Source organism: Peribacillus simplex (assembly GCF_900156045.1).
Taxonomy (GTDB): domain Bacteria; phylum Bacillota; class Bacilli; order Bacillales; family DSM-1321; genus Peribacillus; species Peribacillus simplex_D.
The window spans coordinates 1-230,686 of record NZ_FTMX01000003.1; the positions used below are offsets into that span (position 1 = coordinate 1).

Annotated in this window: 231 protein-coding genes, 1 tRNA gene, 1 rRNA gene, 1 other RNA gene, 1 pseudogene and 5 riboswitches (2 of these 240 running past the window's edge); of the genes and pseudogenes, 78 read left to right on the top strand and 157 right to left on the bottom strand. The window is 42.1% G+C overall.

The features are described from left to right. Positions 1-68 (bottom strand): 16S ribosomal RNA (locus BW986_RS11340); the annotation flags it as partial. Positions 69-502: 434 nt separating this feature from the next. Here BW986_RS11340 and BW986_RS11345 point away from each other — a divergent pair. Next, positions 503-688, top strand: coding sequence for a hypothetical protein (locus tag BW986_RS11345; RefSeq protein ID WP_076368033.1), 186 nt, complete (start codon positions 503-505; stop codon positions 686-688). Between the two features lie 32 nt (positions 689-720). Here BW986_RS11345 and BW986_RS11350 read toward each other — a convergent pair whose 3' ends face one another. Next, positions 721-1,620 carry a DMT family transporter gene (locus BW986_RS11350; protein WP_076368034.1) on the bottom strand — a complete coding sequence of 300 codons (900 nt, stop codon included), beginning with the start codon at positions 1,618-1,620 and terminating at the stop codon, positions 721-723. A gap of 150 nt (positions 1,621-1,770) precedes the next feature. Here BW986_RS11350 and BW986_RS11355 point away from each other — a divergent pair, with 150 nt between their 5' ends. The 3 genes from BW986_RS11355 to BW986_RS11375 all read left to right on the top strand — a co-directional run bounded on the left by BW986_RS11355 (position 1,771) and on the right by BW986_RS11375 (position 4,665). Next, a complete protein-coding gene (locus BW986_RS11355) occupies positions 1,771-2,478 on the top strand; it encodes an MgtC/SapB family protein (RefSeq protein WP_076368035.1) in 708 nt (235 codons plus the stop codon). 469 nt (positions 2,479-2,947) lie between these two features. Continuing rightward, positions 2,948-4,315 (top strand): YVTN family beta-propeller repeat protein, encoded by a 1,368-nt coding sequence (locus BW986_RS11360; protein WP_081395589.1) that lies wholly within the window; start codon positions 2,948-2,950, stop codon positions 4,313-4,315. A gap of 277 nt (positions 4,316-4,592) precedes the next feature. Continuing rightward, a tRNA-Ala gene (locus BW986_RS11375) sits at positions 4,593-4,665 on the top strand. A 195-nt stretch (positions 4,666-4,860) separates the two neighbouring features. On the opposite strand, the gene BW986_RS11380 is transcribed toward BW986_RS11375, so the two are convergent. From BW986_RS11380 to BW986_RS11390, 3 genes are all read right to left on the bottom strand, one after another. Then, on the bottom strand, positions 4,861-6,072 hold the full coding sequence (locus BW986_RS11380; RefSeq protein ID WP_076368036.1) for an aminotransferase-like domain-containing protein: 1,212 nt from the start codon (positions 6,070-6,072) through the stop codon (positions 4,861-4,863). 332 nt (positions 6,073-6,404) lie between these two features. Then, positions 6,405-6,776, bottom strand: a complete 372-nt coding sequence (locus BW986_RS11385) for an MmcQ/YjbR family DNA-binding protein (RefSeq protein WP_076368037.1) — start codon at positions 6,774-6,776, stop codon at positions 6,405-6,407. Positions 6,777-6,800: 24 nt separating this feature from the next. After that, positions 6,801-7,196: a VOC family protein gene (locus tag BW986_RS11390; RefSeq protein ID WP_076368038.1), complete on the bottom strand. Its 396-nt coding sequence runs from the start codon at positions 7,194-7,196 to the stop codon at positions 6,801-6,803. A gap of 270 nt (positions 7,197-7,466) precedes the next feature. Between BW986_RS11390 and BW986_RS11395 the strand changes: the two genes are divergently transcribed. After that, complete coding sequence (locus tag BW986_RS11395) at positions 7,467-7,697, top strand: helix-turn-helix transcriptional regulator (RefSeq protein ID WP_076368039.1); 231 nt, start codon at positions 7,467-7,469, stop codon at positions 7,695-7,697. A 30-nt stretch (positions 7,698-7,727) separates the two neighbouring features. Here the strand turns inward: BW986_RS11395 and BW986_RS30690 are convergent, their stop codons facing one another. Together BW986_RS30690 and BW986_RS30190 are read right to left on the bottom strand one after the other, a co-directional pair. Further along, the gene (locus tag BW986_RS30690; RefSeq protein WP_260320836.1) at positions 7,728-7,856 is read right to left on the bottom strand and encodes a hypothetical protein; all 129 of its coding nucleotides are present in this window, start codon (positions 7,854-7,856) and stop codon (positions 7,728-7,730) included. A 236-nt stretch (positions 7,857-8,092) separates the two neighbouring features. After that, entirely contained in the window at positions 8,093-8,260 is a 168-nt protein-coding gene (locus tag BW986_RS30190) for a hypothetical protein (RefSeq protein ID WP_179086059.1), read from the bottom strand. Positions 8,261-8,670: 410 nt separating this feature from the next. Here BW986_RS30190 and BW986_RS11400 point away from each other — a divergent pair, with 410 nt between their 5' ends. The 4 genes from BW986_RS11400 (at position 8,671) to BW986_RS11415 (ending at position 14,174) form a co-directional block, all read left to right on the top strand. Then, the gene (locus BW986_RS11400) at positions 8,671-9,588 is read left to right on the top strand and encodes a proline dehydrogenase family protein (RefSeq protein WP_076368040.1); all 918 of its coding nucleotides are present in this window, start codon (positions 8,671-8,673) and stop codon (positions 9,586-9,588) included. Between the two features lie 57 nt (positions 9,589-9,645). After that, positions 9,646-11,187 carry an L-glutamate gamma-semialdehyde dehydrogenase gene (gene pruA / locus BW986_RS11405; RefSeq protein ID WP_076368041.1) on the top strand — a complete coding sequence of 514 codons (1,542 nt, stop codon included), beginning with the start codon at positions 9,646-9,648 and terminating at the stop codon, positions 11,185-11,187. Between the two features lie 166 nt (positions 11,188-11,353). After that, entirely contained in the window at positions 11,354-12,820 is a 1,467-nt protein-coding gene (gene putP, locus BW986_RS11410) for a sodium/proline symporter PutP (protein WP_076368042.1), read from the top strand. Between the two features lie 133 nt (positions 12,821-12,953). Beyond that, positions 12,954-14,174 (top strand): PucR family transcriptional regulator, encoded by a 1,221-nt coding sequence (locus BW986_RS11415; RefSeq protein ID WP_076368043.1) that lies wholly within the window; start codon positions 12,954-12,956, stop codon positions 14,172-14,174. 268 nt (positions 14,175-14,442) lie between these two features. Here the strand turns inward: BW986_RS11415 and BW986_RS11420 are convergent, their stop codons facing one another. From BW986_RS11420 to BW986_RS11445, 5 genes are all read right to left on the bottom strand, one after another. After that, positions 14,443-16,095: a glycerol-3-phosphate dehydrogenase/oxidase gene (locus tag BW986_RS11420; protein ID WP_076368044.1), complete on the bottom strand. Its 1,653-nt coding sequence runs from the start codon at positions 16,093-16,095 to the stop codon at positions 14,443-14,445. Between the two features lie 609 nt (positions 16,096-16,704). Further along, on the bottom strand, positions 16,705-18,195 hold the full coding sequence (gene glpK, locus BW986_RS11430; protein ID WP_076368046.1) for a glycerol kinase GlpK: 1,491 nt from the start codon (positions 18,193-18,195) through the stop codon (positions 16,705-16,707). 21 nt (positions 18,196-18,216) lie between these two features. Beyond that, complete coding sequence (locus BW986_RS11435) at positions 18,217-19,041, bottom strand: MIP/aquaporin family protein (protein WP_076368047.1); 825 nt, start codon at positions 19,039-19,041, stop codon at positions 18,217-18,219. A gap of 226 nt (positions 19,042-19,267) precedes the next feature. Continuing rightward, complete coding sequence (locus tag BW986_RS11440; RefSeq protein WP_076368048.1) at positions 19,268-19,810, bottom strand: glycerol-3-phosphate responsive antiterminator; 543 nt, start codon at positions 19,808-19,810, stop codon at positions 19,268-19,270. Positions 19,811-19,975: 165 nt separating this feature from the next. Then, positions 19,976-20,404, bottom strand: a complete 429-nt coding sequence (locus BW986_RS11445) for a hypothetical protein (protein ID WP_076368049.1) — start codon at positions 20,402-20,404, stop codon at positions 19,976-19,978. 166 nt (positions 20,405-20,570) lie between these two features. Then, a riboswitch (SAM riboswitch) is annotated at positions 20,571-20,672 on the top strand. 82 nt (positions 20,673-20,754) lie between these two features. Here BW986_RS11445 and BW986_RS11450 point away from each other — a divergent pair. After that, positions 20,755-21,858, top strand: coding sequence for a 5-methyltetrahydropteroyltriglutamate--homocysteine S-methyltransferase (locus tag BW986_RS11450; RefSeq protein ID WP_076368050.1), 1,104 nt, complete (start codon positions 20,755-20,757; stop codon positions 21,856-21,858). Between the two features lie 147 nt (positions 21,859-22,005). Here BW986_RS11450 and BW986_RS11455 read toward each other — a convergent pair whose 3' ends face one another. The 3 genes from BW986_RS11455 to BW986_RS11465 form a co-directional block, all read right to left on the bottom strand. Continuing rightward, on the bottom strand, positions 22,006-22,530 hold the full coding sequence (locus BW986_RS11455) for a hypothetical protein (protein WP_076368051.1): 525 nt from the start codon (positions 22,528-22,530) through the stop codon (positions 22,006-22,008). Positions 22,531-22,747: 217 nt separating this feature from the next. Beyond that, on the bottom strand, positions 22,748-23,848 hold the full coding sequence (locus tag BW986_RS11460; RefSeq protein ID WP_076368517.1) for a CaiB/BaiF CoA transferase family protein: 1,101 nt from the start codon (positions 23,846-23,848) through the stop codon (positions 22,748-22,750). Between the two features lie 243 nt (positions 23,849-24,091). Further along, complete coding sequence (locus tag BW986_RS11465) at positions 24,092-25,576, bottom strand: amino acid permease (protein ID WP_076368052.1); 1,485 nt, start codon at positions 25,574-25,576, stop codon at positions 24,092-24,094. Positions 25,577-26,017: 441 nt separating this feature from the next. On the opposite strand from BW986_RS11465, the gene BW986_RS11475 reads away from it, so the two are divergent. Both BW986_RS11475 and BW986_RS11480 read left to right on the top strand, forming a co-directional pair. Next, positions 26,018-27,643: a M4 family metallopeptidase gene (locus tag BW986_RS11475; RefSeq protein ID WP_076368054.1), complete on the top strand. Its 1,626-nt coding sequence runs from the start codon at positions 26,018-26,020 to the stop codon at positions 27,641-27,643. 282 nt (positions 27,644-27,925) lie between these two features. Then, positions 27,926-28,327, top strand: coding sequence for an SET domain-containing protein (locus BW986_RS11480; RefSeq protein WP_034310428.1), 402 nt, complete (start codon positions 27,926-27,928; stop codon positions 28,325-28,327). 452 nt (positions 28,328-28,779) lie between these two features. Here BW986_RS11480 and BW986_RS11485 read toward each other — a convergent pair whose 3' ends face one another. Both BW986_RS11485 and BW986_RS11490 read right to left on the bottom strand, forming a co-directional pair. Then, complete coding sequence (locus tag BW986_RS11485; RefSeq protein ID WP_076368055.1) at positions 28,780-28,968, bottom strand: hypothetical protein; 189 nt, start codon at positions 28,966-28,968, stop codon at positions 28,780-28,782. A gap of 91 nt (positions 28,969-29,059) precedes the next feature. Continuing rightward, positions 29,060-30,295: a glycoside hydrolase family 3 N-terminal domain-containing protein gene (locus tag BW986_RS11490; RefSeq protein WP_081395590.1), complete on the bottom strand. Its 1,236-nt coding sequence runs from the start codon at positions 30,293-30,295 to the stop codon at positions 29,060-29,062. A 180-nt stretch (positions 30,296-30,475) separates the two neighbouring features. Between BW986_RS11490 and BW986_RS11495 the strand changes: the two genes are divergently transcribed. Beyond that, positions 30,476-30,829: a hypothetical protein gene (locus BW986_RS11495; RefSeq protein WP_076368056.1), complete on the top strand. Its 354-nt coding sequence runs from the start codon at positions 30,476-30,478 to the stop codon at positions 30,827-30,829. 63 nt (positions 30,830-30,892) lie between these two features. Here the strand turns inward: BW986_RS11495 and BW986_RS11500 are convergent, their stop codons facing one another. Then, positions 30,893-31,675: a TrmB family transcriptional regulator gene (locus tag BW986_RS11500; protein WP_076368057.1), complete on the bottom strand. Its 783-nt coding sequence runs from the start codon at positions 31,673-31,675 to the stop codon at positions 30,893-30,895. 217 nt (positions 31,676-31,892) lie between these two features. Between BW986_RS11500 and BW986_RS11505 the strand changes: the two genes are divergently transcribed. Then, a complete protein-coding gene (locus BW986_RS11505; protein ID WP_076368058.1) occupies positions 31,893-32,663 on the top strand; it encodes a TSUP family transporter in 771 nt (256 codons plus the stop codon). Between the two features lie 335 nt (positions 32,664-32,998). Continuing rightward, a complete protein-coding gene (locus BW986_RS11510; protein ID WP_076368059.1) occupies positions 32,999-33,937 on the top strand; it encodes an oxidoreductase in 939 nt (312 codons plus the stop codon). Positions 33,938-34,009: 72 nt separating this feature from the next. Here the strand turns inward: BW986_RS11510 and BW986_RS11515 are convergent, their stop codons facing one another. Beyond that, entirely contained in the window at positions 34,010-34,450 is a 441-nt protein-coding gene (locus BW986_RS11515; protein WP_063234129.1) for a peptidylprolyl isomerase, read from the bottom strand. Positions 34,451-34,612: 162 nt separating this feature from the next. On the opposite strand from BW986_RS11515, the gene BW986_RS11520 reads away from it, so the two are divergent. Next, positions 34,613-35,605, top strand: a complete 993-nt coding sequence (locus tag BW986_RS11520) for an NADPH:quinone oxidoreductase family protein (protein ID WP_076368060.1) — start codon at positions 34,613-34,615, stop codon at positions 35,603-35,605. A gap of 39 nt (positions 35,606-35,644) precedes the next feature. On the opposite strand, the gene BW986_RS11525 is transcribed toward BW986_RS11520, so the two are convergent. The 3 genes from BW986_RS11525 to BW986_RS11535 form a co-directional block, all read right to left on the bottom strand. After that, positions 35,645-37,111 (bottom strand): PAS domain-containing sensor histidine kinase, encoded by a 1,467-nt coding sequence (locus BW986_RS11525; protein WP_076368061.1) that lies wholly within the window; start codon positions 37,109-37,111, stop codon positions 35,645-35,647. A 146-nt stretch (positions 37,112-37,257) separates the two neighbouring features. Beyond that, positions 37,258-37,686, bottom strand: coding sequence for a cell wall hydrolase (locus tag BW986_RS11530; protein ID WP_076368062.1), 429 nt, complete (start codon positions 37,684-37,686; stop codon positions 37,258-37,260). 222 nt (positions 37,687-37,908) lie between these two features. Continuing rightward, positions 37,909-38,178, bottom strand: a complete 270-nt coding sequence (locus BW986_RS11535; protein WP_034310405.1) for a DUF1292 domain-containing protein — start codon at positions 38,176-38,178, stop codon at positions 37,909-37,911. 303 nt (positions 38,179-38,481) lie between these two features. On the opposite strand from BW986_RS11535, the gene BW986_RS11540 reads away from it, so the two are divergent. Further along, positions 38,482-38,886, top strand: coding sequence for a VOC family protein (locus BW986_RS11540; RefSeq protein ID WP_076368063.1), 405 nt, complete (start codon positions 38,482-38,484; stop codon positions 38,884-38,886). Between the two features lie 182 nt (positions 38,887-39,068). Here BW986_RS11540 and rpsN read toward each other — a convergent pair whose 3' ends face one another. The 11 genes from rpsN to purT all read right to left on the bottom strand — a co-directional run bounded on the left by rpsN (position 39,069) and on the right by purT (position 46,807). Continuing rightward, the gene (gene rpsN, locus BW986_RS11545) at positions 39,069-39,338 is read right to left on the bottom strand and encodes a 30S ribosomal protein S14 (protein ID WP_076368064.1); all 270 of its coding nucleotides are present in this window, start codon (positions 39,336-39,338) and stop codon (positions 39,069-39,071) included. Then, positions 39,317-39,505, bottom strand: coding sequence for a hypothetical protein (locus tag BW986_RS30195; RefSeq protein WP_076368065.1), 189 nt, complete (start codon positions 39,503-39,505; stop codon positions 39,317-39,319). The genes rpsN and BW986_RS30195 overlap by 22 nt, the downstream gene beginning before the upstream one ends. Before the next feature lie 109 nt (positions 39,506-39,614). Further along, positions 39,615-39,761 carry a hypothetical protein gene (locus tag BW986_RS30200; RefSeq protein ID WP_179086060.1) on the bottom strand — a complete coding sequence of 49 codons (147 nt, stop codon included), beginning with the start codon at positions 39,759-39,761 and terminating at the stop codon, positions 39,615-39,617. A 65-nt stretch (positions 39,762-39,826) separates the two neighbouring features. Beyond that, a complete protein-coding gene (rpmG, locus tag BW986_RS11555) occupies positions 39,827-39,976 on the bottom strand; it encodes a 50S ribosomal protein L33 (protein ID WP_076368066.1) in 150 nt (49 codons plus the stop codon). 23 nt (positions 39,977-39,999) lie between these two features. Continuing rightward, positions 40,000-41,193, bottom strand: coding sequence for a GTP-binding protein (locus BW986_RS11560; protein ID WP_311316552.1), 1,194 nt, complete (start codon positions 41,191-41,193; stop codon positions 40,000-40,002). Positions 41,194-41,833: 640 nt separating this feature from the next. Then, positions 41,834-42,004, bottom strand: coding sequence for a hypothetical protein (locus BW986_RS30205; protein ID WP_179086061.1), 171 nt, complete (start codon positions 42,002-42,004; stop codon positions 41,834-41,836). 142 nt (positions 42,005-42,146) lie between these two features. Next, positions 42,147-42,527, bottom strand: a complete 381-nt coding sequence (locus tag BW986_RS11565; RefSeq protein WP_179086071.1) for a nucleotide excision repair endonuclease — start codon at positions 42,525-42,527, stop codon at positions 42,147-42,149. A gap of 199 nt (positions 42,528-42,726) precedes the next feature. Continuing rightward, positions 42,727-42,879, bottom strand: coding sequence for a YpzG family protein (locus BW986_RS11570; RefSeq protein WP_076368068.1), 153 nt, complete (start codon positions 42,877-42,879; stop codon positions 42,727-42,729). 102 nt (positions 42,880-42,981) lie between these two features. Then, the gene (locus BW986_RS11575) at positions 42,982-43,629 is read right to left on the bottom strand and encodes a DUF4352 domain-containing protein (RefSeq protein WP_076368069.1); all 648 of its coding nucleotides are present in this window, start codon (positions 43,627-43,629) and stop codon (positions 42,982-42,984) included. Positions 43,630-43,651: 22 nt separating this feature from the next. Then, the gene (locus BW986_RS11580) at positions 43,652-45,019 is read right to left on the bottom strand and encodes an alkaline phosphatase (protein WP_142244584.1); all 1,368 of its coding nucleotides are present in this window, start codon (positions 45,017-45,019) and stop codon (positions 43,652-43,654) included. Positions 45,020-45,649: 630 nt separating this feature from the next. Next, positions 45,650-46,807: a phosphoribosylglycinamide formyltransferase 2 gene (purT, locus tag BW986_RS11585; protein ID WP_076368071.1), complete on the bottom strand. Its 1,158-nt coding sequence runs from the start codon at positions 46,805-46,807 to the stop codon at positions 45,650-45,652. 270 nt (positions 46,808-47,077) lie between these two features. Here purT and BW986_RS11590 point away from each other — a divergent pair, with 270 nt between their 5' ends. After that, a complete protein-coding gene (locus tag BW986_RS11590) occupies positions 47,078-47,404 on the top strand; it encodes a hypothetical protein (RefSeq protein WP_076368072.1) in 327 nt (108 codons plus the stop codon). Positions 47,405-47,840: 436 nt separating this feature from the next. Here the strand turns inward: BW986_RS11590 and BW986_RS11595 are convergent, their stop codons facing one another. The 3 genes from BW986_RS11595 to katA form a co-directional block, all read right to left on the bottom strand. Then, a complete protein-coding gene (locus tag BW986_RS11595) occupies positions 47,841-49,034 on the bottom strand; it encodes a M14 family metallopeptidase (RefSeq protein ID WP_076368073.1) in 1,194 nt (397 codons plus the stop codon). Between the two features lie 70 nt (positions 49,035-49,104). Then, positions 49,105-50,634: a glycosyltransferase gene (locus BW986_RS11600; protein ID WP_076368074.1), complete on the bottom strand. Its 1,530-nt coding sequence runs from the start codon at positions 50,632-50,634 to the stop codon at positions 49,105-49,107. Positions 50,635-50,840: 206 nt separating this feature from the next. Beyond that, the gene (gene katA / locus BW986_RS11605) at positions 50,841-52,295 is read right to left on the bottom strand and encodes a catalase KatA (RefSeq protein ID WP_076368075.1); all 1,455 of its coding nucleotides are present in this window, start codon (positions 52,293-52,295) and stop codon (positions 50,841-50,843) included. A 609-nt stretch (positions 52,296-52,904) separates the two neighbouring features. On the opposite strand from katA, the gene BW986_RS11610 reads away from it, so the two are divergent. The 4 genes from BW986_RS11610 to BW986_RS11630 all read left to right on the top strand — a co-directional run bounded on the left by BW986_RS11610 (position 52,905) and on the right by BW986_RS11630 (position 56,785). After that, entirely contained in the window at positions 52,905-53,795 is an 891-nt protein-coding gene (locus BW986_RS11610) for a TetR/AcrR family transcriptional regulator (protein ID WP_076368076.1), read from the top strand. A gap of 302 nt (positions 53,796-54,097) precedes the next feature. Continuing rightward, positions 54,098-54,316: a hypothetical protein gene (locus BW986_RS11620; protein WP_076368078.1), complete on the top strand. Its 219-nt coding sequence runs from the start codon at positions 54,098-54,100 to the stop codon at positions 54,314-54,316. A gap of 137 nt (positions 54,317-54,453) precedes the next feature. Continuing rightward, positions 54,454-54,801: a phage holin family protein gene (locus BW986_RS11625; RefSeq protein WP_076368079.1), complete on the top strand. Its 348-nt coding sequence runs from the start codon at positions 54,454-54,456 to the stop codon at positions 54,799-54,801. A gap of 616 nt (positions 54,802-55,417) precedes the next feature. Next, complete coding sequence (locus tag BW986_RS11630; RefSeq protein WP_076368080.1) at positions 55,418-56,785, top strand: amino acid permease; 1,368 nt, start codon at positions 55,418-55,420, stop codon at positions 56,783-56,785. Positions 56,786-56,831: 46 nt separating this feature from the next. On the opposite strand, the gene BW986_RS11635 is transcribed toward BW986_RS11630, so the two are convergent. Next, positions 56,832-57,695, bottom strand: coding sequence for a DUF4349 domain-containing protein (locus BW986_RS11635; RefSeq protein ID WP_076368081.1), 864 nt, complete (start codon positions 57,693-57,695; stop codon positions 56,832-56,834). A 142-nt stretch (positions 57,696-57,837) separates the two neighbouring features. Here BW986_RS11635 and BW986_RS11640 point away from each other — a divergent pair, with 142 nt between their 5' ends. Next, positions 57,838-58,296 (top strand): TspO/MBR family protein, encoded by a 459-nt coding sequence (locus BW986_RS11640; protein ID WP_076368082.1) that lies wholly within the window; start codon positions 57,838-57,840, stop codon positions 58,294-58,296. 87 nt (positions 58,297-58,383) lie between these two features. On the opposite strand, the gene BW986_RS11645 is transcribed toward BW986_RS11640, so the two are convergent. From BW986_RS11645 to BW986_RS29280, 10 genes are all read right to left on the bottom strand, one after another. After that, entirely contained in the window at positions 58,384-62,202 is a 3,819-nt protein-coding gene (locus BW986_RS11645) for a bifunctional 2',3'-cyclic-nucleotide 2'-phosphodiesterase/3'-nucleotidase (RefSeq protein ID WP_076368083.1), read from the bottom strand. A 391-nt stretch (positions 62,203-62,593) separates the two neighbouring features. After that, positions 62,594-64,180 (bottom strand): OPT/YSL family transporter, encoded by a 1,587-nt coding sequence (locus BW986_RS11655; protein ID WP_076368085.1) that lies wholly within the window; start codon positions 64,178-64,180, stop codon positions 62,594-62,596. A 29-nt stretch (positions 64,181-64,209) separates the two neighbouring features. Continuing rightward, a complete protein-coding gene (locus BW986_RS11660) occupies positions 64,210-64,974 on the bottom strand; it encodes an IclR family transcriptional regulator (protein WP_076368086.1) in 765 nt (254 codons plus the stop codon). Positions 64,975-64,990: 16 nt separating this feature from the next. Then, positions 64,991-66,718 (bottom strand): hydantoinase B/oxoprolinase family protein, encoded by a 1,728-nt coding sequence (locus BW986_RS11665; RefSeq protein WP_397222100.1) that lies wholly within the window; start codon positions 66,716-66,718, stop codon positions 64,991-64,993. Then, positions 66,718-68,763 carry a hydantoinase/oxoprolinase family protein gene (locus BW986_RS11670; protein WP_076368087.1) on the bottom strand — a complete coding sequence of 682 codons (2,046 nt, stop codon included), beginning with the start codon at positions 68,761-68,763 and terminating at the stop codon, positions 66,718-66,720. Before BW986_RS11670 ends, BW986_RS11665 begins: the two co-directional genes overlap by 1 nt. A 525-nt stretch (positions 68,764-69,288) precedes the next feature. After that, positions 69,289-70,485: an aminotransferase class V-fold PLP-dependent enzyme gene (locus BW986_RS11675; protein WP_076368088.1), complete on the bottom strand. Its 1,197-nt coding sequence runs from the start codon at positions 70,483-70,485 to the stop codon at positions 69,289-69,291. Between the two features lie 16 nt (positions 70,486-70,501). After that, positions 70,502-71,587: a M24 family metallopeptidase gene (locus tag BW986_RS11680; RefSeq protein WP_076368089.1), complete on the bottom strand. Its 1,086-nt coding sequence runs from the start codon at positions 71,585-71,587 to the stop codon at positions 70,502-70,504. A 430-nt stretch (positions 71,588-72,017) separates the two neighbouring features. Then, the gene (locus BW986_RS11685) at positions 72,018-72,476 is read right to left on the bottom strand and encodes a DinB family protein (RefSeq protein WP_076368090.1); all 459 of its coding nucleotides are present in this window, start codon (positions 72,474-72,476) and stop codon (positions 72,018-72,020) included. 11 nt (positions 72,477-72,487) lie between these two features. After that, on the bottom strand, positions 72,488-73,327 hold the full coding sequence (locus BW986_RS11690; RefSeq protein WP_397222103.1) for a GNAT family N-acetyltransferase: 840 nt from the start codon (positions 73,325-73,327) through the stop codon (positions 72,488-72,490). 402 nt (positions 73,328-73,729) lie between these two features. After that, complete coding sequence (locus BW986_RS29280) at positions 73,730-73,894, bottom strand: YvrJ family protein (protein ID WP_081088496.1); 165 nt, start codon at positions 73,892-73,894, stop codon at positions 73,730-73,732. A 156-nt stretch (positions 73,895-74,050) separates the two neighbouring features. Between BW986_RS29280 and BW986_RS11700 the strand changes: the two genes are divergently transcribed. After that, positions 74,051-74,674 carry a sigma-70 family RNA polymerase sigma factor gene (locus BW986_RS11700; RefSeq protein WP_076368092.1) on the top strand — a complete coding sequence of 208 codons (624 nt, stop codon included), beginning with the start codon at positions 74,051-74,053 and terminating at the stop codon, positions 74,672-74,674. Continuing rightward, positions 74,667-74,885, top strand: a complete 219-nt coding sequence (locus BW986_RS11705; protein ID WP_081395591.1) for a hypothetical protein — start codon at positions 74,667-74,669, stop codon at positions 74,883-74,885. The genes BW986_RS11700 and BW986_RS11705 overlap by 8 nt, the downstream gene beginning before the upstream one ends. A gap of 54 nt (positions 74,886-74,939) precedes the next feature. On the opposite strand, the gene BW986_RS11710 is transcribed toward BW986_RS11705, so the two are convergent. The 3 genes from BW986_RS11710 to BW986_RS11720 all read right to left on the bottom strand — a co-directional run bounded on the left by BW986_RS11710 (position 74,940) and on the right by BW986_RS11720 (position 79,044). Continuing rightward, positions 74,940-77,309 (bottom strand): penicillin acylase family protein, encoded by a 2,370-nt coding sequence (locus BW986_RS11710; protein WP_076368521.1) that lies wholly within the window; start codon positions 77,307-77,309, stop codon positions 74,940-74,942. Between the two features lie 261 nt (positions 77,310-77,570). Beyond that, positions 77,571-78,008 carry a hypothetical protein gene (locus tag BW986_RS11715; RefSeq protein WP_076368094.1) on the bottom strand — a complete coding sequence of 146 codons (438 nt, stop codon included), beginning with the start codon at positions 78,006-78,008 and terminating at the stop codon, positions 77,571-77,573. A gap of 172 nt (positions 78,009-78,180) precedes the next feature. Beyond that, positions 78,181-79,044 (bottom strand): STAS domain-containing protein, encoded by an 864-nt coding sequence (locus BW986_RS11720; protein WP_076368095.1) that lies wholly within the window; start codon positions 79,042-79,044, stop codon positions 78,181-78,183. 145 nt (positions 79,045-79,189) lie between these two features. On the opposite strand from BW986_RS11720, the gene BW986_RS30210 reads away from it, so the two are divergent. Beyond that, a complete protein-coding gene (locus BW986_RS30210) occupies positions 79,190-79,333 on the top strand; it encodes a hypothetical protein (RefSeq protein ID WP_179086062.1) in 144 nt (47 codons plus the stop codon). 106 nt (positions 79,334-79,439) lie between these two features. Here BW986_RS30210 and BW986_RS11725 read toward each other — a convergent pair whose 3' ends face one another. The 4 genes from BW986_RS11725 to BW986_RS11740 form a co-directional block, all read right to left on the bottom strand. Further along, the gene (locus tag BW986_RS11725) at positions 79,440-79,769 is read right to left on the bottom strand and encodes a hypothetical protein (RefSeq protein WP_081395592.1); all 330 of its coding nucleotides are present in this window, start codon (positions 79,767-79,769) and stop codon (positions 79,440-79,442) included. 103 nt (positions 79,770-79,872) lie between these two features. Then, entirely contained in the window at positions 79,873-81,063 is a 1,191-nt protein-coding gene (locus BW986_RS11730) for an MFS transporter (protein WP_076368097.1), read from the bottom strand. Positions 81,064-81,211: 148 nt separating this feature from the next. Beyond that, positions 81,212-82,534: an APC family permease gene (locus tag BW986_RS11735; RefSeq protein WP_076368098.1), complete on the bottom strand. Its 1,323-nt coding sequence runs from the start codon at positions 82,532-82,534 to the stop codon at positions 81,212-81,214. Positions 82,535-82,908: 374 nt separating this feature from the next. Next, entirely contained in the window at positions 82,909-83,736 is an 828-nt protein-coding gene (locus tag BW986_RS11740) for an undecaprenyl-diphosphate phosphatase (protein ID WP_283916143.1), read from the bottom strand. Between the two features lie 153 nt (positions 83,737-83,889). Here BW986_RS11740 and BW986_RS11745 point away from each other — a divergent pair, with 153 nt between their 5' ends. Further along, positions 83,890-84,633, top strand: a complete 744-nt coding sequence (locus tag BW986_RS11745) for a glycerophosphodiester phosphodiesterase (protein ID WP_179086063.1) — start codon at positions 83,890-83,892, stop codon at positions 84,631-84,633. Positions 84,634-84,693: 60 nt separating this feature from the next. On the opposite strand, the gene BW986_RS11750 is transcribed toward BW986_RS11745, so the two are convergent. Next, positions 84,694-84,903 (bottom strand): alpha/beta-type small acid-soluble spore protein, encoded by a 210-nt coding sequence (locus tag BW986_RS11750; protein ID WP_076368100.1) that lies wholly within the window; start codon positions 84,901-84,903, stop codon positions 84,694-84,696. A 165-nt stretch (positions 84,904-85,068) separates the two neighbouring features. Between BW986_RS11750 and BW986_RS11755 the strand changes: the two genes are divergently transcribed. Both BW986_RS11755 and BW986_RS11760 read left to right on the top strand, forming a co-directional pair. Beyond that, positions 85,069-86,352 carry a glycoside hydrolase family 18 protein gene (locus tag BW986_RS11755; protein WP_076368101.1) on the top strand — a complete coding sequence of 428 codons (1,284 nt, stop codon included), beginning with the start codon at positions 85,069-85,071 and terminating at the stop codon, positions 86,350-86,352. Positions 86,353-86,586: 234 nt separating this feature from the next. Then, positions 86,587-87,579: a potassium channel family protein gene (locus BW986_RS11760; protein ID WP_076368102.1), complete on the top strand. Its 993-nt coding sequence runs from the start codon at positions 86,587-86,589 to the stop codon at positions 87,577-87,579. Here BW986_RS11760 and BW986_RS11765 read toward each other — a convergent pair. The 3 genes from BW986_RS11765 to BW986_RS11775 form a co-directional block, all read right to left on the bottom strand. Next, a complete protein-coding gene (locus tag BW986_RS11765) occupies positions 87,576-87,980 on the bottom strand; it encodes a YugN-like family protein (protein WP_076368103.1) in 405 nt (134 codons plus the stop codon). The genes BW986_RS11760 and BW986_RS11765 overlap by 4 nt on opposite strands. Before the next feature lie 220 nt (positions 87,981-88,200). Continuing rightward, positions 88,201-89,547, bottom strand: a complete 1,347-nt coding sequence (locus tag BW986_RS11770; RefSeq protein ID WP_076368104.1) for a glucose-6-phosphate isomerase — start codon at positions 89,545-89,547, stop codon at positions 88,201-88,203. Positions 89,548-89,693: 146 nt separating this feature from the next. Then, positions 89,694-90,857, bottom strand: coding sequence for an iron-containing alcohol dehydrogenase (locus BW986_RS11775; RefSeq protein WP_076368105.1), 1,164 nt, complete (start codon positions 90,855-90,857; stop codon positions 89,694-89,696). A gap of 202 nt (positions 90,858-91,059) precedes the next feature. Here BW986_RS11775 and BW986_RS11780 point away from each other — a divergent pair, with 202 nt between their 5' ends. Then, a complete protein-coding gene (locus BW986_RS11780; protein ID WP_076368106.1) occupies positions 91,060-91,293 on the top strand; it encodes a DUF378 domain-containing protein in 234 nt (77 codons plus the stop codon). Positions 91,294-91,440: 147 nt separating this feature from the next. Here the strand turns inward: BW986_RS11780 and yugI are convergent, their stop codons facing one another. Next, a complete protein-coding gene (gene yugI, locus BW986_RS11785; protein ID WP_063234086.1) occupies positions 91,441-91,845 on the bottom strand; it encodes a S1 domain-containing post-transcriptional regulator GSP13 in 405 nt (134 codons plus the stop codon). A gap of 346 nt (positions 91,846-92,191) precedes the next feature. On the opposite strand from yugI, the gene BW986_RS11790 reads away from it, so the two are divergent. Continuing rightward, positions 92,192-93,535, top strand: coding sequence for a sodium-dependent transporter (locus BW986_RS11790; RefSeq protein ID WP_076368107.1), 1,344 nt, complete (start codon positions 92,192-92,194; stop codon positions 93,533-93,535). Between the two features lie 140 nt (positions 93,536-93,675). Next, a complete protein-coding gene (locus BW986_RS11795; protein WP_076368108.1) occupies positions 93,676-94,029 on the top strand; it encodes a helix-turn-helix domain-containing protein in 354 nt (117 codons plus the stop codon). A gap of 160 nt (positions 94,030-94,189) precedes the next feature. On the opposite strand, the gene BW986_RS11800 is transcribed toward BW986_RS11795, so the two are convergent. Together BW986_RS11800 and BW986_RS11805 are read right to left on the bottom strand one after the other, a co-directional pair. Beyond that, on the bottom strand, positions 94,190-95,359 hold the full coding sequence (locus BW986_RS11800; protein WP_076368109.1) for an aminotransferase: 1,170 nt from the start codon (positions 95,357-95,359) through the stop codon (positions 94,190-94,192). After that, positions 95,356-95,856: an Lrp/AsnC family transcriptional regulator gene (locus tag BW986_RS11805; RefSeq protein WP_076368110.1), complete on the bottom strand. Its 501-nt coding sequence runs from the start codon at positions 95,854-95,856 to the stop codon at positions 95,356-95,358. The genes BW986_RS11800 and BW986_RS11805 overlap by 4 nt, the downstream gene beginning before the upstream one ends. A 298-nt stretch (positions 95,857-96,154) precedes the next feature. On the opposite strand from BW986_RS11805, the gene BW986_RS11810 reads away from it, so the two are divergent. Further along, the gene (locus tag BW986_RS11810; RefSeq protein ID WP_076368111.1) at positions 96,155-96,997 is read left to right on the top strand and encodes an alpha/beta fold hydrolase; all 843 of its coding nucleotides are present in this window, start codon (positions 96,155-96,157) and stop codon (positions 96,995-96,997) included. Between the two features lie 773 nt (positions 96,998-97,770). Here BW986_RS11810 and BW986_RS11820 read toward each other — a convergent pair. Continuing rightward, entirely contained in the window at positions 97,771-98,031 is a 261-nt protein-coding gene (locus BW986_RS11820) for a DUF1871 family protein (RefSeq protein WP_076368113.1), read from the bottom strand. Positions 98,032-98,122: 91 nt separating this feature from the next. Between BW986_RS11820 and BW986_RS11825 the strand changes: the two genes are divergently transcribed. Continuing rightward, the gene (locus BW986_RS11825; protein WP_311316559.1) at positions 98,123-99,307 is read left to right on the top strand and encodes a MalY/PatB family protein; all 1,185 of its coding nucleotides are present in this window, start codon (positions 98,123-98,125) and stop codon (positions 99,305-99,307) included. A 40-nt stretch (positions 99,308-99,347) separates the two neighbouring features. Here the strand turns inward: BW986_RS11825 and BW986_RS11830 are convergent, their stop codons facing one another. Next, complete coding sequence (locus BW986_RS11830) at positions 99,348-100,103, bottom strand: TraR/DksA C4-type zinc finger protein (RefSeq protein ID WP_076368115.1); 756 nt, start codon at positions 100,101-100,103, stop codon at positions 99,348-99,350. A 143-nt stretch (positions 100,104-100,246) separates the two neighbouring features. Between BW986_RS11830 and BW986_RS11835 the strand changes: the two genes are divergently transcribed. Further along, complete coding sequence (locus BW986_RS11835) at positions 100,247-101,104, top strand: manganese catalase family protein (protein ID WP_076368116.1); 858 nt, start codon at positions 100,247-100,249, stop codon at positions 101,102-101,104. A 37-nt stretch (positions 101,105-101,141) separates the two neighbouring features. Here the strand turns inward: BW986_RS11835 and BW986_RS11840 are convergent, their stop codons facing one another. The 4 genes from BW986_RS11840 to BW986_RS11855 form a co-directional block, all read right to left on the bottom strand. After that, entirely contained in the window at positions 101,142-101,756 is a 615-nt protein-coding gene (locus BW986_RS11840; protein WP_076368117.1) for a PH domain-containing protein, read from the bottom strand. A gap of 40 nt (positions 101,757-101,796) precedes the next feature. Then, positions 101,797-102,273: a GNAT family N-acetyltransferase gene (locus BW986_RS11845; protein WP_076368118.1), complete on the bottom strand. Its 477-nt coding sequence runs from the start codon at positions 102,271-102,273 to the stop codon at positions 101,797-101,799. Between the two features lie 167 nt (positions 102,274-102,440). Then, positions 102,441-102,665 carry a hypothetical protein gene (locus tag BW986_RS11850; protein ID WP_076368119.1) on the bottom strand — a complete coding sequence of 75 codons (225 nt, stop codon included), beginning with the start codon at positions 102,663-102,665 and terminating at the stop codon, positions 102,441-102,443. Positions 102,666-102,800: 135 nt separating this feature from the next. After that, positions 102,801-103,391: a peptidylprolyl isomerase gene (locus tag BW986_RS11855; protein ID WP_076368120.1), complete on the bottom strand. Its 591-nt coding sequence runs from the start codon at positions 103,389-103,391 to the stop codon at positions 102,801-102,803. Between the two features lie 179 nt (positions 103,392-103,570). Here BW986_RS11855 and kapB point away from each other — a divergent pair, with 179 nt between their 5' ends. After that, entirely contained in the window at positions 103,571-103,957 is a 387-nt protein-coding gene (gene kapB, locus BW986_RS11860; protein ID WP_076368121.1) for a kinase-associated lipoprotein KapB, read from the top strand. A gap of 40 nt (positions 103,958-103,997) precedes the next feature. Here kapB and kapD read toward each other — a convergent pair whose 3' ends face one another. Further along, entirely contained in the window at positions 103,998-104,621 is a 624-nt protein-coding gene (gene kapD / locus BW986_RS11865) for a 3'-5' exonuclease KapD (RefSeq protein ID WP_076368122.1), read from the bottom strand. A 263-nt stretch (positions 104,622-104,884) separates the two neighbouring features. On the opposite strand from kapD, the gene BW986_RS11870 reads away from it, so the two are divergent. From BW986_RS11870 to mnhG, 11 genes are all read left to right on the top strand, one after another. Continuing rightward, positions 104,885-105,094, top strand: a complete 210-nt coding sequence (locus tag BW986_RS11870) for a hypothetical protein (protein ID WP_076368123.1) — start codon at positions 104,885-104,887, stop codon at positions 105,092-105,094. Between the two features lie 15 nt (positions 105,095-105,109). Further along, positions 105,110-105,592 (top strand): biosynthetic peptidoglycan transglycosylase, encoded by a 483-nt coding sequence (locus tag BW986_RS29285; protein WP_081395594.1) that lies wholly within the window; start codon positions 105,110-105,112, stop codon positions 105,590-105,592. After that, positions 105,576-105,875 (top strand): hypothetical protein, encoded by a 300-nt coding sequence (locus tag BW986_RS11880; protein ID WP_076368125.1) that lies wholly within the window; start codon positions 105,576-105,578, stop codon positions 105,873-105,875. The genes BW986_RS29285 and BW986_RS11880 overlap by 17 nt, the downstream gene beginning before the upstream one ends. 41 nt (positions 105,876-105,916) lie before the next feature. Further along, complete coding sequence (locus BW986_RS11885) at positions 105,917-106,276, top strand: penicillin-binding transpeptidase domain-containing protein (RefSeq protein WP_076368126.1); 360 nt, start codon at positions 105,917-105,919, stop codon at positions 106,274-106,276. Between the two features lie 382 nt (positions 106,277-106,658). After that, the gene (locus tag BW986_RS11890; protein WP_076368127.1) at positions 106,659-109,064 is read left to right on the top strand and encodes a Na+/H+ antiporter subunit A; all 2,406 of its coding nucleotides are present in this window, start codon (positions 106,659-106,661) and stop codon (positions 109,062-109,064) included. After that, positions 109,061-109,483, top strand: a complete 423-nt coding sequence (locus BW986_RS11895; protein WP_076368128.1) for a Na(+)/H(+) antiporter subunit B — start codon at positions 109,061-109,063, stop codon at positions 109,481-109,483. The genes BW986_RS11890 and BW986_RS11895 overlap by 4 nt, the downstream gene beginning before the upstream one ends. Beyond that, a complete protein-coding gene (locus BW986_RS11900) occupies positions 109,483-109,824 on the top strand; it encodes a Na(+)/H(+) antiporter subunit C (protein WP_076368129.1) in 342 nt (113 codons plus the stop codon). Before BW986_RS11895 ends, BW986_RS11900 begins: the two co-directional genes overlap by 1 nt. Continuing rightward, on the top strand, positions 109,817-111,298 hold the full coding sequence (locus tag BW986_RS11905) for a Na+/H+ antiporter subunit D (RefSeq protein WP_076368130.1): 1,482 nt from the start codon (positions 109,817-109,819) through the stop codon (positions 111,296-111,298). The genes BW986_RS11900 and BW986_RS11905 overlap by 8 nt, the downstream gene beginning before the upstream one ends. Positions 111,299-111,304: 6 nt before the next feature. After that, entirely contained in the window at positions 111,305-111,781 is a 477-nt protein-coding gene (locus BW986_RS11910) for a Na+/H+ antiporter subunit E (protein WP_076368131.1), read from the top strand. Positions 111,782-111,792: 11 nt separating this feature from the next. After that, positions 111,793-112,065, top strand: coding sequence for a Na(+)/H(+) antiporter subunit F1 (locus tag BW986_RS11915; RefSeq protein WP_370023645.1), 273 nt, complete (start codon positions 111,793-111,795; stop codon positions 112,063-112,065). Next, positions 112,049-112,387: a monovalent cation/H(+) antiporter subunit G gene (mnhG, locus tag BW986_RS11920; protein WP_076368132.1), complete on the top strand. Its 339-nt coding sequence runs from the start codon at positions 112,049-112,051 to the stop codon at positions 112,385-112,387. Before BW986_RS11915 ends, mnhG begins: the two co-directional genes overlap by 17 nt. A 52-nt stretch (positions 112,388-112,439) precedes the next feature. Here the strand turns inward: mnhG and BW986_RS11925 are convergent, their stop codons facing one another. From BW986_RS11925 to BW986_RS11950, 6 genes are all read right to left on the bottom strand, one after another. Further along, on the bottom strand, positions 112,440-113,159 hold the full coding sequence (locus BW986_RS11925; RefSeq protein WP_076368133.1) for an MOSC domain-containing protein: 720 nt from the start codon (positions 113,157-113,159) through the stop codon (positions 112,440-112,442). Between the two features lie 98 nt (positions 113,160-113,257). Further along, positions 113,258-113,656 (bottom strand): hotdog fold thioesterase, encoded by a 399-nt coding sequence (locus BW986_RS11930; protein ID WP_142244585.1) that lies wholly within the window; start codon positions 113,654-113,656, stop codon positions 113,258-113,260. A 128-nt stretch (positions 113,657-113,784) separates the two neighbouring features. Then, positions 113,785-114,348 (bottom strand): 5' nucleotidase, NT5C type, encoded by a 564-nt coding sequence (locus tag BW986_RS11935; protein ID WP_076368134.1) that lies wholly within the window; start codon positions 114,346-114,348, stop codon positions 113,785-113,787. A 15-nt stretch (positions 114,349-114,363) separates the two neighbouring features. Then, the gene (locus BW986_RS11940; protein WP_076368135.1) at positions 114,364-115,461 is read right to left on the bottom strand and encodes an FAD-dependent monooxygenase; all 1,098 of its coding nucleotides are present in this window, start codon (positions 115,459-115,461) and stop codon (positions 114,364-114,366) included. 17 nt (positions 115,462-115,478) lie between these two features. Then, on the bottom strand, positions 115,479-116,579 hold the full coding sequence (ribD, locus tag BW986_RS11945) for a bifunctional diaminohydroxyphosphoribosylaminopyrimidine deaminase/5-amino-6-(5-phosphoribosylamino)uracil reductase RibD (RefSeq protein ID WP_076368136.1): 1,101 nt from the start codon (positions 116,577-116,579) through the stop codon (positions 115,479-115,481). A gap of 13 nt (positions 116,580-116,592) precedes the next feature. Beyond that, entirely contained in the window at positions 116,593-117,342 is a 750-nt protein-coding gene (locus BW986_RS11950; protein ID WP_076368137.1) for a GTP cyclohydrolase II, read from the bottom strand. Between the two features lie 323 nt (positions 117,343-117,665). On the opposite strand from BW986_RS11950, the gene BW986_RS11955 reads away from it, so the two are divergent. Then, a complete protein-coding gene (locus tag BW986_RS11955; RefSeq protein WP_142244586.1) occupies positions 117,666-117,995 on the top strand; it encodes a YuzC family spore coat inner layer protein in 330 nt (109 codons plus the stop codon). A gap of 59 nt (positions 117,996-118,054) precedes the next feature. On the opposite strand, the gene BW986_RS11960 is transcribed toward BW986_RS11955, so the two are convergent. Beyond that, positions 118,055-119,560, bottom strand: coding sequence for a leucyl aminopeptidase (locus tag BW986_RS11960; RefSeq protein ID WP_076368139.1), 1,506 nt, complete (start codon positions 119,558-119,560; stop codon positions 118,055-118,057). Between the two features lie 269 nt (positions 119,561-119,829). Here BW986_RS11960 and BW986_RS11965 point away from each other — a divergent pair, with 269 nt between their 5' ends. After that, positions 119,830-120,312 carry a divergent PAP2 family protein gene (locus BW986_RS11965; RefSeq protein WP_076368140.1) on the top strand — a complete coding sequence of 161 codons (483 nt, stop codon included), beginning with the start codon at positions 119,830-119,832 and terminating at the stop codon, positions 120,310-120,312. Positions 120,313-120,321: 9 nt separating this feature from the next. After that, positions 120,322-121,110, top strand: a complete 789-nt coding sequence (locus BW986_RS11970; protein ID WP_076368141.1) for a cobalamin-binding protein — start codon at positions 120,322-120,324, stop codon at positions 121,108-121,110. 89 nt (positions 121,111-121,199) lie between these two features. On the opposite strand, the gene BW986_RS11975 is transcribed toward BW986_RS11970, so the two are convergent. The 4 genes from BW986_RS11975 to BW986_RS11995 form a co-directional block, all read right to left on the bottom strand. Beyond that, complete coding sequence (locus BW986_RS11975) at positions 121,200-121,892, bottom strand: 3D domain-containing protein (RefSeq protein WP_076368142.1); 693 nt, start codon at positions 121,890-121,892, stop codon at positions 121,200-121,202. Between the two features lie 358 nt (positions 121,893-122,250). Further along, a complete protein-coding gene (locus BW986_RS11985; RefSeq protein WP_076368144.1) occupies positions 122,251-122,568 on the bottom strand; it encodes a YuiB family protein in 318 nt (105 codons plus the stop codon). 107 nt (positions 122,569-122,675) lie between these two features. Further along, on the bottom strand, positions 122,676-123,155 hold the full coding sequence (locus BW986_RS11990; protein WP_076368524.1) for an NUDIX domain-containing protein: 480 nt from the start codon (positions 123,153-123,155) through the stop codon (positions 122,676-122,678). Between the two features lie 213 nt (positions 123,156-123,368). After that, entirely contained in the window at positions 123,369-124,583 is a 1,215-nt protein-coding gene (locus tag BW986_RS11995) for an NAD(P)/FAD-dependent oxidoreductase (RefSeq protein WP_076368145.1), read from the bottom strand. Between the two features lie 475 nt (positions 124,584-125,058). Between BW986_RS11995 and BW986_RS12000 the strand changes: the two genes are divergently transcribed. Then, positions 125,059-126,051: an NAD(P)/FAD-dependent oxidoreductase gene (locus BW986_RS12000; protein ID WP_076368146.1), complete on the top strand. Its 993-nt coding sequence runs from the start codon at positions 125,059-125,061 to the stop codon at positions 126,049-126,051. A 243-nt stretch (positions 126,052-126,294) separates the two neighbouring features. After that, positions 126,295-126,945: an SDR family oxidoreductase gene (locus tag BW986_RS12005; protein WP_260320838.1), complete on the top strand. Its 651-nt coding sequence runs from the start codon at positions 126,295-126,297 to the stop codon at positions 126,943-126,945. Here BW986_RS12005 and BW986_RS12010 read toward each other — a convergent pair. Beyond that, positions 126,905-127,267, bottom strand: a complete 363-nt coding sequence (locus tag BW986_RS12010) for a HesB/IscA family protein (protein ID WP_076368148.1) — start codon at positions 127,265-127,267, stop codon at positions 126,905-126,907. The genes BW986_RS12005 and BW986_RS12010 overlap by 41 nt on opposite strands. 244 nt (positions 127,268-127,511) lie before the next feature. Between BW986_RS12010 and BW986_RS30695 the strand changes: the two are divergent. Then, a pseudogene (locus BW986_RS30695) lies at positions 127,512-127,942 on the top strand (DUF2225 domain-containing protein). Between the two features lie 289 nt (positions 127,943-128,231). On the opposite strand, the gene BW986_RS12020 reads toward BW986_RS30695, so the two are convergent. Beyond that, positions 128,232-128,468, bottom strand: a complete 237-nt coding sequence (locus tag BW986_RS12020) for a YuzB family protein (protein ID WP_063234046.1) — start codon at positions 128,466-128,468, stop codon at positions 128,232-128,234. 286 nt (positions 128,469-128,754) lie between these two features. On the opposite strand from BW986_RS12020, the gene BW986_RS12025 reads away from it, so the two are divergent. After that, a complete protein-coding gene (locus BW986_RS12025; protein ID WP_076368149.1) occupies positions 128,755-129,822 on the top strand; it encodes an NAD(P)/FAD-dependent oxidoreductase in 1,068 nt (355 codons plus the stop codon). A gap of 81 nt (positions 129,823-129,903) precedes the next feature. Here BW986_RS12025 and BW986_RS12030 read toward each other — a convergent pair whose 3' ends face one another. Further along, on the bottom strand, positions 129,904-130,233 hold the full coding sequence (locus BW986_RS12030; protein ID WP_076368150.1) for a YuzD family protein: 330 nt from the start codon (positions 130,231-130,233) through the stop codon (positions 129,904-129,906). 167 nt (positions 130,234-130,400) lie between these two features. Between BW986_RS12030 and BW986_RS12035 the strand changes: the two genes are divergently transcribed. Then, a complete protein-coding gene (locus tag BW986_RS12035) occupies positions 130,401-130,640 on the top strand; it encodes a NifU family protein (protein WP_076368151.1) in 240 nt (79 codons plus the stop codon). A 194-nt stretch (positions 130,641-130,834) separates the two neighbouring features. Here the strand turns inward: BW986_RS12035 and thrB are convergent, their stop codons facing one another. From thrB to yutH, 5 genes are all read right to left on the bottom strand, one after another. Then, entirely contained in the window at positions 130,835-131,779 is a 945-nt protein-coding gene (thrB, locus tag BW986_RS12040) for a homoserine kinase (RefSeq protein WP_076368152.1), read from the bottom strand. After that, positions 131,776-132,837 carry a threonine synthase gene (thrC, locus tag BW986_RS12045; RefSeq protein ID WP_076368153.1) on the bottom strand — a complete coding sequence of 354 codons (1,062 nt, stop codon included), beginning with the start codon at positions 132,835-132,837 and terminating at the stop codon, positions 131,776-131,778. The genes thrB and thrC overlap by 4 nt, the downstream gene beginning before the upstream one ends. Then, positions 132,834-134,132: a homoserine dehydrogenase gene (locus BW986_RS12050; RefSeq protein ID WP_076368154.1), complete on the bottom strand. Its 1,299-nt coding sequence runs from the start codon at positions 134,130-134,132 to the stop codon at positions 132,834-132,836. The genes thrC and BW986_RS12050 overlap by 4 nt, the downstream gene beginning before the upstream one ends. 189 nt (positions 134,133-134,321) lie before the next feature. Continuing rightward, entirely contained in the window at positions 134,322-135,236 is a 915-nt protein-coding gene (locus BW986_RS30700) for a L,D-transpeptidase family protein (RefSeq protein WP_260320839.1), read from the bottom strand. Positions 135,237-135,341: 105 nt separating this feature from the next. Then, complete coding sequence (yutH, locus tag BW986_RS12060) at positions 135,342-136,343, bottom strand: spore coat putative kinase YutH (protein ID WP_076368155.1); 1,002 nt, start codon at positions 136,341-136,343, stop codon at positions 135,342-135,344. 195 nt (positions 136,344-136,538) lie between these two features. On the opposite strand from yutH, the gene BW986_RS12065 reads away from it, so the two are divergent. Continuing rightward, on the top strand, positions 136,539-137,036 hold the full coding sequence (locus tag BW986_RS12065) for a phosphatidylglycerophosphatase A family protein (RefSeq protein WP_142244587.1): 498 nt from the start codon (positions 136,539-136,541) through the stop codon (positions 137,034-137,036). Between the two features lie 61 nt (positions 137,037-137,097). Here BW986_RS12065 and BW986_RS12070 read toward each other — a convergent pair whose 3' ends face one another. Both BW986_RS12070 and BW986_RS12075 read right to left on the bottom strand, forming a co-directional pair. Further along, positions 137,098-137,865, bottom strand: a complete 768-nt coding sequence (locus BW986_RS12070; protein WP_076368157.1) for a TIGR01457 family HAD-type hydrolase — start codon at positions 137,863-137,865, stop codon at positions 137,098-137,100. Positions 137,866-137,888: 23 nt separating this feature from the next. After that, positions 137,889-138,326 (bottom strand): DUF86 domain-containing protein, encoded by a 438-nt coding sequence (locus tag BW986_RS12075; RefSeq protein ID WP_076368158.1) that lies wholly within the window; start codon positions 138,324-138,326, stop codon positions 137,889-137,891. Between the two features lie 416 nt (positions 138,327-138,742). On the opposite strand from BW986_RS12075, the gene BW986_RS12080 reads away from it, so the two are divergent. Both BW986_RS12080 and BW986_RS12085 read left to right on the top strand, forming a co-directional pair. Then, the gene (locus BW986_RS12080) at positions 138,743-139,009 is read left to right on the top strand and encodes a DUF3055 domain-containing protein (protein ID WP_076368159.1); all 267 of its coding nucleotides are present in this window, start codon (positions 138,743-138,745) and stop codon (positions 139,007-139,009) included. A gap of 70 nt (positions 139,010-139,079) precedes the next feature. Then, positions 139,080-139,367: a cytosolic protein gene (locus tag BW986_RS12085; protein WP_286201329.1), complete on the top strand. Its 288-nt coding sequence runs from the start codon at positions 139,080-139,082 to the stop codon at positions 139,365-139,367. A gap of 30 nt (positions 139,368-139,397) precedes the next feature. Here BW986_RS12085 and BW986_RS12090 read toward each other — a convergent pair whose 3' ends face one another. Continuing rightward, positions 139,398-139,673: a YutD family protein gene (locus BW986_RS12090; protein ID WP_076368161.1), complete on the bottom strand. Its 276-nt coding sequence runs from the start codon at positions 139,671-139,673 to the stop codon at positions 139,398-139,400. A gap of 113 nt (positions 139,674-139,786) precedes the next feature. Here BW986_RS12090 and BW986_RS12095 point away from each other — a divergent pair, with 113 nt between their 5' ends. Next, a complete protein-coding gene (locus tag BW986_RS12095) occupies positions 139,787-140,449 on the top strand; it encodes a YhcN/YlaJ family sporulation lipoprotein (RefSeq protein WP_076368162.1) in 663 nt (220 codons plus the stop codon). 38 nt (positions 140,450-140,487) lie between these two features. On the opposite strand, the gene lipA is transcribed toward BW986_RS12095, so the two are convergent. Next, positions 140,488-141,402 carry a lipoyl synthase gene (lipA, locus tag BW986_RS12100; RefSeq protein ID WP_076368163.1) on the bottom strand — a complete coding sequence of 305 codons (915 nt, stop codon included), beginning with the start codon at positions 141,400-141,402 and terminating at the stop codon, positions 140,488-140,490. A 187-nt stretch (positions 141,403-141,589) separates the two neighbouring features. Between lipA and BW986_RS12105 the strand changes: the two genes are divergently transcribed. After that, complete coding sequence (locus tag BW986_RS12105; RefSeq protein ID WP_076368164.1) at positions 141,590-142,579, top strand: M23 family metallopeptidase; 990 nt, start codon at positions 141,590-141,592, stop codon at positions 142,577-142,579. A gap of 86 nt (positions 142,580-142,665) precedes the next feature. Next, a complete protein-coding gene (yunB, locus tag BW986_RS12110; protein ID WP_076368165.1) occupies positions 142,666-143,415 on the top strand; it encodes a sporulation protein YunB in 750 nt (249 codons plus the stop codon). Between the two features lie 22 nt (positions 143,416-143,437). Here yunB and BW986_RS12115 read toward each other — a convergent pair whose 3' ends face one another. The 22 genes from BW986_RS12115 to BW986_RS12220 form a co-directional block, all read right to left on the bottom strand. Further along, on the bottom strand, positions 143,438-144,535 hold the full coding sequence (locus BW986_RS12115) for an HD-GYP domain-containing protein (protein ID WP_076368166.1): 1,098 nt from the start codon (positions 144,533-144,535) through the stop codon (positions 143,438-143,440). Positions 144,536-144,712: 177 nt separating this feature from the next. Continuing rightward, positions 144,713-145,015: a YunC family protein gene (locus tag BW986_RS12120; RefSeq protein WP_034310161.1), complete on the bottom strand. Its 303-nt coding sequence runs from the start codon at positions 145,013-145,015 to the stop codon at positions 144,713-144,715. Between the two features lie 55 nt (positions 145,016-145,070). Then, positions 145,071-146,465, bottom strand: coding sequence for a bifunctional metallophosphatase/5'-nucleotidase (locus BW986_RS12125; protein WP_311316554.1), 1,395 nt, complete (start codon positions 146,463-146,465; stop codon positions 145,071-145,073). 13 nt (positions 146,466-146,478) lie between these two features. Beyond that, positions 146,479-147,306: a sulfite exporter TauE/SafE family protein gene (locus BW986_RS12130; RefSeq protein ID WP_076368168.1), complete on the bottom strand. Its 828-nt coding sequence runs from the start codon at positions 147,304-147,306 to the stop codon at positions 146,479-146,481. Between the two features lie 82 nt (positions 147,307-147,388). Continuing rightward, positions 147,389-148,237: a DUF72 domain-containing protein gene (locus BW986_RS12135; RefSeq protein WP_076368169.1), complete on the bottom strand. Its 849-nt coding sequence runs from the start codon at positions 148,235-148,237 to the stop codon at positions 147,389-147,391. Between the two features lie 195 nt (positions 148,238-148,432). After that, complete coding sequence (gene sufB / locus BW986_RS12140) at positions 148,433-149,830, bottom strand: Fe-S cluster assembly protein SufB (RefSeq protein ID WP_076368170.1); 1,398 nt, start codon at positions 149,828-149,830, stop codon at positions 148,433-148,435. A 55-nt stretch (positions 149,831-149,885) separates the two neighbouring features. After that, on the bottom strand, positions 149,886-150,314 hold the full coding sequence (gene sufU, locus BW986_RS12145; protein WP_076368171.1) for a Fe-S cluster assembly sulfur transfer protein SufU: 429 nt from the start codon (positions 150,312-150,314) through the stop codon (positions 149,886-149,888). Then, complete coding sequence (locus tag BW986_RS12150) at positions 150,304-151,533, bottom strand: cysteine desulfurase (protein ID WP_076368172.1); 1,230 nt, start codon at positions 151,531-151,533, stop codon at positions 150,304-150,306. The genes sufU and BW986_RS12150 overlap by 11 nt, the downstream gene beginning before the upstream one ends. Continuing rightward, on the bottom strand, positions 151,533-152,834 hold the full coding sequence (gene sufD / locus BW986_RS12155; protein ID WP_076368173.1) for a Fe-S cluster assembly protein SufD: 1,302 nt from the start codon (positions 152,832-152,834) through the stop codon (positions 151,533-151,535). The genes BW986_RS12150 and sufD overlap by 1 nt, the downstream gene beginning before the upstream one ends. 15 nt (positions 152,835-152,849) lie before the next feature. After that, entirely contained in the window at positions 152,850-153,635 is a 786-nt protein-coding gene (gene sufC / locus BW986_RS12160) for a Fe-S cluster assembly ATPase SufC (protein ID WP_034310141.1), read from the bottom strand. 450 nt (positions 153,636-154,085) lie between these two features. After that, positions 154,086-154,316 (bottom strand): YuzK family famiily protein, encoded by a 231-nt coding sequence (locus BW986_RS12165; RefSeq protein WP_076368174.1) that lies wholly within the window; start codon positions 154,314-154,316, stop codon positions 154,086-154,088. 1,152 nt (positions 154,317-155,468) lie between these two features. Further along, the gene (locus BW986_RS12170) at positions 155,469-156,305 is read right to left on the bottom strand and encodes a MetQ/NlpA family ABC transporter substrate-binding protein (RefSeq protein ID WP_076368175.1); all 837 of its coding nucleotides are present in this window, start codon (positions 156,303-156,305) and stop codon (positions 155,469-155,471) included. Positions 156,306-156,320: 15 nt separating this feature from the next. Further along, positions 156,321-156,989 carry a methionine ABC transporter permease gene (locus tag BW986_RS12175; protein ID WP_076368176.1) on the bottom strand — a complete coding sequence of 223 codons (669 nt, stop codon included), beginning with the start codon at positions 156,987-156,989 and terminating at the stop codon, positions 156,321-156,323. Beyond that, positions 156,982-158,016 (bottom strand): methionine ABC transporter ATP-binding protein, encoded by a 1,035-nt coding sequence (locus tag BW986_RS12180; RefSeq protein WP_076368177.1) that lies wholly within the window; start codon positions 158,014-158,016, stop codon positions 156,982-156,984. Before BW986_RS12180 ends, BW986_RS12175 begins: the two co-directional genes overlap by 8 nt. Positions 158,017-158,169: 153 nt before the next feature. Beyond that, positions 158,170-158,282, bottom strand: a riboswitch (SAM riboswitch). A 117-nt stretch (positions 158,283-158,399) separates the two neighbouring features. Continuing rightward, positions 158,400-159,710 carry an O-acetylhomoserine aminocarboxypropyltransferase/cysteine synthase family protein gene (locus BW986_RS12185; protein ID WP_076368178.1) on the bottom strand — a complete coding sequence of 437 codons (1,311 nt, stop codon included), beginning with the start codon at positions 159,708-159,710 and terminating at the stop codon, positions 158,400-158,402. Between the two features lie 99 nt (positions 159,711-159,809). Beyond that, positions 159,810-159,916: riboswitch (SAM riboswitch) on the bottom strand. A 145-nt stretch (positions 159,917-160,061) separates the two neighbouring features. After that, positions 160,062-160,370: a thioredoxin family protein gene (locus BW986_RS12190; protein ID WP_076368526.1), complete on the bottom strand. Its 309-nt coding sequence runs from the start codon at positions 160,368-160,370 to the stop codon at positions 160,062-160,064. Between the two features lie 3 nt (positions 160,371-160,373). Beyond that, positions 160,374-160,739 carry a toprim domain-containing protein gene (locus BW986_RS12195; RefSeq protein WP_048688210.1) on the bottom strand — a complete coding sequence of 122 codons (366 nt, stop codon included), beginning with the start codon at positions 160,737-160,739 and terminating at the stop codon, positions 160,374-160,376. A 92-nt stretch (positions 160,740-160,831) separates the two neighbouring features. Further along, the gene (gcvH, locus tag BW986_RS12200) at positions 160,832-161,215 is read right to left on the bottom strand and encodes a glycine cleavage system protein GcvH (protein WP_034310122.1); all 384 of its coding nucleotides are present in this window, start codon (positions 161,213-161,215) and stop codon (positions 160,832-160,834) included. Positions 161,216-161,310: 95 nt separating this feature from the next. Then, positions 161,311-161,667: an arsenate reductase family protein gene (locus BW986_RS12205; RefSeq protein WP_076368179.1), complete on the bottom strand. Its 357-nt coding sequence runs from the start codon at positions 161,665-161,667 to the stop codon at positions 161,311-161,313. Between the two features lie 141 nt (positions 161,668-161,808). Then, entirely contained in the window at positions 161,809-163,596 is a 1,788-nt protein-coding gene (locus BW986_RS12210; RefSeq protein WP_076368180.1) for an acyl-CoA dehydrogenase FadE, read from the bottom strand. Between the two features lie 69 nt (positions 163,597-163,665). Next, positions 163,666-164,844, bottom strand: coding sequence for an acetyl-CoA C-acetyltransferase (locus BW986_RS12215; RefSeq protein WP_076368181.1), 1,179 nt, complete (start codon positions 164,842-164,844; stop codon positions 163,666-163,668). Positions 164,845-164,916: 72 nt separating this feature from the next. Further along, entirely contained in the window at positions 164,917-167,301 is a 2,385-nt protein-coding gene (locus tag BW986_RS12220; protein ID WP_076368182.1) for a 3-hydroxyacyl-CoA dehydrogenase/enoyl-CoA hydratase family protein, read from the bottom strand. A gap of 207 nt (positions 167,302-167,508) precedes the next feature. Between BW986_RS12220 and BW986_RS12225 the strand changes: the two genes are divergently transcribed. Then, positions 167,509-167,643 (top strand): YuzL family protein, encoded by a 135-nt coding sequence (locus tag BW986_RS12225; RefSeq protein ID WP_072273724.1) that lies wholly within the window; start codon positions 167,509-167,511, stop codon positions 167,641-167,643. 47 nt (positions 167,644-167,690) lie between these two features. Here BW986_RS12225 and BW986_RS12230 read toward each other — a convergent pair whose 3' ends face one another. Next, complete coding sequence (locus BW986_RS12230; protein ID WP_076368183.1) at positions 167,691-168,608, bottom strand: proline dehydrogenase family protein; 918 nt, start codon at positions 168,606-168,608, stop codon at positions 167,691-167,693. 149 nt (positions 168,609-168,757) lie between these two features. On the opposite strand from BW986_RS12230, the gene BW986_RS12235 reads away from it, so the two are divergent. Together BW986_RS12235 and BW986_RS12240 are read left to right on the top strand one after the other, a co-directional pair. Beyond that, complete coding sequence (locus BW986_RS12235) at positions 168,758-169,036, top strand: hypothetical protein (RefSeq protein WP_076368184.1); 279 nt, start codon at positions 168,758-168,760, stop codon at positions 169,034-169,036. Positions 169,037-169,049: 13 nt separating this feature from the next. After that, entirely contained in the window at positions 169,050-169,385 is a 336-nt protein-coding gene (locus tag BW986_RS12240; RefSeq protein ID WP_076368185.1) for a spore coat protein, read from the top strand. Positions 169,386-169,467: 82 nt separating this feature from the next. On the opposite strand, the gene BW986_RS12245 is transcribed toward BW986_RS12240, so the two are convergent. The 5 genes from BW986_RS12245 to BW986_RS12265 all read right to left on the bottom strand — a co-directional run bounded on the left by BW986_RS12245 (position 169,468) and on the right by BW986_RS12265 (position 174,291). Beyond that, positions 169,468-170,640, bottom strand: a complete 1,173-nt coding sequence (locus BW986_RS12245) for an FtsW/RodA/SpoVE family cell cycle protein (protein ID WP_076368186.1) — start codon at positions 170,638-170,640, stop codon at positions 169,468-169,470. A gap of 147 nt (positions 170,641-170,787) precedes the next feature. Beyond that, positions 170,788-171,669, bottom strand: coding sequence for a metal ABC transporter permease (locus BW986_RS12250; protein ID WP_076368187.1), 882 nt, complete (start codon positions 171,667-171,669; stop codon positions 170,788-170,790). Then, positions 171,666-172,592 (bottom strand): metal ABC transporter permease, encoded by a 927-nt coding sequence (locus tag BW986_RS12255; RefSeq protein WP_076368188.1) that lies wholly within the window; start codon positions 172,590-172,592, stop codon positions 171,666-171,668. The genes BW986_RS12250 and BW986_RS12255 overlap by 4 nt, the downstream gene beginning before the upstream one ends. A gap of 7 nt (positions 172,593-172,599) precedes the next feature. Further along, positions 172,600-173,355: a metal ABC transporter ATP-binding protein gene (locus BW986_RS12260; RefSeq protein WP_076368189.1), complete on the bottom strand. Its 756-nt coding sequence runs from the start codon at positions 173,353-173,355 to the stop codon at positions 172,600-172,602. A 12-nt stretch (positions 173,356-173,367) separates the two neighbouring features. Next, on the bottom strand, positions 173,368-174,291 hold the full coding sequence (locus BW986_RS12265) for a metal ABC transporter solute-binding protein, Zn/Mn family (protein WP_076368190.1): 924 nt from the start codon (positions 174,289-174,291) through the stop codon (positions 173,368-173,370). Between the two features lie 626 nt (positions 174,292-174,917). Here BW986_RS12265 and BW986_RS12270 point away from each other — a divergent pair. Continuing rightward, the gene (locus BW986_RS12270; RefSeq protein WP_076368191.1) at positions 174,918-175,880 is read left to right on the top strand and encodes a LacI family DNA-binding transcriptional regulator; all 963 of its coding nucleotides are present in this window, start codon (positions 174,918-174,920) and stop codon (positions 175,878-175,880) included. 254 nt (positions 175,881-176,134) lie between these two features. Further along, positions 176,135-176,319, top strand: a riboswitch (Lysine riboswitch). 95 nt (positions 176,320-176,414) lie between these two features. Further along, a complete protein-coding gene (locus tag BW986_RS12275; RefSeq protein ID WP_076368192.1) occupies positions 176,415-177,866 on the top strand; it encodes an amino acid permease in 1,452 nt (483 codons plus the stop codon). Between the two features lie 38 nt (positions 177,867-177,904). On the opposite strand, the gene BW986_RS12280 is transcribed toward BW986_RS12275, so the two are convergent. The 7 genes from BW986_RS12280 to BW986_RS12310 form a co-directional block, all read right to left on the bottom strand. Beyond that, entirely contained in the window at positions 177,905-179,584 is a 1,680-nt protein-coding gene (locus tag BW986_RS12280) for a glycoside hydrolase family 13 protein (protein ID WP_076368193.1), read from the bottom strand. 82 nt (positions 179,585-179,666) lie between these two features. After that, positions 179,667-180,749 carry a Ger(x)C family spore germination protein gene (locus BW986_RS12285; protein ID WP_076368194.1) on the bottom strand — a complete coding sequence of 361 codons (1,083 nt, stop codon included), beginning with the start codon at positions 180,747-180,749 and terminating at the stop codon, positions 179,667-179,669. After that, entirely contained in the window at positions 180,746-181,846 is a 1,101-nt protein-coding gene (locus BW986_RS12290; RefSeq protein ID WP_076368195.1) for a GerAB/ArcD/ProY family transporter, read from the bottom strand. The genes BW986_RS12285 and BW986_RS12290 overlap by 4 nt, the downstream gene beginning before the upstream one ends. 23 nt (positions 181,847-181,869) lie before the next feature. Further along, positions 181,870-183,351: a spore germination protein gene (locus tag BW986_RS12295; RefSeq protein ID WP_076368196.1), complete on the bottom strand. Its 1,482-nt coding sequence runs from the start codon at positions 183,349-183,351 to the stop codon at positions 181,870-181,872. Between the two features lie 189 nt (positions 183,352-183,540). Continuing rightward, positions 183,541-184,077, bottom strand: a complete 537-nt coding sequence (locus BW986_RS12300; protein ID WP_076368197.1) for a YhcN/YlaJ family sporulation lipoprotein — start codon at positions 184,075-184,077, stop codon at positions 183,541-183,543. Between the two features lie 53 nt (positions 184,078-184,130). After that, positions 184,131-184,451, bottom strand: a complete 321-nt coding sequence (gene sugE, locus BW986_RS12305; protein ID WP_076368198.1) for a quaternary ammonium compound efflux SMR transporter SugE — start codon at positions 184,449-184,451, stop codon at positions 184,131-184,133. 48 nt (positions 184,452-184,499) lie between these two features. Further along, a riboswitch (guanidine-I (ykkC/yxkD leader) is annotated at positions 184,500-184,598 on the bottom strand. A 40-nt stretch (positions 184,599-184,638) separates the two neighbouring features. Continuing rightward, complete coding sequence (locus tag BW986_RS12310; RefSeq protein ID WP_076368199.1) at positions 184,639-184,968, bottom strand: DUF948 domain-containing protein; 330 nt, start codon at positions 184,966-184,968, stop codon at positions 184,639-184,641. Positions 184,969-185,086: 118 nt separating this feature from the next. Here BW986_RS12310 and BW986_RS12315 point away from each other — a divergent pair, with 118 nt between their 5' ends. Together BW986_RS12315 and BW986_RS12320 are read left to right on the top strand one after the other, a co-directional pair. Beyond that, entirely contained in the window at positions 185,087-185,266 is a 180-nt protein-coding gene (locus BW986_RS12315) for a hypothetical protein (protein WP_034310080.1), read from the top strand. Positions 185,267-185,785: 519 nt separating this feature from the next. After that, a complete protein-coding gene (locus BW986_RS12320) occupies positions 185,786-186,406 on the top strand; it encodes an RraA family protein (RefSeq protein WP_076368200.1) in 621 nt (206 codons plus the stop codon). A 60-nt stretch (positions 186,407-186,466) separates the two neighbouring features. On the opposite strand, the gene ltaS is transcribed toward BW986_RS12320, so the two are convergent. The 5 genes from ltaS to BW986_RS12345 form a co-directional block, all read right to left on the bottom strand. Continuing rightward, a complete protein-coding gene (gene ltaS / locus BW986_RS12325; protein ID WP_076368201.1) occupies positions 186,467-188,437 on the bottom strand; it encodes a lipoteichoic acid synthase in 1,971 nt (656 codons plus the stop codon). 1,070 nt (positions 188,438-189,507) lie between these two features. Further along, the gene (locus BW986_RS12330; RefSeq protein ID WP_076368202.1) at positions 189,508-190,455 is read right to left on the bottom strand and encodes a siderophore ABC transporter substrate-binding protein; all 948 of its coding nucleotides are present in this window, start codon (positions 190,453-190,455) and stop codon (positions 189,508-189,510) included. A 208-nt stretch (positions 190,456-190,663) separates the two neighbouring features. Continuing rightward, a complete protein-coding gene (locus tag BW986_RS12335; RefSeq protein WP_076368203.1) occupies positions 190,664-191,422 on the bottom strand; it encodes an iron ABC transporter ATP-binding protein in 759 nt (252 codons plus the stop codon). Beyond that, positions 191,416-192,363: an iron chelate uptake ABC transporter family permease subunit gene (locus tag BW986_RS12340; protein WP_076368204.1), complete on the bottom strand. Its 948-nt coding sequence runs from the start codon at positions 192,361-192,363 to the stop codon at positions 191,416-191,418. The genes BW986_RS12335 and BW986_RS12340 overlap by 7 nt, the downstream gene beginning before the upstream one ends. Beyond that, on the bottom strand, positions 192,356-193,306 hold the full coding sequence (locus BW986_RS12345; RefSeq protein ID WP_076368205.1) for an ABC transporter permease: 951 nt from the start codon (positions 193,304-193,306) through the stop codon (positions 192,356-192,358). The genes BW986_RS12340 and BW986_RS12345 overlap by 8 nt, the downstream gene beginning before the upstream one ends. A gap of 336 nt (positions 193,307-193,642) precedes the next feature. Here BW986_RS12345 and BW986_RS12350 point away from each other — a divergent pair, with 336 nt between their 5' ends. From BW986_RS12350 to shc, 3 genes are all read left to right on the top strand, one after another. Continuing rightward, the gene (locus BW986_RS12350; protein ID WP_076368206.1) at positions 193,643-193,912 is read left to right on the top strand and encodes a DUF1450 domain-containing protein; all 270 of its coding nucleotides are present in this window, start codon (positions 193,643-193,645) and stop codon (positions 193,910-193,912) included. A gap of 219 nt (positions 193,913-194,131) precedes the next feature. Next, positions 194,132-195,781: a M14 family metallopeptidase gene (locus tag BW986_RS12355; RefSeq protein WP_076368207.1), complete on the top strand. Its 1,650-nt coding sequence runs from the start codon at positions 194,132-194,134 to the stop codon at positions 195,779-195,781. A gap of 168 nt (positions 195,782-195,949) precedes the next feature. After that, complete coding sequence (gene shc, locus BW986_RS12360; RefSeq protein WP_076368208.1) at positions 195,950-197,845, top strand: squalene--hopene cyclase; 1,896 nt, start codon at positions 195,950-195,952, stop codon at positions 197,843-197,845. A 230-nt stretch (positions 197,846-198,075) separates the two neighbouring features. Here shc and BW986_RS12365 read toward each other — a convergent pair whose 3' ends face one another. The 16 genes from BW986_RS12365 to BW986_RS12440 form a co-directional block, all read right to left on the bottom strand. Beyond that, complete coding sequence (locus BW986_RS12365) at positions 198,076-198,558, bottom strand: tetratricopeptide repeat protein (RefSeq protein ID WP_076368209.1); 483 nt, start codon at positions 198,556-198,558, stop codon at positions 198,076-198,078. A 232-nt stretch (positions 198,559-198,790) separates the two neighbouring features. Continuing rightward, positions 198,791-199,339 carry a PepSY domain-containing protein gene (locus BW986_RS12370; protein WP_076368210.1) on the bottom strand — a complete coding sequence of 183 codons (549 nt, stop codon included), beginning with the start codon at positions 199,337-199,339 and terminating at the stop codon, positions 198,791-198,793. 65 nt (positions 199,340-199,404) lie between these two features. Beyond that, positions 199,405-200,760, bottom strand: coding sequence for a sensor histidine kinase (locus tag BW986_RS12375; protein ID WP_076368211.1), 1,356 nt, complete (start codon positions 200,758-200,760; stop codon positions 199,405-199,407). Then, positions 200,757-201,452: a response regulator transcription factor gene (locus BW986_RS12380; RefSeq protein ID WP_076368212.1), complete on the bottom strand. Its 696-nt coding sequence runs from the start codon at positions 201,450-201,452 to the stop codon at positions 200,757-200,759. Before BW986_RS12380 ends, BW986_RS12375 begins: the two co-directional genes overlap by 4 nt. A 148-nt stretch (positions 201,453-201,600) precedes the next feature. Beyond that, entirely contained in the window at positions 201,601-202,122 is a 522-nt protein-coding gene (msrA, locus tag BW986_RS12385) for a peptide-methionine (S)-S-oxide reductase MsrA (protein ID WP_076368213.1), read from the bottom strand. Positions 202,123-202,226: 104 nt separating this feature from the next. Further along, on the bottom strand, positions 202,227-202,835 hold the full coding sequence (locus BW986_RS12390) for a response regulator transcription factor (protein ID WP_076368214.1): 609 nt from the start codon (positions 202,833-202,835) through the stop codon (positions 202,227-202,229). Positions 202,836-202,847: 12 nt separating this feature from the next. Further along, complete coding sequence (locus BW986_RS12395; protein WP_076368215.1) at positions 202,848-203,969, bottom strand: sensor histidine kinase; 1,122 nt, start codon at positions 203,967-203,969, stop codon at positions 202,848-202,850. Between the two features lie 243 nt (positions 203,970-204,212). After that, positions 204,213-204,920, bottom strand: coding sequence for a response regulator (locus BW986_RS12400; protein WP_076368216.1), 708 nt, complete (start codon positions 204,918-204,920; stop codon positions 204,213-204,215). Then, complete coding sequence (locus tag BW986_RS12405) at positions 204,917-206,509, bottom strand: ATP-binding protein (protein ID WP_076368217.1); 1,593 nt, start codon at positions 206,507-206,509, stop codon at positions 204,917-204,919. Before BW986_RS12405 ends, BW986_RS12400 begins: the two co-directional genes overlap by 4 nt. 79 nt (positions 206,510-206,588) lie before the next feature. Continuing rightward, complete coding sequence (locus tag BW986_RS12410; protein WP_076368218.1) at positions 206,589-208,115, bottom strand: tripartite tricarboxylate transporter permease; 1,527 nt, start codon at positions 208,113-208,115, stop codon at positions 206,589-206,591. Between the two features lie 18 nt (positions 208,116-208,133). Beyond that, on the bottom strand, positions 208,134-208,589 hold the full coding sequence (locus tag BW986_RS12415) for a tripartite tricarboxylate transporter TctB family protein (protein ID WP_076368219.1): 456 nt from the start codon (positions 208,587-208,589) through the stop codon (positions 208,134-208,136). A gap of 57 nt (positions 208,590-208,646) precedes the next feature. Beyond that, a complete protein-coding gene (locus BW986_RS12420; RefSeq protein WP_076368220.1) occupies positions 208,647-209,669 on the bottom strand; it encodes a Bug family tripartite tricarboxylate transporter substrate binding protein in 1,023 nt (340 codons plus the stop codon). 159 nt (positions 209,670-209,828) lie between these two features. Continuing rightward, entirely contained in the window at positions 209,829-210,755 is a 927-nt protein-coding gene (locus BW986_RS12425) for an AEC family transporter (RefSeq protein ID WP_076368221.1), read from the bottom strand. A gap of 155 nt (positions 210,756-210,910) precedes the next feature. Then, a complete protein-coding gene (locus tag BW986_RS12430) occupies positions 210,911-211,783 on the bottom strand; it encodes a LysR family transcriptional regulator (protein WP_076368222.1) in 873 nt (290 codons plus the stop codon). A 145-nt stretch (positions 211,784-211,928) separates the two neighbouring features. Further along, entirely contained in the window at positions 211,929-212,726 is a 798-nt protein-coding gene (gene fdhD / locus BW986_RS12435) for a formate dehydrogenase accessory sulfurtransferase FdhD (protein ID WP_076368223.1), read from the bottom strand. Positions 212,727-212,781: 55 nt separating this feature from the next. Continuing rightward, on the bottom strand, positions 212,782-213,144 hold the full coding sequence (locus BW986_RS12440; protein ID WP_076368224.1) for a Na-translocating system protein MpsC family protein: 363 nt from the start codon (positions 213,142-213,144) through the stop codon (positions 212,782-212,784). Between the two features lie 335 nt (positions 213,145-213,479). Between BW986_RS12440 and fdhF the strand changes: the two genes are divergently transcribed. Both fdhF and BW986_RS12450 read left to right on the top strand, forming a co-directional pair. Further along, entirely contained in the window at positions 213,480-216,419 is a 2,940-nt protein-coding gene (gene fdhF / locus BW986_RS12445; protein ID WP_076368225.1) for a formate dehydrogenase subunit alpha, read from the top strand. An 18-nt stretch (positions 216,420-216,437) separates the two neighbouring features. Then, positions 216,438-216,914, top strand: coding sequence for a helical membrane plugin domain-containing protein (locus BW986_RS12450; RefSeq protein ID WP_076368226.1), 477 nt, complete (start codon positions 216,438-216,440; stop codon positions 216,912-216,914). A gap of 105 nt (positions 216,915-217,019) precedes the next feature. Here the strand turns inward: BW986_RS12450 and BW986_RS12455 are convergent, their stop codons facing one another. Beyond that, positions 217,020-217,988 carry a nuclease-related domain-containing protein gene (locus tag BW986_RS12455; RefSeq protein ID WP_076368527.1) on the bottom strand — a complete coding sequence of 323 codons (969 nt, stop codon included), beginning with the start codon at positions 217,986-217,988 and terminating at the stop codon, positions 217,020-217,022. A gap of 275 nt (positions 217,989-218,263) precedes the next feature. Next, complete coding sequence (locus BW986_RS12460) at positions 218,264-218,695, bottom strand: Lrp/AsnC family transcriptional regulator (protein ID WP_076368227.1); 432 nt, start codon at positions 218,693-218,695, stop codon at positions 218,264-218,266. A gap of 166 nt (positions 218,696-218,861) precedes the next feature. Between BW986_RS12460 and BW986_RS12465 the strand changes: the two genes are divergently transcribed. From BW986_RS12465 to BW986_RS12475, 3 genes are all read left to right on the top strand, one after another. Then, positions 218,862-219,434 carry a beta-class carbonic anhydrase gene (locus tag BW986_RS12465; RefSeq protein ID WP_076368228.1) on the top strand — a complete coding sequence of 191 codons (573 nt, stop codon included), beginning with the start codon at positions 218,862-218,864 and terminating at the stop codon, positions 219,432-219,434. Positions 219,435-219,476: 42 nt separating this feature from the next. Further along, entirely contained in the window at positions 219,477-219,926 is a 450-nt protein-coding gene (cynS, locus tag BW986_RS12470) for a cyanase (RefSeq protein WP_076368229.1), read from the top strand. 129 nt (positions 219,927-220,055) lie between these two features. Continuing rightward, positions 220,056-221,336, top strand: a complete 1,281-nt coding sequence (locus BW986_RS12475) for a purine/pyrimidine permease (protein WP_076368230.1) — start codon at positions 220,056-220,058, stop codon at positions 221,334-221,336. A 129-nt stretch (positions 221,337-221,465) separates the two neighbouring features. Here the strand turns inward: BW986_RS12475 and ssrA are convergent. From ssrA to secG, 5 genes are all read right to left on the bottom strand, one after another. Beyond that, positions 221,466-221,827: a transfer-messenger RNA gene (ssrA, locus tag BW986_RS12480) on the bottom strand. A 123-nt stretch (positions 221,828-221,950) separates the two neighbouring features. After that, a complete protein-coding gene (gene smpB / locus BW986_RS12485; protein WP_076368231.1) occupies positions 221,951-222,418 on the bottom strand; it encodes an SsrA-binding protein SmpB in 468 nt (155 codons plus the stop codon). A gap of 67 nt (positions 222,419-222,485) precedes the next feature. Beyond that, the gene (rnr, locus tag BW986_RS12490) at positions 222,486-224,843 is read right to left on the bottom strand and encodes a ribonuclease R (RefSeq protein WP_076368232.1); all 2,358 of its coding nucleotides are present in this window, start codon (positions 224,841-224,843) and stop codon (positions 222,486-222,488) included. A 33-nt stretch (positions 224,844-224,876) separates the two neighbouring features. Beyond that, on the bottom strand, positions 224,877-225,623 hold the full coding sequence (locus BW986_RS12495) for an alpha/beta hydrolase (protein ID WP_076368233.1): 747 nt from the start codon (positions 225,621-225,623) through the stop codon (positions 224,877-224,879). 140 nt (positions 225,624-225,763) lie between these two features. Further along, entirely contained in the window at positions 225,764-225,997 is a 234-nt protein-coding gene (gene secG, locus BW986_RS12500; RefSeq protein ID WP_076368234.1) for a preprotein translocase subunit SecG, read from the bottom strand. Between the two features lie 176 nt (positions 225,998-226,173). Between secG and BW986_RS12505 the strand changes: the two genes are divergently transcribed. Continuing rightward, entirely contained in the window at positions 226,174-226,716 is a 543-nt protein-coding gene (locus BW986_RS12505; protein WP_076368235.1) for a hypothetical protein, read from the top strand. Positions 226,717-226,770: 54 nt separating this feature from the next. Beyond that, a complete protein-coding gene (locus BW986_RS12510; protein WP_076368236.1) occupies positions 226,771-227,613 on the top strand; it encodes a M15 family metallopeptidase in 843 nt (280 codons plus the stop codon). 213 nt (positions 227,614-227,826) lie between these two features. Here BW986_RS12510 and eno read toward each other — a convergent pair whose 3' ends face one another. Then, positions 227,827-229,122: a phosphopyruvate hydratase gene (gene eno / locus BW986_RS12515; RefSeq protein ID WP_076368237.1), complete on the bottom strand. Its 1,296-nt coding sequence runs from the start codon at positions 229,120-229,122 to the stop codon at positions 227,827-227,829. Between the two features lie 30 nt (positions 229,123-229,152). Further along, positions 229,153-230,686, bottom strand: the 3' portion of a protein-coding gene (gene gpmI / locus BW986_RS12520) for a 2,3-bisphosphoglycerate-independent phosphoglycerate mutase (protein WP_076368238.1). Its footprint extends 2 nt past the window's final position; only the last 1,534 of its 1,536 coding nucleotides appear in the window; the start codon is cut by the window's right edge — 1 of its three bases falls inside, at position 230,686; it ends in the stop codon at positions 229,153-229,155. Continuing rightward, positions 230,681-230,686, bottom strand: partial view of a triose-phosphate isomerase gene (tpiA, locus tag BW986_RS12525; RefSeq protein ID WP_076368239.1) — the final stretch only. The gene runs 756 nt beyond the window's last position; the window shows 6 of its 762 coding nt (coding positions 757-762); its start codon lies beyond the right edge, outside the window; its stop codon occupies positions 230,681-230,683. The genes gpmI and tpiA overlap by 8 nt, the downstream gene beginning before the upstream one ends.

The window sequence follows — 230,686 nt, forward strand, 5'->3', positions numbered from 1 at the left end:
CGCTCGACTTGCATGTATTAGGCACGCCGCCAGCGTTCGTCCTGAGCCAGGATCAAACTCTCCGAAGAAATGTTTGACTTGCTCATTTGCTTTTTTGATAGTGTGTGCTCACTTAAAATTTAACGTTGGCGCTTTGTTTTGTTCAGTTTTCAAAGAGCAATTTGTTGTCGTTTCTCTCAGAAGCGACCTCTATAATGTAACACATTCTGTCACGTTTCGTCAACAACTTTTTTAAAATGTTTTTTTCAACTTGTTAGTTGTTTAAGTTGTTGTCTTAGCGACAAGAAATAATATACCATGTACTAAAAATGTTTGCAATACGTTTTTTAAAACTTTTTCAAAAAAAACATTTTCACCTATTCCCTTCTATATATTCTTTACATCATCATCACACCGATTCCCTGTTTCCGGGCCAAGCTCATGTATTATGAATATACGAAGCATATTTCCAAAGAAACACAAATAACCATATATAGATATCTTTTTTCCATGAGGTGAAGCAATGAATCTCGCATTAATCGGATTACTCATTTCTTATAGTATGGCCCTTTACTTATTCAGTACCGCTTTTTATGAAGCCATCAAGTTCAGCAGAGAAAAAGGCAAGGTGAATGGTACGACGTTTTTATTCAGCTTTACTTTTGCTTTGATCTTCACACGGATCACCTATTTGTTTCACCCCTATTAAATAAAAGCAGTAAGTCGGGAGACTTACTGCTTTTATACGGAAATGTGTGCTTCTTTATTTACCTTGCTTTTCTTTTCATCCCTTAAGAACATCATCAAACCACCCAATATGATGGTACCTCCAAGGACCTGCGTCCAGAGTATCGGTTCATCCAATATAAAGTAAGCCAGAATTGTCGCTCCCGCCGGTTCTAATAAAATCCCCATCGAAATCGTAGAAGTGCTTAACCACTTCAGTGACCAATTGAATAAAGAATGCCCTAATAAAGTCGGGAAAATGGCAAGCAAAACGAAATAGATCCAATCGGAAGCAGGATAAGGCGCCAATGCCTCTCCTTTGAAGACCACATAGAAAAACAATGCGACAGCGCTGATTGCATACACGACAAACGTATATGTTATAGAAGAGATGCGTTTTCGAACATTTTGACCAAACAGTAAATAACCGGTTATCAGCGCACATGCGATAAGCGAAAGAATATCTCCCCAAAGCGCCATACCGCTGATTCTCAAATCACCCCAGCTAATGACAAGGCTGCCTGCTATCGCAATGACGCCGCTCAAAATCGCCTTCATTGAAAATCTTTCTTTAAAAAACAGGTAGGCCCCGGCAAAAGCGAATAAAGGCTGGAGGGTGACAAGCACAGTTGAACTCGCGACCGATGTGTAATTAAGCGATTCAAACCATAAAATAAAATGAAAAGCCAAAAACACTCCTGCCACAATCGAATACAGCCAATCCTTTTTATTAATGAATTTAAGTTCATGACGGTATTTCACCAAGAAAACCGGCAACATAAGAAGGACAGTAAATAATAAACGGTAAAAGGCGATAACACCCGATGGAGCGGTCGCCAATTTAACAAGAATGGCCGAAAACGATACGGTTGCCACACCGATCGCTAACGCTACATAAGGATTCACTTTTGGCATTTGATTTAAATTCCTCCTTTCAACGGAATTACGTTTCATTGAACTCTATTCTACTATGTTAAAATTATTAGGGTAGCTTTTTTTAGAAAACGGGTATATGGCAATAAACGATCTTATTATTCGATAATAATTTGGAAGTGGTGAAACAAAATGGAATGGACATTCGACCCTCAATCGGAACTGCAAATCCTTATCAAATTGGGGATTTCGGCTCTCCTTGGACTAGTTATTGGACTAGAGCGAGAAATGAAACGAAAACCCGTTGGATTAAAAACAAGCCTGGTCATTTCAATCGTCAGCTGTTTATTAACGATCGTTTCCATGGAATCCGCTTATAAGTTCCCAGGGAGCGACAACGTAAATATCACAATGGACCCCTTGCGTCTAGCAGCTCAGATCGTTTCCGGCGTCGGCTTTATCGGTGCAGGCGTCATTCTCCGGAGGGACAACAACAGCATATCCGGTTTAACGACAGCCGCCATCATCTGGGGAGCGGCGGGAATCGGAATCGCAGTTGGAGCAGGATTTTTTCTCGAAGCAATAGCCGGCGTCATCCTATTGATCATAAGTGTCGAATTGGTGCCCGCAATCGTCACCTGGCTCGGACCGATGAAGTTACGGCAAAAAGAAATCTATCTGCAGCTGGTCGTACAGAATAAAGATGACATTGCCATCGTACTGAAAAAAATCAAAGACGAAAAAATATTCATCAAAAACCTTAGAATCAAAGATGTAGCAAATGACAATCACCTTTTGACGCTTAAAGTTCTGGTCGATCATAAAATCAGAACATCGGAAGTGTATTACACCGTCTCCAATCTTAAGGAGATTAAAAGGGTAGAGATCGAAAATACATGATAATAAAACCATTTGACTGCCCTCAAACAGTTCACTAGAAAAAAGGGGTTCGGAATTAAACATTCCGAACCCCCTTGAATTTCCCTCAACATTAAGAGATCCAGCCTCTACAAGCCCACTATGCTAGATCACTTTTGACCCTTGGCAAAGTCCAATTGGGCATCCTCTTATATTAATGGCTAAGTCTTGCCTGCACAAAGCAATCGAAACTTCCGCAACAATGAAAAAGGTCTAGTGTTATGAGACTTCACTGTGGCCTGATCCATTATTTATTATTTAAGGGGTCCACTACATACATATTTTTTTAATTTGCAAAATAATCAAACCGATATCCTTCTCTATACGTTTATATAGTGAAAGGATGAACTCCGGCTTGATTAAATTTTTCAAAGGAAGGTGGGCAGGACAACCAGCAAGAAATTGACAGGGATTTAAACATTATCAAGAAAAAAATTTCCCGAGGTGAGTCATGATAAAAAAAATCAAGTTAAAAAGTATATGGATTATCCCCTTACTATTTGTGTTTTTTATACCAAATGTAATTGGAGCTACTTCTACTAAAGGTAAAAGCCCAGTGTTAGGGACAGGCTTTGACACCCACATCACGAACAATTCCCTTGCCGTAAGTCCGGATGAGCAAATAGCGATTGTCTCGGATAGCCGTGAACAATCCATCCTGGTCTATGATCTCGCCAAAGGTAAGTTGCGCAAAAAGATTGATGGTTTCGTTTCACCAAGAAACATCGTGTTCATTGATGGCGGTTCAGAGTTTGTCGTCTCAGACAGTACACTCGGCACACTTCGCTTTTACAGCATTAAAAATTTCACCTTAAAAAATGAAGTTGTCGTTGGTCCAGGGGCATTCGGGACCGCTGTCAGTCCCGATGGAAAGACATTGTATGTGAATAATCAAGCCCATAATTCCGTCACGGTCGTCGATCTGGAAAAACGAAAACCGATTGACGTCATTACAGGTTTCGCCCAACCAAGGCAAGGCATCAAAGTCTCTTCAGATGGAAAATATATCTTTGTCACGAACTTTCAAGGAGATAAAGTGTCCATCGTTGATGCCACCACTAAAAAAATCATTCGTGAAATATCAGGGTTCTCCAGTATACGCGGAATCTCGATTACCGCTGATGGAGGAACATTATATGCCGCAAACAGCGCACGCAACAGCATTTCCGCAGTTGATACGTTAGACGGTAATATAAAGGGTGAAATCAAAGTGGGACGTGAGCCATATGGAGCGGCTCTATCGCCTGATGATAAACTCCTCTTTGCAAGCAACAAAGCTGATAATACGATTGACGTGATCAATGTCGCTGATCACCGTGTAGTTAAAACAATTGGGGGTTTCAAAGAGCCAAGGCAAGCTATCGTCTTTAGCCATGATGGGGACCAGGCTTATGTACTGAATCGGGATCTCTCCATTGCACGTGTTGATGTTAAAACATACACCATCACGGATATAATTCAGGATAAGGCCAAAAAATATAAGCTTAAAATACTAGAATCTGACGAAGCGGGCAAATATTTAGCAGATCAAGACGGAATGACACTTTATCATTTCACAAAAGATGATTCTAGTGTCAGTAATTGCAAAGGCCAATGTCTTGAAATTTGGCCGCCATTCCATGCAGATAACATCATCTCTCATAATGGATTCGACAAAAATGACTTTAAAACAATCATAAGAGATGACGGACAAAAACAAACAACGTATAAAGGGCATCCACTCTATTACTATGCGAAAGATAAACAGGCAGGTGATATAAATGGTCAAGGCGTCAATAATGTCTGGTATGTATTGAATAAAAAGATTTTTGAGGAATAAGCGCAATAACAAGGAATCAGGAACGCTAAAAAGCGGCACATAGAAATCTAATGTTGAAAAAGCCAATGAAAGGACCATCCCTCCTTCTTAATGATTACAGTTTGCGGCTAGTCTCAATCGTATAAACAAAAAAACTGTAGGTTAACTAGATTCATCGAGTCTATAGTCTGAGCCGTTTGACTGCCCTCAAACGGTTTTTTTATCATTTTTGCAAAAATCTCATATTTTATATTGACTTTTCACCAAAATCCGATAAAATAATTATTGTACCTAATACGGGGCATTAGCTCAGCTGGGAGAGCGCTACGCTGGCAGCGTAGAGGTCAGCGGTTCGATCCCGCTATGCTCCATATCCAAAAACCCTTGCATAGCAAGGGTTTTTTTCTTTGGCCTAAAAGAAATAAACGAGCGGATCAAACCACTTCTTCTTGCATGTTCGGAAGTATATCGCTTATTAACAAAAATGCACCTACCTCCTATTCGGAAGCAGGCGCATTCAAATTCATTTAAAAAAGCTTCGAAATAGCTTCGAAATAGCTTGGAGCTTACGATCCTTCAGGACAATCTATGAAAAAAGATGCGATAAGCTGTCCTAGTCTTCGAATTCCCTCATTTATTTCTTTCTCGTTGGCATAACTGAACGAAAGCCGGAGAAACTCGGTTCCATCGTTTTGATCCAAGAAAAAGTATTTCCCTGGAACATATGAAACACCCTCAGCCAGTGCCTGTGATAATAGATGCGACGTATCAACACCCGGAACTCTCATCCAGACAAAGTAACCACCATCTGGTACATACCAGGAAACGGATTCTGGAAGAAATTGTTCCATCGCACGGATTAACGCAGTGCATTTAGAACGATACACATCTTTTAGTAGGTCGAGCCGTTTCTCAAAATCAGTGTTTTCTAGGTATACAGCCATTGTACTTTGAGCAAATGGATGGTCTAGATCTTTTTTAAACCACTCGAAAGCCTTAATGAATTCACTTTCTCCTGCTATCCATCCAATCCGCATTCCTGGCGCAACAACCTTCGATAATGACCCAAGTTGGATGACTCGCCCGCATTTATCCATAGATTTTATTGGCACCGGATTTTTATCGAAGGATAATTCTCCGTATGCATCATCCTCTATAATGAGGAAGTCAAACTCGATGGAAAGCTCCAATAAATGCTTCCGGCGCTCAATTGTCATGGTCGTCCCAGTTGGATTTTGAAAGGTTGGGATTGTATATAGAAAACGCGGGAGGGTTAGACCTTTATGTTTCCTCTCATCCAGCATTTCTTTTAATCGGTACGTTTGTAGTCCCTGTTCATCTATCGGTATACTAATAATCTGCTTCGTATAGTTTTGAAAAATCTCTAAAGCTTCCATATAGGTGGGAGACTCTACCGCTACGACCGCTTTATCATCAAGAAGAATGCGGGCAATAAGATCAATCCCCTGGCAAGCTCCTGATGTAATCAAAAGCTGCTCTTCCAAAATGCAAATTCCACGCTCTCCCAATCTTTTTTGGATTTGATGCTTAAGTCTTGCAATTCGTGGACTCCCGATATAATGGAGCGGCAAATCCTGCTCTTCATCAAGAAGTCTGGCTACAGCTACCTTGAGCTCCTCGGCAGGAACGAGAGCAGGATCAGGATAGCCTGAACTCAAGCGAATGCAACCATCTGGCAAATCTGGCATCCATGCACCGGGCGGATCATTCTTAAGTGCCGCTTTAATGTTCTCAGAAAAAAAAGATTCAACTTTCACTCAACCATACACCTTTCCGTCAATCAAACCTGATTGATTCTCGCGATTTTTGAAGATAGCTGCTTATTTCATGAAACACGCAGATAGTCATTCTTTTGTAAAAAAAACTGAAATTAATTTTAAACTTTCGTCTGATGAGAGACAACAAAGCCTCTTTTATTTTGGAAATTCCGGAGTCTCTTTTACACAGAACCCTTTTGGCCGCTCCAATGGAATAGGAGCCATTTTCTTTAAAACTCATGTGTATAGATGAAATGGTTTTTGCCTATCAGTACCAGTAAAGCTGATAAAAGATCCTAAAAAATAAAGAAAGGCAGATCGTCCGCCTTTCTTCACTTTTTATGCAGCTCATTCCATTTCTTAACCAAACGCTTCGGTGCCGCACGTAAATAGGCTTCTTTAATTAGATAGGTCAATTCATCCCAGTCTCCCCTATCCGGATTTTGAATAGAAACCCAACCGTGATGTCCTATATATGGGGTTTTGAAAAAATTCTCTTTCTGTAGCAATAATTCTTGAGTTTCTCGATCTGACTTGAACGACAAACTGAATCCTTCCTCGCTTTCACCTGAAATCACGAAGGATTTTCCTCTGATTTTAAAAGTATTGTGACCGAAACCGTCAATATGTACAACAGCTTCGGGCAGTGCAAGACAGATGTTGCGTGCAATTTCAAGCATGGCTTCCGTGTTTTGTGATTTCATGTTTTAATTCACCTATTATCAACTCTATTTTGCGTTCACATCAGGTTGATGAATTCCGAATATATTGCCCTCTGTATCAATATAGTATCCTTGCCAAGCCATACCAGGAAGGGCATATTTGGGCATTGCGACCTTGCCGCCATTCTCAATGATTTTAGCTTCCGTTAAATCGTAATTTTCCACGCCCATTGTACAAGCAAATGCATTTAATGCTTGGTCTGTATCCGGCGGAGCACTTTGACGCTGCATCAAAGCACCATCGATCCCAGGTTCTTTCTCATCGCCAGTTACCGCTCCAAAGTAAGGCATACCTGCATACTCACTCCAATCTTGAAATGTCCATCCAAATACCTCTCCATAAAACTTCTTTGCCCGTTCCATGTCATTCACATGAATTTCGAAATGAACTATTCTTCCCATGATTTCCTCCTAAGTTAAATATGAATTAATCATTTACTTACATTATTCAGTCTGTGTTCACTACCCATCTATTATTATAATTTAAATGGAAATAAATTCAAATAAATTGAAGCTTCATCATACAATCTGTCATAACCTTTTAGAAAGACCCGGGAGCCGCTTTTCAAATACCGACTAACCGTTTGTATATCAAAAATTTGCGAAACTATGCGTATATTTTTGTGAAAGTTGGACTAGACTGCTAGTAAATAATTCTAGGAGGTTATCAAAATGTTTAGATTCGGGAAGAGAAAACTGCGGAGCAAGATCGGTAAATTAATCGATAAGCACGGATATACACAAGAAGAGTTTGTAAGTGCATCAGGAATCTCACGTAATACGATAAGCAGAGTTTGCAGCGATCCTAAATATGTGCCGTCGGCCGGAGTTTTAAAGAAAATCATGAAGGCGGTTCGCAGCATTGATGCTGGCGCAAAGGCAGATGACTACTTTGATCTGTAAACAAAAAGGGCCCTAGCGTAATGGCCGGGGCTAAATGTATTTGTTCCATTCTTGTTCATGCTCTTCATATCCACGCCCCCCTAAACCATGCTTACCTATCGCTGGAATAAAGTCACCCAGCAGCTGCATATCCTTAACTTCCCAAGCGAACCCTCCCACTTTGAAGCCACCTAGTTTCCGTGGAATAGATTATTAGGTAAAAAAGTATATATAAGATTCAACGACATCCCCCGAATTTGAAAATTAAAAACCCCCACTTCCATTAGGAGCGGGGGTTTTCGGATGATATGTATATCTTGCGGTTCTTTTGTCCCTTTTAGACAAACCCTGCAGTGATTTCCTTAAACAAGTGCTTGTTATCGATCAGGGACAAAAGGTTATGTATTCCGCTTGATCTATTTTCGACTAACCATTTTCTTTATGAACCGCACCACAGGTGACACAATGGATTCATGTACATTCGTAAGGGCATAACCGATCAGACCCATTATTACCAGGGCCAAGATTAATCCTATTATCAATCCTGATGTTTCTCTAAGTTCTTCAAGTACAGCATCCATCATTCCTTACCCTCCCCGGCTTGCCGATGCGACTTAATTTTACGGTTTTACATCCATTTTACTTCTGAAAGCTTCATTTATCGTTTTTTCTTGGACTTTGACCCATTCTGTTAAATAAGGTTCATTATAACGTATTGGATGATTATGGTCGAGGTTCCACTTTTTAAACACATTCACTGATTTCACTCACATCATTACTTACTGATAAAGGCTTTACCTCTAGCGTTTCTCATTAAGTTAAAATATAAACCTTCGTTTCATCCGAACATACAAGAGAAAATGTAAACCTTTTCATTTGTCCAAAACCGACAAACAAATGACAGAATTATTGTTTTTTAAGAACATTGAGAATATTGTCGAAAAATCGTAAGCTTAATTTATTGAAATACATCTTCTTAGGGGGTGCGCTTTATATGGAAGCCATTACAAGGGACTTTTTCTTATTTTTATCTAAAAATAATCTGCTTAATAATATTGCTAAAAAAAGCGGAGGAAGTTTTGCTGCTGGAAAGATCATTGGCGGAACTGATTTCCAAAGTTCCATTAAATTCATTAAACAACTTAACAATAGCGGCTTGTCGGTTACAGTAGACCATCTTGGGGAATTCGTTGATTCTAAGGAAGTGACTCAGGAACGGACGGCAGAATGCATCGAAACCATCGAAATGATCAGCAGGGAAAAACTTGATTCACAGGTTTCTCTGAAGATGACTTCTCTGGGACTTGATATCGATCATAAACTCGTAATCGAGAATATGACGAAAATTCTTGATACAGCCGAAAAACATAAAGTCATGGTCACGATCGATATGGAAGATGAAGTTCGCTGTCAGGCAACAATTGATATCTTTAGACAGTTCAAAGAAAAATACAGCTGCATAAGTACCGTTCTACAAGCATATCTATTCCGCACAGAGAAAGATTTGGAGGACCTTGCCCAATTTAAGCCATTCCTGCGCCTTGTAAAGGGTGCCTACAAGGAATCTGCCGAGGTGGCTTTTCCCGAAAAGAATGATGTAGACGAAAACTATAAAAAGTTGATTAAGCAAAGTCTTCTTAACGGAAATTATACGGCCATTGCCTCACATGATGACAAAATCATCGAATATACAAAAGAGCTGGCCAAGAAGTTCGACATCCCGAATACACAATTCGAATTTCAAATGCTTTATGGCATGAGAAACAAAACTCAATACGAATTGGTCAAGCAAGGTTACAAAATGCGCGTCTATGTACCATATGGTCTGGATTGGTATGGATACTTCATGAGAAGGCTTGCAGAAAGGCCATCCAATATTGCCTTTGCCTTCAAAGGGATGGTCAGAAGCTAAATATACATTCAACATTATTAATTGCTACAAAAAATCTATTAAAAGGTGTGATTATCAATGATTTCATATAAACACGAACCATTTGTTGATTTTACAAACGAGGAAAACAAAAAAGCATATCAGGAAGCACTTCAAACTGTTGAGGGCTACTTAGGGCAAGACTACCCACTTTACATCGGGGCAGAGAAAGTGACGACTGATGAGAAAATCGTTTCATATAATCCTGCAGATAAACAAGAGGTCATCGGCCGAGTATCGAAAGCGAACAGGGATCTTGCTGAGAAAGCCATGCAAGAAGCTGTTACCGCTTTTGAAAGCTGGAAAAAAGTGAAGCCGGAAATCCGTGCTGACGTTTTATTCAAAGCTGCTGCCATCATTCGCAGACGCAAGCATGAATTCTCTGCGTTATTGACGAAAGAAGCGGGAAAACCTTGGAATGAGGCTGATGCGGATACAGCGGAAGCGATCGATTTCCTTGAATTCTATGCCCGTCAAATGCTGACGCTTAAAGATGGTGTGCCTGTTCAAAGCCGTCCGGGAGAATTTAACCGCTATGATTACATTCCATTAGGGGTAGGCATCATCATTTCTCCTTGGAACTTCCCATTTGCGATCATGGCAGGTACAGCTGTTGCCGCTATCGTTACTGGTAACACGATCCTATTGAAACCAGCTTCGACTACTCCAATCGTTGCTGCGAAATTCGTTGAAGTGATGCTTGAAGCCGGCCTTCCAGCAGGTGTGTTGAATTTTGTTCCAGGAAGCGGAGCCGAAGTGGGCGACTACCTGGTTGATCATCCAAAAACACGTTTCATTTCCTTCACCGGTTCACGTGATGTAGGTCTGCGCATTTACAAACGTGCTTCTGAAGTGAACGAAGGCCAAATTTGGCTGAAGCGTGTCATTGCTGAAATGGGCGGAAAAGATACGATCGTCGTCGACAAAGAGGCAGATCTTGAATTGGCTGCTCAATCGATCGTGAAATCTGCATTTGGCTTCTCGGGACAAAAATGTTCTGCTTGTTCCCGTGCTGTCATCGTAGAAGATGTATACGATCAAGTATTAGATCGCGCTGTTGAATTAACAAAACAACTAACAGTTGGTAATCCTGTAGAAAATCATTTCATGGGACCAGTTATCGATCAAGCTGCTTTTGACAAAATCATGAGCTATATTGAAATCGGGAAACAAGAAGGACGCATTCTCGCTGGAGGAGAAGGAGATAGCTCTACAGGCTACTTCGTTCAACCGACAATCGTTGCTGATGTCGATCCGCAAGCCCGCTTGATGCAAGAAGAAATCTTCGGACCAGTCGTTGCCTTCACAAAAGCGAAGGACTTTAGCGAAGCTCTTGAGATTGCCAATAACACTGAATATGGTTTGACTGGGGCTGTCATTACGACAAATCGCCTTAACATGGAAAAAGCACGCGAAGAATTCCATGTGGGGAACTTGTATTTCAACCGTGGCTGTACTGGTGCAATCGTAGGTTATCAGCCATTCGGCGGGTTCAACATGTCAGGAACTGATTCCAAGGCAGGCGGACCGGACTACTTGCAGCTTCATATGCAAGCCAAAACAACATCCGAAACATTCTGATAATGTTCGATCAAGCAATTTGAAGATGATTTGAAACCCCTGTGGTTTTCGTATCTTCCATTCTGGATACGGAAACCAAAATGAGGTTAAATGGAGGAAGTGACAAATAGGTTGCTTCCTCTTTTAAAACAAAAAATTATAAATTTCAACCTGAAGGGAGTCTTTTATGGATTACGCATTAATACTTTCGATCAGCATTTACATGGCTGGCATGCTTCTCATCGGTTACTTCGCTTACAAAAGAACCTCCAATTTAAATGATTATATGCTGGGCGACCGGGGTCTCGGACCTGCTGTCACTGCATTAAGCGCTGGTGCTGCGGATATGAGCGGTTGGCTGTTAATGGGTATGCCTGGTGCCATGTTCGCAACAGGTCTAAGCTCCATCTGGATTGTAATCGGTCTCACGTTAGGAGCCTATGTGAACTGGCTATATGTTGCACCAAGATTGAGGACCTATACGGAAGTTGCCAATAACTCGATTACGATTCCCGCTTTCCTGGAAAATCGTTTTGGTGAGGGCTCACGGATCTTAAGGTTCATTTCGGCATTGGTTATTCTCGTATTCTTTACCTTTTATGTTTCTTCCGGAATGGTGTCCGGCGGAGTCTTATTCCAAAGTACATTTGGCCTTGATTACCATACAGGTCTATGGATCTTGACAGGCGTCACCGTTGCCTATACTTTATTCGGTGGATTCCTGGCAGTAAGCTGGACAGACTTTGTTCAAGGACTGATCATGGTCGTCGCCCTGGTTCTTGTACCGATCGTCACCCTTTTCCATGTTGGCGGTTTCGGTCCTTCCATAGAAACACCACGTTCCATTGATCCAGCCCTATTGAATATTTTCACAGGGACGAGCTTTTTAGGGATCATCTCATTATTTGCATGGGGACTGGGTTACTTCGGACAGCCGCATATCATTGTCCGCTTTATGGCGATCAGTTCTGTTAAGGAAATAAAGAAAGCCCGTACTATCGGGATGAGCTGGATGATTTTCTCCACTATCGGTGCCATGCTGACTGGATTCATCGGAATCACGTATTATCACCAGAACGGACTCAAGTTAGCTGATCCTGAAACGATTTTCATAGAGTTAGGGGAAATACTATTCCACCCATTCATTACTGGTTTCTTGATTTCAGCCATACTGGCAGCCGTCATGAGCACGATTTCTTCACAGCTCTTGGTTACTGCCAGCTCTTTAACCGAAGATATATACAAAACCTTCTTCCGTCGTTCCGCATCGGACAAAGAACTTGTCTTCCTAGGCAGACTTTCTGTACTGATCATTTCAATCATCGCGCTTATTCTCTCTTGGGAGAAAAATGACACGATTCTTGGACTTGTCGGGTATGCTTGGGCTGGATTCGGTTCTTCATTCGGTCCATTGGTCATACTAAGCCTTTGCTGGAAACGCATGACAAAGTGGGGGGCATTAGCAGGGATGGTCGTTGGTGCCGCTACTGTCATTATCTGGTCCATGTCAGGATTATCAGATACGCTTTATGAAATGATTCCTGGTTTTGGCGCAAGCTTGATTGCCATCATTGTGGTCAGTCTTCTTACAGCGAAGCCATCAAAAGAAGTAGAAACGGATTTCGAAGAATTCGAAAGAACATTAAAACAATAATAAATCTCCTAAAAGGAACGGTATTTCTTCATATACCGTTCCTTCTTTGTTCTTGCCCCTATACACATCATTAGTTTAAAAGTATTATTAAACTACGTTGTCATACACTTCAAAAAACTACAGGGGGCCATATATGTCATTAGAAAAAATCCTGACTCTCACAAACATCAACGATATAACGGATATGGTCAGCACTTATTTAAAAAAACCAGTCGTCATCGAAAATGACCAATTTTTATTGCTGGCATATAGTTCATATTATATCGAACACTTCGACCAAGCCAATCGGCAAACCATCTTCACAAAGCATTGGCCGATTCCAATTCTGGAAAAATTCATGGATGAGGGCATTGTCGAACAGCTTAAAACCGTGGAGCATCCATTCAGGGTAAAACAAATCGAGGAAATCGGATTAAATCAAAGAGTCGTTGTGAGCGCCGTTCACAAAGGACAGGTCTTCGGATTCATTTGGGTCCAAGAAACGGAAATGATGACCGATTCCGATTTGGAATTTTTACATGAAGTTTCCCATCATATCGGCAAGCTCCTTTATCAGAAAAAACAGATAAACATGAAAAAAGACGAAGAAAAAAATGAGTTTTATCAAAAGGTCATTGACGAAGTCTATCAAACGGAAAATCAAATAAAATGGGAAGCCGCCAATATGAGTCTTCTCATTCCGGAAACTTTCCTTGTCAATGTCTTTACCATCGCTCAATCCGATGCAGAACATTTCGATGAATTAGCGGATACAGTCAGTCTATTCGCCAATGCATTGAATCATTTTACCCATGTATTCACAAACCAATTGAAGATCATCGTCTTGATTGGCAGCAACGGAAAAGGGAAGGACCTGCTTACCGATAGCGCCAATGATTTAACGAACACCGTTCTTTCCCAATTCAATGACAAAAAGGTATTCCCGGGAATCGGAAATGAGTACTCTTCGATTCTTCAATTAAGAAAATCCTATCTCGAAGCCCTGGAAGTGATCAACTCAGCCAAGTTCATCGGTGAACCTGAACAGCTTCCCTTCCAATATAGCAAGCTTGGGATTTTCCGTTACCTCGAAATGATCTCCAACCATCATACTAAAACGAATTATATCAATACGGATTTAGAGATTCTTCAAAAGAAGGACCAGGAAAGCCAAACCAAACTCCTTCAAACACTGGAAATATATCTGTTGAACAATTGCCGGATCAAACCTACAGCTGAACAGCTATACATTCATACCAACACATTGAAATATAGATTGAATCAAATAACCGATCTCACCTCAATCGATTTTGATGACTTTCATTCGAGAATGCAACTTTACATCGATTTACAGCTTATTAAGCAGAGATCTTAAAGCGTCCGGTTTTTGAGTTTTGGAAATTCAATAAGGAGAGAAGAAATGCGGCTGTGTCTGCCGTATTCCTCTCTCCTTATATATGTTTCACCTATTATCTTTCTAAAGGGTAATTACGGTTTACTAGACTCACCTTATATGGAAACTTTATGCGTCCCAGTAAGAACGAAATCCATGATTTCCTCTTTCGACAGTTTGCTAAGACCAAGAGTTTCGATGGTTCTTCCACTTTGCGGAGTGCCGCCGGCGTCATGTTAATGCATATAGGTCAAGATACTCTAATCGCACCCGATATTTCCTGTTCCAATTGATTGGTTCTCTCCACCTTAGTTGATTCCGTCCATCCAAAATATCCAGCCATATAATCGATCACTGCATGTTTATGCGTTTGGACTAAATCGATATCGAATAATAGCGTCCCTGTCCTGCGGAAGAAGAAATCAACTGGAGTTGCGGCCATTTCATGATCTAGTGCGTATTTCAGCTGTACGAACAATTTCTTTGGAAGGCCACTGCTTGCTCCTCCGTCTCCTTCGCTTTTTGCGATATCGAATATCCCAGGTGCGTTGGACCCATACATGGCCAATATCTCTTCGGTTTCCTTAACTGTGAGTCCTGAGTCAACTCCCGTTTGAATATGTTGCTTGATATAATCGGTGAAGTTGCTTGATCCCCCGACATCCCCTCCGGAAATCGGCATTCCTTTAGTGCTGCTGGCTGGGTAAGTTTTATTGGATTGCTGGGCAAGCTTCCCTGCCAAAAGGTCGACCGTCGTTTTGGCCATTTTGCGATAACCGGTCAATTTCCCCCCCGCAATCGTGATAAGTCCCGAATCGGACTCCCATATTTCATCTTTCCTTGATATCTCAGAAGGATCCTTCCCTTCTTCAAGAATCAATGGCCTTACCCCAGCCCAGCTTGATTCAATATCATCATCCGTAATGTTCACTTCTGGGAACATATAATGTATCGACTTTAATAAATAGGCACGGTCTTCGGAAGTAACGGTCGGCACTGCAGGGTCACCATCATAAAAAGTGTCCGTTGTCCCTACATAGGCCTTACCGGCTCTCGGGATGGCAAAAATCATCCGGCCGTCAGGCGTATCAAAATAAAGCGCCTGCTTCAACGGGAATTTCGATTGGTCGATGACCACATGAACACCCTTGGATAACTTCAGCGTTTTCCCTTTTTTCGATTGGTCCTTTTCACGAATGGAATCGACCCATGGACCTGCAGCATTAATGACTTTGTCTGCGAATATTTCATAAGACTCACCTGAAAGTAAATCGGCAACTTGGACGCCGTTCACCTTGCCGTTGTCATATAACAATTTTTCCACTTTTGTATAATTTATCGGTGTTGCACCTTTATCGACAGCCGCCTTCATCACTTCAATCGTCAGACGTGCATCATCTGTCCGGTATTCAACATAGTAGCCTCCGCCCTTCAGTCCCTCTTTCTTAACGAGAGGCTCCCGTTTTAGGGTTTCCTCCGCCGAAAGCATTTTCCTGCGTTCAGCTTTTTTAACCCCCGCAAGGAAATCATATACCCGAAGGCCAATGGAGGTACTGAATTTCCCGAAGGTGCCACCTTTGTGCATCGGTAACAGCATCCATTCCGGCGTGGTAACATGCGGTCCATTTTCATAAACGATTTCCCGCTCTTTACCAACCTCGGCAACCATTTTTATTTCAAATTGCTTCAAATACCTCAATCCGCCATGAACAAGTTTTGTCGAGCGGCTTGAAGTACCTGCTGCAAAGTCCTGCATTTCAACCAAAGCCACTTTCATTCCGCGGGTCGTTGCATCCAGGGCAATCCCTGCACCAGTAATTCCCCCGCCAATGACAACCACATCATATTTCTCTTTTTTCAGAAGTTCGGTCGTTTCTTCCCGATATATATTTGAAAACCTCATGCATGACTCCTCCTTTGGAAAATTGCATTCTATTTTTTCTTGAATTCTGCGTTTACTCGTGAATTCACACGGTTTACTCGTGAATTTGTGCTATTTACTCGTGAATTCGAACGGTTTACTCGTGAATTCTTCACTTTTACTCGTGAATTCGAACGGTTTACTCGTGAGTTCGGTCATTATATTCAATTGGTTCTTTGTTCGCATAGTTTATATAGATATTAATATCCCTAATCTGCCATTAAAAACAAAAAGAGAGACCACAAATGACATTATCGAATTAACGATAATGCATTCATGGTCTCTCCTGTTCTCCGGCCGAGTTATTAACTTGATTTCATTATAGCATACTCCAGCTCGTTTGAGAAAGAATACATCTTGTTTTTTATTTAGGCTGTTTTCGCATACTTTGTTGCTATTTACCAAGTAATGCGGTGTGGTTGATTTCCCCTCCAGATGCTCGCTTTCCGCGGGGCGGGCGGTGAGCCTCCTCGGCGTAAACGCCTGTGGGGTCTCACCTGTCCCGCTGCTCCCGCAGGAGTCTCGCACTTGCGCTCCAATCAACCTTAAATCGTTTCGTTTTAAAAACAACAATCTTTACGAAAAGAGCCTTTATTTAAATGCCATAGCGGCATGTACAGCTTTTTTCCAACCTTCATATAATTTTTCACTATCTTGCTCTTCCATGGATGGTTTAAAGGTTTTGTCCACCGCCCATTGCCGGGAGATTTCTTCTTGATCCTTCCAATACCCGACAGCAAGGCCAGCTAAGTATGCAGCACCTAATGCTGTAGTTTCGTTTATGGTCGGCCTCTCGACGGGCACCCGTAATAAGTCGCTTTGGAATTGCATCAGGAAGTCATTCTTGACTGCCCCGCCATCCACTCTTAATGTCTGGAGCTCGATTCCTGAATCCGCCTCCATTGCATCAAGGACATCCTTCGTTTGATATGCCAGTGATTCAAGTGTGGCACGAATGAAATGTTCTTTGGATGTGCCGCGCGTCAAACCAAAAACGGCTCCCCGCACTTCGCTGTCCCAATATGGAGTTCCAAGTCCTACAAAAGCCGGTACCACATATACTCCATCCGTACTTTCCACCCGTTTTGCATAGGCTTCGCTGTCCTTGGCATCATGAAGCATCCGCAGACCATCGCGCAGCCATTGGATTGCAGAGCCCGCTACGAATATACTGCCCTCCAGTGCATATTCGACCTTCCCATTCAGCCCCCAGGCAAGGGTCGTCAATAGTCCGTGTTCGGAACTGACAGCCTTGGTTCCTGTATTCATGAGCATGAAACAGCCTGTTCCATACGTATTTTTAGCCATTCCTTCATTAAAGCAGGCTTGGCCGAATAATGCTGCCTGCTGATCACCGGCAGCCCCGGCGATCGGAATCGATTGGCCGAAGAAATGATATTCGATCGTACGTGCATATTCCTCAGAGGATGGTCTCACTTCCGGCAGCATCGACTTTGGTACAGTCAATATCTCAAGTAACTCTTCATCCCATTTCAGTTCATGGATATTGTACATCAATGTCCGGGATGCATTGGAATAGTCCGTTACATGAGCCTTGCCTCCTGATAGCTTCCAGATCAGCCAAGTATCGATGGTACCGAATAACAGCTTGCCTTCATCCGCCTTTTGCCGTGCCCCATCCACATTATCGAGGATCCATTTCACTTTCGTTCCGGAAAAATAAGCATCTATCAACAATCCCGTTTTATCCCGGAATAGATCATTAAGTCCCTTTTCCTTCAAATCATCACAGATTTCACTTGTTTGCCTGGACTGCCATACGATCGCATTATAGACAGGGGTACCCGTTTCCTTATCCCAAACGACTGCCGTTTCACGCTGATTGGTGATCCCGATCCCGGCAATTTGCTCTGGCTTTACACCGGATTCAGATAGTACACCGGCAATGACCGCCAATATCGAACCCCAAATCTCATTGGCGTTATGCTCGACCCAGCCTGGTTTAGGGAAATGCTGCGTGAATTCCTTTTGGGAGGAATGAACGATTTCCCCCTTTTCGTTAAATAAAATCGCCCGCGAACTCGTTGTTCCTTGATCTAATGATAAAATGTATTTTTCCATTGTGTATGCCCCTCCTTTTAATTAACTGGCAATATTTCTGCTTTCCAATTCATGTGACTGTTTTTTACCAAATGCATAGGCTAATATCAATAGTACCAGGCTTGCACCCAAAACAGACCAAAATCCTGCTGTTATTTCTCCCATAAAGAATGCTTTATAACAAACGGCACCGAGTGAACCCCCAATAATCGGTCCAACGACCGGAATCCATGAATAGCCCCAATTGGAATTGCCTTTACCCGGTATCGGCAGCAAAAAGTGAGCGATGCGCGGCCCCAGATCGCGGGCCGGGTTAATCGCATATCCTGTCGTTCCCCCAAGTGACATCCCGATCACGACAATCAATAACCCGACAGCGAAAGGGTTTAGACCCTCTGTAAAATTATTGGCACCTATAAATAATAAACCAAGAATAAGGATGAAAGTTCCTATCATCTCACTTAATAGATTTGAAAATGTGTGCGGGATTGCAGGTGATGTCGCGAACACACCAAGCTTCGCCCCTGGATCATCCGTAGCTTTCCAGTGTGGCAAATAGTGCAGGAATACTAGAGTTGCGCCAAGGATTGCGCCAATCATTTGGGCAACGATGTAACCGGGCACATCACTCCAAGGAAATTCCCCAATAATGGCAAACCCTACTGTGACTGCCGGGTTTAAATGCGCCCCGCTTATGGAACCCACTGCAAAAACGCCCATGGTAACAGCCAATCCCCACGCAATCGTGATTACGATCCAGCCGGCATCTTTTGCATAGGATCCCTTTAAGGATGAACCAGCCCCAATACCTGCACCGAATAAAACTAATATCATCGTACCTAATACTTCTCCCCAAAATGGAGTCATGAATAATACCCTCCCCTGATAATTTTTTAAACCTTGCCAACAAATAAAAGGAGATCCACAGCAGAACTATCCTCATAAAATAAATTATGAATAGATCTGTTGTGAATCTCCTAGTCTCCGTCACATCTATTAACTTGTACTGTAAAATATACTAGTTTATGAAAACGCTGTCAATATTTTGTGAAAAATTAATCTATTTTTCTGTAATTTTTTTCAATTTCTCCTATTAGACGATATCCCATAATTCAGTTTTGGAAGTGGTGATTGATGACGCCCCAGCATCGAGGGCGTTCAGGACCTCATCCGAAGTACGTATGAGTCCGCCTGCAAAAATCGGTGTCTGCAATCGTTCCTTCACTTCTTTTATCATCCATGGCATGGCGCCCGGCAATACTTCGATATAATCCGGCTTGGTTTTCTGCACCAGCTTATAACTTTTCTCAAGCGCATGTGAGTCTATTAAAAAGATTCGCTGGATGGCAATGACCCCCTTTTGCTTCGCCTTCAATATAACGCTTGATTTAGTCGAAATCAGCCCATATGGATTATATTCCTGACAAATGAATTCTGTCGCGTACTCATCACTTTTTATGCCATGGATCAAATCGACATGATAAATCATTTTCTTATTATGCTGCTTTGCCATCATACTTACGTTTTTCAATTGTGATATATGCAAATCAAGAAACACACCTATTTCATAGGAACTTTCTAAAAATCTTTCGAAATCCTTCATGCTCGCTGAAGCAGGCAAAATCTTCTGATCCATCATTATCCTCCTCATTCCCAGAAAAACTCAAAACTTCAAGTCATTTAGTATATTTTAAAGAGCTTGATTTATCAAACACATTTTTTTCATGACCAATGTCACCATAACACTATCATACCTGACACTTCCTTTATAGTCTTCGGCTAAGGATGTATGTAAACTCGATCATAAAGTAAGTTTCATTTTCAATGCACCTTCAACGAGTTCATACGATTTAATTGTGCCAACGGGAATTTTTCTCACGATGCTCCAAGCATTAACATTCATTTTGATCGTTCTTTTTTCAAATTCAAAAAATGGCGGTCTGTTAAATATCCTTTGGTTGATGAAATTCCTGTCAATCGGTTCCATTTCCACTAATTCAAATAAAATCGTTCTTTTTTCCACAGAAACCGGTTTTAATGTAATCCGAAAAGCTACGTTTTTCTTAAACATCATTTTTTTCACTTCCGTCGTTCCGGAAAGCACGATATGCTTTGGCGTAATCTCGACTTTAATATCCTGACCATATGATTTCATTCTAATGATTTTCTCTATCATGGCTTCAGTTACCGTTATCGGTATGCCATTTTTGAATGGATTGAATGTACTCATCCTTGCATTCCCCTCCTGCCGCTCATACGGAACGTCGGTTATAGCATATGCCGGGTTCCCTGATGCAGTAACACATATTAATAATCGGTATATTCGAAATCTTCCACCTTCGACCCTTGACCTTTATAAAAACTACCTGTATAGTCATAATTAATTTAATAGACAACTCTTATCCAGAGAGGTGGAGGGACTGGCCCTTTGATGCCTCAGCAACAGACTGATCAAGTACTGTGCTAATTCCAGAAGTGTAAAAACTTGAAGATAAGAAGAGTATATAGCTTGGTTGCCAACACCTCTTCTTATTTTTAAGAAGAGGTTTTTTATTTTTAAAAGGAAAGAAGGAATGCAACATGTCAATCACATTAACGAAAGCACCATTCAGGGCCGATCACGTCGGAAGTTTATTAAGACCAGAACGTTTACATATTGCCAGAAAGCAGTTTAAGGAAGGTACCATTTCAGCAGAGCGGCTACGTGAAGTTGAAACCGAAGAAATCAATCGGATTGTCGAAAAACAAATTGAAGTTGGATTGGAGGCCGTGACGGATGGTGAGTTCAGACGAACATGGTGGCACTTTGACTTCCTCGAACATTTAAATGGCATCGAGGGATATGTGACTGATAAAGGTCTCACATTCGATGGTGTGGAAACGGAGAGATATAACGTTCGCAATACCGGGAAGGTTTCATTCAACCCTGAACATCCCTTCATTCGTGATTTCATTGAATTGAACAAAATCGTGAACGGACGTGCCGTTGCCAAGCAAACCATTCCCAGTCCGAACCAATTATTTGCTGTAGGCATTCATAACGAAGACATCTATCCTGATATTGAAGACTATGCCAATGATATCATCAAAGCGTATCAGCAGGCTTTGAAGGCTTTTTATGAAGCAGGTGTGCGTTATCTTCAATTGGATGATGTATATATTGCCAGACTTTCAGCTCCGGATTTCCAGTTCAAAGATGGAAAATATACGAGGGAACAGTTAATCGATCTTGCACTTCGCGTAATTAATGGCGCATTGGAAGGCAAACCAGAAGATCTTGTCGTCACTACACACCTATGTCGTGGGAACTACCAGTCGACTTGGGCATTTGAAGGAAGCTATGCCCGTATCGCCCCAACTTTATTGGCAAAAGAAAAAGTGGATGGATTTTTCTTGGAATATGATGATCAACGCTCAGGGGATTTCAAACCATTGGAATACATTCCAAATGGCGGTGCACGGGTCGTACTGGGTGTCGTCACTTCAAAAAATGGGGATATCGAAGACAAGGAAGCTGTAAAGGCACGCATTAAAGAAGCCTCGCACTTCGTTCCTCTCGAACAATTATGCTTAAGCCCGCAATGCGGCTTCGCCTCCACCCATCACGGCAACAAGCTGAACGAAGAACAGCAATGGGAAAAGCTGAAATTCGTCGTTGATGTAGCAAAAGAAGTATGGGAATGATTTTTTAGCGGAGACTTTAATCCATTCGAACAACCTAATCGGCATCCATATAATCGTGCCGATTAGGTTTGTAATAAAAAGCGTAAAAGACATTCATCCTAAAGCTGAAAGCAAACAAAAAAGAACGGTCACCGACACGTCCCCTTTTTACTTGCAGCTATCATCATCATCCATTTTCTTCACAAATATATCATCCGTCACCCTATCTTCCAGCTTGTTCCTTAAGGCCAATTCCGCAGCCTTCCCATCACTAGGCGACCCGTCCGAGAAATACATCGGAAACAAGGAGAAAAACATGACATAGAAAGAAAAATAGATGAATTGATACCAGATCACCGAGCTGTCCAGGATATTCTGATACACTAAGCTATAGATGATCAGCATGCTGATTAAATTAAAGATAGCCCCCCCTAAATATATCAGCGTATTCGTCAATCGATTATCATGTTTCAATCCCTTGAACTCGCAAGTCCCATTCCAAAAATAATATTTCCTCACTTCTATGTTCCGAAAGGCGAAAAGTTTATTGCCGCAACCGATCAAGATTTTCTTTTCTGATCCTCCAAAGATCGTGACAAAGAAAATATGCCCGCTCAAATGTATCAGCGTAACGATCGGCATGATCAAAAAAAAGGAAAATAGAAATTTAATGATATCAGAGAGACCAAACATGTTTAAGCAACCCTCCTTACCAGGATGCTACTCTGATACCCTACCCACATTCGTTATAACTAGTAAATTTTCACAGTAGTGATATATTGCTTTCTACAAGTGCCATTGATTCCCCTTCTGCTTCATTTGGGCAGTTTCCAGCTTAATTTGACCTTCAAAAAAACAGGCTATCTCCTTCCAAAAAAACTCGGAAAAGTGATAGCCTTTACATCTTCATTTATCGATTGGTGGTGTGCAGAATTTCTGCGTTGTTTTGTCCAGGCCTCAAGCCTGCATGTTTATATTCAGGGGTGAAAACCGATGTTTTGATCGGGCAGGCGATTTGCTTCTGGGCCTTTCCTTTTCCGTCCGGTACCTCGACGATCATTCCCCTCTCCTTCAATTGGGGGTGTTCAGCCGCTTCAGTGAAGGTCAGCACTGGTTCTGCGCAGGCCTCGAAATCAGCGAATATTTCCTGCCATTCATGAAAATCTCTTTCACGGAAAGCCAAACGGATGGCCGTTTTGAACCTGATTCCGCTTTCTTCATCGCTTTTCATGCTCAGTTCATACAATTCGGGTGCACCGAGCGCTTCACATAATACTTTTCGAAAAGGGGGCTCAAGGCTTCCTACCGAAAAATAGCGTCCATCTTTCGTTTCGTAAAAGTCATAAAAGGATCCTCCGTTCAACATCAGTTTTTCTGGTTCAAGCTCGAGGCCCCCTTGTAAACTTAGGGGTGCGGATATGGCATTCAACGCAAAACTGCAGTCGGTCATGCTGATGTCGATGGCTTGGCCTTCACCCGTTCTTTCCCTATGAATGACTGCAGATAATATACCGATAACAGCATGCAGTGATCCTCCGGCAAGATCTGCTATTTGGGTTCCATTTTTTGCCGGGCCATCCTTTTTCGTACCGGAATAGCCTGATAAGCCTGCAATCGAAATATAATTGATATCATGTCCCGGCCGGTCTTTATAGGGACCGGTCTGGCCGAAGCCCGTGATGGAACAGTAAATCAGCTTCGGATTGATCCATTTTAATGCCTCATAGCCCAGTCCTAGGCGTTCCATGACACCTGGACGGAACTGTTCAATGACGATATCGTATTCCTTCACTAGATTTTTTACGGATTCGATGGACTCAGATTGTTTTAAATCAAGTGTGATCGACTTTTTCGATCTGTTAAGATATTGGTTCACACCCCATGAATCCGTTGCTCCCGGCCTCTCTACCTTCAAAACGTCCGCTCCTAAATCCGCTAGCATCAAAGTGGCAAATGGGCCTGGCAGTAACGTTGAAAAGTCCAATACTTTTAAATGAGTCAATAAGGTCATCGGCCGTGCACCTTCCCTTTCCATTGGAAATATTAAAAGCTTTCCCCATCGTTCTGTACATGCAATTTAGCAGAGTTTACGATTATCATATAATACCTCCTGTGATATTTATATAAATTTCCATTTTTTAAAAAATAAAAAACCAGGAATCAGCTTCCTGGCTTTGATAATGAGCCTAAAGAACACAAGTAAAAGCCGGACAATTTAAAACTACATTGTCCGGCTTTTTTACTTTAAGCTTGTTCATTCATATTTTTTGTCAAAGTCAAATTCCACTTCATCAAGTTTAACGAATTTAGTTTTTCTTACCAGTTTATAGCCAAACCATAGACCAAGGAAAAGCGGGATCCCCAGGTATGCAGCTATAACACTGCCCCAATCGATGTGGTCTGAGAAAAATGCTTGGATATTTTGGGACAGGATGACGATCATGCCAATTAAAATGGCAAAGATCGGTCCAATCGGAAACCATAATGCCTTATATGGCAGCTTCTCCAATGAATGGCCTTGGGCGATGTATGCTTTCCGGAAACGGTAATGGCTGATGGAAATGCCGAGCCAAAAGATAAATCCTGTAATTCCAATGGCATTCATTAACCAAATATACACTTTACCATCACCGAATATGGAGGCTAAAAAGGCCAGCATGCCGATGGAACATGTCAAAATCATGCCTGCAACCGGTACTCCGCGTTTATTAAGTTTTCCAAAAATACGCGGTGCTTGTCCATCTTTTGCCATTGAGTATAACATACGCGTTGATGCATATAGACTTGAGTTACCTGCAGATAATACCGCGGTTAAAATGACGGCATTCATAAGCGAAGCTGCAAAAGCCACTCCAGCTTTTTCAAAAATGAGCGTGAATGGGCTAACCATGACGTTATCACCTTGTAAGCTTGAGTTCGTATAAGGGATAAGCAGCCCTATTACAAAGATTGCCAATACGTAAAAGAGCAAGATTCTCCAGAAGACACTTTTAATGGCCTTCGGTATATTCCGTGCAGGATCTTCACTTTCCCCGGCAGCAACACCGACAATTTCGGTACCTTGAAAAGAAAAGCCAGCCGCTATGAACACGATGAAGACACCCATGAACCCACCCGGGAAAGGAGCGTCATCGACGGTGAAGTTTTTAAAACCTACTGCTTCGCCGCCCATAATGCCGACGATCATTAGCAGCCCGACGATTATAAAAATAACGATGGCTGTTACTTTTATGAAGGAAAACCAGTATTCCCCTTCACCATATCCTTTAACGGATAAATAGTTCAATAGGAAAATGAGCACCAAGAATGATGAACTCCATACCAATGATGGACTATTCGGAAACCAGAATTTCATGATCATTGTCGAGGCTGCCAACTCTGCCGCTATCGTCATCGACCAATTGAACCAATACGTCCATCCCAAGGCAAAACCAAATGCCGGATCGACGAATTTCGTTCCATAGGTACTGAATGAGCCGCTTGTCGGCATAAAGGCTGCCAGTTCCCCTAGGCTCGTCATTACAAAGTAAACCATTGCCCCAACTAAGGCATATGCAAGTAATGCGCCGCCTGGCCCAGCTGTATGAATGGCTGCCCCGCTGCTAAGAAACAGCCCGGTGCCAATAGCCCCGCCAATGGAAATCATCGTTAAATGGCGGGATTTTAAACCGCGCTTTAGTTCTTGTCCTTCTTGCTGCGGAGGATGTTGAACGATGTCATGTTCTTGTTTTGGTATCATAAATTTTCATCCCTTTCTATATAAGCGCTTTCATATATGGGAAATCCATTTAATAAATTTTCCTATTTCATAGACTTTCAAATAGATCTAATTTACAATTCGAATTCCTTTTCTGAATATATGCAATTTTCGTGCCAAATTTATAAAACACAATATTCAACAAATTATCAAAAAAAACGCCCTCAATAGACAAATTTTTTTGCACTTTACGCCACATTTCTTTGCACTTTATGCCATGTTTTTTTGCACTTTTATTCATTTGGTTCAATTTAAATACATTCCAAATATTACTAAAAGAATATATCCAGAGAATATTTCTATCAAAATCCATTTTTCTCCATTTTATTCCTTTAAATGTCATATTTTTTGCAATTTTTCTCAGTTTGTCAATAATATGAAACGATGTAAAAATGAGATATTCTCATGAAGGAGTTGATTGTTATGAAGGGTAAGGTATTTTTAGGAACTGCACTATCTCTCGGTCTATTATTTTCTGCCATTCCCCATCAAGAAGCTTTAGCGGCAAAAAATGTGTTAAGTGTTGAAAAGTACAATAAGCATAAGGATTCGCTAGAATTCAAGTCTGGGAAACTTACGGACCCCTCGAAGCAAACGGCAGAAGATATCATTCTTACCTTTTTTGATGAAAACAAAAAGTCTTACAAGCTAGAAAAGCAAAAGGCTAAAGACTCCTTCACGATCCTGAAAGAAAGCAAGGATGAACTGGGCAATACCGTCCTTAAATTGCAACAAACCTATAAAGGCGTACCTGTATGGAATTCCACACAAGCAGTATTGATTGACGCTAAAGGTGTATTGACGGTAGTGTCTGGTACGGTTGAAGCCAATCTAAACACGAAATTAGGGAAAAAGGCTAAAAAAGGCATCAGTAAATCCGAAGCTATCAAAATAGCTGAAGCGGATCTCGGGTTCACTCCTGCCTACGAACAATCACCAGAATCCGACATATATGTATACGCAAATGAAGGCAAGGCCGATTATGTATATAAGGTCAATTTGAAATTCTTAAGCCCTGAACCAGGAAATCATAATTATTTCATATCAGTCAAAACAGGTAAAATCCTGAATAAATTTAATACACTAGATGAAGTGACGGGGACCAATTCCGTCGGAACGGGCACCGGCGTCTTAAACAATACCGTATCATTGAACACTACCTTATCCAGCGGCCGATATTATTTACAGGACAATACACGCGGTAAAGGCATCTACACGTATAATGCCAATAACCGTTCAAGATTGCCTGGTACACTCTTTTCCAACACGACAAATGCTTTCACTGCCTCTACCGATAAAGCTGCGGTTGATGCCCATTATTATGCGGGTAAAACCTATGATTATTACAAATCCACATTTGGACGGAACTCTTATGATGGAAATGGAACCATCCTGAAATCAACCGTTCATTATGGCTCAAGATACAATAATGCATTCTGGGATGGCACCCAAATGGTTTACGGTGATGGAGATGGCACGACGTTCATCCCATTGTCCGGTGGTCTGGATGTCGTTGCACATGAACTGACGCATGCCGTGACTTCCTCGGAATCGAACCTTACCTATCAATATGAATCTGGTGCTTTGAATGAAGCGATTTCTGATATTTTTGGCACCGTCGTCGAATTCAAGAACCAAAGTGCCAAAGCCGATTATTTGATCGGAGAAGATATTTACACACCGAACATTTCCGGAGATGCACTCCGTTCAATGGCTAATCCAACATTGAATGGTGACCCTGACCATTATTCGAACCGCTATACGGGAACGGGTGATAACGGCGGAGTCCACACGAACAGCGGAATCATCAATAAGGCGGCTTATTTAATCTCTGCAGGCGGAACTCACCATGGCGTAAGCGTATCCGGGATTGGCATCGATAAACTGGGAGCCATCTTTTACCGGGCAAACACGATTTATTTAACTTCCTCGTCGACATTTTCACAAGCCAGAGCGGCAGTCGTACAAGCAGCATCTGATTTATACGGTTCCAGCAGTGCAGAAGTCACAGCTGTCAAAAATGCCTTTACAGCTGTCGGTGTGAATTAAGAATTTACCCATATGACCGACACCTCCCTAGCTTCACTTCTAGCGGAGGTTTTTTTATTGTAATGGATAAACGGGGCTAGCCCGATTATTTCAGCCGTTCGCTACCTTTTTTCGTCCTTCATGTGAAGAATTCCGTCCTACGGTACCGGTAGAGCCGCAATAAAAAACAATCATGCATTTTGCTAAAATTGATTAATTCCGTAAAATAGTTGCTTTTCTTCTTATTAACTGTCAAGCTTAGATGATCTGGACTATATTGAATAGAACAAGTAGGTGACGAACATGATTGAAGTTAAAACTTCCACACTCAGTGATGGTGAGTTCAATAGAGGCGTATTCGCAACACGTGACATTAAAAAAGGTGAGCTTTTGCATGAGGCACCAGTCATTGCTTATCCGAATGAGGAGCATGTTTTCATAGAGAAGACATTGCTGGCTGATTATGCGTTTGAATATGGAATTAACCATACTGCCATGCTTTTAGGTTATGGCATGCTGTTTAATCATTCTTATACACCCAACGCTACGTATGACATAAACTTCAAGAATCATACGTTTGATTTCTTTGCTTACACCGACATAAAAGCAGGGGAAGAAATCCTGATTAATTATAATGGTGAAGTCGATAATGAGGACCCGCTTTGGTTCAATAAAGAAAATGACGGTGAAGATGAAGCTGAATGATCATTGACCATTCATTAAAGCACTTGTACTTTTGAATACCTATCCATGGTCTTCGAAAGAACGAGTGCTTTTCCTTTTTCCTTTTACCGGCTTGGTAACGCCATTCACTGCTGATACTAATCGGCGATATTAAAGCAATAAAAAAAGCCCCATTAAGAACTACTTAATGGGGACAGTTTGATGACAAAGGAAGTTCGAAATGCTCTCACCCCGAACCATGAATAATGAACCCTCTCAAGATTGAAGAAAATGTGCGGTACCCCTGCCGATTAACTGGCTAGCCAAGGCCCCACAGACGCTTGCGTCGAGGAGGCTTGGCAGACAATCGGCGGAAAGGGAGCGGATTTCTGAAATCAACTGGAACTATTTTTAAGAAAAAAAAATGACTGTAAACTAGTTCTTCTCTAATTTACAGTCAGGCCCATTAAAACTTTTAATGGGATCATTTTACCTTAACGTACGGATGGGTTACTTGATTTTGTTTTGGTTATTGATTGGAATTGACCCTTAACCTTATCAATGGTTTCCGGTGTGGCTAGAGACCTTATTTGATTCATGGTTTTTTCACGGGTTTTCTTATTGCGCATTAAAAATGCGGCTGCTCCTATCAGGACGGTTCCAAGCATTTTGTTTGATGGCATGTTAGTTTCCTCCTTCAAGTTAGTCATATATAGTATTCCCTCTATCAGCTGATTTAAACAAATGCATCCTTTTGAGAGAGTGGTTTCGCTTTTATTCATCCTCGCCCAGGCTTTCGATATACTTTATGCTTTCGGGATTTTTCACCACTTTTTCAGCTTGATCCGGGTCAGCTTTCGTTTGTTTCATATTGTAAAGTTTATATGTCAGCACTCTTTTCACTGACTCGTTAATTCTATCCATTGGAACTTCCCCTGCTTTCACCGCTTGCAGTAATCCGTTATAAACTTCAAGCTCATGGGAATATTCATGACAGACAAGTAATAAATCAGCTCCTGCAAGGATTGCCTGCTTCCCCATCTCTTCATAGGAGTAATACTTGTTCACAGCACCCATTTCCAAATCGTCTGTAACGACAAGTCCTTCATAGTTGAGTTTCCCCCTAAGCAGGTCTTCTATGATGATTTTAGAAAGGCTTGCTGGTTTTTCTGTATCATAGGCTGGATATTTAATGTGGGTCACCATCACGAAAAACTTTTGATTATCCATTTCCTTTATGATTTGCTTGAAAGGATAAATATCCGAGTTTTCCAGATCAAGTTGGTTTGCCTCCACGGAAGATGTTTCGACATGCGGATCGATTTCGCTGCGTCCGTTTCCAGGAAAGTGCTTCAATGCACCGGTTATCGATACATCGCTCAAGCCTTGAATGGCTTTCTTTCCGTATTGATGGACCTTTTCGGGATCTTGCCCAAATGAACGCTTATCCGTTTTCGATAGATCAAGTACAGGGGCGAAATTAATGTTAATTCCCATGGAGCCCAGTTCTGTCCCATTCAATTTGGCCACTTTGTACACATCTTCAATAGAGGTATTTTTTCCAAGATCCTGTTGCGATGGGATTGGCGATACCCTTCCCTTCATCCTGATGATGTCCCCGCCTTCCTGATCGATGGCCACCATCAACGGAAGCGAATGTGTACTTTGATCGGCCGTTTGCTGAAGCGAATTGGATAACCTAGCCACTTGTTTAGGTGATTTCATATTGCGGTCAAAATAAATGACGCCTCCTATATGTTTTTGTTCGATAAGCTCCGTAATTTCTTTGCCCTTTTCAGTTCCCTTGAAACCGACCATCATAAGCTGGCCGATTTTTTCTTCAAGCGTCATTTTTTTCAGCAGTTTTTCTATTTTCTCATGACTATCCGCATCCGCGTCTTTCCCTTTTTCCGCTCTGAAATTCCCATCGATATTCAACTGAATGAACAATATTGAAAAAGCGAGGATTGCGATTAAAAGCAGGCCCATATAAATTTTTTTATTCTTCATGCTTTGACCTTCATAGACATTTTCTCTGTCCTTCCTTGATTGCCTTTTTTTAAATTTGTTGCACACTTCTTAATCATGTTCATAAAGTGACAATTCTATATCATCAATGCGTATTTTTTGCATAAAGCATTAGCAGCGTACCATACTACAAACATATCCTATTTAAAAGGAGATGCCCTCATGAACGGAATGTTGAAGAATCTTGCCGGTACCTTCAGTCATGCAGTCGATTATGCAAAAGAAAAAATAACAGCCATTACAGGAACAACCTCTGTTACGATAGCGGAATTGAGTGAGCACATCATCAATCAGCCTGAAACAAAACTAATCAGGAAAAACCTTTTAGGGATACCCTTTTCTTTTTATCATTTACAAAAAGAAGACGTTTCGTACTATTTGGAAATGAAAAGCTCACAGGTTCTCCAGTTGGATGTTCAAGCGCATAATCATCCGATTGTGTCTTACAGATCTTATCGAGATAAATCCAGCTTGCCCACGTCCATTAGATTTCCTAAAACCCTTTTATCCGAATGACTTTTGGTACAAAAATAAAAAAGCTGATATCCCTGCAATGGGGTTATCAGCTTTTTTTAAATCTTATAGGGAGAAAAAATGGTCTCTTTCACTTGAAATCCATTTCTCGGTATCTTCTTCATCCTTTTTAACCAAGCGGTTAACGAGGATATCATGCCAAATGTAATTTTCGAGAAAATTGATATGAATGGGATCATCTGTGTAGAAAGCCGTTTCTCTCGTTTCGGGAGAAGGTCCGTAAATCGTCTCCTTGCCATCAATGGATAAGATGAACCATTTGTTTTCTCCGATATTTTCCACATAGCTGGTTTTGCGATGGATATCTATACCTGATAATGGGTTTTCAACCTGAAATGCAATCCCCTTGAGAGTGCAATGTTCGGCGGCCCCCTTTAGCTCTTGTTCAAGTTTTCCATACATCTCGTCCCATAATGAAACCACCACCCTTTTCTCGGCCTTGTGAATCAAAGTACGGCAAAAGGAAAGGATATGCCCTTCCCCTTTAAGCGTCATTACACGATTGTCTGACATCGGTTCGATTTTCTCGAATTGTTTTAGTGTATCGCTGATGGATTGATAGGTATTGTTCCATTTTGATTGAACCGATTCCAAAAACACATCGACTGGCAGCGGTGAATATTTTATCGAGTCATTGATTTCCTCTTTTAAGACGATTCCTTCTTCTTGCAGTCCGTTTAATATTTCATAGATGCGGGCCCTGGGAATTCCTGATTCCTTGCTTACTTGATAGGCACTGGTTGGACCTTGGCGAACCAAAGAAACATAAGCCTTTGCTTCATATTGACTAAACCCGAGAGACTGTAGTTTTTGAATGATATCTTGCATAGTACCTCCTAGTGCTTTTAGTAAATTATATGCCTATCATACCAAATCTCTTATCTAAATCTAATCGATTTCAAAAGGCATGACTCATAATATTCTTATTTACAGAACGATTTTTATTAGTTACTATCTAAATAGTGACTAATAGAAAAACTTTGGATTATGGCTTCAGCATAACAAGCATTTCAGCCATAATGCCATTGATACGGAGGCTTCTTGGATGGAGGATATACAAACTTCAACACTCTTGCTGCTGATGTTTTTCGGATTTTTGGCAGCATTCATTGATTCTGTGGTAGGCGGCGGAGGCCTAATTTCCATACCCGCTTTATTATTTTCAGGACTTCCCCCCTCTCAAGCGATCGCAACGAATAAGTTAGCAAGTTCCATGGGGTCATTAACAAGTACCATTGCCTTCATTCGCTCAGGTAAGGTTGATTTTCGATTGGTTTCCAAACTTTTCCCACTGATTTTCATAGGTTCCCTGCTGGGCGCTTTGGTAGTTAATTTCGTCTCGCCTGAATTATTAAAGCCATTGATCTTGGTTCTATTAATAGCTATTGCCATTTATACCATTTTTAAAAAGGACTGGGGACAGAAATCGACTTACCATAAACTCACATGGCAAAAGACTGCACTATTTGCGTTCGCTATATTTGCCATTGGTTTTTATGATGGGTTTTTGGGCGCTGGGACGGGGTCTTTCATTCTGTTCGCCTTTTTAATGATTGGCTTTGATTTTTTGAATTCTGCAGGAAATGCGAAATTTTTGAACTTCGGAAGCAATCTGGCAGCACTGATCATGTTCATATTCCTTGATACCGTCAACTTTTCCTATGGAATACCGATGGGAATCTCCATGATAGCAGGAGCATTGGCCGGATCTAAATTCGCCATTAAAAAGGGAGTGGCATATGTAAGGGTATTATTTATCATGGTGACCGTCATTCTGATCGTGAAAAATATAATGGATTATTTAATGGGCGGCTAATTTTTTTAAAAGGCTGTTTTCGAATACTTCGTTGCTATTCACCAAGTAATGCGGTGTGGTTGATTTCCCCTCCATTGCTCGCTTTCCGCGGGGCGGGCGGTGAGCCTCCTCGACGTGAACGCCTGTGGGGCCTCACCTGTCCCGCTGCTCCCGCAGGAGTCTCGCACTTCCGCTCCAATCAACTTTAAATCGTTTCGTTTTAAAAACAACAATCTTTACAAAAAGAGCTTTTTTTAAAAAATAGAATACAGCACTATGTTCCCTCCACAGAATGTGACATATAGGAATTATTTGGGTATATGATAGGTATAGACTGTGTTGGAAGGTGTGATTGGATGATTGAAAAGTGGAATGGCGAAGAAATGGCAGAAGTATCGGGGCAAACCATTGTGATTACTGGGGCAAATAGTGGAATTGGCTTCGAAACCGCTTTTGCCCTGGCCGGTAAGGGGGCAGAGATCATCCTTGCAGTCCGGAATGCTTCAAAGGGTGAAAAGGCAGTCGATAGAATCTTATCGGTCCATCCTAAGGCAAATGTACACGTGATGCAGCTGGATTTAAGCGATTTAAGCAGCATTCGGCATTTTGCTGATTCCTTTCAGGAAAACTATGACTCTCTATCCGTCCTCATCAATAACGCAGGTGTAATGATTCCGCCATACAGTAAGACGAAAGATGGTTTCGAGCTGCAATTCGGCAGCAATCATCTCGGTCATTTTGCTTTGACGGGTCTCCTTCTTCCGCGTATCCTTTCCACGCCAAAATCGCGTGTGGTCACATTGAGCAGCTTGGCCGCCATCAATGGATATATAGACTTCGAAAATCTAAATGGTGAAAACGGATATAAACCAATGAAATACTATGGGCAAAGCAAGCTGGCCAATCTACTCTTCGCCCGCGAATTACAGAATAAATTCAACCAGCATGATGCAAATCCGATGAGCATTGCCTGTCATCCGGGCCTTTCCCATACTAATCTCATGTCTCGCGGATCTGGCAAACCCATAAATAGATTCATGCATTTTCTTTCGAAAACCATCACCCAGCCGGCGAGTATCGGAGCATTGCCTACCCTTTATGCCGCAACGGAACCTACATTAACAGGCGGTGAGTATATCGGACCCGATGGGAAGAAGAGCAGAAAAGGCTTTCCGAGAAAGGACGATATCATCGATTCCTTATATAATGAAGAAACCTCGAAAAGATTATGGGATATTTCAGAAACCTTGACAGAGGTCAAATATCGTTTCACTGAAAGCGTGACGCCAAAATGACATTCCCCTGTTTTCGCTCATGAACAGTGCAAAAAGAAAGAGGGAGCATAATGCCCCCTCTTTTCGCTTTCATCATTCAGCGTCAAAAACTTCGACTTTTTCCATTTTGTCGCCATTTTTCATGGCTTTGGCTGTTTCAAGTCCAGATGTCACTTTACCGAATACCGTGTGAACACCGTTAAGATGCGGTTGTGGTTCATGCACGATAAAGAATTGGCTTGAGCCTGTGTCTTTTCCGGCATGTGCCATCGATAGGCTTCCTGCCTCATGTTTGTGAGGGTTTCCTTCTGTTTCACATTTGATTTGCTTGCCGCTTCCGCCTGCACCAGTACCTGTTGGATCTCCTCCTTGGCTTACGAAACCAGGGATTACACGGTGAAAGACTACGCCATTATAAAATCCTGTGTTTGCCAAGTTTTCGAAGTTAGCCACTGTGTTCGGTGCTTCGTTCGGGAAAAGGTCAAATTCGATTTTTTCTCCATTTGCCATAAGTATGTATCCTTTTTTAGCCATGTTAAACATCTCCTTTAATATGAACTGAATCAAATCTAATAGTACCATTTTTAGAAGCAGAAAGAAAAGCAAGCGCTACTTATTTTGAATTGTATCATTATACATTCCTATATTTTTTCTTTTATAATGGGATAGATTCATTATTTTAAGGGGGAACGAACCATGATACAGCAATTTGATGCATTGGTCGTGAACAAGCAAGATGATCAATTCACCGTTAACATTCAGCAACTATCACTTGATGACCTACCTCAAGGCGAAGTGCTCATCCGTGTTCATTATTCCGGTGTGAACTATAAAGATAGCCTTGCGGCAATTCCAAATGGAAACATTGTCAGCACCTATCCGATCGTTCCGGGAATTGACATGGCTGGTGTTGTCGTTTCATCTGAGGATTCCCGCTTTAAAGAAGGAGACGAAGTCATTGCGACCTCCTACGGGATTGGCGTTTCCCAATCAGGGGGCTATAGTCAATTTGCCCGTGTTCCTGCAGAGTGGATCGTCCCGCTTCCTGATGGCCTTACAATGAAAGAGGCGATGATCATCGGAACGGCCGGTTTCACCGCAGCCTTATCGGTTCTGCGACTGGAAGAAAATAATCTCAACCCTGAGCAAGGAAGCGTTCTCGTCACTGGTGCAACTGGCGGGGTCGGCAGTTTCGCCGTCTCGATCCTTTCCAAACTTGGCTATTCCGTTGAGGCGAGTACAGGAAAAGAATCGGAGCATGAATACTTGAAGGAAATCGGTGCGGCGACCATCGTTTCGCGTGATGAAGTATATGATGGCAAACTGCGGGCACTGGGAAAACAGAAGTGGAGCGGGGCGATAGATCCCGTCGGCGGTGAACCGTTAGCCTCGGTCCTTAGCCAAATCAAGTATGGCGGAGCTGTGGCGGTCAGTGGATTGACTGCTGGTACAAGCCTTCCAGCCACCGTCTTTCCATTCATTCTAAGAGGGGTTAATCTGCTTGGGATCGATTCGGTCAATTGCCCGATGGATACAAGATTGAAAGTTTGGCATCGCCTTGCCACCGACTTTAAACTCAACCATTTAGAACAGCTCATCCAACAGGAAATTACACTTGAAGAATTGCCTGACGTCCTTCCCACCCTATTAAAAGGGGAAGCAAGAGGCAGGACGATCGTTAAGCTATAAACCAAAAAAAGTGACGAGAGCATGGCTTCTCGTCACTTTTCATTGTGAACTTTCATTGATAGGAAGACTGATATCTACAATCGTCCCTTCTCCCACTTCGCTGCTGAAATGAATTTCCCCATTATGCTCATGGATGATTTTAGTACTGACCATGAGCCCAAACCCCGTTCCTTTTTCAGAGGTGCTATAAAAAGGCTGCCCTAGATGTTCCATGCGCTCATTTGAGATTCCGCAGCCTGAATCAATGAATCGGATCATTGCATAGCATCCTCCATGGTGTAACTGTATATGAAGTTTGCCGCCATTCGGCATGGCTTCTATCGCATTATTGACGACATTCGTGAATACTTGTTTTAACTGATTCGGTTCGCCAAAGACAGATACCGACTCCGTATTATATTCCTTGATGATTTCAACATCATTCAATATCGCTTGAAACTCGGCTAACGTAATCACACTATCCAATATATCGTTAAGCTGGATGTATTCACAAACCTTCGCTTCAGGCTCTGCTAAACTTAAAAATTCATTGGCCAGGGTTTCGATTTTTTCAACTTCACTGACCGTCATTTCAAGATAATCCTTTTGCTCAGGATTTTCCCTTAATAATTGTAAAAATCCTTTGACCGTAGTTAATGGATTTCTTAATTCGTGTGCGATACCCGCAGCCATCTGCCCTACCGCTGATAACATATTGGATTTACAGAGCAGCTCATCGGTCTTTTTACGCTCCGTAATATCCCTGCAGAATACCTGTATGGCCGGTTGACCTTTATAAATAATCGGAAGACCGAGTGTTTCTCCATAAAATACTTGTCCGTCAAGTCGAATGAACTTTTGTTCCAGTAAACCAACCGCCTGGTGATCATCCCTCATGATATCGATTCTTCTTTGTACACTCTCCCGGGACTCCAGGTGAACGAACTGAAAAACCGATTTACCGATAATATCTTCCACACTATCCATCCCAAGCATTTTTGCCCCCATGGGATTCATATACTCGATGATCCCATTGCGATGTACAAAAATCGCTTCAGGTGACACCTCCACTAAACTGCGATACCTTTGCTCACTTTCCTTCAAGGCAGCTTCGGCAAGTTTTTGGTTCGTGATATCCCGATAAACGAAAACCAGAGCGCACGGCTCATTTTCATCATCCCGAATATTGAACAGGGAGATGCTTACATCGATTAACTGGCCATCCTTCCTTAACCTGACCGTTTCAAAGCCTTTCTTTTGTACCCCTGCCTTAATCTGGTCATGCAATTCATTGACTGATTCCTTCAAGAAATCAGGAATAATAGGAAATGGCATGCCAATGAGCTCATCATTCGTCCAACCGAAAAACTCTTCAAAAGCTGCATTCACCTGAAGGGTCTTTCCTTCCAGATCAACAATGGAAATGGCGTCCGGGTTGTTCTCCATGAAAGACTTAAATTTCTCGGTATTATCCTCCGGCTGTACTCCCATTTGCCCTTGTCCAGAATTAATAAGCCTTTTACTCATCAATTTTTTATTCCTTTCTTATCCGGAAATTTACAGTCTCAATTTTACAGTATCAGTAAATCATTTGCCAGTTTTATCATATGATTTTTCCTAGTTAAAGACTGGTGCACAAAGAGGCCAAACCTCCATAAGGTCCAGCCTCCTCCTTAAAATGTATTATAAATGTTCGGACATTCCGTACCTGTTGGTTCATAAAAGCAATGAAGCTTGAAACGCCCAACCAAGGGCTGATTATACCATGTTGCCGGACAATCTCCCGGCGGCCTGAAGTACCATAGGCTAAATTTCGCGGGCCATAGCCTTTCACCATTTACGTTTCTGCGCGCTAGCCTTTTTTCCCTATCCCTTGCCCGCTGATAAAAATACCCCTTCTGTACAGCTTCAAAGGCATGCTCCTGATAAATCATGTCTGGAATCGTCCTCAACCCTTTGAAATCGGAACAATTCGACCTAATCCGATTGATCCCTACATTACCGATCATCAACATGCCTTGATCACCTTCACCCTCGCCTTCCGCCCTAAGCAATCTTGCCAATAAGGCAATATCGGCATCAGTGTGCTTTACAACGGCCATCCCATCACCTCCACTTTTTTTATCCTATGCCTCGGAGATGGAAAAATACTCCGTTTATTAACAAAATCTTCATATGTAGCACACGTCCTATCAATAATACAACCCTATACTTAAGTAAGGCTGGATAGCACGCGTGGCTATCATGGTATTTGGCGAAGGCGGGGCCAATACTTTCTTTATACATAAAAAAAAGGCGGCACACAATGTGCCGCCTTTATCTTGTCATTCTTTCGCTTCAAATGCCGCTTCAAACGCCAATGATACCTTTTCGAACTCTTCATCCGATTCGATATCGAGCAGTTCACCTTCGCCTTCGACCCTGAAAAAGAAAATATCGATATCTTCATCTGTATCCTCTTCAATATCTTCAAGTAAACCTACTGCAACATATTCCGTTCCTTCTACATCCAATGATCCTAAAACCTCTACTTCATGGCCTTCATCGCTGTCATCGGTAAGGGTGAAAACTTCACCTTCACGAATTTTTCCCATACTACCTCTCCTCTCATATCCATTAATAATGGAGTTGTTTGTAATAGTATATCGACTATTCCATTTAGAAACAAATTTTTGCCATGGAAATGATGAATTCCAATCTTTCCAAGAAAAGAATCTTCAAGAAAAACTATGGAAGAAAACTATTATCCCATAAGCCATTTATCATTTTTTCATTATTCACCAATACTTTCCCTTTGTTAACATCATTTAAAAAATTATCTAAAACGCAATAAAAATGTAATTCAATTCCGAATAATCTTATATATACTAATATTAGCTATATTGCATCTGGCTATAATGAAGGAGGAAGATTTCTTGGCTGTGAAAAGGGTCGATCACATTGGCGTCGTTGTAAAAGATCTTGAAAAATCCATCGCCTTTTATCAAGATGTGCTGGATTTAAAATTAAAAGCACGCATGACTCATACTAATGGGGTAATCGAACTGGCATTCCTGGGTTACGAAGAGTCGGACGAAACAGAAATAGAATTGATTCAGGGATATAGCGACACACTGCCATCCGAAGCAACGATCCACCATTTTGCCATTACCGTGGATGATATCGAAGAAGAATATGCCCGGATCAAAAACTTGGATAATACTGAGCTGATTGATGAAGAGATTGTCACCCTTCCAAATGGTTATCGCTATTTCTACGTATATGGACCGGAAAAAGAGTGGATTGAATTTTTCCAAAGGTAAAAAGCAGAGTCTTAAAGACTTCTGCTTTTTTAACGTTCACTTTACAAGCCGCTTCGTCAATGTCCAACAAAATCCACAGATAAAAACCCTTTCTTGTTCAACAAAGGCTCCTGTTCTTATAAATGATTTCCATAAAAAGTAAATGAAAGAAAGACTATTTAATCACCTTTCATCACCCATCTTCACCAGCTTGACTTTTTGACACCCGGCAGTTGCCCTTTATGAGCAAGCTCTCTAAAAACGATACGTGACATGTTGAATTTGCGCATATATCCACGAGGCCTCCCCGTTACTCCACAACGATTGTGGACCCTTGTCGGCGATGAATCACGAGAGAGTTTGGCCAATGCGGCATAATCCCCTTTCTCCTTCAATTCCTTTCTAAGTTGTGCATACTTTTCGACCATTTCCAACTGTTTTTGCGCTTTTATCACTTTAGATTTTTTCGCCATTCATATTCTCCTTTTTTAAAGATTTTTTTTATAGATTCTATAAACTGTTCACAATTCGTTCCGCTGCCTGTCTTGCTCCCGATATATTCCTGGATATCTGGAGCATGTTCACCAACGCCAATTGAAATCGCAAGTTTTTGTCCTACATGCCATCGATTGTTTTGCAATTGGATTTTTTATCCCTGTCCCTTTTTGCAGGCACAGAGGTGACTTCCCCTTGCACCCACGCCTAATGGATAAATCTACACCATGTTCATTGAAGGATTTCCGTAAAAGTTATTGTTCCAGGCTGCCGTTTCCACTTATTTCTGCAGGCTGAATGGATACACATCCAGATGGTGTACGGATGGAGAATGTTAAAAGGGCATTGAAATGACTTCCGTACAATGCCAAGCCTCCGCCAATAATGATCCATTCCAACATGAACCTCCCTCCTTTTACACCATTCTCTTCAATAAAACATAATCATTACGATTTAAACCTTAAAATTACTTCGTTTCACGGTGAAGCGTGTGTTTCTTCAATCGCGGGCAGTACTTTTTCAATTCGATCCTGTCTGGGTCATTCCGCTTGTTTTTCGTCGTGATATAATTTCGGTCCCCTGATTCTGTGCATGCTAAAGTAATGTTTACTCTCATTTTTGTTTCCTCCTAACGTTTTTTTAATGAACCATTTCCGTGAATGCAGGCAATTGATCTTCGTACTGAGACCAATCCTGCTGCATCTCAGTTTCCGTCAATAAGCATTGATCTAATTCAGTTTCGATTTCCTGTTGATTCATTTGAATGCCAATCATCACCAGCTCAGTCATCCTGTCACCGTATACTGCATCCCACCGTTCCAATAATTCAGGTGCCTCCTTTAAAATTTGGCGCTGTTCTTCCTCAGGGTATGCTGCAATCCATTTACCAGCCGCTTGTAAAGTTAATGACGGTCCTGCCTGCGATAGTAAACCTGCCGTATCATTTCTCGATGCCAGCCAAAGGAAGCCCTTTGCCCTCACCACTTGTACGGGCCAGTTTTCTAACCACTCCATCAGCCTCTCGGGATGAAAGGGTATATTCCTTCTGTAAACGAAGGAAGAAATCCCGTACTCCAGGGTCTCTGGGATATGCACTTCATTCAATTCCTTTATCCAGCCAGCTCCTTGGCTTGCCTCTTCAAAATCAAATAATTGCGTATTCAATACATCCTTTAGCGGCACCTTGGAATGATTTGTTTCGATGATCCTCGCATCCGCATTCATTTTTTGAAGAACCGCTTTCAATTCCTCAACGGCGTCAGCATCAATTAGATCGATTTTATTCAACAGGATGACATTGGCGAACTCTATCTGATCTATTAATAGATCGACGACTTCCCTGCCATCCGCAGAATCAGTTGCTTGCATCCTGTCAATGAGTGTTTCTCCTGAAGTGAAGTCTTGCCAAAAGTTATACCCATCAACAACGGTAACCATCGTATCAAGCCGGCAATATTCCGCTAAATCAATTCCCATGCTTTCATCAACATACGAGAAGGTTTGAGCTACAGGTACCGGTTCACTTATCCCAGTCGATTCAATCACGATGTAATCAATGTCCCCTTGTTTCGCCAATTTCTCCACTTCAATCATCAAATCCTCACGAAGCGTACAGCAAATGCAGCCATTCTGCATTTCCACCAGTTTTTCATCCGTCCGGGTAAACCCTCCCTGCTTGACCAGAGAAGCATCAATATTGATTTCACTCATATCATTAACGATGACGGCAACCTTCAGATCATTCCGATTTTCAAGAATATGATTCAAAAGCGTCGTCTTTCCCGCACCAAGGTATCCACTCAATACCGTAACCGGAATTTTCTTCATCTCCATCGCTTTCCACTCCTTTACCTGATACCTTCCTACAAATCAAAATCATTACGATTTAAATCCCGAAGCTATCTCTCATGTAAAAACACCCTTTTATAATAAAACGTAATCATTACTATTTGCAAGTTTTTTTCAAAATTGCCTCCAAATACTTTTCCTGACAATTGTAATCACGATTGCTCCAATACTGCTTCAGGGGCAATCACGGATAAATGAAAGGTGCTGACATTCTTCATGAAACTTAAAACAAGGCTGTTTTCGCATACTTTGTTGCTATTTACCAAGTAGTGCGGTGTGGTTGATTTCCCCTCCAGATGCTCGCTTTCCGCGGGGCGGGCGGTGAGCCTCCTCGGCGTAAACGCCTGTGGGGTCTCACCTGTCCCGCTGCTCCCGCTGGAGTCTCGCACTTCCGCTCCAATCAACCTTAAATCGTTTATTTTTAAAAACAACAATCTTTACGAAAAGAGCCTAAAACAAAAATTAAAAGGAAGCCCAATCACACATCATGTGTAAAGAACCTCCATTGAGTTATATCATTTAATGTATTTTTGACAAGCTGCTGATCATCAACAATGTTTCATTTCCCAATACATTTTTCTTTTTCTTAGTTGCAAATGGAGAAAAAAATCATTTGTCACTATGCTTATTCCGCCATTTCCCACCCTGAAGATTTTACTGTCTTTTGTTCAAAAGTTTCAATTTCTCTCTGTTTCGCCAATTTAGAAGCTTGTGACATGGACCACGTTAAATTCCCAAAGGCAATCACTGTCCCGATCGAGATAACTAACACCTTTTTACAAAGTATTTTCTTCAATAGCTTCCTCCTGAGAATGTATTGGAATACTCTAAATATAAACCAGCAATGTTAACCTAACATGTAGCAGCTGTAAATGTACGAAATTATTTTTGGACACAAAAAAGCTGACTGCATATGCACTCAGCTTTTCATAGGCTTCTTATTTATAAAACACTTTGTCGACGTTGTATTTAGCATGAAGCTTATTGATCATGTACGTTTCATAGATTTCACGTTCCATAGCGTCTTCGACTAAAAGAATGTCAATTTTCTTGACTTCATTACGATGCTCTTTAAGCGGAGAAACATTATCCTCGAAATGCTTCTTGACCCTTGGTCTTAATTTACGTGCTTTACCGACAAAAATCACTTCATCATTTTCATTGTAAAATAAGATGATGCCGCCTTTATCACGGGGAATCAAATGAAAATCGATAAACCCGTAAATTTCAGGAATGACAGGTTCGTCTCCTTCTATAACTTGCTTTCTTTGTTTGATGCTTATATCCGCTGCAGGGATTTCAATTTTAATCATTACAATTCACGTCCTCTATTTGTATAAAGTGAAACGTTCAATCGGAAACGAAACTTCAGTTTCACGCCAAGCTCATCACTTCAATCTTAAAGGTAAATGGTATCATAATAATGAGTGAAAAGCCATGTATGCCTTGATTGGTTTTCTGGATTAAATATAAAGAAGAAGACTCGCTGGGAGCCTCCTTCTTTGTCGGAAATATCCGTTACCACCTGTGAGCCTTTGCATTGCTTCTTAGTATAATGTTCGTTTGTGATTCTTGCGTATGGCCATTAACTTGAGAATTTGAACGCTTAGGTCTTGTCCAATTATGGTGAAACTTTTGAGAATGTGGATCTAATTGATCTTTATAGCTCATTCTGTGTCACCTCATCATTAGGATTTGGATATTCCGTTCAGTGATAGTAATCCTATCACTTGTTCTAGTATTTTATTTTTCCAAGGCATTTATACATACTCTTTAAAAAGCGAATTCAGCTGATTTGCCTTTTGCAAGGACTTTCCCTTCTTCATCCACCGCATCACTTGTCATGACGGATACGCCCTTTATGTTTCCATCATTTAGAATGAAACCGATGTTTCCGCTTTTTGAACCGTTTCCTTCTATTTCACCAGCAAGTTCTTCCAAGTAGATATCATCTTCCCATGTCAGATGTTCTCCTCTATCCGTTTCAAGGAAGGCAACTGGGGAAAACATGATTTTTTTATCCGTATTATTTTTGATTTCCACGTTCATTTTTACGATATCGAAATCTTCATCATGCGTATAGCCGTGGAAGAAATCAATCATGCTGTAATCCGGAGTGGCATGCATCACTTTCATTTCTTTGACTTTAACCTCGATCGGGCCAACATTCAATGTTTCATTCACTTTTTTATAGGCCTTCAAAGTCAATTCGCCTTTTGCATCGGAAACGTTCTGACCGATCTGGTTCAATTTTATATCATCAGGAAGCTGTGGATTCGGAACATAGACATCCTTTTTTACCAGTGGCCGGGCAACTTCCTCTGTTTTTTCTTTAGCGTTCGTTTCTTCTTTGTAAGCTGGTTGGGTATTAAGAGCACCAAAAGCCGTTAATAACAGGGCACCAATCATCAGTCTGTTCATCGAATCCCTCCCTGAAGTGTTTTTACTTCTTTAATAGATCAAAGATGATTTTGGCTTGATCCGTGTTATCGACCTGCCCTGCAAAACGTTCTTTATATGGTCCATATGCGTAGACCGGAACATCTTCACCTGTATGTCCCCCGGTAGTCCATGCAGTATTGGTCCGATTGTCGAATATGGCTTCGATGGCGTTATCGATGTTCGTCACATTTTTTGATTTGGCAGCTTCTGTTACCGTTTTGATTTCACCGTCAGTTAGCTTCACTTCATTTTGATCAATATATTGCTTTAATGTCTTTTCAACATCGGCCCCTTTTACGATGGCATCCGCCATGAAGTCAGGGGTGCGTTTGGCTGCCTTGATCGGTTCACCATACCAGTTATATATTCCTTTTGCCCCGATCGAGAATCCCCCTGTAGAGTGATCCGCAGTAGCCACAACTAAGGTATGTTTGTCTTTCTTCGCAAATTCAATGGCCGCTTTATATGCTTTTTCAAAGTCTTCCATTTCACTCATTGCACCTACGATATCATTATCATGTCCGGCCCAATCGACCTGGCTTCCCTCGACCATCAGGAAGAATCCATCTTTGTCTTTATTCAAGCGCTGGATCGCCGAACTTGTCATGTCTGACAAAGAAGGCGTTTCACTTGGGCGGTCAATCATTTTCGGGAGTCCTTCAGAAGCGAATAAACCAAGTACCTGTTCATTTTTGTCCTTAAGCATTTGATTTTTATCAGTCACATAACTGTAACCGTCTTTTTCGAAGGCTTTCGCCAAATTGACATCAGGTCGGACAAAATTTGACTTTCCACCGCCCAATAGGACGTCAATTTTATGTTTGCCCTTGACTAATTCATTATAATAATCGTCTGCGATTGAATTCATGTTTTTCCGATTTTCATCATGGGCGCCAAAAGATGCAGGTGTCGCATGAGTGATTTCTGAAGTGGCAACCAATCCTGTTGCTTTTCCTTTTTCCTTTGCTGCTTCCAATACGGTTTTGACTTCAGATTTATCGTTATCCACTGCAATAGCAGCGTTATAAGTCTTCACTCCGGCAGACATTGCCGTTGCGGCAGAAGCTGAATCCGTTATATTTTGTGCAGAGTCTTCTGGGTAAGTCATCTGCTGGCCAACCAAGTATTTATCAAACTCTGTCCGTTCTGCCACCTTCGTACCAGGGTTATCTTTTAAATACCGGTAAGCGGAGGTATAGGAAACACCCATGCCGTCACCGATCAGGAATATCACGTTCTTGATTTCCGGGTCTTTTTTTGTCTTATCCTTTGCCGAAACACGATCCGCTGCGGACCATGATAAACCTCCAAATGCTATTGCTGAAGCCAGTGTGATGGGCAATACCTTTTTACTCCATGTGCGATTCAAATGAATAGCCTCCCTTTAATTTTTTCTATTTAATTAAACTATAGGTGAAGAAGATGAACCCAATGTCAAGGCTATGTAAAAATGCAGCAGGATAATTGTTAAGACAAGGTAAAGGGACATGCCACGGAATTGCATGCCACTTTTATGCGGGTTGTTGGTTGTTCAGGAAAATCACCAGTAGTGGGGCCATTTTACAGGGGTTGATGAGTGAAAAGATTTAGTTAACACGAGCTTGGGTAAGTGATCTTTTTTTATTCGATGTCTTCAAAACAGGGTGACTTGTGAGGAATTTGAAAGTGCTAAAAAAATCAGTGGAGAAAAGAAAATAAAGCACCCTATCACTATCAGGATGCTTAAGAGTCAGACTGTAGACAAATTCTCAGTTCGGGATGAGACCAGCCTACCGTTTTTCTTTTAAAAGATATTCAATTTGGTTGGAAAGGTTGTTCAAGACTCCTGCTTAGAAATGCGGGTCCAAGGGGAATCCCACACGCAAAGGGCACCGAGGGCGGACCTCCCGCGGAAAGCGAGTGCCTGAGTGGAAATCAATTTGGGTTAAAGAAATCCGCTCCCTTTCCGCCCCCCTTTGTCGACAAACTGAAGCTTTCTACCCAAAGGGCTTTTAAACGATTACTTCTCTACAACTAAACATTCCAAAGCACGGGACGCATTCACTCTCGCCAATTCGATTGAATCGGCAGACGACAGGGCGACTGCGACCCTTCTACCTGCCTTTGTAACAGGTTTTCCGAAAAGGCGCACTTGTGTATTAGGTAGAGCCAAAGCCTGTTCAACACCGACTATAGAATATTCCGATAACTCATCCTGCGCTTTTAATGGACGGCTGGCACCTGGACTGATCAGCGTGATTTCCGGGATGGGAAATCCTAGAATCGCCCGAATATGCAGGGCAAACTCCGACAAATTCTGAGTCACTAAAGTCACTAGCCCCGTATCATGCGGACGCGGGGAAACTTCACTGAAATAGACTTTATCCCCTGAAAGGAAAAGCTCAACCCCGAATAATCCGTAGCCCCCAAGTTCATCCGTAATGGCATGCGCAATTCTTTTTGCTTCCATTATTTGTTCTTCTGTCATATCATGCGGCTGCCAGGATTCAATATAATCCCCGCCCTGCTGAATGTGACCGATGGGGGCACAAAACATGGTACCATTTATGGCCCGGACAGTAAGCAGCGTGATTTCCGAATCAAAACGGATAAACTCTTCAATGATCACCCGTCCATTTTGAACCCGGCCGCCTTCCATCGCAATCCTCCAGCAATCCTCCAGGTCACCTTCCGTGCGGCACACACTTTGCCCTTTACCTGAGGAACTCATCAGCGGTTTTACCACATTGGGAAATCCAACTTCCTTGGCAGCTTGGACAAATTCTTCATATGTATCTGCGAATTTGTAGGCTGCGGTCGGAATCTCCAGGGTTTCAGAAGCCAATCTCCTGATTCCTTCACGATCCATAGTCAATTTAGCCGCTCTTGCCGTCGGAATGACATGAAAGCCTTCCTCTTCCAATTTGATTAATTCAGATGTAGCGATGGCTTCGATTTCCGGTACAATTAAATCGGGTTGTTCTTTTTCCACAATTCCCCTTAATTGTTCCGCATCCAGCATATCGATCACATAACTGCGATGAGCGACTTGCATGGCAGGTGCATGTTCATAGCGGTCTACAGCAACGGTCTCCACACCAAGTCGCTGTGCTTCAATTATGACCTCTTTCCCCAATTCACCCGAGCCCAATAATAAAATCTTTTTCGATTTATACATTCAGTCTCTCCTCCTCCATATCCTCAAAATCATTATATACGAACTATAAACGAATAAACATAAATATTTATTCGTATTTTCATTTAAATTGCATCAAAAACAATAAACAAAATTAATTCATTTAAGTTTTTTTAAATACCCACTTGACAAATAGGAATAATAAGTTTTATGCTGGATGAAAGTATATAAGCTGACCAGTTCACTGGAGGCTCCCTATTCAGCATGAGTAGGGAGCCTTTTCGTTTTTATCAATAAGGGAGGAAAAACACTATGCAAAAGGAATCAGTAAGGCCCATTTTCCCTATTTTGAATGAGAAGAAAAATGGCCGCCTTGAGGATATGAAGTACATCAATCTGCCTGACAGATTATTTTTCGAATGGTGCCGGCAGCAATATGACCTGAATAGAGGGGTTTACAATGCAATCGATAATTGGTTCTATCAATATGGCATTGACCATATACTTTACCGAAGGATCAACCTTTTAGCTTTTTTGGAATTTGCTGCACCCCCGGCACAAGAGGCCGGAAAGACAAAGTTCATTAAATTCGGCAGTGGCGGACTAACAAAAAAGTTGCAGGAGTTCATTGCAGATTAACCTGAATTTTATAGGGCCCTTATCAGTAACGCCCATTCTCCGCCTACTGGTAAGGGACACTTATGCGAATGTCGAAATTTGCATTACGATTATTTTTGAAAATGTAAGCGCTTTCTATTATAATGAAATTAGGTTGGATGGCATGCGTGGCCGTCACAGTATCTGGCGTAGGTGGGGCCGATACTAAAGTTAAGGAAGTTAAACTTCTTACCGTAAATGATTAGAATTCCTTTTGGTAAGGGCTGCAATATTACTGGGACATGGAGAATGTCCGTTAATTTCAGGCTTAAAAGCGTGTCAATCATGCAATCGATAAGTAAAGCATGACTTTACTTATTTTTTGCAGCAGCCCTCATCGTTTCAAGTCTAATAGTTTATAAGACTAAAAAGCTCTTCCCCATGGTAACGGAGTTGAGCTTTTTCATTTGGTCAAAATTCACATATATAACCCTGCCAAGAAAATCCCAAGCGACTTCTGATAAATCTCATCGAACTGTGTTATAGGGAGGGGATTCGTTCCTTTGCCCAGCTCCACGGTAAACCCCGGCCTGCGCCAATCCTGAATGAACCAATCCTTATACCCTGCGTAACTATTGGCGGATTTGACAGGCTCATATCCACTGACCCTCGCAAACTCATTGACTATCGTTTCCGACTCGGGGGGTTCCAAACCTTCAAAGCCCCAATAAATGACCTCTCCTTGGGTATGGAACGCAAGGACTTTGCCAAAATCACGTTTTCTTGTCAACTCTGACATTGCAATGGCCTCTGGCTGTGTAAGCGGACCTTCCCCGGGATAATTTGCCGGACCTGGCTCCGTTACATTATTGCGTTCTTTTTCCAGCTCCCATTTGGCGGGAAATTGATCATTCAGATCCACCCCGTTAATATTTGCTTTCCAGCCAGAGAAGTCTTCGCTTCCATTATTCCATTCCACGAGCCGTCGTCTCAATGACTCATCTGCAGGCGGACCTTTTAGAACCAACTCCACTCCGTCCGGATTCACCATTGGGACGATCGACAGCATCGTCTGTTGATAAAAGGGAAACAGAGATAGACCGCGGATGTCAGCCTGATTCGTGATTGCGAGTAAATAATCATTTAAAAAGGTCATGATCACAGGCGTCGTTATCCACTCATTCGCATGAAAGGAACCATTATAGTGAACTCGTTTGTTACCATTTCCAATCAGCACTTCGGGAATATCCCTTTCAAGCACAGAGTCACCGATCGGGGAGGTTTTAATAAATGGATAGATAGTTTTCAAACGTCTTACATCGGTCATCATCGTCTCATAATCATATTCCCGGTTTCCTTGAATTAGCCTCCACGTAATCCTTAATGGCACAGAAATTGTCTGACCAACTTGCAGGGCGTTCGGGTTGAGATTGGGATTAACCAAAAATAGGGCATCCAATGAAAGATGACGTGACCTGGCAATTGCCCATAACGAATCACCTTGTTTAATATTATAACCGGTCGTCGTAAAGCCAGGAATTTTGATTTGTTGGCCAATCATAAGTGCAAGTGGATCGATTCCACTATTGGAATCAATGATAAGTTGGTAATTCACCTTGAATAATTGGCTATAATACCACAAGGAATCATTTTGCCGCACAAAAACGTCCATACTGCACCTCCTCTTAACCAAATGTATGCTGATTCGATTTAATTATTGCCAACGCACCCTCATCGAAAAGTCACTCCTCAAAACGAACCAAATTGGGAGCATCATCCAGAATGCTTTGATATTGCTCAGTATTTCCATACTTACCCTCAGGGTCTAATTCCTGATATCTTTTATATTTCTCCATCCGATCTTCTTCTTTGGCCCAGCCCAGATGCTTTAAGCGAATGTCGGATAACTTGTGAGGCAATTCAAAGACATTTTCTGCAAATCTCCCACAATGCTGCGGCCTATCGTTCCATTTACATTCAAACCCTTCCCGATACCTGACCAGGAACGGCCGGTAATACCGGTGAGCGCACCAGCGTCCATCCTCCCTGTAATGGGTTTCATTCCAAAAGTCATATAACCGGAAGCAATATACGTCCACTTCTTGATCACTTATCAGCTGCCTGACTACCTTTTTGAATCTTTTTTCAAACATCTCATCAGCGTCAAGATTTAAAATCCACTCAGGATTTGACTTCACCGTCTCCGACCATTGCTGTTTACGAAGTTCGATTTCATTGGAGAACTTGGAGACATCATTCCTGATGATACGCACCGGTATCCCCTTCAATGCCTCTAAACAAACCTCTGCGGAATCGTCCGTGCTGCCATCATCAATAATCACAGCTTCATCAATATGATCACGAATTTCCTCTAAAACCTTCTTTAGATAACGGTCACTTTCATTTTTGATGACCATGCTCAGCGTTAATTTGGGACGGGATGCCCCTGGAGCTTCCCGTTTATCCGTCCGCTCAAGGAATTCCATCGCACCGTCCAAGTCTGAATTCCTGTATATATGATAAGCGGGCAAGTGGGTATCAACATGCAAGGAAAAACCTAACGCTGCGGCACGGATGCAAAAATGCCGGTCTTCACCCCAAAATGATAGATTCTCGATCATTTTAAAATTCACACCTGCTTTCAACGCCTTTTGGCTGATGAGTGTACAGGCACCCAGGCCCCCAACTTTATGAACACCAGGTGTTCTCATCTGTCGGATATACGACTGATAACGTGTGGTGATCTCCGAGTCAGCCAACGCTTGACCGCGTGATATCTCCCATTGGGTGTATTCATCGTATAACCATACTTGAGGCCGTTCTTCGGCATCAGGCTGCCATTTTGTCCAAAAAATATTAGAGATGATATCCTTTTTGGCAGAAATAAGCTGCTTGATGGTCAGAGGATATAACAGGAGGTCCGAGTCGATTAAAAATAAATAATCATAGTCTTCCTTAATCGCGTGTTCGATTATTATATTTTTGAAATCAGCGACCTTCCAAACCAGATTTTCATTCCAGTAATGGGTAATGCCATTACACACGTATATATCACTTTGATTGGATGACAATATTTTTACATTGTTCCGCTCCTGACTGAAATCCTCGAGCATTTTGCTTGATCGCTCATCTTCATTGTCATCAACGAAGAAAATGCCAAGCTCCAGTCCCTCCACATCCAACCTTTTAAGTGAGAGCAGGAACTTTTGTAAAATATCTGGTTTCTGGTAAATTGGACTGCCTACTAACACCCGATTCTTTTTACTAGTCATAAATTCCACCCTTTACCGATAATTTAAGTAACTGGCCCCCAATTAATCTGACCGCATGACTTCCTTACAAACATTTATAACTATATATTCTTACCGATCTTGTCGGGTGTCATTTATATAACGGAGCCCTCCATAAAACAAACAAAGCAGGCACCCATTCATGAATGGATGCCTGTCTTCATTTAATAGATTGGGAGTCCCATATTTTACGCTTCTTGCGGTACTGGCAAACCTAAACCTTCGGCTATGCGCGTTCCGTATTCTGGATCGGCTTTGTAAAAATGACCGATTTGACGAATCTTGATTTCTTCCAATTCCACAGGTTTCATTGCGCCCACGATCGTATCAACAAGTCGAGTTTTCTCTTCAGCACTCAGTAGACGGTATAAGTCACCTGCTTGAGTGTAGTGATCATCACTATTATGACCAACTTGTGCAGCTTTCCCAGTCACCTCGAAAGGAGTGACTTTATTTTCCGTTGTTTCGGCAGGGCCGCTAAAACTATTCGGCTCATAATAAACAGATCCCTTGCCATTGTCATCAGCACGCATGAAGCCATCACGTTGATAGTTGTTCGCCTCCACTTTCGGACGGTTCACCGGAAGCTGGTTATGATTCGAGCCCACACGGTAACGGTGTGCATCTCCATATGCGAATAGGCGTCCTTGAAGCATCTTGTCTGGGGAAGCTTCAATTCCCGGTACGAATGTTCCTGGTGAGAACGTGGCTTGCTCTACTTCAGCAAAGTAGTTTTCAGGATTTCTGTTCAATACCATACGGCCAAGCTCAATCAGCGGATAATCTTTTTGAGACCATACCTTCGTCACATCGAATGGATCGAAACGGTATGTATCCGCATCTTCCAGAGGCATGATCTGAACATATAATTTCCATGCAGGGAAGTCCCCTTTTTCAATGGCATTGAAAAGATCTTCCGTATGGTAATCAGGGTTTTCACCTGCTAATTTTGCAGCTAGATCTACATCAAGGTTTTTGATGCCCTGTTCTGTTTTGAAGTGGTATTTCACCCAAACGCCATTTCCTTCAGCATTCACCCATTTAAATGTATGGCTTCCGAAACCATGTGTATGACGAAGTGTAGCAGGAATGCCACGATCGGACATCAGGATCGTCACTTGGTGCAGAGATTCTGGTGAATGTGACCAGAAATCCCAAACAGCCGTAGGGTTTTTCAAATGTGTTCTAGGATCTCTCTTTTGTGTATGGATGAAGTCAGGGAACTTAATCGCATCGCGAATAAAGAATACAGGCGTATTATTACCGACGATATCGTAGTTTCCTTCTTCCGTGTAGAATTTAACAGCAAATCCACGCGGGTCACGGACTGTATCAGCAGAACCCAATTCACCTGCAACTGTGGAGAAACGGATAAAAAGATCTGTCTTCTTGCCCACACCATTGAAAAGTTTAGCTTTCGTGTACTGAGAAAGGTCGTTCGTTACTTCGAAAGTTCCGAAAGCACCGGCACCCTTCGCATGAACTACACGTTCAGGCACACGTTCACGGTTGAAATGGGCTAGTTTTTCCAATAAGTGTACATCTTGAATGAGTACCGGGCCGCGTTCGCCAGCAGTAATCGAGTTTTGATTATCTCCTACTGGAGCTCCCCAGCTTGTAGTAAGGTTTTTCTTATTCGACATAATTGAACCACCTTTTCATTAATATTTATGTATATAATGATAAAGCTTCTCAGAAAAAAATCAATACTTATTTATAATAATTTTAATATAATAATCAATTCATTATTATTCCGTTGATGATATGACCTCGCACAAAACCATAATACGGAAATCATAAATTGCATACACGTTGACGTAACAACTTATAGGCATAATTGAATTCCTAATAATGGTATACGACCCTTATAACCAATATTCCTTCATGACAAGTGATTTTATCATTTCTCCTACCAATGAGATAGTAATCGAGAATGATAACGAATAATGAATACTTTGCGCTACTTTACCTATTTCCTTCTATTTATCTTATAACAAACCGAACTGTTCTCCTGTGACTTTATTCACTTCATCAGGCTTTATTTACATGGCGAATGAAGGAGACATAGAAGCTGAATTTTTCATTGCTTTGTGAACCTTAACTTCAGCAGAACTCTTCATAAACGGACTGAAACAAAAGGCCTTCACCCTTATTTCGCTGGAGAAATTGTAAACATACTGGTTTGTGTTCGTATAGAAAATAAGATACTATTACGTTAAAATGACCGTCCAATAAGAGTAAGGGTGATATATATGAATGAGCGCAAACAACTGGTAGTTAAATATGCACACCAATTATTTATTGAAAAGGGTTATCAAGCCACTTCCATTCAGGATATTTTAGATTATAGCGGCATTTCAAAAGGAACATTTTATAACTATTTTTCTTCTAAAAGCGAATTGCTTAAGGCAGTCTTCCTGACTTCGCAAGAAAAATTACAAAAAGAGCGGAATGAATTGCTGATTGGGCAAAACCTTGCAGATATTGAAATATTCATTAAACAATCCGAATTACAAATGCACTCCAACCAAAGCAATAAAATCTTTTTCTTATATGAAGAAGTAATGATTTCAAATGACACCGAACTTAAGAACTTCATCACGCATGCGAAATTCCAGCATATCCATTGGCTATCAAAACGGTTTCTGGACATTTTCGGTGCTGATAAAAAACCTTATATTTTGGACTGTGCCATTATCTACTCGGGGATGATGCATCAAACGATTCATTTTAATGCCTTGGCTAAAGAGCCCGATTTCAACCCTACTGAAATTATCCGTTATTGTGTCGATAGGATTAAATCGATTTTCGAAGATGTCAGCTCGTCAAAAGCACAGCTTTTGGAACCCGATCTCATCAAGCAATGGCTGCCAGAGTGCTTCCATACACAACAGGATTTTCATACAGCACTCCTGCACTCTGCAAACGACCTAAAAAAGATGATCCTGAGGCTATGCCAAGATGATGAAGCAGAACGGGTCAAAAACTTGAAATTGATTCACTTTATCCAAGAGGAATTATTACAAAACGTTGAACCGCGGATCTTTCTCATCGAAAGTGCCCTGCTTTCCTTAAACACCAACCCGAAATTGAAAAACACATTGGAATTAAGTGAATTCGAAAAGATCATTGCCAACAACTAAATAGAACCTACTGGGTCGCATTTTGCAGACAAATAGGGGTTCTTACGGCGAAAAGGGAGCGGGCTTCTGAAAGACTGGACCTTTTTAAATGAAAAGACTGTCGAACGGTGTTTTTAAAAAGACTTGCTTATCCTTCATGGTTTACTTTTTATATCGGATGAAACCTATATTGGATGGAAGAAATTTGCGACACTCCTGCCGAATAACTGGCTAGCCGAGACCCCACAGGCGCTTGCGCCGATGAGGCTTGGCAGACAGTCGGCGGAAAGGGAGCGGGCTTCTGAAAGACTGGACCTTTTTAAATGAAAAGACTGTCGAACGGTGTTTTAAAACATGACTTGCTTATCCTTCATGGTTTACTTTTTATATCGGATGAAACCTATATTGGATGGAAGAAAGTTGCGACACTCCTGCCGAATAACTGGCTAGCCGAGACCCCACAGGCGCTTGCGCCGATGAGGCTTGGCAGACAGTCGGCGGAAAGGGGGCGGATTTCTGAAATCGAAAGGACCTTTTTTTAGTAAAAAGGTCCTTTCGATTCTGGGGGAATACATATCGTATTCCTCTTTTTTTTGTGACAATTCAGCAAACATATAACTGAAATTCATGAAATTTTAGTATAATGACATATAGAAAGTGTCTTCAGGAGGAGTTATTCATGAACATAATAATGCGTTTTCTTATCAACGGGCTGGTATTGCTCGTTATTGACTGGCTTCTCGACTCCATCACGATTAAATCTTACGGAACAGCCTTGCTGGCGGTTTTTATATTATCGATCATGAACTTGCTGGTTAAACCCATTCTCCTGCTTATCACATTGCCGATCACCATCCTGACGTTCGGGTTATTTTCTTTCATTATCAATGCCTTCACATTCCAAATCACATCCTATGCCGTCAGTGGCTTTGTAATAAATTCTTTTTGGGGAGCTTTAATCGGATCATTGTTATTGAGTTTCATTCAAAGTCTTCTTATAAAACAGAGTAAAAAAAACCGGCAGTAGCATGCTGTTGGTTAAAACTGTAGACAAACTCGACTTCACCGAGTTTGTCTACAGTTTTTTTAGGAACTACATACTGAAACAGTACATTGGATTTCTGAAGGTTTTTCGTATCATTTTCATTTCCATAACAGCCTTCGATATTTCCCGGGCTATTCCCCTAAATTTCGCTAAGCTTCACTAGCCGTTTTCTCTCATTTTTGACAATACTTTTCCCCATGACGTTACATATAATATCGACTTCCGTGGAAATCAGTATCAAACGATTCATGGAATGGTTTCTTACCGGAATGGAATGAATTGGATCCTATAGATGCCTGTTCCTTGTTTTTGGGCCCGCTTTTCCACTGTAAAGAGTCTAAATTTTTAGAAAAATCACATAATTATATTTTGTTTGAATAGCATTCTATTTGTTTTGAAAGATTATAAATACGATGAGAATAGATTGAATCACTTTGTAGTAAGCGTTTTCATTTTTTACTTTACATTCTTCCTATTAAAATATATTATTTAGTTGTAATATTATGTGAAAAATCAATAAATTATATGTATTCTCCTCTACTAGTGATAAAATGCTAGATAGAGAAAATTAAACTCCAACATAGAAAAGGGGAAAATTATGCAAAACTCCAAAGAATCTCAACTGCATAGAGGTTTGGAAGAAAGACATATCGCATTAATGTCTCTTGGCGCAGCCATTGGAGTCGGTTTATTTCTCGGCTCGGCATCTGCGATAAAATTAGCCGGCCCAGCCATCATCATTGCCTACGCCATTGGCGGGCTTATGATCTATCTTATCATGCGTGCACTTGGGGAAATGGCTATTAAAAATCCTGTCGCTGGCTCTTTCAGTCGCTATGCTAGCGAATTTGTCGGTCCTCTTGCCGGATATATAACCGGATGGAATTACTGGTTCGTTTGGATTGCCACCTGTATGGCTGAAATTACGGCAGTCGGAATCTATATGCAATTTTGGTTCCCTGATACCCCGCAATGGGCTTGGGCGTTAGCCGCTCTTGCCATCATGACGACGATTAACTTTCTTGCAGTAAAAGCATATGGTGAATTGGAGTTTTGGTTCGCCTTAGTGAAAATCATTACGATCATCCTTATGATCGTCCTTGGCTTCGGAATGATCATCTTCGGACTGGGGAACGGCGGAATCGCGGTCGGATTCGGCAACCTGGTTGGACATGGAGGGTTTTTCCCTAATGGGATTTCCGGTGTCATCCTCTCTTTCCAAATGGTCATGTTCGCCTATTTGGGAATTGAAATGCTTGGAGTAACCGCAGGTGAAGTTAAAAATCCTGAAAAATCTTTAAAAAGAGCCATCGATACCGTTTTTTATCGGATTTTACTTTTTTACGTTTTAGCTCTGACAGTCATTCTATCGATCACACCATGGGATGAAATGAATGGAGAAAACAGCCCATTCGTTATGATGTTTGATAAAATCGGTATACCAGGTGCAGCAGGAATCATTCAGTTTGTCGTACTGACAGCAGCCCTTTCATCTTGTAACAGCGGGATCTTCAGTACAGGAAGAATGTTATTCAACCTGGCGCAGCAAGGTGAATCACCAAAAAGTTTCGAACGTACTACAAAGTCAGGCGTTCCTGGCGTTGCCATCATCGTTTCGGCTGTCGTGCTTCTTTTCGGTGTTTACCTTAACTACATGGAAGCCGATAAAGTTTTCACATACGTCACAAGTGTCGCTACATTCGGCGCCCTCTGGACATGGGGAACCATACTTGTCACACAGATCATGTCTAGACGGAAATTGAGTCAGGGAGAAAAGCAAGGCTTGTCTTACAAAATGCCGCTTTTCCCATTCACTTCTTATTTCACTTTAGCCTTTTTAGTATTTGTAATGGTCGTACTCGGTTTTTCAGCAGATACAAGAATCGCTCTAATCGTTGGTCCGATTTGGATCTTACTGTTGGTAGCCCTGTATTATGTGACTGGCTTGCATAAACGGAATAGATAAATGTCAGAGGGTGCCCAATCTAATTGGCACCCTCTATTTCTGCCTTTCACCCTTTACCCCTTCTTTTGAACACCCAATGGACCACAGCACCCGCTCCGCCTAAAATAATGAGGATAGGCAAGTTTCCTATTATGAAAACAATGATTCCTGAACCCGCTTTAAGTAATAGATTCGCACTCGTTGCAAGTTGTTTCTTCGTTCTCTCCCATGTATTCAATTCCTTATTATCAATGCCCGGCACAACTATCCGGTCCTGTGATAACGTGATGGTGACCGTCGAATATGAGGTTTGGTTTTCAAGATACTTCATTTGCCCGGTCAACTGTTCTATTTCTTCTTGCACCATGGCAAGATCGGATGATATTTTCAGTAAATCTTCCGTCTTCTCAGCATCCTTCATGAATGCAAGTAACCTTTCCTCTACTGCCCTCTTTGATTTCAATCTTGCTTTTAGATCTACATATTGCTCGGTTACATCCTGCCCTGTCACATTCCTTCCGACCACTTCCGAAGCCTCGCCCTCGCTATCGGCCAGAAAATCCTGAAAACGGGATTCAGGGACCCGAACAGTGATCGTTCCTTCCACCAGTTCTTCATCTTCCCTGTATACATTGGACTCGACTACATATCCGCCATATTCAGCCACCTTATTCTCAATCTTCATTTGTGCTTTTTCAAGGTTCTTCACCTTCAACTCAAGCTGGGCTTGATGGATGACTTTTCTTTCATCCGTCACCCCTTCCTTTTCCGCTGCTTCTTCCTGCACCTTATTCCCGGAAATTGAAGCGTCCATTTTACTGTCCGCCGTTTCATCCTCTGCTTTAGATGCTGAATCTTCTTTTTCATTACTGCTGCATCCAGCAAGTAAAAGTAACAAACAGAACATAAGCATCATTGTTTTACGGTTCATCGGTATTCCCCCTTTTCTTAATAGTACCGACGTATAATCTGGAAGAAAGTTACACTTGGTCATTAAAGGACATGTTTTATTTTCATATGAAAAGGTAAAGGTATAAGAACATCCAAATTATGAAGAAAGAAGTGGATCCATTATGAACTACGGAAAATTCGCTAAAAGTTTATTGGTGCCTGTGGTCGGAGGTTCACTTGTGGGTTTATTCGCCACAAGGAATTCAAAAGAAATTTATGATAAACTCAAGAAGCCTTCATTTGCGCCCCCTTCCTGGACTTTCCCCGTTGCTTGGACAAGCCTTTATACGATTATGGGAATAGCGAAATATCGCATTGCATCCAAAGAAAAAGAATCGAAGTCCGCTGAACGCCTCTATGATACCCAACTAGGGTTGAATTTCTTATGGTCTTTTTTATTCTTCAAATGGGGATTGCGCGGAACGGCCTTTATTGAAATGGCTGCACTGCTGACCCTTATTACTTTAACGGCATTCGAGTTTTATAGAATAGACCGTGCATCCGGTTTAGCGATGATTCCCTATATAGTCTGGGTCACCTTCGCATTGGGATTGAACTTTTCCATTTTCAGAAACAATTAATCACATGAAGAAGCGCCCCTTGTATTAAGGGGCGCTCTATTTTAGAGTTTCACGAGTAAACCCGCTAAACTCACGAGTATACCTCAGTTAATTATTGATATTCGTAATCCTGCCTTCAATTTCAGCTGTGATCTTCCCGCCTTTAAAGGTTTCTTTCACATAGTTAACGAATGCTTCCAGGTCAGCATTTCCAAACACACGCTCTTTTCCTTTCAGGACGGTATAGTTATCACCGCCGCTAGCCATGAAATCATTGACGGCCACCGTATATGTTTCGGTATCCTTGATCGGTGTTCCGTCCGCTTCCTTCAATAAGGTGACACGTTCCGTGACAGGTTTACTGAAATCGGCTGTATAGCTCAGTCCAGAAATTTGCAAGGTTTTCGGAGATCCTTCGACTACCCATTGCTGTTGAAGCAGCGTTTTCACTTCTGCTCCAGTCAGTTCCAGCTTGACCAATACGTTTCCGAACGGCTGGATTTTCGCTAAATCGGAAAAAGTGACTTCCCCCTTTGGAATATCTGCACGAATTCCACCTGGGTTCATGAAGGCAAAATCGGAGTTCAAATCCGCCTTCATCGAATCGGCAATTAAATTCCCAAGGCCCGTTTCCTGTGTATAGGCATTGGTTCTTAAAATTTTCTCATCCGTTGTCCCAAGCGGGGCCTTCAACTCGGGGAACATGTCTAGGTAGTCGTTAATGAATTTCGTCGTCCCGGCATCAGGTGTGATGCCATCTTGCGTAACCGTAACAATCTCAGCTGACCTTTTGACAATATCCTTTGTGTTTGGATCGATTTCCAAATCCACATCTTCAAAAGCCGTTCCATAAGAGTAAGCTTGTACAATCAGTTTATCATCCACATAGTTGTTGACCTTTGCATGATTATCTCCGGCTAAGATCACATCTACTTCATCATCCAAGGCATTAGCAAGATCAGCTACTTCGCCTGTGATGACCCCTTCCTTTTCCGTGCCTGGGTCATGTGAGATCACCACAATCGATTTGACGCCTTTATCCTTCAACTCTTTAACCGCCTTATTTACGGCAGGTGCCTGTTCTATGAATTCCACATTCTTAATGCCATCCGGACTTACTTTTTGGGGTGTGGCATTCGTGACTACACCGATGAATCCAATATCAACCCCGCCGACCTTTTTTATGACGTAAGGGTCCAATATCGGTTTTTTCGTGTCTTTATATACGACATTGGCCACTACATATGGAAAGTTCAATTTATCGAATACCACATCGGATGTTGGCGACTTTCCGCCATTGATTTGAGCCATCAAGATTTCTACCCCTTTGTCGAATTCATGGTTCCCGACAGTTCCGACATCGAATTTCATATGATTCAAAAACTGAAGCGTCGGTTTGTCCTGGATCAAAGAAGAAACGGGTGCACTTGCCCCAACAGCATCCCCTGCCGATAGTAAAAGTGTATTTTCAGGGTTTTCAGCTTTACGCTGCTTCAAGTGCGCAGCTAAATAATCAGCACGCCCTTGCTTGATGCCGCCAAAATCGGAGGTGGTATCAAGCTGGCCGTGAAGATCATTGATCCCGAGCAGTTGCACCTTGACGTTTTCTTTCCCCAAATTGAATTTGTAAATGCCAAAGCCTTTATCATCCTTTTTGCCTGTATAGGAAATCGCGCTGTCTTCATTTAAATATTCCGCACCATTTGGTGATGAGGTGAAGGTAACGTTCACCTTGCCTGAAATCGGGGCGATCGACCAGTTATTATCAGCGGTTGGATTGATTTCACTCTCTTGTGTGATATAATCCATCAAGATCTGGCGATTTTCATCCGCAGAGTCAACTACATATTCGCTGCCCTTGACGCCCGGGAAGTTCCCCCCGCCAGAAGCACGGTAATTATTCGTCACGACGATGAAATCCTGATTCGGGTCCACTGGTTCACCATTATATTTCAAATCTGCAATCCTGCTGGAATCCGATACTTTTATCCCTTTTTCATCATAGCGCGGAGCCTTGGTGACATCGATTTGGTACGTGACACCGTCAATCACATCAAAATTATAGACGGCAAATTTTCCATTAAGCAGCTCCTGTTCCTCGGACTTTGCAGGATCGATTGTATTATATTTCCCGGCAGACATCTCAAGCCACTCTTTAACCACGGACCCTTTGATCTTGATTGCCTTCAAGGTATTATCGTATAAATATAAATCACCTGCGCTGCGAATGGTCAGTCCGCCTTCCTTGATTTCGGTGAATTCCTCGACTCCATTCCGACCCGCTTTGAAAGGGGCTCCTACAGAGAGAATGGGCAAGTCTTTGTATTCAGGGCGGTTGCTTTGGATGTATTTCTCTACATACCATTTCTGTGCGCTCGTCACGACCTGTACAGAAGGATCATCTTGCACAAGGGCGAAATAACTATGAATTGGAGCTGTAGTCGTTCCAATTGGCGTGTTAACATACTTGATCGTTCCTTCGTGATCCTTCTTCACGGCTTTGACGACAGACGCATCTTCAGCTGCTTTTTTTCCTGTTATTTTGTCGTTGATTGCCCGTGTTGATGAAGCGGAATTGATGACTTTCCATTTTCCCTTGATATTTTGGATATCAAGATCGATGATCCCGAGATTACTGCCGCCATATCCTGCTTGAACGGCTGGTACACCATTGATGGTACCCTTTTCATTATCCACGCCTTTAAGGGTTTTTCCTTGGCCATCTTTGAATAGGCTGTCTAAAGAAGCCTCATCTTGTGCCGGAAAGACTTTATGCGTATGGGAGAACGTGATGGCATCGATGCCGGATACCTTGCTTAATGAATAGATGACATCCTCGGTATTCTTGGTATCGCCATTAAACCCGGAATGTGTGAGCGCCACGATGACATCCGCGCCCTTTTTCTTCATTTCAGGTACATATTTATTCGCTGTCGTGACGATTTCCTTTGCAATGACCTTACCGTCAAGATTCGCTTTATCCCAATCCATGATTTGCGGAGGGGCAAATCCAATGTAACCTATTTTCACTGATTTTTCTTTACCATTGATGTCTTTCACTTTCTTCGTGACGATTTTATATGGAGTATATTTATTTTTATCATTCTTTGGATTATTGTCTTTATCTTTTTTATAAACATTTGCATTGACGTAAGGGAAGTTCGCATCGTTGATGGCCTCGTCCAAATAAGATAAACCATAATTGAATTCATGATTTCCGAATGTGGCGACATCATAGTCTAGCAAGTTCATTGCTTTATAGACGGGATGGACTTCACCTTTTTTCAGTGGCGCTATTTTCGCTTTGTACGTACCTAGCGGGGTTCCTTGAATAAGGTCGCCGTTATCCACTAGAACACTATTTTTCACTTCTTTTCGTGCCTGTTTGATTAAAGTTGCCGTGCGGGAAAAGCCGACCGAGTCCGATACGGCATCCTTATAATAATCATAGCTCACCAGATTAGTGTGTATATCCGTCGTTTCCATGATCCTTAGTTCAAATGGTGCATCCGAAACGGAGGCTGCCAGCCTGTTGCCGAAGTTACTAGTATTGCCGTTATACTTGGAGACAACCGATACTTTGACCCAATAACCCGATTTGTACGAATTGAAGTACGCGGAGAACTTTTGGGCCGATTTAATATCCGCCTCAATGGCTGACTGTGAAATGACCTTCGTCCCATTCATCAATTGGAAGACAACGGTTTCATTTCCTTTGTTCCCTTTTTTCGGTGTGACCGTTACAGTCGCTTTTGTGCCTTTTGTGTAATTAACAGTAGGAGCTGTAATGATAAATGGTTCAGTCGTGACAGGTTTCTTATTGGACTCTTTGGCGGATGTCTCCCCTGGTACGGTAAATGGGGCTGCAACCAAACTCACAGCAAGAATCGGGGCAAGCATCTTATTGACATGCATCTTGAACGACATACTTCACAACCCTTCTATTTTTTGTAAAATGCTAGAATAATATATCATGATTTTGTCGAATAAACGCCAAAATTTACCGTAATATTACGAATTTTGAATAAATGGTACTTTTTAACCATTCCCATTTGGAGCCCATAGCTCGTTATACCTTCAATTATGTATATAATCATCATCGAATCCCATTGAATCCTTAGGGAGAAAGTTCCTTTTATTTGGAGGACATAATAAAGTGGGGAAACCACCCTCGTGGCTTCCCCATCAAGCAGTACCTGTCCTATTCAGGCATACAGCTTTTATATATTTATCTAGAGGAGATAGGAGATGCAGTACTAGATTGATAGAAAATAGATAACTGCCAATATAGCATATCTAACCACGTTGGCTTAGCTGATCATTTTCCAGCTTTAAAAATGGAGTTGCAGAAACTGTATATTGCATCACCGGCAATGATACCTGCGGCCATTATCGTCATTTGTTGTTCATATTTACCGTTACTTCTTCTCATAATGATGATTCGTAAGACAATACCTGTCAATACGGCCCATCCCGCAATTGGAGTCAATAAAAGTAGACCAGTAGCAAATAAAATTCCCATTTGCCTTTTTGAACCACCGATTAATTGAAGAATGGCACCTGGGATAGCCCAAATCATTAAGTCTCTTGCAATACCATTCGAAATTCCAGATTCAATAGTTGTTGCATACACAAGGTCAACCGGTGGAATCAGCCCTTGGGAGAAATAGGATTCAAATGACACCACTACGACAATTGCCGCTACGAAAAAACCAACTAAACCGGCATACAGTTGATTCCGACGCCCTTTTCTTTCAAACTCCATATCTTGGCCATTTCCCCGAAGGATATAACCCGTCTTCAAATCATATCCCAAATCAGCAAATGCAACTCCAGTACATGCACTGAATCCCACCAATAATGCCAATGCTTCTGCCGGAAATCCGATTAATATCCCAATGATCAATGTAATGAGTGCTACAGCAAAAGCAGGGAACCAACCTGCGTGCATGGCTGCAATACCAACAATCAATTCATGGGCAAATGCCGCAACCATTGTAAAAAGGACGAAGCCGATTAACATGCCAACTGACATTTGCGTGTATATTCCGCCCAAAACTGCCAGCAGGATCGATATGGCAGTATAAGCAATAAAACCATAGCCAAATGCTTGACCCAACTCTTTGTTAGGTTTAGAGAATTCATCAGCTTGCACTGCCACTTCTTTCTTTTTATTGAAAATCAAAACTATCACTTGAATTAACGCAACAATGCCCGCTCCGATCATAAATCCATGAGGGATATACAATTCATTGATATCTATTCCAAACAACGGAACCGAGTAACCTCTCAATAAAAGCCCTATGCCGAACATCGTTAACGCCCATATATTCCCTATGAATGCAACACCGAACGCCGACATGGGAATTTTCAAAATGGCACCAATTATTCCAATTCCAATTCCGGTAAGTAAATACTTTGCCCGGTTCCCGCCTTCATCTCCAGCTTTAATTGCTTCAGCGGTTGCAATCCCTGGTGGCCAGGCTTGTTTTGCAGGGAATACTTTCGTGTCGAACATTTTATAAAGCAGTAGAGCATCAACAATCATGGCAAGAGTCACACCGATAAACAATGGCATAATTAAATGGTGCATCCCAAGCACATAAGGTATCCCAATTGGTAACATCAAACTGCTGGCAGCTCCGAAAGTTGCTGACGAGATAGAAGTTTGCACCAAGTTCTGGCTATGGATTGACTTGAATTTAAATAAAAATTTCAATGGAATCCGAGCCAGGATCATGGCGAATACAGCTCCAACGATTGAAGTATTTGCGGAAATACCTAAAGAGGTAATAAGTTGGACACCTATCATGGCCCCAATGACGGCCATTAATACAATTACAAAAAAAATCGCAGGATTAAATACGGTCGGATGGTTTTTTCCTGTTTGATTTTTATTCGCCATTTGATATCTCCCCTATTTGCGTATTTATATTAATTGTATAAGTTTCCGAACTTATTAAAGTATTGCTGGATGATATCCGTTTTCTTTCTCAGGATTTCCAAAGTCTCGGCAAACCTATCTTCCGGCATCCTGTAGGAAGGTCCCGCTATCGTCAGTGATCCAATTACTTTGCCTGAGCCATTGAATAGCGGTGTGCCCATCCCAAAGACAGCATCCGAGAACTCCCCTTTCGTAAAACTCCAACCTTGTTCTTTGATGACTTTTAAATCTTCCAACAGTTCCCGTTTGTCGGTCATGGTTTTCTCGGTAAAGACTTTCATACCTTTTTTCGTTATTTCCAATTGTTCTTCCTCAGGAAGAAAAGCCATAATTGTTTTACAAGAAGCCCCCACATAAAGGGGGGTGCGTGTACCCACCATTACATTAAATTTGATTTGCTGCTCATATTCCGCTATTTCAACAGTTACACCATCATCTCCATCTTTTAGCGTTAGGAAAACCGTTTCATTCACGACGTCCGCCAATTCCTTCATGACTGGCTGGATAAATTCCGAGAGTTTCATTTTTTGTTTAATCACACTGGAAAACTCTAAAAATTTCAAACCCAATTCATAGTTTTTTGTACTTTCGTTTTGAATGAGATACCCTTTATTCTCATATGTCTTCAGTATTCGGTGTAAAACGGTATGATTCATCTCCATTTTACGGGCTAAATCTCTTAATCCCCATTCCGGAGTTTCCGCAGTGAAATAGGACAGCACATCCAGTGCATTCTCCAAAGTTTTTAAAGTCATATCTCCATCTCCCTAGCTACTGGCGTATTTCTGTATAGCCGATTATGCTATCGTATTTATCATTTACTATGACCCCGAATTTTTCTTTTGCTTGTTCAACTGTGATATAACCGTTCTTGACATCCCTTAACACAGCCTGTTCATCCCTTTTAGCAGGATCCCCATATCCTCCACCAGTGGCAGTGACCAGTTGGATTGTATCTCCTTTATCCAATTTCAATCTTGACGTGACACCAAAGGGCCCGATGACCTCACCGTTTTCTTTATGGATTTTTATATAGCTTGATGATCCGTTTTCTCCTTTATTCATTCCCCAAGGCTGAAATTGATGTCTTCCAAAACTAACCGTCAGTTCTTGGCCATCACTTAAAGTTTTATACGATCGTATTACACCTGAACCGCCAATATGCTGCCCCGCTCCTTCTCCATCACATCTAAGTCCATAGTTTTCAACTCTCACTCCATACCTGGCTTCCGCTATTTCAATCGGCATATTGTATGTCTCACCGTTACCCATACAAAATTGTCCTCTTTGACCATCTTGGCTTTCACCTGCTCCCCATCCACCTAAAGTAGGTTCAACAATAAGGAACGGCTCTTTTGTCTCAGGTTTTTTTCCAGACAATAAAAATGAGCAGACAGATAAAAGATGGCCGGAAGTTAAGCGGTCGGGAAGCAATGGAGCTAATGCTTTCCAAATCAGTTCTGCACCGCCGATTCGCGCTTCGAAGTTCATCGATACTGGCGATGGCCTTGTTGCAGAAACAATTGAATGATCATCAGTGATGATTCTCAGTGGTTTGAATAGGCCCTCATTGACATTGAACTTCGGTCTGATGATTGCTAAAAACATGACCCTGACACTGGATAGCAAGCCATAATAAGAACAATTAACGGGGTTCATCACTTGTTGATGGGAGCCTCTGAAATCACAGATGAATTCGTCGTCCGTAATCGTAACCTTCACTTTTATAGGATATGGCCCTCCTTTTGAAGGATCACCCTCGATGAAATCTTGGGCTTCAAAAGTTCCTTTTGGCAGTTCCCCCAACTCTTTCAATGAATATTTTTCCGCCTGTTCAATCAGGTTATCCATCGTGGAGGACACGGTACTTTTTCCATATTTCGTGCAAAGTTCTTTCATTCTTTTTTCACCAGTTCTAAGCGCAGCCACTTGCGCCCACATATCTCCAAGAGATAATTGAGGCAATCTCACATTTGTAGCAATCATTTCTATAATGCCTTCATTCACTTTTCCAGCTTCAAAGAGTTTGATACCAGGCATTTGCAATCCTTCTTGATAAATCTCAGTTGAATTATTGGTAAAGGAACCGGGATCTTTTCCTCCCACTTCTGTCCAATGTCCTTTATTGGCCGAGAAAGCAATAAGCTCACCTTCAAAATATATCGGCATCACAAGACCGACATCCGACAAATGTGATCCCCCGCCTACATATGGATCATTTATGATGATGATGTCTCCTTCTGACAATTTGTTTCCATCATCATATTTATCAAGTATGTGCTGAACCATCGGACTTAGCATGCCGATAAAACTAGTGACACCGTTTCCTTGGCTGATTAAGTTCCCTTTTGCATCGGTCAGGCCACACGCATAATCCAATACTTCGTAAAACATCGGGCTCATAGAAGTTCTTGCCAAAGCGATGAACATCTCTTCACCGATGGACAGCAGTGAATCCTTGATAACTTCTAAAGCAAACGGATTGGCAGTTTTCATCATTATTTCACCCCAGTTTCAATGATTAAATTTCCATAAGCATCAACAGATAATTTTTGCCCTTCCATAACGACAGTGGAAGCGGATTGTTCTTCGACAATTGCCGGCCCGGTCACTTCATGTCCTCTGGCCAATTTTTTCCGTTCGTATACAGGGGTACGACACCATCCGGCCTGATTGAAAAATACATTTCGCTCTTCAATTTTTGCATCCTCCACAGCCGATTCACTTTCTTTCATTTCAGAGATGACGGGTTTGTCCACTATACCGAAACTGGTGAGATGCAAATTAACGATTTCAATTGCACTTTCCGGTAAGTTGAACGAATATACTTGTTCATGCATTTGATGGAATTGATGGATGATGTCCGCTATAGCTTGATCATTCCATTCCCCATTCGGGACAGGAACTTTCACCGTATGCTCTTGGCCGATATACCTTAAATCTGCGAATCGGCTGAATATAATCTTCCCGTCATCCACATTCTCTTTAGCAAATTGTCTTTTGGAATTGAGCTCCATATCTTCCCATTTCAGATTCATTTCCGTTAAATCCAAGGTATTCAGCAATTTTATATAGGTATGGATATAATCATGCCGTAAATCTGTCATCAACATGCCCCAAGCGGAGAAAACTGATGAAGCCAATGGAATGACCACTTTTTTCACTCCAAGGTCTCTGGCAAGTTCTGCCGCATGCATTGGGCCTCCGCCACCGAATGCCAACAATGTAAAATCTTGTGGATCATATCCTTTTCTCACTGATATAAGCTTTAATGCGTTAAGCATATTTGAATTCGCGATATCGATGATTCCGAGAGCCCCTTCTTCAGTGGATGTTTGAAATGGCTTAGCGACATTTTCATCAATTGCCGCTTTTACTTTTTCCATGTCCACCTCGTAATCGAAGTTTTTCCCTGAAAGCCTCCCAACAAACAAATTCGCATCTGTCGTAGTCGGCAGTGTCCCGCCTTGTCCGTATGCCACAGGGCCCGGTAATGAGCCTGCCGATTGGGGCCCCACTTTCAAAGAGCCGATTTCATCAATCCAAGCTATGGAACCGCCGCCATTTCCAATTTCAACAATATCGACGACTGGCACTTTAATCGGGTATCCTGCTGTTTTTTCGGACTTTTCAATGTAATAGTTCGTTGACACTTTCACTTCACCGTCACTGATTAATGAACACTTTGCAGTTGTTCCGCCTATATCAAAAGCGATGATATTCTCTTCACCGATCATTTTCCCTAAAATGGCGGCACCGAAAATCCCAGCTACCGGCCCTGACTCAACCATGTTGATTGGAATGTTTTTCGCATTTTCGAATGTCGTGACACCGCCATTGGATTGCATGATGTATCGGTTCTCTTTGATGTTAAAATCACTTAACTTATTCGATAGATTGTCAATGTATGAATTCGCAGTCGGTTTAACGTATGCATTCAGCACCGTCGTATTCGTCCTTTCATACTCACGCCATTCTTTAGTGATATCACTAGAAACGCTGACAGATACTTCAGGCCACAAATCCTCCACGATTTTAAGCGCTTTCATTTCATGCTCGGGATTCAGGTAAGAATGCAAAAAGCAAATGGCGATTGCTTCAACCTGTTCCTCCTTAAAATACTTTATCGCTTTTTCAATATCGTCTTGAACCAACGAAGTAACGACGTTTCCTTTGTAATCCAACCGTTCTGTCACTTCTAGACGCAAATGCCTTTCCACAAAGGCCTCTGGTTTTTTATATTTAAAGTTGTATAAATCCGGGCGGTTTCCTCGAGCAATTTCCAAGACATCTTTAGTTCCCTTTGTCGTAAGTAATCCTACTTTTACACCTTTTCTTTCGGTTAATGCATTAATCACCACGGTAGATCCATGAATGAACATGTCGATATTCTCTACGCTGACCCCACTTTGTTTAATTACGTCAATTACGCCATTCTCAAACTGGGGCGGAGTTGTGTGTGATTTGGCATATCCAAATTCCCCATTGTCATCCACATATACTAAATCAGTGAACGTTCCACCGATATCTGTTGCAATCCTCATGCAATCTTCCCCCTTTTTGTGGTTCTATAATAGAACCACTGGTTCTTAACTAGAAATATATTAATTTAACAAGTTAGAATTGTCAAACTATTTATTATTCATTCTTTTTTGGCTATTAAAACTTCCCTTGTATCTTCGAAAAAAACCTTATATCAACCTTCCGACTGCCTCTAGCTGTGGGAAAAACCGAACTATCACCCGGACACTATAAAAAGAACTTGATTCAGGCATTATCTAAGGAAAAATAAGAATGGCCTATGCCCGCTTGAGGAAAATTGGCAAGGCAGGTGACCCCAATAGATTTTCTAAGAGAATTTTAAAAAACTCGAAGTTGGATAAGAGAGCGATAGTAATGTAGCATATCCTAAGCTGGTCGGGCTGATAATATGGAAATGCGGTCTGGGCACGCGGGGCGTTTCGCTGAAAAAGGGGAGAACTGAAAAATTCGGCGCCTGACTCCAAAGAACTTGGGGACAGGGCAGCCGAATTGATGGAATTTTATTTATTTCAAATCAAAACGGCAGTCTATCTTTCCTTCTTTTTTTGTAAAGATTTAATGTATGAAACGGCCGAGTCGATTTCCTCTTCAGTGTTAAAATAGTGAGGGGACAGCCTTGCCATTTTATCAATACCATATTGTTGAAGCAGCGCGTTCGCCATGAAGGTGCCGGATTCAATAATGATCTTTTTCTCTTCTAAATAACCTGTAATTCTATCCGGATGAAGTCCCTTTACATTAAATGGAATGATGCCCAGCCGATTTTTGATATCTAGAGGTCCGTAGATGGAGATTCCCTCTATAGTGGAAAATTGATTAACAGCATACTCTGTTAATGCTGCCACTTTTTTAAATATATTTTCCAGACCTATATTTTGAGCATAATCGACGGCTGCGCCCAGCCCAAGTATGGAAGGAACAATCGGGCATCCCGCCTCAACTCTTTTGGCGGTTGATGAATGGTTATAGTCATTCGTTTCAAAATCCCAAGTGGTTCCTCCCCAGCCAATTAAAGTAGGTTCAATGGAATCCACCAACGATTCTCTAATATACAATATCCCTGATCCTTCGGGACCTCTCAGCCATTTCCGTCCACAAGCTGTCAGAAAATCACAATCAAGCTCTTTAACATCAATAGGAACCAATCCTAGGGTTTGAGATGCATTGATAAGAGTTAACGCATCATTTTCTTTTGCGAGTTTACATATTTTTTCTACTTCCTGTAGCGCTCCAGAAGCATTAGGTAAATGGGAAACGGTTATAAGCTTGGTCCGTTTTGTAATTTGCTTTGCTATTAAATCCACATCAATAACACCTGATTTATCAGTCTCGATAATCCTTAAGCTGACCTTTCTTTTATCTCTTAATTTCAGCCAAGGTGTATAATTACTATGAAATTCAATGTCAGCAAGAATTATTTCATCTCCTTCTTCCCACGGAAGTCCATTTGCAACGAAATTAATGCCTTCTGTCCCGTTTTTTACAAAAGCAATTTCCGATGCCTTAGCTCCAATGAAGCTTCCTGCCTTTACTCTTGTTTCATCTATCTTTTGATAAACCTCTTTTCTAAATGCAGGCAAGTATGGACCTAAACTAGCTGTCTTTTGTAAATAATCTATGATCGCATTAACAACTTGTCGAGGTGGGGGAGATGCAGCGGCTGTATTCATATAAATGTAATTCTCGTGAAAAGGATTATCCTTTTGAATCTGTTCAATATCCATACTCGGCATCCCCTCCCTATACAGTAATAAGATCTTTTTGAAGCGACATCAAATTGATAAAGCCATCTTCTGTCATGATAATATTATCCTCTATTCGGACTCCACCTTTACCAGGCACATAAATCCCTGGCTCAACCGTAAAAGCCATTCCGGGCTGTAACCTTAGGTTACTATTCATCATGATATATGGTTCTTCATGGGAATTCAGTCCTAACCCATGTCCTGTACGGTGGGTAAAATACTCTCCATAACCTTTGTTTTGTATAACGGCACGTGCAATTTCATCTACTTCATGTGCTGTCACACCCGGTTTAATAATGTCAATTGCCGCCTGCTGTGCTTCTTTGACAGTTTCATAGATTTCCTTTAATTCATGAGAAACGTCCCCTACCGCTACCGTACGGCAAATATCCCCTACGTACCCGTTGATTATGGACCCGAAATCAATCACAACAAGTTCCCCTGATTCAATTTTCTTGCCGCCAGCACGTCCATGTGGACTGGCTCCTCTATATCCAGAGGCAACGACCGTTCCAAACGGTGTTCCTTCAGAACCTCTTTTTCTCATTTCATACTCCAGCTGTGCTGCCACTTCCACTTCGGTTACTCCAGGCTTAATATATGGGATCGTAGCTTCGAAACTTTCTTCCAGTACTTTCACAGCCTGTTGCATCTGTTCAATTTCTTGTTTATCTTTATAAATTCTCAGAGTATCAATCAATGCACTTATATCTTCAGCTGCTGTCGATAAGGTCTCTGCACCTTTTAACTCCATGATTCTCATTAAGTTGTATTCAACTCCGATTTTCGTAAAAGCACCTGCTGCATTTTTCAATTCATCCAAAGCCCCGCTTGGTCCCTTTTCATCTGTATACCAAAACACATTTTCATCCGTTACTTCCTGAACTTTACTCAACTCCACTTGTGGTGAAATAAAAAACATCTTGGATTCCTGGGTAATAACAACAAGTGTAAGCCGTTCACTTTGTTTAAGCTTCAGCCCCGTAAAATAATGCATATTCGATCCCGGTACAATAACAGCCGCATCTATATTATTTTGCTTTAATAATCGAGTAAGTTTTTTCCTCCGTTGTTCAAACATCGAAATGATACCCCCTATGAATATTTTGATTTTTCAATGTTTTCATTCTATAGCATGTCAACACTAAGTCAAATTAATTTTATTGATCGGCTAAATTTCGCCCCTGCTTGCCCTCCCTCCATAATCACCATTTTTTTAAGGCTGTTTTCACATACTTTGTTGCTATTCACCAAGTAATGCGGTGTGGTTGATTTCCCCTCGCTTTCCGCGGGGCGGGCGGTGAGCCTCCTCTGCGTGAACGCCTGTGGGATTTCACCTGTCCCGTTGCTCCCGCAGGAGTCTCGCACTTGCGCTCCAATCAACCTTAAATCGTTTCGTTTTAAAACAACAATCTTTACGAAAAGTGCCTTTTTTTAAAAAACCTGCTGAATTCCTTTCGAAATAAAAAACTGGTAATGCAGGTTGCATTACCAGTTTTAAAGTTTGAAGCCTATAAAGCCCGATTTATTAAACTGGCTGATACCGGTTCGATGCCCATCTCCCTCGACCAGATGGATAGCTGGCCTATATGGTGAATTTCGTGCGCTATAATATGGCGCAGTATCATGCCTTTTTCGTATGTCCCCTCCATCCAAGATGGCTGTACCATTCCTTGCTCATCTTCAATGGAATGGGAATTCAAATAGTCCATGACCTCAGAATGATAACGAATGGATAAATCTTCCACTTTTTCAATTGTATTATAGGTGTCCAAATCGATCGCTACATCAGGCTTTCCTTGTATCGCCTTGATCCAGCTGCATTCGACATCGATAATATGGGCAAGTGTCCTCAATATATTGCCCATTCCTCCTGTGCGCTGCCGTTTCAGTTCCTCACTCGGTAAGTCCCGGCACCATTTGAACCACTCACTTCGCACCTGCCAGTTATAAATGAATAATGTCAACATCATTCCAGCCCCTAACTCTTTGTCGTCCCTTTGTATTGATAATAATCCTGCCTTTGAATGGTTTTGAATCCACAAGATTCATAGAGTCTTAATGCATGATCATTAGTCGCCTCGACCTCGAGAAAAATATCATATCCCAGCTGGCATTGTTCGGCTACGACCTTTTTCAATGCCTTTCTGCCAAGTCCTTTTCCCTGGTATTTTGGCAAAATGGAAAATCCATAAATCCATGCTTCCCCGCCTGAGTGATCAACACGGATCTTACCGACCGCACGGCCATCCTTTTCAATCATCATGGTTTTCAGAGTATCCTCATATAGGATGCGCTGATAATAATCCTTCGCCTCTTGTTTCGTAAATTGGAAACATTGAATATCCAGCTGAATTTCTGTTTCCTCATCATCTCTCCGTGAAGGACGAATGACTGCATCGCCATAATCGTCAAGCTCCGTTTCGGACCACTTCATTTGAAACTCAGAAAAGGCGAACTTACATGGGAGCTGTTTCAAAAATCCTGTCCCTGAATGGGATTGAGCAGGTGAGTTCAAGAGAATCAACTTATAGTTGCGCTCCGCTGCACTCCTTATAGCCTCTTCCAGAAGCGTGGTAAAAATGCATTGCCTCCGGTAATCAGGATGCACCATCCCGCACATCTCCGCTTTGTTTCCAAAATCGTAAAGACCAATGAAACCAATAAGCTTCGATCCATCATAGTGAAAAAAGTCATTCTTATGCACACCATTTCGACTGCGAAGCGTTTCCCAGTTCAGCTTTAAAGAAAAACCTTCCCGTTCACATTCTTGCTGTAGGATTCGAATATCTTCTAGCTGTTTATCCTTCAAATTCTCCACCCCTTTTCCATATTATCAGTTTATTACCAAAAAATAAGAAAAGCAGCACCCTTTTACTTGGATGCCGCATACTATTCATAAGTTTATTGATGAATGTTGTTTTTTTAAAAGTATTTTCACTTTATTCCATAAAACTAAAATCGTACGAGGGGAGGATTTCCTATCTAATTCCATTGTCGGATGAATTATAGTAGTAAAATGATTCCAAATGACGATTATTTTTTACCTATTTTGTGCTATATTCCAAATAATGGTTTACCATTATTTTACTTGAATGTAAAGGAGGGATTTAACTAAGGCTTGATTTTCAGAGTACCCATTTCTTTATACCCGAATTCCGGACCCTTTTTAGAATAGAATCCGAAATTCGGTGTTTATCACCTGGCACATTACGTCCTGAGGTTATCGTTTTTTCGTTTTATGAGCGGACTTTTTTAAGTTCTCTACGTCCGTTGTCAGTTCTTTTAATTGTTTACCGAAGCGGAAGAGCAAAAACATAGAAACGACGAATGGATAGCCAAATTCGCTAACTAATGAAACCCACATAGTAGCATCCTCAATCATCATCCTCTTCACCCCTTTTCTTGTATCTGATATCTAAAGTGAAACTTGTCAAAAAAAATCAATCTAGCACTATTGATTTATGGAAAAAAGAACGAATGTTCCTATATAATTGATTTATTCCCCTTGTCTATCACTTTATTAATAAAAGGAGGGATAACAATGAACCACTTAACTTCTCATTTTTTTTCTCATTCATTGGAGTTTCTGCAGCAACAGTACTCATCTTTCTTTGCACAGCCGATCATTCATTTATTTTTACAGAACCCAGAGCATTTAAAGATTTTCACTGAAACTCTTGATTCCCCTTCTTCCCACAACATTGATCATCTCAACGAGACTTTCAAAATTTTCTATTACCGGGCTAAAGTATACAAATACATGTGCTCCTTAATTTACTTTTTCTCTGTTGATTTTGATAAAAGGGCACGGAAGCAGCGGGAACGCTATCGAATGGTACTTGATGCGACACCAATGGATACCGGCGGATTGATCGATCGAATCGGCACGTTGGACGTTCAACTTGAAAAGATGGGGGAAACGAACGAACTCGCTTCACACATAAGTGATGAAGAGATGATAAAAGCCTTGAGGACGTTAACTACCAAACAAAACTTGGTGCTGACCATGATCTTTTCCTACGGCCTATCCAACAAGGAAATTGCAGCCTATTTCCATGAGTCGCCGCAAAATATATCAAGTATCCGTAAACAAGCTTTAAAAAAACTTCGAAAGCACTATATGGATGAGGTATATGTTAGAAAGGAGAAAAGCCATTGTGGATAAAAAACTGTCAAAAGAAGAATTGTTGGATCTCATAGACTCTTTGAATCCTAAAATAAAAAAATCGTTAAAAAACACGAACTATCAAGACCGGAATGATCTGGAGCAAGAAATTAAACTCAAGATCATTGAATCATATGAAAAAATCGCAGCAATCGAGGCCCCTAATTTCGAGGAGTTTCTTGCAGAATTCTTTACTAAGCAAAAACAATGAAAAAGTACCAAGTCCAGAGCAAGGATGCTGGGCTTGGTACTTTTTTTCTGGATATCAGTATGATGGTTTCAATGTCAGCTTATCCCCTTTTGGATCGTCCATTGTGGTTTTGTGATAAGTACCTTCTGCCCAATCATCAAGCTGATCGTGGTACCACTTACTTTTTACATTACCTGATTGACCAGGGCCGACTAGGTGATATCCTTGATTCATGTCGGATAGGTCGATGACGAATCTCCAGGAGCCACCGTGATTAACGGTTCCATCATCTAAAAATGCCGCTGCCTGTACGGTGACACTGCTACCGCCTACCGGTATTCCGCCGCCGCTGTTAAATAAATAATTTAACGGGACGACACTCGATAGCGGGTGGTTAAACCTGACCTGATGATAGTCTCCCCATTCCCAATCGGCTATATCGTCACCTTGTGATTCTTCAAGTTCCATTAACGTCATCTGTAACGACTTGGCAAGCACCTGCTCAAGTCCGCCTGCCTCTTCAATCCAAGGGCCCGGCTTACCGTCCAGTGCCCTCCTTAATAGTTCATCAACGGCCGATCGCCTTCCATTAAAGAGGTTAAGGGTTTCCTCCGGTATTTCTTCCGTAAGCAGAACATCCCCTATTTTTTTCATCCAGACATTAAAAATCATCGGTGCCGCTTCATCAACGGAATCAATATGATTCCATTTCTTCAGAATCGTAAGTGCCTGGTCTTCCTGTTCCCCCCATGGACCCTTCAATACATCCACGAATTGAGGAACAAACTCCTTGGCTTGCAAATTCACCTTATCCATCTGCAGGCTTTGCATATCCTCGGCAGTAAGCTTTTTGTTGGCTTTTAAAAACTCCTGTATCCTCATCTGACGGTACGGCTGTGCCCAGTTATTGCTGATGTGGTAAGGATAATCATCCGAGATGACTTTATTATTCGCCGTCGAAATGAAGCCCTCTTCCGGATTCACCGTTTTTGGAAGTTCATCAAAGGGAATAAAGCCTTCCCACTCAAATTCATCCGTCCAGCCAGGTACAGGCAGCATACTATCGCCTTTTTTCCGAATTGGGATTTTCCCATTCGCCTTATAGGCAATGGTCCCATCGGCTGAGGCAAAGACGAAATTCTGTGCCGGCGTTTCGAATTTCAAGAGGGCCTTTTCGAATTCTTTCCAACTTCCCGCTTTATTCATATTCAGTACCGCTTCAAGCTCGGCGGATGGATCAAGTGCCGTCCACCTTAATGCAAGCACGGTATCTTTTCCGCTTTTCCCGGCAAACTCGGAGACCACAGGTCCATGGCGGGTAACCGTCACTTGATAATCAAGTGTTTCACCATCCTTCACCTTGATGGGTTCGTCCAAGATATCAGCTTTTTCCCATTTACCCTTGTAAGAGAATTCTTTCTCGTTTCCCGGGTTTCTCCTCTCGATATACAGATCCTGAACATCCGGGCCGGTATTGGTCACACCCCAAGCGACCTTTTCGTTATGACCTAGTATGATTCCCGGAATCCCGGCAAAAATCACACCGCTCACATTGACTGACGGGGCCTCCAAATGCATTTGATACCAAACGGACGGTGTAGCCAATCCCAGATGGGGATCATCCGCCAATAATGGCTGACCGGAATCCGTTTTCTTGCCTGAAACGACCCAGTTATTGCTGCCGTTGAATTCATAAGGAATAACGGCCCCGGCAAAACTTTTTTCAATATCAAGTTCTTCCTTGCTGATGATATATGGGGCGCTGTTTGGATAATCAGGAAATAAATCATATGCTTTTTCCTTTGGGAACGTTTGCAGCAAATACTGCCTAAACGCCTGATCCTCCCAGTTCCCGCCTAAATCAAAGGCCATATATTTACCGATGGTCAGCGAATCGACGGGTGTCCAAGACTCTGGTTCGTATCCAAGCAGTGTAAACTCCGCCGGCCATTTTCCATTCTCCTTCAATTCATCGATATAAAGATTTACTCCCTCGGCAAACACATCCAAGGCTTCTTTCCCGTCACTTGAATATGCTGCATAAGAGGCTTCAGCCGCCCGCCTCAAGCCAAGTGTGCGGAAATACTTATCATTTTTGACGGTTTTCTCACCAATCACTTCACTCAATCTTCCTGATGCCTGACGCCTGCTTAAATCCATTTGGAATAAGCGGTCCTGTGCTTGAATATACCCTTGGGCTAAATACAAATCATGTTCATTCGCTGCGTTGATATGCGGGACCCCACTTGAATCCCTCACCACCGTAACCGGTTTCAAAAGACCTGGAAGGGATATTTCCCCCTTTGTTTCCGGCAAGGATCTTGAAAGAAATACATTTGCAGCAATCAAAACGGACAGCAAAAGAATAATCAGGATACCAAAACTCCATAGCGCACGCTTTCTCCACTTCCGTTTTGGCTTTTGCTGAGGTATGGCAACTTCCATCGATTCATCTTCCTCTCCCCTTAAAACTCTCTTTCTTTCTATTTTAGATATTCCGCGTTTATCCCCATCTTTCCTACCAACTTCCTTACATTCTCTCTTTTTATTTCCGAAAGATTGGAAAGGCGCAAGGACGGATTTTACTCGCACAAGGACGGAAAGTCGAATCATCCCGCGCATGGCCGAATTACATCCGCGAAATTGCCCCGATAAACATATCAAATACAAAAACACCGATACACTGTATCGATGTGGCAGGTGAAGCTAGCTATTTGCAAGAATGTATTCAATCACTTTATCTGCTTCGTCTGTATAAAAGAGGGCTTTATCAAAGTCATGGGCCGCCTTCGTCTCGGCTTCCATGTATTCAATCGGGGAGAGGAGACCAAAGAGCCTCTTCCATTTATGAGTTTTCTCCAGAAGTTTTCTTTCCCGTTTTATATCCTCTGGTATGAATTCATTAATGATAAAACATGGGTCGGAAAATGAAGGATCCTGAAAACGTCCGTTCAGGGCTCGCAATTTATCCCGATCCCATTCCACCCTTACCAAGTCCGATATGACCGAGACATTTTGGACCGAGTCGAGGATGCGTTTGGACAAAACATCATATTCTTCATCCTCCAACCCTTTATCCGTCATGATTCCAACACAATACCATTTTTCGTTATGATCAGGTTCTTCACTTTTCTTGAAAAACACTCTTCATCCACCTTCCTTACACGCTTTACATGTCCTGTTTAATACAAATCAACATGTCCGCCCACGTCATTTCACTATAACATGGAGAAATGGAGATGGGCGATAAAATATGAATGCTGCAGGAATGTTAGCCTGAAATAAAAAAAAGATACCCTGAAAAAGGATACCTCCATCATTCTGGCTGAACAGCCAGTCCCCTTTGTTTAAACAGATATTCCAGAGCCTGTCTGAACGTTAGAAAGGCTTTTACCCGATTTGCAAAATCAAGTTTGACGATTTCTTTCACGACATCAGGGGTAAAGCCGACAAAAATCGTTTCCGTACCCATCAACGCCAGTGCCCCCACTAATTGATCCAGCAGGGAGAGCATATTGTTTTCCTTCGTAAAGGTAATTCCCGAGAAATCCATGATCAATACTTCCGCATGCAAATCTGCACATTTTTGCAGTACAGTCGATTGCATCGACTCCATTCTCCAATCGTCAATGCGTCCGATCAATGGCAAGAGCAGCACATCCTTTAATACAGTCTGAACAATCGGGGTGGACAGTTCTTCCATGACTTCTTGATTTTCTTTTATCTTCCGCAAAGAATCGTTTGCCATTTTCGCCATTTCTTTATAATGGTTCACGTAACTGATACTCACACAGTGTATGAATTGGTCCAGGATTGCATCTATTATCGAGCTTGCCTTTAGCAAAATTTCAATGGAGTAATAGCGATTGCTTACCTCTTCTTCAATGAAACTCCAGAAAAGATTACGTATCAGCTGAGCTTCCTCAATATTCTTATCCAAAGGAATGCCCATATCCACAATGCGCTTACCTATTTCCATACCCGTTATTTTCATACTTTCCATCGCTTGTGCCTTTCCATGAATCAAGGCATCTGCATGTATTTGAATTAGCTTTGACCGTACCTCTTTACTCGTTTCAAAATCATAGAGCGGTTCCTCTTCTTCAAACAACTCGATATGCTCCACTAAGATATATTTAAATTTTTCAATTTTTTCACCGATCATTCTTAATTCTTCCATATGGACCTCCCATACAGGGCTTTTATCACATTTTATCAAATAATGAATGGTTAATGATATAAAATCCTTCTATTACCAATATGATAATAGACGTTTACCCTTTTCTACATAAGGGTATTATGATATATGACTTGGAGGGATTATCATGAAAAAAGATCAACAAGACTTTGAATCTGAAAACATGAGCGATTTAGTCGAACTCATAAACAGTAAAAATAACAGCCGCAGAATCTTGGATGTACTTCGGCGTAATAAAAAGGATAAAAGCAAAACCAAAGATAAAAAATGAAAAAGCCCAGTCCAAAAAGGTCTGGGTTTTTGAGTGGATAAAAATAAAGAGCTGAGTTGCTTTATTAAGCAAATCCAGCTCTTCCGTCATTAAATATTGATTGCCTCTACCTTTTTCTCCGGATTTCCTTCACATGGTTCCCTTCAGTAGTAATATAGACTGTTTCATCAATTTTGTATGTTAAATAACGGTCACAATCAATTTCCAACGTTTCCCCATTGTTGAATTTCATTGCGCAATTGGATCCCTCTTCGGTTTCCGTCACATCAATGACTTCGTTCGTCTTAAAACCGATTGCCTTGCCATCGGAGAAATGAGGATAGTATTTTTCAACAATCTCCACCTTTTTCAATCTGCCCGGACTTGTTAAGTATACAACGAATAATATAATTAAAACGGCTATTAACCCAATGAGAATTACTGCTTTTCGTTTCACTCTATCTATTACCCTCTTCTCTTATCAATCTATTATTCAATATCCATTTTCACTAGATTATATTCAGGATTCCGGAAAAACATGATAGAAAAGATCATTTTATTTAAACGGTTTTCACCTTTCCAGCCATCATCGCACAAACGGCGGCCAGGATGATCAGAATGGATACAGCCGAGATGACCCCTCCCCAGCCGAACTTCATCAGGAATAAACCGCCTGATGCCCCCACTACACTTGATCCCGCATAGTAAAACAGGAGATATAAAGCCGATGCTTGTGCCTTTTCACTCTTATCAGCCAATCTTCCGACCCAGCTGCTCGCAATTGAATGAGCTCCAAAAAAACCAAATGTAAACAGTGCAAGCCCCATTATTTTAAGCAAAAGCGGATCCAATAAGGTTAAAAGGGCGCCCATCAGCATGATAGCGATTCCGATAAGAAGTACATGCCTCCGACCATATTGATCGGCAAGCTTCCCCATCCATGTTGAACTGAATGTCCCCACAAGATAGATGATGAAAATGAAGCCTATCAATGTTTGTGATAAATGATATGGCGGTCCCATTAAAGGTATGCCGACAAAGTTATAGACGGTAACGAACGAGCCCATTAATAGGAAGGCCATGCCGAATAAGAGTACTAGCCTGCCATTCCTTAAGTTATTGATAAGGGATGTTTTGATTCTCGAAAATGTGGCCCCTACACGGATGGCATGCTGCGAAGGAGGAAGCATCCACCAAAAAGCCAGACTGATGATCAAACTTAAAGCCCCAAGGCTTCCAATCGCTATGTTCCATGAGAAATGGTCGGTCAGCACCCCGACAATCAGCCTGCCTGCCAATCCGCCGATACTCGAACCACTCACATAGATCCCCATCACATAGCCCAGGCTTTTCGGATGGAACTCTTCATTGATATAGGCCATCGCAATTGCCGGGAAACCCGCAAGCACCGCTCCTTGAATCGCCCGTATTGCAATAAGGATGTATAGGTCATCCTGGATGAAACTCACGCATATGGATAACAATGCAGACAGAGTGAGGGCCGTCCCCATTATTTTTTTCCTATCGATATTTTCTGAGAAAAAGGAAACAAGCAATAAACAGATGGCAAGCGTTCCTGTTGCGAATGATAATGTAAGACTTGCCATTGCAGGAGAGACTCCGAATTGCTTTGCGAAAACCGGAATGACCGGTTGGGTACTATACAGATCCGCAAACGTTACAAAGCTACCAAGAAATAAAGCCAAGATTGTTTTCCTGAATGATTTACCAGCAGGCTCGATATAATTCACTTTTGTTCAGACCCTTCACTATTTAACTTTCCCCCTATGTTAATACGAACTTCCCGAGTTGTCTATTTCGCCACTTTTGTCCATAGGGAAAGTTTTATACCAGAAATCCACAAAAAACCCTTCACTGCATGCAGTGAAGGGTTTTTCATTAATATGAACGTTCATCATCCCGTTCACTTTTTTTAAGGAGCCAGTACACTGGCATACCTATGATGAGGATGATCACCGAGTACAAGGCATTTAAAGGTGTAGCGATTAAGGTGCTTACAACAATGTATATTGCTCCAGCAATCGCCACGATGGGGATGAATGGGTAAAACGGCACTTTATAAGTTTTCGCATCCGGATCTTTTTTGCGTAAGATGAAGACCGCGAAGAATGCTAATCCATAAAAACAGAAGACAGAGAATACAGCCATATTGGTAAGTTTGTCAGGGTCTGTTGCAACCATCATGATAATTGCAATGATCACTTGCAATACCGTAGCATTTATTGGCGTTTTAAACTTAGGCGATATTTTCCCGATTTGTTTATGGCCTGGCATCATTTTATCAGTCGCCATCGCCAAGGTAATGCGCGGAAAGGTCAAAAGCTTTCCGTTCAAGCAACCGAAGATTGAAATCGCTATTCCGATTGATATCAATTTCCCGCCCAATTCACCAAATAGAAGCGTTGCCGCAACATTCGCTGCATTCGTACCATGAGCTATGACTCCCTCCGCCCCCAATACATGAAGCATGGCAAGGTTCACAGCCAAGTAAGCGACCATGACCACGACTAATCCCGTTATGATTGCACGCGGCAATGTTTTCTGCGGGTTTTTCATTTCCCCAGCCATGAAGCCGACATTCATCCAGCCATCATACGCCCAGAGCGTAGCCAAAATCGCACCTGCCATACTGATTTTCATTGAACTTTCACTATCGATATTGAATACAGGCATATCACCTTGTGCGATACCGAACACCGCTATGAAAATGATGGGGATCAGTTTAGCAACGGTCGATAAAGTTTGTATGATACCGCCGTATTTTGTCCCCAGAAGATTCATGCCCGCAATAAATACGATCGTAAAAATCCCTATCGCCAAAGTGTAGCCAGAAGCGATATTAAATATTCCGGCGACTAATAACCCGAAGTATAAACTAAGTGCGCCCATGACTGCAGGTCCATATACTAATGTCTGAACCCAGCCGCATAGGAATCCCCATGCTTTTCCGTACACTTCTTCCATATAAACATATAAGCCTCCCGTTTTAGGGATCCGTGTACTCACTTCCGCAATCGTCAACCCGCTTGCAAGGGTGATCAAGCCGCCTATCAGCCAAGCTAATAAGGCCATGGTTGAATTACCGCTTAACTCAAGCACGTCACCAGGTCTCATGAAAATACCAGAACCGATAACTGTACCAACTACAATTGATGTTCCAACCCAAAAGCCAATCGTTTTCTTCAATTGGTCATTTCTCATGATGTCCTCCCCAGGTGTACACATGTACTTTATTTATACTAAAATTATATCATATAAATTATATGAGAATAGTTTATGCAATCATTTGAATATTACAAAAAATACTAAAACACGTTGGTATCACTACGCTCAGGGAGCTTTTTTACTTTTATATTTTTTTTACTAATTATATTTGAAACCGCACCAAAAACCGAATATTTTTTTATTATCAAAAGAATTATCGACAATTAACTCGATAATCACGAATTAAAAACACCAAAAATAAATTAACATTCGTAATTATTTTTCTAGGATTCCGGCTTTTTTTCAGCCAAAAAAAAAGCCACCCCGAATCAACGGGGTGGCTCCTCTCCTATTTCACGCTTCATTTCGTTTTACCAAATAATGAATAGAAGCACAACCGCCAAGACGATCCGGTAAATGGCAAAAGGAGTCAATTTCACTTTATTGATTAAAATCAAGAAAAAGCGGATACAGAATAACGCAAAGATAAATGCACTGATGAAACCTGCAATAAAGAATGGCAGAACTTCAGGCGTGAAGAATTCCCAGTATTTCACGATTTTCAACAGACTGGCACCAGCCATGATCGGCACTGCCATGATGAACGTGAAATCGGAAGCAGCGCGATAGCTCATTCCTAAAAGAACTCCTCCGGAAATGGTTGAACCTGAACGCGAGAATCCCGGCCACAGTGACAAACATTGAATTAACCCTACACCAAAAGCTTGTTTATAAGTGATTTGGTCAACCGTTTCTGCTGTCAGCTTTGGACGAAATTTATCCGCAGCAATCATCAAAAACGCACCAAGGAACAATCCGACGATAACCGTCTTCATCGTAAATAAATGTTCGTCAATGTAATCTTCGAATAATAGACCTAAAACGCCTGCCGGCAGCAATCCGACAAAGATCTGCAATAGGTTAAGCTTCGGGCCGCTCGCAACGGATGTGCCCTTCAGCTTCCTTAAACCAAGCAAGTCCATGAACCGTCCCCAGAAGAGCACGACAACGGCGAGTATCGAACCAAGCTGGATGACCACCTTAAAAGCATTGGCCACTTCACTCCCGAAAAGCTCAGTTGATTTCAGCCATAGATCATCAACGATGATCATATGCCCAGTAGACGATACAGGAGCAAATTCAGTTAATCCTTCTACAAGACCAAGGATAACCGCAACAAAAATTTCCCACATATTCATTTTATTCACCTCATATTTCGAACACCTATTTATGGAAATACCATATGTATTTTACTCGTTGTTTAAAATATTGTCTATTAAACATTGCTGAAACAATTCAGTGATACATGTATGATAGGGTTCAAGATAAAGTTTAAAGGGGATGTGATGATTTTGCAAAACATACTTATTTTCGCCCATAGGGGATCCAAGGGGACGCATCCTGAAAATACCATGGCCGCATTTCAAAAGGCGGCAGAAATCGGGGCCGACGGGATCGAGTTCGATGTCCATCTCAGTTCTGATGGGGAATTGGTCATCATTCATGACGAAACACTTGATCGAACGACCACCCTTACTGGTTATGTAAAAGAGCATTCGGCACAAAGGCTGAAAACGGCTGATGCCGGGAGCAAGTTTTCCAAGGAATTCCTTGGGGAGCGGATTCCTTTTTTAATCGACGTTTTCGACTGGGCTAAGGGAAATGCTTTATGGATGAATATCGAAATCAAAACGGATAAACTCGCTTACGAAGGAATCGAACAGAAGATCATTGATCTAATTCGTCAATATCAAATGGAAAAGCGGGTGATCCTCTCTTCCTTCAACCATCAATCCATTGAAAAAGTGAAGATGCTTGCCCCAGACCTTGAACGTGCATTACTGTTCGAGGGGGTTCCTGAAAACTACGAAGAGATCTTACGTGATAAAAAAGAAGCGGGTTTTCATCCGGATAAAAACAGCCTGACCCCGGAAGTTAATGAAAAAGCGAAAAAACTTGGATATAAAATCCGGCCTTGGGTCGCCAATGATGAAGCCGACATCGTCAAGCTGGCAGAGTTGGGAGTCGACGTCATCATGACCGATTTCCCTGAAAAGGCAATCAAGATTTTAAAGGCATGGCAGTCACATGCCTGAACAATGCGAAAGAGAAGGAGCGATGCTCCTTCTCTTTCAAATCCATATTTATTCAATTAATTAACGAGAAAAGTTTGAACCGCCTAATTGTTGTTCAGCCATTTGAACCAAACGTTTTGTGATTTCCCCACCAACAGATCCGTTAGCGCGAGAAGTAGTGTCAGCACCTAGGTTTACACCAAATTCACTAGCGATTTCATTCTTCATTTGTTGTAGGGCTTGCTCTGCACCAGCTACTACTAGTTGATTGCTGTTATTGTTGTTTGCCATGTGTTTTCACCTCCTACTAATATTAATTAGCATTTTAAGCTTAAATTATTATTGCCAATTTATTGAATTTTTTTGTTTGCGATCCTCTTAATCCTAAGCTCTTTATCATGAATTTCTTTTTATGCTCATAAACTGTTAGGAAACTTTCAGTAGGAGGGAAAAGAATTGCAAATACATGTGGTTAGGCCAGGCCAGACGTTATATGGCATCGCCCAGACATACAGCGTAACCGTTGACAGGCTCGTCGAATCAAATAAGATCCCTAACCCAAATAATCTTGTTTCGGGGCAGGCCCTTGTCATTCCAATCGTCGGCAGTTATTATTTCGTTCAACCGGGTGATAGTTTATATTCGATATCTCAAAGAGTTGATGTCCCTGTTCAAGAATTGGCAAGAATAAATGGCATTTCCGAAAATCAAATCCTATCCGTTGGATACCGGCTCTATATTCCGGCACGAAAGAAAAGGACCGCCGAATTCAACGGTTATGTCGAGCCGCGGGGTACATCGGTTGCACCGGCCCTTGAAACGGCCGCCAGGGAAGCTGGGCCCTATTTAACCTATTTAGCCCCTTTCAGCTTCCAGGCGCTTCGTGACGGCTCTTTAAAAGAGCCTTTGCTCAATGATTTCCCTGCCATCGCCAGAGAAAATAAAAATGTCCTGATGATGGTCATCACGAATCAGGAAAATGACCAATTCAGCGATGAGCTTGGGCGAATCATTTTAACGAATACTTCCGTTCAAAATAAGTTCCTGAACAATATCGTTACAACGGCAAAGAAATATGGATTCCGGGATATTCACTTTGACTTTGAGTTTTTAAGGCCGGCCGATAAAGAAGCGTATAATCAATTTCTCCGAAAAGCCAAGGAACGATTCAAGAAAGAAGGATGGTTCATTTCCACGGCACTTGCCCCTAAAACAAGTGCAGAGCAAAAAGGCCGTTGGTATGAGGCACATGACTATAAAGCACATGGTGAAATCGTCGACTTCGTTATCATCATGACTTATGAATGGGGATATAGCGGAGGACCGGCAATGGCTGTGTCACCTATCGGACCTGTTCGGGAAGTTCTCGAATATGCCGTCACCGATATTCCCTCCAACAAGATCCTGATGGGGCAGAATCTATATGGCTATGATTGGACTCTGCCTTTTGTACAGGGATCCACTGCCAGGGCCGTGAGTCCGCAGCAGGCTATCCAGATTGCGGCGGCCAATAATGTGGCCATCGAGTATGATGAAACTGCCCAGGCCCCGCACTTCAACTATACTGTAGAGGATAGGCAGCATGAAGTGTGGTTTGAAGATGCCAGATCCATTCAGGCAAAATTCGATTTAATCAAAGAACTGAATCTAAGGGGAATGAGTTATTGGAAGCTCGGCTTAGCCTTCCCTCAAAACTGGCTGCTCATCAGCGATAACTTTAACGTACGGAGAAGGGTCTAAAAAAAGATGAAGGAATACCTAAAGGCAAACGGGCATATAATCAATCATCGAGCATGAAGTCCAGTTCAGGATACGTGACTCAACCATAAAAGCCTTCCGACATCATCCGGAAGGCTTTTATCATTTACCCGAAACTTTCCAATATTCATCATTCAAAGTTTGTCTGGCCGCACCCTTATGAGCCAAGCCTTTTTTGACCATACTAAAAGGAACAGCTTAAGGGATGTGAAAAACATGATTCGAATCGGTCCATACACCAGCATCGTTCCCAGATTTCCGCGTTTCATCAGATTGCTTTCCACCATCGCATTATTTTTACTTTCATTCGGGGTCTTGATACACTTTGTGGAGCCGGAGAGATTCCCTACGTTACTTGATGGCATCTGGTGGGCAATCGTGACTATGTCAACGGTGGGTTACGGAGATTTCACTCCCGTGACAAGTCTTGGAAAAGTCATTGGAATTGTCCTCATTTTGTCGGGCGCCGGCCTGATTACCTCTTATTTTGCGTACATTGCAAAGATTTCCATTTCCAATGAACAGCAATTTCTATCAGGAAAGAAAGTATTCGTCGGCGGCGGTCATATCATCATTGTGGGCTGGAATGGCCGTTCCCAGAGAATCATCGAAAACATTCATGATCGTAAACATCATCAACCCATTGTCCTTATAGATGATACGCTGCAAAAGCACCCGCTTCCAAGAACGAATATCCACTTTATCCAAGGAAAGGCTACATTGGATTCCGTTTTGCAGAAGGCAAATGTAAAACAAGCCATACGCGTCCTGATCACGGCTGACCTTAAGCAAGACGAGCTGCAAACGGATATGTTCTCGATATTAACATTACTGGCAGTCAAAGGGCTGAATCCTCATGTATATTGTCTTGTGGAAATATTAACGCAGGAACAAAAGGAAAATGCTTTACGGGCAGGGGCGGACGGTATCGTGGAAACGAATAAATTTGCGAGTGAATATATGCAGGATTGCTTATCGAAGGGGATCCTTGCGGAAGCCGAAGAGCAAAATGAACGGGATGGATTGAACATCAAGCAGCTGCCCATCCAGGATGACTGGGTTGAATTGACGTTTAAACAGTTGAAAGTTAAGCTATTCGATCAAGACATTTTATTGGTCGGCATCATTTCAGGAGGCAAGAAATTAATCAAGCCCCCTGGAAATGTAATCATACATCGTGATGACACCTTGCTAATCATTGAAGATTAATGTAATAAAAGCTTTTCCAAATCACGGACAAGCGCTTTTCCTAATGAGATATAGTTTTCTGGAAATTCGGCATCCGGATCTTCAGGCTCGGCAAACTGATTGAAGGAAGCGGAGAGGTTTCCGATATTTCCTTCATCATCCATCCCGTCCTCATACTTATGAGATAACAAAAACGGTTGTAATAGTTCGACCATTACCCCATCCTTATCGAGTGAACCATCAACAGCCTTGAAAGGGACTCGCAAGAATTGGTAGCCATCACTGTCATCAATCTTATAATCAAAAGACCCGTGGTCATAATCCCATCCCCCGCCTATCACATATCCTTCCGGTTTTAACTTCGTCTCCAGATCGAACAAACCGAACGTTTTCCCTTCCAACTGAGAAGAAATTTTAATCATTGTATAAAACCTCTTTCGCTAATTTTCTATTAGCTTAACCAAAGTGCCTTAAAAAAAACCCGGAATGCCTCTATTGTTCTCTCGATTGGCGTAAGGCCGGCTTCCAAGCCATGCTTTTGTGAAGTTTCCCTCTCTTCGTCGCTTCCTTGATGGCACTGCCTTAGCTTTCAACAAAAAAAGGCATCAAGCAGGATGTTATTCCGGCTTGATGCCTTTTTTATTATAAGCGCTGTTCGAGCTCCGCTTTTTTCTTTTCATAACCCGGCTTTCCTAAAAGGGCAAACATGTTCACCTTATAGGCTTCCACTCCAGGCTGATCAAATGGATTTACACCCAGTAAGTATCCGCTCATTGCACAAGCTTTCTCGAAGAAATATACAAGGTAGCCAAAAGTATAAGCATCGAGCTGGGGAACCGTTACGATCAGGTTGGGAACGCCACCGTCCGTATGGGCTAACAGCGTACCCTCAAATGCTTTATCATTCACGAATTGCACCGTTTTGCCTGATAGGTAATTCAGGCCATCCAAGTCATTGGCCGCTTCTTCAATCAAGATTTCATGACGGGCCTTTTCCACTTTGATGACTGTTTCAAAAAGATCACGCCGTCCTTCCTGAACATACTGCCCCAATGAATGAAGGTCAGTCGAGAAGTTAGCCGATGAAGGGAATATCCCTTTTTGATCCTTTCCTTCACTTTCCCCAAATAATTGTTTCCACCACTCAGAGAAATATTGAAGTCCAGGCTCATAGTTTATCAGCATTTCAATCGTTTTCCCTTTATTGTATAGGATATTCCGAACCGCAGCATATTGGTATGCCTGATTCTCGCCTAACTCGGAAGAACTGAAGTCCACCCTGGCGCGCTCGGCTCCCTCCATGATTTGATCGATATCCGCCCCGCTGACCGCAATCGGAAGCAGCCCTACAGCCGTTAAGACCGAGTAACGTCCGCCAACATCATCAGGAATGACGAAAGTTTGGAAGCCTTCCTCAGTCGCTACCGTTTTTAATGCACCCTTCTCTTTATCAGTGGTGGCATAAATGCGGCCCTTAGCTTCTTCAACGCCGTATTTTTGTTCCAACAGCTTCCGGAAAATCCTGAAAGCCAGTGCAGGCTCCGTGGTCGTACCGGATTTAGAGATGACATTAATCGAGAAATCCCTATTTTCCAATAGGTCCATCAAGTCCTGCATATATGTAGAGCTTATATTATTACCCACAAATAAAATTTGCGGTGCATTTCTTTTATCCGAAGGTAAAATGTTATAAAAACTATGTTGAAGCATCTCAACTGCTGCCCGCGCTCCCAGATATGATCCACCGATTCCGATAACCAGCAGCACTTCTGAATCTTCTTTTATTTTGGCGGCCGCTTTTTTGATTCTTGAGAACTCTTCTTTATCATAATTGGCGGGTAAATCAAGCCAGCCAAGATATTCATTGCCTGCCCCTGTCTGCTCATGCAGAGAATGGTGTGCCACTTTTACAGCATCCTGTAAATAGGTAATTTCATGCTCCCCGAAAAACGGCAGGGCTTTTGAATAATCAAAACGAATATGGGCCATTCAAATTCCTCCTTGAATTCTTAGTTTCCCTTTCACTTTATCTGATGTAATTCTCATAATCAAGAAATCGATCAAGTAAATAATGAATTATGCATATAAAGTAATCTCCCACCTGACAAGGCGGGAGAAAGGATCATATCACTTGTTTATAATGATGCCCGTAAAATGGCAAGGACATCTTCACGGTTCAGGACTTTGAATCTTCCAAATTCCCCTCTGCTCATCGCTTTATCAGCCATGACTTCCAATTGTGAGTCATCGATGCCATAATCCGAAAGATTGGTCGGCGCCCCTAAGCTGCTCCAAAATGACCTAAGTCTTTCAATGCCTTCAAGGGCCGCTTCCTCATCTGTCTTACCTTCAGGATCTACATGGAATACACGGACTGCCACTTGTTTAAAGCGTGCGACATTTTCATGCAGCACATGCTTCATCCAATTTGGGAATAAGATGGCCAATCCTCCTGCATGCGGGATGTCATAAACAGCTGAAACGGCATGTTCAATGTTATGCGTTGCCCAATCACCGCTGTAACCGACCCCAAGCGACCCATTCAAGGCCAGGTTTCCGGCATACAGGATAGTAGCCCGGTGCTCATAATTCCCCAGGTCTTCCAATAGTTTAGGTGCCGTTTCAATCACCGTCGATAACAGCGATTCACAAAAACGGTCCTGAAGCGGCGCATGCGTTTCCGGATGGAAATAAGTTTCGAACACATGTGACATCATATCGACCATTCCGTATACCGTTTGGTCTTTTGGTACTGAAAAAGTATTTTCAGGATCCAAAATGGAGAATTGCGGAAATACCAATGGACTTCCCCATCCATATTTCTCTTTCGTTTCCCAGTTTGTTATGACAGATCCGGAATTCGCCTCAGAGCCGGTTGCAGCTAAAGTCAGCACCGTTCCGAATGGAAGCGCCTCTTCGACTGGTGCCTTCTTAATGACAAGATCCCATGGATCCCCCTCATATTTAGCACCCGCAACGATGGCCTTTGTAGCGTCGATGACGCTTCCTCCCCCAACAGCAAGGACAAAGTCGATACCGTGTTCTTTACAAAGATCAACACCTTTTCGGACTGTCGAGATGCGTGGATTCGGTTCAACTCCGGAAAGTTCGTGCACTTCTGCATCGATCACCTTCAAGGTATTGACCACTTTTTCATATAAGCCATTTTTCTTTATGCTTCCTCCACCATATACAAGTAAAACTTTATCACCATACGCAGGAATTTCAGTTTTTAGGCTTTCAAGCTGACCTTTCCCGAAAATGACTTTAGTAGGATTTTTATATGTGAAATTCTCCAATGGTATCTCTCCTTTAATGCCACATTGACTCCGTTTTTGAATTATCGACAGAGCCAAGTGCTAGTTTTTCTTTTATTCATTATGACCAATGTTCCATTTAAATACAAAATATCCGCCCGGAACTTTTGAGTGGATGTATATTAACGTGATGAAAAAGCATGATAAGTAAAGAACTGATTTTTTCAAAAAAGGAGGCTGTACAATGAGTGGAATACAAAGAACTGCACTTGTTCTTACAATAATTGGGGCAATCAACTGGGGATTAATAGGTTTTTTCCAATTTGACTTGGTCGCTTCGATTTTCGGAGGGCAAGATGCTGGAATGGCCCGTATCGTTTATGGATTGGTTGGAATTGCCGGTCTCATTAATCTTGGTCTTCTCTTTAAACCAAGCCCTGAAATTTCCAGAGAGCCTGAAACTAAACCGACTCGTTGATGTCATCGACATTGTTTATGTTTTATATAATAAAGCCGGACCATGGATAAACACATGACCCGGCTTTATTTCATTCATATGCCCAACTGCCGTCCATGAAATGGACAAAAAAAACCGGCTGATCGAAGGATCTGCCGGTTCCCAAAATTATTTTTTGATTAAGTCTTCGCGTTGAGATTGTTCGATCCACTCTTGAAGTTTGTCTTTCAATGTGTTGAAACCTTCAGTAGATTCGATGTGAGATGTCGCTTTAACAGAAGCTTGGCGTTTTTTCGGAGCTTTTTTCGGAGCTTCAGTACGCTCAGGAGCTTCTTCTGTAGCGCGGATCGATAAGCCGATTTTTCCAGCAGCTGAATCGATGGAAAGCACTTTAACTTTCACTTCATCGCCCACTTTTAAATGTTCGTTGATATCTTTAACGAATCCGTGAGTAATTTCAGAAATATGAACTAAACCTTGAGTTGAATCATCTAGAGCAACAAATGCACCGTATGGTTGAATACCAGTTACTTTACCAGCAACTACCGCACCAATTTCGAATTTTTCAGACATGGTAACACTCCTATTTTATATATATTTTTTCGTCTTTTCACGCAATAAAAAATTATATCACATAGTTGGAAAATAATCAAAGTTAAGTATACCATACTTTTTGGGATTTTACTCATTAAAAATGTTTGTTTTTTGGAAATAATAAATATTATAAGTTCTTTATTTATAACTTATCCTAAAAATTTGCAAATAACCTCTATTCCCCTTAAAATATTCACTCATTTTTCTAAAGAGTGCAATAGTGTAAAACTATCCAATTCCCCATAATCATAGTAAGATGAGAAAATGTTTTACAAAAAGTAATATACAGCTAGATATTCTTTACATCTAAAGGAGTTTTTCCATCATGTCAAAACAAGATCAATGGACTTCAAAACTTGGGTTCATCCTGGCAGCCGCGGGATCCGCTATTGGATTGGGCGCCATCTGGAAGCTCCCATATATGACTGGGGCAAATGGCGGAGGGGTATTCTTCCTTCTCTTCGTTTTATTTACAGTACTTATCGGTGCGCCTATATTAATAGCGGAATTCACGATTGGCCGCAATGCCCAGAAAGATGCCATTAGCGCATATAAACATATCGCCCCTGGAAAGCCTTGGGCGTTGATTGGATATGGCGGTGTCGTCGCTTCAATCATTCTTCTTTCCTTCTTCAGTGTTGTTGGAGGCTGGATCATCTCCTATTTAGCAAGAAGCTTTACAGGTTCTCTCTCAAACTTGACGCAAGAAGAATATGGTAACTTCTTCAATACGATAATCAGTAATCAATATGAAACGGTTATCGCTCAGTTATTATTCATGGTCTTTACCATTTGGGTCGTGCAAGGCGGCGTTTCCAAGGGAATTGAAAAGGCTAATAAATATATGATGCCTTCCTTGTTCATACTTTTCATCATTCTTCTTATCCGTTCCTTGACTCTGGATGGAGCGATGGAAGGTGTTAAATTCTTCTTGAAGCCGGACTTTTCCGCATTAACAGGGGAAACGATCCTATTGGCACTTGGCCAATCCTTCTTTGCACTAAGTGTCGGTGTTTCCGTGATGGTAACCTACGCATCCTATTTAAGTAAAAAAGAAGATATTACAAAATCGGCCTTTTCGGTAGTTGGACTGAATATCTTCATTTCCTTGCTGGCAGGTTTGGTCATCTTCCCGGCTGTTTTCGCACTGGGTTTCAGCCCTTCAAGCGGGCCTGGACTGGTTTTTGTCGTGTTGCCTGCCGTATTCAATGAAATGGCGCTTGGCGGGATCTTCATGTTCATTTTCTTCATATTATTATTATTTGCCACCCTTACGACGGCATTCTCCATTCTCGAAATCACCGTTGCAGCCATGATCAAGGGTGATGCTGCAAAGCGGAAGAAGGCTTCTTGGATAGCTGGTATCACCGTTTTCCTGATTGGGATTCCTAGCGCATTATCATTTGGAGTGCTTTCGGATGTGAAGATTTTCAATTTATCCATATTCGATTTCGCCGATTATCTGACAAGCAATATCGCGCTGCCAGTCGGTGCCTTGTTCATATCCCTTTTCATCGGTTATCAAATGAAAAGGATCGAGGTACAAAAGGAGTTCGAATCTGGCGCAGATTCCGGCCGATCACTTTTTAAACTTTGGTATTTCCTGATTCGCTACATCGTGCCGATCATGATCATACTCGTATTCCTTAAGTCCACTAATCTCATTTAACATCTTACGTGCCGTTTCGATATTTCTCGATACGGCATTTTTTTCACAAAACCTACATATTCCGTGACTTACCTTAAGTAATAATATGGTAAAATAATGACATAAAGAAAATATATTTCCTGAAAAAGGAGTGTCTGACTATGTCAAATATCGCGAAGAATATCCGGCAATACCGAGAGAATCATAACCTCACTCAACAGGAACTGGCTTTGAAATTACGAATCGGTACGAAGAAGCTAGAAAAGTATGAATCGGGTGTATCAGTTCCTGATACTCAAACCATCCTACGGCTTTCCACCGTTCTTGACATTCCCGCTTCAGAATTCCTGAAGGATGCCCAAGCTGGGAACGCTGCCGGTATCGACGAGGACATAAAAAAACTGATTGAAGAAATCGGAACAAAAAAAGCGGAGCTCATTCTAAGAACAGCCAAGGACTTTAGCGAAGACCAAATTCTGAATGTTATGCATACTTTATATAATACACAAGCTTAATTCAAAAAAAGGTCGTAGTATGTGTATTTTTTTTCAGGGTACTGGATATACTATGATTAACACTTTCTATGTTAATCCATTAGATTAACTCTTTTTTCTAATTCCCCCTATGGAAAGGGATCCGGCTGCTTGGAACGGCCGGATCCCTATTTTTTTGCTTTTATTTGCAATGGTTCTTCATGAAACGTTCCATCCTTCTAAGCGCTTCTTGAAGCTGTTCCATGGAGGATGCATAGGAACAGCGGATATGACCTTCACCGCTTTCCCCGAACACATCACCCGGCACAACGGCTACAAGTTCTTCCGTCAGAAGTTTTTCAGCAAATTCCATTGAAGTCATCCCCGTTTTCTCGATTGAAGGGAATGCATAAAAAGCCCCGCCAGGATTATGGCAATCCAGTCCAATCTCGTTAAATGATTTCACGATATAATTTCGCCTTCTCCGATAACTGCGACGCATTTCCTCCACATCCTGCATTCCGTGCTTTAAAGCTTCCAATGCAGCATGCTGCGCAACGGTCGGCGCACACATCATCGCATATTGATGAAGCTTAAGCATCGCCTCGGAAATTTCCTTAGGTGCACAAACGAACCCAAGACGCCATCCAGTCATCGCAAACCCTTTCGAAAACCCATTGATGACGATTGTCCGCTCAAGCATGCCGTCAATGGCAGCAAAAGAAGTGAATGTCTCATCATAAGCAAGTTCTGCATATATTTCATCGGAAATCACCAGTAAGTCATGCTTTTTAACGATGTCAGCAAGCATCACTAATTCTTCCTGCCCAAGCTGGGTTCCCGTCGGGTTATTCGGTGAACAGATTAAAACGGCCTTCGTTTTAGGCGTGATCGCCGCCTCGAGTTGTTGGGGAGTCAACTTAAAGTCATCTTCCTTGGATGTTTGGACCGTGACCGGTATTCCCCCTGCCATGGTCACAAGCGGTGCATAGGCGACGAAACAAGGTTCGACGACAATGACTTCTTCACCCGGATTCAAGATGGTCCTCAGGGCAATATCGAGGGCTTGGCTCGCTCCGACCGTGACAATGATTTGATCCTCCGGTCTATACGAAACATGGAACTGCTTCTCCATATACCCGCTGATTTCCGACCTTAATTCATATAATCCGGCATTGGCGGTATAAGAGGTATACCCTTCCTCCAAGGAGTTGATCGCCGCTTCCCTTACTGCCCAAGATGTAACGAAATCCGGTTCACCCACACCAAGGGAGACGACCCCTTCCAAATTGGCTGCCAAGTCGAAAAAGCGGCGGATGCCTGATGGCTTAAGCTCTGCAATCGTTTTTGAAACATAACTCGTTTTAATCATGGTGACACCACTATCCTTTTATCTTCTTCAGTTTGTTCGAAAATTGTGCCATCATGCTTGTATTTTTTCATAATGAAGTGAGTCGTCGTAGAAATGACGGAATCCAGTGTAGAAAGTTTCTCCGAAACAAAGCTTGCCACTTCGTTCATCGAACGTCCTTCGACAATGACCGAAAGATCATAAGCCCCAGACATTAAATAAACGGACTGGACTTCTTTGAATTTGTAAATCCTTTTTGCGACCTCATCGAAACCGACGCCGCGTTTTGGAGTGACTTTTACATCGATCATCGCTGTGACACCGTGGTATTCATCCACTTTAGCCCAGTTAATGACTGTTAAATAACGGACTATGACCCGCATATCTTCTAATTTCTTCAAAGTAATTTCAATGTCCGATTCTGATTGATCGGTCATTTTAGCCAAATCCTTCATATCAATCCGGCTGTTATTTTCAATGATTCTCAAGACTTCCAATTCCTCTTCATTCAAGTGCATTGGAAAACCCCCCTTTTGGAATTCACTAATTTAGATGTGATGGTTTGGCTGGCAGATAGTCTCACGAATTACCTTATTAGACTTTATTTAAAAACCTATATGACAATATAATTTAATAAGTCCTATTCTGTCAGGATAAACTTACACTATTATATCAAAATTGGTTGGTGACCTGTTATAGTAATTGTCTTTTTTCATCGTTATTATTACAATTACTGTTATGCAACAGTATTAAAGGACCTTTTTTGGGATTTTAAGGGAAGCACGGTTATTGACCAATAACGGAGGAGGAGCTTATATGGAAAGTCATACAATCAAAGGTGTCGAACGGGTGGGTAATATGGATATCTATTTCGAATATGACCGAATCGATAATTCCCTCCCCACCCTTGTCCTGCTTCATGGATTTTTGTCGTCGAGCTTCAGTTTCCGTAAATTAGTGCCCTATTTAATCAAGGAATATAATGTGATTTCCATAGACCTCCCGCCATTCGGGCAAAGCGGAAAAGATTATCGATATACATATTCATTCCGGAACATCGCTAAGTCAGTCGTTATGTTCTTAGAGGGAAAAGACATCAGGAAATTCAGCATCATCGGCCATTCCATGGGCGGGCAGATTTCCCTTCAGCTCATCAAATCATATCCTGACCTTGTCGAACATGCCATTCTTCTTGCCGGTTCAGGCTATCAGCCTGGCTATTCGGAGAAAATGAAGATGGTCAGTTACCTGCCTTTCTTTTCTTTCGGTATAAAACGGTATCTACAAAAATCAGGTATCGAAAAGAATTTGAAAAATGTCGTCCATGACCCGGCCATGATCGACGATGAAATGCGGCAGGGATATCTAGGGCCATTCATAAAGAAGCATGATATTTTCCGGGCATTAGGTAGGATGCTTCGAGATAAGGAAGTCGATTTGTTGAAGGAGGACCTTAGTGATATTCATACACCATGCCTGCTTATTTGGGGAAGGCATGATCGAGTGGTGCCATTGAATATTGGCCAAAGGCTCCATGAAGACCTGCCTAATTCCAAGCTTGTTGTACTTGAGGATACCGGGCACCTTCTTCCAGAGGAGAAGCCGGAAGAAGTGTATCAATTAATTAAAGGGTTTATTGGAGTGGTCGCCCCAACGTAATTCACGAGTAAATGGATGGAACTCACGAGTAAATCGCGCAAACTCACGAGTAAACGGCATAAACTCACGAGTAAATTGCGCAAACTTACGAGTAAACGGCATAAACTCACGAGTAAATTGCGCAAACTTACGAGTAAACCGCGCAAACTCACGAGTAAACCGCACAAACTCACGAGTAAACCGCACAAACTCACGAGTAACGGCATAAACTCACGAGTAAACCGCACAAATTCACGAGTAAACCGCACAAACTCACGAGTAAACCGCGCAAACTCACGAGTAAACCGCACAAACTCACGAATAAACCGCGCAAACTCACGAGTAAATCGCGCAAACTCACGAGTAAACCGCATAAACTCACGAGTAAATTGCGCAAACTTACGAGTAAAAGCCATTTCACGAGTAAACCGCGCAAACTCACGAGTAAACCGCACAAACTCACGAGTAAATCGCGCAAACTCACGAGTAAACCGCACAAATTCACGAGTAAACCGCACAAACTCACGAGTAAATTGCGCAAACTTACGAGTAAAATCCATTTCACGAGTAAATCGCGCAAATTCACGAGTAAACCGCACAAACTCACGAGTAAACGGCATAAACTCACGAGTAAATCGCGCAAACTCACGAGTAAATCGCGCAAACTCACGAGTAAACCGCCAAACTTACGAGTAAACCGCACAAACTACAAGTCAACGGCACAAACTATGAGTATGGAGCAAAAAACAACGTAAAAAAGGTGCCCCTGATTTCTGGGTACACCCTTTTTCACCTTAGATCGAACAGCTGGCATCATTTTTTATGATGAGCAGCTTTTTTGCAACTTCCAGGCACTTTTCCATCTGAACGGATTCATCGAACGAGAACTCGTAAATGGATTTTATTTTTTCCGCCAGTACCTTTGGTTCATCTATATCTCGGATCGCTACGACCGTATCTGCAATTTCGGGCTCATAAAAATCCCATCCTATTTTGAATGGGTCCCATTCTTGTAAAACGGCAACCAACGCTAAATTCATTTGCTGTGTATCCATTTAATCATCACCTGCTCAATATTTTCAAAGAACATGATTTCATAGTATCATAACAACAGGCTTTTCGCGAAATGACAAATTTTATTCGGTGGTGGATATTTTGAACAAGTCAATATTCGAAGAACAAATAAACAGGGAAAATTCAGGGTCTGCAAAATGGGATAAAAACTCGCTCACATCATTGTACGGGCGCGAAGATGTTCTCCCGATGTGGGTTGCCGATATGGACTTCCCATCTCCTGAGGGCATTCAAAAGGCATTGATGGAACGTTTGAACCATCCAATTTTCGGCTATACGGTCCCTTCTGAAACGGTTTTTACCGAAATTCAAAGTTGGCTTAAAGACCGGCACTCCTGGCAAATCGATAAAGAGTGGATCTCATTTAGCTCTGGCGTCGTTTCTGCAATCGGTACAACGATCCAAGCATTCACGAACCCAGGCGATAAAATATTGTTACAATCTCCAGTCTATACCCCATTTTTTGATATGATCAAAAATAATGACCGGGTAGTGGTCAATAGTCCCCTTATCATGAAAGAGGACCGCTTCGAGATTGATTTCACTGATTTTGAGGACAAGCTGAAAGGCGGAGTGAAGCTATTCCTTTTTTGCAGTCCGCATAACCCTGGCGGACGCGTTTGGGCAAAGGACGAACTGTTACGAATCGGGGAGTTATGTGAAAAATATAATGTAGTCATCGTCAGTGATGAGATACACGCCGACTTATTCCATAAATCATCAAGGCATTATCCGATCGGCTCACTTTCAAAAAATTTAGCGGACATAACCGTTACATTGATGGCACCAAGCAAAACATTCAATATTGCCGGCCTTCAGGCTTCATTCCTGATCGCCAGTAATGAAAAATTGCAGAAGCAACTGCAAAAGGCGCAAACGAAACTGGCCTTCCATGGTCTTAACATCTTTGCCTTAACAGCAATGGAAGCCGCGTATCGAGAGGGCCTGGAATGGCTTGAAGACATGATTGGCTACATTGAGGAAAATATAAAAGTGGCAGAGGAATTCATTGCTGCTGAAATTCCTTCACTGCATGTCATGCATCCGGAAGCCTCTTACCTTTTATGGATTGACTGCCGTGACCTTGGATTGACCGACAAGGAAATTAAGGATCGACTGATCCATCAAGGGAAGCTCGCATTGGAGCCTGGTTCTAAATACGGACCTGGCGGAGAAGGTTTCGTCCGAATGAACCTCGGTTGTTCACGCAGCGTCCTGATGGATGGGCTAAACCGTTTGAAATTGGCGTTTTCATAAATAAAAGAAGAACCAGGCCTAGAATCCTGGTTCTTCTTTTTCAATCTTTTTCTTCATCGACATAAGGATCATGCTCATATCGAGGCAAATCCCCAAACGAGGTTTGAATATTTTCTTCAAAAAGTTCTTCCTTCAATTCTTGATATTGGGAGTTCGGATAAACCGTTATCTCTTTACCGTATATATCGACACCCACGAAATTTTCATAATCTTCGACATATCCGATATTTTCTTCGGACTCGACATACATATCTTCGTAATCGTTTGGCGGATTTACAAAATCGGATGGCGATTCAGATGTTCCATAACTGGCAACATCCTGCCAAGAATCCTCCGCATCGTATGCAACCGATTCGTGACGGTCATCATAATCGAACTTTCCAAATGGAGGTCCCAGGACCTCCTCTTCCACCGGCCGATTGTCCGAAGTTTCCTGTGATGGGGTGTGCTCGACACAATAAGTCGTGGTAGGAATGGCTTTCAAACGTTCAAGAGGTATTTCCTTTGAACAAACCTCACACTTTCCATACTCACCTGCCTCGATGGCGGAAAGCGCTCGTTCAATATCCCTTATTTCATCGCGATCATGCTCGGAAAGGGCCAAATCCTTTTCCCGTTCATATAACTCGGTTCCTTCATCTCCGGGATGATTATCGTAACTCGATAACTCACCTGTCGAATCCTCCAAACTTCTTCTTAAATCGTAGTTGCCTGAATCATTTAATCGCTCTTCCAACTCTTGCTTCGATTGCTGCAATTGCTGTTGAAATTCTTTAAGCTGCTGATTGGATAGCATGTGCAACATCCTTTCAAAATCGTTCTTCCCTCTAGTATTTCTCTCATCCCGCCATTCCATAAAGGTACTTTTTACCTTAGGGATAATTTATTTCAGATAACAGAAGCTAACTTAGAAATATTAACTCCAAGGAGGGCATCCAATTGTATTTCTATAAAGAAGACTTAATCAATATGATTGTTCCCGATAAGCCTGATCCGAATGCAGCAAAAGTACTTCAGGAAACGCTTGGAGGACAATTTGGTGAAATGCGGACGATGATGCAGTATTCTTTCCAAAGCGCAAACTTCCGCGGCAAGGCTAAACCATATCGTGATTTACTCCGTGGAGTTTTCTTGGAGGAACTTAGCCACATTGAACTTGTCCAATCAACCATCAACCAGCTTCTGAATGGTGCTGGCGGGAATATGCCTGGGGATTCCGCTAGCGATGGCGCCCCATTGGACGAAGTCATCAACGGCGGCGCAAACCCCCATCACTTCATCATTGGTGCGAAAGCATCCCTTCCCGTCGATGCTGGCGGAAATCCATGGAATGGATCATGGGTTTATGATCACGGAAACCTTGTGGCTAACCTTTTGAACAATGTCATGCTTGAATCCACGGGGGTCCTGCAAAAGTCCAGGATATATGAAATGAGTTCCAATAAATCGATGCGCGAAACACTGGCATTTTTAATGGTTCGCGACAATGCCCACCAAAATGCATTTGCCAAGGCATTAGAAACTCTTGGGGTTGACTGGGGGAAAGTCTTCCCTGTACCTAATTATGATTTGAACAAATATCCTGAATGCCGCAAATATGTGGATTTAGGCTACCATAATGCCCAATTCAACTTCCGGTTGGACCAAACTCAAATCGGCGAGATTTTCAAAGGGGAGACACCGAGCCGAAATGGCGGAAACCTTGCTGTTACCGATCCGCCAAAAGGATTCCCTGTCCCTGAAATGCCGGATATGCCAAATGAACATAGCCCTGGCTTGAGTGATTTGAACAATTAAAAAAGAAGGCGGACACATTCCGTGTCCGCCTCCTTTTTTAATTATTGATATATTTCTCAAAAACATAGCCAAAATCTTTAACATGGTACTTTTTCCGGCTATCCATCAACCATTCGAAAGCTGCGGAATTAATTTCCTTGAAACTTGCAGCCATTTGGCTTCCATCAGTGCGAACCTGGTTCAAAGTGGAAGAAGCAAGGTTTACGCTTTGCTGAGCATATTGAAGGGCATACTCATTCTCATGGCAAATTTCCGATATTTTCACGAGTGATTTGAATAAGTCTTTTAATTCTTCAATGAATTTCTTATGGACATCAATCGAGAAAGTCTTCGCCCCGATCGAAAATTTAATTTCCGCATCCAAATCCACGGTCCCTGCGGTTTCAAGCGTAGCGTTGGAAATATTATGCTGGCTGTAGCTATATCTTGTAAGTGTACGCTTTTTGCTTATGGCACTTGTGCCGTCCAAATGTATGAACGCTTGATTCGTAAAACAATACTCATCGGTTTTAGATTTGATCAGGAAATAAATTTTTTCCCCATCTTCATGCATGATATAATCATCTGCATCCACCTTGTCATAATCGGTAGGATTAATCACACTTCCAATATCACTAAGACCAAGGGCATCCGCCGCCATTTTCTTGAACATCCCTATTCCCCCTATCAAAATCCAGGTGAATTACACCCTATTATAAGTATTTCTCCAATATTATCTCGTCTCTGATCGGAATTCCATCAAAACTGTAAAATGGTATTTCGGGCTTGATTTTCCGTGATTCTTCAACGGCATTTTTAACGATTTCCGAAATGACATAACCACGCTTTTGAAAAAACTTCAATGCCTGTAAATTATCGTTCGTTGTAATCGCTTTAATAGTATGGCAATTTTTTTCCTTAGCGATATTTTCCATCACATAAAGCAACGATGAGCCCACACCCTGATTCTCATGCTCACTATTCAAAGAGATGATCTGACAAACATGGTCGGATAATTTGTATGTTCCCAACCCCGCGATTTTTTCATTCTCGTCCATCACCCCAACACCCTCAAGTTCCGCATAATGAAACAAGCCTCGTGAAAAAACCACTTGAGTCGTCTCCCAGTGCTGAATGAAAAAATCCTTAACCGTATCTGCCGCAATCATTCTTTTCGCTATGATTTGCATAACCAATTACGCCCCCAAAATTTCTATCTCTATGTTTATAGTATAAAATGCTTATGCTGATAAGGGAACATTTAATTCTTCACGACCTTCTAACAAAACATAATACCATTCATATTCAGATAATCAATATTAAAAAACGGGGCTCGCGATGCACGGCACTTCCGGGATCAAGAAATGGTATCATCCTTAATTCGCTGGTTCCTTCTGGTGACCTCATCTTCGAATTGCTTGGTTTTCATTTCTTCCTTCTTTGAATATCTTATAATTGCCCTCATCGTCAAAACGGCCGCCACTAAAAAAATGAAGCAAGTTATACCAGCCGAGATATATTCAGTCTTGTCTTCTGGAAAGTAAAGAAACAAACCCAGTAACGCATGATTGAGAAAGTCCATCCGATACATCCTTCCTGATAGGGAATTAAACTGCATTATCCCATTATATCAATTACCAGAACAATCCACTAGTGGGCCTAATCCACTAAAACCTAAAAAAACGAGAGGCAATAAGCCCCCCGCTTCTCTTTTATATTATAGAATGGTGATCCCTTTAATGACTACGTCCACTGCTGGCTTGTCTCCCGCAACTGTCTCCACGTTAGCAATCGTATCAACAACGTCCATGCCTTCGACCACTTGTCCAAAAACAGAGTGTTTATGATCCAGCCATGGTGTGCCTCCTTGTTCCATATAAGCACTGATGATTTCCTCCGGATAACCTGCTTGCTTCATTTGCTCACCCATCCTGCTGTCCACATGCGGTGCTTGTACGACGAAGAATTGGCTGCCGTTTGTTCCCGGGCCTGCATTAGCCATGGAAAGAGCTCCGCGCAAATTGAATAATTGCATGGAGAACTCGTCTTCAAATGTAGTGCCCCAGATACTTTCTCCACCCATTCCAGTCCCTGTCGGATCTCCTCCTTGAAGCATGAAATCCTTGATGACACGGTGGAAGATGATTCCTTCGTAATAACCGTTTTCAGCATGTGTCAAGAAATTCTCCACTGTCTTTGGAGCCAGTTCAGGGAATAGTTTAATTTTAATATCGCCCATCGTCGTTTGCATGATGACCGCTTTTTCATTTTCCAAAACTTCACTTGTTAATTGTGGAAAGTTTGTCATGGTACATAACCTCTTTCTTTTTAAAAATAAAATGGCATGAAACACCATTTTTCATCTTCATTTGTACACTTTACACGATTTTCATAAAAAAAGCATCTTTACGAAATTGAACAAATTCGCTGTGAAAAATCGTTGTTCTTATGTATCATGAAGGAAGTTAAAAGAAAGGTGGTAGGGAAATGTCAGAACAGGATTTTAAAATCGGCGATAGGGTCACCGCCATATATAAAACTGGAAAATACATCGGGGAAGTCACCGATATCAGACCTGCTGCATATCTTGTTAAAGTGTTGGCTGTATTGAAGCATCCCATGCAGGGAGATCTTCATAACCCTAAGCAAACGGAAGTGTCCATGTTCCATCAGCGGCGTGCTCTTGCATTCCGGGAGCAAACCAATGTACCAAAGAACATGGTAAGGAACTTTGATGAGGAGATTCCTGATTATAAGGAATCCTTAAGAGAAGCTGTTGAGAAAATGAAAAGCACTTTAAGCGAAGCCCATACAGAGTGGAATGATAAAAGCTTACAGTTGCTTGAAGATCTAGCGGCAGACTATTTCAAATAAAGCATGATAAAAGCCAAATCAGTAGTATATGATTTGGCTTTTATAACGCTAAATGATTCAATACCTTTGATAAATCAATGCGATCGCCAATTGTCGTCGGTTCATGATTTTTCATATAACTTTTATCTTTCTCTACTAACTTAAAGATATTATATGTCGTAATGGCATCATCCAGCGCCCTGTGATGCTTGCCTGTCCCTTCTTTGCCATAGGCCTGTACAGCTTTCCAAAGTCCGGTTTGGTTTTGATCCCCGAAAAAGCGTTTATACTCCAGGCAAAGATCAATTTGTTTCCCTGAAAAAGGGAAATCCAACCCTGCTTTCTGACAGTTCTGGCGAAGCACCTTCATGTCCATATTTCCCCATGTAACAATCGTCGTCGGGTGCTGCTCATCTATTTTCTTCAATAAAGTGACCAGCTCTTCAAATGAAATCCCCCGGTCCACCTGATCCTGTGCAATGTTCAAGAACTTCTTGCATCTTCCCGTCAAAACTGGAAATTTCATTGGGTTAACAAAAGATGAGAATTGTTCCTGAATGGTCTCATTAATGACGGTGACTAAACCAACCTCAATGATTTCCGGATAAAACCCTACTGGATTGGCTTTTCCTTCCGGCATCGTAAATTCAAAATCAATGAATACAAATTGCTGTTGTTCCTCCATTTTTATGACCCCCTTCATATTCTTGACATCAACATATAAACAAAAAATGGTTTTTTCTCATTATAACAGAAGATTTAGAAAGTTATTTTCTTGGAATCGTAATACACCATCCGGATACCGATCCTGACATATACCTAATTTACCCAAAAATATTTATCGTCTACATTATTTGGATTATTATGGATGAATGAACCAAAAGTACCATTTTTTCATCCCTTCAATCCAAGGACATACTAAAAATATATTTGTTAGGAAGTTGAACTATGCGCACGTATCTTGGTTATATCACGATTTTCCCCTTAGTTCCCATATCGATCCTTTTCATTTTCCTTTCTTATCAGGAGTGGTCCTTAGCGCAATCTCCCTATCATGTACTCGACGAGCGAATTCCCATTGAATCGATAAAACTGGCTCAGAATAGTTACATGAAGGCCGCAAATGGAAAGGTCATCAGTGAAATTTTCCACTGGTGAGAAAAACTTGAAGACATCCCCCTTTTCCTGGAAAACCTGTTCATCGTTACAGAGGCTCAGAAATTTTATGATCATGCAGGCGTTGACATATCCGGCATAAGCAGGGCGCTTCTTATCAATTCACAAAATAAAACAATCGAACAAGGCGGCAGTACCATTACCCAGCAACTCGCCAGGAATGTTTATCTCTCACATGATAGGACGTATGACCGACAACTCAGTCATCTCATTTACGCCTATCAGATAGAGAGGAAAAAATCAAAACCGGAAATCATGGAGCTGTATTTGAATGCCATATATTTCAGTAATGGAGCTTATGGAATCGAAGCGGCTTCCCAGTATTATTTCAGTAAACCGACTGGAGAGTTATCCAAGGCGGAACTTGCCTTCCTGGCCGCAATCCCTAATAATCCGGAAAACTATAATCCTCTTAAACATTTCGATGCTATGAAAAATCGTCAGGAGAGATTACTGAAACAAAATGGTGGCCGAAGGTGATTTAAAACAGGACGAGTACGAAAAGCTTATCAAAAGTACGATTAAATTAGACTTGTCCACCCCCGTCGACTTATATCACGATTACGTGACGTATGTTCATCAGGAATTGAAAAACCTGGTTGCATCCCACCAGGGTCTCGACAAATCTCCTCAAAGTCCCGATGTCGCTATACGTAAGCAGGCGGAAGCCGTGCTGGATGAAAAGGTAAAAAAGCTTTTGAATTCCGGTGTAACCATCCATACCGCCCTCGATACTAACTGCAAACACAGTCAACGACTGTAGTTCAATCAAAAATTAGTGTCAATGATATCAAGGGAGCTTTAGTGGTTATACAGCATCATACGCACGAGCTTGTCTCTTTGATTGGGGGAAAGGATTATAAAAAAAATTCTTTCAATCGGGCATACCAAAGCTATAGGCATCCAGGCTCAGCCATTAAGCCACTTCTCGATTATGCTACCTATTTAGAAGAAACGAATGCTGACATCAATCAGCTCGTTAGCGGAGCAAGCTATTGCAGCAATAGCTATTGCCCAAAGAACTATAGCGGCGACAGCTACGGAATGGTCACACTAAGAAATGCATTCGCTCAATCCTATAACACACCCGCCATAAGGCTTTTTGAAAAGACGGGGGTGGAAACGAGTTTCAAGTACCTGGATGCTTTCGACTTTAAAAGGTAAGCAAAAAAGACCACCATACAAGTTCGTCCATAGGCGGATTCGAATATGGCATGAGTCCCCTTGAACTGACGAATGCCTATACTTCCTTCAATGATGGAAACTATCAGCCAGCGCGTGCCATTACTAAAGTCACCGAAAAAAATTTTTTAATAAATTTTTCAGGTCGGTTTCCCCTCCTTTTCTACCTATATATAAAACTTCATTCAAGTTGGCCTTCACCGTTTTCAAAGCCATGCAAACCCACATAAATTGCGTTATACTTTTAAGCGAGGCAAGCATTCGATAAAAAATTACATATTCAGCGAAGATTTCCTAACGTCTAGGATTGGTCAAAAAAAGCATAATAAGACGACTGACTTCGTTTTAAAAAAGGGGGGATTTTATGTCTTTACTTCATTGGGCGGTATTATCACCGTTTCTATTAGCAATTATTGTACCAATATTATACAAACTATTTCGACAAATACATACAGGATGGTTTGTACTGATTTTACCGATTCTCCTTTTCACCTATTTTTCAAGGTTCATTTCCTTGACCAAACAAGGGGATAACATTATGGAGAGCGCTACATGGATTCCTTCTCTCGGAATTCATGTTGATTTCTATGTAGATGGACTAGGGCTTTTGTTCGCCTTGCTCATTACAGGTATAGGTTCGCTCGTCGTTCTGTATTCAATTTTCTATTTATCGAAAGAGAAGGAAAAGCTGAACCAATTTTACGTCTTCCTTTTGCTTTTCATGGGAGCGATGCTTGGTGTCGTCCTATCCGATAATCTAATTGTCCTTTATACATTTTGGGAATTCACGAGTTTATCTTCTTTTCTATTGATAGGATATTGGAATGAAAGGGAGCGTTCACGTTATGGGGCGCAGAAATCCCTGCTGATCACTGTGCTTGGCGGCTTAAGCATGCTTGGCGGCATCATTCTCCTTTCCATTATGGGGAACACATTCAGCATTCGTGAACTGATTGCCCAAAGCGGGGAACTTATGGACCACTCGCTCTTCATTCCTGCACTTTTGCTTGTGCTGCTTGGCGCGTTCACCAAATCCGCACAGTTCCCGTTCCATATCTGGCTGCCTGACGCGATGGAAGCCCCGACACCGGTCAGTGCTTACCTTCATTCCGCCACAATGGTCAAGGCCGGAATTTATTTGGTAGCCCGATTAAGCCCTGTTTTTGCAGAATCGGGATTATGGTTCTGGCTCGTTTCGATCGCCGGATTAATCACCCTGTTCTGGGGCTCATTCTCTGCAATCAAGCAGACTGATTTAAAGGGGATTCTCGCTTTTTCCACCATCAGTCAGCTCGGATTGATCATGTCGCTTTTGGGACTTGGTGCGGCGGCCCTTCACTATGAATCTTTTGGGGAAAATATATACTTGGCAGCCACGGTTGCTGCAGTTTTCCACTTGATTAATCATGCGACCTTTAAAGGCAGCCTTTTCATGGTTGCAGGCATCATTGACCATGAAACCGGTACACGCGATATCAGAAAGCTTGGCGGATTGATGCAGTTGATGCCGATCACTTTCACGGTCGCTGTCATAGGTGCTTTTTCAATGGCCGGACTTCCGCCCTTCAATGGTTTTTTGAGCAAGGAAATGTTCTTGGCCAGCATGGTGAATGTATTGGAATTGAATATCTTCAATATGGAGACATGGGGGGTCCTTTTCCCTGTGGTGGCATGGGTAGCCAGTGTATTCACTTTTATATATAGCATGATCGTCGTGCTCAAACCCTTTACAGGCAAACTTCAGTTGCAACTATTGGACAAGAAGCCCCACGAGGCACCGGTCGGGATGCTGATATCCCCGATCATCCTTGCTTCGTTGGTCATCGTTTTCGGTATTTTTCCAAACTTGCTATCTTCACGAATCATTGAACCTGCGGTTGCCGGCATACAGCCAAGCTTGACGGGGGCCGATTTCAAAGTCCATATCGCCTTCTGGCATGGATTCAATACTGAAGTATGGATGACCGTCGGCATCATAGCATTTGGAATCCTTTTATACAAAACGCTCCCGAAGTGGCAGAAGATCACTCAGTGGATTCCTGAGCGTATCTCCCTGAATGCTATGTATGATAACGGGGTTAGAGGGCTCGAACGCTCAGCATCTTCCGTCATGAAATTTTTAATGACAGGTTATATTCGGACATATCTGCTGTCAATCTTCCTTTTCTTCATTCTCTCATTGGGCTTTACACTCTATTGGAAGGATGCATTTAAATTGGATACAGGGAATTTTGCCCCGATTGGCATATATGAATTGGTATTAGCAGCGATCATCGTGATTGGCTCGATCGCCATTCTGTTTGCAAGATCCCGTTTAACTTCCATTATCATTTTAGGAGCGGTCGGTTATGCGATTTCCTTATTTTTCGTTTTGCTGCGGGCACCGGATTTAGCCCTGACTCAACTAGTCATCGAAACGATTTCGGTATCCCTGTTTTTGCTCTGTTTCTTCCACCTTCCGTTAATGGCAAGCAGAAAGGAAGATCGGATGACATTCAAGTTGAATAACGCCTTGATATCCATCGGTGTAGGAGTCATCGTGACATTGATCGCCTTATCGGCACATAGCAATAAACTATTTGGTTCCATATCAAATTACTATCTTGAAAATGCTTATAAGGAAGCAGGCGGAAAAAACGTCGTAAATGTCATTCTCGTAGACTTCCGCGGACTTGATACGATGTTTGAAATCAGTGTCCTTTCCATCGCTGCGCTCGGAATATTCGCGATGATCAAATTGCGTTTGACTGGGGGGAAAGATAAATCATGAAGCAAAATGACCTGATTCTCCAAACGGTTACGAAAGTCGCCGCCTTTGTTATCCTGCTGTTCGCGGTTGCCATCTTTTTAGGCGGGCATTATTCTCCAGGAGGCGGGTTTGTCGGGGGTTTAATGACATCAGCCGCCATAGTCCTGCTGTTGCTCGCTTTCGACATTAAGACCGTTACCGGCATCTTGCCGATTGACTATAAGTTAATGATCGGTTCAGGCTTGTTCATATCAAGCCTGACCGTAGCCGGTGGGCTGGTGTTCGGGGTGCCCCTCATGACACATGTTTATCATTATATTGATGTACCGCTTCTTGGGCACATTTCGCTTCATACCGCGGTACTTTTTGATCTGGGAGTTTATCTTGTGGTTGTTGGTGTAACGATGACCATTATTCAAACGATAGGAGAGAGTGAATAATGGAACTTTTAATGGCCATTGTCATTGGAATACTATTTATGTGTGCGACATATTTAATGCTTTCCAAAAGCATTTTAAGAATCATAATCGGTACTGGTCTGCTCAGTCACGGCGCCCACCTTTTGATTTTGACGATGGGCGGTTTGAAAGGCGGTTCCGTTCCATTGCTGAGTGATGAAGCTGCATCCTATGTCGATCCGCTTCCGCAAGCGCTAATCTTGACGGCGATCGTCATCAGTTTCGGGGTCACATCATTTCTGCTGGTACTTGCTTATCGGACCTACCAGGAACTCGGTACGGATGACATGGAAGAAATGAGAGGTACGGAAGCGAATGAATAATCTTACTTTCATGCCTGTTTTATGGCCGCTTTTCACAGGCATCTTTCTCATTTTCTTTGCAAAAAAAATCAAGCTGCAAAGAGGGATATCCCTTTTTTCCTCTCTTATGGGAATTGCGATTTCCCTTTATCTGGTGTTTACGGTCCATACTCAAGGGATCTTGACTTTAGGTGTCGGCAGCTGGGACGCGCCATTCGGGATCGTGATCGTCGCAGATATGCTTTCTTCACTGCTGGTACTGACCACGAATATCATTGGATTGGCCATACTGCTGTACTCGTTTCACTCCATAGGGGAGGAACGTGAAAGACATTATTATTATCCTGTTTTTCAATTTTTGCTGATTGGTGTAAACGGTGCCTTCCTTACGGGGGATCTTTTCAATCTATTCGTTTTCTTCGAAGTCATGCTGATGGCTTCCTACGTGCTGCTTGTACTGGGAGGGACGAAAATCCAGCTGAGGGAATCATTGAAGTATATCATCGTCAATGTGCTTTCCTCTTCCTTTTTCGTCATCATGGTGGCGTACCTTTATTCAGTTCTAGGAACATTGAACATGGCAGACATCAGCCAAAGGATAGCGGAAGTCCACCAGCCTGGAATCGTCTCGGTGATAGCGATTGGCTTTCTGATCGTATTCGGTTTGAAGGGAGCCATTTTCCCGCTCTTCCAATGGCTTCCTGGGTCCTATTATGCTCCACCCATTCCAGTGATGGCCCTATTCGGGGCATTGCTGACAAAGGTCGGGATATATTCCATTTTCAGGAGCTATACAATCATGTTTTATCATGACCAGGATTTCACCCATACTTTCCTTGCGATACTTGCAATCTTGACCATCATCATCGGTGTCATTGGTGCGATAGCTTATTGGGATGTAAAAAAAATCATCATTTACAATATCATCATCGCAGTCGGGGTTATCCTGTTCGGCATCTCCGTCATGAATGAACAGGCTTTATCAGGCTCCATTCTATATATCATTCATGACATGCTGATCAAGGCTGCACTCTTCCTGCTGGTGGGAATCATGATCAAAATCAGCGGATCGGATGATTTACGGGACATGGGCGGCTTGATCAAGCAATACCCGGCCGTTGCATGGACCTTCTTCATAGCCGCCATATCATTGGCTGGTATCCCTCCGTTCAGCGGTTTTGCCGGCAAGCTCCTGATTCTTCAGGGAGCTGCCGAAAAAGGGGCCTACCTTGGAATGGCCATTGTCTTACTTTCAAGTTTGATGGTCCTATATTCCGTCATGAAAATATTCATGAATGGCTTTTGGGGAACTCCGAAAGCTGATTATGGCTTAACTAATCAAACGGTTAATCAAATGCTGGTCCCTGCCGTCATACTTGTGATCATTTCCGTTTTATTCGGAGTGGGAACCGAATCGATTTACCCATTCATTACACAAGCTGTGGATTCATTAATGAATCCCGAAATCTATAACAAAGCGGTTTTAAAGGAGTAGTGCCTGATGTCATTCCAAATTTTACTGAATGTGTTCCTTGCGGTTATCTGGATGTTTTTGAAAAATGAGTTTAACGGGAGCACTTTTATCATCGGATATATATTGGGGCTAGGCATCATGTTCGTCTTCCGTCATTTTTTCAATGAACGTTTTTATTTGAAAAGGGTGAATGCCGTCGTTCTATTGCTCCTCATATTCGCAAGGGAACTCATACTTTCCAACATTAGCGTCCTTAAGGCCGTGCTTAAACCGAGCCTGGATATGAGACCTGGCATATTCGCATTTGAAACCGTGCTGACTAAGGATTGGGAAATTACGATACTATCAAATTTAATTACACTTACACCAGGAACACTTGTCGTTGAAGTATCAGAAGATAATCGGATTCTTTATATCCACGCGATGGATATTGCCGACAAAGATGAGGCTGTGGACAGCATTAAGAATACATTTGAAAAAGCGATTATGGAGGTGGGCAAATAATGTTCGATCTAATGCTTAAAATCGCGTTGCTAGGTGTTTCGCTTTCCATGATTGGATTCTTATACCGTTTAATCAAAGGGCCTTCCGTACCGGATCGGGTCATCGCACTCGATGCAATGGGAATCAATCTTATCGCAATAGTTGCACTTGCCTCCATTGTCATGGATACAAGCGCATATCTGGAGGCCATTCTTCTGCTCGGGATCCTATCTTTCATCGGAACGGTCGCTTTCGCCAAATTCCTTGAGAAAGGGGAGATAATCGAAGATGACCGCAATCGTTGAAATCCTATCGGCCCTATTCCTATTAATGGGAGTCTTTCTCTTTTTAGTCTCGGCTTTCGGCATCATCCGGCTGCCCGACGTCTATACCAGAAATCACGCTGCCTCTAAGAGCTCGACACTTGGAATCATGTTCATCCTGATCGGCACCTTGTTATATTTTTACTATGAACATGGCCATTTCGATTTCCGGGTCGTGCTCGCGATCATCTTTATCTTCATGACCAGTCCTGTTGCCGGACATTTAATCATGCGCTCGGCTTATCATACTGGCGTAAAAATGTGGGATCGGAGTGTCCAGGATGATTTAAAGAAAACCCGGTGATCCCTGCCATGCAAAAGAGCTGCCCTGAATACAGGAGCAGCTCTTTTCTGTTTCAATCTTTTAAAAATACCTGGTCGCCCACTCTGATTTCACCTGTTTGCATGACCGAGGCATATACGCCAAAATGATTGTTCCTTTCCTTGACGACAGTTTTCAGTAATGATGGATCTCTGTGTGAATCACTTGGATCGACAGTTATGATCATACAGCGCTCACAATGCCTTTTGATCTCCAATTCCACTTCATTTCCGATTAGAATCCTTTTTCCGAACCATTGCTCTTCTAAAAAGGGCGTTTTGTTCACTAAAGATAGCACCAAGTTTTGCCTGAATCTCCTGCCATCCAGCTCTTTTCCCCAAAGCTTTGACAATTCGCCAATCGAAGCATCACTGACAAGCAGGATGTTTTCTTCTTCAATCGCACCTAACGGAATATGTGCAGGATGATAAACAACTGGTGCTGCCTCCTGTTTCAACAACCGCTCCATTTCCTCCTGAAAGGCTTCCTCTCCCCATGTCAGCACCTGTCCTGTTGGTGTCTTCACCTTGATTTCCGGATATTGGCCAAGGGTTTCCTCACCGGCAAAAGCAGCTTGATAACGGACCATTTCCGGGACTTGGGTTATCGTAAGGAACTTCCCATTTTTGCCTTTAAAGGCATGACTGCGATCTCCATATAGTCCATAATCCATCACCCTCGTTTTCTGTACCTGTTCACCAGTGAATGATTTTACAGGATGACGGGTGATTTCTTGTATATGACCAATCAGCATAAAAAAACCTCTTTTCATACAATAATCTTCTGCCATTTTATAATTAAACCGGACATTGTAGAATCATTATCCAGCTTTATTGCGATTGTTCCTTAGATTCACTTTGGCTTTGGTAAGTCGATAACGGCCAATGTACAGCGTGAAACGCAGATAAGATGATCCTCTTCATCACGGATTTTCACGTCCCACACCATCGTCGTCCTCCCGCGATGGATGATGTTCCCTTCTGCGGTAACAAAACCGGAACGGACGCCCCTTACATGATTGGCATTGATTTCAAGGCCGACGACAGCTTGTTTTGCACTATCCACCAGCTGCATGCCGCCAAAACTTGCAACAGATTCGGCAAGGGCAACGGATGCTCCCCCATGCAATAAACCATAAGGCTGCCTAGTCCGTTCATCCACAGGCATCGTTGCAATGACTTTCCCATCACCGACTTCTTTCATTTCTATCCCAAGCGTGCCTATCAATGACTTTTCAATATTTCTCTCCATCCCATTACCCCCAACTCTCATGTTTTTTCTTGCCATGTACATCAAAAAAATGAATCACTATTCATATCAGTATACAAAAAAAGGATGACCCAAGTCTATCAAGTCATCCGTCAATAATGTGAATTGTATTATTTGGAGAGGATTTCTTTTAATTCAAGCCAGCTTGTCAATCTTGGAATATCCAATTCCCTATTATAGGAGTTATCCATTGCATACACTTTCGTCGGAAGATCCAATAAAGTTTCCAGCACTGCCGGTTTATCATCAAAATAATAATCCAATTCCAATTTGCGGATCGTATCAATTTTTTCATGATCCTTCATACCGCAGTAAAAGTGGTCATCCTTAACCGGAAAGCCGTTTTCAATCAGCCATTTTTTCGTCCGTTCACCATGCTCAGCTTTTCTGGCGGTGATGTAATAGATTTCATGACCATCGCGTTCAAGCTCCTGCAGCGTTTCCACTGCGCCCTCGAAGGCTGGACAGGATGAATAATACACTTCCTCGGCAAGGCTGTTCCACATCTTGCCTCCAGCCTCTTTATCAAGCCCGAAAGCTTCATGGATCTCCAAAGTCTTTAAAGCTCTGAATTTCGTTATCTCTATGTTCGTATTAAGCTTTTCATTATAAAGATGGAACGCGAACTCCCTCAAGTTAATAAGGGTATCGTCAATATCAAAACCGAATTTCATATCCTTCACTCCCATTCAAACATAAGCGGCGGCAAACTGTGATGCGAAGGAAATTTCCTTGTCCACCTGAATGGCCTGTAATCTTTCAATTTCGGCTTTTCTTTTTGGCTCAGCCATTTTAAGCCCAAGGAAACCAATATCCCCCTGCCGGATGCATCCAGAAATAAGCTCGGCTAATATATCGGCATCCTTCATGGCACAATTGAGTCCAAACGCACCTGTAGGTGTCATCGTATGGGCTGCATCACCTAATAAAGCAACGCCATCCTTTGTCCATGTTTCACAATAGCTGCTGTAAACATCCAATAAAATGAAGTCATGCCAAGAGCGGATATTTTCACTCACAACCTTTTTTAATTCAGGAAAGGCAAAAAGCAAATCTTCAATGAATGGCTCAAAATGCTGTTTTCGCAAATGGGGGAACGAACCATGTTCTATATTCCAGCCAATTTGGATGAAACCTCCAGACTGAGTGAAGAGGGCAACCTGTGAGCCATTGACCAATGCCATCTTGATCGAAGGCTTCCATCCCTCGGGGGCTGGAATTTTTGCCCACAGTAAATCATAACCATGATTTTTAATCACGACTGGAATCCCCGCTTTTTTTCGAACGATGGAAAATCTGCCGTCCGCTCCGATTATCAATGAACTTTGCACTTCCAGGTCATTTCCGCCATTTCGGGCCTTGACACCCGTAAAACGGCCCATTTCATTCTGTATCAAGTCCGTAACCCTCGTATTCATCATCAATTGAAAAGAGTCCAGCTTTTCGGCTTCATTCAATATAGCTGTAAGCAGATGATTTTGAGGGACATGTATACCAACATGATCGACAGGCCATTCAGGGAAAATCCTTTTGAATATTTGGCCGTCATTCCAATATTCAATTTGTTCCATCCTAAGCAAGCCTAGTCTTTCCACACTCTCGAATAAACCATGCTTTTTAAGAATGCCCTCTCCTTCTTCGTTCAAGAACTCGCCCCTGAACTCCCTTGAAACCTCAGAATGCCTCTCAAGCAATACGACTGAAATGTCCTGCTTGGCCAATAGGTAGGCCAGCAGGGCTCCTCCAGGTCCTGATCCGACTATGCATACATCTGATTTAACCAACATGCCTCTTCACCTGTTGTCTATTTTAATTTAGGATAAGCCGTGATGCGTATGTCCTCGCCAAACGTTTCCACGCCAGAGAAGGAAACATCCATCGCTTCATCCATCGTATCCACATTCATTCCAGTAAACGGTGTTAATGAGTTTCTTCCGCCCAATAGTTTAGGGGCTATATATATCAAGTATTTATCGATGAGCCCTTCCCTAAGGAAAGAGGCATTCACTTCGCTTCCGCCTTCCAGCAAGACATCCGTAATCCCCTTTTTATACAGCTCTTCCATCAAAGCCCTTAGATTCAGTCCCGTCTCGTTTTTGGGGACGAAAATGAATTCGATCCCTTTTTCACGTAATAGGTTTAATTTATCCGCAGGTGCATTTTCCTGCGTTACGATCAAGGTTTTCGCATCTGATACTTGTACAACATTGGCATCCAAGGGAACCCGTAATTCACTGTCTAAAATGATCCGCACCGGATTTTCCCCTCCGCCCTCCGGTAGTCTGGTCGTCAGTGATGGATCATCGGCCAATACTGTCCCGATACCAACAAGAATGGCATCCACCTCATCACGGAGCAAATGAACGGAGTGACGTGATTCTTCCCCTGTTATCCATTTTGAATGGCCTGTGTGAGTTGCAAGTTTTCCATCAAGCGTCATCGCATACTTCGATATGACAAATGGACGATTCGTGAGCATATTGTGAATGAAACGCTCATTCAGCCTTTGTGCTTCCTTTTCCAGGATGCCAACTTCCACTTCAATGCCCGCATCCTTTATGATCGATATCCCTCTGCCGGCCACTTCCGGATTCGGATCCTGAGTAGCCACAACAACTCTTCGCACACCTGATTCTTTCACCAAATTTGCACAAGGAGGTGTCTTTCCATAATGGGAACAAGGCTCAAGAGTCACATATAGCGTTGCACCTTCTGCATACTCACCAGCCATTTTGAAAGCATGTACTTCCGCATGCGGTTCACCCGCTTTACGGTGGATTCCTGTCCCGGCTATCACACCGTCTTTGACTATGACTGCACCGACCACTGGATTCGGATTCGTCTTTCCTTTTGCACTGGCCGCCAAATCCAGTGCCAGCTTCATGTAATATTGATCATCATTCATACTATAGCTCTCCTTATACAATCAAAGTTGGCTTCTTTTGGGGAATATGTCCAGACTTCTTAACCTTTGTATCCAGATAGAAACTATTATCTTCCGTCAAACCGCCCCAAAGCGGAATATGGTCCTTTGCCGCAAGTCCATGCTTCATGAGGGCGTCCAGCTTTTTCGGGTTGTTCGTGATTAATGTCACCGGATCCTCGCGCAGTTCGCTCAACACGCGAATGGCTCCCTCGTAAGATCGCGTATCATCTTCGAATCCTAAAGCCTCATTCGCCTCGACCGTGTCATAACCCTCCTGCTGAAGCAAATAGGCAAGTGATTTGGAAAACAGGCCAATCCCTCTTCCTTCATGGTCTGCAAGGTAAAAGATGGCCCCGCACCCATGCTCGGCTATCATTTTCATCGATTGGTGGAGCTGGTAGCCGCAATCACAGCGTTTACTGCCGAAGATATCACCTGTGTGACAGATGCTATGCATCCGGACAAGTGCATCCCCCGAATTCTTAAAATCCCCATACACCAATACGGAGGATTGCTGTCCAAAAGCGAGGTTGGCTTCCGAAAGCGAATCAAGCACCGCTTCCTTGTCATTGTCCGCGCCGTCAAGCTGAAGCCATGTATACCATTGGAAAACCGTTGAGAAATCTCCTTGTTCAACAGGCAGGTTCACAGGTCCAACAAGACATATATCAGCTTTCCCCGGGGTTTTGATGATATTCATTTTATCTATTAAAAGGTTTTTTGTTTCTTCGGTTATTTTCATGTTAACATCACCTATTTTATAAATTTATAGTGTGTCTTCTCCTTACTTTAGGTAAGTAAGTATATTACTATACACTATACCTGTCAATGAAGCAGTTTACAAATAATAGTGTGTCTTTGATCATAATTTTCAAGAAGTTTTTGGTGCATAAGAAAGGTCATTCACAAACCGCTATCATATCGGCTGGCCTTTATACATATTTTAACGTATAACGAAAACGTGTCTATAGACAGACCTAAGGAAAGGACGGAAACCTTTTGGAGGATTTCCCTTATTTTTTATATGACCCTATCCTATTTCCGCCTCGCGCCGGGGCAATGAATATGAATCGGGGACGGGAAGGAGCATTGCGCCCCTACTCGGCACCCAATCCAGATCTGCTGGTTAAATCGGCAAAGACCTCGCAATCTTTAATGCTTGATGTAAAAAAGGTCATGGATACTTTAGCCACATCCAAACCTTTCTCGAACCGGTTGATGACTGCTGCCCAAGCATCGCAAAAGAGTGTCGTGATCGATATGATCCGAAAGATAGGAATTACCAACGAACCTGATATCACGTATAACCCCGATGGAATCCGGTTTGATTTCTATCCTAAAGCGGGGGAAGAAAATTGTCATATCATCGTCAGCTTGAAATGGAGGGATGTATAACGTCCAGCACCTTTTGGTAAAAAAACCGAAGCCTATTTTCGGCTTCGGAATATTTGGGTTCATCTTGTTTTCGTTTCAAAGGTTTCAACCAATAGTGCAAGCGTTCGTGCCATGACACCGGTAGCCCCTGCCGTGCACAATTCGGAGCTGCTCGAGGTTGTTGAAGTTCCGGCAATATCCAGGTGCACCCACGGTGTACCTTCAGCAAATTCGCCGATGAAGGCCCCGCCCATGATCGCATGTCCTGCCCCTCCAGGTGAATTATTCAAATCCGCTATTTTACTATTGCGTACCCGTTCTTTATCCTTTTCTGTAATCGGCAATCTCCAAATGGGCTCCCCGGCCTCCTCTGAAGCTTTGACCACTTGTTCATAGAATTCCGTGTCATTTGTCATTGCACCCGTCATATCCATGCCCAGTGCCGTTATTACACCACCCGTTAAAGTGGCAACGTCAATAAGATAGTCAGCACCATGATGTTTAGCGTAAGTCATGGCATCCGCCAAAACCAGCCGGCCTTCCGCATCCGTATTCAATACCTCTATCGTCTTGCCGCTCATGGCAGTGATCACATCATCCGGCTTGAATGCATCACCGCTGATCATGTTATCAGTGGAAGGAATGACAGCCACGACATTTTGATCCGGTCCTAATTCGCCGATAATTTCCATTGCACCTAAAACTGCTGCCGCACCGCCCATATCCGTCTTCATCCCAACGATTCCAGCCTTCGTTTTCAATGAGTATCCACCCGTATCGAATGTGATGCCTTTACCGACCAGGCCGATAACATCCTTCCATTCATCCTTACCTTGATACTTCAGGACGATCATTTTCGGAAGCTCAACCGAACCTTTATTGACAGCAAGGAGTGCGCCCATTCCCAACTTGAGCATATCTCCCTTCTCGAGTATCTCCACTTCAAAACCATAACGTTCGCCCAAGGCTGATGAATAATCCGCCAAATCCGTGGAAGTCAGCAAATTGCCTGGTGTGTTGACCAATGTTCTGGCTGAGTTCGTCGCCCTTCCGAAGATTCTCCCTACATGAAGCGCGGCACCGACCTCTTCTTGATCATATTCACTGTAAACCGTAATCGATTCGAGGCTTTTTTCGACCTGGTTCGATTTTTGCTTGTATCCGTCAAATTTATAGGAAGCAAGTTCGAAAGCCTCGGAACAAGCGTGCGCTGCGTCCAATGCATCCAGATCTTCAGTCGAGAATGTATCCAAAGCGATCGAAAGAGTCGTAATCTTGGAATCTTCAATCGTCTTACGCGCTTTTCCCAACGCTTCGCGGAGAGTTTCAAAGGATAGCTCCTTTTCCTTGCCTAACCCTACGAAAATCAATCTCTTTACGCCTAATTTACCTAATGTATGTATTTTGACCACCGATTTTTTCCTGGAAGAGATTTCTCCGGCCTTCACTAACTCTGTTAGCTGGCCGTCCAATCGTTCATCCGCATCTTTTCCTATGCCTGTAAATTTTACGGGTCTGTCAAATACGCCTAGAACCAGGCATTCGTCAATCAAATCTATATTCAGGGAATCTTTTACTGTGAACATTCTGCTACCTCCTCCATTCGATTACATTCATTATAACGAAATCTTCAAAAATTTTCGAATAAGGCCCACGTAAATAATAATAAAAAGGGATATTGTTTAGAATGGGTGACTTTAGAGTAATAGTATAAGAAAGATCATATTTTACTATTACCAGCAGGGAATCGACAGGACTGAATGGAACTAATAATAAGGGCCTTATTCCGAGCAGGATGTATATACCCAGATATGGATTTCATCTTTACTTATAACTAGAAAGAAGGCTGATACTCTTGGAATTATTACTCAACTTCCCTTTAATCGCAGCATTGATTGCCATCTTCTTTGCTCAATTCATTAAAGTGCCCATCCACTTCATAGCATTTCGTAAAGTGAACTGGTCACTCATTAACTCCACAGGCGGTATGCCAAGCTCCCACTCTGCGGCCGTGTCAGCCCTAACCGTAGCGGTAGGGATCGAAACCGGAATGGATTCCCCTGTATTTGCGGTTGCAGTGATCTTTGCAGTCATCACGATGTTCGATGCGACAGGAGTGAGACGGCAGGCAGGAGAACAGGCAGCCGTCTTGAATCAGCTCGTTACCGACTTCAATACTTTTGTCGAGCAGGCAAAGAACTGGCAGAAAAAGGAAGAGAAACAGAAACAGCAACAATTAAAGGAACTGTTGGGCCATAAGCCAATCGAGGTATTTTTCGGAGCCTTGACCGGAGTATTCATTGCACTGGCACTTCACTTTTTCATCTTTCAAGGGTAGGTGTTCAATTTGAAAATAATCTCTCTTTGCCCCAGCAATACGGAACTATGCACATATCTAGGGATTGAAGATCAGCTGATCGCCATCGATGACTACTCCGATTGGCCTGAAACCATTCAGCACCTTCCTAAGGTCGGGCCCGACTTATCAATCGACATCGATCATGTGGAATCACTAAAACCCGATTTGGTGCTGGCTTCGCTGAGTGTACCGGGCATGGAAAAAAATATTGAGGGGCTACAAGAACGGAACATCCCCCATATCATCTTCAACCCGCAATCACTTGAAGAAATCGCAAAAGATTTACTGACCTTGGGCGAAGCCATGGATCTTAAGGAAAAAGCGGAGGAACAGGCTGCCAAATTCCGTGATGCCATCCTTCAATATAAAAACGTCGCCGACAAAATCGAAACGAAGCCATCCCTGTATTGGGAATGGTGGCCTAATCCCTTATTCAGCCCAGGGGGAGTTAATTGGTTAACCGAGATCAGCACGCTTGCGGGAGGATATAACCTTTTCGAAGATGTCGACATGGCCAGCATTCAAGTCACTTCCGAAGAGGTCCAAAAAAAGGATCCCGACCATATTTGCTTAGCGTGGGTCGGTGTCCCCTTACGAAAAGTAAACCCAGAGCTGGTCAAGAAACGGAAAGGGTGGACTGATATGAAGGCCGTCCGGGATAACAATATTCATATCATGGAAGAACCATTATTTTGCCGGCCTTCCCCGCGTTTGCTGGATGGGCTTTCCAAATTGGCAAAGACCCTGCATCCTGAAGCCTACAAAAGCATGGCCTAAGAGCGTCACAACTTAAACAGACAATCAAAAAGGCTGCCTCAATCGAGGCAGCCTTTCACCTTCACTTTCTCCGATTTGTCCATCAATCATTAAAAAGCAAAGGAAGCTACATTCTCGTTCAATGTTTTCTCAGCGATTTTCGGCTTGAAAACCTGCTTGATCTTTGTTTCATTCAACTTGCTTAACTGTTCTTCAGATAACTCGCCATTCCCTTTTTGCACAACATATACTTCAAGGGTTTTCTTGCCCCAGTTCTCGTATACATCTTGTACCGTTTCGTAGTAAAGGTCCAGGTGGTTTCCTTTGATCGCACCACCCTTGTCCGCTACAACCCCATAGCCATACCCTGGAATCCAAAGGATGGTTCCGAGAGGGAATACGGCAAGATCGGCGGCAATGGTGGAAAACAGATCCCGTTTCACCTTCACCCCTGAATAAGTGATACCATAGGATGGGCTTTCCGGGTACTTTCCTGTCGATTCATACCCTGCTGTATATCCTGTAGCCAAAACTTCATGCTTCGGGTATTTCGAGAGCTCGATTGCCTCCGCTATCGTAGTGGGACCATTGCTCGTGGATGCCGATGCCATTAGCGTTGCCACTTGACCTCCACTATGGATCGCTTTATATTCGAGACCAAGCATTCGATGTTGTCTCATTGCCTCTTCAAAAGGATGATCTTCAGGCATAGCCCCAAAAACATGATTTAAGGTTGATTCGATGGCCAAGATAAATAATATGATAATAGCAACCCTCAAAAATAATGCCTTTACAATCTTCATATGTATTAATTCCACTCCTCTCACAAGGATATTTGTTCCCTTTCCAGAGTGAAAGTATTCATAAAGCATGGAAAGAACCAATTTTTCTTACAAAAAAGGCTCTTTTCGTAAAGATTGTTGTTTTTAAAACGAAACGATTTAAGGTTGATTGGAGCGGAAGTGCGAGACTCCTGCGGGAGCAGCGGGACAGGTGAGACCCCACAGGCGTTTACGCCGAGGAGGCTCACCGCCCGCCCCGCGGAAAGCGAGCATCTGGAGGGGAAATCAACCACACCGCACTACTTGGTAAATAGCAATAAAGTATGCGAAAAAAGCCTACAAAGAAAGGACCGTTCATAAATGACGGCCCTTTCCATTATCAAAACATTTGATATCCTTTTTTCCTTAGAACCCTGATAACCACACCCGCTAAAACCGCGCCAAGCAGCCCGCTTGATAAAATAATGATGTCTGCCGTATGAAGGGATGTAAGGTTCGTTCCAAGATTGGAAAAAGAGATTCCCGGATTTCTAAAATATTCTATTAGCTTTGTTTCATTGACAATGATGATGAAGACGATTGGAAATAAGATGACCATGATCCACGAAGAACGAAAGAGCATATTCAGCAAAAAGCCAATTCCGAAAAACAATATGAAAAATAAGAGTATTGAGATAATTAAAACAGGCAATGGCATGTTATTCTTGACCCTCCTTAAAAGCGACACCTTTAGTTTACTGAAAAAATAATTGCTGCGTCAACGACTTATACCAAATAATACCGAAGAAAAGATAATTACCCAAATCACATGAATAACTTATATGATGTATATCCAAATTGATCTCCCGGATTCAACCCGTCGAGCATTGTTTGCATTCTTTCCTTTTTAAAAGCTAAAAGCTGTTCCAATAGTAAAGATTGCTTCCCCTCCTGCATGAGTAAATCAGGGTCATAAAATTTTGCTTCATATAATTCATCCAATTGAGCGGTTACTTCAAAACTGACCGGTTTAAGTAAAAATATCAACATATTATCACTTATATCCCCTTTGATGACTCCGCTTCTCACTCCTACAATGCCTTCAATTTCTGTTTGAATGCCCGTCTCCTCCAACACTTCCCTTACGACAGCTTCATCGACGGTTTCATCATTTTTGACAAAACCTGCCGGAAGCGACCATTGTCCTTTCAATCCGCCATACCTTTTATTCACGACCAGCCACTCACCTTTATCAGATATCACAAGGCCGGACACTGCCAGCCAAACATTTTTGCATCGTTCCACCAAAATCCACTTCCCCTACATTCATTATAATTAGTGTAAACTCCAAACAGCAGAAGAATATGCGATGGTGCCAAAGGTATGCAGCTTCGTCATCCTTATCCCCATTATATTCCATATAAGAAAAGTGCATACTCCACTATGGCACACGAGATGCCAATGAAAAGGCCATTCAGGGACGCTCCCCAAATGGCCATTATTTATATACCGAAAAAATTAAAGGACGTTGAATTTACCTTTTTTAGCAACAAGGGATGCTCCGCCAATCAATAACAATGCTCTGTTATCAACCATTTTCTTCATGAATGATGCAGTCTTACCTGTAACTTTCTTACCAAAGACAACACCAATCGCGTTGTCTTCACCAAGTGAACATACCGTTCCTTTGTTTTCGAAAGTGAACGTTTCAAGGTCGCTTTCATTACGAACCAATTTAGTCAGGTTCTTCGCAATGACCTCACCTTGCTGCATGGCGATTTGGGCAGTAGGTGGATATGGACGGTTAATTTCCTCGTTGATGATCAAAGCGCAATCCCCCACGATGAAAATATCGTCATGACCCGGTGCCCGCATGTCAAGGTTCACTTTGATGCGTCCGCGCATAGCTTCAAAACCGGAAGCCTCTATCACGGAGTTTCCACGTACGCCAGCTGCCCATACGACGGTCCCCGCTTTGATTTCTTCCACTTCATCTTCGCCTTTTGCCACGATGATGCCTTCGGGAGTCGCTCCCTTGATCGGTGTACCGATCTTGAATTCCACACCTTTTTTCTCAAGGTAAGATACTGCATAATCCACCAATTCCGGATCGAAGCCAGGGAGGACGGCAGGTGCTGCCTCCACACAGTACATACGGACCTTTTGGAAATCGATGTCGTATTCTTTACAAAGTTCCGGGACACGGTTAGCCAATTCGCCAAGGAATTCGATACCCGTAAATCCTGCTCCTCCAACAACGATCGTCAAGCGGTCTTCATTCTTCTCGGCCTCAGTACTGTACGTGGCGAATTGCAATTGGATATGGTCACGGATTTTTCGTGCAGTGTTCACATTAGAGATAGAGAAAGCATATTCTTTTAGCCCTTGGATTCCGAATGTTTCCGATTCCGGTCCAAGTCCAATCACTAAATAATCATAAGAAATTTCGCCGTTTTCAAGGATGACTTTTTTGTTCTCTGTTTTCACTTCCAAAACAGAGTCCTGGATGAATTTAACTTTACTGTTAATGACACTTTTGATTGGATAGCGCACACGATCATGATGTAGAGTTCCAGCGGATGCTTCATGCAGCCATGTTGTTTCATAGTGGTAATCATTTTTGTTAACTAATACGATTTCTGCTTCATTTTGACCTAATGCCTTCTGTAAGCGAGTAACAGTCATCAATCCACCATAACCTGCTCCCAAAACAACGATTGTTGGCTTTTTCAAAAGTATTCGTCCACCTTTACGATATTTTCTTGTGATGCTTTCCATAACTAAAATATATTGTCTATCATATTAATTTCCATTATAAAAAGCACTCTTATACATTTGTGACGTATTTCACGTAACACTTCATAAATGTCATAAAAAATTCATAAAAATTTTACCAAATGATGTATAAGTAAATATTAGTCTTTTTCCCTACCTTTTTCAAGTAACAAACCGAACTTTTTCGGGTTAAAATAAAGCCGAAAATCGTTACTTTTCACCCAGTTCGAGACCATATTTATACAGTATGCTTAACATTGGCAACGAGTAATTTTACCCACTTATGAAAGAGAATAAAGAACATTCATCATGAAACCGCCTATATATAGTCAAAACTTTCTCACTTTTCTAACTTTAACCGTTTTTTAAAAGATCATCTATGTTAAAATAAGAGAATAAATTTCAGCAAACCTAGTATATCGGAGGGATAACGTTGGAAGTTAATGAAAAAGTTTATGATATTACCATCATTGGCGGAGGCCCAGTTGGATTGTTCACTGCATTTTATGGGGGAATGAGACAGGCATCCGTAAAAATCATCGAGAGCCTACCACAATTAGGCGGACAATTGTCGGCCCTTTATCCTGAGAAATACATCTATGATATCGCTGGTTTCCCCAAAGTGCGCGCACAGGAGCTAGTGAATAATTTGAAAGAACAAATGGCCAAGTTCGAACAGGATGTTGTCCTGGAGCAGGCCGTTCAAGAAGTGGAAAAGCAAGCCGATGGAGTTTTCAAGTTAACGACTGATAAAGAAATCCATTACTCCAAAACGATTATCATCACAGCTGGTAATGGGGCTTTCCAACCCCGCCGCATCGAGATTGATGATGCAAAAAAATATGAAAGCGGTAACCTTCACTATTTCATCGATGATCTCAATCATTTTGCCGGCAAAAAAGTGGTGGTCTTCGGAGGTGGAGATTCAGCGGTGGACTGGGCCCTGATGCTGGAGCCGATCGCCGAGAAAGTGAGCATCATACACAGAAGAGATAAATTCCGTGCCCACGAACATAGTGTAGAAACACTTAAAAATTCAAAAGTTGAAATAAAGACTCCTTACATACCTTCAGAGTTGATTGGTACAGACGGACAGATCCACACAATTGTCATCAAGGATACAAATGGTGAAGATACAGAGACGATGGAGGTAGATGCAGTCATCGTCAACTACGGATTCGTTTCTTCCCTAGGTCCCATTAAGGAATGGGGACTCGATATCCAGAAGAACAGTATTTTGGTGAATTCCAGAATGGAAACGAATATCCCAGGAATTTATGCAGCAGGTGATATTGCAACATATGATGGCAAAGTAAAATTGATTGCAAGTGGTTTTGGTGAGGCACCCACTGCCGTCAATCACGCCAAACAATATATCGACCCAAAAGCAAAAGTTCAGCCGATGCACAGCTCTTCCATGTTTTAAAATCACGCAAAAACCCGGCTTTCACAGCCGGGTTTTTTGTTATCCCCAATTGGATGATTGTGGATAACTTATTTCCATTAGTTATCCACAGTGCTTACCCTTGTCTTCTAAGGGTAAAGAGTAGGATAAGCCATGAAAGGAAAATGTACATATATGAATATTTTAATTGCAGGAGCCAACGGAACGACCGGAAAACAGATCATTGCGGAATTATCAATAAATCCGTAAATGAATGTATACGGGATGATCCGGAAAGAGAAACAGGCTCAAACGAAAAAGGAACTCGGCGGCCATCCAATCCTTGCAGATATAGAGGGAAATGTGGATAAAGCAGTGGATAACATGGAAGCCATCATTTTTGCCGCCGGATCTGGACCAAAAACAGGGCCGGATAAAACGACAGCTGTGGATAAGAATGGGGCCATTAAACTGGTTGATGCCGCAAAGAAGAAGTGGATCGAACGTTTTGTCATGTTAAGCTCTGTCGGTTCTGATAATCCTGATCAAGCCCAAGAAGGAATGCGCCATTATCTCGAAGCAAAGCATGATGTGGATGAATATTTAAAAGCAAGCGGGCTGACATACACGATTGTCCGGCCGGTTGCTTTGACAAATGAACAAGCAACCGGAAAAATCTTTGCGGATGATAAAGTGGATCCTACGAATAAGTCCATTCCAAGGGCCGATGTCGCCGCCGTTCTTGCCCAATCAGTCACAGAGGAAAAAACATTCGAGATTTTAAAGCGGCACCCTCCCAATCAAAGTGGCCCTAAACAATATGTAAGGCAGCAAATAAGCATAAAAAAGGGGCACTTGTTAAAGTGCCCCCCCTTTTCCAATGTTTTGGAGTTTCTTAGCAATTCTCCGGCGTTCCGGCGTTTTTTGCCGTTTTGAAGGAAGACCCGCAACCGCATGAAGCGATAGCATTTGGGTTTTCGATCGTAAAGCCTCCGCCCATCATCGTTTGTTTATAATCAATTACCGTTCCATTCAATATATCTGCATCCTCGGAGTCAACAAGGATCTTAATTTCAAACTGTTCCAGCTGGCTGTCTTTTTCCCCGGGCTCTTGTTCAAAACCCATTCCGTAGGATAATCCGCTGCAGCCTCCGCCTTTAACGGCAACTCTTAAAAATGAACCCTCTTCGCCATTATGTTTCATCATTTCTTTTATCTGAAAAGCGGCAGCTTCCGTTATTTGAACAACTTCACTCACAATAAATCCCTCCTTCATCTGATATGTGAGATAAAACTATTTCTCTTTATAGTATATACCAAAGAAATTCCCACGCTCAATTTTCCAGCTTGAAAAAATTCATATTCCCCCACCTATTTTACCAACAAAAATTTGTTTATATAAAAGTCATAGGTATAATGAAACGATCTGTTGGCCCCAATCCCAAATTGCAATAAAGGGGGTAATCTCCATCGAAGGTATACATCCTCTATATGACAAAAGCATGGAATGCCTTTTATGCAAGCAAAAATCAACCACTAAAAAAGTACGGTCGCGTTTTGTAAAAGCAGCTAAGTATGACACGGACTTTCACCCCATTTATGATTCAACCGTTAACGCACTTTACTATAATATTTTTGTTTGCCCTCACTGCGGCTTTTCTTATTCCGAAGATTTCTCCCGGTACTTCCCCCCACTACAATGGAAACCATTATGGAAAAAGTCAGCTCCCAGTGGGATCCCCATCATTTCAGCCAGGAGAGATCCATTAAAGATGCGATCAATACATACAAGCTGGCAAGTTATTGCGGAGCTTTAAAAAAGGAAAAACATATAATCCTTGCCGGAATCTGTTTACGGATAGCCTGGCTATACAGGATCAACCAAACCACGGAACAAGAAGAAAGATTTTTGAGGTTCGCCCTGAAGGAATAAGAAGCATCCTATTCAACAGGGGACTTCAGCGGCACCCAGGTATCTGAAGCAAGGCTCCTATATCTCGCTGGCGACATTTCAAGATAGGAAATGAAAAGGCAGCCATCATTTATTTTTCATTAGTGTTCGTAAGACAAAAAAATGCCCGGGAAGCCTCCATCATCCAGATGGCCAGGGATCGCTTTCAGGAACTTAAGCAGAAACATTGAACATCCCGCCCATTGCTGCATAACTGATAATTAAAAAGGCTGTTCCATCGAGGAACAGCCTTTTAATTCGCCGTTGATGATTAGAACATTTCAAATTCATCAATGTACTTATATATTTTATCCACCAATTCATCCGTTGTGTCACCAAAAACCACTTCACCGTTTACAAGAGCATATAAGTTACTGGAGCATCTGCCGCAATATCCCAGACAACCATATTCTATGATATCTAAATTCGGATCCCTCTCCAATCTTTCCAGAGCCTCCTGAGCTCCACTGGCCAGATTGCTTACACAAAATTCAATAATCGGGTACATTGTTTCACCTCACAGTTACTAACAAACCATCTTATTACTTTTCCCATATACAGTCAATATTTACGCATAAAAAATCAGCCGATTTCAAGATATCGGTTGTGATTTCCTTTTATATTCGTTATACTTTTGTCGGGGTACGTAAAAAAAGAAAATTATCTAATTTTTTATTCTTGTTACTAATTGGGGTATATATATTTATTTAAACTTTAAAGGGGACCATTTGGGGGAATCCTATAGTTAAATGCTAGTCAAATTTTCAAGAGATCAAATAAAGGGGAAAAATCATATGAAGAATCTAGTCATACTTGGTGGCGGGTATGGTGGTATGCGCATGTTGCAAAGATTGCTGCCTAATCAGCTTCCTGAAAATGTGAGCATCACGCTTATCGACCGTAATCCTTATCACTGCTTAAAAACGGAATATTATGCTTTAGCAGCAGGTACCATTCCAGATCAGCACATCCGTGTTGCATTTCCTGAACATCCTCGCTTGAAGAACGTATACGGAGAAGTACTTTCCATCGATATGGAAAATAAACAAGTCATTATAGAAAATCAAGATCCTGTCGTTTATGATGATTTAGTCATTGGCCTTGGCTGCGAAGATAAATACCACGATATTCCTGGTGCAGACACACATACTTACAGTATCCAAACAATCGATAAATCACGCCGCACATATTCAGCTTTGAATAATTTAGGTGCCGGTGCAACCGTTTCTATCGTTGGTGGCGGACTGAGTGGTGTTGAGCTTGCAAGTGAATTGATTGAAAGCCGTTCAGATTTAAACGTTAAGCTATTCGACCGTGGACCGCATATTTTATCTGCATTCCCAGAAAGATTAAGTACTTTTGTTGAATCATGGTTCGATAAACATACAATCGAGATCGTCCACCATTCAAATATAACGAAAGTTGAACCAAACCTTCTTTATAATGGCGACGAAGCCGTTCAAAGCGATGTCATCGTATGGACAGCTGGAATTCAGCCAAGTAAGATCATCCGCGATATGGATATTGAAAAGGACCGTCAAGGAAGAGCTGTTCTGACTCCTCAGCATTTCCTTCCTAATGATGACAGCATCTTTGTCGTCGGCGACTGTGCGAGCCTGCCTCATGCGCCAAGTGCTCAATTAGCGGAGTCCCAAGCAGAGCAAATCGTCCAAGTTCTTGTGAAGAAATGGGCAAATGAACCACTTCCGGAAAGCTTCCCTACGATGAAATTAAAAGGAACATTAGGTTCCCTTGGGAAGAAACAAGGTTTTGGACTTGTTGCAAATCGCCCAATCACAGGCAGAGTGGCACGCCTTATGAAATCAGGCATCCTCTGGATGTATAAATACCATAACGGTTGATTCCAACCCATGCTATATTAAACTGGCCCAATGAGCTGCATGCAGCTCATGGGTCAGTTTTTCTTATTTCTTCATTATATATCACCCTTGCATCGTATATCCGTATTTTTCCATGGTTTCCACTACTTTTTTCAGACGCACATTTCCTTCTGCAATGATGTCACCTTCAATGAGGACCAGTGGATAAAATAAATCATCCTCGATCATCTTCGCGGCAAAGCTCTTTTGCTTCAACGATTCTGGGGGATTATACATATCTATATAGGATATTTTGAATTTCTGATCAGGAAACTTTCTCGTTAAAGCGGCTTCTAACCACTCGCAGGTATCTTTCGAAGAGGGGAGATTCACACAACTCGCGCAAATTTGCTCCGCTCCATACACTTCTATCTCAATTTCTTTCATTACCATACTCTTCCTCCTTCATTTTAGTATGTTTACTTCATTTTGAGTACTTTTTAGAACCATTCACCTGTTTCCATCTTACCAGAATAATATAGATTATATTTCCGCAAAGTTACAGTTGGATTTTTTATTACCTTCGCATTATAATATGATTAGGAAAGGAGTCGATTGCAATGTCCGACCAACAAACAATGGAAGTCCAAGTTCAAGAGGTTCTAGATAAGCTTCGTCCGTTTCTTCTTCGTGATGGCGGTGACTGTGAACTAGTTGACGTAGAAGATGGAATTGTAAAATTACGATTACTAGGAGCATGCGGAAGCTGTCCAAGTTCGACCATTACGCTAAAAGCTGGGATTGAGCGTGCCCTTCTTGAAGAAGTTCCCGGTGTAGTGGAAGTTGAACAAGTTTTCTAATAGCCCTTTAAAATAACATGCATCGTATGGATGAAGGATCACTTTATCTATAAACGTTCAACCTTTTGCATGCAGGCCGGAATCATTTCTGGACTGTAATAAAAATAAAGCTGACTCGGCTTTTGCCCTATCAAATGAATTGATACGGCTTGACACGGGTCAGCTTTTTTATATGGAAGGCAAATCAATATGGCTCACGATTTCAAAAACTTCAATTCCTTTTTTTCCTGCTCTGAAAGGATTGCCGTATAACTGCCCTCATTATCGATTTCCAATTCTTTCACAAGGAATTCCGGAAACCTTTCTTTTAAACCAGTGAGCAAACCTTCACTTTTTTCTGCAGATGATAAGCATAGAACAGTTGGTCCCGCTCCGCTTAGTGCTGCACCAAATCCGCCTTCATTAAGGACAACTTCTTCTATAAGCGCTAAATGAGGAACCAACTCGGCTCTATATGGCTGATGGAAACGATCACTTTGCATCATTTCACCAACAAGCTTCCAATCTTTTGATAGAACTCCCGCCAGCAAAACATTTGCGGCTGCACTTCCGCTTATCGCATCTTTATAGGAAAGCGAATTCGGAAGGACATTTCTTGAATCCTCAGTAAGCAATTCAAAATTGGGAATGACAGCAATCACCTTAACTCCCTCGATTGGAAACGACACGACATCCGTTCTTTCATCCGTATGAAGGCCCACAACCAATCCACCATACACAGATGCCCCCGCATTATCCGGATGCCCCTCAAAGATGGAAGCATGCCTATTTTTCTCATCATCGGATAAATGAAGTTTACCAACGATGTTCGCCAATTCAATCCCCGCCACAATGGCCGAGGCACTGCTTCCAAGACCCCGAGCAAGTGGAATTTCGCTAGAAACGAAAAGCCGGCATGGGGATAGTTCCTTTCCATAGGAAGCCGCCGTTTCCTTGGCAATTTGGACGATATAATTACGATCATCCCTTGGAAAAACAGACATTTCCTCTGAAAGCGGAACGACCTCCCAATGATCTGATGAAGATCCGTGTATTTCCAGGTAAAGTCCTAACGCCAAGCCGATGGAATCGAATCCTGGGCCTAAGTTGGCCGTACTTGCTGGTACACGGATCAAGAACATCTCCGATTCTGCACTCATGCCTGCTTCACACCCTGCAGATGTTCTAAAATGACTTCTTCATCCATTGGCAGCAATGTCGGTTGAATCGTGCTTGTATTGACTGCCACATTCGGATCTTTCAATCCATTTCCAGTCAATACAGCGACAATCTTACTTCCTTTTTTGATTTCTCCGCTTTTTAGTTGTTTATAGATACCTGCAATGGAAGCACAAGATGCCGGCTCTGCAAATACCCCTTCTTTTTTAGCAAGGAAATGATAGGCTTCCAGAATTTCTTCGTCTGTCACCTCATCAATTTTGCCTTTGGATTCATTTGCTGCTTCCACAGCAAAGTTCCAACTTGCAGGATTTCCAATCCGGATGGCTGTTGCAATCGTTTCTGGATTTTCAATGATGCTATCCCGGACAATTGCAGCCGCACCTTCAGCTTCGAACCCTCTCATTTCAGGAAGGCCCGTTTGTTTTGATTCGTTATATTCTTTAAACCCTTTCCAGTATGCAGTTATATTACCTGCATTCCCGACAGGAAGCGCCAAAATATCCGGTGCCGAGCCGAGAGCATCACAAATTTCGAAAGCAGCTGTCTTCTGCCCTTCAATCCGGTATGGGTTGACCGAATTCACAAGAGTTATCGGTGAGCTCTCACTAAGTGAACGGACGATTTTTAAAGCCTGGTCGAAGTTCCCTTCGATCGAGATGATTTCCGCTCCATACATAACGGCTTGGGCAAGCTTGCCCATGGCTATTTTACCTTCCGGGATGACAACGATACAGCGCAGGTTCGCACGGGCCGCATAAGCTGCTGCGGCTGCTGATGTATTCCCGGTGGAAGCACAGATGATCGTGTCGCTGCCCTCTTCTATCGCTTTGGCGACGGCCATGACCATTCCGCGGTCTTTAAACGACCCAGTTGGATTTGCCCCTTCATATTTTACATGTAAGTCGATTCCCCACTCTTCGGATAATCGATTCAGTCTGATTAAAGGTGTATTACCCTCCAAAAGGGTTAGTGCGGGTGTGTTTTCATTAACGGGTAAAAAATCTTTATACGTACTTATAAGTCCTTGCCAGCTCATTTGATGTCCTCTCCTTCAACTCTGTATGTGCTTTTCACTTCTCTTACCATATTGTAATCATTTAATTTCTGTATTATTTGCTCAAATGCAGCCTTTGTGGCAGTATGCGTAACCAATACGATTTCGGAAGATTCCTTTTCATCCAGGGGCAATTGAAGGATTTTATCGAATCCTACCCCATGCTCGGCAAATAAATTCGTGATTTTGGCTAAAACGCCAACTTCATCTTGAACATGTAATCGAATGAAGAACTTAGCGAAAATCTCAGTCCCATCTTTTAATTGTTTCGGGAACTGAGGTGAAACGGCACTGCGGCCATTTACGCCCAGCCTCATATTCTTGATGACCGTCACCATATCCGAAACGACTGCAGTCGCAGTAGGAAGGCTGCCAGCCCCCGGTCCGTAAAACATCGTTTCCCCTACGGCTTCCCCATAAACGTATACAGCATTATACTCATTATTTACCGATGCTAACGGATGTGCTTCAGGAAGAAGTGCAGGCTGGACACTTACTTCGACCCTATCCCCTGCCCTGGAAGCGACGCCGATCAATTTCATTGTATAGCCAAGCTTCTTACTATATCTCAAATCCTCTTCGGATATCTCGGTTATGCCCTGTACCTCAACATCATTCAAGCCAATGTTCATTGAGAACCCGAGTGTTGAAAGGATCGCCATTTTACGGGCCGCATCCAAACCGCCTACATCGGCTGTCGGATCGGATTCAGCAAATCCCAGCTCCTGAGCTTCCTTCAATACGTCATCATAAGCTCTGCCTTCCTTGCTCATTTTCGTTAAAATGAAGTTTGTCGTTCCATTGACGATTCCCATCATTTTCGTGATGCGGTCAGAAGATAATCCATCCACAAGTCCGCGTAAAATCGGAATTCCCCCTGCAACACTTGCTTCATAGAACAAATCACATTGATTCTCGGTGGCCAATTCCAGCAATTCCGGTCCATATAAAGCCATTAGGTCTTTATTGGCCGTAACGATATGCTTTTTATTCTTTATTGCCTCTATCAGATAACCGCGTGTTTCTTCGATTCCACCCATTACTTCTATTACAACATCAATCTCGGGATTCGAAAGGATATCCTCAGGATTGTCAGTTAACATACCTTTATCGATCTCGACAAGCCTCTCCTTCGTCGTGTCTTTGACTAGTATCTTCTTAACGGATATGGAACAGCCCACTTGGTGCATGAGCTTGTCCTGATGCCTTTCAATGATTTGTACGACTCCTGATCCAACTGTACCTAACCCCAATAAACCGATCGAGATGGCTTTCATATTTTGGTTCCCCCTTAAAAACTGTTTGCCTGAAGAAGACGTTTGTATTTGTATAGTAGACATTATATGTTTAATTCATATAATTAGCAATAGTTGAAAAGATGAATGCACGAACTTTTTTCGTCCATCTCTTGAACGAGTAAGAACGGGTAAAGCTAAACTTTTTATGGGAAACCATTTTGGTGATCATTACTTAACGCTCTTCAATGAATCATTTGTACCCATTACAATATGCGGCTTTTGCACGGGATCCATCCATTTCAGTAAACTGAGGACATTCTTTTCGGCCGTGGCCGTACACCCAGCCGTCGGTTTTGTACTCCCTCTCCATACATGAAGAAAGATTGCACTTCCTTTTCCTTTTACGATGGGATTGGTATTATAATTGATGACTGTCCCATACTTATAGAGTTCATGATTCATCCTTTCGAAAGACTTCCATTTAACTGCAGGATTACCTTTATAGGTTTTCCACTTGTTATAATCCGTGGATGCCTGATCATCAACCCAGTAGTCATATTTGGTCGTTTTCTTATAACTCATTTTCACTCCTGCCGGCTTCGTTTCGCTTCCAAAGGCCGTACCAAATGAAAAAATCCCGACCGGGGATTTCCCATCACCCTCTTTTTTGCTCTTGGTGAAGCCGTTCTTCCCAATGACACCGTCCATCTTCTTCAATGCCCGGCGCCATTCCCCTTGTTTCTTCTCATAAGTTTGGATCGTGACCTTCGTATCACCCATCGCTTTACCTGTCACAGATACAACTTGGTTAACGCCTTTTCTCCCATCGAATTTCTTCAAAATGGCTTTTTCACCGGAACTGAAAACCTCTTTTGCATCCGCCATATTGATATATGCTGTCTTGTTTGAGTGACAGACCTTATACCAGCTTCCAGTTCTTCCGCTTGCCGACAATTCTTTATTTTTCTTATAAGTTTTTAATGTTTTACTTGCAGCCGACGCCTTTTCCTTCACATCCGCTTCAGACTTCATGACAATCTTGAATTGAGTTGCTTCGCAGCCCGTTTTCGTTTCAGCTTTCGCAAGATTTGCCGTTTGGATGAATAAAAGGGCTATAAGGGCGGCCATCATCAATCTCTTCATGGTCCCATCCTTCCGCAGTGATCAAATATCTAATTATTCTAAAAAATCTTGTTATCATCATAACATAGTAAGTAAGGATGAATCATATTTCTTTCCCGTTTTTATCTAAATCCAGTCAATTTTAGGCAAATCATATTGCTTGGCAGGGACCTCTGCCAATTCATAAAAATGTTTGAGGAAGGACTCATATTGTTGGGAGGATTTCGTGATCGAAGATATTTTATCTTCCAATTGGTTCGACCTCGATTCCGTCGTTTTTGAAAAATACTCTTCCACCGTTTCAAAGTAATGAATGGGAAATAGCATCCTCGAATATAATAACCGGGCCGAAAAGCTGGAGAACGGTTCTATTGACTGATATTCGTGAAAGAAATGGGCAATCCCCCGCTGATGGGTATGCACATTTTGAAAATAATGTTCCCTCACCCATTCAGCGACATCCCTTGTTCCGTGGTCAAATACCCAATCGAACGGATTTTTCATCCACTTATTGCTTCTCCAGGTATCATGTAAAAAACGTTCATAACATACCGTTCCACTATCGACAATTTGCGGGGTATCATCGATTTCCGTGTCGACTAAATATTGAATCGCATTTTCACCCAGGACCATATAATAGGGAAAGGTTTCTATAAATAATTTTTCAAACTGGTTATCAGGATGGGCGCTGAGCTTATCCCGCCAAATCTTTTCTAACTGATCGATCCTTCGTTCCCAGAGTTCTTTCCATTTGCCGATCCTTGAACATGTTCGAATCGTATCATTAATAGTTCTCCCACGCTGATGGAATCTTGCCAGACGTCTTCCTGGGTTGAAATTTTTCGGACCTTCCAATGCCTGATTGGCAAGAAGGATGAATAATTGTTCATCCGCTTCCGAAACATAGCTTCCATGATTGGCAAGGACAAAGGCGGATACGTGACGATCACCTTGTGAAATCAGATGTTGGGACATTTTATAACGTTCCACTAATTCCTCCTGCTCCATATTTTCAATGGGAACGATACTGTAAACCATATTCCCTGAACGGAAGCTTGGAAACCTGACATTGGCTTCTTCAAGCTCCACCTGTATACCATAATTATTAAAAATGATTTCTTCTATCATGGAATGGCCCCCTTCATCAAATGGATATAATAAATATTGGACATCATACACTTATATATATGTGGAATAACCCGTTTTCTGAATGATTATCGAAACCTTATTAGAAATTCCAATCAAAACATCTTCCGTGGGTTTTCAGTTTAATCAAATCAAACTACCTGCATTAGAACTTAATATAGAGAAATGGGTGATGACATGGCTAATATTGAACAATCAATGTCTGAAAAAACGGCTCGAAAATGGCTAATTGAACGAGGAGTGAAATTGGAGGATATCGCTGAGCTTGTCATGTATTTACAATCTTGCTACCATGAAAATCTCCAAATGTCCGATTGCCTTCACAATGTCGAACGGGTACTTTCAAAACGCGAGGTCCAAAATGCCATTCTTACCGGCATTCAGTTGGATATTCTAGCTGAGAAAAAACTGCTCGAGGAGCCTTTGCAGAGCATCATTGAAATAGATGAAGGCCTATATGGGGTCGATGAAATATTGGCTTTTTCAATTGTGAATGTTTATGGATCCATCGGCTTTACCAATTATGGTTTCATCGATAAACAAAAGCCGGGTATCTTAAAATATTTAAACGATAAAAGCACGGGTAAGGTGAACACCTTTTTAGATGATATCGTTGGGGCGATTGCAGCTGCCGCGTCAAGCCGGCTTGCCCATAGAACCGAAAATGCGGAATAGTAAACTTATGATATTCACGACATAAAAAAAACCAGGGCTGCATTCGCAGGCCTGATTTTTTTCATTCGAAGCGCCATAAGTCAAGGGTGTCCACTACATGCGTCGGCTGCTCCTTATATTGCTTTAAGCGTTCTTTTGTCGTTACGCCCGTATGTACAAGCAGTGTATCGATCCCTGCATTGATGCCGGCAAGGATATCTGTATCATAGTTATCTCCAACCATGATCGTCTCTTCTTTAGGCACCCCTAGTACTCTTAGAGCTTGCTCCACTATGACCGATTCAGGTTTTCCGATGAAAATCGGCTGTACATGGGTCGAAACGGAAACTACGGAGGTCAAGGCACCATTCCCCGGTAAAAGGCCTTGCTCAGTTGGAATGGCAATATCACCATTGGTCGAAATGAAAACAGCGCCATTCCTTACAGCAAGACAGGCTTTTGACAACTTTTCATAATTGACCCCGCGGTCGATGCCCATTACCAGAAAGTCTGGATGCTCTTCCACAAGCTTCATTCCTTTTTCCTTAAGTGCCTCGATGATGCCTTCTTCACCCACCACATAAACCGATGCATCTTTCTTTTGTTCAGCTATGTAATTGGCAGTGGCCATGCTTGTCGTGAAAACCTGGTCATCTTCCGTAGATATGCCGATGCTTCTCAATTTATCCGCTACTTGTGCCGGAGTCCGGGATGAATTATTGGTGACGAATAAATAAGGGATATCCCTTTTCCTTAGGTCATTAATAAACCCTGCCGCTTCCGCAATTTGTTCAGTACCGCGATACATGGTGCCATCCAAGTCAATTAAATATCCTTTATACGACTTCATTTGAATTCGCCTTCCTAACGCTGCTAGTTTTTAAAAGCTGATACAGGTCCCAATTCATTTGTTAAATAGTTCCTAACCAAATCCGGGAATTGCTTGAATGCCCCGATATTTTCCGAAAATACGGCATGCAGTTCTGTGTGATTCACTTCAATGAAGTCTTGGACCAGCATTTTCCTTAACGGCAAAACCTTTTTGAATTGTATCGCTTTTTCTTCAGAAATGACTTTTTCATCTTGAAGGATATCGATAATATCTTCATAACTTCCTGGATCACGCATAATAAAACCATCAATTACCGCATTTCCTACGTCCAACACGGAATCGATGGAAGTTTGTATGAGCCTTTCAGCGATAAGTTCCGCAAGATCTCCATCCCAATTATCATGCCCTTCAAAAAGTCCAAGCTGCTTTTCAAGAAAACCTAATATTTGTTCAATCTTTTGGCGGTCTACAAAGTACATTTTTTTCCAGATCCTTTCTGATCTAAGATGATATAGGGAATCATTGGTTGAATGGGCGGCATAGTTAAAACCCTGTGCCGAACAACCTTATTCCTTAATGATACCATAGCTTCTCCCTTACGCTCAATTCCTTCAACCACAACCATTGTACCATCCAATAACTAACAGAAGCTGGGGCGATACACATTGCCATTTCCATGGGTGCATTTCCCGACAGTAACTCCAGGAAAACCAATTCACGATCCCATTTTTATTCTTACCATTTTCATTTAATCGATGAACGCTTATGATCGCCGGAGCATCTTGAGGAACGACTTAGGTTCTCAGGCAGAAGCCCCGTAAAATGTCTGTTCCCCTATTGAAGTCACTTTGTTATGATGGAACTACAAATGTGAAGATAAGAAGGGAATGATACTATGGAAGATCGTTTTTATTTATACAATGACGTCGTGGATTCAAAAACCCGGTTCATAAGCTTCATGGGAGAGGAATCAAGATTCGACCTGGCCATTACGACTACCGATCGTTTTTATGGAAAGAAGCTTGTTTTAAATATGCAGAGCAACCGTTTCGCGATTATTGGGCCTGATGATTTAGAAGAGGAAGGCTATCTTGAGCATGCCTTTCAGTTATCAGAAGAGGAAGCCGAAGAACTGCGTCACTTTTTAATGGAAATCGTCTGAGCGCCGAAGTTTTTCATCTTAAACGGGAAACCTACTGAATGTAAGATCGATTACATGAGGGGGGATTATCTTGGACAAAGAAGAATACCACGATTTTTCCAATGTCGAAAAACAGAGGGATTATTTAATTCCTGAAGAATTTCCCGAAGGACCTTTTGGATCAGCCATAGCAAAAGATGCACCAGTTCAGAATAAAAACACCCCGTGGCAGGAAGGGCAACGATATCAAAGTGCCTTTAATTATGAAAATAAATCGTTGCACGAAGATTTACCTCGACAATATCCTGGTGCTCATCCGACACATGATGATTCAGAAAAAGATGAACAGCCTCCATATAAAGGATATGGTAGCTCTTAACATGGAAGGCCAGAGTGAAATCTGGCCTTTTTATTTCTTTATTTTCTTCACGACGAAATAAGGACAGCCAAAATTGCAGTATTCATATAAATATTCACTAAGCGTGCTTATTTTCGTATCAAAGGTCGCTTTCTGATTATTATCATCAAAAAATCCACGCAGCCTCAATTGCCCGTAACCCCAATCCCCTACTATATAATCATACTTCGTTAAAATCTCACTGTATCTGGCCTTAAACGCTTCTTCGTTATAGCCTTCCCTTTCATTCTCAATTATTTCATAGGTCATGTTATTGATGTTAATCATTGTTTTCACCTCTCATATGTACATTCCTTCTTTAAATTATAACTGATTCCCCATCAATTACTAAGCGAAAAATAGAGAAATATGTTCATCCTAAAGTTACGGGGGTGTTATTGATGAAAAAAACGATAATAACGATAGGTTTAAGCTCGATTATTGCACTAACCGGATGTGCTGATAAAGACAAAGATCTGGGGATGGGTGCAAAAAACCATGCCGGTAACCCAACAAACGTAAATAATCCGACTCAATATTATGATGAGGATTATCGTAATAATGACAATAAAAGTGATGATTTCGGTTTTACCCGCACTAATAGTGCAACCATTGATGGCCGTAACATTTCCAACAAAGCTGCTTCCATTGACCGTGAACAACTGTCTGATGTCATTTCTAAACTGAGTGTTCAGATACCAAATGTCAATGATGCCGCTACCCTCGTTACTGATGAGGAAGTGCTAGTCGTATATGATACAAATGCCAAGGATCGGACGGAAACCGCAGACCAAGTTAAACGCACTGCCATGTCCGTCGTGCCTCGCTATTATCATGTCTACGTCAGTGATGATTATCAAACCCTTGCCCAAGATGTCGAGAATTTCTCGACATTGAAATCCGGCAGCAAAGGGATCGATTATACGATCGAACAAACCATCAAAAGAATGCTGAAGTCGCCTCAAGGATACAAAATGAGTGACGGAGAAAATGAAAACGGGGAAATGGTTAACGATAAAAGAGATCATCACGATAACATCCATCAAAAAATGGATAACCGTTAATAAAAAAGGACCGAATTTTTTCGGTCCTTTATTTCACTCTATTTCAATAATTCTTCACCTTTGTTTTGCTTATGTTTTGCCGCAGCATTAACCTGTTCATCCGCATGGTAGGATGAACGGACAAGCGGACCGGATTCACAGTGGCTGAAGCCTTTTTCCAATGCACGTTCCTTCAGCTCGGCAAATTCCTCAGGCGTGTAGTATTTCAGCACCTTTAAATGCTTTTTAGTCGGCTGCAAATACTGGCCGATCGTCATGATATCCACATTATTAGCCCTTAGGTCATCCATCGTCTCGAGGATTTCCTCCCGCGTTTCACCCAAACCTACCATTAAACTGGACTTTGTCGGGATTTCCGGATACAGTTCCTTGGCCCTTCTTAAAAGCTCCAATGAACGTTCGTACTTGGCCTGAGCCCGTACACGGTCGGATAAACTTCTGACAGTCTCTATATTATGGTTCAGGATATCCGGTTTAGCATCCATCAAAGTCTTGATATTTTCAAACAACCCGCCCATATCAGACGGTAATACTTCAATTGATGTAAAAGGGTTTTTGCGTCGGATGGCACGGACCGTTTCAGCGAAAACTTCAGCGCCTCCATCCTTTAAATCATCACGGGCAACAGCTGTAATGACGACATGCTTTAAATTCATCAAAACAACGGAATCGGCAACACGCTCCGGTTCAGCCCAGTCCAATTCATTCGGACGCCCGGTCGTAACAGCACAAAAACGGCAAGCCCTTGTACAGATTTCACCCAAGATCATGAAAGTAGCCGTCCTTCTCACTGCCCAGCATTCGTGAATATTCGGACATTTTGCCTCTTCACAGACAGTATGAAGATTTTTCTCGCGCATCATATTTTTTAAACCGAGATAATTTTCGTTAGTATTAAGCTTTATTTTCAACCAATCTGGTTTTCGAAGAATTTCTTTATTTGTAGAAGACATGAAAATGCCACTCCATTCTATAGAAATTAACACACCCTACTTTAACAATAAAAAAGCATTTATACAAGTTATAGTTGGTTTCCCATTATTTATTTTTCATGATTATAGCTAAATCAGCAAGACTATAAAAGATGGATGGACTGATGTCTTTTAAATACGGAGAATGTCATGAAAGGAGCCTGCCCCGTTGAAAAAATTATTCCTTCTTACCATAACTTGTTTGTTTATTTTGAATGCACCAGGCCAAGTGGCTGATGCTGCCGATACCCCAAATGCTTATGCCGGGAGAATGGAGCTATATAAAAATATGGAGGCCACCCTCCAAATCCCGTGGTATTACCTTGCTGGAGCTGATCAATATGAGCACAGCCTCAGGGCTGCACGAAGGGATTTAGAGCCGGCAAAGGGTTTGATAGGCATCCACATCGAGCCTTCAAAGTGGAGCGGGGCCCTCAATCCTGACTTAAACGACGTGAACCCGCTCACGATCACATTTTTTGATGGGCTGGGCCAGGATGGCAATGGTGATGGCAAAGCTGATATCACTAATGATACAGATCGATTGTATGCTTTTTCGAAGCATCTCCAATCATATGGTGCAGATGAAGATAATATCCGGATCGGCTTGTGGGATTATTATAAACGAGATAAAGCCGTCAGCATCATTATCGGCAATGCCGAGATTTATAAAAAATATGGCCGGTTGGATCTACATGAAAAGGCCTTCCCGGTTCCAGTACGAACTCATTATACGTACTTGAATACATGGGGAAGCGCTCGCGGATGGGGCGGAAGGAGAATCCATGAGGGCACTGATATTTTTGCGGATTATAGCCTTCCCGTTCGTTCCACGAGCTATGGAATCATTGAAATGAAAGGCTGGAATAAATTCGGCGGTTGGCGGATTGGGATACGGGATTTAAATAATACCTATCATTACTTTGCCCATTTAAGCGGCTTCGCAAAAGGGTTGAAAGTCGGACAAATCGTCGAGCCCGGACAAGTCATCGGAGGTGTCGGCAGTACAGGTTACGGCCCTCCAGGGACTTCCGGAAAATTCCCTCCCCATCTCCATTACGGAATGTACAAAGACAATGGAATTACGGAATGGAGCTTTGACCCTTACCCGTATCTAAGATTATGGGAAAGGAAAGATCTGGCTAAAAAGCAAAAGTGAGCGGCGTGAATTTTACGCTGCTTTTTTTTGATTCGAACATAAACCCCTGAACTTGATGCATAGTTATTAGTAAAGGGGGCTAAAGCGTGTTCCGAAAAAGATTTCGAACGAAGAAATTCCGAAAAAAGGGGCCTCTTCCCACCCGAAAAGTATTTCTCTATTCATTTATCCTGTTTATCATATCAAGCATCATGACTCTTTGGTACGTGGACAAATCAATCGAACCCGTGATCATGAGTGTAGCCGAATATGAAATCAAACGGATTGCAACGGAAACGATTCATGAATCGGTTGATGAGAATATAGCGAAGGTCGACATGAACAAAATCATCACCAACAACAAGGGTGGTAAGGACTCCAGTTCTTCCTATAGCTTCAATCCGGTCATATACAGTGAATTGCGGGCTAACATTACGAATGATATTCAAAAAAAGCTTGGCATCAAACAAGGAAACCCTTTTAAAACAGGTTCAGCCAAAATAAATGATGAACAATATAAAAGTGTGGTCTATTATATACCATTTGGTGTCGTAACCGGGAATAATCTCCTTTCCAATTACGGACCTGAAATCCCAGTGAAAATGTCGGTCATCGGGAATGTTGAATCGGATTTGAGGACAAAACTGACAAACGCAGGCATCAATAATGTTTATTATGAATTGATAGTGGATTTTGATGTCAATATTCAAATCGTCATCCCCTCATTCACAAAGGAGACCAAGGTGAGTCAGGAAGTGACAGTCGGAAGCCTGTTGATTGAAGGTGATGTTCCAAGTTATTTTAGTAACGGAAACGGTTCGGTGGCACCTCCCATCATGAAGGAAAACAAGGAATGAAAAAACCAGCTTATCCTTGAGGTTAGGCTGGTTCTTGTATATTGAGACATTTCATGATAAGCAAATGCAGGTTTTTATTCAAGTCCACTTCATACGGCTCTTTTATTTGCTCCCCATCTTCTTCAAGAATCCTTATAATGGGGCGGTCTCCTATCCCCTCGTTCTGAGCGGATACTACCCCTTTCCTCCCATCATTCAATTCAACGTATAGACCATTAGGATAAATGGCAACCGCCCGGCGGAAAGCCTCGATGACCGTATTGTCGAACTTTTTCCCGACTCCGGCATAAAGGACTTCCAATCCTTGATGCGGCAGGATGGCCTTACGGTAAACCCGATTGGAAGTCACGGCATCAAACACATCGGCAACGGCAATGATCTTGCCGAAATAATGGATTTCGTCCCCCTTTATCCCCCGGGGATATCCTGATCCATCTAACCGTTCATGGTGCTGATAGGCACAATTCGCAACTATAAGGGAAATGGTATGAACATTTTTGATTAGATGGAAACCGTAATCGGCATGCTTTTGGATTTTTTCAAACTCCTTTTCCGTCAGCTTACCGGGTTTATGGAGGATTTCCAAAGGCACGAGCATTTTGCCGACATCATGTAAAATCGCTCCCAGCCCAAGAATTTCGAGATTCTTATCATTGATATTCAATTCCATCCCGATCGCCAGAGTATATAAGGTCACATTGAAGGAATGAGTAAAGATATAGTCATCGTATGTATAAACGTCGGCCAATAAAGTCATTAACTCTTTATTCCTTTTCAGCTCGCCCATGATGTTCCGAACTAATTGAGTGAACTTGACGTTAGCCTGCTCTATCGTGAATGACCCAGCAAGATTCATTTTGTTTTTCATGTCCAGGAAAGTGGTTTCAATCGTATTAATGGCTTCTCTTCTTAGTTTCCCTGACACTGGGGGCATGGGAATAATGTCATCCGTCCTGGAATCTTGAATGTAAACAAAGGGAATATTAAGGGACACCAGTCGATTGATCATTTTCTGCGTTAATGTAAGACCCTCGCACAATAGGATATGGCCCTGATCATTATGAATGTTTTTACCGAGCCTCGCTCCAGGGCTTAGGGACTTTGTAATAGCTAGCCTCATACTTGTACTCCATTTCCCCATTCAATATTTGTAAATCAAACCGGTTCATTCCTTTATAAGGATTATCGGAAAGTATTTTGATAAATGAATCTGTTTGAACGCATTTATTGAAAAAATATCAGCATTTTCTTTGAAAAAAAATAAGGCCCCCTTCTGGAAAAAAGAAAGCCCCCCTTTTCAAATCATTTTGATTAATGCCTCTTTACCAATCATTCCTGGATGAATGCCCTTTTCCACAGCCTCCCAGGTAACTGATTCAAGCGGCGCTTCCAATAGTTCTTCAATCGATTTAACTCCTGTGGCCCTTCCTGCAAGGATTTTACGATCTCTCAATTTATCATTCAGCAGTCCAACATCTAACGCACCGCACATTATATATCCTTTTTCGGACGCGACAGCAAGTAAATTCGTTTTGGGAAGTCGGACAGAAATGGCTAGGAATGTATGATTATCAAGAATTATTGGGATCATGTTAATCAATTGGTTTCGCCCCTCTCTTCCCCATACTTTATGAAAAAAAGGGCGAAACCGTGATTTAGAGTTTGGTGTTTATGTATATTTTTTCCAACTTCCATAAAAGGATATCCCGCAAGAATTCCGGCAGTAAGTATTCCTTGCGATCGGAGCGCTGGATACTTGGAAAGAAGTGTCCAAACGTGAACATGTCAGGTATTGCCAGTTTATAGGACTTATCCGTCTGCAGCTTCTCCCCTTTTATAAGTATCCCTTTTACGATCCCATTCTCCCTTTCGTTAAATTCAATTTGATCATAATGCATGACTCCCATGATTTTCCCGCGGAAACCGAAACCCTTCACCTGAATATTAGGCCACTCCTCATTTCTCGATTGCATTAAGATTTCTTTTAATTCATTCCCATTCACTTCAACGACGCAAGGATTGATGGGATGTGGACAGATTCTGTGAATATCCCCTTTTGTGACAGGTCCCTTTGGCAGCCCTTCGAGCAGAAGACCGGCATTCAAAAAGGAACAATCCGCCTGAGTCCACTCCCTTAGGGCATCCCCAAGGAGTTCAGTCAAAGGACTTCTTTTGAACCAATCATTATCCAGTGCTTCGGGTAAATCCACTGCAACCTGTTTTAGCGTTTCCCCTCCGGCCTTGTATATCTCTTCGATCCATGACCGTTCATTCTCCAATTCCAAAAAGTCATTGGTATCATAAAGAATGGCTTTCTTATGGCTAACTTTCTTTTCCTGATTGACGGTCATTTCCACCTGTCCAACATAGAAACCATATTTCCCTGCACCGCAAAGGAGTGTGTCATTGATCAATTTACCTTGGTGGAGGATGTGGTGGGTATGCGCGCCAAGTATGATGTCAATCTCCGGAAAATCCTCTGCCATCCTTTCATCATCGTGGATGCCCAGGTGGGAAAGGATGACGATTACATCCGCCTCCGTTTTGACCTTTTCGAGCTGCGCCTTCAACTCAACGAATGGTTCTGTTATTTCCCAGCCCATCGCAGAATAAAACTTTTGGAAAAAGGCTGTCAAACCTATCATGGCAATTTTGGTGCCTTTTACCGTCGTATGTATCCAATATGGCAGCGCCCATTCCGGCCTTTCATAATCACCGTAATAAATATTGGCTGCCAAGACCTTGAACTTTGCATGATCATATAAGGAGTCTAACGCATCATGAGGTAAAGTGATGCCTTCATTATTGCCGATGGTCACATATTGGTAGCCCGCTTCATTAAGCAGTTCAATATTCCCTTTACCCAACGTACCTTCTGTATATGGATGCCAGCGGTCCACATGATCGCCTATATCCAGTATGATCGCTTCTTCTCCCGTTTCTTGATGAAGTTGTCTTCTTTCTTTAAGAAACTTATCAATACGAGGCCAATTCTCAAAATGACTATGGAGATCATTGGTGTGATACAAATGAATGATTTCTGACATCATTTCTCCTCCTCGTTTATCCTGTGATACCTTGATATATAAGACGTAAACCAATGATTATCAGCACTATTTTCAACATATTTTCCAGCGAGGCACTTTTTAGGCGCGTATTGATGAATGCGCCCAATTTAGCACCGAACCATGCACCCGGAATCAGGGCAAAAGCATATGGCCAATTTACATTTCCAAGGGAAATATGCGTGATTGAATTAGTGATGGAAGATAGAAATACCATGAACATCGAAGTCGCTACAGCCATATGCGGAGGGAAGAAGAATAGAAGCATCATGACGGGTACCATTAAGGCCCCACCGCCAATTCCAAATAACCCTGAGCTGAATCCCACGACAAAAGAAATCAATACAGCCAGAAGGGGATGGTAACCATAGGAAAATGAATGTCCATTTTCAGTTTTATACGTCTTCACTATTTTCCCTTTTCCAGGCTTGAAAAGCATTGGCTTCAAACGATTCTTCACTAATAACACGATAGCCATGAAAACCATGAAAATTCCAAAGTACAATGAAAAAGCTTCGGCGTTAAGATTTTTATTCACATAAGCCCCTATCATTCCACCAGGTGCACTGCCAATAAAAAAGATTAAGCCGGCCTTATAATCCACCACTTTATGTTTTAAATAAGATAAAGTAGAAGATAGGCCGGTAAAAATCATGATTACGGTTGAAACACCTACGGCGACCTGAGGAGTCAGCTCATCGATAATATTCGTAGATGCACCTAAGTATAAAAGAGAAGGCACAATGATGATGCCGCCGCCCAGACCGACAAGAGCGCCGATTGCTCCCGCTAATAATCCAATACCCACTAATACTAACCATACCATGAAGAAATCCGCCTTTACCTGTTTATGAGGATATACCTCTCTAGCTTGTCACATCATCTCTTTATTAATTATATAATTCCCCTTAAAACAAACCAAGCTGCTTAGGAGCCAGCCCTTCATATTCTATACCAAGCAACTCAATCATTTGTTTGGCATTATCAGCGGCATCTCCGCCTGAGTTATTATTGAACAGGACATATACCTCCTTGGATTCCCTTTCCAATTTCCTGATTTTTTCCACCCATTCTGTCAATTCCTGATGATTATATCTATATAAGTACCTGACCTCGCGCCAATTATCACCTGAAGAGGCCCTTTGCCAACCATGCAGGTTACGTCCATGAAAGCGTATCAGGGTTTTATCTTTATTTGTGGCATGCAGAACGACAGGAATGGATCCCTCTCCAGCCTGCGGCTCATCGCATATAGTATGGATCCAGCCTTCCTTTTCGATAAAGTCCAAAGTTTGCTGGAATACATTGGGCCTGTACCAGCTTTGATTCCGAAATTCAATGGCAGCTGGAATATCACCCATTTCAGTTTTGCACCATCGCAGGTAATTCACATTTTCCCGTTTACAATCAAACCATGGCGGAAACTGAAATAAGACCATCGCTAGCTTACCGGACTTCTGATAAGCTTCCAGAGAGTCGCAAAATGCCTTGAACATTTCCTTCTTGCTTTCAAAAGGGATTTCCCCACGCTGATGTCCTGTCATCCCTTGATAGGCTTTAACGACAAACTGGAATGATGCAGGCGTCTCGGATACCCACTTTTCACTGTTCCTCTTTGGCTGAACTGCATAAAATGAAGCATCCACCTCCACAACGGGAAAATGAGCACCGTACTCTTTAAGTTTATCACGTTGGGACACACCGCCATGATACAAACTATCATGATCACCCCAACCGGTCACACCAACATAAATCATCTGCATCATCACTCCTTTGGGACAGGCCCTAATTACTGGACTTCTTCTTTTATTATTTTTTACCCTTATTGAGCCATATCTAATCTTTGGTATTAGGGTGTAAATATCAAAAACAAAAAGCCTGCCAGACAGACCCGGCAGGCTTTTTGTATGAATGGTTATCCTAAATCGCTCTACAGGCAGCCCAGTCGGTTATTAACCGATGGATCCTTCCATTTCGAACTTGATCAGACGGTTCATTTCAACCGCATATTCCATTGGAAGTTCTTTTGTAAATGGTTCGATGAAGCCCATTACGATCATTTCCGTTGCTTCTTGCTCAGAGATTCCGCGGCTCATCAAGTAGAACAATTGTTCTTCAGATACTTTGGAAACCTTCGCTTCGTGTTCAAGGGAAATGTTATCATTCAAGATTTCATTGTAAGGGATCGTATCAGATGTAGACTGATTATCCATGATTAATGTATCACATTCAATGTTGGAACGAGCTCCATCCGCTTTACGTCCGAAATGAACGATACCACGGTATGTTACTTTACCGCCCTGTTTGGATATTGATTTTGATACAATCGTTGAAGATGTATTAGGCGCTAGGTGAATCATTTTTGCTCCTGCGTCTTGGTGTTGGCCTTTGCCGGCAATGGCAATCGATAATGTCATACCGCGAGCGCCTTCACCTTTTAAGATGACAGCAGGATATTTCATTGTCAATTTGGAACCGATGTTACCATCGACCCATTCCATTGTTGCGTTAGCGTCACAAACCGCACGTTTCGTAACCAGGTTAAACACGTTGTTTGCCCAGTTTTGGATCGTCGTGTAACGGCAGTAAGCATCTTTCTTGATGACGATTTCAACAACCGCACTATGAAGGGAGTTAGTCGTATAAACAGGTGCTGTACAACCTTCGACATAGTGAACGGATGCGCCTTCATCAACAATGATGAGCGTACGCTCGAATTGCCCCATGTTTTCAGAGTTAATCCGGAAATAAGCTTGAAGCGGAGTATCCACTTTAACGCCCTTTGGTACATAGATGAAAGATCCGCCTGACCAAACTGCTGAGTTCAATGCAGAGAATTTATTGTCAGTAGGCGGGATCGTTTTCCCAAAGTGCTCACGGAAGATATCTTCATTTTCACGAAGTGCTGAGTCCGTATCTTTAAAGACGATACCCAAATCTTCCAATTCTTCTTTCATGCTATGGTAAACCACTTCTGATTCGTATTGAGCAGATACGCCGGCAAGATATTTTTGTTCGGCTTCAGGAATTCCCAATTTATCAAAAGTCTGTTTGATTTCATCAGGAACTTCATCCCAAGATTTCTCTGATTTCTCTGATGGCTTAACATAGTATGTGATTTCATCAAAATTCAGACTCTGCATGTCGCCGCCCCATTGAGGCATTGGCATGTTGTAAAAATGCTCCAATGATTTCAAACGGAAATCAAGCATCCATTGAGGTTCATCCTTCATTCGAGAAATTTCTTCCACGATTTCTTTTGTCAGACCACGCTTTGAACGGAAGATGGAAACATCTTTATCCGCAAAGCCATATTTATAATCGCCGATTTCAGGCATTTTCTTTGCCATAGCTCGTATTCCTCCATTTCAAATGGCTGAATTACAACAGCTCATTTTAATTTAATTATTCCTTCAATCCCTTTTCCATGGCTTTCCAAGCTAAGGTAGCACACTTGATTCGGGCTGGAAATTTAGAAACACCTTGAAGGGCTTCAATATCCCCAAGGTCCATCTCATCGTCGTATTCTTTTCCCTGGATCATTAAGGAAAAAGTCTCGGATATCGCTAGGGCAGTATCAACGTCTTTGCCCTTAATGGCTTGAGTCATCATGGAAGCCGAACTCATGGATATCGAACAGCCATCACCATCGAATTTAACATCGCTGACCTTGCCATCTTCAATCTTCATCGTTAAACGAATCCGATCGCCGCAAGTTGGATTATTCATATCGATTGTCATGCTTCCATCTTCTAGCATGCCCTTATTACGTGGTTTCTTATAGTGATCCATAATGACTTGACGGTAAAGTGTATCTAAGTTATCAAAAGACATTACTGAAATACTCCTTCGTTTTAACAAGCCCGGACACGAGCTTATCAATATCTTCTTCCGTGTTATATAGATAGAAACTTGCTCTTGCCGTCGATGATACGTCCAGCCATTTCATTAATGGCTGTGCGCAATGATGACCGGCACGGACAGCAATTCCATCTGCATCAAGAACGGTAGCGACATCATGTGGATGTACGTCATTAATATTAAAGGTTATTACACCCGCACGCTTTTCTGCATCTTTAGGACCGAATATGGTCAGCCCTTCGACAGCTGACATTTTTTCCATTGCATATGCGGCGAGCTTATGTTCATGCCGTTCAATATTATCCAGGCCGATTTCTTCCAAGAAATCAATTGCAGCACCAAGACCGATGGCGCCGGCAATGATTGGGGTACCGCCTTCAAATTTCCACGGGAGTTCTTTCCATGTAGACTCATGCAAACCTACAAAATCGATCATCTCTCCGCCGAATTCAATCGGCTCCATTTTTTCCAGAAGTTCTTTTTTGCCATATAATACGCCGATACCTGTTGGACCGACCATTTTATGACCCGAGAAGGCAAAGAAATCACAATCCAGATCACGGACATCCACTTTTAGGTGCGGCGTGCTTTGCGCCCCGTCGACTACCATTACGGCACCGTGTTCATGGGCAATTTTCGCGATTTCCTTCACAGGATTGATGACACCAAGTACATTCGAAACCTGCATGATGGAAACGATTTTCGTTGCGTCCGTAATTGTTGCCCTAACATCATCAAGGGAAATCGTGCAATCCTCTTGAAGCGGAATATACTTCAGTACAGCGCCTTTTTCTTTGGCAAGCTGCTGCCACGGAATGATATTACTGTGATGCTCCATATAAGAGATGACAATTTCGTCACCCTCTTTAATATTTGCACCACCGTAACTTCTTGCTACAGTATTCAAAGAAGTCGTTGTGCCTCTTGTAAAGATGATTTCTTCTGTAGAAGAAGCATTAATGAATTTACGTACCTTTTCACGTGCACCTTCATACGCATCCGTAGCTTTTGTTCCAAGTGTATGCACCCCGCGGTGAACATTCGAGTTGTATCCGCGGTAATATTGCTCAATCGCTTCAATCACTGCAGCCGGTTTTTGAGAGGTTGCAGCACTATCTAAATAAACTAATGGCTGACCATTGACTTCTTGATCTAATATCGGAAAAAGCTTACGAATTTCGTATGGGTTCATTACTGTACTTTCCTTTCAATGACCGCTACTAATTGTTTTTTAACTCCCTCAATTGGAAGCTGGTTAACAACAGGGGCCAAGAATCCGTGAATGACAAGTCTTTCTGCTTCTTTCTTAGTAATACCACGGCTCATTAAATAATACAGTTGAAGCGGGTCGACACGGCCGACGGAAGCAGCATGGCCAGCCGTTACATCATCTTCATCAATCAAGAGGATTGGATTGGCGTCTCCGCGTGCTTTTTCACTTAACATCAATACGCGTGATTCTTGTTCGGCATTTGACTTTGTAGCGCCATGCTCTATTTTCCCGATTCCATTAAAAATGGAGGATGCGGCGTCTTTCATGACACCGTGCTTAAGGATATAGCCCTCAGAGCGTTTGCCATAATGAATGATCGCTGTCGTAAAGTTCTGTTTTTGTTCCCCGCGTCCGACTACAACGGTTTTAGTATCACCGTGAGAGCCATCGCCCATTAGATATGTTGTATTATCTGAAATCGTATTTCCATCGTTCATCAGGCCAAGTGCCCACTCAATACGAGCGTCACGTCCTGCCACCCCACGGCGGTTAACGTATGTCGTGAAGCCTTTAGAAAGGGTATCGACCGCTCCGTACTCCACCTTGGCATTCGCATTTGCAAATACTTCCGTTACGATGTTGGCAACCCCTTCGTTAGAGTCAACGCTTGAGAAGTAGTTCTCTACATATGTGACAGAGCTATTATCTTCCGCTACGATCAAGACATGGTTGAAAAGTGTAGTATCTGGATTATCCAATAGGAATACCGATTGGATCGGCTCTTTGATTTCTACATTTTTCGGAACATAAAGGAATGCTCCCCCATTAACTAATGCAGCATGAAGTGCCGTTAAACGATGTTCATCTATTTTAACGCCGTCTTTCATGAAATATTTTTGCACGAGCTCAGCATGGTCACGAGCCGCTGTTAAAATATCCGTAAAAATGACGCCTTGTTCTTTCACATTTGCTGACAGATTGATATGTGCCGGCGTATTATTGCGTTGAATGTATAAGTTTTCATTTTCTTCAATGATGGATTTAATTTCTTCCGGAAGCTCCTCTAAAGAGGCAAAAGCTTCACTTTCAACCGTATGAGTCTGGAAAGAAGTAAAATTCCATTTATCGATTTTCGTTTTATCCGGCTTTGGCATCGGGAGCTTTTCTAATTCAGAAAACGCTTGAATCCGAAGCTCGGATAACCAAGCTGGATCATTATTTTTAGTTGAATAGGAGCTTATATCCTCTTGTTCAAACGGTAATTTCGTTTCTGTAGTCATTGCAAATCCTCCTACTTACGCTTCTTCGCCAACAGTTTCGTCTTCAATGCCCAATTCTTGTTTGATCCAGTCATAACCTTCCGCTTCCAAGCGTGCAGCAAGTTCAGGACCGCCTGATTTAACGACACGTCCTTGCATCATAACATGTACAAAATCAGGAGTGATGTAATTTAATAGACGTTGGTAGTGAGTGATGATCAAGCATCCAAAGTCTTCTCCGCGCATTTCGTTGATTCCTTTTGAAACGACTTTAAGTGCATCGATATCTAGACCTGAATCAATCTCATCCAAGATTGCAATTTTAGGTTGGATCATCATTAATTGAAGAATCTCGTTGCGTTTTTTCTCTCCGCCTGAGAAACCTTCATTCAAATAGCGTTGCGCCATATCTTCATCCATTTCAAGGAACTCCATTTTTTGGTCCATTTGACGGATGAATTTCATCAATGAAATCTCATCGCCTTCTTCACGGCGTGCATTAATGGAAGAACGCAAGAAGTCAGCATTTGTAACACCGCTGATTTCACTTGGATATTGCATAGCTAGGAATAGACCGACACGAGCGCGCTCGTCTACTTCCATTTCCAATACATCTTCGCCATCGAATGTGATGCTTCCGCTAGTCACTTCATATTTAGGGTGACCCATGATTGCTGATGATAAAGTGGATTTACCAGTTCCATTTGGCCCCATGATCGCATGGATTTCTCCACCTTTGACTTCAAGGTTTACCCCTTTTAAAATCTCTTTACCTTCAATTGATACGTGAAGATCTTTAACCGTTAATGTAGAAGCTGACATAATAATACCTCCGTGAACTAATTCCAATTTTATTACCAGAAAGTAAAGATTACTTTCCTTACTGTAAATTACGTAAAAGCATTCTCACTTTATTCTCATTCCAATTTTATAACAAATCCAATTTAGAATCAACTAAATAGATAGGGGTTTCCACTTCCGCCATATTAAAAACCCGTCCAATTCTTACAATACTAACAGATATAGCCTGTTTCCTGCATATTCATACTTATTTTAGCTTTTGTTAAAATTATCTTATTATTCAGCAAACCTTCATCCTTATTAATATATGTTCGAAGAATTCGATTGCAAGGTATGAACGTTCCGCTTTAAAAAGAAAAAAATCGGACTGTCAGGCATTATGTAAGTTTATCCAATAAGGCACCCCTTATTTATGGACCACTTTCCATTTTACCTCTACAGACCGATCTTTTAAAGAACTCTTTTATATGCTTAGCCGTGAATTTTGCGTTGTAGGTCCTGGACCATTTTGTTGCACTTTACATGTTCCCTATCCCGTTCTTTCTCAACCTCGATACGGAGGTCTAAGTTTCTACTGTACTCACTGTAGCCAATCCCATGTGAAGACTGCATCGCCTTTTCCATTTCGCTTGTTACATGTAAATCTAGAGTATTGATAGTGAACCATCCTTTCAAATTTGTGTATCTTTTTAATGCCTTCATTATCTCTATACCCTTCACTTTCATGATTAAACATAAAAAAAACGGCCTGAATTAAATCAGGCCGCCAGATTGTAGACAAACTGGATGTCATTTGACTTTAAATTTGGACGTTACTTTCCACTTCAGGCACTCGCTTTCCGCGGGCGGTCCGGGAGCCTCCTCGACGCTTCGCGCCTGCGGGGTCTCCCCTGGACTCGTTTTTCCCGCAGGAGTCTCGTACCTTCCGCTCCAATCAACTTTGTTTTAACAGTAAGATAGAACTCCTTTTGCCTACAGTCTTTTTGAGGGATTGTTGATTTCTACTTCAAGCACTCGCTTTCCGCGGGCGGTCCGGGAGCCTCCTCGACGCCTCGCGCTTGCGGGGTCTCCCCTGGACTCGTTTTTCCCGCAGGAGTCTCGTACCTTCCGCTCCAATCAACTTTGTTTTAACAGTAAGATAGAACTCCTTTTGCCTACAGTCTTTTTGAGGGATTGTTGATTTCCACTTCAGGCACTCGCTTTCCGCGGGCGGTCCGAGAGCCTCCTCGACGCTTTAGCGCCTGCGGGGTCTCCCTTGGACTCGCTTTTGCCGCAGGAGTCTCGTACCTTCCATTCCAATCCACTAAGACTAAGTAATCAGATAGAACCACTTTGCCTACAGTCTTTATTCGTTCCATGCGTAAAACGATTGAAGAAGTTGGAATCAACATGATATCGTTGGTTTTCAGGTTAAGTTTCCATGATAAAGTGCCTCACTATAGAAAAAAATTATGAGCGACGCATTATGTAAAAGCTGAACGAACAAAACAGTTTGCCTATTCATTCATGCGGCGACAGACTGTAACGGATTTGTGTTGAGGACGATAGTAACACCCGGAAATATTCATGATAGTCGTTTCTTAAGAGCATCTGGTTTAACCCAGATGCAACTAACAAACACCAGCTATACTCTGTACAAGTCCTTGAACAAAAGAAAGATTCTTCCGCAACCGTTTTGGTTGGTTGTTATCTCTGCCCATCCGGCAATCAACAACAAATAAAGAGGCCTATCGTGAATAAAAATCGCTTTACAAATCCAATAAAAAAATCAAAAAGGTTCCGGAATGAGAACATTCCGGAACCTTTTTTGTTTACACACTGCGGCCTTAATTAAATCAGGTCGCCATTCTTGAATTATTTATCCGCCGGTACAACCGCACCTTCGTATTTCTCAAGGATGAAATCTTGAATTTCTTTAGAATGCAATACTTCTACAAGCGCTTTGATTTCTTCTTTGTTTTCATCGCCTTTGTTTACAGCGATGACATTCACATAAGGTGATTCGGAATCTTCAATCGCAATTGAATCTTTCAATGGATTCAAGCCAGCGTCGATTGCATAGTTAGAGTTGATCAAAACAGCATCGCCTTCGCCGCTTTCATAAATTTTAGGAAGCAGGGCCGCTTCATAATCAGCATCGAATTTAAGGTTTTTCTTATTTTCAACGATGTCTTTAGTTGTAGCCGTCGTTTTATCGATGCCTTCTTTCAAAGTGATCAGGCCATTCTTTTCCAAAAGGGATAAAGCGCGTCCATGGTCAGCGACAGAGCTGCTCAAAATGATTGTTGCCCCATCAGGTAGTTTATCGATGCTTTTATATTTTTGAGAGTATAGTGCTATTGGCTCGATATGGATTCCGCCAGCATTGACGAAATCATATCCATTTTCTTTAATTTGCGACTCTAAGTAAGGAATGTGCTGAAAATAGTTAGCATCCAATTCCTTATCATTCAACGCCTTATTCGGTAAAACGTAGTCCTGGAATGTTTCGATTTCCAATTCGATTCCTTTTTCTTTAAGAAGCGGCTTAGCTTCCTCAAGGATTTCAGCATGCGGAACATTGGATGCCCCTACAACTAATTTCTTCGATTCTTTTTCCGTATCACTGCCGCCTTTATCCTTTTCACTTCCACAAGCAGCCAAAGCGATAGATAACACTAAAATTAACGCAAATCCTAAAAACTTTTTCATCCTATTCATCTCCTTTTATCTTTTGTCCAATTTAGATGTAATCACATCTCCAATAATTTGAATTATGAAGACGATAATTAGAATAACGATCGTCGCTACAAGCGTAACGTCATTTTGATTTCTTTGATAGCCGTCCAAATAGGCTAGATTACCAAGTCCGCCTGCACCGATGACCCCGGCCATTGCGGTATATCCAACCAATGCAATCGATGTTACCGTAATCCCGGAAATAAGGGCAGGCATCGACTCTGGAAGAAGGACCTTCCAAATGATCGTACTCGTTTTTGCCCCCATGGATTTAGCGGCTTCGATTACACCTTTATCGATTTCACGCAGGCCGATTTCAACCATACGCGCATAGAATGGGGCAGCCCCGATAATAAGTGCCGGTAATGCAGCGTTCTCTCCAATCATGGAACCGACAAGCGCTTTAGTGAAAGGAATAAGCAGCACGATCAAAATAAGAAATGGAATGGAACGGAATATATTAACGATAGCACTCATGACCCCGTTAATCACCCGATTTTCCCACATATTACCCTTCCCTGTCAGGAACAGGATCAATCCTAATATTATGCCTATAAAAAAGGTTGCTACTACAGAGACGCTTGTCATGTAAAGCGTTTCTTTTGTTGCTTCAATAATGTCTTCCCAATCAATATTCGGCAATAATTCTTCAAGCATGAGTAATCACCTCCACGCCTACCTGCTGTGCTTTAATGAATTCGATTGCGCGGAGCATTTCATCCTCTGTGCCATCAAGATGGATAAACAATGTTCCATATGAACCGCTTCTTGTTTGGGATATCTTACCTTGAACGATATTGACATCCAACTCGAAGTTACGCACAAGCTTGGTGATCAACGGGCTTTCTGCATGATCACCTACAAAGGTCAATTGAATCACTTTGCCTGCAGGATAACGTTCGAGCAAATGGTCCATCGTTTCTTTCGTTTCTTCTGGTTCCGTTACCTGTTGCACGAAACGCTTCGTCATTTGTTCTTTAGGATTCTTGAAAACATCAAGGACGGGCCCCTGTTCAACAACTTGCCCGTTTTCCATCACGGCGACGCGATGACAGATTTTACGTATTACATGCATTTCATGTGTTATCAAGACGATCGTCAATCCCAAGCGCTGATTGATGTCAACAAGCAATTCGAGTATTGAGTCGGTAGTCTGCGGATCCAAGGCAGAAGTCGCTTCATCACACAGCAGCACTTTAGGGTTATTTGCCAGGGCCCTGGCGATTCCCACCCTTTGCTTTTGCCCTCCGCTTAATTGTGAAGGATAGGCCTTTTCCCTTCCTTCCAGTCCGACTAACTTGATCAATTCGTTTACACGCTTGGTTCGTTCAGTTTTAGAAACTCCTGCAATTTCCAATGGGAAAGAAATATTTTCCTGAACGGTTCTTGACCATAATAGATTGAAATGTTGGAAAATCATGCTGATTTCTTGACGGGCCTTACGGAGCTGAGCCCCTTTAATTTTTGAAATTTCCTTCTCAGCAACCACTACGGAACCCTCTGTTGGGGTTTCCAATCCATTGAGCATTCTGATCAAAGTACTTTTCCCCGCTCCACTGTAACCGATGATACCGAAAATCTCGCCTTTATTTATTTCAACATTCACATTATTTACAGCCTTGATCGTCTCACTGTTCCCTTTTCCTGTTCGGAACAGCTTACTGACTTTCGTCAATGTAATCATTAATCCTCACCTCTTTTATCCAATAAAACCTATGAACTTAGTTGATTTCTCTACATTATTAGTCTGTTTCTCATATCATGCACATGTTTTCCCCATTAAAACAGAAAAAACCTTTCTGCATGAGCAGAAAGGCAGGTGAAGAAACAGGCCTTTCTCTCATCTTCCAAAGTAATTAAACTTTGTGTGAATTGGCACCTTTCCAAGGAAATCTCCTTGTCGGTTGCCGGGTTTCATCGGGCACATCCCTCCACCTCTCTTGATAAGAGCTAATATATAGAATATTTGTACATCATTAAGTTCTTTAGTATGGAGAAATTTTATCATAGATAAAAAAGGAGCGCAATGTATATTATTTCTAGTTCAAGAATGAACAGGAACTTTGCTTAAAGCGTTTTGGAGGTCAAGGAGACGATATTCGTCGCTTTTTCAATTGCCTGCTCCAAATCTTCTATTAAGTCGTCTACATTTTCAATCCCGATGGATAAACGGACTTGATCGGCACGCACACCCGCTTTCGCAAGACCCGCCTCATTCAATTGTTGATGGGTCGTACTGGCTGGGTGGATGATCAAGCTCTTCGCATCCCCTACATTCGCCACATGGGACCATAATTCCACCGAATTGATAAGTTTTGCCCCTGCTTCGCGATTACCCTGTATTCCAAAAGTCACGACTGATCCAGCTCCCTTAGGCAAATATTTATCCGCAAGGGCTTTATCGGGATGATCCTCATCACCAGGATGCGAAACCCAAGTCACGGCAGGATGGTTTTTTAAATATTCAATGACAGACTTGGTGTTTGATAGATGCTCTTTCATCCTTACATGCAGCGTTTCAAGACCAAGCGTAAACTGGAATGCACTTTGGGCACTTAGCGCAGGACCTAAGTCACGAAGTAACTGGACCCGGGCTTTCGTTATGAATGCGGCAGGTCCTACTGCCTCGGCGTATACAAGACCGTCGTAGCTTGGGTCAGGCTCCGTGAAGCCAGGGTAGTTTGGCGAGTTCCAATCGAACTTCCCTCCATCCACGATGACACCGCCTAGCGTCGTTCCATTTCCCAGAAGCCATTTTGTAGCGGAATGGATGACGATGTCCGCTCCAAAATCTATTGGTCTGCAAAGATACGGTGTTGCAAAGGTATTATCAATGATTAAAGGTATGCCGGCATCATGGGCGATTTCCGCTACCGCTTCAATATCAAGCACCCTCAAACTTGGATTACCGATCGTTTCGGCAAAAATGGCTTTAGTTCTTGGCGTAATCGCCCTTTTGAAATTTTCAGGGTCATCGGGAGAAACGAACTTCACTTTGATCCCATATTTAGGAAGAGTATTTTCAAAAAGGTTATACGTACCGCCATATAATGTAGAGGCTGAAACAATCTCGTCACCTGCAGCGGCAATATTCAGGATGGAAAGTGAGATGGCAGCCATTCCACTTGATGTTGCCAATCCGCCGATACCGCCTTCCAATAAGGCCATTCTTTCCTCAAAAACGCTGACCGTGGGATTATGAAGTCGTGTATATATATAGCCATTCTCCTTAAGTCCAAATAAATTCGCTGCATGGTCGGTGTCCTTGAACAAGTATGCATTGCTTTGGTAGATAGGAACTGCACGTGCACCTGTTTCATCAGCTTGCAGACCGCCATGAACACTCAATGTTTCGAAACGTAACTTTTTCTCTGACATATGATTTCACCTTTTTCTATGAATTTAGTTGGAATTATATGATATCCGGCCTTTTATAAACAAAAAAACCACTTCAATAAGAAGAGGTCACAAGAACACACCTCATCTACCAGAGCCAACACTCTGCTGGAATTAGCACCGTATATAAAATTTATACCGGTTGCCGGGCTTCGTCGGGCCAGTCCCTCCGCCACTCTTGATAAGAACTATTAAATTCTGCCATTACTTAATTCAAAATATAGCATTTTAGAATAAATCAGTCAATGAATTGTTAGAATATTCTTTGTTTAATTCCGATCTCGCATTCAAATGTCCGCAACAAAGAAACCAATCATGGTTCTGATTGGTTTCTTAGCTGATTTCCTTAAGCAATCCATACAAATAAGGAACGGATTGAAAGGCATATATTTTTTTGTGCAGCTTTCCTTTTTTGAAAAGCAATAAACAAGGCACACTTTCGATTTCATATGTTTCGGCAATTGCTTGAACATAGTTCATATTCATTTTGCCTGCCTTCAATTCCTGGAACAGCTCCAAGGATATCGTCAGCATCTTGGAGGCAACCTGACAAGTGCCGCATAAAGGCGTATATAAATATAAGCAAAAGGTTTCCCCATTTTCAACAGCAAGCTTACACTCTTCTTCTTTCCATTCCTGCATCAATTAGTCGTTCACCCTTTGACTTAAAAATTTCATTTTCACATTCATATTGGCAGATAGTAGCACAGTTGCGATATGATGTTCGGGTGAGCTTTCCACTTCTTTGTACATTTTATTAATATACAGGTGGTTCGCTTCCGGCATTTCCCTTCGGAACTGCTTCCGCAGCTTTTCTCCTGATTCATCTGCGTCAAAAAGGAGATAAACATCACGATCCATCAATTCATCCACTAATTCATCCAGCTTAGTTAATGATATGGTCCCATTCGTACATCTTATTTCCACATCTTCATTTAAAACGGAGGCAACTTTTCTTCTATCGGAACTGCCTTCTACAATGATCACTTTATCGAATTCGCCCCACTCCATGTCATCACTCCATCTCACGAATTATGTGCGCAACTGCCGCTGTACAAAATGAAAAAGAGAGCAGGCCTATTCAGTCCCCCCTCTCCTTCTTTTTAACCGTTGATTAAACTCTCATACTCTTCAGCGCTCATCAAGTTTTCAATATCACTGCTATTAGATGGTTCAAGCACGACCATCCATGCCTTTTCATAAGGAGACTCATTTACATATTCAGGGTTGTCACTTAAATCTTCGTTTACTTCAACAACCTTGCCACTGATAGGTGCATAAAGCTCAGAAACGGTCTTAACGGATTCAACACTTCCAAATGGTTCGTTCGCTTTCAATTCATCGCCGATTTCCGGAAGCTCAACGAATACGATGTCCCCAAGCTCGGACTGTGCGAAAGCTGTAATCCCAATGCGCACTGTTCCATCTTCCGTTTTGACCCATTCATGTTCTTTAGTGTAACGAAGTTCTTTTGGTGTTGTTGTCATTATTAACCCTCCATATGTACATCTTATTTTATCTATTCCATTATAAGGTAGATTGTTTGTTTAAGTAAGGAATTAACCAAATATTTTGTGAAATTTCAGTTCCAAACCTGTTCGAATTGCTCTTCTTTGAAACCTACCGTCACTTTAGTGCCATCTGTAACAATCGGCCTTTTCAGAAGCATGCCATCCGTGGACAATATATCAAGCATCTCTGCTTCAGAGGCTTCTTTCAGCTTATCCTTTAAGCCCAGCTCCCGATATTTTTGACCGCTGGTATTGAAAAACTTCTTCAATTCCAAATTGCTGATTTTATATAGTTGTTCTATTACTGTTCGCGAAGGCGGATTTTCCGCTATATGGATCGCTTCATATTGCAGTTCATGATTATCCAGCCACTTCTTCGCGTTACGGCATGTGCCGCATTTTGGGTACCAATATAATGTTAAGCCCATCATTTCACCACCTATCAATAGAATACCCGTTTTCAGCACGCAATACAACGAAATGTCTTTTGAATTTCCGATGCGATTTTATCAAAGGAAATAAAGGGAATGCCTTTACGGGCATTCCCTTTACAGATTCTGATTCATTGCTTAAAGAGCATATTTTTCCGCTTCGATTACCTTGATGGAAGCTTCACGTTTTTTCGCAATGACATTGATCGGATTGTGTCTTGTCAGCTTGCGGAGCGACGAAAGCATGATGCGAAGAGTATCGCCTGTTTCCACCGCAATCAACGTTTCTTTTGCATGTTGTTCTATTTCATTGAAAGCTTCCTGAACGAAGATTTCAGTGTAAAGCACTTTTTGTTTGTTCTTCTCCAGGCCTGTAGCTGCAATGGCTTTCTCCGTACGCAATACCACGGATTCAGCTGCATAGGCAAGGGATGCGATATCGGCAATGTTAGAGAGGATTTCTTGTTCTTGATCAAGAGTTTTGCCGTATTTCTGTGCCGCTAGGCCAGCTGCCAAAATACCGATTTTCTTAGCGTTCCTAACAAGCATTTTTTCTTGTGCCAGTGGCTCATCGCCAGGTTCTTCCGGCATCATCATCATTAATTCCTCTTGCAGGCCTTGAGCTTTTTGAAGAAGCGGCAATTCCCCTTTAAGTGCTTTCTTCAGGAAAGTTCCCGGGACAAGCAATCGGTTGATTTCATTTGTACCTTCAAAGATCCGGTTAATACGAGAATCGCGATATGCTTTTTCAATTTCATACTCCTGCATGAAACCATAACCGCCATGAAGCTGTACGCCTTCGTCCGTAACATAATCCAATACTTCGGAAGCGAAGAATTTATTCAATGAACACTCAATGGCATATTCAGCAACTGCAGCCGCCATTGATTTCCCATCTTTCACTTGCTCATCCGTCAATTTGCTTTGTCTTTGATCATAAAGGCCAACGGTACGATACACAGAGCTTTCTGCTGCATAAATTTTAGCGGCCATTGTTGCAAGTTTTTCTTTCGTCAAGTTAAAACTGGAAATTTTCGTTTTGAACTGTTGACGTTGATTCGTATAAGCAGCTGTAATCTCAAGGGCACGTTTAGATCCGCCAACCGCACCGACGCCTAATTTATAGCGGCCGATATTCAGGATATTGAAAGCGATGACATGACCTTTTCCGGCTACACCCAAAAGGTTTTCGACTGGTACATGTACGTCTTCAAGTATTAAGGTACGTGTGGATGAGCTTTTGATCCCCATTTTCTTCTCTTCAGCACCAGTTGATACGCCTTCATAATCACGCTCAACAATGAAAGCGGAGAATTGTTCGCCGTCGATTTTGGCGTATACACAGAAGACATCTGCAAAACCTGCATTTGTAATCCATTGTTTTTCACCATTTAAAATATAGTGTGTTCCTTCTGCGTTCAATTTTGCCGTCGTTTTTGCTCCCAAGGCATCTGAACCTGAGCTTGGTTCCGTTAAGGCATACGCAGCAATCTTCTCACCCGTTGCCAGTAAAGGGAGATATTTTTTCTTTTGTTCTTCACTCCCGAATAATACGATTGGCAATGATCCGATACCTACATGTGCACCATGTGTAATTCCGAACCCGCCTGCAAGCGCCATTTTTTCCGTAATCAATGCCGAACTGATTTTATCAAGACCCAATCCGCTGTATTCCTCAGGAACATCAGCACCAAGTAAACCGATTTCTCCTGCATGCTTCAGTAATTTAACGGAACGGTCAAATTCATGGTTTTCTAAATGTTCAACCTGCGGCAGAATTTCATTCACTACGAAATCCTCGGCAGTTTTGGCGATCATTTTATGCTCATCAGAATAATCTTCCGGTGTAAACACTTGATCATACGTAATATCTTCCACTAAAAAGGCTCCGCCTTTAATGAGGTTACCTGTAGTTTGATTTGACATGTCATTTCCTCCTAAGTATTTAAGATAGTAAACCCGCCGGAAGCATGACAGCCTCCGGGAGGCGTGGGATTACGCCAATAATTCAAATACTCCGGCAGCACCCATTCCGCCGCCGATGCACATTGTCACGACTCCGAACTGTTGGTTTCTGCGCTTCATTTCATGAAGCAGGCTTAATGTCAATTTTGCTCCCGAACATCCCAGTGGATGGCCTAAAGCGATGGCTCCGCCATTTACATTGACAATCTCTTCATTCAATCCGAGCTCACGAATGATTTGAATGGATTGGGAAGCAAAGGCTTCATTCAATTCAAATAAACCAATATCCGATAACTCAAGACCTGCTAGTTTCAAAGCTTTAGGAATGGCTGCAATCGGTCCGATGCCCATAATTTCAGGCGGTACTCCCGCTACAGCAAAGGAACGGAACTTACCCATCGGTTTCATCCCTAATGAAGAGGCCTTTTCCCCATCCATGACCATCACCGCGGCTGCACCATCACTCGTTTGTGACGAATTCCCTGCTGTTACGGATCCTGTAACAGAAAATGCAGGTCTTAGTTTTTTTAGCACTTCAGCAGTCGTGCCTGGACGAACGCCCTCATCCTGTGTAAAAGTAAATGACTTTTCCTTTAATTTAAGATCCGGTCCCACTGAACGGAGGGTCACCTCAACCGGTACAATTTCATCGGAAAACTTTCCTTCTGCAATGGCCTTAGCCGCCTTTTGATGACTTCTAACAGAAAATGCATCTTGATCGTCACGGGAAATGCCGTATTTTTTTGCAACGGCTTCAGCTGTATGACCCATGCCCATATAATATTCCGGTGCCGTTTCCGCAAGTCTCGCGTTCGGACGTGTCACATGGCCCATCATTGGCAAAAGGCTCATGGATTCCGCTCCGCCTGCAATGACTGTATCACTTTGGCCGAGCATGATTCTTTCCGCTCCATAAGCGATACTTTGCAGCCCGCTTGAACAGTAACGATTAATCGTTATGGCCGGTACTGTATAAGGCAATCCTGCCAATGCTCCAATGTTACGCGCCATGTTCAATCCTTGCTCCGCTTCAGGCATTGCACAACCGATAATCAGGTCATCTATGGTGCCTTCATAATTAACTGCCCGCTTTAACGTTTCCTTTACAACAAGAGCCCCTAAATCATCAGGACGTACACTAGCAAGAGAACCTTTTTTCGCTCTTCCTACCGGAGTCCTTGCTCCAGCTACTATTACCGCTTCTTTCATGAGGATCCCCCTTACTCATTTTTAAGCTATCGATCTATTAATCTTCGTTTTGGCCATAATTTCATCTATTCATCAATTACGGAGTGGTTTACCTTTAACAAGCATGTGCTGCATCCTTGCCTGGGATTTCGGAGTCGAAATCAGTTTTAGGAATGCCTGTTTTTCCAGGTTCAAGATATACTGTTCATCTACTTCCGTGCCAAATGGGAGTTTTCCTCCTGCCAGGACGTATGCAAGCTCTTTGGCTATGACAAGGTCATGATCTGATAAGAATCCTGAAAGGCGCATGGATTCCGCCCCTAATAGAAGTGCGGCATATCCAGTTTCACCTACGACAGGGATCTTTGTGCGGGCTGGAGCGGTATAACCTTGTTCGTGCATGGAAAGTACCGCCTGTTTCGCATCATATAGCTGATGATCCGCATTCACGCTTATTCCATCAGCTGAATTAAGGAAATTATTCTCTCTCGCTTCCTCGGCGGAGGTCGAAACTTTTGCCATGGCGACCGTTTCAAATACTCGGTTGGCCACTTTCTGTAAGTCGAAGTCGACGCCCTTCGGCATATTCTTCAACGTCTTCACATAAAGTTCTTTAGTTCCGCCGCCGCCTGGGATCAAACCTACGCCAGCTTCCACTAATCCCATATACGTTTCGGTCGTTGCCTGGATGCGGGCTGCCGGAAGTGACACTTCAGCACCCCCGCCAAGTGTCATATTAAACGGGGCAACCACTACGGGAACTGCACTGTACTTAATTTTAAGCATCGCCTTTTGGAATTGGGTGATGACCATATCGAGTTCAAAAATATTGTCATCCTGTGCTTCCATCAGCATCATTGCAATATTGGCGCCTACACAGAAATTCTTTCCTTGGTTTCCGATGACCAAGCCTTTAAAATTCGCTTCCGCCTCGTCGACCGCCGCATTGATCATTTGTATGATATCAAGACCGATTGCATTATTCGGTGAAGTGAATTCAAGAAGAGCCACTCCATCGCCGATATCCATCAAGCTTGCACCACTGTTTTTCTTGATTACGCCTTTTTGCTTCTTGATCGCTTTAAGATTGATCACTTTAGGATTTTCGACAAGTTCTTTATATTCACCATCATCATAATAGTGAACAATGCCATTTTCTTCTTTATAGAAAGAAGTGATGCCTTTAGCGAGCATATCCTTCACCCATTTCGGAACGGTGATGCCTTCCGCTTCCATTCGGGCTACCGATTTTTCTATACCTATCGCATCCCAGGTTTCAAAGGGACCTGTGGACCATCCGAAGCCCCATTTCATCGCTTGATCGATCGCCACGATGTCATCCGCGATGTCCCCAAGCAGCTGGGCAGAATACACAAGCGCCGGATTGAGAACATTCCAAAGTAATTGGCCTGCACGGTCTTCGCTATAAACAAGCGCTTTCATTTTATTTTCCAAGCCCTTGGTCTGTTTAGCCATTTCGATGGAAGGCGTTTTTAATCTTTTCCGTGCATCATATTCAAGGGTTTCGGGATTCAGTTCAAGGATTTCCTTGCCTTTTTTCAAGAAAAAACCTTGGCCTGACTTGCTTCCAAGCCACCCATTCTTAAGCATTTCATTCATGAAATCAGGTATTTTGAAAACTTCTTTTTCTTCTCCATCCACCTGGTCATATACGTTTCTGGCAACATGTGCAAATGTATCCAATCCAACTACATCAAGTGTCCTGAAAGTAGCGCTAGTTGCCCTTCCAATCAACGGACCTGTAACCGAATCGACCTCACCGACACTGTATCCGCCTTTTTGCATTTCACGCAAAGTGACCAATAAACCATAAGTTCCAATACGGTTTGCGATGAAGTTAGGGGTATCCTTGGCTTCGACAACACCTTTTCCCAGTACATCTTCGCCGAATCGTTTCATGAATTCGAGCACTTCTGGTGAAGTTGCTTTAGTAGGGATGATCTCCAACAATTTAAGATAACGCGGCGGATTGAAGAAGTGGGTTCCCAGGAAGTGCTTTTGAAAATCCTCCGAACGACCTTCTGCCATCGCTTCGATTGAAATTCCGGATGTATTCGATGAAACGATGCTTCCCGGTTTACGATGCTGATCAACCTGGGCAAACACATTTTGCTTAACCTCAAGCTTCTCAACGACCACTTCGATGATCCAATCGACATCCTTTAAACGACTTATATCATCTTCCAGGTTTCCCGCCTCGATCAACGCAATGTTTCCCTTAGCCGAAAGCGGAGCTGGTTTCTGTTTTAAAAGTTTCGTAATCGCAGTTTGGCTGATGCGGTTACGCACTTGTTTATTATCTAATGTCAGTCCCTTTTTCTTTTCATCCTCAGTGAGTTCACGAGGTACAATATCCAATAGTAAAGTCGGAATGCCGATGTTAGCAAGGTGTGCAGCAATCCCTGATCCCATAACTCCTGACCCTAGAACAGCAGCCTTTCGTATTTGTCGAACCAAGTTTATATCCCCCTTACGCAATTTATTGAATGAATGCTCATTCATTTTTAATTCAAAAAAATTTTGAATATTTTTTCTTATTACTAATATAGAATATATTTGGAAATTCCGCAATGATTAAACAGGAAAAAAATATTTTTTTCTCCGCGTTCTTTTGGTTATTTCTCCTCCGTTCAGCAAAAAATAACCGGGCAGGAGGTGACCTATATAATGAAGCGTAAAGATAACCCTTCCAAAGCAGCCGTAAGCGCAGCAAGCGTTAAAGGCAATGCCGGACCTGGCGCCGAACGTCAACATGGAATCAATAAAGTGAACAGCCAGAACAATCAGTTCAAAAGATAATCCTTCTTAATTTGAGCAGCCGTTCCTTTTCCGGGGCGGCTTCGCTTCTATTTCTTGAATATGCCTTTTAAAACGAAAGCAATATTGGCCGGTCTTTCCGCAAGGCGGCGCATGAAATATCCATACCAATCCGTACCATATGGAACATACACCCTTACCTTATATCCTTCTTCAGCAAGTTCAAGCTGCTTTTCAGTGCGGATGCCATATAACATTTGAAATTCAAATCGATCCAGGGGAATTCCCTGATCTTTGACCAAGTCCCTCGTATAATCAATGATTTTCTCATCATGTGAGGCGACGGCTGTGTAATGGCCATTTTGCATATGCTTCTTGATGATTTTCTTGAAATTCTCATCCACATCTTTTTTCTCGGGATAAGCCACTTCCCTCGGTTCTTTATAAGCCCCTTTAACAAGTCTTAGATTCGGCTGGTATGCATCCAGTTCCTCAATATCCTTCTCAGTCCGATACAGATAAGCCTGGATGACAGTCCCCAATTCATTATATTCAGACTTAAGGTTTTTGAATACATCCAAAGTCGGCTGACAACGCGGAAAATCTTCCATATCAAGCGTCACGAATACACGATGTGCTTTAGCTTCATCTAATATCCTCCGCATGTTATTCATTACCACTCGTTCTGACACATCCAAGCCCATCGAGGTCAGTTTCAGGGATAACTGTGAATCCAGTTCATTTGTGCCGATCATGCGGATCGCATCGATGCACTCATCTGCCATCTTCCCTGCTTCTTGTTCATCCTCAATGAATTCACCTAAATAATCAATGGTGACAGCAAGCCCTTTCCGGTTAAGATCTGCAATCACTTTACATGCCATATCCAAGGATTCCCCTGCCACGAAACGAGATGCCCCAAACCGCAGCCCGTATTTTTTCGCTGCCTTTGTCATGCCTTTATTCTTCGATAAAAAAAGGAATAGATTTTTTAAAATTCTTTCCATCTGCATTCCCCTCCAAATCATTCTGGAAAATAGATGCACAAGATTATTTTACCATTTAATTCATTTTTCAGATATTTAGAATCAAGAATAAAAAAAATTCATGAAGGGAAAATTAAACCCGTTTAAAGAACACTTAAGGAGGTAGAATGATGGAACAGCAAAATTCGTTTAATAGCCAACAGCAGTCCACCGGCTTTATGAAACAGCCGCCGGAAATGGTTTCGGTGAAAGATAGCTTATACTTAACAGATATGCTTGCATGGAATCTTAATGCGGTTAAAAAAGCACATTTTTTTGCCACACAATGCAAGGACCCGCAAATCATTGATGCGTTAAATCGGTGCGGATTCATGCATCAACGCCATTACGATACCATTTTGAAACATTTGAACCCGAACCAAAACCAGGTTCAACAACAATACCAGTAAAGGAGGGTTCTTGATGCCCAATGAAAACAAAGTCCAAAATCCAGAATCTCCCGTGGCGAAGACACCGCAAATGAATGACAGGGATTTTATAAATGATATGCTCACAACTGAAAAGTACTTTTGCAACTCCCTTTCCGTTGCCCTGCATGAAATGAGTAACCAAGCATTATTCCAAGACATTTTCTCCGTTTCCAAAGAAAATCAGGAGATGCAGCGAGAACTCTATAACCTTATGTTCGAAAAAGGCTGGTATAGTTTAGAAAAGGCGCAATCCACCAGCTTAGGCCAATCGTATCAACAATTTTCCGGTTATAAAAATCAATTTCCATCTGGAACGAACATTCAATAAGCAAACATTCAGGGGGGTGGATTCTGCTCCTTTTGTTTTTGTGCTAAAAGTAAAGCCGGCCCATGGGGGGCCGGCTTTATTTTTAGATATCCGTTGAAAACATATACTTCTTATAGTGATACCGAATGCTGAATATTAGGCCCATGGCCATCATGTTCCCCATTAGCGAGCTTCCTCCATAACTGATGAATGGAAGCGGAATCCCCGTAATCGGCAAAAGGCCTACCGTCATGCCGATATTTTGAAAGACGTGGAACGTCAACATGCTTATAACGCCAACACAGATATATGTATAGAAGTTATTTTTCGTGTCCATTCCCGTTTTTGTAATATGATAAATCAATAGGAAAAACAAGGAAATAATGATACTTGATCCGATGAAGCCGAATTCTTCACCGATGATGCTGAAAATGAAATCCGAATGGCTCTCAGGCAAATACACTTCCCTCGAACCGATTCCCTTGCCCGTTGTCTGGCCGGAGCCGATGGCCAGCAAGGACTTGGTTAAGTGATACCCTTCGGAGCTGGCATAATTATATGGATCCAGCCAAGAATAGATACGGCCGAATTGATAGGATTTTACCCCTAGGTATTTTTCCAGGATCTCCGGCTTCCAAAGGACAAAGTACAGGACCGTTGAAGCGACGACAATTCCTCCCGAAACGATCGGCAGCAGGATCTTCCATGTTACCCCTGAAATGAAAATCATTCCGAGCATGATTGACAGGATGACAAGCGAGGTACCCAAATCCGGCTGTTGCATGATTAACATTAAGGGGGCACCGGTCACAAGACCGATTTTAATAAGCAGCCAGATATCCGTTTGAATCGTTTTCAGCGTGTTTTTGAGATGATGGTTCGATATGACATTGGCTAAAGCCAAAATCAGGAAAACCTTCATGAATTCCGATGGCTGAATCGAACCGATTCCCGGAATGACGAACCAGCTTCTTGCACCATTTATATTAGGTACGATGCTACTTGGCATAATGATCAGCAAAAATAGCAAAAACAATCCGAATCCATAGGCGTACCAAGAGATTTTTTTCAGTTGGTCCGAATCCAGTGTGATGAACCCTAATACGATTCCAATCCCCACTATATACCAAAAAATTTGTTTAATTAAGAAGTTTTCAGCGTACTGTCCAGTCGTTTGGGCACTATAGATTGCTAGGCAACTTCCAACGCATAATAACAGCAATATTGTGACCAAAGAAAAATCTATTCGAGATGAAAATTTATTTTGTTCTTCCATACTTAACTCTCCCTTAAAAAGGCTCCTGCGATACATCTATAAATACACTTATTCATTATACTTTAAACAAATAAAATCACAACTATATCGAAGAATTGTTTACAGGCTTCATGGAGTTATTTCCATGAAGCCTGTATACAGGGAGAGCTATGCATGTGATTCCTTTGATTTTCTCCGTTTCAGCAATCTGCTGACCAAGCCATGGCTTGGGGAAAAGAGAAAGGCCAATCCGAATAATATGGCGGCCGATCCCACCATGCAACCTGATATCGAAGCATCCAAAATGGTGGCTGAATAGTAGCCGATGATGGAACTTAGCACCCCGACCCCGATACTGACCAATATCATGCGGCTTAAACGGTCTGACAGCAGATAGGCTGTTGCCGCAGGTATGATGAGCATTCCAACTACTAAAATGGAACCTACACTATCAAAAGAAGCTACAGTTGTCAGTGAAATGAGGCTCATCAATAAGTAATGGAAGAACAGTACTGGAATTCCCATTGCAGCCGCAAGTGATGGATCAAATGACACGAGTTTAAACTGTTTGAAGAAAAGGAAGATCAGTATGAGGTTCAGGATAAAGCAACTGCCGACAATCCAAACAGCTTTTGGTCCTACTTCGATTCCCGCGATTGTCATCGTGTTCCAGGGAGTATAGGCTATTTCGCCATAAAGGACATGTTCCAGGTCAAAATCTATTTGTTGCGTATACAAGCTCACGAGTACAATCCCAGTTGCAAAAAGGGAAGTGAATACAATCCCGATCGCTGCGTCAGATTGAACGCCCGACGATTGGAAAAGCTGGATCAAGAATACAGTAAGCAAGCCGAGCGCAGCTGCCCCTATCAGCATTGGAACAGAGTCACGGGTCCCGGTTATCAAAAATGCCAATACGATTCCCGGCAAAACGGAATGACTGATGGCATCCCCAATCAACGTCATTCTCCTGACTATCAAAAAGCATCCTAATACACTGCAAGCACTCGCCACCAATGCTCCGACTAAAATAATCCAAAAATCATTCATGATGAGTGGCTCCCTTTCCTTCTATTCTGTTCGAGAGAATATTTCTTTTTCGTCGATACCCTTCTCCATATAGATGAAAGCACTCCGCGTTTAGGTGCAAAAAGCATGGAAAAGAAAAACCATACCGTCGCGGATAAGACAATTAACGGTCCTGTAGGCAAATCATTGACCGATGTACTGATCAACGTTCCAGACACACCGCTCAACATTCCGAATATACCAGACAGGATGACCATGATATGCAGCCGTTCGGTCCAATACCTCGCAGAAACCGCAGGCGTGATCAGTAAAGATGCCATCAATACGACGCCTACAGCCTGGATACCGATCACCACAGCTGCCACGATCAGCATCATGATGAAATAATCCAGAAAAACAACCGGCAATCCCATCCCCTTAGCAAACCCAGGGTCAAAGGACAGTAATTTGAATTCTTTAAAAAATACGGTACAAGTGAAAATGAGAATAAAGGAGACCGTCATCATCATATATACATCGGACATGACCATTGATGCCGTCTGCCCGAATAAAAAGGTATCCAATCCACTCTGGTTTCCATACTCACTCTGCTGAATCTGTGTAAGCATGACAATCCCGAAGCCAAAGAAGGAAGATAAGACGATTCCCAATGCCGCATCCTGCTTGATCTTACTGTATCTCGTAAGCACACTGATCAAGAAGACAGCCACTAAGCCGGCAAGGGCCGCACCTATTAGAAAGTAGGAAGTGGATTTCACTCCAGTTAAAATGAAGGCGACACAGATACCGGGTAACGCTGCATGTGCGAGCGTGTCGCCAAGCAAAGACTGCTTTCTGAGGTAGGCAAAGCTGCCGATGACCCCGCTGCTTAATCCGAGGAACATCGTGCCAAGCAATATCCACCTTGTATTTGGATCAGTAATAATATCCAGTATGTTCATCATGTACACCTCATTTTAATAAAAGGCCGGACTTCGTGTCTGATAGTATCGCTAGGCGGCCTCCATATGTTGCCTGTAAGTGTTCGGGAATGAACACTTCTTCCGTCGGACCTATTTTCATCACCTTTTTATTCAATAACATCGTCCAGTCGAAATATTCCTTCACGGTCGATAGATCATGGTGCACAACCAGAACGGTTTTGCCTTTTTCCTTCAATTCCATCAGCAATTGTATGATTGCTTTCTCTGTTGCGGCATCCACCCCTACGAACGGTTCATCCATAAAATAAATATCCGCTTCCTGTGCCAATGCACGTGCAAGGAATATCCGTTGCTGCTGTCCACCTGATAGCTGGCTGATCTGGCGGTTAGCATATTCAGCCATCCCCACCTTTTCCAGGCACTCCATTCCCTTCTGCCTTTCGGACTTACCTGGTCGCTTCAGCCATCCGAGATGACCATATCTGCCCATCATCACGACATCGAGTGCGTTGGTCGGAAAATCCCAATCCACTGACTCCCGTTGTGGTACATAGCCGATACTCTTCCTCATCGATTTATAAGTGGAACCCTTTATTGTGATTTGCCCCGATATCTTGGGGATCAATTCGAGTATCCCCTTTATCAATGTGGACTTCCCTGCTCCATTGGGGCCAATGATACCGATTAAATTCCCTTCCGGCACCTCAAATGAGACATCTTCGACAACTGGCTTCTTATGATAAGCAATCGTTAAATTTTCGACCTTCAAAGCTGCTAGATTCATAGTTTCTCCCCCTTATTTCAAAGCACGGACGATGGTGTCGGTATTATGACGGACCATTCCGATATACGTTCCTTCTTCCGTCCCTTTTTCACCCATGGCATCCGAGAACAATTCACCGCCGATTTCCACTTTATGACCCTGCTTACCTGCTCCTTGAATGACAGCCTCGATTGCCTTCCTTGGTACACTTGACTCAATGAAAATCGCTTTAATTTTGTTCTCCACAAGATAATTCCGCATATCCGTCACATCTTTTGATCCATATTCCGATAATGTATTGATCCCTTGAAGCCCTCTTACGTCAAGGCCGTATGACTGACCGTAGTACCCAAAAGCATCATGCGCTGTAACGAGCACCCGTTGATCTTTTGGTATTTTATTAATTTCATCTTGAACATATTTATCAAGTTCCTCCAATTGCAGAACGTACTCTTCATAATTTGCACGAAACTCCGCTTCATGGTCCGGATCATTGGCAATCAATTCTTTCTTAACAGCCTCCGCCGCAACGATCCAAAGCTTTACATCAAACCATACGTGGGGATCATGTTCCGTTGCACTCACTTTGCGAAGTTGGTTCTCATTGAAGTCCTCCGTTACGGGGATCGTCGGTTTATCCTTGCTCATCATTTCAAATATATCCGTCATTTTCCCTTCAAGATGCACACCGTTATAAAAAATCATATCAGCCGAATCCAGTGTCTTAACATCACCCTGTGTCGCTTTATATAGATGGGGGTCGACCCCCGGACCCATTAAACTGGTGACCTCGACTTGTTTACCGCCGATATTCTCAACCAAATCTCCAATCATTCCCGTTGTTGTAACGACATTCAGCTTGCCATTGCCTTTATCACTTTCGGCCGTATCATTGCCGCACCCCGTTAACATCAGCAATGCAGCAAGCACGCCTCCAATAGATTTCAGAAAACCCATCCATATTCCCTCCCTTTTTCATCTTTCTAAAATAGTTTCCCTTATGCAAAATTAAGTGTAAATTTTTTCACATTGTCGTAAATGCTAAAAAGTTTCCTATACACAACTTATTTTATACTATACACAAATATACAAAAAAAGTGCAACTACTTTTTCGAACATTTCAAATAGGACAATGACTTTTACACAAAGCAAAAACTGTCAGGAAGGTCCACTATGGGGCTTCCTGACAGTCAGTCATTCCGTACATGAAACTAACGCTGAAGTTATATTATATTGTGGAGGTTTAATGGTGAATATAAACTATGGAGGCTATTTCGGGACGGTGTGAAATTCACGGGTAAATGCGCTGAATTTACGCATTCCATGTGCATTGCCAATCATTTTTTCAAGGAAAGTGCCAAGTACGCAAGTCCCAATTCGATTCCGCAAAGCACAAAAAGGGTGATTAAAGTTTGGAACATCATGATTTCCTCCTCCTCTAAGACTTAAAACAATCTTAAAGGATGAAACCCATACCAGAACAAGACCTTATTTGAAGAAATCTTCAGCATCCCCACACTGTTCTCTTGCCCTGAAATGGGTTTCATACTGTACAATATAAAAAAAGAAAAAACGGTGATACCATGACAAATATTAAAGAAATAGCTCAATCTGCCGGTGTATCTGTTTCAACAGTGTCCCGTGTATTGAATGATCATCCATATGTAAGCCCTGATAAAAGAAAGAGCGTCTTAGAAGCCATCGATCGTTTGAATTATACGAGAAACATAAACGCCATTCATCTTTCAAAAGGTAAAACGAATCTTATCGGCGTCATCATCCCCTTCAACAATCACCCATATTACGGGGCAATCGTTAACGGTATCACTAAACAGGCAAATGCAATTGGCTGCCATATCGTCATCTTTCAAACCAATTATGACAGAGAGAAAGAAATCCAGGCTTTTAATATGCTGCAAATGAAGCAGCTCGATGGCATTATCGTTTGTTCAAGGATTTTGGAAATGAAAATCCTTTTGGATTATCAAAAATACGGACCGATTATTTTATGTGAAGATACAGCCCAGGCTGAATTCTCATCCATCAGCATTGATCATTATGCAGCTTTCTCCTGTGCCCTTGAGTACGTGATTGCTAAAGGATATAAGAAAATCGGATACAGCCTCGGCCGTAAAAAGAGCAGAAATAGTTCCCATCGTACAAAGGCCTTTAACGATATCATGAGTAAACATCAACTGATGAACAATAAGGAATGGCTGTTTGAAGGCAGTTATCACATCAAAGACGGTGAACAATTGTTTCAGGAATGGAATTCGATGATAGATAAACCTGAAGCCATCATCATCACGAATGATGACACGGCGGCAGGCTTCATCCTTACCGCCAAGAAATCGGGTATAAGGGTCCCTGAAGATGTGGCCATTCTCGGTTTCAATAATGATAGCCTGAGTGAAATGCTCGACATCACGACCATTTCCTTACCACTGGAATGGATTGGAAAAATGGCGGTGGACCTATTTGAGAATCCTGAAGAGGTCAAACATGTAAAACTGGACCACGCCCTTATAAAAAGGAAGACCGTTTAGTTATCTCCATGCTTTATTTTGGTATATCATCATTTGAATTCTTCCTTACTGCCATCATTCATTAACTAGGAAAAAATAACCACACAAAATAATCATTGCGATATCCCAGAAGTTATTTTATAATTTTGATATAGTAAAGTTTACTCAATTACTAGCAATCTATTTGCGATTGCACGAATTTCATGAGTACTATCGTCAACGTCACTTACAAGCTGGCGCAACGATTTTAGAAAATTGAATACTTCCTCATTTACCGATGAGTTAGAGGCTGCAGCTTATAAAAGTAAAACGGACGAGATTCTGGAAAATTAAAGACTCCGTTTGAAAGGATAAGTTGCCGAAGTTAGGGTATATTCCATGTATATTCTTGCTGGCGGTGTTACCGAACAGGAACACCACTGTCACGTTTTTTCAAAAAGCGTGGGGAGCTATCTTCGGAAGGATAAACGGGTTTATTATAAACAGCCGTCGATCTTTTTCGACTGCTGTTTTTTATTTTTCGTTCCCTTCCAATAAAAAGGAGTGTAACATCAATTGTCAAATTCACAATCAGCATCAAGCCCTACTGAACTGAAAAGGAGCCTGAAAGCGCGTCATTTAATGATGATTTCATTAGGTGGAACGATTGGAACAGGTTTATTTTTAGCAAGTGGCGGTGCCATTCATTCAGCCGGTCCCGGCGGTGCCTTGGTGGCATACGCGGTCATCGGCATCATGGTATATTACTTAATGACAAGTCTTGCAGAAATGGCAGCGTTCATGCCAGTGGCCGGTTCGTTCCGTGTCTATGCATCCAAATTCGTCGATCCGTCTTTCGGTTTTGCGATTGGCTGGAACTACTGGTATAACTGGGCAATCACCATTGCCGCTGAATTGGCAGCCGTTGTCTTAATTATGAAGTTCTGGTTCCCGGATAGCCCTTCAATTATCTGGAGTGCCATTGCGTTAATCACTATGTTTCTTATCAATTACATGTCAGTCAAAGGTTTCGGTGAAACAGAATTCTGGTTTGCCATGATCAAAGTCGTGACAGTCGTCATTTTCTTGATCACGGGTGTTCTGATCATTCTCGGAATCATGGGTGGGAAAGACCCAATTGGTTTTTCCAATTTCACAATGGGCGAAGGTCCCTTTAACGGAGGGTTCTTCACGATCCTCGGCGTATTCATGGCTGCCGGCTTTTCATTCCAAGGAACGGAATTGCTTGGAGTGACTGCTGGTGAAAGTGAGGATCCAGAAAAAAATATCCCAAAAGCGATCAGATCCGTTTTCTGGCGCATCATCTTATTCTATATCCTTGCCATTTTTGTAATTGGAATGATCATTCCGTTTACCGATTCACGTTTATTGAGCGAAGATGTTGCCGTAAGTCCATTTACGCTTGTATTTGAACGTGCCGGCCTTGCATTTGCTGCATCCATCATGAACGCGATCATTCTATCATCCGTACTCTCTGCCGGTAACTCTGGCATGTACGCTTCAACCCGTATGCTATGGGACTTGGCACGTGATGGGAAAGCACCGAAATTCCTAGGCAAGTTAGATAAAAGAGGAGTACCCGTGAATGCACTTATCGTGACTTCTTTAGTAGGCTGCGTTGCATTCCTAGCTTCGTTTTTCGGTGATGGCGTCGTTTATATCTGGTTATTGAACGCTTCAGGCATGGCGGGATTCGTCACCTGGGTCGGGATTGCGATTGCCCATTATCGGTTCCGCAAAGCTTACGCAGCTCAAGGCCTTGATATGAATGCTTTACCATTCCGGGCCAAAGGCTTCCCATTCGGGCCTATATTCGCACTCGTCCTATGCATTATCATTATCATCGGACAAGGCTATCAAGCTTTCAGCAGCGATGGGATCGACTGGAATTCAATGTTTGTTTCGTACATTGGCTTAATTTTATTTTTCGTCCTATGGTTCGGATATAAAATCAAGCATAAAACGAAAATCATTCCCCTCGAGAAATGTGACCTTAAATCAAAATAATAGCAAAGGACCTGTTCTAAGGAGAACAGGTCCTTTTTTCATTTCAAATGATAAACACGGCATTCATATGGACGGAGAGGTTTGCTGGAGATTCCTTCTTCCTCCTGATCATAATTGCCGATCAGCCTTGTGGCTGAATATGCATGCAGCTCTTCAGGCAAAGTATAGGAGGCCTGCTCTTCTTTAAAGTTGCATAGCACCAACAGCTTTTCTTCTTCAAACGATCTCGTGTAGGCAAATATTCGTTCATCATCCGGACATAGCAGTTCAAAACGTCCATAAACGACGATTTCATGTTTCTTGCGTAATTGGATAAGCTTTTTATAAAAATGAAAAATGGAATTCGGATCATTATATGCATTTTCTGCATTAATCTCGGGAAAATTGGGATTAACCTTAACCCAAGGAGTCCCTTTCGTGAATCCTGCGTTCCGGGAGTCATTCCACTGAACCGGTGTCCTCGCATTATCCCTGCTGCGGGCGTGGATGGCTGACATCATCCTCTCTTTTGACCAGCCTTGCGAATTGACGAGTTCTTCATATGAATTCAATGTTTCGATATCCCGGTAATCATCGATGCTTTCAAATGCCACATTGGTCATACCCAGTTCTTCCCCTTGATATATATAGGGTGTCCCTTGAAGCATATGAAGGCAAGCTGCAAGCATCTTTGCGCTTTCAATACGATACTTTCCATCATTACCAAATCTTGAGACAATCCGGGGCTGATCATGGTTGTTCCAGTATAAACTGTTCCAGCCATCCCCCTCCAAACCAGTCTGCCACTTGGATAGAATTCGCTTTAAATCGGTAAGCTTCCACTTATCATTACTCCATTTCCCTGCTGGTCCGCTCCCCAAATCCATATGTTCGAATTGAAAGACCATATGTAGCTCACCACGATCTTTACCTGTGAACAATTGCGCCTCCTCCGGTGTGACGCCTGGCATCTCCCCAACCGTGATCACGTCATGTCCAGAAAGTGCCCGTTGATTGATTTCCTGCAAAAACTCATGTATGCGCGGGCCATTCAGGAAAAAGGGGCTTCCATCGCCATACTGTTTCTCATGATGAACGGCTCCATCTGAGTAGCTTTGATCTTTTGAAAGGAAGTTGATGACATCCATCCGGAAGCCATCGACACCTTTATCCAGCCACCAAGTCATGATGCTGTAGATTTCTTCACGGAGCTTAGGATTCTCCCAGTTTAAATCCGGTTGTTTCCTGCTGAATAAATGTAAATAATATTCATCCGTTCCTTCATCATATTCCCATGCTGAACCTTTAAAAATGGACTCCCAATTATTTGGTTCTTTTCCTTTCCTGCCAGGTTTCCAAACATAATAATCACGTTTCGGATTATCTTTTGAGGATCGGGATTCCTTGAACCACGGATGTTCATCAGAAGAATGGTTGACCACCAGGTCCATCATGATCTTCATTCCACGTTCATGAACCGCCTTCAATAACCTATCGAAATCAGCCATGGTTCCGAATTCAGTCATGATTGATTTATAATCACTGATATCGTATCCATTGTCATCATTGGGAGATTGATAAACAGGGGATAGCCATATCACGTTCACACCCAGCTCTTGTAAATAATCAAGCTTCATCAAAATCCCGTTTATATCCCCTATCCCATCTCCATCACTATCCATAAAACTCCTTGGATACACTTGATACACAACCGCCTCTTTCCACCATGCTTTGTCCATGCCTTTCCCCCTCTTTAGCCGCATTGATATAATTACACCAATACCCCTATTATAAAGAGGGAAACTTCAGAATATTCTACTTTTATTCAGCTATTCCCGTTTGAATCATTTCAATATCCAGATCCACCTCGATTGGAATATAGGGATATGCCTTCTCCCAATGTGTCTGATCAAAGTTTCTTGTTTTACTTTTAGCGTGATCACCGATTGCAATCGGATCGATATTGTTATCCTGAAACATGGTTACCATCTCATTTAATTTTTTCCCAATGACATGCTCGGCCCTGGCCTCTATTTTATTCAGGTCGACCGCTTTGCCCAAGTCATAGCCTTGGACCTCCAGCAGACTCGCTTTTAGTTTCACTTCAATCCTGACCTTGGGGTCATGGTTTACATCCGAAATATGATAATCAACATGTGACTCCACGTTATTGATATCTGTAAAGTCATTTTCCTTCCATTTAATTTCATAACTCCCCATCTTAAAGTTTTCAGTAAGGACTTTAAATAAAAACCCTTCCTCATAAGGAATATATTTACCAATATAACGGTCCTTTTTAAACAAGGCGATCCCTTTTATCCGTAATTGGTCCCCTGCCGTTTCCAATAAGGGCAAGACCGGGTCGATTCCTTTACCATGACACGCATATAAATACCTGTGGAGATCCGCATCAGGCAAATTAGTCCTGATATTCTGTTCGATCAGCTCTTTCACTTGAACCCCTGGAGTTTTAATCAACTTCGGCTCCATTTTAACTACATCCTCCGCTTTGCCATGAACGACCGCTAAATACAAATCCCTTCCCACCATTGGGTCCCGCCTATATGTATCGACATAATCATTCAACCCCTTGCTTGCCAATTCTTCACCATAGAGAATGACCGTTAGTCTCCCACCGACAATCGGGAATGGTGTTTTTGCATTTTCCTGCTGGCGGGCTGCCTTTATATCATGGGAGACCGCTTCATATACTTCTTTACCTAGATTTGCTTCCTCACCAGGCTGAGGAACGCTGACAACGACCGTACCTTTTACTTTTTTATCTTCGGCATCATCATAACCCACGACTTCAGCAATTAAAATATCTTCTAATATTTGTTTTTCCACGCCGCAAGCCGTCATCAAGAAACCTGCCAATGTTATAAAAAGAAGTCGGATTTTCATGATTTATGCCCCCTGACTTTATAGACAATCGACTGCCATATGAATAAGAGAGGAAGATACAAATAAACGATATAAAAACCAATTTCCGAACTGATCGTGTTAAACTTATCGATTCTATAGCGGTTATCCAATAAAATGCAGGAAACTAAAATGATTAACAGAATCAAGACCAGCATCTTTTTCTGCCTTAGTCCAAATACTCTTTTTGCTGTCCTGCTCGCTGCCCAAACCCCTATGCAAACATTCGGCAGCACCATGAACAGCCAAACGGAAATCCCTATGTATTCGAACCTTTCAATGAATGGAAGGTCTACAATTTTCCATAACGTCAAAGTTGCCCATATTACATCTTTCAGTTGATCTTGATGATAGTAGGCTAATGAAACAATGATGGATACTAAATATATCACCATAGTAAAAACCACCCCTAAGTGGGCCCACTTTTGTGATTTTTCACGGTTTTTAATGAAGGGGTAATAAATGAGGAGTAATTCAAAACCAAGGTAATTCAGGGTCATTTTCTTACAGGCCTTCATGATTTCCAAAAAGGAATGATCAAGAAAAGGACCCAAATTTTCAAAGTGGGCGTACTTCAATGGGAAATAATTCAAAAGGAATAATGGCGATCCGATAATAAGCCCGATTATGCAAAAACCGGTGATGACCCTGAACCCTCCCTCCACAAAACTATACACGAGAATAAGAATGATGGTTATTAGCATCAGGATATTGACACCAGGGAACATCCAAACCTGAATGACTTCTAAATAAGTCCTGATAAGAATGATGGAGATCATTATGAAGTAGAGGATGAATAAAATATTCAAAGCATTTCCGACCCATTTACCGAACAAATCCTTGTGGATGGCGACTAAATCAAGTGTTTGGGGACCCCTGCCTAAAAGCTTGAAACACATCCAAAGCAGAACATTTATGATCAACCCTGATATGAGGACAGATAACCATGCGTCTTGACCAGCCTCTTTTGCTATGACCCGTTCAAAACCCAATATCCCTACCCCAATCTGCATGCCTGGCATGAGAAAAAAAACAAAAAATGGAGATATTAGTTTAGTTTCATTCGGTTTGACTTCCATACCTTCTCACCGCTTTCTGCACCTTATTCATCAATATCACTATGGGAGTTTCGCTCTTCCGCCTCCTTCCTTATCCTTAGTGGATTTTCCGTCCGCAGAAATTGCGGGCGTTTTTTTTGCTTTGAAAAAGGGAGGCGAATGAGACTATCTTTAAAGTCATGAATTCTTAACGGGTAAAGCGGGTCTAAATATGGACTGCCAAGCGAAGTCAATTTCAATAAATGACTTAAAATGAATGCACTGCATAAAGCTATTCCAAACAGGCCGTATAACTGGGCTGCAATTAGAAAAGGGAAGCGGATAAGGCGGATGGTATTACTGATTTGGTAAATCGGCACCGTAAATGAAGCCAAGGCAGCCAAAGCGACGAGCATCAGTAAGACATTACTGACAAATCCGGCTTCCACAGCGGCTGTACCGATGACTATACCGCCAACAATACCAATGGTGGAACCAACCTTAGCAGGCAGCCTGACCGCTGCTTCCCTCAGCAATTCAATCGTTCCTTCCAGCAAGATGGCTTCCAAGATCGGCGGAAAGGGGATCACTCCCCTGGATGAAATTAAGATTGGCAGCAAATCCGTTGGAATCACTTGATAATGATAGGTTAAAACGGCAACATACAGCGGTGAAGATAAAACGGAAAAAAGCACTGCGAAAAGCCGAATCAAACGGAATGAGGTGCCAAGATTCCAAATTTGAAAATAATCTTCAAATGACGAAAAGAACGAAATGATGGTATTAGGGCCAACTAATGCATGTGGAGAACCATCCAGCATGATTCCTATTTTCCCTTCCGATAATACACTGGCCAGATGATCAGGCCGCTCCGTATCAATCAGTTGCGGAAACATCGAATTTCGATTATCCGTGATCATCTGGCTTACAAACGAAATATCGACGATCGTATCATATTCTATATCATCTATTCTCTGCATGACTGTATTAACGATCTGTTGATTTACTACCCCATCTATATAGAGTACCGCTAACCTTGTTTGCGAGATGCTGCCGACCCGGAATTCCTTTGACTGCAATTCAGGAGTGGGCAACCGGTTACGGATCAGATTCAAATTCGAATCAAGCGATTCAACAAAGGCCTCCTTGGACCCGACGACCGTATACTCCGACTCGGGTGTGGAAATTTGCCTTTTCACACTATGAACACATGGAATCAGCAAACACATTTCATCATCTTGCTTGTATTGAATCATGATTGATCCTGCCAAAACCAACCTTTGAATGTCTTTTAGATCAGCCGTCAATTTCATATCTTCCATCGGAATATCGCCTTTTAGTTGCTTAAGATCCTTCTTTGGTTGATTCGACATGACAGCCAATACTTGTTCATGAAGCTGTTGTACACTAACCAGTGAATTGAAGTAGGAAATAGTGTAGCCATCATCATTCGGGAATTGGAAGGTAAGAAAATCATTGGATGCATTAAACTTTTTAAGGAGTTCCTGAAAATCCTTGGAAGTAACCTGAAAGGATGCTGAATCCATTTCCCTCCTGCCCTTAAAAAACCTCACCATCCCACCCCCATTTCCTTCTTAAAGTTTTTAGTTCATTCGATTATTGTAACCACCCTATTTAAAGTTAGTCATGATCCACCGATATCTTTAAAATAGGAAAAGACCTATCCGGAATCCACCGGATAAGCCTCTTCGTCTTAATTCTTTAATGAATACCAATTACTTTGGACTTGGAAAAATGCGTGTTACTAGTTCACGGAACTCTTCAGCGAATCCTGCAACAGGTTTTCCATTCTCGATATCATTCGCATACCCTTTCATTCTTTGAACGAAGTCCGGGTTTGTCGACACATAAACTTGGTCCACCGATGGATCGGCCCCCCTCACTGCATCAGCAACCCTTTCTTTAAGGTCATTCGAGATATCCTTATCGCCGCCGTCTTTCAATACTGCCCCTACATAGGCATTATTTTCAGTAACGATGACACTTGCGTTACTTACTTCCTTCAAGGCTTCGACCCGGTTTGAGACATCCTCGGAGACCCTCATATCGTTTATGCCATTACCGTTATCATTTTTGTAATTATTATCATTAACATTTTGCCTTGTGTCGCTCACATTCATTGGATTATCTAAATTATCTTGATTGGTACGATTCAGGCCAAGATTTTCACTGGCATTTTCTTTATCATTAGGGGAACAACCTGTAATCACTAAAGCCATCATCGCACTTGATACTATCGCTTTATAATTCATTTCTTCACTCCTCTAAAATCGTTTAACATTACTATTTACGAGGAGAGGGTGGATTATTCAGAAGAAGTGATCTTCAAGCCGATAATCCCCACCAAAATTAAACCGACGAATACCAACCGCATCGCATCCTTAGGCTCGTTAAATACGATGATGCCAACCAGAACAGCCCCAAGAGCCCCTATTCCGGTCCAAATTGCATACGCTGTTCCCATAGGCAAGGTTTTTATCGCCGATGATAAAAAATAAAAACTAATGACCATACCGGCAATCGTTATGATAGAAGGCACTAATTTCGTAAAACCCTCAGTATACTTTAAACTTGTCGCCCATACCACTTCAAATAATCCTGCAATCACCAATTGAATCCAAGCCATCTTCTTTCCCTCCAATTACAGAAAAAGCCCGAAAGGTCATAAATCATAACCTCCCGGGCTTTTTTCCCTCCGTGTACGCAGATTCCTGCGCGTTTCTCTTGGACCATTCCGGTAAAATTCAACCGAGGAACCCTAGAAACTTATTATTTCCATACTATATCATGTACATTTCAAATCGGTCAAACACTTATGCATCGCTTCTGTTCCTAAGCTTCCACTTGTCACCCTTTATTGAAAACCAAATATTTTTAAAGGGTTCAGGTATTTCTTTAGCCGCATCAACCGTATATTGTACGGCCTCTTTTTTATATTGAACATCTTCATTGATTTCTTGCTGGGTCATGGCGAGTTGGTCCGTCTCCGATTTAATCTGGTCCGTTTTAGCCTGGATGCGTGTAACGGTTTCAGTCACATTATCAATTGTCGGTTTGGAATCCTTAAATGTTTTAAAAGCAAAAAACGCTAAATAGATAATCGATCCGATAAAGAGGGCAAGACTAATATATACAATGATCACCTAGATTCCTCCTTTTATTTTACCTTTACTATACCCGTAATAAATGGGCAGAAAACGAATCCACATGTATTTTCTTTTATGCCTGGTCATATTATTGATAGAAAAAGGAGGAATGAAAATGAATCAAATGCCTCTGCTTAAAGCCTGTTTTAAAGCTGGAATACACTTCATCAGACATATGACCATACAGCAGGCTGCCACTATTGCAGGAATCATTTTTTTAATCATTCATCCAGAAGTTTTCAGCCCCCTTTGGCTTACATTGGCAACCTCCGTCTTGATTCTGCTCCTGCTTTGAAGATTATTAGTGACCTCCCGCACACTGGTTGAGTCACCGATTTCTTCACTAACATCCCCATCCAGTCAAGGAGAACACCGAAGATATGCAACAACATCCCTCTCTTGACCTTAGAAGAATGTTCCTGCACGGATTTAACGGCCATGGAGACTCGAACATTAATAGGTCTGCTTCCATGCATACTATCTTATGGAAGTACATAATGTGGAAAACCTATTTCCATTAACACCTTATATCCACTCTTCTTAAATTATGGGGATATCTGTTTAAGACAGCATTGAATTAAAAATGTGCACACTTGGACTTCAAACCCTTCATAAGGATGAACTATAAAGTTTAATCAATCGATTGATTAAAAAGGAATTTGACTTGAACCCCCTTGTGACAGCAGAACTTCCCTCCCCTTATATATTGATCACACTGCAATTGCCATTCTATCAAACGAGTAACTATTAGAAAATTGAAAAAAATGTGTATAATTAGACTATATTCATTAACTCTTAAGGAGGAATCATAGTCATGGATACTATCATTCAACAGTTCAGGAATTTGCCCACCACGGCGATTTCCGATGCAATGGAAGGGTTGAGCAATCTGGAATCAGCGATTAAACCCTTAAAGGAAGAATATCATATGGCCGGACGAGCTTTTACTGTACAGATGCCCGTTGGTGATAATTCAGCCGTGTTAAAAGCAATCGGTCAAGCAAGTCCTGGTGATATTATAGTCGTTGACAGCAAAGGTGATACATACCGGGCAATAGCAGGAGATTTTGTTGTCGGCATGATGCAGACCATGGAAATTGGCGGCCTCGTAGTAGATGGAGTCATTCGCGACCTTGAAGCAATTAAAGGGATGACCTTCCCTGTTTTCAGCAAAGGGACGACGGTTGCCTCAAGCGGCAAGAACGGTGTAGGCGAAACCAATATCCCCATTTCCTGTGGGGGTGTCACCGTATTTCCAGGGGACATTATCATAGGGGACATAGATGGAGTCGTGGTCGTGCCACAAGCCATGGGTGAAGAAATCCTTACCAAAGCAAAGGATAAAATCTTGAAAGATGAACAGCGTGCTGAAAAATATGCAGGGAAGCCTGATGAAATAAGAAAGTATATTGCCATGATGACCAATAAAGCATGATCTAACGCATAAAAAAACAGGCAGGAAGCGATGGCTTCCTGCCTGTTCTTTTCATTAGCCTTATTTATCGGTCTTTTCGTCTTCCTTTGAACCTTCTTCATCATATGTGTAATCATAATCAGTAGGGTCTATCGGTTTAAAACCATTTGGAGTATAGAAACGGAGTAAGTCACCGTTCACTACTTGGTCGGATAAATTGAGCATCGTTTCAGCTCTCTTTTTATAATTGAGGATGTCATCATTTTCCTCGACCAATTCACCTGTTTTAGTATCGTAGTATTTACCTTTAATGGAAGTGACATCCGGTGTAACAAAATCACCATTCCTGAAAGGTACCACTTCATTATGATCTTTTGACAATAAATCTGAACCGAATTGTACATAATCTTTAGATTCGATTCCTAACAGATGCAATAAAGTAGGGAGAAGGTCGATCTGTCCTCCGTATTGGTGCATTTCCCCGCCTTCAACACCCGGAACATGAATCAATAATGGTACACGTTGCAATTGGGCATTCTCAAATGCGCCAACATCCTTGCCAAGCACTTTTGACATGGCTTCTTTATGGTTTTCGGAAATACCATAGTGATCACCATACATAACGATTACCGAGTTATCATATAGACCGGATTCCTTCAGATAATCGAAAAACTCTTTAAGCGCCTCATCGGCATAGCGTGCAGTCTGGAAGTAATTATCTACGGAAGCATCGCCTGTCGTTTGCTTACCGATTGTTGCTTTTTCCTGGTCCATCGCATATGGGAAATGATGAGATACCGTTATGAATTTTGTATAGAAAGGCTGTTTAAGCGTTTCTAACATTGGAATCGATTCCTTGAAGAAAGGCTTATCCATTAACCCATAACTCAGTACTTCCTCTTTATTTTCCATATTATAATGGTTTGCATCGAAGAACTGATTAAAACCAAGAGACTTATACATTTTATCCCGGTTCCAGAAAGACTTGTAATTACCATGGAACACAGCAGATGTGTATCCTTGTTGTCCTAAAATCGCTGGTGCTGCTTGATACGTATTTTGGGCACGGTTTGTGAATGCTGCCCCCTGTGGTAAACCGAACAGGGAATTTTCAAGCATGAATTCGGCATCCGCTGTTTTACCTTGGCCCACTTGATGGAAGAAATTATCAAAGTGCATGAAATCTGACTTATCATGTGCAAGTGAGTTCAAAAATGGAGTTACTTCCTCCCCATTCAACTTATAATCGATCAGGAAATTCTGCATCGATTCCAAATGCAGGTAGATAACATTCTTACCTTTGGCTGCACCAAAATATTCAGGGTTCGGTTCAGCGCTTGTAGCCTTCGTATAGTTGACGACTTCAGCGATATCCGTGCTGTTTGCAGTTGCACGCTGAGCGTATGTTTTAGTATTCTGAACGGCATCATAAACCGTATAGTTGAACATGCCCAAATATTTGACGATATAGTTCCGGTCGAATGTTCTTGATAATAATTGCGGGCGATCCTTTTCAGCAAGTCCCAAATTGATTGCAAAAATTGCAAGTCCCGCTAGGTAAACCATTCCAACTGTACGGCGTTTGACTTTGAAGTCTTCCACTTTAAAGTCTTTGAATCTGTACAACACGATCAAAAGAACCGTATCAAGGAAATAAAATACATCATGGCCTTTAAATAATTCTAAAATACTCGGCCCCAAATCCCCGGCATTTTGCACTTGCGTCAAGGTTGGCAATGTAATGAAATCGGTAAATGACCGATAGTATACAATATTGAAGAACAACCATAAGGACATCAATAGGTTCAACCTGATGATCCATTTAAACGATTTTTTGCCCCTAGCCAATAGTGCCAAGCCAAAGAATAAAATGGCTGAACTTATCGGGTTTATGAACAGTAAGAACTGTTGCAGGCCATTTTCAATACCTAAGTTAAATTCAACTCGATATCCAATATAAGTTTTTATCGTAAACAAGACTACCGCAATAAAGAAAAAGCCTAGTATGTTATCTGCAAATAAATGCCGGCTTTTTTTTAGAAAATTATTCATGCTTTCACCTCTATTAATCTAGTGGTTTATTTATATAAATTTTTACAAACTTACAAAAGACGGAAAATCGGAAACCCTATAATAGCATTCTTTCACTTGGATAGTCAAGATTGTGAAAACCACCTTTTGTCACATCCATAACCCTTATATCCAGAACACTTCTTTAGCTTATGAACAAGCCTTTGAAAAAATAACAGAGTCTCGCCCGTCTCGAATGTTCAGCGCACCTATAACAAATATATAGGAACTCCATGTCTTAATCCAATAAATATCACCGTAACTTTTTGGGGTGACTGCGGATGACAGTCACTAATTAGTTTCTCGTCCTTCAGGCTTTTACCATTATAAACGACTCTTTATAAAAAAACCAGTGCATTACAAAATATGTAAAGATATAAATCTTCAATTATTTAAAGCTATAGATATATCCAGGATTTCTTTCCCGATGATTCGACAGTTGAAAATGGCTAGCCGGTTACATGGATGCATCTCTCCTCCGCACTTTTGATACCCCATTCAAAATCCAGGCCTGCAAAAGTTTGACCAGTTTATCATTGCGTCCTGCTACACCGAAATCCCATAAAATAACAAATGGGTTTCGCGTAATATCGACATCATTCCCCACCGGCATATTTAATTAGCTTTTTTCAAATAATTTTTCCAGTAAGCGTTATCATATTGTGTTTATATTTTTACTTTCCATGATAATTTTTATCATCCATAAAAGATTCAATTTACCAAAGTTCGCTTAAATTACAATTTTAAATCCCCTCCTGGAACCGGAAAGGGTGCAAATGACATTATAATAGGAAGAAACTGAATTTTCCCATACTGACTGAAGGGTTATTTTCTTTCAATAGCAGCCCATATGACCATAACAGCGGTAACAGGCTTGAATATAGGTCTTGTCTTTTCCTTTCCCCTTTTAATGGGGGTTGTGGCGCCTTATAAGCTTACCTATGTTTTGTAAGAAATCTTTTCTCCCCTTTGTTAGTATATTTGTTTCATCCAGTTTTATTATAAAAAATAAAAATCCTGCCCTCGATCGAGGACAGGATTCCTTATTTATATTACTTGATGCCTTCTGAAATTTCTTTAACCATAGCGTCAACAGATTCTAAACCGCCGCCTGATAGGTACCAGTAGTTAGGGTCCAGATAAATGATGTTACCTTCTTTAAATGCTTTTGTATTTTTCACAATGTCATTTTCAATAGTTTCTTTTGCTGCAGCTCCATCACCGGCAACCGCATCTCTATCTACAACGAATAGGTAGTCAGGATTCTTTTCAGCGATGTATTCGAAAGAAATACTTTGACCATGTGTCGATACTTCCAATTTATCATCTACTGCAGGTACTCCGAATACATCATGGATGATTCCAAATCTTGAATCAGGTCCGTAAGCACTTACTTTTCCACCGCTTGAAAGAACGATTAAACCAGTTTTGTCAGTTGGGGCTTTTTCTTTCAAAGCATTAATGTTTTCTTCAACACTTGCCAATTCTTTAGCTGCTTCGTCTTTTTTATCGAAGATTTTACCCAAAAGTGTTACGTTTTCTTCAAAGGATTCCATATACTTTGTTGTATCTACACCCACAAAAACAGTTGGGGCAATTTTGCTTAATTCTTCATATGCTTCAGATTGACGGCCAGAAATAAGGATTAAGTCAGGAGCAATTTCGTTGATTTTTTCGAAGTCAGGCTCTTTTAATCCGCCGGCATTTTCAGTTGTACCTTCATATTTAGAAAGGTATTTTGGAAGGCCATCATGAGGAACAGCTGCTACTTCCACACCCAATTTATCAAGAGTATCAAGTGTACCCATATCGAATACAACGACTTTTTCAGGGTTTGTTTTTACTTTCGTTTCGCCTAGTTGGTGCTTAACCGTAATTTCTTCGCTTTTAGCACTTTCTTTTTTCACGCTTGATTCTTCTTTTTCCTTATCTGATCCACAAGCTACAGCCACTACAGCCAGCATTGCAACCAAAAGCAGTAAAGATAATTTCTTAAACATTATGGTCACCTCGAAAATTTTTTTTATTTAAAATTACGTATTGAATCCTCACCTTCACGGAGTTCACCTTCATCACTCTTCCTGCCGTATGAACAGGAGGCGGCTAAAGTCTTGGGCGCCCGCCAACTTTTAACTGCCTAAGAAGCGTATGAGGTGATTCCGGGAAGGCAAAGAATACTGAAGTAATTTAAAACCAAATGGAATTGCCTTACGTGAAGTACACACAGATCTTATTGTCATTGATGCTTTGGATTTCAATATCCATATCATAGATTTCCTTTAATACATTGGAATTGATGACTTGCTCGGTAGGTCCATTATGAACAACCTTGCCATCCTTCAATGCGACAATATAGTCGGAATAGCAGGATGCAAAATTAATGTCATGAATGACGATGATGACCGTTTTCCCTAATTCGTCGGCCAATCTCCTCAATACCTTCATGATTTGGACGGAATGCTTCATATCAAGATTGTTCAGGGGTTCATCAAGAAGTACATACTCCGTGTTCTGAGCAATAACCATGGCAATGAAGGCCCGCTGTTGCTGCCCGCCGCTAAGCTGGTCAAGAAACTTATCCTGCATGTCGGCAAGTTCCATATATTCAATCGCTTCATCGACGTATTTCCAATCCTCTTTGGTCAGCTTGCCTTGTGAATAAGGAAAACGGCCAAAGGCGACGAGTTCACGAATCGTTAAACGGATATTGATGTGGTTAGCCTGCTTTAAGATGGCAATCTTTTTCGCAAGTTCATTGCTATTGAATTTCCCCATATCCTTACCATCGATCAGGACTTCTCCCGAATCCCTGGCAATGAGACGGCTGATCATCGAAAGGACGGTACTTTTCCCCGCTCCATTGGGACCGATGAAGGATGTGATTTTCCCTTTCATTATTTCAATGGAAACATCCTCGACAACCGTTTTACCATTATATTTTTTGAATAAATTTTTCACTTCTACCATGATTTATTCTCCTTTAATAGAAGATAGATGAAATAGACACCGCCGACAAAGTTGATGATGACACTTAAGGTGGTGGAGAACGTGAAGATCCTCTCCACAATGAATTGGCCTCCGACCAGGGCAATCACACTGATCAGCATGGCACCCGGGATGATATGTTTATGCTGATAGGACTTAATGAATTGATAGGCCACATTTGCAACAAGTAATCCGAGGAACGTGATCGGACCGATCAGGGCAGTAGAAATGGAGATTAAAACAGTAACGACGATTAAAACCCGCTTCGTGACAAAATCATAATCCACACCCAAGTTTATGGCTTGGTCCCTCCCCAATGACATGACATCTAAATATTTCAAAAATCTCATGAAATATATCATTGCCGCTATCATGAGGATAATCGCTAACGTTAACAGGTCCGTGTTGACATTATTGAAGCTGGCGAACATTTTATTTTGAACCATTTGAAACTCATTCGGGTCAATCAATACCTGCATGAATGAAGACATGCTTCCGAATAAGGTTCCGAAAATGATACCGATCAGCAATAGGAAGTAAATATTGCGGTTTTTCTTGAACATGAACTTGAACAGCAGGCTGGAAAAAATAAGCATGGCTGCAAGTGTAATCAGGAAATTGAGATTTTTATTCATGATCATGATATGCGTTGAACCGAAGAGGAAAATCACTCCCGTTTGGATCAGCATATACATGGAGTCCAACCCTAAAATGCTTGGTGTCAGGATTTTATTATTCGTGACCGTCTGGAAAATCACTGTTGAAAAAGCTATTGCACAACCAACCACGATGATGGCGATGATTTTTATGACCCTTCTCGGCAGTGCATAATCCCAATTCGGGCCAAGGTCCCAAAAGATATAACCTGCCGTTAAAGCTGCTGCAAGAACAGCCAATATAATGATCCTACTTTTATTATTCATATGCCTTTCTCCTCAGTATCAGATAGATAAATACGGCGCTTCCTATCACACCAACCACGAGCCCGATCGGGATTTCAAATGGATATATGAGGATCCTGCCCAGAATATCGCAGATCAATAGGAATACTGCCCCTAGCAATGCTGTATGAGAAAGACTCTTTTTCAAATTGTCGCCAAGGTAAAGGGATACAATATTTGGTACGATCAATCCTATGAAAGGAATCGTTCCCACCGTTAACAGAACGACAGTGGAGGATAATGCCACGATGATCAACCCAAAATTGACTATAAGCTTATAATTGAGTCCTAGATTGATAGCAAACTCCTCACCCATCCCTGCCACAGTGAATTTATTGGCGAAGAAGTATGCGAGAATGACCAGAGGGATACTTACATATATAAGTTCGTACCTTCCCGACATGATCATCGAGAAATCGCCATTCATCCATGTGTTGAGGCTTTGAATCAAATCATATTTATAGGCAAAGAAAGTCGAGATGGATCCGACGATATTACCGAACATCAAACCAACCAATGGAATGAAAATCGTATCCTTATATTTCACTTGATCAAGAATTTTCATGAACAAGAATGTACCTGCCAAAGCGAATATGAAAGCGAATGCCATTTTCTCAATGAGTGCCGCCGAAGGAAAAATGATAATGGCAAGAAGAAGTCCAAGCCTTGCGGAATCCATGGTTCCGGCAGTCGTCGGGGATACAAATTTATTGCGGCTCAATTGCTGCATGATCAGACCGCTTATACTCATCACAATACCGGCAATGACTATGGTCACCATTCTGGGGAAACGGCTTTGCAGCATGATTTGCACCTTATCATCACTTAGATCCAATAAATCCAGGGGGGTAATATCCTTTACACCAATGAATAATGACGTAAATGACAAAACAATTAACGCCATGACTAAATATCTTATCTTCATCTACATTTCCTACTCTTCCTATCTCAGTTAATACAGCGATAATATTTTTAATTAAAGATATTTGAATATAGACTATCGCAAAGTCACCTATTGAAAAGGGAATCATGAAGTTGCAATAGTTACAAAGTTCTCCCATTCGTGATAATGAGATTCATTATCACTCATACTTATTCTATCATTTCTTAGACATGTGTCAATATATAGAAGTGAATTACTTTGATATTCTCCGGATAGTCATATTGTAATGAATTTGAATGAACCAATCATGCATTTCATATCAGGAAGTGATAAAATCAAAATAACAAATATTTACTCTTCTATGAAAGAAGCGATTTGATGAAAAACTTGCTTTCCAAAGTGTTCTCAAAAAAGGCGAAAATCCAGATTGAATTTTGCCAAAATAATCTTGACCGCTTCCTTAATGAACAAACAGTTGCCGATTATGGTAAGTTCTTAGCGAATCCAAGGATTCAATATAAGGAATATGAATGTTTGAGTGAGTGTAAACTTTGTAAGAATACCCCCTATGCGAAAGTGAATGGCCAGATAATGAGTGGCGAAAATTCACAGGATCTTTTAAATCAGTTACATGATGAATTGAAATGATACGGGCCAAGCAAATTGCTTGATCCGTATCATTTTGACCTTCCACCTGTAATTATACAGAATACAGGTGATGAACATCTATTAAAAGGCATTGCGAATTGTGCTACGGAATCATTAATCTAGTCGTTAATTCCTGTTTTTCACTATTTCCTACGTTTTCACTGTATAAATAGATTAATATATGATAATTTATGGAAAAAGATAGACAGGAGGACGTCCATGAAAAAAATCATTCCTACAATCGTATCAGCCGCAGCACTAAGTCTTGTCACTGGATTGCCTGGCCCCATAGCCGAAGCAGAAGAATTCACCCCTTATTATGGAAATGGTCCAAGCTACATTCAACCAGATAACCTCTCCCACCTTTTCCCTGACCCTAATGTATCTTTCAACACCCCTGCCTTTAAACAAAACAAGATCGCCTTTACGAGCCAGGAAGAAATGTTGGATCATCTCAAGTCACTTTCCCATAAATACAATAACATCCAGTTCAAGACGATAGGTAAATCCACAGAAGGACGCGACATCCCGATGCTTCTTTTCAGCAAGGATTCAAAAAGACCGAATAAGGCTTCCCATAAACCATTGATTTGGATTCAAGGTCAGATCCATGGCAATGAACCCGCTTCAGGTGAATCAACATTAGTCCTTGCACAATGGCTGGCTGAGGGCAAGCTTGGTGATGTCCTCGATAAAGTGAATATTGCCATCGTTCCACGCGTCAATCCTGATGGCTCTTATTATTTCAAACGATATACCGCAAATGACATGGATGCGAATAGGGACTACTTAAAAGTGGAGTATCCTGAAGTACAGACGATTCATCAGTCAATCGATGATTATGAACCGGAAGTCATTCTGGATGTACATGAATATACAGTGAATCCCGCCCCCCTGAAAAAAGTGGGAGCAAATGGATCGATCGCTTCCTATGATTTACTCATCTCCTCAGCGAAGAATTTAAATATTCCCAACCAGCTTCGAAAAGCTTCGGATGAACTGCTTCTACCTAATGTTTTTAAAGCATTGAAAAAAGAAAAACTTTCCTACCACGATTACTATACACTGGATACTTCTGATGATGGAGTCCTTACCGCCACGGAAGGAAGCACAGAAGCCCGGATTGGCCGAAACGCCCTCGGTTTGAAAAATACAATGACCTATTTAATTGAAACGAGGGGAATCAATATCGGCCGTACGGATTTTAAACGACGTGTTTTTGCACAAGCTACAGCTCAGGCAGCATTCATCAAAACGACAGCCGAACAGGCCAATAAAGTTAAAAAGGCCGTTAAACAGGCAGAAACAGAAGTCGTGCAAAAAGGGCGAAAAGCAAATGATAACGATAAAATTGTCATCACCAGCGAAAATAAATTGGTTAAGGATCAAAAGTTGACAGTAGTCGATTTAGCGAAAGCTAAAATGGTCGATGCCTCCATCGATTGGCTGGACTCCACCGATGCTTACCCTACCCTTGTTAGAGATCGTCCGACAGCCTATATCCTTCAACCGGAATATAAAAATATCGCCAAGAAACTTCAGCTATTGGGAGTAGAAGTTAAACAATTAAAAAAACCTATGAAAATAGCTGTTGAAAGCTATAGGGTCAAGGATTTAAAAGTTTCCGCTGTACTGGAAAGCGGACATTCCACAAGGGAAGTCACGACCACCGTTACATCAACAACTCAGGATTTCCCAAAAGGAAGCTATGTTTTCGACATGGCCCAGCCTGATGCCAACTTCATCTCCCTTGCCCTCGAACCTGAAGGCATTGACAGCTATGTGACATTCAATTTCATCCCGGCTGACAAAGGAAAAGAACTGCCGATTTATCGCTATATGCAGTCATCTTCCTTACCAGCTAAATGATGCATAGTTTCTAAATGACGCTTTGGCAGCTTTCATTGCCAAAGCGTTTTTAGTTTCCACCCTCCTTTATTCATGCGGGACGATGCGCCTGACATGATTTCTTGAATGCGACGACAAGTTTTGAATATACATATAAACGGAAAATGTGTTTTTAGAGGAGGAAAGTCATTGAACCAACATGTACAATTGGAAATCAATCGCCTTGTTCATCGCCTGAAACAAGACCAATCCGCTGATGGTTCGTGGAATTATCCCTTTGACACCGGGATAACGGCAGATGCCTATATGATCATATTATTAAAAACTTTAGATATGGAAGATGCTCCTCTTATAGATGCTTTAGTAAATAGAATCGAAAGCAAGCAAACGGAAAACGGCTCATGGAAACTTTTCCAAGATGAGAAGGACGGCAATGTTACGGTTACGATCGAGGCTTATTATGGCCTTCTTTTTAGCGGACTCCGCAATAAGAACGATCCCCATATGAGGAAAGCTAAACAATTCATTCTTTCCAAGGGTGGCATCAAACAGGCGAAAATGTTAACGAAAATGATGCTTACTGTCACCGGACAATATCAATGGCCGCGCCTGTTCCCCATTCCTCTCGAAGTAGTCTTACTTCCTCCGACCTTTTTCGTCAGCATTTATGATCTTTCCGTATATGGGCGGGTCAACATGATTCCATTGCTATTGCTAGGCCATAAAAAGTTTCAGATCAAAACCCCGGACACACCAAGTTTAAAAGAATTATTTCAAACAAGGGAGGACCTTTCCGAAGAGCATGTGTGGGAAGAGTATCGTACCGAAGAATATCGTTCCTTCTTCTCCAAACTTCAAACAGGCGTCAAAACTTTGATTGGTTATCCCGATTATTTACATTCCTTAGCCTTGGATTCAACGAAAAGGTTCATGCTCGACAGACTGGAACCAGACGGGACACTGTACAATTATTTCGGTTCTACCTTTTTCATGATCTTTGCCCTCCTTTCAATTGGATACTCGAAAAAGGATCCAGTGATTATAAAGGCCATTGCCGGTCTGAAGGGAATGGCCTGCTCCATTGAGGGACACACACATATCCAGTTCACGACACCCCATGTTTGGAATACCTCCTTAATCAGCTACGCCCTTCAAGAAGCGGGCATACCTTCCAAAGACCCAACGGTCAAGGCCGCCAATCAGTACTTACTGTCACGCCAGCATTATATGTATGGTGATTGGCTGATTCATAATCCTAATGCGATTCCAGGCGGCTGGGGGTTCTCGGATTTCAATACCATGAATCCGGATGTCGATGATACGACCGCCTCACTGCGGTCGCTGGCTGAGCAACTGCAAGCAAAACCGGATAATCGGGACAGCTGGCAGCGCGGTGTCTCCTTCACGATATCCATGCAAAATGATGATGGTGGATTTCCGGCCTTCGAGCGGAATAACGACCATAAATGGCTGCACCTTATTCCTATAGAGGGTTCGAAATATCTCCTGACTGACCCTTCTACCGCTGATTTGACAGGAAGAACACTGGAATTCCTGGGGAACTATACAAATATGAAGAAGCAGGAAGAAGTCAGTAAAAGAGCGGTGGATTGGCTATTGGAAGACCAGAAGCGTGATGGCTCCTGGTATGGGCGCTGGGGCATCTGCTATCTATATGGCACATGGTCTGCACTGACCGGCATGAAGGCGGCAGGCCAAGCCACTGGACATCCATCCATCCAAAAAGCCTTAACTTGGTTGAAGAAAATACAAAATGAAGATGGTGGCTGGGGTGAATCTTGTTACAGTGATATCAAGCAACGATATATCCCCCTCGGAGAAAGTACACTGACACATACAGCTTGGGCTGTGGATGCATTGATATCGGCATCCGAAAAGCCGACAGCCGAAATCAAAAAAGGCATTGCCTATCTCATCCGTGCAGGTCAACAGGACAGCTGGACCAATGATTATCCTGCTGGCCAGGGAATGGCGGATTTTTTGTATATCCATTATCATAGCTATCGCTATATTTATCCCCTTTTAGCCTTAAGTCATTACAATAGAAAATTCCTGAAGACTTAATCGTTAGGCAGTATTTTTTATCATATAAAAGTGAATATGTGGATTACCTGTGGAAAAGTAGTGTATAACACCAGAAAGTTATCCACAATCCGAGGTTATCCACATACATTTATCCGTAAATGTGCTAAATGCAAGAAATTTCCCGTCATATTTGTTGATTAATCCATTTCGGATATGTAAGAATGACTTATTTTATCCAGGCTCTGTGGATAGTTTGGGGATGATCACTATTATGTGAATAATTTATCCAGTTTATCACTATAAAATTCTATGGCCTTAGCATAAGATTGTATGTCTCGATCCTTAGAGGTTTCGGCAATTATCTTCAATAAAGACTCCATTGCAAGATCGTGTTGGCCCAAATTATAAAAAACCATGGCCCTGAATACCAATAAAGCCTTATCCTCAGGAAACTTCGCCAGCCCCGATTCCAATGTCCGTCTTGATTTATCATAATCCCCTATGGTGCGATATGTGCTCCCCAATCCTAGGTAGGCCCCTTTTGCATCCTCATCCGGCAAACCTAATTTGAGTGCCGCTTCATAATAGGGTACCGCCTTTACCTCAAGTCCGAGAATATCCAAACTCCAGGCACACTGATACTGTATGACTGCATCGCCTGGATTTTGCTTTGCCAGATCCAGCAATAATCGATTGGATTTTTTGAATTCTTTTTCTCCTCTTAATGACAGTGCCATTTCCAAATTTCCCATTTCCATTCCTCCATTGTATTAGATTCCTTATTGCCCCTATTCGCGATTCCTTTTTTAATTCCTTTATAACTGCAAATATTTCCAGAGTGCCCTCAGCTATATGATGGTTTCTTCCACCCACCCGACTCTTCATCTAGATTCATAATGACATAAAAAAAAAAGGATCTGCCACTCGGCAAATCCTTCATGCACTTCAGTTCATGATCATTCTTAGATCACAGATTACCATCGATTAATCATCCAACTGGTTTTTCAATACTTTTCCCGTGGTGGCATCTACCACTACATCATATTCCTTTTGTCCTTGATTTATTTCCAGCTCGTACACAAGGGTGCCATTCTCCAAATCCAGCTCTGCGTCAGTTACTTGACCATCCACCGCTTTCAAGGCAATCTTTTCGGCTTGATCACTGCTGATTTTTGCAGTTTCCGCAGCTTGTTGTGTGCTTATATCGTCATCATCACCGTCTTCCATTTCCTGAGAAAGAATCTCACCTTTTTCAGCATCAACGTCAACGTCTTGATAGCCTTCTTTCGTTTTAACGGTCATCTCATAGGTCATCGGCTGGTCCCAATCCTTTTCAAATTGAGTAACTTCCCCGCCTAGTTTTTCCGAAATCATTTTGACAGCCTCATCCTCGGATAGGTTACCCTTATTGACTGCATATACCGCCGTTCCAGCAGCTCCGCCGAAAAGTAAAACGGAGGCCATGGACACCGTCATGATTACCTTTTTCCTTTGAATGATACCTTCTTTAATCGTACTCCACTGTTTTTTCATGAATGAATTCCTCCTTTAAGTTGTTACCTTAATAATAAGCATCCTTCATGAAACGAACATGAGTGTTAGATTAGAATTTGATGAGAAAGAGTGATTGTCACCAACGTTCCCTCTCCCACTTCGCTTTGAATATCCAATTTACCTTCGAATGACTCGACCAGCGACCGGGCGATGGAAAGCCCGAGTCCATTGCCTCCCGTTTTCCTTGCCCTCGATGAATCCACGCGATAAAAACGGTCAAATACATGCGGGAGATGTTCTGGTGATATCCCTGCACCTTTATCTTTCACACCGATGAAAATTTCATCGGCCTTCCGTTTTATCATGATTTGAATACTTGATTCACTGTATTTCAAAGCATTGTCCAATAGGATGACAATGACCTGTTCAAGCTTACTGGAAATCGTCATTGCATATATTTCCTTAAACCCTGATTCTATCGTTATTTCACGATTCCCCGTCCTTCTGAATGTTTGGGCAATCCCCTCACAAAACGAAATCAGTTCTATTTTCCCTTCAACATCTGCCGAAGGTTCCGTTTGGGAAGCAGACTGCAGAAGATGTTCCGTCAGCTTTTTCATCCGGATGGCTTCATGATGGATTGCCTCCACCGCCTCTTCCTGAATCGCCTCATCCTTCATTCCCCAGCGTTTCAATAGGGAAGAGTAGCTTTCTATGACCGTAATCGGTGTTTTCAATTCATGTGAAGCATCTGAAAGGAATTGCTGCTGTTGATTATAATTCCGCTCCAGCCTTTCTATCATCCTGTTGAATGCCACTCCCATCACCTGCAACTCGTCCTTTGACTGATCCGATAGCGGTATCCGTTTGAATTCCCCGCTTTTCTCAATATCATTCATCGTTCCGCTCATGATCGATATCGGTTTGAGGATCAGGTTGGCCAGCCACTTACCGGCAAGAATGGATAAAAGAATGACAAAAAGGGATGCACCGCCTAAAACGAGGGCAAGCGTCGATAAATTATCAAGGAGGGTATCCTGCGGCCGTGTGACCTCGATCATCCCTAGCTTCTTCCCTTCATCAGGATAAGGATAACGGTAGGTCATGACATATTCCCCGTCAGCTTTGGTAAAATCATATCCTTTCTCGTTACTGTCTTTAACCGCAAGCCCCTCAAGATCCTCTTCATCGGTAAATGATTTTACCAATCTTCCATCATTGTCAAATATCCGCACCATTCCATCATCCGGGATATACGGCTCCATTAAATCGGGATCACCGGAAATCAAATCTTTCGTCAGGATATTTTCTTCAATTAATGAAGCTTGATCTTCAAGCAGATCCCGTTCCCTCTCTACCGATATCCAAAGGAAGGCTATTAAAACGATGATACTCAACAATATCAGCATAACGCTTAAAAAAAGACTGGAATACGTTTGGATTTTCGTCCGGATCTTCATACTGGCTCCTTCAAGCTGTAACCTACACCGCGGTAAGTATGTATGAGCTGCAGTTCAAAGGGATAATCTATTTTTTTGCGTAGATAACGGATATACACATCGACCACATTCGTATCGCCTGCAAAATCATATCCCCATACATGTGTCAGGATTTGCTCCCTCGAAAGTACTTGATTTTTATTTTGCAAAAGATAAACCAGCAAATCGAACTCGCGGGAAGTCAGCTCAATCCTTTTGCCTTGCCTGTGAATGTCCCTTGTACCAAGGTTCAACTTCAGATCATGAATCTTTAGTTCATCCAATTTCCCCTCCAATTGCCGCTCCCGTACATTGGTCCGGAAACAAGCACGGATCCGTGCGAGCAGCTCTTCAATTTCAAACGGTTTCGTTACATAATCATTTGCACCATGGTCAAGGCCATTCACCTTGTCTGGCACAGCATCCCTTGCGGTTAGAAGGATAACCGGTGTCGATCCATTCTTTTTCCGGTACCGCCTAAGTACTTCTATGCCATTCAGCTCGGGCAGCATCACATCCAATAAGATTAAATCCCACTCCTCGGCTTCTGCCCTTTCCAGACCTGCCTTTCCGGTAAATGCCGATTCTGTTTGATAACCCTCATGATTAAGCTCCAGCTGGAGAACCCTCGCAATTTTTTCTTCATCTTCTATAATTAATATTCTTTTATTCATGATCATCACCACCTACCACTTAGTGTACTGAAGAAATATGAAAATATCATGAGAAATTGAACCCTCCGCATGAAATAATGAATTTAATTTTTGTGCCTTTAAAAAAGGCCAAAAAAAGAACCGGATGTGAAAACACACCCGATCCATTTCATTCACCGTTCCAATGCTGGTCAATGAATTCATCGCGTCCCGATTTCGCACGGTCCGCTTTATAGTCATCTTTGTTTTTTTTATGATAGCCTTGATGGTATTCTTCGGCAGGATAGAAGGTTTGGGCCGGAAGGATTTCCGTTACGATTGGTTTCTGGAACTTCCCGCTGGCTGCTACCTTTTCTTTCGCTTCGAGAGCCAGTTTTTCCTGAGCTTCATCATGAAAGAATATGGCCGTCCGATATTGGCTTCCTCTGTCATGGAATTGACCGCCATCGTCGGTTGGATCAATTTGCTGCCAATATAGTTCCAGCAATCTTTCATAAGGAAATAACTGAGGATCGAAAGTGATTTCCACAACTTCATAATGTCCCGTAGTTCCCGTCTTCACTTCCTCGTAAGTCGGATTTTCAACATGTCCTCCCGAATAACCGGATACGATCCCCCCAATCCCCGGCAGTTCTTCAAATGGTGTCACCATACACCAAAAACAACCTCCAGCAAATGTAGCCTTTTGCATAATGGTCAGCCCCTTTCCTGTATGTAATAAAAATTAATATACCATATTCCAATCCTAAGTCTGCATTTTTTGATTTGAGAAGCCGCCAATAAATGCACCTTCGATTAATCTTTTGACCAGCCCTTTTCCTTGAATCTTACAATTGCTTCAACGCGGTTGCTTACATCCAATTTATCAAGGATGACCGATATATAATTACGAACCGTTCCATTAGTCAAATAAAGCTGGCTTGCGATTTCTTTTGTGGTCTTACCATCCGCGATCAATTTGAGCACTTGGCACTCTCGTTCAGTCAAAGGGTTTTCTTCTTCGAAAGCCATATCCACCAGCTCAGGAGCATAAACGCGCCGCCCATCCATGATGACACGGATCGAGTTCGCCAGTTCATCACTTGGGCTATCCTTCAACAGATATCCACCCACCTCTGCCTTTCTGGCTCTTTCAAAATATCCAGGACGTGCAAAAGTGGTCAAAATGATGACTTTGCATTGGTGGCCCTGATCCTTGATCTCCTCCGCTACATCGAGCCCGGTTTTAACTGGCATTTCAATATCGGTTATGCAGATATCCGGCTTTAATTGATTGACGAGATTCATTGCTTCTTCCCCATTGCTCGCTTTTCCTACAACTTCCATGTCACTTTCCAAATCAAGGATGGAACCTAGAGCGCCAAGCAGCATCCGCTGATCTTCGGCAATTACGATTCGAATCAATGCCAATCCCTCCTATCCATTATTTTTTATAGCATTCGGAACCCTTATATAAAGTGTCATTCCATCTGTTGATTGAATATCCAGGCTGCCATTAACGAATTCGAGCCTTTCTTTCATTCCTTGAAGTCCATTGCCTTTAAAAAACTCTGATCTATGTGAAATCCCCACTCCATTATCCTGTACTGTGATCGTCACCCCTGTTTGTAATTCTTCAATGACGATATGACAGCAGTCGGCCCCGCTATGTTTGACGATATTGGTCACAGCTTCTTTCAAGCACATGCTTAAAACCGTTTCAACAAGCAATGGGGTATCTTTCAATTCCGTGGTGCCTTCCAAATTGAATTCTATCCCTGCCGCCTTCAATATTTGCTTGACCCGGATGATTTCATCGCATAGCTTGGCCCCACGCATTTCCGACACCATTTCACGGACTTCCTTTAGTGCCGTCCTCGCCGTTTGACGGATATCCTTGATTTCCTTCTTGGCCGATTCGGGATTCAAGTCGATCAATTTCCCTGCAAGGTCACTTTTCAAGCCAATCAAAGACAGCTTTTGTCCAAGTGTATCATGTAAGTCACGTGCAATCCGCTGACGTTCTTCCATTTTCCCAAGCTCTGATATTCTTTTATGCGCGTCCTCCAATTGTTCTTCCAGCCTGCCCCGTTTATTTCGATTATATGTGTTGAATGGGAGCAGGATCACGCCTACCACACAAATGAGCATAAAGGGAAATTGCGAAAAGAATGTAGGGTCTTTCATGATGAATCCAATATTGACAGACACGATGGTAGCCAATAGCTGGATCGAATATAAAACGAAAAAGCCAACCTTATTTTGAACATTCCCAATAAAGAATGCTAAAAAAAGCGAAAAGTAAATATAGCTGAAAAATATGGTCATGGATATGGATATGACTATTTGTATCGCCGTCCATACGTATACGGGCCATCCCTTCGAAACGAATGAGAGACCATATGATATGAAAAACAAAATGATCATGACGATTCCAAAGACTATCTCCAACATCGAAGAGGATTTGAAGATGAAATAAAAAGGAAGGATACAAAAAATGATCCAGACATAAGGGCTCAGCCCTGTGTTTTTCGGAAAGATATGATACCAACTTTGCATGGCGCCGCCTCTATTTCTTTTTATCCTAGTATATACTAAGGAGTTTCATCAAAAAACCGTCCAATGGGAATTGGATGGTTTTTTGATGAACAATTTATTGAAACTTGGACATTCATTATGGATGTCAATATTTGCCATCAAACCTTCTGTAAAGGCAGGTGGGAATTTGTATGCCCGGAATAAGATTGGACGTGGTGAAAACCATATTATCGCCAAAAAAGATCCGCCGCTTGGCGAACCCAGTCATAACTTGATGGCATACACCCGTTCAGGACGTCCTACCGTACCATATGTTAAATCGGCATCAATTTTTTCCTCTGACATCAAGTGCTCCAAATAACGCCTTGCCGTCGTCCTGCTCACCCCGATTTCCTTTGCCACTATTTCGGCCGTTAACCCAGGGGAGGATTTCCCCAACACAGCCATCACCTTCTCCAAAGTCATCCGATCGATCCCTTTTGGCAGTAAAGACTGTTCCCTCTCTTTTTCTTTCATTTCCTTTCGCAAAAGCTTATCAACCTGTTGCTGCGTTACGGGAAAATTGCCCTTTTCCAGTTCTGACAGTTTAATGTGATATTCTTGATATCTGTGTAAAGACTGCTTGAAACGTTCAAATGCGACAGGCTTGATAATATAATCAAATATGCCGATCTTGATGGCTTCCTGGACTTTTTCGATTTCTTTAGCCGCCGTTATCATAATGACATCCATTTGTTTGCTTTGCTGCTTGATTTCTTTCAGGATATCGAGCCCATTCATATCCGGAAAATACATGTCGAGCAGCAATAGATCCGGCTGCATGATTTCAATAAAGCTTTTAGCTTCGTCATAGCTTGAGGCGATCCCTATCGTTTGAAAACCCTCAACCTTTTCGATGAACAGCTTTTGTATCTCGGCAATCCGCAGGTCATCTTCTACGATTAAAACTTCTATATCGCGATTGGCCATCATGAAATCACCCCTCTGTTTTTTGGCAGTGCTACAGTGAATATCGTATATTCCCCTTCTTTCGTCGAAAAGGTGATATACCCCCCTAATCCATCTATCGCTTCCTGAACAAGGCTCAAACCTATCCCTGAATTGGTTTGATGGCTTTTCGTCGTAAAGCCGTTCTGGAAAATCAGTTCTGTAACATCTGAATTCATCCCTTTTCCATTATCTTCAACTTCTATGATCAGCTCTTTACCCAAGTCCGTGACGAACAGCGATACCCTTTTTTCCTCCCTTTCATTTTCCCGTACAGCTTCGAAGGCATTATTTATGAGGTTGCCGATGATCGTCACTAATAAATCCCGATCTATTTCGGACGGAATATCTTTAAAACTGCTCTCTCTATCAATTGTAAATTCTATTTTCAGTTCACTCGCTAAACTTACCTTCCCTAAGATGAACCCAGCAATAATCGGATCAGGTATTTCCTTCATTAGAAAGTGAATGAAGCCTTGGGTGACATCCACTTCCTTCGATATGAAATCCATCGCTTCTTTATATGAACCGATTTGAATCAATCCTAGCAAAGTATAGAGCCGATTCGAATATTCATGTGTCTGGGCCCTCAGCCCTTCTGCATATGCCTTTACATGTGACAGTTCCTGAAGGAGATTGGATAGTTCCGATTTTTTTCTCAAACTTGCAACAGCACCGATGATTTCACCCTGTCCATTCAAAATGGGAATCCGGCTTGCCAAAAAAACTTCACCGTCTATCATGAATTCCTGATCATACTCGGCCCGTGCCGTACTGACTACATCCAGCAAATGTGTATGTGTTATGACTTCTTTGATTTTTTGCCCGCGAAGCATGACGTCCTTAGGGATATGAAGGATTTTATGCGCCGTTTCATTGACGACCGTGATTTTCCCATGAACATCAATGGCGATGATGCCTTCATGGATGGATTCCAAAATGGCATGCTTCTCTTGAAACATCCAGGCGATCTCTTTCGGCTCCAAACCCAATATCGCCTTTTTTATATTGAATGAGATGAAAAAGGCTATCAATAAACCGCCGATTAATATAAAAGTGATGACCCAGACGATCTTTCTTTGTATACTGGACACCTCTTTTTCAATATCATCCTGAAGGTAGCCAACAGAAACTACTCCAATTACCTTTTCATTTGCGATTATCGGGGATTTCCCCCTTATTGAAGGACCCAATGTCCCTGTGGACTCCGTGATGATGGATTTCCCATCCCACACTTCCGCATTATCTCCCCCTACCATTTTCCTCCCGATCATGTCGGGATTTGGATGGGACAGCCGTGTTTCATTTTCATCGCCTATTACTATGAATTCCGCATCGATCTGCCTGCGGATTCTTTCCGCGATGGGCTGGATGATTACAGAAGGATTATCCGTTCGAAAAGCTTGTTTAATTTCAGGCAGCAAAGAAATGGTCTGGGCAACAGACAATGCTTTTTCCCCTGTTTCCTGCTTCAGGTTATTTTCCAGGATATTTATGAAAATAAGTTCAAAGATTCCACCCATTAAGATGATTAACGTACAGATGCCCAGCATCAACTTGGTGTGTAAACGCATTCAATCACCTCTACTTACATCATATAAAAAAAACCCCCTTTAAAAAAGGGGTTTTTTCACAACATTCAGAAAATACCAGTTAACCTTCAATATTGATGACAACATCCTTCCCTCTCTTCTTAAGCAAAACCGGAATGAGCAGCCATAATGCCGTTATGATCAGGAATGTCAGCGAAAGCGGCCGGGTGAAAAACAAACTGTAATCCCCATCGGATATCGTCAGGGCCCTGCGCATATTATTTTCTATCATCGGTCCTAAAACCAGTCCTAATACCAATGGGGCGATTGGATAATCATTTTTACTTAAGAAATATCCCAAGACCCCGCATCCTAATAATAGCAATAAATCATAAGTCGATACTTGTACCGCATAAACGCCAAAAATGGAAATCGCGATAATGATCGGAATCAAATATTTCTTTGGCGTTTCTATGATTTTCGCAAAAACCTTTACGAGCGGGAGATTAAGGATGAGGAGCATCAGATTCCCGATGAACATACTAGCGATAAGCCCCCAAGCCACCTGAGGGTGGTCCTCGAATAATAATGGACCTGGCTGAACATTGTACATCATGAGCGCACCCATTAAAATCGCCGTTGTGCCGGAACCCGGAATTCCCAGCGTCAATAATGGAATCATCGCTCCGCCAGATGCCGCATTATTGGCCGTTTCAGGTCCAGCCACCCCAGCGATCGCCCCTGTACCAAATCTCCAGGGTTTCTTTGAAATCCGTTTTTCCATTAGGTATGAGAAGAAAGAAGCAAGAGTAGCCCCTGCACCCGGCAGGATACCTACAAAGAAGCCTAAGAGCGATCCCCTCGCAATGGGACCCGCGGATTCCTTTAACTCTTCTTTGGAAGGAATCAAATTTTTGATCTTTGCAATTTCCCCGTCATCCTCTTCTTTTTCCAAGATTGTCTTGAATACTTCTCCAAGTGCGAATAGACCGACTGCGATCGTCAGGAATTCGACCCCTTGATACAGCCAAGGAATGTCGAATGTAAAACGGGCGATCCCGGATACATTATCGATGCCTATCGTCCCGATCAACAAACCGCAAACCGTCATGATCAGTGCCTTTGTTACGGATTTTCCCGCTAGGCCGCTAACGGCCGCCAACCCTAGAAGCATGAGCGAAAAATACTCCGCCGGACCGAATTTAATGGCAATCGTCGATAATGGCTGAGCCAAGGCAATCATGGCGATAAGGGTGACTATCCCTCCGACGAAGGAACCGATTGCCGAAATGGATAAAGCACTTCCGGCCCTTCCTTTCTTCGCCATTTGGTAACCATCCAATGTCGTGACGACAGAAGAAGATTCGCCAGGTGTATTCAATAGGATTGAAGTTGTCGACCCTCCATACATCGCTCCATAATAAACACCTGCAAGTAAAATGATGGCGCTTGTTGCCGCTTGCTCTGGTGGAAGTCCCCCTGTAATCGAAGCGGTTACCGGAATCAAAAGTGCCACGCCGCTCATTGGCCCGATCCCTGGCAAAACGCCGACAGCCGTACCGATCAATACTCCGACAAATGCAAAAAGGATGTTATACCAAGTTAGAGCCGTTTCAAATCCATGCATTAAATAATCAAAAGTGCCCACTTCAAATCCCCCTTCCTTTTAGGAAAACCAGATTGGCCAACCCGGCAATGTTCCCTTTAACACATTCACGAATAAATAATAGATGATTCCGGAAAATCCTGCGGAAATGATGAGCGATGTCACCCACTTATTCCGTTCCATCGTTTGAAAGCAAACAAACAAGAAGAGAAAGGTCGTAATGACATATCCTATCGTTTCCAATGTCAAAATATAAATCAAGGTGGAGAGCAGAATGATGAAAAAGGGTTTATATTGCAACTTTTCCTTACCCGATTCCTGCACCTTGCTCCGAAATGCTTCATAGAACAGGCGAATACTTAAAACAGCAAGAACGAGCCCCAATACAAAAGGGAAAATGTCCGGTCCTACCGAACTTCCATAAGAAGAACTGGCCAGTTTCCTGCTTCCTATCATGAACAGCACCCCGACAGCCAGAAAGGCTACAGATGCAAAGCGATCAAATTTCACGTCCATCCTAATCCCTCCATTTCAGAAAACAAGAAGAAGGTGAAAGCACCTCCTTCTCCTCTATTATTTTTCCATGCCTAAAGCTTCTAATAATTGCTGCACCTGTTTCTCCTGTTCTACTAAAAACTTGCTGAATTCTTCACTATTTTTATATTCTTGTTCCCATCCTTGAACTTCCACTTCTTTTTTCCATTCAGAAGTTTCAACTAGCTTTGCAATGGTTCCGTCCCAAAAGGTTTTCGCTTCACCAGACATATTCTGAGGTCCAAAAACCCCTCTCCAAATCGTGAATTCAGCATCAACACCCTGTTCCTTTGCCGTCGGTATGTCTTTTAGATCGCCACCCAAACGTTCAGTCGAGGTTACGGCCAACACTCTAATCTTGCCTGCTTTTAAAAATTCCCTGACACTGGATGCATCCGTTCCGATCACATCCGCATTACCGCCAAGCAATGCCGTAATCGCTTCCCCGCCCCCGTCGTACGAAACGTATTTAAGTTCAGTTGGATTCAAGCCATATTCATAGGCTGGAAGAATGGAAATCAAATGATCCATGGATCCCGGAGCCGATCCTCCTGCAAAGGTCAACTTACGCGGATCTTTCTTCACCGCTTCCAGCACTGATTTCAAATCCTTGAATTCGGAATCCGCCTTTACCACTATCGCCCCATAATCCTTTGTCAGCTGCGCCAAAGGGGTCGTATTTTTATATCCATAAGGACTGTTGCCTTCTTTTTTAAGGTTATTGATGATGACAGGCGGTGAATTCACGAATAGCATGTCATTATTATCCGCTTGCTGTGTTGCATAATCCGCCATGAAGACTGCTCCCCCGCCACCGGGTTTGTTTTCTACGGTCAATGGCTGGTTCACAAGTTTTGTCTCACCCAATACCTTTGTAAATGAACGGGCGGTTAAATCCCATCCCCCGCCTGCGCCTGATGGAGCAACGACCGTTATTGCTTTTTTCGGATAGCCTGTGCTTTCTTTCTTTTCTCCTGATGTATCCGAACTGCTGCATGCACCTAAACTTAAAGCTAACGAACCCGCCAATATGACTCCTGAAATCTTTTTACGAGAAAACATAATAATCCCCCTTTTGAAAGCGTTTTCTTAATTCTACAAAAATATCTTCGTTTTCTTTGATTATTTACCTAAGATGCATAAATTCCATAACCTCTATATTGTTCATAAAGTTTTATCGAAAGGCATGGGAAAAAGGCCCGCCCATTACGAGCAGCCCTGCTAGAATAATATTTTTGATAGGTATACGACCATCGTTACCGTTATACTGCTGAATAAAGTCGACATCAAGACTGCCTGTGCCGCATACTCCGGATGGTTGTCATATTCCAAAGCGAATAATGCGCTGTTTCTCGATGTTGGGAATGAACTTGCGATAAATAATCCCTGAGCGACAGTCCCTTCCAAACCCAACAGGAGGATGATAAGGAATGCGATGGATGGCGAGAGTATTAACCGGCCAATCAAGCTAAGGATAAGGGGTAGCGGGAATTGCGTCATTTTCAAATAGGCACTCTGTGCACCCAATGTGATCAAGGCAATGGCTATGAAAGCACTCGCGATATTATCAATCGGGGTCCATAAGAACAGCGGTATGTCGACAGAAGCGGAATGTAATAAAAAACCGAGTAATAAAGCATAAATGACGGGGTTCTTCAAGAACTCGCGAATGGCGCCCTTCGCACTTTTTGTATGGACGGAAACGGAATTCATCAATCCATAGGTATAGGTCAACAGGTTTTGAAAAATGATCACGATGACTTGGATCGACAGGCCAAGGGGATTCCCATTAAAAACCATCTGACTGACGGGTAACCCGAAATTGGCTGAGTTATTCAAGACTACACTATTTTTAAACGTGGCAGAAAGACTTTGATCAAACCTGGCAAGTTTAGCAATCACAGTACTTACGATGATGAGGCTTATCGCTTGAAGAGCAAGGAAGCTGAATATCTGGACGATCATTCCCCCGCCCATTTTACTTTGATATATATTGATAAAGCTAATGGCCGGCATGAGCAGGAAGTGATTCAATTTAGACAGCGTATTCATATCCAACTTGAATTTACGATGCAGGATGGCCCCCGCCCCTATCAGGAAAAAAACCGGCACAATGACATTCAATACGATCAGAAACAGGACACTCACTTGACTTCCTCTCCATTCCTTAGGCAAATTCCTGGTGATTTACATCTCCCATCTATCATAATCCCGGGATAACCATAGTTAAAATACCAATAAATTATCGTTAACCATTCAAAAAAGGAATGACAAAAAAAAGCACAGATTTTCTGCGCTTCCAGCTAAATATCCATCATGAAGTCGACGTCTTTGACAAATTCGACAAACGCTTTGACCAGTTTTAATTCCAGTGACTTTTCATGATATAACATCCATGTATTCCTGATAAGGGGATTACCTTGCTTATCCTTAAGGTCCATTTGACGGAGATTTTGGTCTTTCTCCAATAAAACACTGGGGAGGATGCCATATCCCAGGCCATTCCTGACCATTTCTTTGCATGTATCACCTTTATCCACTTCCATCCCTACCAAAGGAGGTCCAGAAAAATTGTCTCTCCACCAATTATCGATCATCGTTTTCAAAAATGCATCCGTCCCATAATCGATCCTCGGCAGGAAAGGGAGGTCCCGGACATCGATTTCTTCCTTGGAAGCAATGCAAATCGTTTCCTCAAAAAGATGGTGCCTTGATCCTGCCCATTGATAGTCCCCCCGAACGATCCCAACATGCACTTCTTCCTTGTAAATGAGGTTCAGCACTTCTTTACTCCAACCGGTTGTCACATGGAAATCCACTTTAGGATATCGCTCACGAAATAATCTCAACAGTCCTGGCAATTTATGCAGCGTGATATAATTGGAAACACCCAGCCGTAATGTCCCACTGATCTCCTGACCCATATTGAACGCTGTCTCTTTGATCTGCCGGAGCCTGATCAGCATCTCATCTGCACAGTTCGCCAAATATTCTCCTTGAGGGGTGAACTGCACTCCCCTTGTTCCCCGCTCCACAATCTTTAGATTGAATTCCTTCTCTATTTGCTGAATTCGTTTCGTTAAAGAAGGTTGCGATATATATAAACTTTGCGCCGTTTTAGTAATATTCTTGTGCTCATGCAACACCTTTAAAATATGCCAATCCCTTTCATTCATAACCCTTCCCCCGATACCGCTTTTTCCTTGAATGTCCTATCCAAACTGTACCATAAATGAGATGTTGGATATATCCGGGCCATGCCTGCAGGGACTTTCCCAAAGCGCATTCTCCAGCCCGCCTTAAGAGCGGCATCTTTCACGCTCAGTCATTCAATTGAATTCGTTCAGGGCATGTATAGATATTCAGTGAATCATTACGAATGAACCCGACAGTGGTGATTCCCAATCCTTCAGCCAACTCCAAAGCCAATTCGGTTGGAGCGGATTTCGAGAGGATCAGTTCACAGCCGATTTTCGCCACCTTCAAGAGAATTTCCGATGAAATCCGGCCGCTGAACACGATTGCTTTCCCTTCTATCGAAATACCATTTTTCAAGCAATGGCCATATATTTTGTCCAAGGCATTATGCCGTCCGATGTCCATCCTGCTTAATACGAGGCCATCGACATCGCATAAAGCGGCATTGTGGACCCCTCCTGTATTCTGGAAGGTGACAGCTGAATTTTGTAAATCCTTCATCAAGCGGAAGCAGTCATCGGGAGTCAATTTCACCGAAACATTATCCATTTTCTTGGCAGTCAATGCATCATTCACAAAGACGAACCCTTGTCTGCTCATTCCGCAGCATGATGTAATATACCGCTTATTTTGAAAGTCCTGGAAGTAGGGATTCACTTTATCTGTCTTCACATGAACGAAGCCTTCTTTTTCCTGGACCCAGATTTCTTTTATCTCATCATATCTTTTGATGATGCCTTCCGAAGCCAAATAACCAATCACCATATCCTCGATGTATTCAGGTGTACAAACCATCGTGACGAATTCCTGGCCATTTATTTTGACAGTAACGGGATACTCCGTTACGATCGTATCTTCCGTCCGCTCGATGTTGCCTTTGGTTATCCGGATGATGTCCCTCTTGCTTTCAATCGCTTTCATGTTCCCACTCCTTTTACTATCCAGGAGCCAATTGACCACTATGCAAGGAACATGGTCAATGCCCGTTGAGTTTGTCCGCTATATCCTTATCAAATACAAATACGGAAATCGCTATGTTCTCCTTGATTTTGATATCTGAAAACAAATGGACCAGTTTTGCTCCAACCAGCTCTTCCATTCCATCAGGAGGACTCTCCGAATACACATCCTGAACCATTTTGGTTCGCGCTGAATGGACCATGTCCCTTCCTTCCTCCGATCTTGATATGAACATTTCCGTAGGAGTCAAATTCCCATATAACGTAGAAACGGCCATATTTTCCACGAAAACCGTGTGTATGCGTTCTGGTCCTTTACCGAATAGTTCCTTGCGCAGCTTACGAATCATATCATTGAATTCATGGATAACTTTTGACACCGTTACGTCACTCCAATTCAAGAAAAATTAAGTTCTCAATTTTCTTATCATAAATCAACGCGAAGAAAAACAAAAGGAATTTGGGAATGATAACCTCTTTCCAGGATTGTTTCTTGTTAAAATTAAAGGTATAATATCAATGAGGAAAGTTGGGAGCATAATAGTGTACTGTTGTGTCCTATCTTTTTTAAAAATTATCCATTATGGTATGGATTGGTATATTGGCAAGCTTTGCTATTAAACTATTCCACCATGACCTACATTTCCGTTCAGAGCCGGAGGTGTGATCATGGTGGTTTTTTTTCGTGTTTTTGGCTATAAAAGGGGGAAATATAATGAGCGATTCAAACATCACCATCAAAATCAATGGGAAGGATTATACCGCTAATGAAGGAGCGACAATACTGGAGGTCATCAACCAAAATGAGATAGCTCATCCACAGATTTGTTATGTTCCTGAAGTGGATCCGATCCAAACATGCGACACATGCATCGTCGAAGTAAATGGGGAACTCGTCCGATCATGTTCAACAAAAGCAGCGGGCGGCATGGATATAGCCTTGGACTCAAGCAAGGCAAAAGCAGCCCAAACCGAAGCCATGGACCGGATCCTGGAAAACCATTCTTTATACTGTACTGTATGTGATAATAATAACGGAAATTGCAAACTGCATAACACAGCGGAATTAATGGAAATCGAACACCAAAAATATCCTTACACACCGAAAGTGGAATTGGGTGCCGTCGATATGTCCCATCCATTTTACCGTTATGATGCCAATCAATGCATCGCATGCGGGCAATGTGTCGAAGTCTGCCAAAACCTTCAGGTCAACGAGACGCTGTCCATCGACTGGGAAGCGGAACGCCCCCGTGTAATCTGGGATGAAGGAACGGAAATCAATAACTCATCTTGTGTAGGCTGCGGACAGTGTGTAACCATTTGTCCATGTAATGCATTAATGGAAAAATCGATGCTGGGTGAGGCTGGCTTCATGTCAGGTTTGAAAAACGATATGCTTGAACCAATGATTGACCTTGTCAAAGAAGTGGAACCTGGATACAGCGGGATTTTTGCCATTTCGGAGATTGAAGCGGCAATGCGTGATACACGGACGAAGAAGACAAAAACGGTCTGTACGTTCTGTGGGGTGGGATGCACATTTGAAGTCTGGACAAAAGGCCGTAAAATCCTTAAAGTCCAACCTACTCATGAAGCACCCGTCAATGCGATATCCACATGTGTCAAAGGGAAATTCGGCTGGGACTTCGTAAACTCGGAAAAACGTTTGACCAAGCCCCTGATTCGGAAAAATGGTAGATTCGTTGAATCAAGCTGGGATGAAGCACTTGATTTGGTTGCAACCAGACTTGGTTCGATCAAACAGCAATATGGCGGAAATTCAGTAGGCTTCATTTCCTCATCAAAGATCACGAATGAAGAAAACTATGTGATTCAAAAACTGGCACGGCAAATGTTCGAAACGAATAACGTCGACAATTGCTCGCGTTACTGTCAATCCCCGGCAACAGACGGACTGTTCCGTACAGTCGGCATGGGCGGTGATGCTGGTACGATTAAAGATATCGCCGCAGCAGGTCTTGTCATCATCGTTGGGGCTAACCCTGCAGAAGGTCATCCCGTATTGGCGACACGCGTAAAACGGGCACACAAGCTTCACGGACAAAAACTGATCGTAGCAGACATCCGCAAAAACGAAATGGCCGAGCGCTCCGACATCCACATCAGTCCAAAACAAGGAACAGACCAAGTTTGGTTGATGGCGGTTACAAAATATATGATCGATCAAGGCTGGCATGATCAAGAATTCATCAATGAAAATGTTAACTTCTTCGAAGATTATAAAGAGGTACTTGAAAAATACACCCTGGAATATGCCGAAACACACACAGGCATTTCCAGAGAAACATTGATCCAAATAGCTGAGACCATTCGCGATGCAGACGGAACATGCATTCTATGGGGAATGGGCGTTACACAAAACACCGGTGCTTCCGATACTTCGGCGGCAATTTCCAACTTGCTATTGGCTACGGGTAACTACCGTCGTCCAGGAGCGGGAGCTTATCCGCTTCGCGGCCATAACAATGTACAGGGCGCTTGCGATATGGGTACCCTGCCAACATGGCTTCCAGGATATCAGCATGTTACCGATGACGTGGCACGTGCTAAATTCGAAAAAGCTTATGGAGTGAAAATTGATGGCAAACCAGGCTTGAACAATATTGAAATGCTTAAAGCGATAGAAAAAGGCGACATGAAGGCCATGTATCTTGTCGGAGAAGATATGGCACTTGTCGATGCGGATGCAAACCATGTTGATAAAGTGTTATCCGGATTGGATTTCTTTGTTGTCCAGGATATTTTCCTTTCAAGGACAGCCCAATATGCCGACGTGGTATTGCCCGGATCTCCATCTCTTGAAAAAGACGGAACGTTCACCAATACGGAGCGCCGTGTACAGCGTTTATATAAAGCCCTTCCCACTATGGGAGATTCCAAAGCGGACTGGGAAATCACTCAAGAGATCGCCAACCGCTTAGGTGCAAATTGGAACTACACACATCCTAGTGAAATCTATGAAGAAATGGCAAGCTTATCACCGATATTCAGCCAAGCGAATTACGAGGTGCTGGAAGGATGGAACAGCTTCCTCTGGGGAAGCCATGATGGATCAAACACGCCGCTTCTTTATGTGGATGGCTTCAACTTCCCTGATAAGAAAGCTCGCTTTGCACTGGCTGACTGGGTGGAACCTCATAAATTCCCGGAAGAATATGACCTTCATATCAATAATGGACGCATGCTGGAGCATTTCCATGAAGGCAATATGACGAACAAATCCAATGGAATCCAATCGAAAGTACCTGATATTTTCGTTGAGGTATCACCAGAACTTGCCAAAGAACGTAAAGTCGGTGATGGCGGACTCGTTCGCTTAGTGTCTCCATTCGGGGCAGTTAAATTAAAAGCCCTGATCACAGACCGCGTGAAAAATAATGAGCTGTTTTTACCGATGAACTCAGTCGACAAAGACTCTGCCATCAACTTCCTGACTGGTCCTATCTATGATCAACGCACAAGCACGCCTGCCTACAAACAGACGATGGTCCGCATGGAAGTATTAAGCGCAAGCGGGGACATCCCATTACCGGGTACCAATCCAAGGAACAAAAAACGTCATCCTCAAAATGGTGTCGAGGTTGAACGTAAGTGGGCCCGTCCAGGGTATGTTCACTTAACGGATAAATAAACAAGGAGGGTGAAGATCATGGCAGCTCCTATTACGGAAATCCATAATCCCATTACTGAGGAAGAAATAAAGCTACAAAAACTCGATGAACTGAAAACGCTGATCACCGATAATGAAGATGCATTGAACAATATGTTTAAAATCGTCAATGAACTGAATGACACGGGAGTATTCGAAGCCGCGACCTCCATGCTTCAAGGAAAAGAACAAATCGCGAAAATCGCTCTTCAACAAATCACAAGGCAACCTGTCACAAACCTGATTAATACCCTAATGGGGGCAACAGGAGCCCTGATGAACGCCGATGCCGCACAATCCACGAAACTGCTAAACAGTGCACTTGCAGGAATCGATGAAGGAAACAAATTCCTTCAGGCCGATAAGAAGATCGGAGTTTTGGATTTAATGAAAACATTGAATGATCCAGACATAAACCGGGCAATCGGCTTTGGCGTCCACTTCCTAAAGGGAATGGGCAAGGAATTAAAAGAATAGAATCGGAACAAAGACTCAAGAGAAGCTTCTTTTGAGTCTTTTTTTATCATGTTTGACGATATTGATGCAAAATTCCAGGAAAATGCTGATGTACATAGGGCCAAATCACTCATCAAAATACAGGCTGTACACCCTCCCCTTATTCGAACCACTGCTTGTCAGATTCAATGACTGCAAGATCCTCGTTGCACTGGATGCAGAGGAAATGTTTAAAAAATCCCTCAACTGCCGATTCGTTATGGTCGATCCTAATAGATAAAAATAATCTCGTAACGCCGGGATATGAGCTTTTTTACTGGATAGTTGGCATTGATGACAAATCCATGTGCCATGCTTTCTATATAACTGATTCCCCTTGCAATTCTCACATATCACTCCCTTGATAAGTTCCTCTTCGGTAAGGTTGTATCGATCAAGAATGGAAAAGTCTGCATCGATGTGGTGTTTATTCATTACGCGAACTGCTTTTTTCAAATCTTTTTCACTAAAAATGGAGTCTGTTATGGAGTCTTCCATTTGACTAATTTTATAAGGAAGTGCATCGCGATGGATAACTTTATAGTGGAGTTTATGGTTACCAGGAGCTGTACGGATGATTGTTTGGGGATTGCTGATGACAATTAAAGAAAGGATGGGAAGTGAGGGAAAACCATTTTTCAAGAACCAATTGGTTAACTGTGATTCTTGGCGGCTGACTTGTATGATGGGATCTGGAAATGCCGTTTCTTTTCCTTCTATCGTTCGAATGAGCTGGTTGAAATGCGAATCAAAATAGATTGCCCCTGCAATGTTCTTCACTTCAATAATAAGCGCATATTTCTTGGAGATTAATAAGGTATCCAGTTGAAAAAATCGGGATTGATCCTGCAGCCTTAAATCGTGGAGGATGTAATAGCTTTTCGGTTCAAGAAAGCTTAATGGAAAATCAATGGAACATTCCCCTTTATGGCCCGCTTCCCTTTTTTTGAGATCGTTCATAATTAAGGGGAGTATGGGGTGATTCGGAGGAAGCCTGTACGCTAATGCACTTAATTTGCGGATGGCAAGAGGAACTTTTCGCTTTTTTACAATCAATTTAATCGCTCCAATCTTGGTTTCTTCCAAAGGATTCTACAGCAGCAGGGAATATTCCTTTAAATGATGGCGATTGTACAATTTATCTGCGAAATTGGGAATATATCTTCAAAAATGGAGATATATCAGCGAAAACTCCTGATTTATCTGCGAATTATACGATTTATCGATTTTTCGACAAAAACAACTAAAATTTAGCAAAAAAAAGCCTTACTTCACAGAAATTGTAGTAAGGCTCTGACTATTTAAAATGTTACCTCCAAAAAAAAGAAACCTTATTTTAACTTTCCTATTGATAGGTTAACACGATAATTCCCGTACTTTAATAGCCGTCCTAGAAAGTTATCCAATTCTTCATTGGAAGCAAAATGCGTTTTTAATAAATAACATCCCTCACCACTTACACGATGTACTTCAGAAATTCCTTCTTCTTCTTGAAAGAAATCCATAAACTCTTGATGATTAGCTGTAGTTACGAACAAAGTAACAAATGCAGTCACGATTTGTCCTAATTTGATTCGGCTTATTGCGATTGTATATTGTTCAATAATCCCTAAATCCTCTAATCTTCGAATTCGATTTCCTACAGCCTGCCCCGTCATATGTATTTTTTGACCAAGTTCTTTCCATTGTATTCTTGAGTTTTCTCCTAATAATTTCAGTATCTCAAAATCTGTTTGATCAATGATATAAACCAATCCTTTCATCGTGAAAGCAGAAAGCCAGAAAGTGTTTCGCCAACTTATTCTGCTTATTGATACAATTCACTATACTTAGTTTACCCTCTTACACCACAATATTTTTCAGTTATATTCACCTATAACATAGAGGACGCAACAAAAAATACATCTAGATTTAAAGGAGGTTACAAATATGTTATTACAAGAAATTTTATCGTACAATGAACAATTTGTACAAAACAAGGAATACATGCCATATGAAGCAACAAAAATGCCGCAAAAACGTATGGTTGTTGTCTCTTGCATGGATGCTCGCTTAATTGAGCTACTTCCAAAAGCTTTAGATTTGCACAATGGTGATGCAAAAATCATCAAAAATGCAGGTGGTACGATTACCGATGCCTTCGGTAGTATCATGCGAAGTGTTGTAACAGCTGTATATGAATTAAATGCAGATGAAATTTATATTATTGGACACCATGCATGTGGTATGAGCCAAAGTAATCCAAAAGGAACACTTAAAAAAATATTAGATCGTGGAGTATCTTCACCAGAAATTTTATCAGCTATTGAATATGCTGGAATTGACCTTGAAAAGTGGTTATTTGGATTTGATAATGTCGAAGATTCAATTCAAGCAAATATTGATTTAGTGAAAAATCATCCATTTATTCCAAAAGACGTTCCTGTACACGGTTTAGCTATTGATCCTCACACAGGTAAGCTAGATTTGTTAGTTGATGGATATAAAGCATTAATGGTCTGAAAAATTAATTATTATTACTCAAATGGAAGGAAGTTATTAGATATGAATAGAAAAGAAGCTACGCAAAAAATTATGGAAGCAAAACTTGCAAAAGGTTTAACATGGGAAGAAATTTCAAAGTTAAGTGAAAACTCTGAAACTTGGGTTGTAACAGCATTATTGGGACAAGCTACAATGACACGTCCAGAAGCGGAAAAAATGGCCGCACTACTAGAGTTAGATGAAGAAGTAGTTCAAGCATTAACGGTAATTCCACATAGAGGTGAAGTAATGCAAATGCCTCCTACTGACCCAATCTTATATCGATTATATGAAATGTTATTAGTGTACGGACCAACCATTAAAGAATTAATTCAAGAAAAAGTTGGCGAAGGCATTATGAGTGCAATCAATTTCGAACTAGGTGTGGACAAAGAAGAAGATCCAAATGGCGGTGACCCTCGTGTAGTCCTTACACTTAACGGAAAATTTTTACCTTATCGCAGATGGTAATCGATTATAATAATCTATCTATATAATTGAAATAATTTTATAGACCTTAAAAATCCATCCTTTTTAATCTAACTGTATAGAAAGGATGGATTTTTCCTATGAGAATCTTTTTCGGCAAAGGAGAATAATATGAATAAAAAATATTTTGATACCAGCTTTAGTATCCTACAGTGGTTTGTGTTTCTATTAGCAAATGCAATTGCATTGCCTATCATCATCGGTGGCATATTCCATTTATCAATAGAAGATATCTCAACATTAATGCAGCGAACTTTTTTTATTGTGGGAGTAAGTTCATTTATACAAGCATGGTTTGGACATCGCTACCCCATTGCGGATGGTCCAGCCGGTTCATGGGTAAGTATATTTGTCATATTGGGACAAGTAGGTATGAATCAGGGACAGAGTGCAAAAGATGTATTACAACTTTTAGAAGGTGGATTAATTATTGCGGGTATATTACTCTTTATTCTTGGTATAACAGGGCTTGTGCATCGAATACTACGTTTATTTACACCTTTGGTTACAGGAACTTTTCTTTTAATCTTAGCTCTTCAGCTTAGTGGTGTGTTACTAAAAGGAATGATGGGATTGCAAGGAACTGTAACTCATCCTGATTATACAACAGCTACTATTGCGCTCTTTGTTTTTGCCATCATTACTTTCTTATCAATTAAAGGGAAAGGATGGATGAAAAGTTACGCTGTGTTACTTGGAATTTCATGTGGTTGGCTTTTGTTTGCTGTATTAGGAAAATCGTCTCATATGCCTTCACACACACCATTAGTTAAGTTACCAGAGATATTTGCTTGGGGCATGCCTAGATTCGATATTGGAATGACTCTAACTGCAACTTTATTTACATTTCTTTTAGTTGCAAATACGATCGCCGCCATTTCGGCTGTAAAACAAGTGGCTCCGTTATACAAAGAAAATGAAAAGCAAACACTGAACCGTGGTGTATGGGCCGGAGGTATATCACATGTTATTTCGTCGTTATTCTCTACAATTGGAATTGTACCATTACCTGCATCAGCAGGATTTATTCAACTAACAGGACAAAAAAAAGTGAAGACGTTCCTTATAGCAAGTCTTATATTAGCAGGAATTTCTTTTATCCCCTTAATTGTAAGCTTTATATCCTTGCTGCCAGGTCCTATTGCTAATGCCGCACTTTTAGCAACATTTGTCCAAATGATAGGAATTTCATTTCAATCGATTTTACGTGAAGAATTAAATCAACGTCGATTAACTATATTAGGAATTACATTATTAATCAGTTTGGGAATCATGTTCCTTCCAGAAAGTGCATTTAGCGGAATTCCTTCTTCCTTACAATATGTTTTAAGTAATGGTTTACTCGTGGGTACCATGATTGTCATTCTACTGGAACAGTTTTGGAAAGAGTAAAGTATTTATATACTTATTTATAAAAAGAAGTATTAGATGGATTTAATAATAGTAAAAGAAGCATATGTTGGCCAAAACGGCCATCTTATGCTCCTTAAAAACCAAATAAAAAACCACCAATATATGTATTGGTGGAGACGGTGGGAGTCGAACCCACGTCCAGACATAACGGCACTTAAGCTTCTACGAGTGTAGTCGATATATTCGCATTTCGCGAACTCATTAGCCTATCGACAGGCGGCAGAGCAGCTAGTCTGATTGGTCTCTTCCTTCATCCTCAGACGGTGGATTCCGGCGTATCCCACTTAGAGTGAGTCCCTTACCCTACCACGTGGGCCATGGAGGGAGGAACAGCTATCGACTGTTATTAAGCAGCGAAAGCTAGGTTGTTGTTTTGTTTGCCAGTTATAGGCGTTGACGTTTTAACGAGGCCGATCCCCTCGACTCGCAACTTAAGCTCGAACTATCCCTGTCGAATCCGTAACGTCCCCATGATTGAAATGGAGCGTACGAGAGAAGAATAGTCAGCAAGTTGGCTGATATTCAATTGTCATCGGTACAGGATTAATTATAACAGATTGGTTCAAAAAATCAATTGTAAGGTCTTGGCAGTTTTACATCTTCTGCCGATCACGGAAAGCACGTTCAATATCACGCTTCGCTTCCTTCTTCTTCAGGTCATCACGCTTGTCATATTGTTTCTTCCCTTTACCCAGTCCGATTAAAACTTTGGCAAAGCCATTCTTTAAATACATTTTCAAAGGGACGATAGTGTAACCTGTTTCCTTTGTTACACCGATCAGTTTACTGATTTCTTTCTTATGCAAAAGAAGCTTCCGTGTCCGCAACGGGTCATGGTTAAACTGGTTTCCCTGCTCATATGGGCTAACGTGCATATTATGAAGATAAATTTCACCATTTTCTATTTTAGCAAAGGCATCCTTCAAATTCACTCTGGCCGCACGGATTGCTTTGATTTCAGTCCCTTTTAAAACGATTCCCGCTTCAAATGTTTGTTCAATAAAGAAATCATGATAAGCTTTTTTATTTTGTGCTAGTTGTTTACCTGAGCCTTTTGGCATCTAACTCTCCCCTTTTTACATCCAATCGCGGCGAGAGGATGAAATGATCATCCCCCCGCCTCAATCTTTATCTCTTTTTTGGTTTTCTCTTGCGCTTGGCAGCTGGCGCATTTTCAAAGAATTTTTTCTTCTTTTTCGGTTTTCTTCCAGGGGAAGGCGAATCTCCATTACGGCCGCCGCCTTTTCCTTCATTACGTCCCCCATTGCCGCCTCGGCCGCGTTTGCGTTCACCTGAATTGGCCTTGAATATTTTCTTCTCGCCAGATGGACGCGGACGGCTTACCTTCATGCCGATAATTTCAAAATCGATGGCGCGCTCCTCTTTATTGACGTTGGAAACACGTACGTCGATCTCATCGCCAATCCGGAACACATTACCGGTACGCTCCCCGATCATTGCAAGCTGACGCTCATCGAAGCGGTAATAATCATCCGTCATGAAGCTGACATGGACAAGTCCTTCAATGGTGTTCGGCAACTCGACGAACATCCCGAAATTCGTAACCGAACCAATGATCCCGGTATACTCTTCGCCGATTTTATCCAGCATATATTCCGCTTTCTTCAGATCATCCGTTTCCCGTTCAGCATCGACCGAGCGACGTTCACGTTTCGATGTATGATCGGCAATTTCAGGTAAATTGGCATTCCATTTCTCCTTCGTGGCTTCATCCATTTTACCTTCCACCAAGTAGGTCCTGATCAACCTGTGCACGATCAAATCCGGGTAACGGCGAATCGGCGAGGTGAAATGTGTATAAAACTCAGCAGATAATCCAAAGTGACCTAAGCTCTCCGGATCATATTTCGCCTGTTGCATGGAACGAAGCATGACGGTTGAAATGACCGTTTCTTCCGGTTTACCGGCAACTGCCTCGATGATTTCCTGTAACGCCTTAGGATGGACGTCATTGGCCGATCCCCGTACAATATATCCGAAATTCGTAATGAATTCGAAGAAACGCTGCAGTTTTTCCGGCTTTGGATCTTCATGAATACGGTAGATGAACGGAACGTCAAGACGGTGGAAATGCTCTGCAACGGTTTCATTAGCCGCTAGCATGAACTCTTCAATCAGCTTTTCCGCTACCGACCTTTCACGTAAAACCACATCAGTCGGATGGCCCTCTTCATCAACGATGACTCTCGCTTCATTGAAATCAAAGTCGATCGCACCGCGGTTCATCCGGTTTTTACGAAGGATGGCCGCTAACTTCTCCATGTCCTGGAACATTGGCACCAACGCTTCATAGCGTTCGAGCTGTTCTTCATCTTTATCCACAAGGATTTTGTTCACATTGCCATATGTCATACGTTCCGTCGTCTTAATGACACTTTCAAAAATCTCATGATTGACGACTTTGCCATCTGGCGTGATTTCCATTTCACAAGATAGTGTAAAACGATCGACTTGCGGGTTCAAGGAACAAATGCCATTCGATAAACGATGCGGGATCATTGGAATGACCCTGTCCACCAAATATACGCTCGTCCCTCTTTCCAAAGCTTCCTTATCTATTGGAGATCCTTCCTTCACATAATGGCTGACATCAGCAATATGAACACCCAGCTTGTAATTGCCATTTTCAAGTTTAGAAACAGTGACGGCATCATCCAGGTCCTTTGCATCCGCTCCATCAATCGTGACCAAAACATCATTGCGCAAATCCCTGCGGCTGCCAATTTCACTTTCTTGAATGGTATCCGAAACGGCATTGGCTTGCTCCATTACGTCTTCAGGGAACTCCATCGGCAAACCATATTTATGGATCACGGAAAGAATATCCACACCAGGGTCATTTTTATGCCCCAGAATCTCAATGACTTCGCCTTCAGCACTTATGCGACCTTCAGGATAGGAAGTGAGCTTGACGACAACCTTATGGCCCTCTACCGCTCCATGTGAAGCGTGCTGTGGGATGAAGATATCGCTTGCGATCTTTTTATCATCGGGGATGACGAAACCAAAACTTTTGCTTTCGGAGTATGTACCGACCACTTGTGTAATTCCGCGTTCAAGTATTCTGATGACCGTGCCTTCTTGCCTTGAGCCCGATGTTTCCGAAGATACTCGTACCATGACGACATCTCCATGCATCGCTGTGCCCGTTTCATTTGGCGGAATGAAAATATCATCCATTCCCGGGTTATCGTCAGGTGTCACAAAAGCGAATCCCTTTGCATGTCCCGTTAATTTACCGCGGAACAAATTCATTTTTTGCGGCAGGCCGTAACGATTGCTCCTCGTTCTGACCACCAATCCCTTTTCTTCCATCTTCACTAAAGCCTTAACGAAATTCTTGAAATCTGCCGAGTCTTCGATTTTCAAAGCCTCTTCCAGTTCTTGTACCGTTAATGGCTTATACGCTTCATCCGTCATGTATGTCAGAAGCTTATTAATATGTTCTTGAATGTTATCTTCCATGAAAACCCTCCTATTCAGGGTATAATAAATTTGTTATTCGGACCAATCCAGACTTTCTAAAAATTCCAATACATCTTCATGCAACTGGTCTTTTTCTTTGTCAAGAGTTATGACATGGCCGGATTCTTCATACCACTTGATTCGTTTGACCGGTGATTCTATGGAATCAATAATAATATCGGCACTTTTTGGATTGATAACATCATCATGCCGGCCCTGCACGACAAATGTCGGAGCGTAAATAAGGTCGACGTGCTCACGTACATCCGTTATCAATCCCTGAAGGGCTTTCAATGTATTCATCGGTTTATCAGCAAGGAGGTCCATTTCAAGCTCTATTTGCTCTTGAGTTTTACCTTCATACTTCTTAAATTCTCTGGCGTACTCCAATACTCCTTTAAACATCATTTCTTCACTTTTGATATGCATAGGCGCACACATTGATACGATACCCTTTATAGGTACAGTGTAACCTAATTTAAGAGAAAATACGCCTCCTAATGAGAGTCCTGCAACAGCAATTTCTTCATGGCCTTTGCTTTTCAGAAAATCATAGGCCATCATGACATCTTTCCACCAATCTTCCGGACCTGTTTTCACCAGCTCCTCTGGGGGAACGCCATGCCCTTTATAGTGCGGGGCATGGCAGGTGTATCCCTGTTTCTCCAAATAACGGCCCAGCATCCGTACATCCGCCGAATTCCCCGTAAATCCATGTAAAAGTAAGACAGCCCTTTTTCCGCCTTCAAAAGTAAAGGGCTGCTGCAGCTTGATTTTCATGACTTCAAACTCCTTTATCGGTAAATAAAATGAAAAAAATCCCTATCTTATAATTAAGTACTAAAATCACTATATCTATTCATGCAACTATTGTGCAAAGAAAAAAGCCTAGCTAATTAGCTAGACTCATTTTTGATCCATTACACATCAAAGAAAGCAACAAGTAAAGTTAAAGCAAAGAAAAAAATCGCCAATACTATCGTTGCACGATGTAAAATCAGGTCCAAACCGCGTGCCTTTTGCTTTCCGAATAGCTGCTCAGCACCGCCGGCAATCGCACCGGATAAACCTGCACTCTTACCTGATTGAAGCAATACCGTCACAATGAGGGCGATACTGACAATCACTAAAAGCGTTATGAGAAATGCATGCATGCAATTACACCTCCTGAAAAACCAATAAACAATTACTTTAACTTTACCACACCCAATAAATATCCACAATCTTTGTTATACTATGATGGTAAGAATTCCTAAAAACCCATAGTCATTTATTTCTTTTTGAAACAAAGTTTGAGATAATTTCAATAAATAGAGAAAGAGGTGTCAACATGTTTAAGTCCATACTTCGGATTCTTGATCTCCTGACCATCCTATTCTCGGCGGTTGCCGGCTATTCTTTATGGACAGGCGGTAGCAATTTTATCAGTGTCCTATTAATTATCCTATCACCGCTTTTATTGCTGCTGGCAAAGTATCACGGAAATCGATACTTATTATTTGCTGCATATATCACGACAACCGTTTATTTTACTGCTATTATTTATAATGGACTTTCCAATAGCGGTACCGACTTTTTCCAAGCCAGCTTCAATGTCCTCCTGATCGGGGCGGCAGCCGCCTTGCTGAGCGTCATAGCAGCGGTCATTGGGTTTGGGACCAATACTCTTACGATTCTTTGGTTATCGTTTCACGCCCTTGTCACATTCGAGACATTCAGGATGTCATCTGGTTTCCTTTCGAACTTTTGGTCTGATCCCGTCGTGGAAACAGCAGTTCGTAATGATTATCCATTTTTATTGATGGTCGTCTGGATTGGCTTATTCCTTGATAAATATCAAAGTGAATTAACAAGGGATTACTTATCACGATAATTTTTAAAACTACTTTTATTGGAAATCTTATATTAAAAGCAAGGGGCCTTTCATATGTTAAAACCTATATTTGCAGCAACCGCTCTATCATCTTTCATTCTGATGGCTGGCTGTTCATCCGACCTGACAAGCGATCATGAAAAAGAGCAAAAAGAAGAACAACCGAGCTCCCAGGATACAGATACGGATACGGAGACAGAGACAGAAGCCGACAAGAATGATGATTCAAAAGAATCGGCCCAACGCCAGGTGGAAGTTGATGAAGCGGCTAAACCGGCACAGGCTGGCCTTCAGACGTTAGCCCATCCGGAAGACATACCTGTACTTGTCAATAAACAATACAGCCTGCCTGAAGATTATAAACCTGATGACCTTATCTACCCAAAAGTGGATTTCATCTTTCAAGATAAAATCGAAAAAAGAATGATGCGTGAAGAAGCGGGGAAAGCTCTTGAAGTAATGTTCCAGGCTGCCGAGAAAGACAACATGCACTTTGCCGGCGTTTCCGCTTACCGCTCACACCAAACACAAATCACGGTCTTTAATAACTATGTGGCTAAGGACGGGGAAGAAAAAGCGAAAACCTACAGCGCAATGCCTGGGACAAGCGAGCATGAAACGGGCCTGGCGATTGACGTCACGACCCACGACGGTGCATGCGCTGCCCAAGACTGCTTCGGTGATACGAATGAAGCGGCCTGGCTTGCTGAACATGCACATGAATACGGATTTATCATCCGCTACCCTGAAGGCAAGGAAAACATCACAGGGTATAAATACGAACCATGGCACATCCGTTATGTTGGTGTCGCTACCGCAACTGAAATCTTTGAAGCGAAGATTTCATTGGAAGAATACTATAATGCCGTACCAGTGGAAGCTGTATCGAATAAATAAAAAAAGGTGCCCGGATGCGGCACCTTTTTTTATTAATCAAACGTTTGATTAATTTCTTTTATCAGCCCTGATCCAAGCGGAACCAGTGACTGGACGGCTAACGTTGTAAGCAAAAAAACTCCCATCCAATGTGAATTCTCACATTGAATGGGAGGTGAAAAGAAATCACTATGCAGAACCCATCTTCTTGTCAGAAGCGGAATCCCAAAATAATTACTTCTTCAAGTTATAGAAAGATTTCAAGCCTGCATATACAGCCAAGTCACCAAGCTGGTCTTCGATGCGAAGTAGTTGGTTGTATTTAGCGATACGGTCTGTACGGGACATGGAACCAGTTTTGATTTGTCCTGCGTTTGTTGCAACGGCAATATCAGCGATCGTTGCATCTTCCGTTTCACCTGAACGGTGGGAAACGACTGCAGTGTAGCCTGCGCGTTTAGCCATTTCGATTGCATCAAACGTTTCTGTCAGTGTACCAATTTGGTTCACTTTGATCAGGATGGAGTTACCGATGCCTTTTTCGATGCCTTCAGCCAATTTTTTCGTGTTCGTCACGAAAAGATCGTCACCAACTAGTTGAACTTTAGAACCGATGCGTTCCGTTAAAAGTTTGTGGCCTTCCCAGTCATTTTCATCCAGGCCGTCTTCGATGGAAAGAATAGGGAACTCATTCACTAGCTCTTCATAGAAAGCAACCATTTCTTCGGATGTAACACCATTGCGGCCTTCGCCTGCAAGATCATATTTGCCTGTTTCTTTATTATAGAATTCAGATGAAGCTACGTCCATGCCAAGATAGATATCTTCGCCTGCTTTATAGCCAGCCTTTTCAATTGCCTCGATGATGACTTGTAGTGCTTCACGGTTCGAACCAAGGTTTGGCGCAAAGCCGCCTTCATCGCCGACTGCCGTATTCAAGCCTTTGGCAGAAAGGACAGATTTCAAAGCATGGAATACTTCAGCACCCATACGAACCGCTTCTTTGAAGCTAGGAGCGCCTACAGGAAGGATCATGAATTCCTGGAAGTCAACATTGTTATCGGCATGTGATCCGCCGTTAATGATGTTCATCATTGGAGTTGGAAGTTGTTTCGCATTGAACCCTCCAAGGTAACGATACAATGGTAAACCTGAAAATTCCGCAGCGGCATGGGCAGCAGCCATTGACACGCCAAGGATTGCATTAGCTCCCAGGTTTCCTTTGTTTTCAGTGCCATCCAATTCAATCATAGTAAGGTCAAGGCCTGCTTGGTTCGTTACATCCAAACCGATGACAGCTTCAGCAATGATATCATTTACATTATCGACTGCTTTTTGTACCCCTTTACCCAGGTAACGAGATTTATCTCCGTCACGAAGCTCAACCGCTTCGTGTTCCCCTGTTGAAGCACCTGATGGTACGATTGCACGTCCGAAGTATCCGGACTCTGTTTGGATTTCTACTTCTATTGTTGGGTTACCACGGGAATCTAGCACTTCACGTGCATATACATGTTCAATGTACGGCATTATAAATCTCTCCTTTTCCTATTCACAATTTTATTTAGATAATAGGGATTTCCCTGTCATTTCAACAGGTTTTTCGACTCCAAGCAAATCAAGCATCGTTGGAGCTAAATCACCTAAGATACCACCTGTTCTTAATGTTACCTGATTTTTAGTGATAATGACAGGCACGGGATTCGTAGTATGGGCTGTCATGGGGTTGCCTTCAAGCGTCACGACTTCATCAGCATTACCATGGTCAGCGGTAATGATTGCTGTACCGCCTTTTGAGACGATTAAATCGACAATCCTGCCTAGGCATTCATCCACTGTTTCAATCGCTTTAATGGTAGGCTCAAGCATCCCTGAATGACCAACCATGTCCGGGTTGGCAAAATTCAAGAGAATGGCATCAAAGCGGTCAGCCTCAATCTGTTCCACCAATGCATCCGTCACTTCATAAGCACTCATTTCCGGTTGTAAATCATATGTAGCGACTTTCGGAGAATTAATTAAAATCCTCTCTTCACCAGGAAACTTCTCTTCACGTCCGCCGCTCATGAAAAACGTCACATGCGGATATTTTTCAGTTTCAGCGATACGAAGCTGGGTAAGCTGGTTTTGGGAAAGTACTTCCCCTAATGTATTATCAAGATTTGTCGGATTAAATGCAACATATCCGTCAACTGTTTCTGAAAAATGTGTCAAACAGACAAAATGGAGATGCTTCGGATGTCCAGGACCGCGGTCAAATGAGCGGAAATCCTCATTCGTGAACGTATTGGAAATCTGGATCGCCCGGTCTGGACGGAAGTTATAAAAGATTACGGCATCATCATTTTTTATCGTTGCCACCGGCTTACCGTCTTCCGCCGTTATGACCGAAGGTATCACGAACTCGTCAAAAATACCATGTTCGTAGGAATCCTCGACACATTCCATTGCAGAAGAGTAAGCAGGGCCATCACCATACACCATCGAACGGTAGGATTTCTCCACACGTTCCCATCGCTTATCACGGTCCATCGAATAATATCGTCCGGATATGGTCGCAAACTGACCAACACCGATTTCCTTCATTTTCGCTTCCGCTTCCTTAATATAACCCTGCGCCGTTTTCGGTCCGACATCACGGCCATCCAAAAATGCATGTACATATACATTTTTAACTCCTTCTTTTGCGGCCAATTTCAGCAGGGCATACATATGATCGATATGACTGTGCACGCCGCCATCTGAAAGAAGACCGAAAAGATGAAGGTCCGTGCCTTTTTCCTTGGTATGGCTCATGGCATCGACCAAAGTTGGGTTTTGTGCAAACTCGCCTTCACGAATAGCCAGGTTCACACGGGTCAGGCTTTGATAAACGATCCGACCTGCCCCGATATTCAAATGCCCAACTTCCGAGTTTCCCATTTGACCGGGAGGCAAGCCGACCGCTTCCCCGCTTGCCGTTAAATGGGAGTGAGGATACTGTTCCCAGTAACGGTCAAAGTTCGGTTTTTTCGCATGATAAACAGCATTTCCCTTTTCTTCGTTACGGCAGCCAAATCCGTCTAAGATGATAAGTGCCACAGGCGACTTACTC

Coding starts and splice junctions, on each gene's coding strand:
- BW986_RS11640 (WP_076368082.1), top strand. CDS start 57,838: ATGAACTACGGAAAATTCGCTAAAAGTTTATTGGTGCCTGTGGTCGGA.
- BW986_RS11760 (WP_076368102.1), top strand. CDS start 86,587: ATGATTCGAATCGGTCCATACACCAGCATCGTTCCCAGATTTCCGCGT.
- BW986_RS12495 (WP_076368233.1), bottom strand. CDS start 225,623: ATGAAAATCAAGCTGCAGCAGCCCTTTACTTTTGAAGGCGGAAAAAGG.
- BW986_RS11620 (WP_076368078.1), top strand. CDS start 54,098: ATGAAAAGACTGTCGAACGGTGTTTTAAAACATGACTTGCTTATCCTT.
- BW986_RS11900 (WP_076368129.1), top strand. CDS start 109,483: ATGGAACTTTTAATGGCCATTGTCATTGGAATACTATTTATGTGTGCG.
- BW986_RS11740 (WP_283916143.1), bottom strand. CDS start 83,736: ATGAATATGTGGGAAATTTTTGTTGCGGTTATCCTTGGTCTTGTAGAA.
- BW986_RS11960 (WP_076368139.1), bottom strand. CDS start 119,560: ATGTTCACAGTAAAAGATTCCCTGAATATAGATTTGATTGACGAATGC.
- purT (WP_076368071.1), bottom strand. CDS start 46,807: ATGTATAAATCGAAAAAGATTTTATTATTGGGCTCGGGTGAATTGGGG.
- BW986_RS12400 (WP_076368216.1), bottom strand. CDS start 204,920: ATGATGGCCAATCGCGATATAGAAGTTTTAATCGTAGAAGATGACCTG.
- BW986_RS12235 (WP_076368184.1), top strand. CDS start 168,758: ATGGAACAGCAAAATTCGTTTAATAGCCAACAGCAGTCCACCGGCTTT.
- BW986_RS11890 (WP_076368127.1), top strand. CDS start 106,659: ATGTCTTTACTTCATTGGGCGGTATTATCACCGTTTCTATTAGCAATT.
- BW986_RS11530 (WP_076368062.1), bottom strand. CDS start 37,686: ATGGCCGTTGTAAAGCACACTGATGCCGATATTGCCTTATTGGCAAGA.
- BW986_RS11665 (WP_397222100.1), bottom strand. CDS start 66,718: ATGATGAAAACTGCCAATCCGTTTGCTTTAGAAGTTATCAAGGATTCA.
- BW986_RS12395 (WP_076368215.1), bottom strand. CDS start 203,969: ATGCAAAGTTGGTATCATATCTTTCCGAAAAACACAGGGCTGAGCCCT.
- BW986_RS11460 (WP_076368517.1), bottom strand. CDS start 23,848: ATGACCTTATTGACTCATTTAAAAGTATTGGACTTTTCAACGTTACTG.
- BW986_RS12380 (WP_076368212.1), bottom strand. CDS start 201,452: ATGAATAAAAGAATATTAATTATAGAAGATGAAGAAAAAATTGCGAGG.
- lipA (WP_076368163.1), bottom strand. CDS start 141,402: ATGTCTTCTACAAATAAAGAAATTCTTCGAAAACCAGATTGGTTGAAA.
- BW986_RS11400 (WP_076368040.1), top strand. CDS start 8,671: ATGGAAGCCATTACAAGGGACTTTTTCTTATTTTTATCTAAAAATAAT.
- BW986_RS11975 (WP_076368142.1), bottom strand. CDS start 121,892: ATGAAGATTGTAAAGGCATTATTTTTGAGGGTTGCTATTATCATATTA.
- BW986_RS11800 (WP_076368109.1), bottom strand. CDS start 95,359: ATGATTAAAACGAGTTATGTTTCAAAAACGATTGCAGAGCTTAAGCCA.
- BW986_RS11810 (WP_076368111.1), top strand. CDS start 96,155: ATGGAAAGTCATACAATCAAAGGTGTCGAACGGGTGGGTAATATGGAT.
- BW986_RS11455 (WP_076368051.1), bottom strand. CDS start 22,530: ATGTTTGGTCTCTCTGATATCATTAAATTTCTATTTTCCTTTTTTTTG.
- BW986_RS12115 (WP_076368166.1), bottom strand. CDS start 144,535: ATGAGGCTAGCTATTACAAAGTCCCTAAGCCCTGGAGCGAGGCTCGGT.
- BW986_RS11350 (WP_076368034.1), bottom strand. CDS start 1,620: ATGCCAAAAGTGAATCCTTATGTAGCGTTAGCGATCGGTGTGGCAACC.
- BW986_RS12130 (WP_076368168.1), bottom strand. CDS start 147,306: ATGGTATGGTTAGTATTAGTGGGTATTGGATTATTAGCGGGAGCAATC.
- BW986_RS11700 (WP_076368092.1), top strand. CDS start 74,051: ATGAACCACTTAACTTCTCATTTTTTTTCTCATTCATTGGAGTTTCTG.
- BW986_RS12180 (WP_076368177.1), bottom strand. CDS start 158,016: ATGATTACATTGACGAAAGTCAGTAAGCTGTTCCGAACAGGAAAAGGG.
- BW986_RS11515 (WP_063234129.1), bottom strand. CDS start 34,450: ATGGCTAAAAAAGGATACATACTTATGGCAAATGGAGAAAAAATCGAA.
- BW986_RS11770 (WP_076368104.1), bottom strand. CDS start 89,547: ATGGCCCATATTCGTTTTGATTATTCAAAAGCCCTGCCGTTTTTCGGG.
- BW986_RS12460 (WP_076368227.1), bottom strand. CDS start 218,695: ATGAAAGGATTGGTTTATATCATTGATCAAACAGATTTTGAGATACTG.
- BW986_RS12165 (WP_076368174.1), bottom strand. CDS start 154,316: ATGAAGGCATTAAAAAGATACACAAATTTGAAAGGATGGTTCACTATC.
- BW986_RS12195 (WP_048688210.1), bottom strand. CDS start 160,739: ATGGAGTGGGGCGAATTCGATAAAGTGATCATTGTAGAAGGCAGTTCC.
- BW986_RS11475 (WP_076368054.1), top strand. CDS start 26,018: ATGAAGGGTAAGGTATTTTTAGGAACTGCACTATCTCTCGGTCTATTA.
- BW986_RS11820 (WP_076368113.1), bottom strand. CDS start 98,031: ATGGATACACAGCAAATGAATTTAGCGTTGGTTGCCGTTTTACAAGAA.
- BW986_RS11840 (WP_076368117.1), bottom strand. CDS start 101,756: ATGTTCAAGAAAATGGCGGCGGATGCCCTTGGTCTTAGTGATATTGGA.
- BW986_RS12475 (WP_076368230.1), top strand. CDS start 220,056: ATGAATAAAAAATATTTTGATACCAGCTTTAGTATCCTACAGTGGTTT.
- BW986_RS11910 (WP_076368131.1), top strand. CDS start 111,305: ATGTCATTCCAAATTTTACTGAATGTGTTCCTTGCGGTTATCTGGATG.
- BW986_RS12020 (WP_063234046.1), bottom strand. CDS start 128,468: ATGTACCCGATTATTGAATTTTGTGTAAGCAATCTGGCCAGTGGAGCT.
- eno (WP_076368237.1), bottom strand. CDS start 229,122: ATGCCGTACATTGAACATGTATATGCACGTGAAGTGCTAGATTCCCGT.
- fdhF (WP_076368225.1), top strand. CDS start 213,480: ATGAGCGATTCAAACATCACCATCAAAATCAATGGGAAGGATTATACC.
- BW986_RS11790 (WP_076368107.1), top strand. CDS start 92,192: ATGTCAAAACAAGATCAATGGACTTCAAAACTTGGGTTCATCCTGGCA.
- BW986_RS11345 (WP_076368033.1), top strand. CDS start 503: ATGAATCTCGCATTAATCGGATTACTCATTTCTTATAGTATGGCCCTT.
- BW986_RS12125 (WP_311316554.1), bottom strand. CDS start 146,465: ATGATGTCAGAAATCATTCATTTGTATCACACCAATGATCTCCATAGT.
- BW986_RS11360 (WP_081395589.1), top strand. CDS start 2,948: ATGATAAAAAAAATCAAGTTAAAAAGTATATGGATTATCCCCTTACTA.
- BW986_RS11465 (WP_076368052.1), bottom strand. CDS start 25,576: ATGATACCAAAACAAGAACATGACATCGTTCAACATCCTCCGCAGCAA.
- BW986_RS12025 (WP_076368149.1), top strand. CDS start 128,755: ATGAAGAATCTAGTCATACTTGGTGGCGGGTATGGTGGTATGCGCATG.
- sufU (WP_076368171.1), bottom strand. CDS start 150,314: ATGTCTTTTGATAACTTAGATACACTTTACCGTCAAGTCATTATGGAT.
- BW986_RS11435 (WP_076368047.1), bottom strand. CDS start 19,041: ATGACTCCATTTTGGGGAGAAGTATTAGGTACGATGATATTAGTTTTA.
- BW986_RS12265 (WP_076368190.1), bottom strand. CDS start 174,291: ATGGGTTTTCTGAAATCTATTGGAGGCGTGCTTGCTGCATTGCTGATG.
- BW986_RS11485 (WP_076368055.1), bottom strand. CDS start 28,968: ATGCCATCAAACAAAATGCTTGGAACCGTCCTGATAGGAGCAGCCGCA.
- BW986_RS12005 (WP_260320838.1), top strand. CDS start 126,295: ATGATCCGGAAAGAGAAACAGGCTCAAACGAAAAAGGAACTCGGCGGC.
- glpK (WP_076368046.1), bottom strand. CDS start 18,195: ATGGAAAAATACATTTTATCATTAGATCAAGGAACAACGAGTTCGCGG.
- BW986_RS30210 (WP_179086062.1), top strand. CDS start 79,190: ATGAAAAAAGATCAACAAGACTTTGAATCTGAAAACATGAGCGATTTA.
- BW986_RS11765 (WP_076368103.1), bottom strand. CDS start 87,980: ATGATTAAAATTTCTTCTCAGTTGGAAGGGAAAACGTTCGGTTTGTTC.
- BW986_RS11445 (WP_076368049.1), bottom strand. CDS start 20,404: ATGAGTACATTCAATCCATTCAAAAATGGCATACCGATAACGGTAACT.
- BW986_RS12405 (WP_076368217.1), bottom strand. CDS start 206,509: ATGCGTTTACACACCAAGTTGATGCTGGGCATCTGTACGTTAATCATC.
- rpmG (WP_076368066.1), bottom strand. CDS start 39,976: ATGAGAGTAAACATTACTTTAGCATGCACAGAATCAGGGGACCGAAAT.
- BW986_RS11795 (WP_076368108.1), top strand. CDS start 93,676: ATGTCAAATATCGCGAAGAATATCCGGCAATACCGAGAGAATCATAAC.
- BW986_RS12365 (WP_076368209.1), bottom strand. CDS start 198,558: ATGGGAAATTTGGAAATGGCACTGTCATTAAGAGGAGAAAAAGAATTC.
- BW986_RS12465 (WP_076368228.1), top strand. CDS start 218,862: ATGTTATTACAAGAAATTTTATCGTACAATGAACAATTTGTACAAAAC.
- BW986_RS30200 (WP_179086060.1), bottom strand. CDS start 39,761: ATGTTGGAATGGATCATTATTGGCGGAGGCTTGGCATTGTACGGAAGT.
- BW986_RS11880 (WP_076368125.1), top strand. CDS start 105,576: ATGGTGGCCGAAGGTGATTTAAAACAGGACGAGTACGAAAAGCTTATC.
- BW986_RS12150 (WP_076368172.1), bottom strand. CDS start 151,533: ATGAACCCATACGAAATTCGTAAGCTTTTTCCGATATTAGATCAAGAA.
- BW986_RS11560 (WP_311316552.1), bottom strand. CDS start 41,193: ATGGAGATGAAGAAAATTCCGGTTACGGTATTGAGTGGATACCTTGGT.
- BW986_RS11670 (WP_076368087.1), bottom strand. CDS start 68,763: ATGAGGATTGCAACAGATATCGGTGGAACGTTCACTGATTTAGTATAT.
- BW986_RS11355 (WP_076368035.1), top strand. CDS start 1,771: ATGGAATGGACATTCGACCCTCAATCGGAACTGCAAATCCTTATCAAA.
- BW986_RS12210 (WP_076368180.1), bottom strand. CDS start 163,596: ATGTCAAATCAAACTACAGGTAACCTCATTAAAGGCGGAGCCTTTTTA.
- BW986_RS11685 (WP_076368090.1), bottom strand. CDS start 72,476: ATGTTGACATTATTCATTTATAACTGGCAGGTGCGAAGTGAGTGGTTC.
- BW986_RS11845 (WP_076368118.1), bottom strand. CDS start 102,273: ATGCAAATCATAGCGAAAAGAATGATTGCGGCAGATACGGTTAAGGAT.
- BW986_RS12285 (WP_076368194.1), bottom strand. CDS start 180,749: ATGAAAATCCGACTTCTTTTTATAACATTGGCAGGTTTCTTGATGACG.
- BW986_RS11450 (WP_076368050.1), top strand. CDS start 20,755: ATGTCAATCACATTAACGAAAGCACCATTCAGGGCCGATCACGTCGGA.
- BW986_RS30190 (WP_179086059.1), bottom strand. CDS start 8,260: ATGATGGATGCTGTACTTGAAGAACTTAGAGAAACATCAGGATTGATA.
- BW986_RS12175 (WP_076368176.1), bottom strand. CDS start 156,989: ATGCTTGAAGAATTATTGCCGAATATTGATTGGGAAGACATTATTGAA.
- BW986_RS12080 (WP_076368159.1), top strand. CDS start 138,743: ATGGAAGATCGTTTTTATTTATACAATGACGTCGTGGATTCAAAAACC.
- BW986_RS12415 (WP_076368219.1), bottom strand. CDS start 208,589: ATGGACGTGAAATTTGATCGCTTTGCATCTGTAGCCTTTCTGGCTGTC.
- BW986_RS11625 (WP_076368079.1), top strand. CDS start 54,454: ATGAACATAATAATGCGTTTTCTTATCAACGGGCTGGTATTGCTCGTT.
- BW986_RS12250 (WP_076368187.1), bottom strand. CDS start 171,669: ATGAATGATTTTTGGATTATTTTAGTCGGAGCATTGGTGGCGAGTGCT.
- BW986_RS11645 (WP_076368083.1), bottom strand. CDS start 62,202: ATGTCGTTCAAGATGCATGTCAATAAGATGCTTGCCCCGATTCTTGCT.
- sugE (WP_076368198.1), bottom strand. CDS start 184,451: ATGGCTTGGATTCAATTGGTGATTGCAGGATTATTTGAAGTGGTATGG.
- BW986_RS12070 (WP_076368157.1), bottom strand. CDS start 137,865: ATGAAGTCGTATAAAGGATATTTAATTGACTTGGATGGCACCATGTAT.
- BW986_RS11950 (WP_076368137.1), bottom strand. CDS start 117,342: ATGAAAATAACCGAAGAAACAAAAAACCTTTTAATAGATAAAATGAAT.
- BW986_RS12215 (WP_076368181.1), bottom strand. CDS start 164,844: ATGAAAGAAGCGGTAATAGTAGCTGGAGCAAGGACTCCGGTAGGAAGA.
- BW986_RS11525 (WP_076368061.1), bottom strand. CDS start 37,111: ATGAGTAAAAGGCTTATTAATTCTGGACAAGGGCAAATGGGAGTACAG.
- kapD (WP_076368122.1), bottom strand. CDS start 104,621: ATGGAGGAACAACAGCAATTTGTATTCATTGATTTTGAATTTACGATG.
- BW986_RS12185 (WP_076368178.1), bottom strand. CDS start 159,710: ATGTCAGAGAAAAAGTTACGTTTCGAAACATTGAGTGTTCATGGCGGT.
- BW986_RS12090 (WP_076368161.1), bottom strand. CDS start 139,673: ATGATTAACATCAATAACATGACCTATGAAATAATTGAGAATGAAAGG.
- BW986_RS12135 (WP_076368169.1), bottom strand. CDS start 148,237: ATGATTTATGTTGGTGTGACCGGTTGGGGTGATCATGATAGTTTGTAT.
- BW986_RS11570 (WP_076368068.1), bottom strand. CDS start 42,879: ATGAGCTATAAAGATCAATTAGATCCACATTCTCAAAAGTTTCACCAT.
- BW986_RS12065 (WP_142244587.1), top strand. CDS start 136,539: ATGGCTAATATTGAACAATCAATGTCTGAAAAAACGGCTCGAAAATGG.
- sufD (WP_076368173.1), bottom strand. CDS start 152,834: ATGACTACAGAAACGAAATTACCGTTTGAACAAGAGGATATAAGCTCC.
- yutH (WP_076368155.1), bottom strand. CDS start 136,343: ATGATAGAAGAAATCATTTTTAATAATTATGGTATACAGGTGGAGCTT.
- BW986_RS12190 (WP_076368526.1), bottom strand. CDS start 160,370: ATGCAGGAATGGAAAGAAGAAGAGTGTAAGCTTGCTGTTGAAAATGGG.
- BW986_RS12260 (WP_076368189.1), bottom strand. CDS start 173,355: ATGAATCTAGCAGCTTTGAAGGTCGAAAATTTAACGATTGCTTATCAT.
- BW986_RS11710 (WP_076368521.1), bottom strand. CDS start 77,309: ATGGAAGTTGCCATACCTCAGCAAAAGCCAAAACGGAAGTGGAGAAAG.
- BW986_RS11930 (WP_142244585.1), bottom strand. CDS start 113,656: ATGGAGAGAAATATTGAAAAGTCATTGATAGGCACGCTTGGGATAGAA.
- BW986_RS11935 (WP_076368134.1), bottom strand. CDS start 114,348: ATGAAATTCGGTTTTGATATTGACGATACCCTTATTAACTTGAGGGAG.
- BW986_RS12510 (WP_076368236.1), top strand. CDS start 226,771: ATGTTAAAACCTATATTTGCAGCAACCGCTCTATCATCTTTCATTCTG.
- BW986_RS11600 (WP_076368074.1), bottom strand. CDS start 50,634: ATGACTAGTAAAAAGAATCGGGTGTTAGTAGGCAGTCCAATTTACCAG.
- BW986_RS12450 (WP_076368226.1), top strand. CDS start 216,438: ATGGCAGCTCCTATTACGGAAATCCATAATCCCATTACTGAGGAAGAA.
- BW986_RS11985 (WP_076368144.1), bottom strand. CDS start 122,568: ATGCCATTGCCTGTTTTAATTATCTCAATACTCTTATTTTTCATATTG.
- BW986_RS12420 (WP_076368220.1), bottom strand. CDS start 209,669: ATGTTTTCTCGTAAAAAGATTTCAGGAGTCATATTGGCGGGTTCGTTA.
- BW986_RS11805 (WP_076368110.1), bottom strand. CDS start 95,856: ATGCACTTGAATGAAGAGGAATTGGAAGTCTTGAGAATCATTGAAAAT.
- gcvH (WP_034310122.1), bottom strand. CDS start 161,215: ATGACAACAACACCAAAAGAACTTCGTTACACTAAAGAACATGAATGG.
- BW986_RS11590 (WP_076368072.1), top strand. CDS start 47,078: ATGCAAAAGGAATCAGTAAGGCCCATTTTCCCTATTTTGAATGAGAAG.
- fdhD (WP_076368223.1), bottom strand. CDS start 212,726: ATGAAAGCGATTGAAAGCAAGAGGGACATCATCCGGATAACCAAAGGC.
- secG (WP_076368234.1), bottom strand. CDS start 225,997: ATGCATGCATTTCTCATAACGCTTTTAGTGATTGTCAGTATCGCCCTC.
- smpB (WP_076368231.1), bottom strand. CDS start 222,418: ATGCCAAAAGGCTCAGGTAAACAACTAGCACAAAATAAAAAAGCTTAT.
- pruA (WP_076368041.1), top strand. CDS start 9,646: ATGATTTCATATAAACACGAACCATTTGTTGATTTTACAAACGAGGAA.
- BW986_RS12095 (WP_076368162.1), top strand. CDS start 139,787: ATGAAAAAAACGATAATAACGATAGGTTTAAGCTCGATTATTGCACTA.
- mnhG (WP_076368132.1), top strand. CDS start 112,049: ATGACCGCAATCGTTGAAATCCTATCGGCCCTATTCCTATTAATGGGA.
- BW986_RS12370 (WP_076368210.1), bottom strand. CDS start 199,339: ATGAAAAAACAGTGGAGTACGATTAAAGAAGGTATCATTCAAAGGAAA.
- sufB (WP_076368170.1), bottom strand. CDS start 149,830: ATGGCAAAGAAAATGCCTGAAATCGGCGATTATAAATATGGCTTTGCG.
- BW986_RS12430 (WP_076368222.1), bottom strand. CDS start 211,783: ATGAATGAAAGGGATTGGCATATTTTAAAGGTGTTGCATGAGCACAAG.
- BW986_RS11390 (WP_076368038.1), bottom strand. CDS start 7,196: ATGGGAAGAATAGTTCATTTCGAAATTCATGTGAATGACATGGAACGG.
- BW986_RS11830 (WP_076368115.1), bottom strand. CDS start 100,103: ATGCTATCCAATCAGCAGCTTAAAGAATTTCAACAGCAATTGCAGCAA.
- BW986_RS12240 (WP_076368185.1), top strand. CDS start 169,050: ATGCCCAATGAAAACAAAGTCCAAAATCCAGAATCTCCCGTGGCGAAG.
- BW986_RS12245 (WP_076368186.1), bottom strand. CDS start 170,640: ATGGAAGAACAAAATAAATTTTCATCTCGAATAGATTTTTCTTTGGTC.
- BW986_RS11955 (WP_142244586.1), top strand. CDS start 117,666: ATGAATCGGGGACGGGAAGGAGCATTGCGCCCCTACTCGGCACCCAAT.
- BW986_RS11510 (WP_076368059.1), top strand. CDS start 32,999: ATGATTGAAAAGTGGAATGGCGAAGAAATGGCAGAAGTATCGGGGCAA.
- BW986_RS11850 (WP_076368119.1), bottom strand. CDS start 102,665: ATGGACTTTCTCAATCATGCGTTACTGGGTTTGTTTCTTTACTTTCCA.
- yugI (WP_063234086.1), bottom strand. CDS start 91,845: ATGTCTGAAAAATTCGAAATTGGTGCGGTAGTTGCTGGTAAAGTAACT.
- BW986_RS11675 (WP_076368088.1), bottom strand. CDS start 70,485: ATGGATATTGAACAGATTCAAAAGGATAATCCTTTTCACGAGAATTAC.
- ribD (WP_076368136.1), bottom strand. CDS start 116,579: ATGAATGATGATCAATATTACATGAAGCTGGCACTGGATTTGGCGGCC.
- BW986_RS12340 (WP_076368204.1), bottom strand. CDS start 192,363: ATGAATAATAAAAGTAGGATCATTATATTGGCTGTTCTTGCAGCAGCT.
- BW986_RS11520 (WP_076368060.1), top strand. CDS start 34,613: ATGATACAGCAATTTGATGCATTGGTCGTGAACAAGCAAGATGATCAA.
- cynS (WP_076368229.1), top strand. CDS start 219,477: ATGAATAGAAAAGAAGCTACGCAAAAAATTATGGAAGCAAAACTTGCA.
- BW986_RS11635 (WP_076368081.1), bottom strand. CDS start 57,695: ATGAACCGTAAAACAATGATGCTTATGTTCTGTTTGTTACTTTTACTT.
- BW986_RS12255 (WP_076368188.1), bottom strand. CDS start 172,592: ATGATGAACATACTGGATATTATTACTGATCCAAATACAAGGTGGATA.
- BW986_RS11395 (WP_076368039.1), top strand. CDS start 7,467: ATGTTTAGATTCGGGAAGAGAAAACTGCGGAGCAAGATCGGTAAATTA.
- BW986_RS11420 (WP_076368044.1), bottom strand. CDS start 16,095: ATGAGGTTTTCAAATATATATCGGGAAGAAACGACCGAACTTCTGAAA.
- rnr (WP_076368232.1), bottom strand. CDS start 224,843: ATGGAAGATAACATTCAAGAACATATTAATAAGCTTCTGACATACATG.
- BW986_RS12290 (WP_076368195.1), bottom strand. CDS start 181,846: ATGGAAGTCAAACCGAATGAAACTAAACTAATATCTCCATTTTTTGTT.
- BW986_RS12270 (WP_076368191.1), top strand. CDS start 174,918: ATGACAAATATTAAAGAAATAGCTCAATCTGCCGGTGTATCTGTTTCA.
- BW986_RS12050 (WP_076368154.1), bottom strand. CDS start 134,132: ATGAAAGCCATCTCGATCGGTTTATTGGGGTTAGGTACAGTTGGATCA.
- BW986_RS11385 (WP_076368037.1), bottom strand. CDS start 6,776: ATGAAATCACAAAACACGGAAGCCATGCTTGAAATTGCACGCAACATC.
- BW986_RS11595 (WP_076368073.1), bottom strand. CDS start 49,034: ATGGACGTTTTTGTGCGGCAAAATGATTCCTTGTGGTATTATAGCCAA.
- BW986_RS11925 (WP_076368133.1), bottom strand. CDS start 113,159: ATGCTGATTGGTCATATACAAGAAATCACCCGTCATCCTGTAAAATCA.
- BW986_RS12030 (WP_076368150.1), bottom strand. CDS start 130,233: ATGGTAATGAAAGAAATTGAGATAGAAGTGTATGGAGCGGAGCAAATT.
- BW986_RS11655 (WP_076368085.1), bottom strand. CDS start 64,180: ATGGCGAATAAAAATCAAACAGGAAAAAACCATCCGACCGTATTTAAT.
- BW986_RS11660 (WP_076368086.1), bottom strand. CDS start 64,974: ATGACTTTAAAAACTTTGGAGAATGCACTGGATGTGCTGTCCTATTTC.
- BW986_RS12355 (WP_076368207.1), top strand. CDS start 194,132: ATGAAAAAAATCATTCCTACAATCGTATCAGCCGCAGCACTAAGTCTT.
- BW986_RS11895 (WP_076368128.1), top strand. CDS start 109,061: ATGAAGCAAAATGACCTGATTCTCCAAACGGTTACGAAAGTCGCCGCC.
- BW986_RS12295 (WP_076368196.1), bottom strand. CDS start 183,351: ATGGATTCAGCATCCTTTCAGGTTACTTCCAAGGATTTTCAGGAACTC.
- thrB (WP_076368152.1), bottom strand. CDS start 131,779: ATGAGTGCAGAATCGGAGATGTTCTTGATCCGTGTACCAGCAAGTACG.
- BW986_RS29280 (WP_081088496.1), bottom strand. CDS start 73,894: ATGATGATTGAGGATGCTACTATGTGGGTTTCATTAGTTAGCGAATTT.
- BW986_RS11750 (WP_076368100.1), bottom strand. CDS start 84,903: ATGGCAAACAACAATAACAGCAATCAACTAGTAGTAGCTGGTGCAGAG.
- BW986_RS12300 (WP_076368197.1), bottom strand. CDS start 184,077: ATGAATTATAAAGCGATAGTATCAAGTGCGATGATGGCTTTAGTGATT.
- BW986_RS11480 (WP_034310428.1), top strand. CDS start 27,926: ATGATTGAAGTTAAAACTTCCACACTCAGTGATGGTGAGTTCAATAGA.
- BW986_RS12505 (WP_076368235.1), top strand. CDS start 226,174: ATGTTTAAGTCCATACTTCGGATTCTTGATCTCCTGACCATCCTATTC.
- BW986_RS12330 (WP_076368202.1), bottom strand. CDS start 190,455: ATGTTTAAGAAATTATCTTTACTGCTTTTGGTTGCAATGCTGGCTGTA.
- BW986_RS11855 (WP_076368120.1), bottom strand. CDS start 103,391: ATGACAAACTTTCCACAATTAACAAGTGAAGTTTTGGAAAATGAAAAA.
- BW986_RS12320 (WP_076368200.1), top strand. CDS start 185,786: ATGGATACTATCATTCAACAGTTCAGGAATTTGCCCACCACGGCGATT.
- BW986_RS12335 (WP_076368203.1), bottom strand. CDS start 191,422: ATGGTAGAAGTGAAAAATTTATTCAAAAAATATAATGGTAAAACGGTT.
- ltaS (WP_076368201.1), bottom strand. CDS start 188,437: ATGAATAATTTTCTAAAAAAAAGCCGGCATTTATTTGCAGATAACATA.
- BW986_RS12345 (WP_076368205.1), bottom strand. CDS start 193,306: ATGAAGATAAGATATTTAGTCATGGCGTTAATTGTTTTGTCATTTACG.
- BW986_RS11720 (WP_076368095.1), bottom strand. CDS start 79,044: ATGGAAGAATTAAGAATGATCGGTGAAAAAATTGAAAAATTTAAATAT.
- BW986_RS12075 (WP_076368158.1), bottom strand. CDS start 138,326: ATGTACTTTGTAGACCGCCAAAAGATTGAACAAATATTAGGTTTTCTT.
- msrA (WP_076368213.1), bottom strand. CDS start 202,122: ATGCAAAAGGCTACATTTGCTGGAGGTTGTTTTTGGTGTATGGTGACA.
- BW986_RS12230 (WP_076368183.1), bottom strand. CDS start 168,608: ATGGAAAGAATTTTAAAAAATCTATTCCTTTTTTTATCGAAGAATAAA.
- BW986_RS11540 (WP_076368063.1), top strand. CDS start 38,482: ATGAAGGAGGAAGATTTCTTGGCTGTGAAAAGGGTCGATCACATTGGC.
- BW986_RS11905 (WP_076368130.1), top strand. CDS start 109,817: ATGAATAATCTTACTTTCATGCCTGTTTTATGGCCGCTTTTCACAGGC.
- BW986_RS11415 (WP_076368043.1), top strand. CDS start 12,954: ATGTCATTAGAAAAAATCCTGACTCTCACAAACATCAACGATATAACG.
- BW986_RS11440 (WP_076368048.1), bottom strand. CDS start 19,810: ATGGATCAGAAGATTTTGCCTGCTTCAGCGAGCATGAAGGATTTCGAA.
- BW986_RS12035 (WP_076368151.1), top strand. CDS start 130,401: ATGTCCGACCAACAAACAATGGAAGTCCAAGTTCAAGAGGTTCTAGAT.
- BW986_RS12170 (WP_076368175.1), bottom strand. CDS start 156,305: ATGAAAAAGTTTTTAGGATTTGCGTTAATTTTAGTGTTATCTATCGCT.
- BW986_RS11500 (WP_076368057.1), bottom strand. CDS start 31,675: ATGCAAGATATCATTCAAAAACTACAGTCTCTCGGGTTTAGTCAATAT.
- BW986_RS11495 (WP_076368056.1), top strand. CDS start 30,476: ATGAACGGAATGTTGAAGAATCTTGCCGGTACCTTCAGTCATGCAGTC.
- BW986_RS11780 (WP_076368106.1), top strand. CDS start 91,060: ATGAGTGGAATACAAAGAACTGCACTTGTTCTTACAATAATTGGGGCA.
- BW986_RS11535 (WP_034310405.1), bottom strand. CDS start 38,178: ATGGGAAAAATTCGTGAAGGTGAAGTTTTCACCCTTACCGATGACAGC.
- BW986_RS11735 (WP_076368098.1), bottom strand. CDS start 82,534: ATGAGAAATGACCAATTGAAGAAAACGATTGGCTTTTGGGTTGGAACA.
- BW986_RS11680 (WP_076368089.1), bottom strand. CDS start 71,587: ATGTTTGAACAACGGAGGAAAAAACTTACTCGATTATTAAAGCAAAAT.
- BW986_RS11575 (WP_076368069.1), bottom strand. CDS start 43,629: ATGAACAGACTGATGATTGGTGCCCTGTTATTAACGGCTTTTGGTGCT.
- BW986_RS11610 (WP_076368076.1), top strand. CDS start 52,905: ATGAATGAGCGCAAACAACTGGTAGTTAAATATGCACACCAATTATTT.
- BW986_RS30700 (WP_260320839.1), bottom strand. CDS start 135,236: ATGAAGAGATTGATGATGGCCGCCCTTATAGCCCTTTTATTCATCCAA.
- thrC (WP_076368153.1), bottom strand. CDS start 132,837: ATGAGCTGGCAAGGACTTATAAGTACGTATAAAGATTTTTTACCCGTT.
- BW986_RS12375 (WP_076368211.1), bottom strand. CDS start 200,760: ATGAAGATCCGGACGAAAATCCAAACGTATTCCAGTCTTTTTTTAAGC.
- putP (WP_076368042.1), top strand. CDS start 11,354: ATGGATTACGCATTAATACTTTCGATCAGCATTTACATGGCTGGCATG.
- BW986_RS11630 (WP_076368080.1), top strand. CDS start 55,418: ATGCAAAACTCCAAAGAATCTCAACTGCATAGAGGTTTGGAAGAAAGA.
- sufC (WP_034310141.1), bottom strand. CDS start 153,635: ATGTCAGCTTCTACATTAACGGTTAAAGATCTTCACGTATCAATTGAA.
- BW986_RS11870 (WP_076368123.1), top strand. CDS start 104,885: ATGCGCACGTATCTTGGTTATATCACGATTTTCCCCTTAGTTCCCATA.
- BW986_RS11505 (WP_076368058.1), top strand. CDS start 31,893: ATGGAGGATATACAAACTTCAACACTCTTGCTGCTGATGTTTTTCGGA.
- BW986_RS11915 (WP_370023645.1), top strand. CDS start 111,793: ATGCTTAAAATCGCGTTGCTAGGTGTTTCGCTTTCCATGATTGGATTC.
- kapB (WP_076368121.1), top strand. CDS start 103,571: ATGTCAGAACAGGATTTTAAAATCGGCGATAGGGTCACCGCCATATAT.
- BW986_RS12280 (WP_076368193.1), bottom strand. CDS start 179,584: ATGGACAAAGCATGGTGGAAAGAGGCGGTTGTGTATCAAGTGTATCCA.
- BW986_RS11490 (WP_081395590.1), bottom strand. CDS start 30,295: ATGAAGAATAAAAAAATTTATATGGGCCTGCTTTTAATCGCAATCCTC.
- BW986_RS12350 (WP_076368206.1), top strand. CDS start 193,643: ATGAAAAACTTGCTTTCCAAAGTGTTCTCAAAAAAGGCGAAAATCCAG.
- rpsN (WP_076368064.1), bottom strand. CDS start 39,338: ATGGCGAAAAAATCTAAAGTGATAAAAGCGCAAAAACAGTTGGAAATG.
- katA (WP_076368075.1), bottom strand. CDS start 52,295: ATGTCGAATAAGAAAAACCTTACTACAAGCTGGGGAGCTCCAGTAGGA.
- BW986_RS11940 (WP_076368135.1), bottom strand. CDS start 115,461: ATGTTGGTTAAATCAGATGTATGCATAGTCGGATCAGGACCTGGAGGA.
- BW986_RS12205 (WP_076368179.1), bottom strand. CDS start 161,667: ATGGGCTTAACATTATATTGGTACCCAAAATGCGGCACATGCCGTAAC.
- BW986_RS12315 (WP_034310080.1), top strand. CDS start 185,087: ATGAATCAAATGCCTCTGCTTAAAGCCTGTTTTAAAGCTGGAATACAC.